179 protein-coding genes (2 of these 179 cut by a window edge) are annotated in these 230,686 nt (G+C 69.8%); 90 read left to right on the forward strand and 89 right to left on the reverse strand.

Annotated elements, in window-relative coordinates; all coding sequences use genetic code 11:
• The 4 genes in view from ACVTJA_RS00455 to ACVTJA_RS00470 are tightly spaced (at most 45 nt apart) and all read left to right on the forward strand, a layout consistent with a single transcriptional unit that may run on beyond the window.
• Window positions 1-483, forward strand: the 3' end of a protein-coding gene (locus ACVTJA_RS00455; RefSeq protein WP_465832800.1) for a glucose 1-dehydrogenase. The gene continues 609 nt to the left of window position 1, outside the view; only the last 483 of its 1,092 coding nucleotides appear in the window; its start codon lies beyond the left edge, outside the window; the stop codon is at window positions 481-483.
• Window positions 484-519: 36 nt separating this feature from the next.
• Complete coding sequence (locus ACVTJA_RS00460) at window positions 520-2,385, forward strand: glycoside hydrolase family 15 protein (protein ID WP_465832802.1); 1,866 nt, start codon at window positions 520-522, stop codon at window positions 2,383-2,385.
• 45 nt (window positions 2,386-2,430) lie between these two features.
• Complete coding sequence (locus ACVTJA_RS00465) at window positions 2,431-4,500, forward strand: hypothetical protein (RefSeq protein ID WP_465832804.1); 2,070 nt, start codon at window positions 2,431-2,433, stop codon at window positions 4,498-4,500.
• Entirely contained in the window at window positions 4,497-5,663 is a 1,167-nt protein-coding gene (locus ACVTJA_RS00470) for an MBL fold metallo-hydrolase (protein ID WP_465832805.1), read from the forward strand. The genes ACVTJA_RS00465 and ACVTJA_RS00470 overlap by 4 nt, the downstream gene beginning before the upstream one ends.
• A 12-nt stretch (window positions 5,664-5,675) precedes the next feature.
• Here ACVTJA_RS00470 and ACVTJA_RS00475 read toward each other — a convergent pair whose 3' ends face one another.
• Window positions 5,676-7,715, reverse strand: coding sequence for a hypothetical protein (locus ACVTJA_RS00475; RefSeq protein WP_465832807.1), 2,040 nt, complete (start codon window positions 7,713-7,715; stop codon window positions 5,676-5,678).
• A 337-nt stretch (window positions 7,716-8,052) separates the two neighbouring features.
• Here ACVTJA_RS00475 and ACVTJA_RS00480 point away from each other — a divergent pair, with 337 nt between their 5' ends.
• Both ACVTJA_RS00480 and ACVTJA_RS00485 read left to right on the forward strand, forming a co-directional pair.
• The gene (locus ACVTJA_RS00480) at window positions 8,053-9,246 is read left to right on the forward strand and encodes an SMP-30/gluconolactonase/LRE family protein (protein WP_465832809.1); all 1,194 of its coding nucleotides are present in this window, start codon (window positions 8,053-8,055) and stop codon (window positions 9,244-9,246) included.
• Between the two features lie 54 nt (window positions 9,247-9,300).
• Window positions 9,301-9,819: a hypothetical protein gene (locus ACVTJA_RS00485; RefSeq protein WP_465832810.1), complete on the forward strand. Its 519-nt coding sequence runs from the start codon at window positions 9,301-9,303 to the stop codon at window positions 9,817-9,819.
• Between the two features lie 60 nt (window positions 9,820-9,879).
• Here ACVTJA_RS00485 and ACVTJA_RS00490 read toward each other — a convergent pair whose 3' ends face one another.
• A complete protein-coding gene (locus ACVTJA_RS00490) occupies window positions 9,880-10,311 on the reverse strand; it encodes a DUF6209 family protein (RefSeq protein WP_465832812.1) in 432 nt (143 codons plus the stop codon).
• Between the two features lie 156 nt (window positions 10,312-10,467).
• Between ACVTJA_RS00490 and ACVTJA_RS00495 the strand changes: the two genes are divergently transcribed.
• The 3 genes from ACVTJA_RS00495 to ACVTJA_RS00505 all read left to right on the forward strand — a co-directional run bounded on the left by ACVTJA_RS00495 (window position 10,468) and on the right by ACVTJA_RS00505 (window position 13,065).
• Window positions 10,468-11,595, forward strand: a complete 1,128-nt coding sequence (locus ACVTJA_RS00495; RefSeq protein WP_465832813.1) for an App1 family protein — start codon at window positions 10,468-10,470, stop codon at window positions 11,593-11,595.
• A gap of 224 nt (window positions 11,596-11,819) precedes the next feature.
• The gene (locus tag ACVTJA_RS00500) at window positions 11,820-11,987 is read left to right on the forward strand and encodes a hypothetical protein (protein WP_465832815.1); all 168 of its coding nucleotides are present in this window, start codon (window positions 11,820-11,822) and stop codon (window positions 11,985-11,987) included.
• A gap of 154 nt (window positions 11,988-12,141) precedes the next feature.
• Window positions 12,142-13,065, forward strand: a complete 924-nt coding sequence (locus ACVTJA_RS00505; RefSeq protein WP_465832816.1) for an ADP-ribosylglycohydrolase family protein — start codon at window positions 12,142-12,144, stop codon at window positions 13,063-13,065.
• A 7-nt stretch (window positions 13,066-13,072) separates the two neighbouring features.
• Here the strand turns inward: ACVTJA_RS00505 and ppk1 are convergent, their stop codons facing one another.
• Window positions 13,073-15,232, reverse strand: coding sequence for a polyphosphate kinase 1 (gene ppk1 / locus ACVTJA_RS00510; RefSeq protein ID WP_465832818.1), 2,160 nt, complete (start codon window positions 15,230-15,232; stop codon window positions 13,073-13,075).
• Window positions 15,233-15,414: 182 nt separating this feature from the next.
• Between ppk1 and ACVTJA_RS00515 the strand changes: the two genes are divergently transcribed.
• Window positions 15,415-15,933 carry a hypothetical protein gene (locus tag ACVTJA_RS00515; protein ID WP_465832820.1) on the forward strand — a complete coding sequence of 173 codons (519 nt, stop codon included), beginning with the start codon at window positions 15,415-15,417 and terminating at the stop codon, window positions 15,931-15,933.
• Between the two features lie 27 nt (window positions 15,934-15,960).
• Here ACVTJA_RS00515 and ACVTJA_RS00520 read toward each other — a convergent pair whose 3' ends face one another.
• Window positions 15,961-18,177, reverse strand: a complete 2,217-nt coding sequence (locus ACVTJA_RS00520; RefSeq protein ID WP_465832821.1) for a tryptophan synthase alpha chain — start codon at window positions 18,175-18,177, stop codon at window positions 15,961-15,963.
• 231 nt (window positions 18,178-18,408) lie between these two features.
• Between ACVTJA_RS00520 and ACVTJA_RS00525 the strand changes: the two genes are divergently transcribed.
• Window positions 18,409-20,697 carry an ATP-binding protein gene (locus ACVTJA_RS00525; RefSeq protein ID WP_465832822.1) on the forward strand — a complete coding sequence of 763 codons (2,289 nt, stop codon included), beginning with the start codon at window positions 18,409-18,411 and terminating at the stop codon, window positions 20,695-20,697.
• Window positions 20,698-20,709: 12 nt separating this feature from the next.
• Here the strand turns inward: ACVTJA_RS00525 and ACVTJA_RS00530 are convergent, their stop codons facing one another.
• The 4 genes from ACVTJA_RS00530 to ACVTJA_RS00545 form a co-directional block, all read right to left on the reverse strand.
• Window positions 20,710-21,615 (reverse strand): MBL fold metallo-hydrolase, encoded by a 906-nt coding sequence (locus ACVTJA_RS00530; RefSeq protein ID WP_465832824.1) that lies wholly within the window; start codon window positions 21,613-21,615, stop codon window positions 20,710-20,712.
• Between the two features lie 172 nt (window positions 21,616-21,787).
• Window positions 21,788-22,282 (reverse strand): cupin domain-containing protein, encoded by a 495-nt coding sequence (locus tag ACVTJA_RS00535; RefSeq protein WP_465832826.1) that lies wholly within the window; start codon window positions 22,280-22,282, stop codon window positions 21,788-21,790.
• A 150-nt stretch (window positions 22,283-22,432) separates the two neighbouring features.
• A complete protein-coding gene (locus ACVTJA_RS00540) occupies window positions 22,433-23,386 on the reverse strand; it encodes a TIGR02266 family protein (RefSeq protein WP_465832827.1) in 954 nt (317 codons plus the stop codon).
• 300 nt (window positions 23,387-23,686) lie between these two features.
• Complete coding sequence (locus ACVTJA_RS00545) at window positions 23,687-25,039, reverse strand: RtcB family protein (protein WP_465832828.1); 1,353 nt, start codon at window positions 25,037-25,039, stop codon at window positions 23,687-23,689.
• Between the two features lie 358 nt (window positions 25,040-25,397).
• Here ACVTJA_RS00545 and ACVTJA_RS00550 point away from each other — a divergent pair, with 358 nt between their 5' ends.
• Window positions 25,398-25,733 (forward strand): hypothetical protein, encoded by a 336-nt coding sequence (locus ACVTJA_RS00550; protein ID WP_465832830.1) that lies wholly within the window; start codon window positions 25,398-25,400, stop codon window positions 25,731-25,733.
• A gap of 46 nt (window positions 25,734-25,779) precedes the next feature.
• The gene (locus ACVTJA_RS00555; RefSeq protein ID WP_465832832.1) at window positions 25,780-26,583 is read left to right on the forward strand and encodes an SIR2 family NAD-dependent protein deacylase; all 804 of its coding nucleotides are present in this window, start codon (window positions 25,780-25,782) and stop codon (window positions 26,581-26,583) included.
• A gap of 58 nt (window positions 26,584-26,641) precedes the next feature.
• Here the strand turns inward: ACVTJA_RS00555 and ACVTJA_RS00560 are convergent, their stop codons facing one another.
• From ACVTJA_RS00560 to ACVTJA_RS00590, 7 genes are all read right to left on the reverse strand, one after another.
• The gene (locus ACVTJA_RS00560; RefSeq protein ID WP_465832834.1) at window positions 26,642-27,634 is read right to left on the reverse strand and encodes a tetratricopeptide repeat protein; all 993 of its coding nucleotides are present in this window, start codon (window positions 27,632-27,634) and stop codon (window positions 26,642-26,644) included.
• A gap of 377 nt (window positions 27,635-28,011) precedes the next feature.
• Entirely contained in the window at window positions 28,012-28,821 is an 810-nt protein-coding gene (locus ACVTJA_RS00565; protein WP_465832836.1) for a DUF4142 domain-containing protein, read from the reverse strand.
• A gap of 129 nt (window positions 28,822-28,950) precedes the next feature.
• Window positions 28,951-29,076, reverse strand: coding sequence for a hypothetical protein (locus ACVTJA_RS00570; protein WP_465832838.1), 126 nt, complete (start codon window positions 29,074-29,076; stop codon window positions 28,951-28,953).
• Between the two features lie 13 nt (window positions 29,077-29,089).
• Complete coding sequence (locus ACVTJA_RS00575) at window positions 29,090-29,548, reverse strand: PaaI family thioesterase (RefSeq protein WP_465832840.1); 459 nt, start codon at window positions 29,546-29,548, stop codon at window positions 29,090-29,092.
• Window positions 29,549-29,555: 7 nt separating this feature from the next.
• Window positions 29,556-30,005, reverse strand: a complete 450-nt coding sequence (locus ACVTJA_RS00580; RefSeq protein ID WP_465832841.1) for a PaaI family thioesterase — start codon at window positions 30,003-30,005, stop codon at window positions 29,556-29,558.
• 113 nt (window positions 30,006-30,118) lie between these two features.
• A complete protein-coding gene (locus tag ACVTJA_RS00585; protein WP_465832843.1) occupies window positions 30,119-31,345 on the reverse strand; it encodes a hypothetical protein in 1,227 nt (408 codons plus the stop codon).
• Between the two features lie 183 nt (window positions 31,346-31,528).
• On the reverse strand, window positions 31,529-32,524 hold the full coding sequence (locus ACVTJA_RS00590; protein WP_465832845.1) for a hypothetical protein: 996 nt from the start codon (window positions 32,522-32,524) through the stop codon (window positions 31,529-31,531).
• Window positions 32,525-32,785: 261 nt separating this feature from the next.
• On the opposite strand from ACVTJA_RS00590, the gene ACVTJA_RS00595 reads away from it, so the two are divergent.
• Both ACVTJA_RS00595 and ACVTJA_RS00600 read left to right on the forward strand, forming a co-directional pair.
• Window positions 32,786-36,190 carry an amidohydrolase family protein gene (locus ACVTJA_RS00595; RefSeq protein ID WP_465832847.1) on the forward strand — a complete coding sequence of 1,135 codons (3,405 nt, stop codon included), beginning with the start codon at window positions 32,786-32,788 and terminating at the stop codon, window positions 36,188-36,190.
• A 320-nt stretch (window positions 36,191-36,510) separates the two neighbouring features.
• Complete coding sequence (locus ACVTJA_RS00600) at window positions 36,511-37,557, forward strand: discoidin domain-containing protein (RefSeq protein ID WP_465832849.1); 1,047 nt, start codon at window positions 36,511-36,513, stop codon at window positions 37,555-37,557.
• A gap of 22 nt (window positions 37,558-37,579) precedes the next feature.
• Here ACVTJA_RS00600 and ACVTJA_RS00605 read toward each other — a convergent pair whose 3' ends face one another.
• Window positions 37,580-39,907 (reverse strand): hypothetical protein, encoded by a 2,328-nt coding sequence (locus tag ACVTJA_RS00605; protein WP_465832850.1) that lies wholly within the window; start codon window positions 39,905-39,907, stop codon window positions 37,580-37,582.
• Here ACVTJA_RS00605 and ACVTJA_RS00610 point away from each other — a divergent pair.
• Window positions 39,894-40,127 (forward strand): hypothetical protein, encoded by a 234-nt coding sequence (locus ACVTJA_RS00610; RefSeq protein WP_465832852.1) that lies wholly within the window; start codon window positions 39,894-39,896, stop codon window positions 40,125-40,127. The two genes, ACVTJA_RS00605 and ACVTJA_RS00610, sit on opposite strands and share 14 nt — an antisense overlap.
• On the opposite strand, the gene ACVTJA_RS00615 is transcribed toward ACVTJA_RS00610, so the two are convergent.
• The 3 genes from ACVTJA_RS00615 to ACVTJA_RS00625 all read right to left on the reverse strand — a co-directional run bounded on the left by ACVTJA_RS00615 (window position 40,124) and on the right by ACVTJA_RS00625 (window position 43,069).
• On the reverse strand, window positions 40,124-40,765 hold the full coding sequence (locus ACVTJA_RS00615) for a PGRP and LysM peptidoglycan-binding domain-containing protein (RefSeq protein WP_465832853.1): 642 nt from the start codon (window positions 40,763-40,765) through the stop codon (window positions 40,124-40,126). The genes ACVTJA_RS00610 and ACVTJA_RS00615 overlap by 4 nt on opposite strands.
• A gap of 17 nt (window positions 40,766-40,782) precedes the next feature.
• The gene (locus tag ACVTJA_RS00620; protein WP_465832855.1) at window positions 40,783-41,364 is read right to left on the reverse strand and encodes a carboxypeptidase-like regulatory domain-containing protein; all 582 of its coding nucleotides are present in this window, start codon (window positions 41,362-41,364) and stop codon (window positions 40,783-40,785) included.
• A 568-nt stretch (window positions 41,365-41,932) separates the two neighbouring features.
• A complete protein-coding gene (locus tag ACVTJA_RS00625; RefSeq protein WP_465832856.1) occupies window positions 41,933-43,069 on the reverse strand; it encodes a DUF3103 domain-containing protein in 1,137 nt (378 codons plus the stop codon).
• Between the two features lie 532 nt (window positions 43,070-43,601).
• Here ACVTJA_RS00625 and ACVTJA_RS00630 point away from each other — a divergent pair.
• The 6 genes from ACVTJA_RS00630 to ACVTJA_RS00655 all read left to right on the forward strand — a co-directional run bounded on the left by ACVTJA_RS00630 (window position 43,602) and on the right by ACVTJA_RS00655 (window position 49,194).
• Window positions 43,602-44,699, forward strand: a complete 1,098-nt coding sequence (locus ACVTJA_RS00630; RefSeq protein ID WP_465832857.1) for a sensor histidine kinase — start codon at window positions 43,602-43,604, stop codon at window positions 44,697-44,699.
• The gene (locus tag ACVTJA_RS00635) at window positions 44,696-45,472 is read left to right on the forward strand and encodes a LytR/AlgR family response regulator transcription factor (RefSeq protein ID WP_465832858.1); all 777 of its coding nucleotides are present in this window, start codon (window positions 44,696-44,698) and stop codon (window positions 45,470-45,472) included. The genes ACVTJA_RS00630 and ACVTJA_RS00635 overlap by 4 nt, the downstream gene beginning before the upstream one ends.
• Window positions 45,473-45,567: 95 nt before the next feature.
• Window positions 45,568-47,172 carry a serine hydrolase domain-containing protein gene (locus ACVTJA_RS00640; RefSeq protein ID WP_465832860.1) on the forward strand — a complete coding sequence of 535 codons (1,605 nt, stop codon included), beginning with the start codon at window positions 45,568-45,570 and terminating at the stop codon, window positions 47,170-47,172.
• An 80-nt stretch (window positions 47,173-47,252) separates the two neighbouring features.
• Window positions 47,253-47,765 (forward strand): nuclear transport factor 2 family protein, encoded by a 513-nt coding sequence (locus tag ACVTJA_RS00645; protein ID WP_465832861.1) that lies wholly within the window; start codon window positions 47,253-47,255, stop codon window positions 47,763-47,765.
• Window positions 47,766-47,857: 92 nt separating this feature from the next.
• Entirely contained in the window at window positions 47,858-48,616 is a 759-nt protein-coding gene (locus ACVTJA_RS00650; protein WP_465832862.1) for a hypothetical protein, read from the forward strand.
• Window positions 48,613-49,194 (forward strand): hypothetical protein, encoded by a 582-nt coding sequence (locus ACVTJA_RS00655; RefSeq protein ID WP_465832864.1) that lies wholly within the window; start codon window positions 48,613-48,615, stop codon window positions 49,192-49,194. Before ACVTJA_RS00650 ends, ACVTJA_RS00655 begins: the two co-directional genes overlap by 4 nt.
• Window positions 49,195-49,249: 55 nt before the next feature.
• Here ACVTJA_RS00655 and ACVTJA_RS00660 read toward each other — a convergent pair whose 3' ends face one another.
• Window positions 49,250-50,731 carry a DUF1570 domain-containing protein gene (locus tag ACVTJA_RS00660; RefSeq protein ID WP_465832866.1) on the reverse strand — a complete coding sequence of 494 codons (1,482 nt, stop codon included), beginning with the start codon at window positions 50,729-50,731 and terminating at the stop codon, window positions 49,250-49,252.
• An 85-nt stretch (window positions 50,732-50,816) separates the two neighbouring features.
• Here ACVTJA_RS00660 and ACVTJA_RS00665 point away from each other — a divergent pair, with 85 nt between their 5' ends.
• From ACVTJA_RS00665 to ACVTJA_RS00675, 3 genes are read left to right on the forward strand one after another with little or no spacing between them, the layout of a single operon-like run.
• On the forward strand, window positions 50,817-51,284 hold the full coding sequence (locus ACVTJA_RS00665) for a macro domain-containing protein (protein WP_465832868.1): 468 nt from the start codon (window positions 50,817-50,819) through the stop codon (window positions 51,282-51,284).
• Window positions 51,285-51,325: 41 nt separating this feature from the next.
• Entirely contained in the window at window positions 51,326-51,886 is a 561-nt protein-coding gene (locus tag ACVTJA_RS00670; protein ID WP_465832870.1) for a hypothetical protein, read from the forward strand.
• Between the two features lie 58 nt (window positions 51,887-51,944).
• On the forward strand, window positions 51,945-54,800 hold the full coding sequence (locus ACVTJA_RS00675) for a DUF6851 domain-containing protein (protein ID WP_465832872.1): 2,856 nt from the start codon (window positions 51,945-51,947) through the stop codon (window positions 54,798-54,800).
• 57 nt (window positions 54,801-54,857) lie between these two features.
• Here ACVTJA_RS00675 and ACVTJA_RS00680 read toward each other — a convergent pair whose 3' ends face one another.
• Both ACVTJA_RS00680 and ACVTJA_RS00685 read right to left on the reverse strand, forming a co-directional pair.
• The gene (locus ACVTJA_RS00680; RefSeq protein ID WP_465832873.1) at window positions 54,858-55,733 is read right to left on the reverse strand and encodes an SDR family oxidoreductase; all 876 of its coding nucleotides are present in this window, start codon (window positions 55,731-55,733) and stop codon (window positions 54,858-54,860) included.
• A gap of 39 nt (window positions 55,734-55,772) precedes the next feature.
• Window positions 55,773-56,411, reverse strand: coding sequence for a TetR/AcrR family transcriptional regulator (locus ACVTJA_RS00685; protein ID WP_465832874.1), 639 nt, complete (start codon window positions 56,409-56,411; stop codon window positions 55,773-55,775).
• A gap of 96 nt (window positions 56,412-56,507) precedes the next feature.
• On the opposite strand from ACVTJA_RS00685, the gene ACVTJA_RS00690 reads away from it, so the two are divergent.
• From ACVTJA_RS00690 to ACVTJA_RS00710, 5 genes are all read left to right on the forward strand, one after another.
• Window positions 56,508-58,217, forward strand: a complete 1,710-nt coding sequence (locus tag ACVTJA_RS00690; protein ID WP_465832876.1) for an acyclic terpene utilization AtuA family protein — start codon at window positions 56,508-56,510, stop codon at window positions 58,215-58,217.
• A gap of 5 nt (window positions 58,218-58,222) precedes the next feature.
• Window positions 58,223-59,839 (forward strand): acyl-CoA carboxylase subunit beta, encoded by a 1,617-nt coding sequence (locus ACVTJA_RS00695; RefSeq protein ID WP_465832878.1) that lies wholly within the window; start codon window positions 58,223-58,225, stop codon window positions 59,837-59,839.
• A gap of 15 nt (window positions 59,840-59,854) precedes the next feature.
• Entirely contained in the window at window positions 59,855-61,861 is a 2,007-nt protein-coding gene (locus tag ACVTJA_RS00700; RefSeq protein WP_465832880.1) for an acetyl/propionyl/methylcrotonyl-CoA carboxylase subunit alpha, read from the forward strand.
• Between the two features lie 98 nt (window positions 61,862-61,959).
• Window positions 61,960-62,913 (forward strand): zinc-dependent alcohol dehydrogenase family protein, encoded by a 954-nt coding sequence (locus ACVTJA_RS00705; protein WP_465832882.1) that lies wholly within the window; start codon window positions 61,960-61,962, stop codon window positions 62,911-62,913.
• A gap of 52 nt (window positions 62,914-62,965) precedes the next feature.
• Window positions 62,966-63,541 carry a GNAT family N-acetyltransferase gene (locus ACVTJA_RS00710; RefSeq protein WP_465832884.1) on the forward strand — a complete coding sequence of 192 codons (576 nt, stop codon included), beginning with the start codon at window positions 62,966-62,968 and terminating at the stop codon, window positions 63,539-63,541.
• Here ACVTJA_RS00710 and ACVTJA_RS00715 read toward each other — a convergent pair.
• Entirely contained in the window at window positions 63,518-64,729 is a 1,212-nt protein-coding gene (locus ACVTJA_RS00715) for an MFS transporter (RefSeq protein ID WP_465832886.1), read from the reverse strand. The genes ACVTJA_RS00710 and ACVTJA_RS00715 overlap by 24 nt on opposite strands.
• 63 nt (window positions 64,730-64,792) lie before the next feature.
• On the opposite strand from ACVTJA_RS00715, the gene ACVTJA_RS00720 reads away from it, so the two are divergent.
• A complete protein-coding gene (locus ACVTJA_RS00720; protein WP_465832888.1) occupies window positions 64,793-65,815 on the forward strand; it encodes an isopenicillin N synthase family dioxygenase in 1,023 nt (340 codons plus the stop codon).
• A 135-nt stretch (window positions 65,816-65,950) separates the two neighbouring features.
• On the opposite strand, the gene ACVTJA_RS00725 is transcribed toward ACVTJA_RS00720, so the two are convergent.
• The 6 genes from ACVTJA_RS00725 to ACVTJA_RS00750 all read right to left on the reverse strand — a co-directional run bounded on the left by ACVTJA_RS00725 (window position 65,951) and on the right by ACVTJA_RS00750 (window position 71,935).
• On the reverse strand, window positions 65,951-66,478 hold the full coding sequence (locus ACVTJA_RS00725; RefSeq protein WP_465832890.1) for a hypothetical protein: 528 nt from the start codon (window positions 66,476-66,478) through the stop codon (window positions 65,951-65,953).
• Between the two features lie 3 nt (window positions 66,479-66,481).
• Window positions 66,482-67,447 (reverse strand): hypothetical protein, encoded by a 966-nt coding sequence (locus tag ACVTJA_RS00730; protein ID WP_465832892.1) that lies wholly within the window; start codon window positions 67,445-67,447, stop codon window positions 66,482-66,484.
• Window positions 67,448-67,572: 125 nt separating this feature from the next.
• The gene (locus ACVTJA_RS00735) at window positions 67,573-67,950 is read right to left on the reverse strand and encodes a metal-sulfur cluster assembly factor (protein WP_465832894.1); all 378 of its coding nucleotides are present in this window, start codon (window positions 67,948-67,950) and stop codon (window positions 67,573-67,575) included.
• The gene (locus tag ACVTJA_RS00740) at window positions 67,943-69,019 is read right to left on the reverse strand and encodes an amidohydrolase family protein (protein WP_465832896.1); all 1,077 of its coding nucleotides are present in this window, start codon (window positions 69,017-69,019) and stop codon (window positions 67,943-67,945) included. The genes ACVTJA_RS00735 and ACVTJA_RS00740 overlap by 8 nt, the downstream gene beginning before the upstream one ends.
• Window positions 69,020-69,060: 41 nt before the next feature.
• The gene (locus ACVTJA_RS00745) at window positions 69,061-70,965 is read right to left on the reverse strand and encodes a hybrid sensor histidine kinase/response regulator (protein WP_465832897.1); all 1,905 of its coding nucleotides are present in this window, start codon (window positions 70,963-70,965) and stop codon (window positions 69,061-69,063) included.
• A 226-nt stretch (window positions 70,966-71,191) separates the two neighbouring features.
• Entirely contained in the window at window positions 71,192-71,935 is a 744-nt protein-coding gene (locus ACVTJA_RS00750) for an SAM-dependent methyltransferase (RefSeq protein ID WP_465832899.1), read from the reverse strand.
• Between the two features lie 440 nt (window positions 71,936-72,375).
• On the opposite strand from ACVTJA_RS00750, the gene ACVTJA_RS00755 reads away from it, so the two are divergent.
• The 4 genes from ACVTJA_RS00755 (at window position 72,376) to ACVTJA_RS00770 (ending at window position 77,284) form a co-directional block, all read left to right on the forward strand.
• Entirely contained in the window at window positions 72,376-73,875 is a 1,500-nt protein-coding gene (locus tag ACVTJA_RS00755; protein WP_465832900.1) for a M20/M25/M40 family metallo-hydrolase, read from the forward strand.
• 102 nt (window positions 73,876-73,977) lie between these two features.
• The gene (locus ACVTJA_RS00760) at window positions 73,978-75,102 is read left to right on the forward strand and encodes a hypothetical protein (protein ID WP_465832902.1); all 1,125 of its coding nucleotides are present in this window, start codon (window positions 73,978-73,980) and stop codon (window positions 75,100-75,102) included.
• Window positions 75,099-75,881, forward strand: coding sequence for a hypothetical protein (locus ACVTJA_RS00765; RefSeq protein ID WP_465832903.1), 783 nt, complete (start codon window positions 75,099-75,101; stop codon window positions 75,879-75,881). Before ACVTJA_RS00760 ends, ACVTJA_RS00765 begins: the two co-directional genes overlap by 4 nt.
• 158 nt (window positions 75,882-76,039) lie before the next feature.
• Window positions 76,040-77,284, forward strand: a complete 1,245-nt coding sequence (locus tag ACVTJA_RS00770) for an adenylate/guanylate cyclase domain-containing protein (RefSeq protein WP_465832904.1) — start codon at window positions 76,040-76,042, stop codon at window positions 77,282-77,284.
• Between the two features lies 1 nt (window position 77,285).
• Here the strand turns inward: ACVTJA_RS00770 and ACVTJA_RS00775 are convergent, their stop codons facing one another.
• Window positions 77,286-79,010 (reverse strand): MDR family MFS transporter, encoded by a 1,725-nt coding sequence (locus ACVTJA_RS00775; protein ID WP_465832906.1) that lies wholly within the window; start codon window positions 79,008-79,010, stop codon window positions 77,286-77,288.
• A 333-nt stretch (window positions 79,011-79,343) separates the two neighbouring features.
• Between ACVTJA_RS00775 and ACVTJA_RS00780 the strand changes: the two genes are divergently transcribed.
• From ACVTJA_RS00780 to ACVTJA_RS00800, 5 genes are all read left to right on the forward strand, one after another.
• Window positions 79,344-81,332: a lysyl oxidase family protein gene (locus ACVTJA_RS00780; RefSeq protein ID WP_465832908.1), complete on the forward strand. Its 1,989-nt coding sequence runs from the start codon at window positions 79,344-79,346 to the stop codon at window positions 81,330-81,332.
• A gap of 139 nt (window positions 81,333-81,471) precedes the next feature.
• Window positions 81,472-82,626 carry a cysteine desulfurase family protein gene (locus ACVTJA_RS00785; protein WP_465832910.1) on the forward strand — a complete coding sequence of 385 codons (1,155 nt, stop codon included), beginning with the start codon at window positions 81,472-81,474 and terminating at the stop codon, window positions 82,624-82,626.
• A 185-nt stretch (window positions 82,627-82,811) separates the two neighbouring features.
• Window positions 82,812-84,038, forward strand: coding sequence for an ABC transporter permease (locus tag ACVTJA_RS00790; protein ID WP_465832911.1), 1,227 nt, complete (start codon window positions 82,812-82,814; stop codon window positions 84,036-84,038).
• 15 nt (window positions 84,039-84,053) lie between these two features.
• Entirely contained in the window at window positions 84,054-85,274 is a 1,221-nt protein-coding gene (locus tag ACVTJA_RS00795; RefSeq protein ID WP_465832913.1) for an ABC transporter permease, read from the forward strand.
• 101 nt (window positions 85,275-85,375) lie between these two features.
• The gene (locus tag ACVTJA_RS00800; protein ID WP_465832914.1) at window positions 85,376-86,272 is read left to right on the forward strand and encodes an aspartyl/asparaginyl beta-hydroxylase domain-containing protein; all 897 of its coding nucleotides are present in this window, start codon (window positions 85,376-85,378) and stop codon (window positions 86,270-86,272) included.
• A gap of 73 nt (window positions 86,273-86,345) precedes the next feature.
• Here the strand turns inward: ACVTJA_RS00800 and ACVTJA_RS00805 are convergent, their stop codons facing one another.
• The gene (locus tag ACVTJA_RS00805) at window positions 86,346-86,516 is read right to left on the reverse strand and encodes a hypothetical protein (protein ID WP_206722907.1); all 171 of its coding nucleotides are present in this window, start codon (window positions 86,514-86,516) and stop codon (window positions 86,346-86,348) included.
• 125 nt (window positions 86,517-86,641) lie between these two features.
• Window positions 86,642-87,409 carry a hypothetical protein gene (locus tag ACVTJA_RS00810; RefSeq protein WP_465832917.1) on the reverse strand — a complete coding sequence of 256 codons (768 nt, stop codon included), beginning with the start codon at window positions 87,407-87,409 and terminating at the stop codon, window positions 86,642-86,644.
• 190 nt (window positions 87,410-87,599) lie between these two features.
• On the opposite strand from ACVTJA_RS00810, the gene ACVTJA_RS00815 reads away from it, so the two are divergent.
• Together ACVTJA_RS00815 and ACVTJA_RS00820 are read left to right on the forward strand one after the other, a co-directional pair.
• On the forward strand, window positions 87,600-88,847 hold the full coding sequence (locus ACVTJA_RS00815) for a phospholipase D-like domain-containing protein (RefSeq protein WP_465832919.1): 1,248 nt from the start codon (window positions 87,600-87,602) through the stop codon (window positions 88,845-88,847).
• Window positions 88,848-88,923: 76 nt separating this feature from the next.
• Window positions 88,924-92,118, forward strand: a complete 3,195-nt coding sequence (locus tag ACVTJA_RS00820; RefSeq protein WP_465832920.1) for a tetratricopeptide repeat protein — start codon at window positions 88,924-88,926, stop codon at window positions 92,116-92,118.
• Here the strand turns inward: ACVTJA_RS00820 and ACVTJA_RS00825 are convergent.
• A complete protein-coding gene (locus ACVTJA_RS00825; protein ID WP_465832922.1) occupies window positions 92,113-92,460 on the reverse strand; it encodes a hypothetical protein in 348 nt (115 codons plus the stop codon). The two genes, ACVTJA_RS00820 and ACVTJA_RS00825, sit on opposite strands and share 6 nt — an antisense overlap.
• Window positions 92,461-92,508: 48 nt before the next feature.
• Here ACVTJA_RS00825 and ACVTJA_RS00830 point away from each other — a divergent pair, with 48 nt between their 5' ends.
• A complete protein-coding gene (locus tag ACVTJA_RS00830) occupies window positions 92,509-93,033 on the forward strand; it encodes a GNAT family N-acetyltransferase (RefSeq protein ID WP_465832924.1) in 525 nt (174 codons plus the stop codon).
• Between the two features lie 4 nt (window positions 93,034-93,037).
• Here ACVTJA_RS00830 and ACVTJA_RS00835 read toward each other — a convergent pair whose 3' ends face one another.
• Window positions 93,038-94,006 carry a TolB family protein gene (locus ACVTJA_RS00835; RefSeq protein ID WP_465832926.1) on the reverse strand — a complete coding sequence of 323 codons (969 nt, stop codon included), beginning with the start codon at window positions 94,004-94,006 and terminating at the stop codon, window positions 93,038-93,040.
• Window positions 94,007-94,060: 54 nt separating this feature from the next.
• Here ACVTJA_RS00835 and ACVTJA_RS00840 point away from each other — a divergent pair, with 54 nt between their 5' ends.
• A complete protein-coding gene (locus tag ACVTJA_RS00840) occupies window positions 94,061-94,936 on the forward strand; it encodes a helix-turn-helix domain-containing protein (RefSeq protein WP_465832927.1) in 876 nt (291 codons plus the stop codon).
• Window positions 94,937-95,029: 93 nt separating this feature from the next.
• Here the strand turns inward: ACVTJA_RS00840 and ACVTJA_RS00845 are convergent, their stop codons facing one another.
• Window positions 95,030-96,697, reverse strand: a complete 1,668-nt coding sequence (locus tag ACVTJA_RS00845) for a type VI secretion system contractile sheath domain-containing protein (RefSeq protein ID WP_465832929.1) — start codon at window positions 96,695-96,697, stop codon at window positions 95,030-95,032.
• A gap of 212 nt (window positions 96,698-96,909) precedes the next feature.
• Between ACVTJA_RS00845 and ACVTJA_RS00850 the strand changes: the two genes are divergently transcribed.
• The 9 genes from ACVTJA_RS00850 to ACVTJA_RS00890 all read left to right on the forward strand — a co-directional run bounded on the left by ACVTJA_RS00850 (window position 96,910) and on the right by ACVTJA_RS00890 (window position 106,265).
• Entirely contained in the window at window positions 96,910-99,108 is a 2,199-nt protein-coding gene (locus ACVTJA_RS00850; RefSeq protein ID WP_465832931.1) for a type VI secretion system Vgr family protein, read from the forward strand.
• Window positions 99,109-99,290: 182 nt separating this feature from the next.
• Complete coding sequence (locus ACVTJA_RS00855) at window positions 99,291-99,677, forward strand: hypothetical protein (protein WP_465832933.1); 387 nt, start codon at window positions 99,291-99,293, stop codon at window positions 99,675-99,677.
• 20 nt (window positions 99,678-99,697) lie between these two features.
• Entirely contained in the window at window positions 99,698-100,360 is a 663-nt protein-coding gene (locus tag ACVTJA_RS00860; RefSeq protein ID WP_465832935.1) for a hypothetical protein, read from the forward strand.
• Window positions 100,361-100,403: 43 nt separating this feature from the next.
• Window positions 100,404-100,814 (forward strand): hypothetical protein, encoded by a 411-nt coding sequence (locus ACVTJA_RS00865; protein ID WP_465832936.1) that lies wholly within the window; start codon window positions 100,404-100,406, stop codon window positions 100,812-100,814.
• A 193-nt stretch (window positions 100,815-101,007) separates the two neighbouring features.
• Window positions 101,008-102,492 carry a CoA-acylating methylmalonate-semialdehyde dehydrogenase gene (locus ACVTJA_RS00870; RefSeq protein ID WP_465832938.1) on the forward strand — a complete coding sequence of 495 codons (1,485 nt, stop codon included), beginning with the start codon at window positions 101,008-101,010 and terminating at the stop codon, window positions 102,490-102,492.
• 71 nt (window positions 102,493-102,563) lie between these two features.
• A complete protein-coding gene (locus ACVTJA_RS00875) occupies window positions 102,564-103,817 on the forward strand; it encodes a GTP cyclohydrolase II (protein ID WP_465832940.1) in 1,254 nt (417 codons plus the stop codon).
• Complete coding sequence (locus ACVTJA_RS00880) at window positions 103,810-105,021, forward strand: DUF1688 family protein (RefSeq protein WP_465832941.1); 1,212 nt, start codon at window positions 103,810-103,812, stop codon at window positions 105,019-105,021. Before ACVTJA_RS00875 ends, ACVTJA_RS00880 begins: the two co-directional genes overlap by 8 nt.
• 35 nt (window positions 105,022-105,056) lie before the next feature.
• Window positions 105,057-105,692: a uracil phosphoribosyltransferase gene (upp, locus tag ACVTJA_RS00885; RefSeq protein ID WP_465832942.1), complete on the forward strand. Its 636-nt coding sequence runs from the start codon at window positions 105,057-105,059 to the stop codon at window positions 105,690-105,692.
• Between the two features lie 84 nt (window positions 105,693-105,776).
• Window positions 105,777-106,265, forward strand: coding sequence for an MXAN_0125 family MYXO-CTERM protein (locus ACVTJA_RS00890; RefSeq protein ID WP_465832944.1), 489 nt, complete (start codon window positions 105,777-105,779; stop codon window positions 106,263-106,265).
• A 72-nt stretch (window positions 106,266-106,337) separates the two neighbouring features.
• Here ACVTJA_RS00890 and ACVTJA_RS00895 read toward each other — a convergent pair whose 3' ends face one another.
• Window positions 106,338-107,720, reverse strand: a complete 1,383-nt coding sequence (locus tag ACVTJA_RS00895; protein ID WP_465832946.1) for an RluA family pseudouridine synthase — start codon at window positions 107,718-107,720, stop codon at window positions 106,338-106,340.
• Window positions 107,721-107,895: 175 nt separating this feature from the next.
• Here ACVTJA_RS00895 and ACVTJA_RS00900 point away from each other — a divergent pair, with 175 nt between their 5' ends.
• The 3 genes from ACVTJA_RS00900 (at window position 107,896) to ACVTJA_RS00910 (ending at window position 110,325) form a co-directional block, all read left to right on the forward strand.
• Window positions 107,896-108,756: a hypothetical protein gene (locus ACVTJA_RS00900; RefSeq protein WP_465832947.1), complete on the forward strand. Its 861-nt coding sequence runs from the start codon at window positions 107,896-107,898 to the stop codon at window positions 108,754-108,756.
• Complete coding sequence (locus ACVTJA_RS00905) at window positions 108,749-109,819, forward strand: site-2 protease family protein (RefSeq protein WP_465832949.1); 1,071 nt, start codon at window positions 108,749-108,751, stop codon at window positions 109,817-109,819. The genes ACVTJA_RS00900 and ACVTJA_RS00905 overlap by 8 nt, the downstream gene beginning before the upstream one ends.
• Before the next feature lie 140 nt (window positions 109,820-109,959).
• Window positions 109,960-110,325, forward strand: a complete 366-nt coding sequence (locus ACVTJA_RS00910) for a hypothetical protein (protein WP_465832951.1) — start codon at window positions 109,960-109,962, stop codon at window positions 110,323-110,325.
• Between the two features lie 9 nt (window positions 110,326-110,334).
• On the opposite strand, the gene ACVTJA_RS00915 is transcribed toward ACVTJA_RS00910, so the two are convergent.
• A complete protein-coding gene (locus ACVTJA_RS00915; RefSeq protein ID WP_465832953.1) occupies window positions 110,335-113,193 on the reverse strand; it encodes an OTU domain-containing protein in 2,859 nt (952 codons plus the stop codon).
• Window positions 113,186-113,527, reverse strand: coding sequence for a hypothetical protein (locus ACVTJA_RS00920; protein WP_465832955.1), 342 nt, complete (start codon window positions 113,525-113,527; stop codon window positions 113,186-113,188). Before ACVTJA_RS00920 ends, ACVTJA_RS00915 begins: the two co-directional genes overlap by 8 nt.
• A 105-nt stretch (window positions 113,528-113,632) precedes the next feature.
• Between ACVTJA_RS00920 and ACVTJA_RS00925 the strand changes: the two genes are divergently transcribed.
• The 7 genes from ACVTJA_RS00925 (at window position 113,633) to arsA (ending at window position 122,177) form a co-directional block, all read left to right on the forward strand.
• Window positions 113,633-114,985 (forward strand): CapA family protein, encoded by a 1,353-nt coding sequence (locus ACVTJA_RS00925; RefSeq protein WP_465832956.1) that lies wholly within the window; start codon window positions 113,633-113,635, stop codon window positions 114,983-114,985.
• 459 nt (window positions 114,986-115,444) lie between these two features.
• Entirely contained in the window at window positions 115,445-115,783 is a 339-nt protein-coding gene (locus ACVTJA_RS00930; RefSeq protein WP_465832958.1) for an ArsR/SmtB family transcription factor, read from the forward strand.
• 505 nt (window positions 115,784-116,288) lie between these two features.
• A complete protein-coding gene (gene sigZ / locus ACVTJA_RS00935; protein ID WP_465832960.1) occupies window positions 116,289-116,882 on the forward strand; it encodes an RNA polymerase sigma factor SigZ in 594 nt (197 codons plus the stop codon).
• Between the two features lie 268 nt (window positions 116,883-117,150).
• On the forward strand, window positions 117,151-118,545 hold the full coding sequence (locus ACVTJA_RS00940) for an FAD-dependent oxidoreductase (RefSeq protein ID WP_465832962.1): 1,395 nt from the start codon (window positions 117,151-117,153) through the stop codon (window positions 118,543-118,545).
• A gap of 9 nt (window positions 118,546-118,554) precedes the next feature.
• Complete coding sequence (locus ACVTJA_RS00945; RefSeq protein ID WP_465832964.1) at window positions 118,555-119,796, forward strand: MFS transporter; 1,242 nt, start codon at window positions 118,555-118,557, stop codon at window positions 119,794-119,796.
• Entirely contained in the window at window positions 119,793-120,293 is a 501-nt protein-coding gene (locus tag ACVTJA_RS00950; RefSeq protein ID WP_465832965.1) for an arsinothricin resistance N-acetyltransferase ArsN1 family A, read from the forward strand. Before ACVTJA_RS00945 ends, ACVTJA_RS00950 begins: the two co-directional genes overlap by 4 nt.
• 96 nt (window positions 120,294-120,389) lie before the next feature.
• Window positions 120,390-122,177, forward strand: coding sequence for an arsenical pump-driving ATPase (gene arsA, locus ACVTJA_RS00955; protein WP_465832966.1), 1,788 nt, complete (start codon window positions 120,390-120,392; stop codon window positions 122,175-122,177).
• Window positions 122,178-122,188: 11 nt separating this feature from the next.
• On the opposite strand, the gene adhP is transcribed toward arsA, so the two are convergent.
• Entirely contained in the window at window positions 122,189-123,211 is a 1,023-nt protein-coding gene (adhP, locus tag ACVTJA_RS00960) for an alcohol dehydrogenase AdhP (RefSeq protein ID WP_465832968.1), read from the reverse strand.
• A gap of 193 nt (window positions 123,212-123,404) precedes the next feature.
• On the opposite strand from adhP, the gene ACVTJA_RS00965 reads away from it, so the two are divergent.
• From ACVTJA_RS00965 to ACVTJA_RS00975, 3 genes are read left to right on the forward strand one after another with little or no spacing between them, the layout of a single operon-like run.
• Window positions 123,405-123,980, forward strand: coding sequence for a hypothetical protein (locus ACVTJA_RS00965; RefSeq protein WP_465832970.1), 576 nt, complete (start codon window positions 123,405-123,407; stop codon window positions 123,978-123,980).
• On the forward strand, window positions 123,950-124,822 hold the full coding sequence (locus ACVTJA_RS00970; protein WP_465832972.1) for a hypothetical protein: 873 nt from the start codon (window positions 123,950-123,952) through the stop codon (window positions 124,820-124,822). The genes ACVTJA_RS00965 and ACVTJA_RS00970 overlap by 31 nt, the downstream gene beginning before the upstream one ends.
• Complete coding sequence (locus tag ACVTJA_RS00975) at window positions 124,822-125,235, forward strand: ArsR/SmtB family transcription factor (protein WP_465832974.1); 414 nt, start codon at window positions 124,822-124,824, stop codon at window positions 125,233-125,235. The genes ACVTJA_RS00970 and ACVTJA_RS00975 overlap by 1 nt, the downstream gene beginning before the upstream one ends.
• Here ACVTJA_RS00975 and ACVTJA_RS00980 read toward each other — a convergent pair.
• The 3 genes from ACVTJA_RS00980 to ACVTJA_RS00990 are packed head-to-tail and all read right to left on the reverse strand — an operon-like array spanning window position 125,198 to window position 127,124.
• Window positions 125,198-125,599, reverse strand: a complete 402-nt coding sequence (locus ACVTJA_RS00980) for an arsenate reductase ArsC (protein ID WP_465832976.1) — start codon at window positions 125,597-125,599, stop codon at window positions 125,198-125,200. The genes ACVTJA_RS00975 and ACVTJA_RS00980 overlap by 38 nt on opposite strands.
• Window positions 125,596-126,723, reverse strand: a complete 1,128-nt coding sequence (gene arsB / locus ACVTJA_RS00985; RefSeq protein WP_465832978.1) for an ACR3 family arsenite efflux transporter — start codon at window positions 126,721-126,723, stop codon at window positions 125,596-125,598. Before arsB ends, ACVTJA_RS00980 begins: the two co-directional genes overlap by 4 nt.
• Window positions 126,724-126,758: 35 nt before the next feature.
• Window positions 126,759-127,124 carry an ArsR/SmtB family transcription factor gene (locus ACVTJA_RS00990; RefSeq protein ID WP_465832980.1) on the reverse strand — a complete coding sequence of 122 codons (366 nt, stop codon included), beginning with the start codon at window positions 127,122-127,124 and terminating at the stop codon, window positions 126,759-126,761.
• A 205-nt stretch (window positions 127,125-127,329) separates the two neighbouring features.
• On the opposite strand from ACVTJA_RS00990, the gene ACVTJA_RS00995 reads away from it, so the two are divergent.
• On the forward strand, window positions 127,330-129,630 hold the full coding sequence (locus ACVTJA_RS00995) for a membrane dipeptidase (protein ID WP_465832982.1): 2,301 nt from the start codon (window positions 127,330-127,332) through the stop codon (window positions 129,628-129,630).
• A gap of 3 nt (window positions 129,631-129,633) precedes the next feature.
• Here the strand turns inward: ACVTJA_RS00995 and ACVTJA_RS01000 are convergent, their stop codons facing one another.
• A complete protein-coding gene (locus ACVTJA_RS01000; protein ID WP_465832983.1) occupies window positions 129,634-130,935 on the reverse strand; it encodes a chloride channel protein in 1,302 nt (433 codons plus the stop codon).
• A 216-nt stretch (window positions 130,936-131,151) separates the two neighbouring features.
• On the opposite strand from ACVTJA_RS01000, the gene ACVTJA_RS01005 reads away from it, so the two are divergent.
• On the forward strand, window positions 131,152-132,240 hold the full coding sequence (locus ACVTJA_RS01005; RefSeq protein ID WP_465832985.1) for an SGNH/GDSL hydrolase family protein: 1,089 nt from the start codon (window positions 131,152-131,154) through the stop codon (window positions 132,238-132,240).
• Between the two features lie 89 nt (window positions 132,241-132,329).
• Here the strand turns inward: ACVTJA_RS01005 and ACVTJA_RS01010 are convergent, their stop codons facing one another.
• Complete coding sequence (locus tag ACVTJA_RS01010) at window positions 132,330-133,202, reverse strand: hypothetical protein (RefSeq protein WP_465832986.1); 873 nt, start codon at window positions 133,200-133,202, stop codon at window positions 132,330-132,332.
• Between the two features lie 123 nt (window positions 133,203-133,325).
• Here ACVTJA_RS01010 and ACVTJA_RS01015 point away from each other — a divergent pair, with 123 nt between their 5' ends.
• Window positions 133,326-133,955, forward strand: coding sequence for a hypothetical protein (locus tag ACVTJA_RS01015; protein ID WP_465832988.1), 630 nt, complete (start codon window positions 133,326-133,328; stop codon window positions 133,953-133,955).
• Between the two features lie 141 nt (window positions 133,956-134,096).
• Complete coding sequence (gene lnt, locus ACVTJA_RS01020) at window positions 134,097-135,656, forward strand: apolipoprotein N-acyltransferase (protein WP_465840743.1); 1,560 nt, start codon at window positions 134,097-134,099, stop codon at window positions 135,654-135,656.
• 12 nt (window positions 135,657-135,668) lie between these two features.
• Here the strand turns inward: lnt and ACVTJA_RS01025 are convergent, their stop codons facing one another.
• Together ACVTJA_RS01025 and ACVTJA_RS01030 are read right to left on the reverse strand one after the other, a co-directional pair.
• Window positions 135,669-137,936 carry a hypothetical protein gene (locus ACVTJA_RS01025; protein WP_465832990.1) on the reverse strand — a complete coding sequence of 756 codons (2,268 nt, stop codon included), beginning with the start codon at window positions 137,934-137,936 and terminating at the stop codon, window positions 135,669-135,671.
• A 115-nt stretch (window positions 137,937-138,051) separates the two neighbouring features.
• Complete coding sequence (locus ACVTJA_RS01030) at window positions 138,052-139,563, reverse strand: GMC family oxidoreductase (protein WP_465832992.1); 1,512 nt, start codon at window positions 139,561-139,563, stop codon at window positions 138,052-138,054.
• 145 nt (window positions 139,564-139,708) lie between these two features.
• Between ACVTJA_RS01030 and ACVTJA_RS01035 the strand changes: the two genes are divergently transcribed.
• Complete coding sequence (locus tag ACVTJA_RS01035) at window positions 139,709-140,617, forward strand: alpha/beta hydrolase (protein WP_465832994.1); 909 nt, start codon at window positions 139,709-139,711, stop codon at window positions 140,615-140,617.
• Between the two features lie 93 nt (window positions 140,618-140,710).
• On the opposite strand, the gene ACVTJA_RS01040 is transcribed toward ACVTJA_RS01035, so the two are convergent.
• The 3 genes from ACVTJA_RS01040 to ACVTJA_RS01050 all read right to left on the reverse strand — a co-directional run bounded on the left by ACVTJA_RS01040 (window position 140,711) and on the right by ACVTJA_RS01050 (window position 150,911).
• The gene (locus tag ACVTJA_RS01040; RefSeq protein ID WP_465832996.1) at window positions 140,711-142,162 is read right to left on the reverse strand and encodes a reverse transcriptase family protein; all 1,452 of its coding nucleotides are present in this window, start codon (window positions 142,160-142,162) and stop codon (window positions 140,711-140,713) included.
• 404 nt (window positions 142,163-142,566) lie between these two features.
• A complete protein-coding gene (locus ACVTJA_RS01045; protein ID WP_465832998.1) occupies window positions 142,567-144,405 on the reverse strand; it encodes an SWIM zinc finger family protein in 1,839 nt (612 codons plus the stop codon).
• Window positions 144,402-150,911, reverse strand: a complete 6,510-nt coding sequence (locus ACVTJA_RS01050) for a HEAT repeat domain-containing protein (RefSeq protein ID WP_465833000.1) — start codon at window positions 150,909-150,911, stop codon at window positions 144,402-144,404. Before ACVTJA_RS01050 ends, ACVTJA_RS01045 begins: the two co-directional genes overlap by 4 nt.
• 157 nt (window positions 150,912-151,068) lie before the next feature.
• Here ACVTJA_RS01050 and ACVTJA_RS01055 point away from each other — a divergent pair, with 157 nt between their 5' ends.
• Entirely contained in the window at window positions 151,069-155,022 is a 3,954-nt protein-coding gene (locus tag ACVTJA_RS01055; protein WP_465840744.1) for a hybrid sensor histidine kinase/response regulator, read from the forward strand.
• A gap of 116 nt (window positions 155,023-155,138) precedes the next feature.
• Here the strand turns inward: ACVTJA_RS01055 and ACVTJA_RS01060 are convergent, their stop codons facing one another.
• From ACVTJA_RS01060 to ACVTJA_RS01070, 3 genes are all read right to left on the reverse strand, one after another.
• The gene (locus ACVTJA_RS01060; protein WP_465833002.1) at window positions 155,139-155,951 is read right to left on the reverse strand and encodes a GNAT family N-acetyltransferase; all 813 of its coding nucleotides are present in this window, start codon (window positions 155,949-155,951) and stop codon (window positions 155,139-155,141) included.
• Between the two features lie 34 nt (window positions 155,952-155,985).
• Window positions 155,986-156,816, reverse strand: coding sequence for a helix-turn-helix domain-containing protein (locus ACVTJA_RS01065; protein WP_465833003.1), 831 nt, complete (start codon window positions 156,814-156,816; stop codon window positions 155,986-155,988).
• Between the two features lie 162 nt (window positions 156,817-156,978).
• Window positions 156,979-158,001, reverse strand: coding sequence for a lipase family protein (locus tag ACVTJA_RS01070; protein ID WP_465833005.1), 1,023 nt, complete (start codon window positions 157,999-158,001; stop codon window positions 156,979-156,981).
• Between the two features lie 279 nt (window positions 158,002-158,280).
• On the opposite strand from ACVTJA_RS01070, the gene ACVTJA_RS01075 reads away from it, so the two are divergent.
• Both ACVTJA_RS01075 and ACVTJA_RS01080 read left to right on the forward strand, forming a co-directional pair.
• Window positions 158,281-161,310 (forward strand): serine/threonine-protein kinase, encoded by a 3,030-nt coding sequence (locus ACVTJA_RS01075; RefSeq protein ID WP_465833007.1) that lies wholly within the window; start codon window positions 158,281-158,283, stop codon window positions 161,308-161,310.
• 45 nt (window positions 161,311-161,355) lie between these two features.
• Window positions 161,356-162,597 (forward strand): hypothetical protein, encoded by a 1,242-nt coding sequence (locus tag ACVTJA_RS01080; protein WP_465833008.1) that lies wholly within the window; start codon window positions 161,356-161,358, stop codon window positions 162,595-162,597.
• Here ACVTJA_RS01080 and ACVTJA_RS01085 read toward each other — a convergent pair.
• The 9 genes from ACVTJA_RS01085 to ACVTJA_RS01125 form a co-directional block, all read right to left on the reverse strand.
• Complete coding sequence (locus ACVTJA_RS01085) at window positions 162,573-164,384, reverse strand: NUDIX hydrolase (RefSeq protein WP_465833009.1); 1,812 nt, start codon at window positions 164,382-164,384, stop codon at window positions 162,573-162,575. The genes ACVTJA_RS01080 and ACVTJA_RS01085 overlap by 25 nt on opposite strands.
• A 117-nt stretch (window positions 164,385-164,501) precedes the next feature.
• A complete protein-coding gene (locus ACVTJA_RS01090; RefSeq protein ID WP_465833011.1) occupies window positions 164,502-165,836 on the reverse strand; it encodes a serine/threonine-protein kinase in 1,335 nt (444 codons plus the stop codon).
• Window positions 165,837-165,883: 47 nt separating this feature from the next.
• A complete protein-coding gene (locus ACVTJA_RS01095) occupies window positions 165,884-166,615 on the reverse strand; it encodes a hypothetical protein (protein WP_465833012.1) in 732 nt (243 codons plus the stop codon).
• A gap of 151 nt (window positions 166,616-166,766) precedes the next feature.
• Entirely contained in the window at window positions 166,767-167,654 is an 888-nt protein-coding gene (locus ACVTJA_RS01100) for a cupin domain-containing protein (RefSeq protein WP_465833013.1), read from the reverse strand.
• A gap of 129 nt (window positions 167,655-167,783) precedes the next feature.
• On the reverse strand, window positions 167,784-170,507 hold the full coding sequence (locus tag ACVTJA_RS01105; protein WP_465833015.1) for a hypothetical protein: 2,724 nt from the start codon (window positions 170,505-170,507) through the stop codon (window positions 167,784-167,786).
• Window positions 170,508-170,554: 47 nt separating this feature from the next.
• Entirely contained in the window at window positions 170,555-171,403 is an 849-nt protein-coding gene (locus ACVTJA_RS01110) for a phospholipid scramblase-related protein (RefSeq protein ID WP_465833016.1), read from the reverse strand.
• On the reverse strand, window positions 171,400-174,642 hold the full coding sequence (locus tag ACVTJA_RS01115; RefSeq protein ID WP_465833018.1) for a carboxypeptidase regulatory-like domain-containing protein: 3,243 nt from the start codon (window positions 174,640-174,642) through the stop codon (window positions 171,400-171,402). The genes ACVTJA_RS01110 and ACVTJA_RS01115 overlap by 4 nt, the downstream gene beginning before the upstream one ends.
• A gap of 63 nt (window positions 174,643-174,705) precedes the next feature.
• Window positions 174,706-175,488: a lysophospholipid acyltransferase family protein gene (locus ACVTJA_RS01120; RefSeq protein ID WP_465833020.1), complete on the reverse strand. Its 783-nt coding sequence runs from the start codon at window positions 175,486-175,488 to the stop codon at window positions 174,706-174,708.
• A complete protein-coding gene (locus ACVTJA_RS01125; protein WP_465833022.1) occupies window positions 175,489-176,388 on the reverse strand; it encodes a LysR family transcriptional regulator in 900 nt (299 codons plus the stop codon).
• A 98-nt stretch (window positions 176,389-176,486) separates the two neighbouring features.
• Here ACVTJA_RS01125 and ACVTJA_RS01130 point away from each other — a divergent pair, with 98 nt between their 5' ends.
• Window positions 176,487-177,272 (forward strand): MBL fold metallo-hydrolase, encoded by a 786-nt coding sequence (locus ACVTJA_RS01130; RefSeq protein WP_465833023.1) that lies wholly within the window; start codon window positions 176,487-176,489, stop codon window positions 177,270-177,272.
• A gap of 63 nt (window positions 177,273-177,335) precedes the next feature.
• Here ACVTJA_RS01130 and ACVTJA_RS01135 read toward each other — a convergent pair whose 3' ends face one another.
• The 7 genes from ACVTJA_RS01135 to ACVTJA_RS01165 all read right to left on the reverse strand — a co-directional run bounded on the left by ACVTJA_RS01135 (window position 177,336) and on the right by ACVTJA_RS01165 (window position 189,277).
• Window positions 177,336-178,898: a cyclic nucleotide-binding domain-containing protein gene (locus tag ACVTJA_RS01135; protein WP_465833026.1), complete on the reverse strand. Its 1,563-nt coding sequence runs from the start codon at window positions 178,896-178,898 to the stop codon at window positions 177,336-177,338.
• A 190-nt stretch (window positions 178,899-179,088) separates the two neighbouring features.
• A complete protein-coding gene (locus ACVTJA_RS01140) occupies window positions 179,089-182,289 on the reverse strand; it encodes a carboxypeptidase regulatory-like domain-containing protein (RefSeq protein WP_465833028.1) in 3,201 nt (1,066 codons plus the stop codon).
• Window positions 182,290-182,351: 62 nt separating this feature from the next.
• Window positions 182,352-183,179 carry an SRPBCC domain-containing protein gene (locus tag ACVTJA_RS01145; protein ID WP_465833030.1) on the reverse strand — a complete coding sequence of 276 codons (828 nt, stop codon included), beginning with the start codon at window positions 183,177-183,179 and terminating at the stop codon, window positions 182,352-182,354.
• A 45-nt stretch (window positions 183,180-183,224) separates the two neighbouring features.
• On the reverse strand, window positions 183,225-186,449 hold the full coding sequence (locus tag ACVTJA_RS01150) for an AAA family ATPase (RefSeq protein WP_465833031.1): 3,225 nt from the start codon (window positions 186,447-186,449) through the stop codon (window positions 183,225-183,227).
• Window positions 186,446-187,699 (reverse strand): metallophosphoesterase family protein, encoded by a 1,254-nt coding sequence (locus tag ACVTJA_RS01155; RefSeq protein ID WP_465833033.1) that lies wholly within the window; start codon window positions 187,697-187,699, stop codon window positions 186,446-186,448. Before ACVTJA_RS01155 ends, ACVTJA_RS01150 begins: the two co-directional genes overlap by 4 nt.
• A gap of 263 nt (window positions 187,700-187,962) precedes the next feature.
• Complete coding sequence (locus ACVTJA_RS01160; protein ID WP_465833035.1) at window positions 187,963-188,562, reverse strand: NADPH-dependent F420 reductase; 600 nt, start codon at window positions 188,560-188,562, stop codon at window positions 187,963-187,965.
• A gap of 52 nt (window positions 188,563-188,614) precedes the next feature.
• Window positions 188,615-189,277, reverse strand: coding sequence for a hydrolase (locus tag ACVTJA_RS01165; protein WP_465833037.1), 663 nt, complete (start codon window positions 189,275-189,277; stop codon window positions 188,615-188,617).
• Between the two features lie 170 nt (window positions 189,278-189,447).
• Here ACVTJA_RS01165 and ACVTJA_RS01170 point away from each other — a divergent pair, with 170 nt between their 5' ends.
• Window positions 189,448-190,416: a LysR family transcriptional regulator gene (locus ACVTJA_RS01170; RefSeq protein ID WP_465833039.1), complete on the forward strand. Its 969-nt coding sequence runs from the start codon at window positions 189,448-189,450 to the stop codon at window positions 190,414-190,416.
• Here the strand turns inward: ACVTJA_RS01170 and ACVTJA_RS01175 are convergent.
• Window positions 190,413-193,667, reverse strand: coding sequence for a carboxypeptidase regulatory-like domain-containing protein (locus tag ACVTJA_RS01175; RefSeq protein ID WP_465833041.1), 3,255 nt, complete (start codon window positions 193,665-193,667; stop codon window positions 190,413-190,415). The genes ACVTJA_RS01170 and ACVTJA_RS01175 overlap by 4 nt on opposite strands.
• A 110-nt stretch (window positions 193,668-193,777) precedes the next feature.
• Between ACVTJA_RS01175 and ACVTJA_RS01180 the strand changes: the two genes are divergently transcribed.
• Window positions 193,778-194,914, forward strand: a complete 1,137-nt coding sequence (locus ACVTJA_RS01180; protein WP_465833042.1) for an aminotransferase class V-fold PLP-dependent enzyme — start codon at window positions 193,778-193,780, stop codon at window positions 194,912-194,914.
• Between the two features lie 76 nt (window positions 194,915-194,990).
• Here the strand turns inward: ACVTJA_RS01180 and ACVTJA_RS01185 are convergent, their stop codons facing one another.
• The 5 genes from ACVTJA_RS01185 to ACVTJA_RS01205 form a co-directional block, all read right to left on the reverse strand.
• Complete coding sequence (locus ACVTJA_RS01185) at window positions 194,991-195,311, reverse strand: hypothetical protein (protein WP_465833044.1); 321 nt, start codon at window positions 195,309-195,311, stop codon at window positions 194,991-194,993.
• Between the two features lie 140 nt (window positions 195,312-195,451).
• Window positions 195,452-196,318: an SAM-dependent methyltransferase gene (locus ACVTJA_RS01190; protein WP_465833046.1), complete on the reverse strand. Its 867-nt coding sequence runs from the start codon at window positions 196,316-196,318 to the stop codon at window positions 195,452-195,454.
• Entirely contained in the window at window positions 196,315-197,052 is a 738-nt protein-coding gene (locus ACVTJA_RS01195) for a hypothetical protein (RefSeq protein ID WP_465833047.1), read from the reverse strand. The genes ACVTJA_RS01190 and ACVTJA_RS01195 overlap by 4 nt, the downstream gene beginning before the upstream one ends.
• Window positions 197,049-198,398: a sensor histidine kinase gene (locus tag ACVTJA_RS01200; protein WP_465833049.1), complete on the reverse strand. Its 1,350-nt coding sequence runs from the start codon at window positions 198,396-198,398 to the stop codon at window positions 197,049-197,051. The genes ACVTJA_RS01195 and ACVTJA_RS01200 overlap by 4 nt, the downstream gene beginning before the upstream one ends.
• Window positions 198,395-198,688 (reverse strand): hypothetical protein, encoded by a 294-nt coding sequence (locus ACVTJA_RS01205; RefSeq protein ID WP_465833050.1) that lies wholly within the window; start codon window positions 198,686-198,688, stop codon window positions 198,395-198,397. The genes ACVTJA_RS01200 and ACVTJA_RS01205 overlap by 4 nt, the downstream gene beginning before the upstream one ends.
• A 567-nt stretch (window positions 198,689-199,255) precedes the next feature.
• Here ACVTJA_RS01205 and ACVTJA_RS01210 point away from each other — a divergent pair.
• Window positions 199,256-200,143, forward strand: a complete 888-nt coding sequence (locus ACVTJA_RS01210; RefSeq protein ID WP_465833052.1) for an EamA family transporter — start codon at window positions 199,256-199,258, stop codon at window positions 200,141-200,143.
• Between the two features lie 66 nt (window positions 200,144-200,209).
• On the opposite strand, the gene ACVTJA_RS01215 is transcribed toward ACVTJA_RS01210, so the two are convergent.
• The 7 genes from ACVTJA_RS01215 to ACVTJA_RS01245 form a co-directional block, all read right to left on the reverse strand.
• Complete coding sequence (locus ACVTJA_RS01215) at window positions 200,210-200,650, reverse strand: SMI1/KNR4 family protein (RefSeq protein WP_465833053.1); 441 nt, start codon at window positions 200,648-200,650, stop codon at window positions 200,210-200,212.
• A gap of 32 nt (window positions 200,651-200,682) precedes the next feature.
• Entirely contained in the window at window positions 200,683-202,032 is a 1,350-nt protein-coding gene (locus ACVTJA_RS01220) for a hypothetical protein (protein ID WP_465833055.1), read from the reverse strand.
• Window positions 202,029-204,191, reverse strand: a complete 2,163-nt coding sequence (locus tag ACVTJA_RS01225; protein ID WP_465833056.1) for a hypothetical protein — start codon at window positions 204,189-204,191, stop codon at window positions 202,029-202,031. Before ACVTJA_RS01225 ends, ACVTJA_RS01220 begins: the two co-directional genes overlap by 4 nt.
• Complete coding sequence (locus ACVTJA_RS01230) at window positions 204,181-204,546, reverse strand: hypothetical protein (RefSeq protein ID WP_465840776.1); 366 nt, start codon at window positions 204,544-204,546, stop codon at window positions 204,181-204,183. The genes ACVTJA_RS01225 and ACVTJA_RS01230 overlap by 11 nt, the downstream gene beginning before the upstream one ends.
• Before the next feature lie 167 nt (window positions 204,547-204,713).
• A complete protein-coding gene (locus ACVTJA_RS01235) occupies window positions 204,714-205,439 on the reverse strand; it encodes a hypothetical protein (protein WP_465833058.1) in 726 nt (241 codons plus the stop codon).
• The gene (locus ACVTJA_RS01240) at window positions 205,436-206,629 is read right to left on the reverse strand and encodes an AAA family ATPase (protein ID WP_465833060.1); all 1,194 of its coding nucleotides are present in this window, start codon (window positions 206,627-206,629) and stop codon (window positions 205,436-205,438) included. Before ACVTJA_RS01240 ends, ACVTJA_RS01235 begins: the two co-directional genes overlap by 4 nt.
• Before the next feature lie 104 nt (window positions 206,630-206,733).
• Window positions 206,734-208,197, reverse strand: coding sequence for a DOMON domain-containing protein (locus tag ACVTJA_RS01245; RefSeq protein WP_465833062.1), 1,464 nt, complete (start codon window positions 208,195-208,197; stop codon window positions 206,734-206,736).
• Between the two features lie 161 nt (window positions 208,198-208,358).
• On the opposite strand from ACVTJA_RS01245, the gene ACVTJA_RS01250 reads away from it, so the two are divergent.
• Window positions 208,359-209,033, forward strand: a complete 675-nt coding sequence (locus tag ACVTJA_RS01250) for a hypothetical protein (RefSeq protein ID WP_465833064.1) — start codon at window positions 208,359-208,361, stop codon at window positions 209,031-209,033.
• 120 nt (window positions 209,034-209,153) lie between these two features.
• Here the strand turns inward: ACVTJA_RS01250 and ACVTJA_RS01255 are convergent, their stop codons facing one another.
• The gene (locus ACVTJA_RS01255; RefSeq protein ID WP_465840746.1) at window positions 209,154-209,903 is read right to left on the reverse strand and encodes a DNA methyltransferase; all 750 of its coding nucleotides are present in this window, start codon (window positions 209,901-209,903) and stop codon (window positions 209,154-209,156) included.
• A gap of 182 nt (window positions 209,904-210,085) precedes the next feature.
• Between ACVTJA_RS01255 and ACVTJA_RS01260 the strand changes: the two genes are divergently transcribed.
• Both ACVTJA_RS01260 and ACVTJA_RS01265 read left to right on the forward strand, forming a co-directional pair.
• A complete protein-coding gene (locus ACVTJA_RS01260; RefSeq protein WP_465833065.1) occupies window positions 210,086-210,874 on the forward strand; it encodes an alpha/beta fold hydrolase in 789 nt (262 codons plus the stop codon).
• A 21-nt stretch (window positions 210,875-210,895) separates the two neighbouring features.
• A complete protein-coding gene (locus tag ACVTJA_RS01265) occupies window positions 210,896-211,330 on the forward strand; it encodes a hypothetical protein (protein ID WP_465833066.1) in 435 nt (144 codons plus the stop codon).
• Window positions 211,331-211,402: 72 nt separating this feature from the next.
• On the opposite strand, the gene ACVTJA_RS01270 is transcribed toward ACVTJA_RS01265, so the two are convergent.
• The 3 genes from ACVTJA_RS01270 to ACVTJA_RS01280 all read right to left on the reverse strand — a co-directional run bounded on the left by ACVTJA_RS01270 (window position 211,403) and on the right by ACVTJA_RS01280 (window position 214,711).
• Window positions 211,403-212,440 (reverse strand): hypothetical protein, encoded by a 1,038-nt coding sequence (locus ACVTJA_RS01270; RefSeq protein ID WP_465833068.1) that lies wholly within the window; start codon window positions 212,438-212,440, stop codon window positions 211,403-211,405.
• A 902-nt stretch (window positions 212,441-213,342) separates the two neighbouring features.
• Window positions 213,343-214,041 (reverse strand): molybdopterin-dependent oxidoreductase, encoded by a 699-nt coding sequence (locus ACVTJA_RS01275; protein ID WP_465833070.1) that lies wholly within the window; start codon window positions 214,039-214,041, stop codon window positions 213,343-213,345.
• Window positions 214,034-214,711 (reverse strand): cytochrome b/b6 domain-containing protein, encoded by a 678-nt coding sequence (locus ACVTJA_RS01280; protein WP_465833071.1) that lies wholly within the window; start codon window positions 214,709-214,711, stop codon window positions 214,034-214,036. Before ACVTJA_RS01280 ends, ACVTJA_RS01275 begins: the two co-directional genes overlap by 8 nt.
• A 216-nt stretch (window positions 214,712-214,927) precedes the next feature.
• On the opposite strand from ACVTJA_RS01280, the gene ACVTJA_RS01285 reads away from it, so the two are divergent.
• The 9 genes from ACVTJA_RS01285 (at window position 214,928) to ACVTJA_RS01325 (ending at window position 228,219) form a co-directional block, all read left to right on the forward strand.
• Window positions 214,928-217,525 (forward strand): Ig-like domain-containing protein, encoded by a 2,598-nt coding sequence (locus tag ACVTJA_RS01285; RefSeq protein WP_465833073.1) that lies wholly within the window; start codon window positions 214,928-214,930, stop codon window positions 217,523-217,525.
• A 67-nt stretch (window positions 217,526-217,592) separates the two neighbouring features.
• Window positions 217,593-218,807 carry a hypothetical protein gene (locus ACVTJA_RS01290; RefSeq protein ID WP_465833075.1) on the forward strand — a complete coding sequence of 405 codons (1,215 nt, stop codon included), beginning with the start codon at window positions 217,593-217,595 and terminating at the stop codon, window positions 218,805-218,807.
• Window positions 218,808-219,103: 296 nt separating this feature from the next.
• A complete protein-coding gene (locus ACVTJA_RS01295) occupies window positions 219,104-220,219 on the forward strand; it encodes a porin (protein ID WP_465833077.1) in 1,116 nt (371 codons plus the stop codon).
• A gap of 142 nt (window positions 220,220-220,361) precedes the next feature.
• On the forward strand, window positions 220,362-220,451 hold the full coding sequence (kdpF, locus tag ACVTJA_RS01300; RefSeq protein WP_465833079.1) for a K(+)-transporting ATPase subunit F: 90 nt from the start codon (window positions 220,362-220,364) through the stop codon (window positions 220,449-220,451).
• An 11-nt stretch (window positions 220,452-220,462) separates the two neighbouring features.
• On the forward strand, window positions 220,463-222,190 hold the full coding sequence (gene kdpA, locus ACVTJA_RS01305; protein ID WP_465833081.1) for a potassium-transporting ATPase subunit KdpA: 1,728 nt from the start codon (window positions 220,463-220,465) through the stop codon (window positions 222,188-222,190).
• The gene (gene kdpB / locus ACVTJA_RS01310; protein ID WP_465833083.1) at window positions 222,187-224,247 is read left to right on the forward strand and encodes a potassium-transporting ATPase subunit KdpB; all 2,061 of its coding nucleotides are present in this window, start codon (window positions 222,187-222,189) and stop codon (window positions 224,245-224,247) included. Before kdpA ends, kdpB begins: the two co-directional genes overlap by 4 nt.
• A 12-nt stretch (window positions 224,248-224,259) precedes the next feature.
• Window positions 224,260-224,904 (forward strand): potassium-transporting ATPase subunit KdpC, encoded by a 645-nt coding sequence (kdpC, locus tag ACVTJA_RS01315; protein ID WP_465833085.1) that lies wholly within the window; start codon window positions 224,260-224,262, stop codon window positions 224,902-224,904.
• Window positions 224,905-225,229: 325 nt separating this feature from the next.
• Window positions 225,230-226,399 carry a sensor protein KdpD gene (locus ACVTJA_RS01320; protein WP_465833086.1) on the forward strand — a complete coding sequence of 390 codons (1,170 nt, stop codon included), beginning with the start codon at window positions 225,230-225,232 and terminating at the stop codon, window positions 226,397-226,399.
• The gene (locus ACVTJA_RS01325; protein WP_465833088.1) at window positions 226,396-228,219 is read left to right on the forward strand and encodes a HAMP domain-containing sensor histidine kinase; all 1,824 of its coding nucleotides are present in this window, start codon (window positions 226,396-226,398) and stop codon (window positions 228,217-228,219) included. Before ACVTJA_RS01320 ends, ACVTJA_RS01325 begins: the two co-directional genes overlap by 4 nt.
• Before the next feature lie 3 nt (window positions 228,220-228,222).
• Here ACVTJA_RS01325 and ACVTJA_RS01330 read toward each other — a convergent pair whose 3' ends face one another.
• The 4 genes from ACVTJA_RS01330 to ACVTJA_RS01345 form a co-directional block, all read right to left on the reverse strand.
• Window positions 228,223-228,507: a VapC50 family PIN domain-containing toxin gene (locus ACVTJA_RS01330; protein WP_465833090.1), complete on the reverse strand. Its 285-nt coding sequence runs from the start codon at window positions 228,505-228,507 to the stop codon at window positions 228,223-228,225.
• Window positions 228,508-228,575: 68 nt separating this feature from the next.
• Window positions 228,576-229,076 (reverse strand): helix-turn-helix domain-containing protein, encoded by a 501-nt coding sequence (locus ACVTJA_RS01335; protein WP_465833092.1) that lies wholly within the window; start codon window positions 229,074-229,076, stop codon window positions 228,576-228,578.
• A 141-nt stretch (window positions 229,077-229,217) separates the two neighbouring features.
• Window positions 229,218-229,682, reverse strand: a complete 465-nt coding sequence (locus ACVTJA_RS01340; RefSeq protein WP_465833094.1) for a hemerythrin domain-containing protein — start codon at window positions 229,680-229,682, stop codon at window positions 229,218-229,220.
• Between the two features lie 145 nt (window positions 229,683-229,827).
• Window positions 229,828-230,686: the 3' portion of a sigma-54-dependent transcriptional regulator gene (locus ACVTJA_RS01345; protein WP_465840747.1), read on the reverse strand. It continues 491 nt past the right edge of the window; 859 of the gene's 1,350 nt are visible here — the last part of the coding sequence; its start codon lies beyond the right edge, outside the window — the gene reads right to left on this strand; it ends in the stop codon at window positions 229,828-229,830.

A 230,686-nucleotide genomic window follows, 5' to 3' on the forward strand; every position in this document is an offset into this window, starting at 1 on the left:
ACCACGGTGTACTCGCGCAGCCCCAAGCCCAACGAGAAGGCGGCGGCCGCCGAGGCGGTGGGCGCTCCCTACCTCTCCTCCAAGGAGGTGTCCCCGGAGGAGCTGGTGCGCCGGGCCGGCGCGGCGGACCTGGTCTACGAGGCGACGGGCGCGGCGAAGGCGGCCTTCGACTCGCTGAAGGCGCTGGCGCCCAACGGCGTCCTTGTCTTCACCGGGGTGCCCTCGCACGGGCAGGAGCTGACGCTGGACGGGGCGGAGCTGATGAAGCAGCTGGTGCTGCGCAACCAGGTGGTGCTGGGCACCGTGAATGCGGCGGACTCGGACTTCGCGGCGGCGTTGGAGGATTTGGGTCGCTTCCGTGCTCGCTGGCCGGGCGGGCTGGAGCGGCTCATCACCGCGCGCCATCCGCCCGAGGACTTCTACGACGTGGTGCTGGGCAAAAAGGGTGGCGGCGGCATCAAGCACGTCATCACTTTCGGGTGAGCACCGGGCACCGTACACGAGGCGAGGAGACGTCGCATGGCACCGGGGACGCAGCAGCAGGGCACCGTGACGGGCGGCTCGGTTCCCATCGAGGACCACGGCATCATCGGCGACCTGCGCACGGTGGCCTTGATTGGGAACGAGGGCACGCTCGACTGGCTGTGCTTCCCCCTCTTCGACAGCCCCAGCGTCTTCGCCGCGCTGCTGGACGCGGAGAGGGGTGGCCACTGGCGCATCGCCCCCGAGCCCGACGGGGTGATGAAGAAACAGTTCTACTGGCCGGACACCAACGTGCTGGTGACGCGCTTCTACACGCCGGACGGCGTGGGCGAGCTGGTGGACTTCATGCCCATGTCGCGACACGGGCGGAAGTACGAGCGCGAGGTGCTGCGCCGCGTGCGCGTGGTGCGCGGGGAGATGCGCTTCGCGCTGGAGTGCTTCCCGGCCTTCAACTACGCGCGCGACACTCACGAGACGCGCCTCATCCACGGCGGGGCGTGCTTCTCGTCGAAGACGCTGGAGATGACGCTGTCCTCGTCGGTGCCGCTGCGCAAGGAGGGCCGGGGCGTCAGCGCGCACTTCACGCTGCACGAGAATCAGTCCGCCGTCTTCACGCTGCGCGAGGGGGCGCGGCTGTCATGCCAGGAATTGGTGCACAGCCACGAGTCCGCGGAGGTGCTCTTCCGCGACACGGTGGACTACTGGCGCCACTGGCTGTCGGGGTGCAACTACCGGGGCCGCTGGCGCGAGACGGTGCAGCGCTCGGCGCTGGTGCTGAAGCTGCTGACGTACGAGCCGACGGGGGCGATTGTGGCGGCGCCCACGTGCAGCCTGCCCGAGTTCCCCGGGGGCACGCGCAACTGGGACTACCGCTACTGCTGGCTGCGGGACGCGGCGTTCACCGTCTACGCGTTCATGCGCATCGGCTTCAAGCAGGAGGCGGCGGCCTTCATGCGTTGGGTGGAGGCGCGCTGCGCGGAGTACGGAGACGGGCCGCTGCCGCTGATGTTCAAGCTGGACGGCGGCCGCGTGCCGGACGAGGAGGAGCTCACGCACCTGAGCGGCTACGGTGGGGCGAGGCCGGTGCGGATTGGGAATGCGGCGGCGGACCAGTTGCAGCTCGACATCTACGGCGAGCTGATGGACTCGGTGTACCTGTCCAACAAGTACGCGGCGCCCATTTCGTATGACTTCTGGCGGCACCTGCGGCGGATGGTGGACTGGGTGTGCAACCACTGGAACCAGCCGGACGAGGGCATCTGGGAGGTGCGCGGCGGGCGGCGGCACTTCGTGTACTCGAAGCTGATGTGCTGGGTGGCGGTGGACCGGGCGATTCGGCTCGCGGACAAGCGCAGCCTGCCGGCGGACCGGCCCCGGTGGCTGGCGGTGCGCGACGCCATCTTCGAGGAAATCATGACGCAGGGCTGGAGTCAGCAGCGCGGGGCCTTCATCCAGGCGTATGACCGCGAGGCGCTGGACGCGGCGAATCTGCTGATGCCGCTGGTGTTCTTCCTGTCGCCGGTGGACCCGAGGATGTTGTCCACGCTGGACCGCATCCGCCGCCCGCCTTCTCAAGGCGGCCTGGTATCGGACGGGTTGGTGTTCCGCTACGACGTGGACGCGACGCTGGATGGGATTGCGGGCCGCGAGGGCACCTTCAACCTGTGCAGCTTCTGGCTGGTGGAGGCGATGACGCGCGCGAGTGTCGCGAGGCCGGATTTGTTGGAGGAGGCACGGCTCACCTTCGAGCGGATGCTGGGCTACGCCAACCACGTGGGCCTGTACGCGGAGCAGACGGGCATGTCAGGCGAGGCGCTCGGCAACTTCCCGCAGGCCCTCACGCACCTGTCCCTCATCAGCTCCGCGTACAACCTGGACCGGACGCTGGGCGGGAGGGACTGAAGGGGAACGGGGCGGCGCGGAACCGTGTTAAGGAATCGGTCCGTCATGCTCGAACAGGGTGATCCACTGGTGATGGCGGCCAACGCCGCGCGTGTGCTCGAGGCGCTGAAGAAGCACGGCCGCTTCTGGGTGACAGGCGCGCCTGGAGCCGGACGCTGGGGGCTCGCGCAGCAGGTTCGGGAGCAACAGGAGCGGGTTCATCTCATCCAGTTGCCACCCATGGATGACCCTGACAGTGCGGTGCACGGACTTCTCCAATCCGCGTCGGTGCTCGGGCAGGACGCGCTGCGAGACGCGGCTGCCGGGCCCACTCCTCTTCGGCTCAGGGCTCAACGCGTGGCGGAGCTCCTGGCAAGGGAAGGGTGGACACTGGCCGTCTACCTTCCGGGCTCATGGGCCTTCAGTCGCCGGGTGAAGGACCCGGCCGGACTCATCCATCAGCGGCAGGGACAGGAGCTGCTCGAGGGATGGGTCGCTGCCCGGGAGCTGAAGCTCGTCTTGCTGACCGCGCCACTGGCGCCTCCCGTGATGCCTTCCTTCCTGGCGTCACTGCCCGCGGCGGCGCGCCTTGCGCTGCCATCGCAGAAGGCCTCGCGCGAGCTGCTCGGGAATCCTGATACCTGGGGAGGGTACGCCGAAGCCGCGGACCGGCTTCAGCGCGCGATGGATGCGGACCTGGATGTGACTCCGCTCCAGCTTCGCCTGATGGTGGCGCTCGTCCATCTGGGAGATGAGCCCGACTCCTTGCTCCAGCAGGTTGCTTCTTCGCGGAGCGTTCACGCCCGGGCGGACCTCGACGCGTTGGAGCTCCGCCTCGAAGGCGCTCTACACCGGCCAGAGAATGATGCCTTGCGCAGGGGGCTTCACCGCTTCCTCCAGACGCGGTTCCCCCTCCCTCTCGAAGAGGCTCAACGGCTTTCGATGTTTTCGAACGCCGACATGCCATTGCTGAGCCGCTGTATCGGCTCCGCCACGGATGTCGTGCGGGTAGACGAGCGGGTCCGTAGGATGCTGCTTCGCCTGACGGAGGACTCCTCTCATCTGGCGGAGCCGGAAGCCCATTTCGAGCTGGCTTCCTTCCATCGCCAGAGGGATGGCGTGCTCGGGGTCGAGCAGGCGCAGGGAGAACAGGTGCTGCACTGGCTGGAGAAGGTGCACCACCTGGGGCACGCAGGGGAGAGAGGTGCACAGGAGTGGTCTGCTCTGAGGCTCACGGCGCGTGAGTTCTTCTGGGACCGCGCCCGTGCGCTGAGCATCGAACAGCGCGACCATCTGGGCGCGGCGGCCATCTATCAACAGTGCATCGACCGGGTCGATACCGAGGACGCCTACTCCTGGCACTATCTGGGCTTCAACCTCGACCGGGCTGGCCAGCAGCGGCAGCGGGCAGAGAAGGCCTTCCAGGAAGCCATCCGCCTGGACCCGAGCAATCCCTGGTGGAACAGCCGGTGGGTGACCTTCCTCATCGAGCAGTCCCGATTCCGTGCGGCCGAGGATGAGTGGCGAGCACTTCAGGAGCGGGTCGACCCCGATGGAACGCTGGTGCGTCGCGGGCCCTCGCTCGCTCTGAACGTGCATCGGTGGGTGGTGCAGTCCTGGTTGGACAGAGGTGAGGTGGAGCGGGCCCGCCGCGTGTTCAACGGCATTCCGCTGGAAGTCGTGGAGCAGCACCGAAAGCTCCAGGAGCTTCGTCAGTCGTTGGAGGATGCGGAGGAGGTGCGCCAACTGGGTGAGCCCGTCTATCCAGCGAGCACGCCCGTGGAGCTTCGCTGGAAGGAGCCGCTCTTCCTGGAGCCCGTCAGCCCGAGTGGCTCCAGGCTTCGTGAATGGTTTCCGGGGCGAGTCGTTCGCTCCAGTACGGAAGGTGTCAGCGTCGTGGTGGCGACTCCCGACGCACAGCCCGAGTCGCGTCAGGTGGTCGTCAAGCAGTTGTCCCGCAAGCAGTGGCACCGGGCGACCGGTACCGCGGGGTTGCCTCGCGCCGACACCTTCATCGAAGTGGGGACGTACGAAGACGGCGTGCTGCGCATCGTGCTTCTCCCGAACGACATGGCGCTCCGTCCACGGCAATTGATGGCAGGACAGCCTCTTCGTTACTTGAGGCGCTGGGCGTGACGACGCTGACAGCGTTGGAGGAACTGAAGTCCCTGCGGAGGGAATGGCTCCACGTCTTCGTGGCTGGCCCTGGCCAGGGTGAGGGCATTGCCGTCGCCCTCCCTGAGCGGGGCTGGTTGCTCATTGATGGGTGTGCAACGTCGGCGGGGCGTTTCCCGCTGGAGGCCATTCTCCAGCGCTGGCGTGCACCGTCGGATGACCCCGTGCAGTCGATGGTGCTCACGCATCCCCACGAGGACCATGTCGAAGGGCTGGCCGAGCTTCTGGAGGTGTTGTCTCCCGAGCAGGTCGCCGTGACGGCGGGTGCCTCTGTGGGAAGGACGCTCGTGCATGTGGCACAGGCGCTGATTCGCGGTGCTTCTGAAGCGAACACCGGCAAGCGGCTCCTGGCTCGGAAGGTCATCGCCGCCGTGAGTGCGATTGAGCGTTGGGAGGAACTGCACCCTGGAAGGTTGCTCGGGCTCACAGACGGGCAGCGCCTGCTTTCGCGAGGCAACGTCCAGGTGCATGCGCGTGCCCCGGACGAGCCCGGGCTGACGGAGTTCCTGAGCTCAACGGGGCTCGGCCGTCGCCTGCGCGAAGAGGCCAACCACGTCAGCCTCGTGCTGGAGGTGTGCTTCGGGATGCTCCGCCTCGTGCTGACCGGAGACCTCCCCTTCCTGAGCAAGAAGGGCGGAGCCCCGGTGCCCACGGGCTGGCAGGCCGTGTCCGCGCGGCATCCCCACCTGGGAAGTCATCATGGGCTGAAGGTGCCGCACCATGGCTCGCCTGAAGCCATGCACGAGGGGTGGATGACGCCTCGTGCAGACCCTACGCGAGCCTGGCTTGTCACGCCGTATAACAGCTCGGACCTGCCACGGCTCACTCGGCTGGAAGGACTGCCGCGCCTGCTGGAGCATGAACCGCAGGTGCTCCTGACGGCTGTGCCCGCGAGCAAGCGCGTCCAGGCAAACCAACAAGTGGGGGGCCGCATCGCATTGGCCCAGTTGGTGGACCGACAGGCGAAACAGAAGGCCGGCAGTTCCTTCCTGGACGGAGGGACGGTCATCCATCCGGGCAGTGCCGTGGATGTACTGGACCCCATCTGGTGTGTGGCCTTCGACTCGAACGGCATCATCCAGGGACGCTGGTACGGACGTGCCGCGCTCGCGGTAACGCCCTGACCGCCAGGCGCGCTACGCCCCGAGGAACTCGCCCCACGCCCCGGGCGTCACGATGCCCATGAGGCGCACGCTCAAGTCGCCCTTGCTGTGCACCACCACGTCCAGCGCGTCGAGCAGTCGCGGGTCGTCCGCGAAGTGGCGACGCTTGCGCTCCACCAGCAATTCGAAGTCCGGCAGCATCACCTCGCGGTCGTCCTTCGGCAGGCGCCGTATGGCCGCGCGCGCCCGCTCCACCTGTCCCTTCTCCGGTTCCCAGGTGTCCTGGACGACGGCGTTCCACGCGGTCATCGCCAGCGACAGAATCACGAAGAGCTCGTCCTGCGGGTCGGGGGAGGATTCCATGTCCTGAAGCAGGGGCGCGGCGAACTCGAGCAGCGTCTCCGACACCTTCCGCGTGGGCACCTTGCGACTTGGGGGCTTGGAAGGCGCGACGCGCAAGCCGGAGGACTTCGCCGGCAACGCCTTGCCCACGTACTCGCCGCTGAAGAGCGGGAGTGGAATCTCCAGCCGCACGCGGACGTGCTGGTCGCCTACGCGAAGCTCCACGTTCGCCTCGCGCTCCTCTGGCCGCGCGGACACCAGGGCCAGGGCCACCGCGGTCGCCGCCAGCACCTCCTCGGCATTGGCCAGGTGCGGCGTGTTGCGCTGCACGCGCGTCAGCTCGGGGACGAACGGCAGGCCCGTCACCTGCTGGACGGCCTTCACCGCCCAGGACGGCTCGTCCTCCAGCGTCACTCCCAGCGAGTCCGGGACGAGCGTGCCCACGCCCCCTCCGAGAGGGCCGGACCGGGCCATGCGCTCCACGGAGCCCGCCCGGTCGAAGAGCGCGAAGCCGAACTCCTGGCCTCCGCCGCCCAGGACGGACAGCTCGTACGTGCCCTTCACGCTGCCCTCGAGGTGGACGGTGAAGACCTCCTCGTTGGTCCACAGCTCCCAGGGCTCCTCGCGGATGAGCTCCGCCAGGGCCAGGAGGAGCGCGTCGACGAGCTCGAGCGGTAGGACGGCCATGCCCCTGGGGCCCCAGTACGTCTGGACGGCCAGCACCGCGCGCAGCTTCGCGACCCCCATGGGCATGGGTCGCGCCGAGTAGCCGAACGCCGCGCCAGTGCGCGCGAGCCGGGCCTCGCAGTAGCGGGTACGTCCCTCCAGTGCGCGGGCGAGCGCCTCCAGCCCCTGCGCATCCTTGCGCTCCACCACGGGCGCGAGCAGCTCTCCGTCGCCCGCGGCGGCGACGTAGACGGAGGCACGTCCGTCCGCACCCATGTCGAGGGGACCGAGCTTGAAGACATAGGCGGAGCCGGGTTCGAGAGGCTCCTCCGCCTTCGCGGAGGGCCGGCGCGGCCGTCGGCCCGCGGCATCCTGGAAGGCACGGCGGCGCGGGCCCGTGAGGAACGGGTCGAGCAGCTCGGAGATGGGGAGGTCGGGCAGCTTCGGCTCGGCGAGGAGCAGCTCCATCAGGCGCTGGCAGAGGAAGGGTGCGAGGCGCCGCGACTGTCGGCGGTGGCCCTGCACGTCCCCTGCGGGAGTTCGGCGCGAGAGCTCCAGGCGCGCATCCGCGACGAGGTGCGCGGAGAGGGTGAGCGGCACGAGGGCCGCGTTCCCCACCAGCTCCAGGTGCTCCCCGGCGGGCATGACCCAGGTCACCATGACGTCATGGCGGGTGACTTGCGCGGTGAGGCTCTGCTCCCGCACCTCCAGCACCTCGTCGAGGAGCAAGTCCCTCAGGCGCAGCCCCGTCCCGAAGCGCACCTCCTCCACTTCGAAGACGGAGCACCAGGAGTCGGCCAGGGCCTGCAGCAGGGCGCGCTCCGCGCGAGGCAGGCGGGAGCTCTCCTTCAGGAGCCGACGGTCCGCGGCGGTGCGGCCCTCCTCATCCTCACGCCCGTGGAGGAGCCAGGTCGTCAGGGCCGCGTCCAGCCACGGGAACTCCTCGGCGTCCCACGACTTCGGGAAGTCGGCGCGCGCCTGGGCCGCCAGCTCGGGCTCGGAATCGGCAAAGGCGCGCAGCGCGGTCAGCGCGCGGCCGAAGGCATGGGCACTCCAGGTAGTCATGCTGCCACACTACCTGGTGGGGTACTTTTGGGATGTGAAGAAGTGAGCCCGCTGCCTGGAATCGACGGCTATCTCACGCTGAAGGAGCGCCACTGTTGGCGAGGTGCCGCGCCTCACTCCATGGGCACTCACGCACCTGTCCCTCATCAGCTCCGCGTACAACCTGGACCGGACGCTGGGCGGGAGGGACTGAAGGGCGGTGCCAGAACCAACCCGCTCCGGCCTCCGTACTCACGGCGCGCTGGTGGTCCGCCCTTCCACGCGGTGGTCCGCCGGCTCGACAGAATGACTCCCAGTCACTTATACGTGACTCCAGGTCATTTCCCACGAGGCACGCATGGCCGCAGCGACTCCCGCCGTTCCGTCCCCGTCTCCTGCTCCTGGCAGTCCGCGCCGGGGCTCGACGGCGCTCAAGGTGGTGGGCGGCGTGGCCGCGCTGGTGGTGCTCGCGGCGGGCGGCCTGCGCCTGCGCTACGGCGGCGGTGAGCCGTACCCGGACGTGACGGGCATGCCGCTGTTGCCGGACAGCGCGCTGGAGGTGGCGGCGCAGAGTCCGGAGCCCATCGGCAACGTGGCGGTGTCCTCCACGGGGCGGCTGTTCTTCACCATCCACCCGGAGAGCCGCCCCGAGGGCACGAAGCTGCGCGAGTGGGTGGACGGCAAGGCGGTGCCGTTCCCCAGCGCGGAGCTCCAGGCGAAGCTCTTCGAGACGCCGCTGGGCATCACCATCGACCAGAAGGACAGGCTCTGGGTCATCGACCACGGCAACCACGGCATGGGCAAGCCGCGGCTCGTGGCCTTCGAGTTGTCCACGGGCCACATCGCGCACGAGGTCGTCTTCCCACCCAACGTGGCGCCGCCGGGCTCGCTCCTGCAGGACCTGCGCGTGGACCCGAAGGGAGAGACGGTGTTCATCGCGGACGTGGCCTTCTGGCGGCGCAAGCCGGGGCTCATCGTCTACGACGTGGCCGGGCAGAGCGCGCGCCGCGTGCTGGACGGGCACGTGTCTGTCTTTCCCCAGGACTACATCATCCGCAATCCCATCAAGGACATGGTCTTCTTCGGTGGGCTCGCCGCGCTGAAGGCCGGTGTGGATGGCATTGCCATGGACCCGTCCGGCGAGTGGGTGTGGTTCGGGGCGATGAACCACGACACCCTGTACCGGGTGCGCGCCGCCGACCTGAAGGACGCGTCGCTCACCGAGATGGAACTGGAGAAGCGTGTGCAGGCGGTGGGCCGCAAGCCGCTCAACGACGGGCTGAGCGCGGACGTGGAGGGCAATGTCCTCATCACCGACGTGGAGCACGGCGCGGTGCTGCGCATGAGTCCGCAGGGCCGGCTGGAGACGCTGGTGAAGTCGCCGCGCATCCGCTGGGCGGACGCGCTCAGCCACGGGCCGGACGGCTGGGTGTACCTGGCGGACAGCGCCATTCCGCACATGATGCTCCAGTCGAAGGAGCACATCGCGGCGAACGCGCCGTACTTCATCTACCGCTTCAAGTCCGGCATCGCGGGCGTCGCCGGCATGTGACTGTCAGACGCCTTCCGTGGCCTCCGTCCGGGCAGCGCACCGGAGGACACCGCCATGGGAGACCCACGCAATCCGAAGCGGGCGAACGAGCCCTGGAACACCGAGCGCCTGCGCATCTCCGAAGTGGAGGTGCGCGCCCTGGCTCCGTGGGTGACGGTGTCGGGAGGCTGGGCCTGGCACTTCATGGCCCCGCCGCACGAGGAGCTGAAGCTCTTCCACGACCACAAGGACGTGGACCTCTTCGTGGAGCCCTCGCGCTTCCCCGAGCTCGTGCCGGTGCTCACCGCGCGCGGCTACCACCGCATCTGGACGCGCTTCGACGCCACGTCCACGCACTTCTACCGCTACGCGCGGCACGACGCGGGTGGGAAGGTCATCCTGGATGTCTTCGTGCGGCGCGTGCCCTCGGTGGAGGCCGGCGGCGTGCGCGTGGTGGACCCGGCCACGCTGCTCACCTTCTACGGCGACATCCACAGCACGGATGACTGCGTGTCGGTGCTCGCCGCGCGCCGGCTGCTCGCGCAAGGCCACAGCCCCATCGGTCGCGCGGAGCTCGTCACCCGGTGCCACTGAGGCAACGCAACCCCGGGAGCGCGAGAGGCACACCCTCTTCGCGCTCCCGGCGTCTTCACGTCACTGCACGTTGAAGTGGAAGTTGTTGCCGTAGTTCGAGTCCCACGCCTGGCAGCCCCAGCGGTTGGTGTTCTGGAACCAGATGGCCAGGTCGCCCTTGGTGTTGAGCGGAATGGACGGCGCGGGCGCGCTCGGGTCGGACTTCAGGCCGGCCACCCAGAAGCTCTGCACCGGGCCGCCGTTCACCTGGTAGTAGCCGTAGATGCTCCAGCCCGGCGTGGTGGCGTTGATGTCACCACGGCACTGGGAGAGGCGGTCGATGCTGTAGTTGATGGCCGCCGTCTTCCCGTAGGGCAGCGGGTTGGAGGACGCGAACACGTTCCAGCCCTGCGACGGCGACTGGAAGGTGATGCTCGGGTTGGTCTGCGAGACGGCGACGGCACCGGCGAGCAGCGCGACGGCGAGGAACCAGCGGGTGGGATGACGCAGCAAGACAGGCCTCCGGGTTGAGGGGGGAACCGCATTGTCGATACGGATGCTGTACCCGTTGCCGGTTGTGTTGTCCCGGGGTCGCTCCTGGTGGGATTGCTCCGCGAGGGCTCCAGAGTCCTCTACAGTCCTGATTCGACTCTCATTACGCCCCGCGCCATGGCCGACTTCTTCCCCGCCTTCTACCGCTTCGCCGTCCGCATGGACGCGCACTACGACGCACTGAGCCGAGGTTTGCGTCAGAAGCTGGGCATTGCCCCGCCGCTGCGAATCCTCCCGTACCGGGGCTATGGCACCGCCGAGCGCGCCGTCATCAAGGCCCGCGTCCTCGAGGACAGGCACGTGCGCCCGCCGCAGCAGCGGCACACGCTGGTGGGCAGCGCGATTGCTTCCTACAAGCGCTACATGACGCGCGAAATCGCCGGCGCGCACGTGGCGGTGCGCTGGGGCGACAAGCGCTGGGAGGGCGTCACCGACGAGGAGGGCTTCCTCGAGCTGTGGGTGCCACCGCCCGAGGGCGTGCGCTCCGGCTGGCACATGGTGGAGCTGGAGTTGCTGTCACCGGATGCGCAGGGCGTGCCCCGCGTGGCGGCGCCGGTGCGAGTGGCGGGGCGCGGCGCGGAGTACGGCGTCATCAGCGACATCGACGACACCGTCATCGTCACCGGCGTCACCAATCCGCTGAAGCGCGCGTGGGCGCTCTTCCTCACCGAGCACCGCGTGCGGCTGCCCTTCCCCGGCGTGGATGCCTTCTACGCGGCGCTCCAGGGCGGACGGGGCGGGGCGGCGGACAACCCCATCTTCTACGTCTCCAGCAGCCCGTGGAATCTGTACGAGCACCTCGACGAGTTCCTCGCCCTGCACAAGATTCCCCCGGGGCCGCTGCTCCTGCGCGACTGGGGCCTGTCTCGCCACGGCTTCGCGCCGGGCGGTGGGCACGGGCACAAGCTGGAGAAGATTCGCGGGCTGCTCGACACGATGGAGCGCCTGCCCTTCATCCTCATCGGCGACAGCGGACAGGAGGACGCGGAGCACTACCGCACCATCTGCCGCGAGTACCCGGGCCGCATCCTCTGCGTCTACATCCGCAACGTGCCCGGCCATCCGCGCCGCGCGCAGGAGCTGGAGAAGATTGGCGCGGACATCCGCGAGGCCGGCAGCCAACTGCTCGTCGTGGATGACACCACCGCCGCGGCGAGGCACGCGGCCCGCTCCGGGTGGATTGACTGGCGCGAGGTCCACGAAGTCGAAGCACACCGCAAGGAAGACGCCTCCCGCGGGTTGTGAGGTGTAAACGACCCTGAGTCATTTCCAGAGATGCGGAAAAACAGCGCCCTCACTTGAATTCAGGTCTTCAAGTGTGGCAAAGGCGCGCCACGTTTTCCGGGACATCCCCGTGTCCCTCCTCCTCCTCTGGAAATGAGTCTCTGCGTGGCAAGCTTGTGCATTCGTTTCGCTGGGCGCTCTCCGCGTTACTGCTGGGCGCGTGTGGTCCGACGGAAGTCGCCGAAGTGCCCGAGCTCGGTGAGAGCTCGCAGGCAGTCCTCTGTCCGTCGCCCCCGCCCGCGTCCGGCGACAGCGTGGACGGTACGGCCTTCCTCGGCCCGCTGAGCGTCAACGGCTCGGTGCCGCGGACGTACCGCGTGGCAGTGTTGCAGCACCTCACCCACGAAATCTGAGCCGTGCTCAGGAAATGTGAGTGATTGGGGACGCCGGTGCTCGCTTCAGGGGGGGCACCGGCGTCACCGTTTCACGGCAGCGGCGAGGGGATAGGCTCGGCACGTGGCGGAGTGATGACCGGGCACTCAATGTCCATATGCCTGGAGCATGCGCATGAGAGATAGCCCCCCGAAGCCCATGGACTCCGATGCGCGACTGGCGCGAGCCCTCGTCTCGTTGGAGGGCCTGTCCGTTGGGGATGCCTTCGGCGAGCGCTTCTTCGGACGGCACGAGGTGGTGCAGCCGCTGGTGGAGCAGCGTGTCCTGCCCCGCGCGCCGTGGGCCTGCACCGACGACACGGAGATGGCGCTGTCCGTGGTCCAGGTGCTGGAGGACCACGGCCACATCGACACGGACGCCCTGGCGCTGCTCTTCGCGAAGCGCTACCGCCGCGACAAGAACCGTGGCTATGGCGGCACCGCGCACGACATCCTGCAGAAGATAGGCCTCGGCCTGCCCTGGCGTGAGGTGTCCTCAGAGGTGTTCGAAGGCCAGGGCTCCATGGGCAACGGCGCGGCCATGCGCGTGGCTCCGCTGGGGGCGTACTTCGCGGGGGACCTGGCCCGAGTCGCCTCCGAGGCGCGCGCGTCCTCGGAGGTGACGCACATGCACCCGGAGGGACAGGCGGGCGCCATCGCCATCGCGGTCGCCGCCGCGTGGGCATGTCAGTGGCCGGAGACGCGCGGTACCGCGCAGCAGCTCTTCGACTTCGTGCTGGACGCCACACCCGCTGGGACGACGCGTCAGGGATTGGAGCAGGCCCGGGCCTGGCCGCTGGATGCCACGCCCTCCTCGGCGGCGCGCACGCTGGGCAGCGGGCAGAAGGTGCTCTCCGAGGACACCGTGCCCTTCGCCGTGTGGTGCGCGGCCCGGCACCTCGACTCCTACGAGGAGGCCCTCTGGTGCACGGTGGCGGGCTTCGGAGACAGGGACACCACCTGCGCCATGGTCGGCGGCATCGTCGCCCTGAGCGCGGGCCACGCCTCCATTCCCCGCACGTGGCTCGCCGCGCGTGAGCCCCTGCGCCGACGGGTGTGACGCCCCATCACGGCAGCGGCCGGCCGCCCTGGAACTGCGCCATGCGCGTGGCGCGCTCCATCATCTCGCTCTGGGCGGAGCGCTTCTCGTTGGGAGACGGCGGGGTGCGGCGCTTCCACGAGCCGTCGGCCGCGAGCTCCCACGCTCCGGAGTTGTCCGCGAGGCAGCGGTCCAGCATGTCGCGCACCTGCGCGGCCAGCATGGGGTCCTCCACCGGCGCGAGGACCTCCACGCGGTGGTCCAGGTTGCGTGGCATCAGGTCCGCCGAGCCGATGTAGCAGCGCGTCTCCGCGCCCCGCTCGAAGAAGTACACGCGCGAGTGCTCCAGGAAGCGGCCGAGCAGGGACACCACGCGGATGTTCTCGGACACGCCGGGCACTCCCGGGCGCAGGCAGCAGATGCCGCGCACGTTGAGCTCCACCTTCACTCCGGCTCGAGACGCGTCATACAGCGCGCGGATGATGATGGGGTCCACCAGCGCGTTCATCTTCATCTGGATGCGCGCCGGGCGCTCCAGCGTGTGCGCCATGATGGTGCGTTTGATTTCCTCCAGCAGCCCCTCGCGCATGTTGAGCGGCGCCACCAGCAGCTTGCGGAACGTCTTCGGCCGCCCGAAGCCGGTGAGGTAGTTGAACACGTCCGCCACGTCCGCGCCGATGTCCGGGTCCCTCGTGAAGAGCCCCAGGTCCGTGTAGAGGCGCGCCGTCTTCGGGTTGTAGTTGCCCGTGCCGATGTGCACGTAGTGCCGCACCCGCTCGCCCTCGCGCCGGACGATGAGGATGGCCTTCGCGTGTGTCTTCAGCGACGGAATCCCATACACCACGTGGACGCCCGCCTCTTCCAGCGCGTTGGCCCACTTGATGTTGGTGCGCTCGTCGAAGCGCGCCTTGAGCTCCACCATGCACACGGCCTGCTTGCCGTTCTCCGTCGCCGTAATCAGCGCGGGCACCAGCGGAGAGCTGTCCGACGTGCGGTACACCGTCTGTTTGATGGCCAGCACGTCCGGGTCCGCCACCGCCTCGGTGACGAAGCGCTCCACGGAGGAGCCGAAGGACTCATACGGATGGTGGACGAGCAAGTCCCCGCGGCGCATCGCGGACAGCACCGTGCCGCCGTCCTGCACGTCCGCGTCCGGACGCAGGCGCGGCTGGGTGACGGGCGCCCACGGCGGGTCCTTCAGCTCCGGGAAGCCGGGCCCGAAGGCGATGGCCGCCAAATCAGACAGGCCTACGAGCCCGCGCTCCTCGTACACCTGCCGCTGCTCCAGCCCCAGCGCCTCCACCAGCGGCTCCAGCAGCTTGGGGGGCATGCCGGCCTGCACCTCCAGCCGGATGACGTCGCCGAAGCGGCGCTGGCGCAATTCCGTCTCCACCGCCTTGAGCAAATCCTCGGCGTCCTCGGACACGGTGAAGTCCGCGTCGCGCGTGACGCGGAAGACGCCCCACGACAGCACCTGCATGCCGGGGAAGAGGTCCGCCAGGTGCTGCGCGATGACCTCCTCCAGCGGGACGAAGACGTTGCCCTTCAGCGGCAGGAAGCGGGGAATCAGCTCCTTGGGCACCTTCACCCGCGCCACGCTCTCCTCGTCCGCCTCCGGGTCTCTCAGCAGCACCGCGAGGCTGAGCGACAGGTTGGAGATGTAGGGGAAGTGCCGCCCCAGGCCAATGGCCAGCGGGGTGAGCACGGGGAATATCTGCTCGCGGAAGCGCTGGTCCACCTGCTGGCGCTGCTCGGCGTCCAAATCCTTCGCGGAGAGGATGCGCAGGCCCTTCTCCGCCAGCGCGGGGCGCAGCACCTTCTCGAAGCAGTCCGCGTGGCGCTGGCCCTGCTCGAAGATGCCCTGGTGCAGCTTGTCGAGGGTGGTGCTCGGCGACGCGCCGTCCGGCACGAGCCGCGCCACGTTGCCGCGCACCTGCTCGTGCAGGCGCGCGACGCGAATCATGAAGAACTCGTCCAGGTTGCGCGCGTAGATGGAGATGAACTTCAGGCGCTCCAGCAGGGGGATGTCCGGAGACTCGGCGAGCTGCAGCACCCGGTCGTTGAAGGCCAGCCAGGACAGCTCGCGGTTGAAGAACAGCTCTGTGTCCACCACTTCCGTGCCAGCGGGGAGGACATCTCGCTCCACTGGCTTCTGGGTGACACCACGCCCGCCACCGCGCTTCGCCATGATTCCGTTGCTCCTCTTGAACGCCTTATGGGGACGATGTAGCAGTTGCGTGACCCTGCTTTTGAAACTTCCCTGTGACCTGGGGAGGCAGGCCTCCAGGCCATCTAGTCCTCGGGTGGTGGGAGGCCAGTAGGAAAGGTGGGGTGGCGTGGACTTTCTTGCATCCGTGTTGTGAGGTCCGCATGTCAGGCGACGTGAGCGCGACAGAATCCCCGTTGAAGGCCGTTCCCTCGCAATCGGATGCCTCGGGCCTCTTCACGGCCTTCCAGGAGGGCCGGCCGGCGCCGCGAGGCCGCTGGGCCATGGCGCTGCTGGCGGCCCTGGTGCCGGTGGCGCTGGGTGTAGGCTTCTGGGCCCTGGCGAAGAACGAGGAGCACACCTTCCGCCTCATCACCCCGAACGGCATCAAGTCCGTGCGCGGCGGCATGACGACGGACCAGGTGGTGGCCCTGCTCGGCCGCCCGATTACCCTGGAGCGCGACGACCGCGGCGCCGAGTGCTACCGCTACGGCCAGCCCAACTTCATCAACCCGCAGTTCCTCATCTACCGGGTCTGCTACGAGGACGGAAAGCTGCGCGACGTGACGCAGCACAAGTTCTCCGCCTGGTCCGTGGACCCGTCCACCGGCACCTTCGCCGCGCCCGAGAGTGGGGCTCCGGCCGGTGGCGCGCCCGCGGCCACGCCCTCGTCCGAGGGCTGAGCGCCTGTCCTCCTGGCAGGCCCGGCCTCACTCGCGGCAGTCCGAATCCGCGGCGTCCGCCTTCCCATCCGCGTCGTTGTCCGCGCCGTCCGTGCAGTGGCCCGCTTCCGTGGGCGCGTACTCGCTGATGTGGAGCGTGTAGCGGATGGGCGTGTCCTGGTCCGGGTTGGCCAGGCCGTCCACCACCACCAGCACCGTCTGGCCCTGCTCCAGCTCCAGCTTCACCGCGGGCGAGCTTTGAGCGTTGGCGTTCGGATTGGAATCGCAGCCCAGCTCCGTGCCCCGGCATCCGGTGAGGACATAGAGCGCGTTGCCCCAGCCGCCCGGCGAGGTGTCGAAGACGAAGGTGCCCGCGCGCGGCGCCGTCCACAGGTGCGCGCGGTCCTGCTGCATGAGCGCGCCGCACGTGCCCTGGAAGCCGTCTCCGGAACCCGCCGTCTCCCCCAGGAAGGTGACGGGCAGCGCGCTGCCCAGGTCGTGGTGCGCGCAGCCGCGTCCACCGCAGCCCGGTGTGCCATGGCAGTCCGTGTCCGCGCAGTCCACCCAGCGGTCCCCGTCGTTGTCCATGTTGTCGAAGCAGGCGCCGGCCTCGCTCGCGCGCAGCTCGTCGATGTGCAGCTCGAAGTAGCCCGCGCTGAAGCGGTCGCTGCTCGGCGAGTCCGCGACGACGAGCACGGACTGTCCCTGCTCCAGCGGTACCGTGACGCGCGCGCCGCCGCCGTAGCTGACGCCGTCCATGGCGCACGCCAGCTCCTTGCCGCCGCATCCGTCGCGACGTACGGAAATCAGTGAGCGCAGCGCCGAGCGTGCCGTGTCGAAGGTGAAGGTGCCGCTCTTCGGCGCCGTCCAGCGGAAGCCCCGGTCCGGTGCGGGCCGGCCCCCGCACGTGGCCACGTGGTCATCTCCCGCGTACGCCGTGGAGCCCTTCACCGTCACCGGCAGCGCATTGCCGAGGTCCCTGTCCACGCAGAGGGCTTGCGTGGAGGCACAGACATTGGGTACGCCCGTGGCACCGCAAGCCTCGGGCGCCGTGCACGTGCCGCAGTCCAGTGTGCCTCCGCACCCATCGGGTACCGAGCCGCAGTTCTTCCCGAGCAGGCCACAGGTATACGGCCGGCACGCGGACGCGCCGCAGACGTTGGCCGTGCCTCCGCTCCCGCACGTCTGTCCCGCCGCGCATGTGCCGCAGTCCAGCGAGCCGCCGCACCCGTCCGGTACGGTGCCGCAGTTCTTCCCCAGCGCCTCGCACGTCGTCGGAGTGCAGGGCGGCCTGCCGCAGACGTTGGGCACGCCCGCTCCGCCGCACGTCTCGGGCCCGCTGCACCCGCCGCAGTCGAGCACGCCGCCGCACCCGTCGGGTACCGAGCCGCAGCTCCGTCCCAATGACTCACACGTGGCCTTCGTGCACGCGCCGCCGCCGCAGACGTTGGGCTCGCCGCCTCCGCCGCACGTCTGTCCAAAAGCACAGGTGCCGCAGGACAGCAGCCCGCCACAGCCGTCCGGCAGGCTGCCGCAGTTCCTTCCCAATGACTCACACGTGGCCGGAGTACACACGCCGCCTCCGCACACGTTTGGCACCGAGTCCCCGCCGCATGTCTGTCCTTCAGGACACGTGCCGCACTCGAGCATGCCGCCGCAGCCGTCGGACACGGGCCCGCAGTTCTTGCCCAGCGACGCGCACGTCGCGGGGACGCAGGCATCCGCGCCGCACACGTTGGGCGCACCGCCACCGCCGCACGTCTGTCCCGGGCCACAGGCACCACACTCCATCGTGCCGCCGCACCCATCCGGCACGGTGCCGCAGTTCTTTCCCAGTGCCGCGCAGGTGTCCGGAACGCACGGAGGCTGACCGCAGACATTCGGCGTGCCCGCGCCGCCACACGTCTCGGGCGCCTCGCACGTGCCGCAGTCGAGCACCCCACTGCATCCGTCCGACACCTGTCCGCAGTTGCTTCCGAGGGACTCGCAGGTGACGGGCACGCAGGGGCCGTCGGAGCACACGTTGTGACGGCCGCCGCCTCCGCACGTCTGCCCTTCGGGGCAGGTGCCGCAGTCCAGCGTGCCGCCGCAGCCGTCGATGGCGATGCCGCAGTCCATGCCCTGCGAGGCGCACGTCATGGGCTCGCAGTGGGAGCGCTGCCGGGAGTCGGCTGCGTCCTGGGTGGCCCGCGTGTCGGTGCACGCCGCCCACAGCGACAGGAAACACGCCCAGAACCACGCCGCCCGACGTCCTTCGCTCCGCATGTCCGCCCGCCGCACCCGGAAACCGCCGCCCGCGTCACAACGTGGTGTCGCGCGCGCTTCGTGCCCAGCACCCACGCGACGCGTCTGGTGACGGGTGGACAGACGCGCGCGGCCCCGCAGCGCCCACTCGCCGACACTGCGCCACCCGGTGGCACGGCTGGGCGTGGGGCGTCGCGCCCTCCACCTTGCTCGCGGCCGAGCCGGACGTTGCAGCAACCAGGGGGAGGCGGAGTGGGGCGCCCGTGGACGTTCACGCAGCGCATTGGCGCGGGCTTCTTCGCCCTGCTGCTGGTGGCGCTCGTCCTGGCGGGCACCTCGGTGGTGGCGCTGTTGTCCGTGCGGAGCAACAACAAGGCCCGCATCCTCGACCTCTCCATGGACCTGCTGGAGGTGGAGCGCCTGCGCCGCGCCTTCAGCGACAAGGTCTCCAGCGGGCGCGGCTACGCGTTGTCCGGAGACCCGCTCTTCGAGCAGGACATGTCCATCGCGCGCCAGCGCTTCATCGCCACGTACGAGCGGCTCAAGCCGCGCCTCGACGGCGAGCCCGTGGCCGCGCTGCTGGAGTCCGCCGTCCACGCGGAGTTGGAGCATGAGGAGGCCGTCCAGACACTGGTGACGGCCGCGGACAACCGCCTCGACCGCAAGCAGTTGGAGAAAATCTTCGAGGAGCGCGTGGGCCAGACGCGCCAGCGCGCCTTCGATGCCCTGAGGCTCCTCGCGGAGCGCAGCGAGGAGCGCCTGTCACGGGGCATCCAGGAGGCGGTGGATGCGGACGAGCGCGTCCTCGTGCTCATCCTCCTCGCGGCGGGACTGGGGCTGACGGTGGCCGCGGTGCTGGCGTGGGTGCTGACGCGGCGGCTGCGCCCGCTCCAGCGCGAGGCCGAGGTCAGCGCCCGCCGCTTCCAGTCGCTCGTGGAGGGCGTGCAGGACTACGCCATCTACCTGCTCGACGCGCAGGGCCGCGTGGCGAGCTGGAACCCGGGCGCGCAGCGCATCAAGGGCTACAGCGAGCGCGAAGTCCTGGGCAGGTTCGCATCCATCTTCTACCCGCCCGAGGCCGTGCGCGCGGGGCAGCCGGAGATGGACCTGGCGCGGGCCCGGAGGGACGGGCGGCTGCGCACGGAAGGGTGGCGCGTGCGCAAGGACGGCACGCGCTTCCTCGCGGAGGCCATCATCACCGCGTTGCATGACTCGAATGGACGGCTGCAGGGCTTCGCGCACGTCTCGCGCGACATCACCGAGCGCCGCAGGACGGAGCAGACGCAGCGGCTGCTCGCGGAGGCCGGGCGCCTGTTCCACCAGTTCCTGGACCCGGACCTGACGGTGGCGGAGCTGGCGCGGCTGATGGTCCCCGAGGTCGCCGACGTGTGCATCCTCTACCTCCTCACGCCGTCGGGCGAGCTCATGCCGCGCTCCGTGAAGCATGCGGATGCGGACAGGGAGCAGTGGTTCTTGGATTTGGTGCGGCGCTACCCGCCGCCTTCCGAGGCACCGGGTGGCGTCTGGGAGGTCCTGCGCTCGGGGCGCTCGGAGCTGGTCAGCGTCCTCCCGCCCGAGATGCTGGTCCGTGGCGCGTCGGGCCCGGACCACTTGTCGGTGATGCAGAAGCTGGGCCTTCACTCGTATCTCGCGGTGCCGCTGCGCGTGGGCGAGCAGACGCGCGGCGTCTTCGTGCTGCTGTCCATTTCTCCGGACCGGCGGCTGACTGCGACGGACCAGGTCTTCGTGGAGGAGCTGGCGGGACGCGCGGCGCTGGCGCTGGACAACGCGCGGCTGTTCCGTGAGGCACAGGACGCGGTGGAGCTCATCGGCGTGGCGGCGCACGATTTGGGCAACCCGCTCAACACGCTGCAACTGCTGCTGCGCCGGCTGCACCGCATGGAGCTGCCACCGGGAAGCGACAAGCTGCGCGAGGGGCTGGGCACGGCGCTGAAGCAGACGCAACGGCTGGGGCAGCTCCTTCACAACCTGTTGGACCTGTCGCGGCTGTCGTCGGGGAAGCTGGTGCTGGACGTGGCGCCGGTGGACCTGGCGGAGCTGGCGCACGAGGTGGTGGAGCGCTTCGCGGAGCAGGCGGAGGAGGCGGGCTGCAAGCTGATATTCGACGCGGAGCTGGGGCTGGTGGGGCGGTGGGACCGGCTGCGGTTGGACCGGGTGGTGACGAACCTGCTCTCCAACGCGCTGAAGTTCGGCAAGGGGCGCCCGGTGGAGGTGCGCGTGGAGCGCACGGTGGGGCAACGGGCTCGGCTGCGGGTGAGGGACCAGGGGCAGGGCATCGCCCTCGAATCACAGCGACGCATCTTCAACCGCTTCGAGCGCGAGCCCTCCGCCGGCAAGCACGCGGGCTTCGGCCTGGGGCTCTACATCGTCCGGCAGTTGGTGGAGGCGCACGGCGGCATCATCCGCGTGGAGAGCACGCCGGGCGAGGGCGCGTGCTTCGTGGTGGAGCTGCCGTTGATGCAACCCGGCGCGGAGCTGGGCCCGGACGTGGAGCATCCGGGGCCACCGGAGCCGGCGTGAGCCCAGGGCGGCTCACACGTGCAGCGTGGACTCCGTCTGGGGCGCGAGGAAGCTGCGCAGCGGGGACTCGCCGGGGGCCTTCTCGCGCTCCTCGAGCAGCTCGAACTCCAGCGAGTCGTGCGCGCAGAACACGGTGACGTCGCGGCCATGGAACTGCACCAGCTCGCGCAGGCGGCGCAGGTTGTGCCAGCGCATGTACCCGTCCTTCTGCATGAGCTTCTGGTAGAAGCGCAGGCCCGGCGTGCAGCGGTACCGGTCCGGGTCCATCTCGCCGTGGTAGAAGTACGCGTCTCCGGCGTGCAGCAGCCAGCCGTCATCGGACTGGATGGCCACGCCCGCGTGCCCCAGCGTGTGCCCCACCAGCGGCACCAGCAGGATTTCCGGCGGCAGGCCCTTCAAGTCGCGCACGCACTCGAAGCCGAACCAGCGGTCCGCGCCGCCGCCGGTGGGGTACGTCACCCAGTTCTCCTCGTGAATCCACTGCAGCGGGCGGAAGCGGCGCCTGTCCAGCGGCGTGGCCTGCGCGCTGGCCTGGAGGTACTCGTCCGCGAGCAGGTGCACTCGCGCGTGCGGGAAGTCGTCCAGGCCGCCGGCATGGTCGAAGTCGAGGTGCGTGAGGACGATGTCGCGCACGTCCTCGGGCTTGAAGCCGAGCCGCTCGATTTGACGGATGGCGGTGGACTCCTCGATGAGGCGGGGCCGGCACAGCACGTCGAGGAACAGCGGCGCGAGGCGCGGGCGCGGGTGCAGCACGTCCTGCAGGCCGAAGCCGGTGTCCACGAGGATGAGGCCGCGAGAGCCTTCCACCAGTAGGCAGTGGCAGGTGAGTGCCGCCGGCCCGGCGAAGCCCTTCCGCCCGTCCATCAGCCGGCGACCAGGCGGGCACATGGTGGTGCAGTTCAGGTGGTGGATGCGCATCGCTCCGGCTCCTCGGCGTGGGGCCCTCTGGGGGGCCGCTCGGGTCCGGAGCAAAGGTGCGCTGTGGGCTGCTGGTGAGGAATCCACCGACACCCGGGAGCCCGGAGGCTCGCCTGCCCGAGTGCCGCACGGGCGGGACGGTTCAGGGGCTCACGGCTCGGAGCCCGTCGGCTCAGAGCCGCTGCAGGTTCTCGACGGTCCGCTCGCCGCGGACGTTGCCGGTGTTGAGGGTGGAGGCGGGCTCGAAGAGGAGGACGTGGACCTCTTCCTCGGCCACGGGCCGGTGCTCGACGCCGCGGGGGATGATGATGAACTCGCCGGGCTTTACGTCCACCACGCGGTCCTTCAGCTCCATGCGCAGGTGGCCGTGGAGGACGAGGAACAGCTCGTCCTCGGCGTCATGGTGGTGCCAGACGAAGGGGCCCTGGAGCTTGACCAGCTTCACCTGCTGGCCGTTCAGGTCTCCGACGACCTTGGGAGACCAGTGCTCGGAGAAGAGGGCGAGCTTCTCGGCGAGGTTGACCTTGTCCACGGAGGGCGGGGCGGCTTCGGCGGTGGAAGGCACCGGCTCGGTGGAGGCGGTGTCCGCGGCTTCGGAGCGGCGGCGCGAATCCCAGCGTGGCGGCCGGGCGACGGTGACGGTGGAGCTCCGGGTGGGCGTACTCATGCCAGTATCGACCCCTTCTGCGTCGCTGCAATGGCTCGCGCCATGACGTCCCCTCGCATTGTCTGGCTTTTGCGAAGGATAGTCCCGAAGGTTGTTTGTGTGCAGCGGGAACCGGTCGAATAGCGGACGGATGGACGCGCGAATCGTCGCTCAGTCCGGGAAGAACATCGGGTCTCGCGTGGTGACGAAGGTGGAGATGGCGTGGGCCACCTCGGAGGCGAGGCCGGTGAACTGCACACCCACGCCGGGCATCAGCTCCGGAGTGCGGGGGTTGGACTCGCGCACCCAGCGCACCACGCCCGTCACCTTCATCGGCCGGCCGCCGGGCAGCGTGAAGTCCAGCTCCACCTGCGTGCCGCGCGGCACCGGGTCCACCGTGGCGATGAAGACGCCGCCCTCGCTGATGTCCATCGAGAAGCCGGTGAAGAAGTTCGAGTCGCTGCGCATGTCGATGGACGTGTGCATCCGCACCCGCCCGTTGCGCCGTGCGTCCACCGAGCTCTCGGACCCCGAGGGCCGCGCGCCCTTCGGAATCATGGCGGGCGGAACCGCCGGAGCCGGCGCGGTCGGCGTCCCGCGCGCCCGGGCCTGCTCCGCCTGACGCGCCCTCGCGGCCTCCTGCTGCGCCCGAGCCGCCGCCTCCTGCCTGGCCCGGGTGCGAGCCGCCGCGGCCTCCACCTGGAGCTTCACCACCGTCTCCGCGTCGGCCACCGCGCGCGCTACCTGCGCGGCCTGCTCCTGGTGGGCCTTCAGCGCGGCCTGCATCTCCTGGCCTGCTCTACGCCGGGCCTCCAGCGCCGCCTGACGCGCCGCCAGCGCCCGCTCGCGCGGGGCTTCCACGTCCAGGGGCGGCACCACCGCCGCGTCCAATTGCGCGGCCTGTTCGCCCAGCGACGGGTCCGCGTCGGGCTCGGCCTGCACGCGCTCCAATGCGGCGCGCGTCTGGTTCAGCCGTTGGGCCAGGGCGGAGGCCTCGGCGGCGGCACGGGCGAGTTGCTCGGCGAGACGCGCCTCGTGGGAGGACAGCTCGGTCTCGGCGCGAGTCAGCTCCGCCTCGCGGGAAGGAGCCGCGGGCGGACGGGCAGCAGGGGACGGCGAGGTCATTCTCGGAGACTCCAAGGGCGCCCACTGTAGCGTCCCCGGCCCGCCCTCACGAGCCCCACGAGTTCCGCTCCGACTCCATACCTGGGGAGTGCGGACCCACCCTCCCCCGAGGGCAGGCGGCCAGACGTCCGGTGTCCGGGATTCCCGGGGCTTACGGGGCGTGTCCCGCGTCCCCTCGGCCCGTGGCCGGGCGGAATGAGCGTTCATTCCACGCCTGCCGACCGCCGAGGCGTCCTGCCGGTGGAATGAGCGTTCCTTCCACCTGGACCGCCAGTCGGGAGGGCCCGGCCACAACCGGAGTCAGTCCGCGCCCTTGATGCAGGCCACGGGCTTCAGCCGGTGCGCCACGCGGGCGAGCCCCGCCATCTCCACCGTCTCCAGCACGTCGTCCAGGTTCTTGTAGCAGGGCCCGGACTCGTCGAGCGGCGTGTTGCGCGTGTTGAGGAGGATGCCCGCCTCGGCCATGCGCTTGTCGGTGACCTCCTGCTTCAGCACGCGCCGCGCCTCGCCGCGAGACAGCCGGCGGCCGGAGCCGTGGTTCACCGAGTAGATGGACTTCTGTGCCCCGGCTTCCGCGAAGAGAATCGCGCTCCCCGTCTCCATGGAGCCGGGGATGAGAATCGGGTGGCCCGTCTTCTCCCACGGCGTCTTCTTGAGCGCGGGGTGGTTCGCGGGGAATGCACGCGTGGCGCCCTTGCGAGCGACGAACTTCCCGGCCTCCTTCTGGATGAGGTTGTGGGAAATCTCGTAGTACACGCTCGCCGTGCCGCCGAAGACGTCCTCGAGCGCGGCGCACACGGCCTCGCCGATGATGAGCCGGTTGGCCACGGCGAAGTTGGCCGCCATGTTGTGCAGGTTCCAGTACTCGCGGCCCAGCGCGCTCTCCGCGTCCAGCCACACGAAGTCCTCGCTGCGGCTCTTGAGGCCGAGCCGCGCGGCGCCCTCCACGAAGAAGTGCTTGGCGATGTTCCACCCGAAGCCGCGGCTGCCGGTGTGCAGCATCACCCAGACGCGCCCGTCCTGGTCCACCTGCATCTCGGTGAAGTGGTTGCCGCCGCCCAGGCTGCCCAGCTGGTCCCTCTTGCCGAAGGCGCGCTCGGGGATGTCCACCCGGTCGTCCTCGACGGGGATGAAGTCGCGCTCCGTCACCGCCGAGCCGCGGCCCAGCGCCTTGGCGCCATGGCGCACGACTTCGGCGAAGGTGCGGTCCGTCACCTTGCGCTGCTTCTGCACACGGCTGGCGCCCACGCCCACGGCGATGCGGCGCGTGACTTCGTCAATCCACTTGCGGCGCTTGACGGGGTCGGCGACGTCCTCGGCCATGAGGGTTGTCTGCAATTGCACCATGCCGCAGCCAATGTCGTAGCCGGCGGCGGTGGGCAGGAGGATGCCGTCCGTCTCCACGACGGTGCCGATGGGCACGCCGTAGCCCACGTGACAGTCGGGCGTGACGGCGACGCGGGTGACACCGGGGAAGGACGCGGCGTTGACCACCTGGTCGAAGACGGCGTCCTCCAGGCCGGGCTGCTCGGGGCCCTCGCCCCAGAGCAGCTTGTCGGACAGGAAGAGGTCCGCGTCGACCTTCATCGTCTTGGTCTTCGGCAGGACGTAGTGGCCCTCGGCGGCCTTTTCCAGACGTTGTTTCCAGCTCATGGCTTGAATCCCCCGGACAGGGGTGAACACGCGGCAGCGACGGGGGCGTCCGGAAGAGACTGACTCCGGACACCTGAAAAACAGCTCGCACCGAGGATGGTGGCAGGGCAGGCGGGAAGGCGAGCGATTTCGCTCGGGGAAGGCCTGGGGCCCCGGTCTCCGCGGGCGAGGTCGTTTCGTGCCGCCGCGCGGACCCCGGTGTTGCCGCGACGACGTCCACGTCCCACGTTGGTAGGAGCCGGGCGCCACGTCGAGCGTCGTCTCGCGTGCGAATGGCACGAAGGCGATCGCCGAGGGGCTTGCGGTGTTTCGCGCCCATTCCCATCCATTGCGCAGCATCCAGGTAGGGGGTTGGGCGATGGGATTTCTCGGTGGGATTTTCCTGGCGGTGGCGCTGAACGCGGCGCCCGCGGAGCAGAATCAGTCGACGACGAAGGAGACGCCGGAGCTGGTGGCCGCGCCGGTGTTCAATCCTTCCATCTGCGCGAAGAAGCGGGTGGACCCCTGCGGGTGCCACCATGTGTACGGCATCCGGCACTGCCACCCGAACCGCAAGGGTGACCACTGCGAGGCGCCGGTGAAGGCGCAGCTCCCCGCCGAGAGCACCGAGACGCAGCCGCAGCCCGCGAAGGCTCCGGTGCCCGCCGAGCCACAGAAGAAGCAGGTGGACCCGAAGAAGTCGGTGGCCATGTAGGCTTTCGGGCGCGCCCCGCGCTTCGGGGCGCGTCACGGAGCCTGAAATGGACTTCGATGAGCTCCTCGCCGCGGTGCGGGGGCCTGCAGGAGAGAAGACCCTCGTCGTCACCGGCGCGGGCGTGAGTCTGGCGAGCGGCATTCCGACGTTCCGCGGCACGGACCCCGGCGCGGTGTGGGCGAATGACGTGACGGCGAAGGGGACCTGGGAGTACTTCAAGCGGACGCCCCATGAGTCGTGGCTCTGGTACCTGAAGCGGTTCGAGCTGGCTCGGGGCGCGAAGCCCAATGATGGACACCGGGCGCTCGTGGCGTGGGAGGCGTGGCAGCAGCGCCAGGGACGCGAGTTCCTCCTCGTCACGCAGAACGTGGACACACTGCACGAGCAGGCCGGAAGCCGCGCGCTGGTGAAGGTGCACGGGAGCCTGGACCAGGCGCGGTGCACGCAGAGGGGCTGCAAGCATGGCCCGCCCCGGGGCACGCTGCCCATGGCGGAGGTGGACTTCGGACCGCTCCACGCGGACCCGAGTCCCGACACCGTGCCGCGTTGTCCCAGGTGCCGCAGCAGGCTCCGCCCGCACGTGCTCTGGTTCGACGAGCTCTATACGGAGCACGAGTCGTATCAGTTCGACCACGTGCGCCTGACGGCGAATCGCGCGAGCCTCGTGGTGTTCATCGGGACGTCCTTCTCGGTGGGCATCACGGACCGCATCTGCATGGCGGGGCTGAAGAACAGCGCGCGGATGTTCAGCATCGACCCGTCCGGAGTGAGCGAGTCGCCTCGCATCCTCGTCGTGGCCGAGCGCGCGGAGGTCGTGCTGCCGCGGCTCGTGGACGCGCTCCCGGCGTGAGGTGACAGCTCGGTTGTTGGAGGCGGGGCTCGCGAGGTGTGGAGCGAGCTCGCTCGGCTCAGTGGTTGTTGGAAGCGGGGCTCGCTGGACGTGGCGCGGAGGCGACGTCACCGGGCACGGGGAGCGCCTCCGCGCGGCTCACCTCCAGCGGGCTGTCGGAGCGGATGATGACCCAGCGCGCCTGCGGCGACACGCGGAGCGCCACGGCATTGGGACCCAGGCGGCGCAGCTCGGGGCGGTACGGCATCACCGCCGGCGCGGCGGCACGCGCATCACCGGTCCTTGGCATCGGCACCATCGTCAGCGACGCCGACCCGGAGCGCGCGGCCTGGGCCGGAGCGTTCGCGGGGCGGCCTGACGCGGGCACCATCCCCGAGGAGCGAAGGGCCGGAAGCATGGTGGGGCTCGCCGCGCCGGGTTGCGCCGGAGGCACGGGCGCCTGGGTGATGAGCCGGCCCTGGATGATGGGGGGGATGCTCGGCGTGCCGTTGCCCGCGTACAGCGGCGCGACATTGGGCACGGTGGGCAGCGGGCCCGGCGCGGGAGTCTCCGCGGCCGCGCGGATGATGTACGACGGAGGCGAGGGCGGCGGCACCAGCTGGCCCTGAGGCGCCCGATGCGGTCCGGAGCCCCTCACGTGAGCGGGAGCCACGGGCGGCCGCTCGAAGACATGGGTGGCGCTCGGCGCGTGACGCTCGTCCTCCGGAGCGCTGGTGGGGAGCGACTGCTGCCCCAGCCGAGCCAGGTCCGCGAGAAGCATCGGGTCCCTCGGGTCCAGCTCGAGCGCGGCGCGCAGCGCGCCCCGGGCCCGGGACTCGCACCCCTGCTCCAGCAGCAACGTCGCCGCCGCGCGATACGAGCTGATGGCCGCCTGCCGGTCCCCCGCACGGCGGCAGGACTCCGCGTGGCGCACGCGCACGTTCGGGTCCTTCGGCGCCAGACGGAGGATGCGCTCGTAGGTCTCCGAACACTGTGCGTACCGCCCTCTCGCGAACAGGGCGTGCGCGGCTTCCTTCAGCTCCCTCACCTTCATCAACTCACGCTCGCCCATCTCCCAAGTCCCCCTTGCTGATGCAACGCACGAGAAGCAGGGGACGTGCCGCGCCTTTCAGGGAGGCTGAACGGTCCAATGGCTGGCGGAATCTCCGCCCCGCGCCGGACCTGCTTGTCACCATCCGTGCAGCCGTCACGCCCCCGGTGCGAGGCCTCGCGCACGTCGTCAGGGCTCGCCTGGAGCTGGACCCTGTAGAAACGGGGAAAGGGCGCTGTAACAAGGAAAGGCTTCCAGCCCATCCTCCAGCCACCTCGCGGCTCCGCACAGGTGCGCACGTGAGCGAGGCAACACCACGTCCTTCAGGGAGGGATGACAGCATTTCGTCCCGAGCCCACGCCCGTCATGATGTGGACCCGGGATGATTGCGCGCCGCCTCAGCGGTTCTGCGTGGGCGTGCGGGCCTGGCGCGGCTTCTCCTGGCCGAGCAGCCGGTACGCCTGGTCGCGATGCTGCTTCAGCGTGGGCAGCAGGCCATCGAGCTCCTTCTTCAGCTCGGCGTTGCTGGCGAACTGCTTCTGGCCGGCCATCACCTTGGCGATGTCCGCGTCGTGCTCGGCGACCATGCTGGCGAGGAAGGCGCGGTCGAAGGCGGGGCCCTGGAGGGACTGGAGCTTCGCCGACTCGGCCTCGTGGGCGTTCTTCATCGTCTTCTTGAAGTCGTCGTCCGCCTTCGGCTCACCGAGCTGGAGGTTCTTCTTCTGCGCGTACGCCATCACCTTCTGGTCCGCGGCCTGGTGGTCCTTTACGAGCTTCTCGCCATAGTCCTTCACGCTCTTGGACGTGCCCTTCTGTTGCGCGAGCTGGCCCATCCGAACTTCTTCCTGGTTGCCGTGGTGCAGCACCTCGAGGAAGGCCTGCTCATCGGTGGGGATGGGCAGCAGGCCCTCATCCATCAGCTTCGCGCCGGCCGCATCTGGCTGGGCGCCTTGCGGTGCTTGTTGGCCCGAGCCGCCGGTACCCTGAGCACCGCCGGTGGCATCGTTGACGCCCTCGCCCTGGTCGATGGCATCGGCCTCGCCCATGCGGAACATGCCCTGGGTGTCATCGGTGCCGTTCTGCGTGCTGGTCTCCTTCTGCCCACTGCGGTCCTCGGAGGGCTGCTTCTGTCCCGGTTCCTGCTGCGCGAAGGTCGCGCCACCCATCGCGAGCGAGCCCGCCAGCATCCAACCCATCCATCGCTTCATCGCCTGCCTCCTTCAATCTGGGAGTCCCGGCTGAAGGTGGAGGCGGCGGCAGCCGGGAGACCAGGGGAGGGCAATCAGCGGAGCGGGCGCTCCAGGGCAGGAGCGCCGGGCTTGAAGGAGCCGGGTTGCTCAGCCGTCCTTCTTCATCGCCTGGTGGATGACCACCACGGCGACGAGGCCGCCCAGCGTCACGCAGACGCCCACGGCGCCGAAGGCCTCGAAGGCGCTGGCGATGATTTTGACGAGACCCCCCATGGAAGACCTCCGTTCAGGGCTCCGCCAGCAGGAACAGCGCGTGGGCGCTGGCGATGGGGCGGGTGCGGTCATCCTGCCATGCCTCGACGCGCACGTTGGCGACGCGGCGGCCCTGGCGCGTAATCAGCGCCTTGGCGAAGGTGTCCTGCGGCTTGCCCGAGCGCAGGAAGTCCACGGTGAGCGAGATGACCTTGGGCACGCGCTCGGTGTCCGTCTGGAGGAGGAGCTCGAAGACGGCGGCGCACTCCAGCATCGCGCCCAGCGAGCCGCCGTGCAGCGCGGGAATCAGGCTGTTGCCGATGAGCTTGGGCGCATACGCCATGCGGCAGAGCATCTCTCCGGCGAGGTTCTCCACGCCGATGCCCATGTAGCGCGTGTACGGAATCGCGTCGGTGAGCTTCCGGTACTCGCGCGTCTTGCGCACCTCGCGCACGAGGTCCGCGAGGGGAGGAGTGGGGGTCGTGGTGCTCATGGTGCCGTCACTCCTCCAACTTCATGAAGGTGCCCTGCGAAGAGGCCACCGGGTTGCTCTTGTCACCCTGGTGCACGAGCGCACGGACGAAGGCCACCTGCCGCGTCATGCGGTAGCACTCGGCCACGCAGGTGAGCGCGATGCCGGGGCGCGCGGGGCGCAGGTAGTCGATGCGCAGGTCCAGCGTGACGATGGGCATGAGGCGGCCGACCTTCAGGAACACGGCGGTGCCGCACGTTGCATCGATGAGCGTCGTCACGGCGCCGCCGGCGAGCACGCCCGTCTCCGGGTTGCCGACGAGGAAGTCCGCATAGGGCAGCTCGACGGTGGCCTCGGCGGCGGCGACGTCCACCAGCTTCAGGCCGAGCGCGTGGTTGTGCGGCACGGCCTCTGTGTAGAAGACCGAGCAGCGTTCCAGCCGCCCCGCCTTGTCTTCGGGAAGCGTGAAGTCCGACATGAGAAGCGGATAGCAGAATCACCGGCGCGTGGCGCGTTCGTGTTTCACCGGGCGGCACTGAGTGTCCACCCGTCTCACACGCCCCGTGCCGTGCGCTTCGCTCACCGTGGGCGTCAGGAGGCCGCCTTCTGTCGCTCGCGGTACTCGTCCAGGATGCGGCTCAGCTCGTAGTGACGGTCGGTGCTCGGGTTGAGCCGCTGGAGGAAGCCCTCCAGCTTCCGCACCTGGGCCGCCGCGGCGTCGGGCTCGGCCGTCGCGAGCACCTGGCCCACGGACTTGATGCCGCGGTACTGCCCGAAGCTCGACTCCGTGGGCTGCGTCACGGCGTCCACCAGCGGCGAGAGCAGCTCCGGGTCCGGGCGGGTGAGCAGCCAGGCATAGGCGAACAGCCGGCGGCCGCCGTCCTTGTCCTGGAGATTGGGGAGTGCGTCGTAGTTCTCCAGATGCGCGGCCAGGGCGCACATCTGGCTGAAGACCTGGGTCATGACGCGCGTCCGGCTCTCGCCGGCGGACTGCGTCCTGCGAATCTCGTTGTACTGCTGCGCGAGCGTCTGCCAGGTGGGCAGCCCCTGTGGCGGCGCGGACTCCTGGGTCAGGGCCTGCAGCGTGGGAGCACCGGCGACGGCGCCCATGGCCGCGAGCGGGAGTGACAGCGGGGCCGGACTGGTGCTCCTGTCGAGCACCTCCATGCGCAGGCTCTCCACCGCGCCCTGGGCCTTCTGGGCCTGGCGTGTCGCCTCCTCGGACATGTTGTCCGCGACATAGAAGGCGCCCGTCAGGAACAGGCGGGTGAGGAGATAGCCGGTGAAGAACCCGCTGATGAAGAAGTAGAGGACGATGCCGATGGCGAAGATGCGGTCGCTGTCGGCGTTGCTCATCCCCTTGGCGACGAAGTCCGCGAGCCGCCAGATTTGGGTGGGAATCTGTCCCAACTGGGTGAGCCCCACGCCCACGAGAATCTTGGTGAGCCAGTCGGAAATCTGCTCCAGGTTGGTGTTCACCTTGAGCCGCTGCTTCTCGCCGCGAGCGGAGCCGTCACCGTCCGCCGTCGTAGGGGCCGGGGCCGCGGGCTCCTGCATGGAGCGTGGCACGCCGAAGACGAAGCCCAGCAGCATCCCCAGCGCGAAGAGGGCGCCCGCGACCAGCAGCCCGGTGCCCACCAGGCGCGCGGCCTCGGCGCCCTTCCACTCGCCGGTGCCGCCAGCAAGCCCGTACAGGATGACGATGGTGATGCCGAAGCCGAGCGCTACCATCAACGGACGGATGGTGAGCTCGAGGTTGCGCTCCTGCTGCGAGGCACTCTCGTTCGTGTCCGATGTCCCCTTGAACAGCAGTTTCATGTCGGCTCCCCCTGGCCTCGGTGGCTCGCGCGGTCGATGGCGCGGAGCGGGAGGCCCGCTGGGGAGCAGCAACTCACGCCCTCGCGGCGGAGGTCAAGGTGGGCGGACTCCGTGGGAGGCGGGCCGGAGGCGCCTCACCACGAGAGGCGCTCCGAGCCCGTGCCATCGACCGCGGCGGAGCCGCTACGCCGCGACGGGAGGCGTGGCCCCGAGCTCCCGCCACGCCTCCGCCAGCGACTCGCCGATGGGCCCCATCACCGCGTCGTCCGACCAGTAGAAGGGGTGCACCAGCGGCGTCCACGAGAACAGCGGCCCCGTCAGCCGCACGGGGATGTCCCGCACGGCCTCGCGGTACGCGTCGCTGAGCGGCTGGAGCGGCCACGCGAAGACGTCATCGTCGTCATGGAAGTTGAGCCACTCGCCGCCGAGCCCCGGGTGATGGTGCTCCAGCTCCGGCGCGGGCACCTGCACGGGCTGGTCCAACTCCACGTGCCGGTAGCGCAGGCTCCACAGCGCCATGGGCGTGCCCAGCGTGTAGAAGCGGCTCAGCGTCTCGCCGCGCTCCAGCGGTGAGTCGCCCTGGGCCTCGCGCACGGACGTCTCGATGATGTCGCGCCCCGTCTGCCGGTGCGTCTGCAAGTCGTAGAAGTAGTTGCTCGCGATGACGCTGCCCAGGCTGTGCGAGACGACGCACAGGGGCGCGGTGTCGCCGGCCTTCGCGCGCAGCCGGCCGAGCGCCTCGGCCACCTTGCGGTGGATGTCCGTGTACACGTCCGGGTCCGCCGGGTTGCTCTGGTAGGCGATGATGTCGCCCACGAAGTGCACCATCAGCCAGCGCAGGCCGGGGTAGCGCAAGTCCATCCCGCGCATCGACGGCTTCATCATGCGCAGCATCAGCGGCACCAGCGCGGACTCGCGGCCCTGATTGACGGCGCGCACGCCGTCGTAGAGCGACTTCCAGTAGCCCTCCGCGTCCGACGGCGCATTCCGCGCGAGGAACTGCCGCTCCGCGCCCTCCAGCACGGAGGCCCAGTTCACGGTCTCCACCACCAGTGTGCCCGTGGCCGCGGGGCCGGCACTCGCCTCGAACTGCTCGCGCAGCAAACGCAGGGCGGTGTCATAGAGGCCCGGGTCGTCCACCTCGATGCCGTGGATGATGAGGACGGCGAGCTTCTTCATGGCCGGTCCTCCCGGCCAGGGCGCGGGCCGCTGGCCCGGACGGTGGTGCTCCGCTGCATGGTGTTCCCCCCTCGGTGTGCGGCGGTGTCACGCGGAGCGTCGACCTGTCACGCCCGGGCCGTCCGCCGCTTCACCGCTGGCGCACCTTACACCGCCAGGAACACGCCTGCCCGCTGGCCTGTTCACGGCCGCAACCTCCGGCCCCCCAGGGCCGGGTACTCTCTCCCACCCGACACACCCGCCCTTTCACGAGGACTCCCGGTGAAACGACTGACCTCCGCCGTCTGCGCCGCGCTGCTGTTGCCCGGCGCGTTGCTGGCCGCGCAGCCCACGCCGCCTCCCGTCGCGAAGCAGGACCAACCCCCACCGCCCGAGCAGAAGCAGAAGGATGACGCCGCGCGTGAAGCCGCCCGCGCCGTCGAGGTGGACGGAGGCACGCCCGCCACCGCCGACGCCAAGGATGCGGCGAAGGAGGGCGAGGGCAAGGACACGTGGAAGGTGGACGCGCCGGGCTTCCCCGCCACCCAGGTGAGCATCGACGTCACCGAGGGCACGTGGATGAACGTGGACATCAGCCCGAAGGGAGACGCGCTCGTCTTCGACTTGCTCGGCGACATCTACGAGCTGCCCATCAACGGCGGCGAGGCGAAGGCGCTCACCTCCGGCGTGTCCTGGGACATGCAGCCGCGCTACAGCCCGGACGGGAAGTCCATTGCCTTCACGAGTGACAGGGGCGGCGGCGACAACATCTGGGTGATGAAGCGGGACGGCTCGAAGCCGCAGGCGGTGACGCAGGAGAAGTTCCGCCTGCTCAACAGCCCCGCGTGGAGCCCGGATGGGCAGTTCATCGTCGCGCGCAAGCACTTCACGGCGCGGCGCTCGCTGGGCGCGGGCGAGGTGTGGATGTATCACCGCTCCGGCGGCGAGGGCGTGCAGCTCACCGAGCGCGCCAATGACCAGAAGGATTTGGGCGAGCCCGCGTTCTCCCCCGACGGCCGCTACGTCTACTTCAGCCAGGACGTCACGCCGGGCAAGACGTTCGAATACAACAAGGACCCCAACGGGGAAATCTACGCCATCCAGCGTCTGGATTTGGAGACGAAGGAAATCGACCCGTTCGTCTCGGGCCCGGGTGGTTCGATTCGCCCCACGCCGTCGCGAGACGGGAAGCAGCTCGCGTTCATCCGCCGCGTGCGCGGCAAGAGCGTCCTCTACGTCACCGACGTGGCCTCCGGTGCGGAGCGCCCGCTGTACGACGGGCTGGACCGCGACATGCAGGAGACGTGGGCCATCCACGGCGTGTACCCGACGATGGCGTGGACGCCGGACAACCAGATTGTGTTCTGGGCGGGCGGCAAGCTTCAGCGCATCGACGTGGCGTCGAAGAAGGTGTCTGCCATTCCCTTCCGCGTGAAGGACACGCGCACGATTTTCCAGGCGGTGCGCACGCCGCAGGCCGTGGCGCCGGAGAAGTTCGAGGCGAAGATGCTGCGCTGGGTGCAGGTGTCGCCGCGCGGGGACCGCGTGGTGTACCAGGCGCTCGGCAAGCTCTACGTGCGTGACTTGCCCAACGGCACGCCGAAGCGGCTGACGAAGCAGGAGGACCACCTGGAGTTCTTCCCGTCGTTCTCCCGAGACGGGAAGTCCATCGTCTACACGACGTGGGACGACGAGAAGCTGGGCAGCATCCGCGTGGTCTCCGCGACGGGCGGCGAGGGCAAGGTGCTGACGACGCAGCCGGGCTACTACGTGGAGCCGGCGCTCAGCCCGGATGGCAGGTCGCTGGTGTTCCGCAAGTCGGGTGACGGCTACCTGATGCCGGGGCAGTGGAGCCGCGAGACGGGCCTGTACGTCATGCCGGCCTCGGGCGGCCCGGCGAAGCGGCTGGTGCGCGACGGCGAGCAGCCGCACTTCGGCACGCGCTCGGACCGCGTGTACTTCCTGCATGTGGAGTCGAAGGAGAAGGAGGACGTGCGCTCGCTGAAGAGCGTCAACCTGGACGGCGGGCAGGAGCGCACGCACCTGACGAGCGCGGAGGCCACGGAGTACCGCGTGTCTCCGGACGAGCAGTGGGTGGCCTTCCGGGAGAACTTCAACGCGTTCATCACGCCGTTCCCGCGAGGCGCGAAGTCGGCGGCGGTGGGGCCGGAGGCGAAGGCGCTGCCGGTGGCGCGGGTGACGAAGGACGCGGGTGAGTACCTGCACTGGTCCGGTGACGGCAAGCGCCTGCACTGGGCGCTGGGGCCCGAGCTCTTCACGCGCGAGCTGAAGGACAGCTTCGCCTTCATGGACGGCGCGCCGGAGAAGCTGCCCGCGGCGCCGGAGAAGGGCGTGGACATCTCCTTCCTGGCGAAGTCGGAGGTGCCCGAGGGCACGCTGGCCTTCGTCGGCGGGCGCGTCATCACGATGAAGGGTGACGACGTCATCGAAAATGGTGTCGTCGTGGTGAAGGGCAACCGCATCGTCGCGGTGGGCCCGGCGGGGAAGGTGCAGGTGCCGTCCGGCGCGAAGGTGGTGGACGTGAAGGGCAAGACGCTGATGCCCGGCCTCATCGACGTGCACTGGCATGGAGCCATGGGCGTGGACGGGCTGATGCCGGAGCAGAGCTGGGTGCATGCGGCGTCGCTGTCGTACGGCGTGACGACGCTGCACGACCCGTCGAACTCGTCGGAGCAGGTGTTCGCCGCGAGCGAGCTGGGGAAGACGGGCGCGCTGCTGGCGCCGCGCATCTTCTCCACGGGGACGATTCTGTACGGCGCGTCGGGCGCGGGGTACCGGGCACCGATTGACTCGCTGGACGATGCGCGCTCGCACATGAGGCGGATGAAGGCCATCGGGGCGTTCAGCGTGAAGAGCTACAACCAGCCGCGGCGGGACCAGCGGCAGAAGGTCCTCCAGGCGGCGCGTGAGCTGGGGATGATGGTGGTGCCGGAGGGAGGCTCGCTGTTGCAGCACAACCTGACGATGGTGGTGGATGGGCACACAGGCGTGGAGCACGCGATTCCGGTGGCGCGCATCTACGCGGACGTGCGGCAGCTCTGGGGGAAGAGTGACACGGGCTACACGCCGACGCTGGGCGTGGCGTACGGCGGCAACTGGGGTGAGAACTACTGGTACCAGACGACGAACGTCTGGGAGGACGAGCGGCTGCTCTCCTTCGTCCCGAGGCGCGTGGTGGACAGCCGGAGCCGCCGTCGCATGGAGGTGCCGGAGGACGAGTTCAACCACATCAACGCGGCGAAGGTGGCGCGGGAGCTGAGTGACGCGGGCGTGAGCGTGCAGCTGGGCGCGCACGGTCAGCGCGAGGGGCTCGCGGCGCACTGGGAGATTGCGATGATGGGGCAGGGCGGGATGAAGCCGCTGCAGGCGCTGCGCGTGGGGACGCTGAATGGCGCGCGGTACCTGGGGCTGGACGGGGAGATTGGCTCGCTGGAGGAGGGGAAGCTCGCGGACCTCATCATCCTGGACAAGAACCCGCTGGAGGCGCTGCAGAACACGCGCACGGTGCGCTACACGATGGTGAACGGGCACCTGTACGACGCGGCCACGCTCAACGAGGTGGGGACGCGTCAGCGCCAGCGCGCGAAGTTCTTCTTCGAGAAGGACGGCAACGAGGGCTGGAGCCCGAAGGCCACCGCGCACACCGTGACGCACGAGTGCGACTGAGCACCGGATGAAGCGAGGGACCTCCTGGCTTGAGTGTCAGGAGGTCTCGTTGCAACTCGGGCGCGATGCGCACGGGAATGCTCTGGAGGGTCGGCTTCCTCGCTCTGTTGGGGTTGGGTGTGAGCCCGATACGGGCCGTGGTCGTTTGAATACGCGCCAGGGCAGGCCGTAGGTTCCCAGGTATGGCTCGCTCCAGCATGCCCTCCTTTTCGCCCAAAACGAGCATCCGCTCCGCCGGGCGGACTCTCCCGTGTGCCGCGGCACTGGTCGGGCTGCTGATGGCCCACGCCGCGGGAGCCGCTTCCGCCCCTAAACAAGAGGTGAAATTCGGCGAGTACGTGACGGCGTATGTCAGCGCCTCGTCCACGCTGAAGTCCCGGACGCCAGGCCGTTACGACGCGAAGAACGCGTTCGACGGCGACCCGGCCACCGCCTGGGTGGAGGGTGCTCCGGGAACCGAGGACGCCTGGCTCTCGGTGCGCCTGAACCAGCGGATACAGCTCGATGGCATCGTCCTGCGGCCGGGCTATGCGAAGTCGCTCACCACCTTCCGCGACAACGCCATTCCTGGCCAGCTCTCGCTCGACCTCAACGAGGTGGGCGAGGAGCCCAGGACGCTCCGAATCGATGACCTCTACTACCGCCTGGAGGTCGTCAGCCGCCGGGGCCAGCCGCCGCGCTGCGCCAGCGTGGCGAAGGACCCGGTCAACCTCAGCCCCCGGCTCATGCTCTCCCTGGCTCCCAGTTCGTTCTACGCCTTCCGGATGTTGCTGGAAGCGCTGCCCACGGAAGTGCACCGCCCGCGGTACGCGGACCTGGCGCTGTCGGAGTGGACACCGCTCTTCCACATCGTGGACGAGGAGCACGAGGAACTGGTGGAGCTCCCCTCTCCCCTCACCTCGCCCCTGCGGGAGATTTCAAAGCTGCTGCTCGATTACGGGGCCGAGAGGCTCCAGCATCCCGAGCGACTTCCCCTGGCTCCGGATGCGCGGCTGGATTCCGTCTTCGACATGAAGCTTCCGGATCTTCCGGACTGGGCTCGCGAGGCCCTGCACGCCGACTTCCGCCAGCACAAGGCCGAGCCCACCCAGGACGCGCTCACCCAGTTCGGCAAGGCTGTGTCCACCCAGTTCTTCGGGCAGTTCATCACCGTGCAGACGCTCGAGGGCAAGGGGTACCGGCTCATCGGCGGGCCCTACGAGCTGCGCCGCGAGGTCCCCGGGGTGAAACGCCGTGTCGAATACGCCTTTGTCTTCCCGGTCCTCACCCTGAACACCGCGTTCCAGGTGACGAAGGTCGAGCTGAAGACCTCGGGCCTCACGGGCGAGAACTGCGAGCGCTCGCTACCTGCCCTCGGAGCCCCGTGAAGCCGCGCCCAGGATGCTCGACTCAGCCTCCCTGGGCCACTGGCTCCTGGCCCATGACGAACACGCCCGGCCAGGGCTTGTTGGCGTCGTCCTTGAACTGGCGCTTCATCTCCTCCAGTTTTGGCGCGGCCATTTCGACGAGGGTGTAGTCGAACTTCTCCTTGCAGGTCTCTTTCAGGTCGCAGCTCCGGAGGAAGTCAGCCCGGAAGACCTGCGCGCGCTCCCGCAGGAACTCTCGCCTGCGTCGGAGGGTTGTCTCGTCGAGGCCCCGGGTCTTTTCGCGCTCCGCTTGTTCCTCCTCCAAGGTCTGCTGCTTCGCCTGGGCCTCTTCCAGGTCCTCCTTCTTCTTTTTCAGGCTGGACTCTAGCTCCGCGCGAGCCTTCGGGCTCAGCGGCTTCTTGCCCTTCGCTGGCACCGCGTCGAGCTGGGCCTGGAGGCGATCCACCTGCGTCTGGAGCTTCTTCACCAGGGTTGCTGCCTCGGCGATTTCGCCGGGCAGCTCGGACAGCCGGACCTCGTTCTCCGCATCCGCCGCACAGTCCAGCAAGGCCTGTCGCTGGACCGTCTGCTCCTGGATGCGCGTATCGAGTTCTTGAATCTTCGCAACCGTCTCAGGCGTGAGGGACTTCTCCCGCTTCGAGGCCAGCGCCAAGAGTTCCTTTTCTTCCTTCTTGCTCAGCGGCTGTGCTTTGGGATTGGCGGCGCGGGCCTGTGCGGTGGCCGTCTGCGCCTTGCGGGCCTCCAGTGCGTCGAGCTGTGTCTGCTCCTTAGTAGTCAGCACGAGGTCGTTCCGCTCCTTCCGCAGCTTCTCAAGCTGCGCGCCGGGCCCCTCCGCATCCTTCCGACAGTCCGCGGCCATGGCACGGTGGATGTACGGTTCCTTGTACCGGTCCAGCAGCTCCTTCTCCCCGCGCTGCATGTCGGCTTCCTTCTCGACGGTGCGCCCCGGCCCCGCCACCAGCCGTTTGCAGGCGTCAGCGCCGATGCACATCGGGTCCTTGCTGGCACACCTCCACCGCTTGCTGATGGCACTCAGGCGGATGAAGGCATTGAACTCGAAGAAGTCGGTGAACGTCTGGCAACCCTCGGACCAGGTGTTGACCTCCGCGTCGGGGCGGGCCGCGAACCCGCCCAGCTTCGTCCGGTCGTCCGACAGCGACACGTTGTGGGCTCGATGGATGTTGGTGCCGTTGATGACGTCTGTGACGACGACGCGTGCCTCTGGTGGGAGCAGGGTCCTCTTCTTGCCCCCGTCCTCCACGAGGAACACCTCTCGCGGCGGAGTGCCCGCGGGCAGCGACTTCTGTCCCTCGGGTGGTTCCTTGTCCACCAGCTCCAGGGTGGCGACGCCGGGCTCGTACTTCTGCACCGCTTCCGCTTCGGGCCAGAGCTGGCGAAGCTCTTTCGTCAGGTAGTCCTCGTCTTTTCCCTTGTCATCCTTCTCGACGAATATCCTTTCCAGCGTCTTCTGGCTGGCCATGCACAGATACTTCACCGAGTAGATGCGCATGCCCTTCTCGATGGAAGGCACGCTCAGCGCCACGGTCGCACGCGGGAAGGTATCCCCTTTGCCACCGGCCTTGTGCAGGTAGAACCGGTACGCATCTTGATGGTGTCCCACGGGGACGATGGCGCGGCCCTGCTCCACCCAGCCCTTGTGGAGCTGGGCGGTGGGCAGGTTGCCCTTCTTCACCTCGTTCTCGTACGTCTTCGCGTCGAGCGCCTTCTGCTTTTCCTCGATGAGGCCCGGATGGGTCTCCTGGACCTTCTTCGCCGCCGCCAGCTCATCCAGGCGCGCCCTGACACTCTTGATGTACGTGCCCAGGGACCTGGCATCCCGCGTCGGCGCCTCGATGCCCTCCAGCGCGGCCGGCAGCTCCGGCTTCGGCGGTTCCACGCCCTTCTTCGGCTTCGCCAGCAGGGCCGCCTGCGCCGCCTTTGCTTTCTCGTGCTCCCGGGTGAGCGCGGCCTCCTGCGGCGACAGCTTCTTCACCGTCTCGTCCGCCGCCTGCAGTTGCGCCTCGTACTTCGCCTTCTGTTCCTCCAGCGCCTCGGGTGAGTCCTCGAACCCGGGGTCGGTCGACACGGTGAACAGCCCCACCACCCACAGCCCCTGCTCGCTGCAGGCCACGTAGCGGAAGCCTCCCTGCGGCCGCTTCTCCAGCCCCGGAAGGCGGTCCTTCATGTCCTCCAGGAGCTCCGCTTCGAGGGCCTTGTTGAACGCCGGCCCGGACTCGGGCGGCAGGAGCTGGAAGAAGACAGCCATCACGTCATCGAAGCGGTTGCTCAGCGAGTCTTCCGAGCGCAGCGCCACGATGTTGAGCTGCAGGGGCGCCGTGGCGAACTTCACGTCCTTCGTGGCGGCGGTGTCCTCCACCGTCTTTCGCAGCACGCAGACGACGCAGGGCTCCTTCAGGCAGCGCGACTCCTGCAACACGAAGGGCGTGCTCGGAGGCGCCGCGATTTCGACCGGAGGCGGTGACGCAGCCGGGCCGGACGGGCTCGGCTTGGAACTGGAAGCGGTGGCGGCCAACGGGAGACCTCGAGAGAAGACGGGGAACGACGGCTAGCAGCCGTGGAGTTGCTTGAGCTTTTCCAGCGTCCTGCCCGCGGGCTCTCCCGTGACGGGCAGCCCATGGGTGGCTTCGAAGGCACACAGCGCCTGGCGCGTCCGCTCGTTCAACACGCCATCGGCGGGCCCGGGCTCGAACCCCAGGTTGCGCAGGCGGGCCTGGACGCCGGAGACACCCTGGTCCTCGGTGTCGTCCACGGGGTTGAGCGTGGCGAGCCGCAGCTCATAGGTGCGCTCCCCCACCGTGAGCCGCGCGGAGTCCTCCCTCAGGGGAAGCACCTCCTGGAGCAGCCCTTCTCCATCCGTGGCCCCTTCGATGAACTCCGAGCCGAACTCCAGCGTATAGGGCTCGTTCACGAGCGGCCTGCCAGCCGCATCCTTCAAGGTGAGGCACAGCTCCCGCACGGGCTGCTTCACCTTGAAGACATGGGCCTTTCCGGTGGAGGCGCCCAACTCCTTCAGCTCTCGCTCCGGGATGAAGAGGACGTCTCCAGGGTGCAGGATGTGTGGATGGGGCCGCTTGCGACGCAGCGCCTCGTTCTCCGGATGCTCGTAGATGCGCTTCCAGTCCTGGAAGCCATGACGAAGCGCGATGCCCATCAGGCACTCGCCCTGCTTCACCGTATGCCGTGGCATTGCTGCCTCCTCAGACGTCAGTTCCAGGTCTGGCCGTCCAACTCGGGGAAGGAGACCTTGCACTGGCCGGGATTCACGCCTTCCACGCGCGCGTAGCCATTCTTGTTGAGGGTGCCCTCACGCGTGCCGCCGTCGGGCAGCCGCACCACGTAGCGCGCGTAGGGAACGGGCTTGCCCTCGTCGTCCTTGAGCTCGATGGCCAGCCACGTCTTCTCCTCGGGAGGAGCCTGTTCGACCTTGGGTTGAGGGGGCTCGGGCCAGGCCCTGGGGACGAGCACGGGGCGCGCCACCTCCAGTGCAATCAGCTCACCCCGGGTGAAGGCATCGGAGAGCCGCTGCTTGAGGCGCTGCCCGTACCGGCCACGCTCCAGGGCGGACATCCCCAGCGGCGGGCTGCCGCCGAGCGCCTCGTAGATGGCGTACAACGTGCGCGCGGCCGGGGTGACGAGCCAGTGGTCGAGCGCCGAGGTCACGAAGACGTCCGGGACGCGTTGGCCTTCCGCCTTCATGGCCTCCGCTTCGATGGCGGGAATGATGAGCAAGGACGAGCCCTGGACCGGCAGCATCCACCGGCGCTCACTTCTCGAGGGCGACATCATGGTTGTCTCCAGAAACCGGAGTGTATTCGCGGGGGCTGACCCATGTTCGTGCCCGCATGGTGCTTTCGGGTGGGAGCCTCTTCAGGGCCACCGGGGCGCATGGGGCTCGGCTCATGGGACGCGCGCAAACATGGTCGGAGCAAAGCCTATCATTCCTCTGCAAGCCGTTGCACGCCGCCCCGAGGAACGCCCATGGTCTGTGATTTCGTGAAAGACATGCGCAGATGGAAGTTCCTGCGCGCATCTCCATGACCCGACTCCGGGTCGTGTCTCACGAACGCGCAGCCCTCTTTCCGTGGCGGGAGCCCGAAGGCCACCGCGCACACCGTGACGCATGTGTGCGACCGCGCACCGGGTGAAGCGAGGGACCCCGTGGCCCGCGTGTCAGGGGGGCCCGTGGCATCCTGGGCGCGATGCGCACGGGAATGCTCTGGAGGACAGGCTTCCTCGCTCCCGACGGCCCGATGAATCCCTCGAGGCGAGCAACTCGCCGGACTGGGGTCGAGCAGAGCCTCCTCGACCCCTCCGGCCGCCTGCGCCGGGTACAGCCCTCGGTGCCTACGCCCTGCTACTGGCTCGCGATCTCGTACGGTCTGAGCGACACCACCGCATTGCCGCGGGCTCCGCCATGGTTGGTGTAGGAGTGGTTCTTCTCCAGGGTGTAGTACGAGTCGACGTAGTCGTCGTCGTTGCTGAACCATTCACTGGGCATGCGGTCCACCAGGCCGCTGCCCAGGGCCACCAGGGCGGAGATTTCCGGCTGGCCCACGGCCGACAGGATCTGGCTCGCGACCGTGAACAGATAGCTCACCAGTTCCTGATAGTTGGTGTTGTCGTCGTGCTCCATGAGGACCACGTTCGCCGCCGCCCAGCGGTAACGGTCCCAGAAGATCAGGACTTGGTTCGGTGTGTAGGTCTTACCGTCTGTGTCCAGATAGGGCATGTCGACGATATCCAGCTGGGGCTCGTCGCGGCTGGGGTCGACTCCATTGACGATGGCATAGACCTCCGCGTTACCGGAGATCCAGGGCTCCTCGTCGTCGTTCAGGTAGATGCGGTCGAGCATCGTCACCGGCGTGCTGGTCGCCGCGGCGCTCACGCTCAGGACCGGCATGGGACGCTGGCCGAGGGCCACGAGGCGCTCGCGCATCAGCTTGATGCCCGCGACCAGGTCTCTCCGCGCGTCGATGTCCACCACGAACACCGGTTGTTCGGGCATGCGACGTACGTCAAGGCGGTGCACGCCGCCAAGGCGATCGAAGGCCTCGATGAATTGCCACTGGGAGTCATTCCCATCCGGCTCGTACGCATAGAGGGGCTCAACACCTTGCTTCAGCGCCGCCAGCATGGAGGCACTGGCCAGACGAAGCTGCAGAAGGCTGTCAACCTCGCGCTCGAGGCCCTTGAGTCGGCGAATGTTCAGGTCCGCCCGCTCTGCCACGGCCGTGACGGAGGCCTGGGCCGGCACCGTGCTCAGCCACTGCTTCAGGTCCACCGCGAGGCGCTCGTCGCTCAAGCGAGAGGTGAGCTCCCTTCGCAGCACCGCGTCCTGCTTCGCCAGGGTCAGCGCCAGCTCGCGCTTGTCGGCGGCCAGCGACACGCTGACGCGCTCTCGCAGCGCCGCTGAATTCAAGGCGGCGGCTCGGGCTTGGGGAGCTTCGCTCAGGCAAACGAACATCGCGATGACAATCCCTATCTGTTTCATTGGACTTTCCGTTGGGAGAGAGGGGAATGAGCCAGCAGCCGCGCGCGCACGGCTGCTGGCCCAGCACAATTGAACACGGCCCAAGCTCCTGAAAATAGAGAAAAGCAGGAATAATCGCTCACCGGCTCAGGCGGCGTTCGTGAAAGGTTGGACTGGGGCTTCGGCGCCATGGGATTGGCCATGGAGGGCACCTACGCCGGAGCGCGCCTGTCCGCCTTCGTCTCGGGCGCCTTGCAGCTGCTCTTCGCCACAATGGCCGCAAGGAGTCGGCTCTCGCGGCGCGCAAGCAGACCGCTCACGCGCCCGAGCCCCACAAGGCGTCCTTCCCCGTCATGGCCCTGGCCGCCCTCGGCGTGGGCGGACTCTCGGGACTCGTCGGGGGGCGGCGGTTTCCTCATCGTCCCGGCGCATCCTGCTACCGGCTCACCGCAAGTCACCCCCGTGCGCTGGAACCGCCGCGGCTCCTCGCATAAGCAGGGGCGGCTACCGGGCTGGACGAGGGGCACCTCGTGCCTCGGAGGCGTGCATGGCGATGAGCGCAACGAACGAGCCGTCGGCCAGTCCGCCGTTCTGGCTCCCACTCCTCGCGGGCCTTCCCATCACCCTCTGCATGGTGGTGATGGCGCTCCCCGCGCTGGGGGTGGGGCACGCCGTGGCGTATCGAGCGCTGTACCTCGTGGCCTATCTGGTGTGGTGCGTTCCGCTGACGGCCCTCCAGCGTGCGCTCTGGCGTCGGCGCATGCCCTGGTGGGCTTCAGCGCCCGTGCTGCTCGCGACCACCTACGCCATGTCGCTGGTGAACAACGCGCTCGGCGTGCTGCTGACGCAAGTGGCCGGCTGGGGCCTTTCGCCGTCCTTCAAGTGGACGAGCCTCTTCGGCGGGCTCGATGGCTGCTGGCTCGCGCTCATTGCCTTCTGCGCCATCCACGCCGTGGTGGCGTACTACGCCGAGCTGAAGCACGAGCAGGCCCGGCGCGAGGCGGCCATGTCCCTGGCACGGGATGCCGAGCTGCGGGCGCTGCGCTATCAGCTCCACCCCCACTTCCTGTTCAACACCCTCAACGCCATCTCCACCCTGGTCGCGGATGAGCGCAGCCGCGAGGCACGCCACATGCTGTCCAGGCTCGGGGAGTTCCTCCGGGCGACCCTGGATGGAGCGGACAGCCACGAGGTGGCGCTGGCCGACGAGCTCGCGCTGACGGAGACCTACCTGGACATCGAAAGGGTGCGCCTGGGAGAGCGGCTCGCGCTCAAGTGGAGCATCGGCCCGGATGTCCTGGATGCGCTCGTGCCGTACCTCCTCCTCCAGCCCCTGGTCGAGAATGCGATTCGCCATGGCATCTCGCTTCGGCGCCAGCCAGGGCGGCTGGAGGTCCAAATCATGCGTCAGGGCGACCGCCTGCACGTGCGCGTGGGGAACGATGGGGCACGAGAGGACGTGGCCCAGGCCGAGGAGGCCCGGCGCTCGTCGATGGTCGGACTCCGCAATGTCTCCGAGCGGCTCGCGAAGCTCCATCCAGGCAACCACACCCTCGAGGCGCGCCCGCGCGATGACGGCGGCTTCGACGTGGTCCTGGTCCTGCCATTCCGCGAAGGCGTGGTGCCTGGCCGTGAGGAGGCCGCCGCGTGATTCGGGTCGCCGTCATCGATGATGAGCCCCTCGCGCGCGGCGGTGTGAAGGTGCGGCTCGCCGCGCATCCCGACCTCGAGCTCGTTGGCGAGTACGGGGACGGGGTGTCGGCGCTCGAAGGCATCACCACGCACGCGCCCGACCTGGTGTTCATCGACGTGCAGATGCCTGGAATGAGCGGGCTGGACGTGCTCACCGCCCTGCCGGCGAAGCAGCGGCCGATGGCCATCCTGCTGACCGCCTACGAGCAGTTCGCCGTTCGCGCCTTCGAGGTCCACGCGCTCGACTACCTGCTGAAGCCCATCGATGACGACCGCTTCGCCGAGGCGCTCGAGCGAGCCCGCCAGGGGTATGCCTCTCGCTGTCGCGAGCTGGCGGAGCGCCGGGACCGCCGGCCCGAGGAGACCTTGGACCCGCCGGTGTACGCGACGCGTTTCGAGGTCCGCATCGGACGGCGCGTCGTCTTCATCGACGCGGCGGACGTGCAGTGGATTGAAGCGGACGGCGACTACGCCACCCTGCACGTGGGTGAGAGCACGTACCTGCTTCGAGAGTCCCTGAACCGGCTGTCCCAGCAGTTGGACCCGGCCCGCTTCGTCCGGGTGCACCGCTCGGCCATCGTCCGCATCGACTGCGTCGCGGAGCTGCGAGCGCTGTCCAACCGGGATGCCATGCTGCGGCTTCGCGACGGCACTCCGATTCGCGCCAGCCGCACCTATATCGAGCCGCTGCTCGAGCTCCTGCGGGGCCCGTCAGGCGCTGCCTCGCGCTGAGCTCGAACGGTTCGGCGCAAGCCGGGCACGGCTCGCAGAAGGGCGCTCCAGGGTGGCGCGGACCCTCGCTATGTCTGGGTTCAACCCACGAGGACATGACGATGGAGACCCACGACAACGTTGATACGGCCGGTGGCGGGCGATGGGGCGCGCCCGGGAAGACGAGGCTGGCGCTCATCGCCTCCGCACTGCTGACGGGATGCATGCCCGCCAGCAACACGGTTGCCGTGCGGCCCACTCAAGCGGGGGGCTCCACGCCGCTGGCCGCGCTGGAGCACGGGCTGCGGCCCACCACGCTGAAGGCCGGCGAGCCGTTGCCGGGTTGGTCCCTGCGGGAGCGCATGGCCCACTACCACGTGCCCGGCGTCGCCATCGCCGTGTTGAAGAATGGCGAAGTGGTGCACGCCGAGGGCTTCGGCCTGCGCGAAGCCGGCACCCACGATGCCGTCGATGCGGACACGCTCTTCAACGTGGGGTCCATCAGCAAGGTCATCACGGCGGCCGTCTCCCTGCGACTGGTGGCCCAGGGCACGGTCGACCTCGATGCGGGAGTCGACACCTGGTTGAAGTCCTGGCGCATTCCACCAGCTCCCGGGATTCCCAATCCGGTGGTGACGTTGCGCATGTTGATGTCACACACGGCGGGCCTCTCCGTTCATGGCTTCCCGGACTTTCTTCCCGGCGAGGCGCTGCCGACGTTGCTGGACACACTCGACGGAGTGTCACCGGCAAGAAACGCTCCGGTGCGTCTCCAGCACGAGCCCGGCCGGTACTACGACTATTCGGGTGGCGGGACCACGGTCGAGCAACAGGTCATCGAGGACGTCACCGGCTCGCGGCTCGAAGCCGTTGCACGTCACCAGGTCTTCGCTCCGGTGGGCATGAGCCGCAGCACGTTCGAGAGTCCCCTGTCGGCGGCACGGGGCAACATCGCCAAGGCGCATGATGGACAGGGCACACCCACGGCGCTGCCCCGGGGCTGGCAGACGTTTCCACAGGAGGCGGCGGCGGGCCTGTGGACGAGCGCGAAGGACCTGGGCGCATTCGTCGGCGCGTTGCTGAAGAGCTACCAGGGGCGGGGCGCGGTGCTGCCGCAAGCCCTGGCCACACAGATGATGACCGAGGTGTCGCCGGGCCGGCATGGCCTGGGCCCCCGGCTGGATGGCATGGGCGCGACTCGCATCTTCCATCACGGTGGCTCCAACGACAGCTACCACGCGTGGCTCGAGGGCTACCTGGAGACGGGTGATGGCTTCGTCATCCTGACCAACGGCGAGAATGGCTGGCAGTTGCGCACCGAGATTCGCAATGCGCTCTCGGATGCCCTCGGCCACGGCGTCAATCCGCTGGTCCGCACCCTCGCGGTGCCTCCGGGAGGCATGACGCCCGAGGACTATGCGGGCACGTACCGCGCCGATACCGCGGTTCCCATGGAGCATCGCGGCTCGCTCCTCGACATGTTCGATGTCGAGACGCTCGAAATCTCGGTCACCGCGGAGGGCATGTCGGTCAGCATCCCGGACGAGACGGGACGGCTCCTGCCGCTGACGCCGACGCGGTTCTTCGCGCCGACCGTCTTCGGCACCCAGTTCGAGTTTCATCGAGACGCCCACGGCACCGTCCGGGCCTTGAGCGTGGAGCTCGGCTCCTCGCGCGCCTACTACCGCCGCCAGATGCCGGGGCCCACGACCGAGCGCTGAACCGCGCGGTGATTTCCGTAGAGAAACCCGCCCCGAATCAACCCTGTCGACGCCCGGCTTCCCGGGCGCTGGAGAATCTCATGACCTTCTTCCGGCTCATGCTCGTCTGCCTGTTGTCTGTTCCTGTCTCGAGTCTGGCGGAACCGGACGATGTGGCGGCTCACACGCGGCGGATTGAAGCCGTGATTGAGGACTTCCGTACCGCCATCATCCACAAAGACAAGGAGCGATTCCTTGGACTGTTCCTGCACGAGCGCATTGCCTGGCAGTCCGTGCTGAGTGACGAGAGCCTTCCGCGCGTCCGTCGAAAGCGCCCTGACGCCACCAAGGTCCGGGTGGAGCCCGGGAACAATCACCTCGAGTTCATCGACTGGATTGTCTCGGGGAAGGAGCAGCGCGAGGAGAAGTTCTCCAACATCCGCATCGACACGGATGGCGAGGTCGCATCGGTCTCCTTCGACTACAGCTTCCACGTCGACGGACGGATGACCAACTCCGGCAGGGAGTCCTGGCACCTGGTGAATACGGGAGGAGGCTGGAAGATTGTCTCCGTCATCTGGTCCACGCGCCTTCCGCCAGAGCCCGCGAAGTAGCGACGTGGAGCGCACGCGTGCGGCTGCGCACCGTGTGAAGCGAGGGACCTCCTGGCGTGGGTGTCAGGCGGTCCAGTAGCATCGCGGTCACGATGCGCCCGGGAACGCTCTGGAGGTCAGGCATCCTCGCCGTGCTAGGCCTGGGCTGTTCGTCATCCCAGGTCTCCGACCCCGACATCGTGCGGCCGGCGCCCGGAGCGCCGTTCCTGGAGAAGATTCCCGGACCGCTGCTTGGGCCCTTCGACTCCTACTCGGATGCGCTCCTCTCGGCCTGCCAGCGGATTCTCTCGAAGCCCCATGCGAGTGCCGGGCGCAGGGACCATCAGGACTTCCAGACGCGATGGCGAGTCTCCAGCGAGTACTGTGCCTGGCTGTATTACACACCGGACCAGCAGTACGTCGTCAGCAAGCTGACGGACCAGTCGAGGGTGGACCCCACGCAGCGCAGCAAGAGTTGTCTCCTGCCCTCAACAGTCGAGGATGCGCGCTACCCGCCCGACAGCATCAAGTACGTCTATGCCCTCCACAATCATCCGTACGGAAGTGAGCTCACGGACCGCGATATCCGCTTCATCATCTCGGAGGGCGCGGCGCATGGTTTCGAGGTGGAAACGAGGGATGGACGACTCCGGCTCTCGGTGGTGGCGTTCTTCTCCAACCATGTCGCGGAGCCCAGGTGTGATGGCTTCCACCAGTACATTCCGATGACGGGGCAACTGCTGAAGTGGACCCGGGCGGAGGGCGGATGGAGTTGCGAGCAGACGGGCTCCGTCGTGTGGAACTCCGATGACGGGGAGGACTTCTCCATCCGCAAGATGAGTCAGCCTTGCACGGGGAGGAGTCCTCCATGAGGCGTCTGCGTGTTGTCGCTGCTGCCGTGGTGCTCTCCGGTTGCGTGCGGGCTCCGGGGTGGCACCCAACCTCCATCGAGGAAGACACCTCCATCGTCTTCCCCAACTTCCACGAGCACGCGGCAACACGGGCCGGTGCGGAGGGCCAGCCCTACGAGTTGGACGGTGCAACGCTCCAGGCCCTCTCGGTCGCGGCCAATGACTTCCTGCCACCTGACGCGCGGGAGAAGTCCTGCTGGAATCGACAGGAGTCGTACCTCTATCGGGTCATCAAGCAGGGGGGCCTCATCTTCGTGGACATCAGCGCCGACCCTGGTGCCTGTCAGCCCGGTCCGCGGATGCTGGATGGCGGAGTGAAATACGCCATCAACCCCGATGGTCGCATCCTCCGCCGTCTCTTCGATGGTGAACCCGAGGCGCTTCCCATTCCCGAGGTCGCGGACGCGGGGCCATCGTCATCCACGCCTGTGCCGGCCAGCCGGATCGGCGATACCTCATGGGGTGAGCCGCAGCCTCTGCCTCCGCGCTGGTTGGACGGAGGCTCTGGAAGGACGTCTTCAGTCGACGGTGGCACGTAGCGCCCGGCCCACGCGCTTCGCTCGGGAAGGCGGGGCGGGCGCCACGGCCATCCGCTCAGGGCTTCGTCGCCGCCGTGCCGCCGCACTTCGCCTGGTAGCGCTGGAGCCGCTGCATGAGCAGCTGTCGCGCCGCGTCCGAAGTGTTCTCGTGCAGCATGTCCAGCGCGCGCCGCTGCATTCCCAGCGCCTCCGGGCAGCGGTCGAGCTGGAACAACAACGCCGCAAACGTGTCCAGGATGGCCGGGTCTCCTGGCTCCAGTGACACCGCCTTCTGCGCCGCCGCGAGCCCCTTCGCCGGCTCCTGTCGCTGCACGTAGTACCACGCCAGGTTGTTCAGGATGCGCGCGTCGTCCGGCAGCAGCTCCGCCGCACGCTTGCGCGCCTCCTCGAGCTCCTTCGCCTCGGCGCCCTCCGCCCCCAACTCCTCAGCCAGCAGGTCCCACGCACGGCCGTTGTCCGGATTCGCCTTCACCACCTCCCGCACCGAGTCCAGGGACACCGTGTTCCCTTCGAGCCCGGCCGCCACAATCGTGGCGCTGACGCTCATGGGGTTCTCCTTCAACCCCTGCGCCGCCTCCCGCTTCGCGTGCTCCTGGCGCTGCTCCTGCGTCAGCGCTCCCGGCGCCCGTAGGTACAGGGTGGCCCGGATGGCGTGCACGTCCGCGGCGTCCAGCGGCCGCACGTCCACCTGCGTCGGCACCGGCGGCAACTCCATGGTGAGGACGCTGTAGCGCCCGCCCGTGGCGTACGTCACGATTCCGCTCTCCCAGTCCTGCACGCCCTGGAACGAGGCCTCGAAGGCCCGCCTCGGCTCCTCGGCGCGCGCCAGCCGCATCTGGAAGTCCTCGAAGCGCTCCGGGTACATGTTCATCAGGTAGTGCACCCACATCCACGCGGAGGCGTAGTGCGCCTGCTGCTCGCTCTGGCTCTGCAGGCCCCGCTGCTCCCAGTTCCAGAGGTCCTCGAGCGGAAGGATGCCGTGCTCGCGCACGTAGCCCAGGTTCCACCGCTGGGGCCGGCCGAGCACCACCTCGTTGGTGCTGACCTTGATGTGAATCGTCTCCAGGTACTGCGCAAGTCCCTCCGCCAGCCAACGGGGCTGGCGCAGCAGCACGAAGGTGCTCAGGTAGTGCGCCAGCTCGTGCGTCTGGAGGCGCAGGTCCGGCGAGTCATCGAGCACATAGCCATTGCCCGCCATGGCCATCAGCGGCCCCCGCTCCGTGGTGCCCGCGAAGCCAGCCGCGTGGCCCTGGGTGAACTCGTCGAGCTCGTCCTGGTTGCGCACCAGGATGACCTGCACCGTTCCGGGCGGGTCGAAGTCCGGGCCCCAGGCCAGCAGCAGCGCGCGCCGGTACTTCTCCAGCTCCATCGCCGTGGTCTTCGCCGCGTCGGGCGACAGGTTCGTCTGGATGTGGAAGTGGGCGCTCCGGACCTCGGACCAGGGACGCCCGCCCTCCTGCGGGCAGAGGGCCCGTGTCCCCGCGCAGCCCGTGGCAATCACCAAAGACAGACACGCCAACGCCATGCTCGATTTCATGTGCGGCGTTCTGCCACGGGTGTCGTGGTCTTGAACAGGGGCGCTCCGTCGCAATTCAAGACACCGCCGCGGTAGACTCCCGCTCATGCCCGTCCAAGTCGTCGAAGGAGACCTGCTCGAACAGAAGGTGGAGGCCATCGTCAACGCGTGGAACCGGAACATCATCCCCTGGTGGCTGCTGATGCCGCAGGGCGTGTCCGGAGCCATCAAGCGCAGTGCGGGGCTGGGCCCCTTTCGCGAGCTGGCTCGCGTGGGGCCGATGCCGCTCGGCTCGGCGGTGGTGACGTCCGGGGGGCGGCTTCCCCACAAGGCCATCATCCACGTCGCCGGCATCAACATGTTCTGGAGGGCATCCCAACGTTCCATCCAGGACTCCGTGCGCAACGCTTTGGCCCGTGCCCGTGAGTACGGGCTGTACTCCCTGGCGTTCCCGCTCATCGGCGCCGGCTCGGGAGGCTTCGATGAGGATCGCGCCCTGGAGTTGATGCGCCAGGTCCTGGATGCCGAGGCCGGTGAGCTGGACGTGCGCGTGGTCCGCTTCCACCGCGGCTGAGCCACCCCGCGCGGACTTCAACCGGGTCACGAAACTCACGTATGCTGCTGGAAGCGGCCGGCAGCCTCGGAGTCTTCGCGTTGAACCCCCTCTCGTTCTCGGATTCCACCCGCCGTGTCCGCACGGTGCGCGGTGCACTGTGTCTCGGCTGGCTCGCTCTCTGCCTCGCTCTCGCGGGGTGTCCCGGTGAGCCGGACGGGCCGCTCCGTGAGATGGAAGTGGGCACGGGCCTCAGCTTCATGCCCATCGAGGAGGGCGCCACGCTGGAGCTGAACTCCGGCGGGCAGGGCAGCCAGCACGTCTTCGTCTCGCTGCGCGCCTGGGAGCTCACCAACATGAAGTCCGAGGTGAAGCTGTCCCTGGAGCGCGTCTCCGACGGAGAGCAGCTCTCGGCGCCCTACAAGGTCAACCTGCGCTTCAGCCGAGGCATGCAGGAGGGCGAGCCCGCGACGCTCGAGGGACTGCTGCTCGTCGTCACCGACCCGGCCGAGGCCGTGGGCCGCGAGGTCCGCATCAACGCCTCCTTCGAGAGCGACGACGGCGAGCACGGCACCGACTCGCGCACCGGCACGCTCCAGTGGGCGGAGAACGCCTTCCCGTAGGCCCGACGTCGCACCCTCGCAGCAGTCCCACACCCCTCGCGAAACGCAGGAGTCGCTCATGCCGCGGCATCCCCACACCCCTTCCACGCCACGGGTCCGTCCGCGCCGTGGCCTCTTCCTCTCCCTCATGCTGGGCGCGCTGCTCACCGGCTGCCCGGACGAGCCCGACCCCATACCGGAGCCGCTCGTCTGGGCCACCGTGGCGCAGGTGCGTCCGGAGGCTCTGCTGGGCATCTCCGGCCGCTCGGCGAAGGACGTGTGGGCGGTGGGCGCGGACCGGGGCCAGGGCCCCAGGGTGCTGCACTACGACGGCACCGCGTGGAACGAAGTCCTCACGGGCCTGCGTGGAGACCTGTGGTGGGTGCACGCCTTCCCGGATGGCCCGGTGCTGATGTCCGGAGGAAACGCCACCGTCCTCCGCTACGAGAACGGTGCCTTCACGCGCATGCACACGCCGGGGCTCGCGCGGCACACGGTGTACGGCGTCTGGGGCTCGCGGCCGGATGACCTGTACGCGGTGGGTGCCATCTCCGACCGGAGCGGCTTCATCTGGCACTACGACGGCACGCAGTGGAGCGAGCTGCCGCTGCCGCTCGCGGACCTGCCGCGCACGGCGGACGGAGACATCCCCGGCTTCTTCAAGGTGTGGGGCACCGGAAGCGACGTGTACGTGGTGGGCGCGCAGGGCGTGGTGATGCGCTCGCGCGGAGGCGGTGCCTTCACGGTGATTCCCACCGGCACCACGAGCCGTCTCTTCACGGTGCACGGCGGCGGAGGTGTCGTCGTGGTGGTGGGCGGCGAGGGGCAGGGTGAAATCCTGGAGCTGGACGAGACCGCCGGCCGCTTCGTGAGCCGCGCGCCCGAGGGCACTCCGCTCATGCAGGGTGTGTCCATCTCCGGCGACGGCACCGGCTGGGCCACGGGCTTCCGAGGAGAAATCTACCGGCGCTCGGAAGGGAAGTGGGCGCAGGCGGACATCGAGGTCACCGCGCCGGTGGAGTCGCTGCACGCTGCCTGGACGGACCCGGAGGGCGGCGTGTGGGCCGTGGGCGGAAACGTGCTGTCAGGCGGGCTGGACGCCGGTGCGCTGTTGCACCGCGGCGCGGAGGTGCCCCTCGTGCACGAGGTGGTGACACCGCTTCCCGTGCCGGTGGTGTGCCCGAATGAGGCGGTGGACCCGCGTCCCTCGGGCAGCATCGCGCGCCGCTGGAACGAGCAGCTCCTCAATGCCATCCGCCGCGACATCCCGCGTCCGACGGTGCACGCGCGCAACCTGTACCACGTGTCCGCGGCCATGTGGGACGCGTGGGCCGCATACGACGCGACGGCGGACGGCGTCTTCGTGCACGAGAAGTACACCGCGCAGGACCTCGCGGTCGCGCGGGCGGAGGCCATCAGCTACGCGGCCTATCGCGTGCTCGTGCACCGTTACGCGAAGGCCACGGGTGGGGCCGTCTCCGCGGCGTGCTTCCGTGAGTTCATGGGGCGGCTCGGCTACGCGCCGGACGACACGGTGACGACGGGGGACAGCCCGCGAGCCCTGGGCAACCGCATCGGCCAGGCCATCATCAGCATGGGCGCGGACGACGGGGCCAACGAGCAGAACGACTACAAGGACACCACTGGCTTCCAGTTCGTGAATGCGCCCCTGGTGGTGGACTCGCCGCAGGTGACGCTGGCGGACCCCTCGGTGTGGCAGCCGCTCAACCTCGCGGTGTCCGTCACGCAGAACGGCATCATCACGACGTCGGGCGTGCAGGGGTACATCGGCGCGCACTGGAAGAACGTGACGCCATTCGCGCTGAAGCGGCCGGAGGGCGGCGGGCTGTACCGGGACCCGGGAGCGCCGCCGGTGTTCGGCGCGGAAATGCGCTCGCACGTGGTGGAGGTGCTGCGCAAGGAGAGCTGGCTCGGCAGTGACGAGCTGATGGACACGTCGCCCGGCTCGCTCGGCAACAACAACCTGGGAACGAATGACGGCACCGGCCGCGCGGTGAACCCCATCACCGGCCAGCCGTATGCACAGCGCCTGGTGCGGCGCGGGGACTTCGGCCGCGTGCTCGCGGAGTTCTGGGCGGATGGTCCGAAGTCGGAGACGCCGCCGGGACACTGGAACGTGCTCGCCAACGGCGTGGCGGATGCGCCGGGCTTCTCGCGGCGCCTGTTCGGCACGGGCCCCGAGTTGGACCCGCTGGAGTGGGACGTGAAGGTGTACCTCGCGCTCAACGGCGCGGTGCACGACGCGGCCATCGTCGCGTGGGAGGTGAAGCGGGCCTTCATCGCCGCGCGGCCGCTCTCGCTGATTCGCTACATGGGGAAGCTGGGCCAGTCCACGGACCCGAGCGGCCCGGCGTACAACGCGGATGGCCTGCCGCTGGTGCCGGGGCTCATCGAGGTGATTACGGCGGAGAGCTCGGCGCCGGGACAGCGGCATGCGCACCTCGCGCGCTTCGTGGGGCAGGTGGCGGTGCACGCGTGGCGGGGCGAGCCGGGAGACCGGAAGAACGAGGTGGGTGGCTCGGGGTGGATTCGCGCGGTGGAGTGGATGCCGTATCAGCTCCGCACCTTCGTCACGCCGGCCTTCCCGGGCTTCATCTCCGGGCACAGCACGTTCAGCCGCGCCTCCGCCGAGGTGCTCACCGCGCTCACCGGCAGCGAGTACTTCCCCGGCGGCCTGGGCGAGTTCGTCGCGGGCGCCAACGCCTACCTCACCTTCGAGCGTGGCCCGTCCACCGAGGTGCGGTTGCAGTGGGCCTCGTACTACGACGCCGCGGACCAGGCGGGACAGTCGCGCCTGTGGGGTGGCATCCACGTGACGCCGGATGACTTCATCGGCCGCCGGTTGGGCAGCAAGGTGGGCCTGTCATCCGTGGCCCGCGCGCGCACGTTCTTCGACGGAACCGCGGTTCCCTGAAACGACGACGGGCCCCGCTGCGTGAGAGCGGGGCCCGTGCGGGGACTTCCGCGCGGTCTACTTCTTCTCGCCGCTGAGGATGCGCGGGGCCTGCGCGCGGTGGAAGCCCTCGTAGGGCTTGGAGGCGGTGGTCTCCTCCAGCGGGTAGATCTTCGTGTTGCACGAAGCGCCACCGTCAATCTTGATGCACGAGCCGGTGATGAACGCGGCGGCATCGGTGAGCAGGAAGACGATGGCGGCGCTCACCTCGGACTCGGTGGCCAGTCGATTCAGCGGCACTTCCTGCTTGAGCAACGGAATCAGCGCCTTGACGCCCTCGTCCTGGTAGCTGTCCATGCCGCTCGAAGTCACCCAGCCGGGAGCCACGGCGTTGACGCGCACGCCGGACGCGGCCCACTCGACGGCGGACGTCTCCGTCAGGTTCATCATGCCCGCGCGCGCCGCGCCCGAGTGCCCCATGCCCGGCATACCGCCCCAGAAGTCCGCGAGCATGTTGACGATGGAGCCGCCATGGCTGCTCATCGACTGGAGGTACACCTCGCGAGCCATCAGGAATCCGCCCGTGAGGTTGGTGGACACCACCGCGTCGAAGCCCTTCTTCGAGATGGCCGCCAGCGGCGAGGGGAACTGACCACCCGCGTTGTTGACGAGGCCGTGAATCTGCCCGCGCGCCGCGACGATGCGCGCCACGGTCTCCTTCACGCCGTCCTCGTTGCGGATGTCGAGCACCTCCAGCGAGCACTGGCCGCCGTCCTCGCGAAGCTCCGCCGCGACGGCCTCCAGCTTGTCCGCCTTGCGGCCCACGAGGACGACGTGCGCGCCCAGCGACGCCAGCTCGTGCGCGGTGCAGCGGCCGATGCCGCTCCCGCCACCCGTCACGATGATGTTGCGGTCCTTGAAGCAGCCCGGCGCGAAGAGAGAGCGGTAGCCCATGTCACCTCCAGATGTGGCGTGTTCCTGAAAGTCGAATCGTCAGTCCCTGCGCGAGCCCGGCGTGCGCCGGGCCTTGAGCGCCGCGTCCAGCGTGCGGGCCCACCGGTGGAGCACCTTCTTCCGGCGCGCGCTGTCGTCGTGCAGCAGGTTCGCCAGCGCGAGCCCGCGGATGAGGTCCAGCGTGGCCTGCACCAGCTCGCGGACCTCCGGGTCCTTGTCGTCCACGTCGAGCAGCTTCACCGTGAGCCGGTGCACCTCGCGGCCGGTGCGCGCCTCCAGCGGCGTGAGCTGCGCGCGGAGCTCCGGGTCCGCCGCCGCGGCCACCCAGAGCTGCACGGCGGCGATGAAGAGAGGGCTCGTGTAGATGCCCGCGAGCATGTGGAGGATGGCCTCCGTCCGCCGCTCGTCCGCCGGCAACTGCGCCGAGCGGCGGAGCACCTCCTCCGCCTGCTGGCTGCCGACGTACTCCACCGCCGCCGCGACGAGGTCCGCGCGGGTGGGGAAGTGGTGCTGGCATGCGCCGCGAGACACACCCGCGCGCTCGGCAATCACGGTCATGGTGGCGCCCGCCCACCCCAGCTCGCGGAGGGCGCCAATCGCCGCCTCCATCAGCCGCTGGCGGGTGACGCGGCTGCGCTCCTGCTCCTGTCTGCCCGTCGCGCCGGATGACTCACTCACACCCTGGAGGATGAAAGTCGGTCCGGAAAAAAGCAAGCGCGCTTGCTTTTTTTGACGCGGGCTCCCACACTGCCTGCGACTCTGGATGGAGAAAGCATGAGCGCGTCCCCCCTGCGTGTCGGCAATGCCTCGGGCTTCTACGGAGACCGCTTCTCGGCCGTGAAGGAGATGCTGGAGGGCGGGCAGCTCGACGTCCTCACGGGCGACTACCTCGCCGAGCTGACGATGTTGATTCTCGGCCGGGACAGGATGAAGGACCCGGCCACGGGCTTCGCCAAGACGTTCCTCAAGCAGATGGAGCAGTGCCTGGCGCTGGCCTTGGAGAAGAAGGTCAAGGTCGTCGCCAACGCGGGAGGGCTGAACCCGGCGGGGCTCGCCGCCGCGCTGCGCGAGGTGGCGGGCAAGCTCGGCGTGAAGGCGAAGATTGCGCACGTGGAGGGAGACGACCTCTCCGGCAGCGCGGATGAGCTCGGGTTCGGCAGCCCCATCACCGCCAACGCGTACCTGGGCGCGTGGGGCATCGCCGAGTGCCTGCGCGCGGGCGCGGACATCGTCGTCACCGGACGCGTGACGGACGCGTCGCTGGTGGTGGGCCCGGCGGCGGCGCACTTCGGATGGAAGAAGGATGAGTGGGACAAGCTGGCCGGAGCCATGGTCGCCGGCCACGTGCTGGAGTGCGGCACGCAGGCGACGGGCGGCAACTACTCGTTCTTCACGGAGGTGGACGCGCGCCGGCCCGGCTTCCCGCTGGCGGAGCTTCACGAGGACGGCAGCTCGGTGATTACGAAGCACCCGGGCACGGGGGGCGCGGTGACGGTGGACACGGTGCTCGCGCAGCTCGTGTACGAAATCACCGGGGCCCGGTACGCGGGGCCGGACGCGACGGCGCGCTTCGACAGCATCTCGCTGTCCTCCGAAGGCAAGGACCGCGTCCGCATCTCCGGCGTGCGCGGTGAGCCGCCGCCTCCCACGTTGAAGGTGTGCCTCAACAACCTCGGCGGATATCGCAACGAGGCGAACTTCGTCCTCGTCGGGCTCGACATCGAGGAGAAGGCCCGCCTCGTCCGAGCGCAGCTGGAAGCGGCGATGAAGCACAAGCCGAAGGAGGTCCACTGGACGCTCGTCCGCACGGACCGCGAGGACGCGGCCACGGAGGAGCAGGCCGCCGCCTTCCTCCGCGTGGTGGTGAAGGACGCCGACCAGAAGCTGGTGGGCCGCGCCTTCAGCGGCGCCGCGGTGGAATTGGCGCTCGGCAGCTACCCGGGCTTCACCATGACGGCGCCGCCGTCGGACGGTGCGCCGTACGGCGTCTACACGCCGGCCTACGTCGATGCGCGCAAGGTGGAGCACGTCGCCGTGCTCCCGGATGAGACGCGCACCGTGATTCCGCCCTCGGAGAAGACGCTGGCCCTTGCTCCCGTGGAGCCGTCCGAGCTTCCGGCGCCTCTGCCTTCAGGGCCGACGCGCCGCGTACCGCTGGGCCGCATCGTCGCCGCGCGCAGTGGGGACAAGGGCGGCACCGCGAACATCGGCGTCTGGGCGAGGACGGACGAGGCGTGGCGCTGGCTCGCGCATACGCTCACGGTGGAGAAGCTGCGCGAGCTGCTCCCCGAAACGGCCGCGTTCCCGATTGAGCGTCACGTCTTCCCGCACCTGCGGGGGCTGAACTTCGTCATCGACGGAATCCTGGGTGAGGGCGTGTCGTCGTCCACGCGCTTCGACCCGCAGGGCAAGGCGCTGGGTGAGTGGCTCCGCTCGCGTCACATGGACATTCCCGAGTCACTGCTGCGCGAAGGGCAGGGGTGAGAGCAATGCCGAGAATCACGTCCCGAATCGACCCGGGCTCCGAGGTCTTCAAGGCCCAGCGCACGGACATGCTCGCGCGCGTCGCAGAGCTGCGCGAGGTGGAGGCCAAGGTCCGCAACACGGAGCTCCAGGCGCGAGAGAAGTTCCACAAGCGCGGTCAGCTCCTCCCGCGTGAGCGGCTGACGCTCCTGTTGGACCGGGGCTCGCCGTTCCTCGAGCTGTCCACGCTGTGCGGCTTCGGCTACCACGACGACACCGATGGCTCGCTGGCGGGCGGCAACAGCATCATCGGCATCGGCTACGTGTCCGGCGTGCGGTGCATGGTGTTCGTGAATAACTCCGCCATCAAGGGCGGCACCGCGTCGCCATGGGGCGTGCAGAAGGCCCTGCGCGCGCAGGAGATGGCGCTGGAGAACAAGCTCCCGCTGGTGTCGCTGGTGGAGAGCGGCGGCGCCAACCTCATGTACCAGCAGGAGATCTTCATCCCTGGTGGTGAGACCTTCTACAACCAGGCGAGGCTGTCGGCGGCGGGCATTCCGCAAGTCACGGTGGTGCACGGCTCCAGCACCGCGGGCGGCGCGTACCTGCCGGGCCTGTCCGACTACGTCGTCATGGTGAAGAAGAAGGCCAAGGTCTTCCTCGCCGGCCCGCCGCTGCTCAAGGCCGCGACGGGTGAGATTGCGACGGACGAGGAACTGGGCGGCGCGGAGATGCACGCCACGGTGGCGGGCACGGCGGACTACCTCGCGGAGGACGACGCGGACGGCATCCGCATCGCGCGCGAAATCGTGGCGAAGCTCGGGTGGAACGCGCAGCTTCCGCGTGAGTCGCAGGCGTCCTACGCGGAGCCGCTCTACTCGCCCGACGAGCTGTGCGGCGCGATTCCCGGGGACTACCGCAAGCCGTACGACTGCCGCGAGGTGATTGCGCGCATCGTGGACGGCTCGGAGTTCGCCGGCTTCAAGGACGAGTACGACCCGCACACGGTCTGCGGGCGCGCGAGCATCTTCGGGATGCCCGTGGGCATCATCGGCAACAACGGGCCGATTACGCCGAAGGGCGCGACGAAGGCGGCGCAGTTCATCCAGCTCTGCTGCCAGTCGGACACGCCGCTCATCTACCTGCAGAACACGACGGGCTACCTGGTGGGCACGCAGCCGGAGCAGGGCGGCATCGTGAAGCACGGCTCGAAGATGATTCAGGCGGTGGCCAACGCGACGGTGCCGCAACTCACGCTGCTCATTGGCGGCGGGTTCGGCGCGGGCAACTACGGCATGTGCGGCCGGCCCTTCCACCCGCGCTTCATCTTCGCGTGGCCCAACTCGCGCACCGCCGTCATGGGCGGCGAACAGGCGGCGAAGGTGATGTCGATTGTCTTCGCCGAGAAGCTCGCGCGGCGCGGCGAGGTGGTGGACGAGGAGGGCATTCGCGCCTGGTGCCAGCCCATCATCGACCAGTTCGACAAGGAGTCGCACCCGTTCAACTGCAGCGCACGGCTGTTCGATGACGGGCTCATCGACCCGCGCGACACGCGGCGGGTGCTCGGCTTCACCCTGTCGGTGTGCCGCGAGGCGAAGCGGCGCGAGCTCAGGCCCAACACCTTCGGCGTCGCACGCCTGTGAGAGGGACGGACCCGCATGCAGCGATTTAAGAAAGTCCTCGTCGCCAACCGCGGCGAGATTGCCGTCCGGGTGATTCGGACCTGCAAGAAGCTGGGCTACCGCACCGTCGCGGTGTTCTCCGAGGCGGACCGCGCGGCGCCGCACGTGCTCGCGGCGGACGAGGCGGTGCCCATCGGCCCATCGCCCGCGAGGGAGTCGTACCTCGTCATCGAGAAGCTCATCGCGGCGGCGAAGGCGTCGGGCGCCGATGCCATCCACCCGGGCTATGGGTTCCTCTCGGAGAACGCGGAGTTCGCCCGCGCGTGCAAGGACGCGGACGTGGTGTTCATCGGCCCGGGTGCCGAGGCGATTGCCCTGATGGGCAACAAGCGGCAGGCGAAGCTGCGGATGCTCGCGGCGGGCGTGCCGTGCATTCCCGGCTACGAGGCCACCAACGCGGATGACGACACGCTGGCGAAGGAAGGCGAGCGCATCGGCTTCCCGCTGATGGTGAAGGCGGCGGCGGGTGGTGGCGGACGCGGCATGCGGCTCGTGCACGAGCCGGCGAAGCTGCGCGAGGCGCTGAAGTCCGCGCGCTCGGAGGCGACGAATGCCTTCGGGAGCGGAGAGCTGATTCTGGAGCGGGCCGTCATCGGCGCGCGCCACGTGGAGCTGCAGGTCTTCGCGGACGAGCACGGCAACGCCGTCCACCTGGGCGAGCGCGACTGCTCGGTGCAGCGGCGGCACCAGAAGATTGTGGAGGAGAGCCCGTCTCCCGCCGTGAATCCGGCGCTGCGTGCCCGCATGGGCGAGGTGGCGGTGACGGCGGCGAAGGCCATCGGCTACCGGGGCGCGGGGACCATCGAGTTCCTGCTCGCGCCGAATGGCGAGTTCTACTTCATGGAGATGAACACCCGCCTCCAGGTGGAGCACCCGGTGACGGAGGCGATTACCGGGCTCGATTTGGTGGAGTGGCAGCTCCGTGTCGCGGCAGGTGAGCGACTGCCGCTGACGCAGGAGCAGGTGTCGTGGTCCGGGCACGCGATTGAGGTGCGTCTCTGCGCGGAGGACCCGGCGAACAACTACGCGCCGCAGACGGGGCGGTTGCTGACGTGGCGACTGCCGTCGCGCGAGGGTGTGCGCATCGACTACGGCGTGCGCGAGGGGCAGGACATTCCGCCCTTCTATGACTCGATGCAGGCGAAGGTGATTGCACACGGGCCGGACCGCGAGACGGCGCGGCGGCGGCTCGTGGAGGCGCTGCACGAGCTGACGGTGTTCGGTGTCACCACGAACAAGAACCTGTTGTTGTGGGTGCTCGGGCACGTGGCGTTCAGCTCGGGTGAGTACGACACGGGGTTCATTCCGAAGTACGCGGACTCCGTGACGCTGGATGCGCTGTACCGGACGCACGCGAAGGAGCTGGCCCTGGCGGGCGCGGCGCTGTTCCACGCGGAGGCGCTGAAGCTCGCGAGCGAGGCGGGACTGGATGCGTCGCTGGTGAACTGGAACACGGCGCACTCGACGCAGCCGGTGCGACTGACGCTCGCGAGCCGGGAGCGCGAGGAGCACGTCACCGTTCGGGCCGTGGACTCGGCGCGGTACGAGGTCGAGGTGGGGGCCGAGAAGTTCGACCTCGCGATTCTCGCGATGGCGGACGGGGTGCTGGACTACGCCGTGGCGGGTGCGCGCGGGCGTGCGCGGTACTCGCGGGATGGGGACACGTTCTGGTTGGATTCGGGGCACGGGGCGCATGCCGTGTCGGACGTGACGTTCCGCCCGCCGTCGAAGTCGGATGGCGCGGGGAGCGGCCGGCTCGTGGCGCCGATGGACGGGCGCATCATCCGCGTGGACGCGCAGCCCGGTGCGGCGGTGAAGGCGGGACAGGTGCTCGCCGTGCTGGAGGCGATGAAGATGGAGTTCCAGGTCGTCGCCGACGTCGCGGGCACGGTGGAGGCGGTGAACGTCAGCGTGGGTAGCCAGGTCGCCGCTCGGCAGGTGCTGGTGGTGCTGACGCCGGAGGGGAAGCCGCAACCCGCCTGACGTGGAACGAACGTTCCTTCTGCGGGCCCGTCAGAACCGAGACGGTTGGTCCGATGCAGCATTGCCGGGTGCGCACCGCCCGGTTAATTCCGCGCCTCATGCGAGCCATGGTCCTTCCCCGCTTCGGCGGGCCCGAGCTGTTCGAAGTTCGTGACGTTCCGACGCCCACTCCCGGTCCCGGACAGGTGCTCGTCCGGGTTCTCGTCTCCGGCACGAATCCCGTGGACGCGAAGCTGCGGCACGACGGGACGTGGGCGGGCATCCAGCCTCCCGCCGTCATCGGCTATGACGCCTCGGGCGTCGTCGAGCAGGTCGGCCCGGGTGTCACCGACTTCAAGCCCGGCGACGAGGTCTTCTACACGCCGGAAATCTTCCACAACCCGCACGGCACCTACGCGGAATTCAACGTCGTCCCCGCGAGCATCATCGCCAAGAAGCCACCGAGTCTCTCGCACGAGGAGGCCGCCGCTGTTCCGCTGGCCGGAGGCACGGCGTGGGACGCGCTGGTGCGGCGGATGCAACTCCGAGTCGGTGAGACGGTGCTCATCCACGGTGGCGCGGGCGGCGTGGGCTCGTTCGCGGTGCAGATTGCGAAGGCGCTGGGAGCGCGTGTGCTGGCGACCTCCGGCCCGGACAACCTGGAGACGCTGCGCAAGCTCGGCGCGGACGTGGTCATCAACTACCGCAGTGACGACCCGGCGCAGGTTGCGCTGCGCGAGACGGGCGGGCAGGGCGTGGACGCGGTCTTCGACACCGTGGGCAAGAACATGATTCCGAGCATGCCGGCGACGCGGCCGGGGGGACGGCTCGCGACCATCCTCGGCTTCAGCGGGGACGTGTCCGCCTTCTACCCGCGCAACCAGACGATTCACGGCGTCTTCCTCACGCGCGAGCGGCGCCGGCTGGAGGAGATGTCCGTCCTCCTCGAGCGCAAGCAGATGAAGCCACTGGTGGAGCGCGTGCTCCCGCTGGAGAAGGTGGGCGAGGCTCACCGCGTGCTCGACTCGGGGCACGGGCGCGGCAAGGTGGTGCTGACCGTCGGGAAGAAGTAGGTGCACTGGCCGGGCTGAGCCGTGCAGGCTGTCTCTCTCGGAGGCAGCTCGCATGGCAACACGGCGTCAGCAGGCGGCACGACGCGTTCTCATCCAGGGGCCTCGGGTGTTCCTCCGGGCTCCGCGCGCGGAGGACCGTGAGGCATACCTCGCGGCCACCCGCGCGAGCCGAGCCTTCCACCGGCCCTGGGTGGCACCGCCCACCACGCGCGAGGCATTCGAGGCGTATCTCCAGCGCAACGAACGCGAGGACTTCGAGGCCCTGCTCGCGTGTGAGCACGAGTCCAGACACATCATCGGCTGCTTCAATCTGAGCCAGATATTCCGGGGCGGCTTCCAGAATGCGTATCTCGGCTACTGGGCCGTCCATGGCTTCGAGGGGCGCGGGCTGATGACGGAGGCGCTGCAGCTCGTCCTCGCGCACGCATTCCGGACGCTGAAGCTCCACCGCGTGGAGGCCAACATCCAGCCGGAGAACGTCGCGTCGAAGGCGCTCGCCGAGCGGGCGGGCTTCCGGCTCGAAGGGTTCTCACCCCGCTACCTCAAGGTCGCTGGCCGCTGGAGGGACCACGAGCGCTGGGCCATCACCCGCGAGGACTGGCGCTCAGCTCCGCGCAGTGCCCGCTGACTCGCGCGACGAGCCGAGCCACAGCGCCAGGAGCCCCGCGACACACAGCGCCGCGCCCGCTGCACAGACACCCGTCCAGCCTGCTCGCGTCCACGCCGTCGTGCCCAGCCACGAGCCCGCCGCGCCGCCCGCGAAGTACGTCACCATGTACACGGTATTGAGCCGGCTGCGCGCCTCCGGCTTCAGCGAGTACACGCGCGTCTGGTTGGAGATGTGGTTCGCCTGCGCGCCCAAATCGAGCAGCACCACGCCCAGGGCAATCCCCCACAGCCACCGTCCCAGCGGCCACATCACCACGAAGGACAACAGCAGCACGGTGATGGCCAGCGCGTTGATGCGCCGGTCTCCCTTCACGTCCGCGTAGCGTCCCACCAGCGGCGCAATCATCGCGCCCGCCACGCCCACCACGCCGAACATGCCCGTCACCTGCGGCCCGTAGTGCTCCGGCAGACTCTGGAGGTACAGCGCCAGCGTGGACCAGAACACGCTGAACGCGCCGAACGTCAGCGCGCCCAGCAGCGAGTGCAGCCGCAGCACGGGCTCGGTGCGAGTCAGGTGTCCCAGTGAGCGAAGCAGCGCGGGGTACGGCATCTCCGCCATCGGCGGCTGCGAGGGCAACATGAAGCGCAGCGCCGCCCCGAGCGCGAGCATCAGCCCCGCCGCAATCCAGAACATGGCCCGCCAGCCCAGGTGCGTGCCCACGAAGCCCGCCGCCGTGCGCGACAGCAGGATGCCGATGAGCAACCCGCTCATCACCGTGCCCACCACGCGCCCACGCTGGGCCGCCGGCGCCAGGTGCGCGGCGAAGGGCACCAACAACTGCGGAATCACGGTGGTGGCTCCCACCGCGAAGCTCGCGAACACCAGCAGGGGCAGGGTGGGCGCGAGCGCCGCGCCCACGAGCGCCAGCGTCACCAGCCCGGACATGGTGACGATGACCCTTCGCCGCTCCAGGCTGTCTCCGAGCGGAACGATGAACAGAATCCCCGCCGCGTACCCGACCTGCGTCATCGTGGGCACCAGCCCGAGCGAGCCACCCGTGGCGCCCAATTCGCGCCCGATGTCTCCGAGCAGTGGCTGGTTGTAATAGAGGTTCGCGGCGGTGGCGCCCGAGGCGGCGGCCATGAACCACACCAGCCCGGGGCTGTGCCTGTCGTGCGAGGAGTCCGTAGGTGTGTGCGTCGACATGGAAGACGCGGCGCACTCTGGCTCCGGCCTCCCCTCGGGTCCAGAGCTGTGTAGGCTCGCGTCATGGTCGGAACCGATTCCGCACACCGAGGCTTGCCCGTCATCGACATGGCGTCCCTGTTCGACTCTTCCCGCACCACCGAGCGGGCGAGCGTCGCGCGCGAAATCGAGCTCGCCTGTCGTGACAGCGGCTTCTTCTACGTCACCGGCCACGGTGTCTCCGACGCGGTCCTCACGCGGCTGGAGCGCGAGAGCCGCCGCTTCTTCGCGCTCCCGGAGTCAGCGAAGCAGGCCCTCTCCATGGAGCGCGGAGGGGCCGCGTGGCGCGGCTGGTTCCCGCTCGGCGGAGAGCTGACGTCGGGGAAGCAGGATCGCAAGGAGGGGCTCTACCTGGGCACTGAGCTGGGCCGCGAGCATCCGCGCGTACAGGCCGGCTGGCCGCTGCACGGTGCCAACCTGTGGCCGGCGGAGCTGCCGGAGCTGCGTGATGCCGTGCTCGACTACATGAACGGCGTCACGCGCGCGGCGCATGCGCTGATGGAGGGCGTGGCGCTGAGCCTGGGCCTGGATGCGGACTACTTCCGGCGCCACTACACCGCAGAGCCCACCGTGCTCTTCCGTATCTTCCACTACCCCGCGGAGCCCGAGCCCGCGGACGGCGAGGAGCGCTGGGGCGTGGGCGAGCACACGGACTATGGCCTGCTCACGCTGCTCGCGCAGGACGTGCACGGCGGTCTGCAGGTGAAGACGCCGCGCGGGTGGCTTTCCGCGCCGCCGCTGCCGGGGACGCTGGTGTGCAACATCGGCGACATGCTCGACCGGATGACGGGCGGGTGGTACCGCTCCACGCCCCACCGTGTGAAGAACGTGAGCGGAAAGGACCGGCTGTCCTTCCCGCTGTTCTTCGACCCGGACTTCGCCGCGGAGGTGAAGCCGCTGCCGCGCGCCGCGAGCGCTGATGTGGACGAGGACCGTGCACGACGCTGGGACGGCGCCAGCGTCCACGCCTTCCAGGGCACGTACGGCGACTACCTGCTCGGCAAGGTGTCCAAGGTGTTCCCGCAGCTCGTGCGGCGCGTGCTGTAGCTCCGCGCGCCCGCAGGGGCACACGCTCGCCGCCACGCGGTTCGAGCCCGCGGCGCCACGGGGGCGCTTCCAGTTCCGTGGGGAAAAATACGCGAGGCGACGCGGTCTCCGGCTCCGCGTCGCCTCACTCGGGGCTCAGCGCTTCTCCAGCTCTTCGGGGTGGAACACGCGCGATGCCACGCGGTCCAGCACCTCGTCGCCCCACTTGATGCTCGCCTTCATCAGCCGGCGCATGTCCTTGGCGAACCCGCGCTCCGAAGGCATGTGCGTGTAATTACGGCTCAGGAACAGGCTCCGGTTCTCCGGCTCGTAGTCCACCGAGCCGCCGCCCGCGTCGGTGCCCTCGCGCTCCTCCGCGCGGAACCCGTCGATGACGCCCGGCTTCGGCGGCTCGCGGAAGCGGTACACCAGCGCGCTGCACTCCAGCGTCTGCGTCTCCTCGTGCCACTCGAAGTAGAGGCTCGCGCCGCCGGTGGAGATGCCACCGAAGCCCTTCTCGTTGATGCCGTCGCTCGGAGGAGTGCCCTCCTCGCCGAGGAAGCCCTGCACCAGCCGCCGCGCAGACTCACGCGTCAGCGGCGTGTTCTCCGGTGCGGCCGGGGACAGGAAGGAAGCCCAGGACCGCAGCAGCCCCGCGAGGCCGCTGGTGAGAGCGGTCGCCATGGCCTAGTTGCCGAAGTTGCCCGTGCGCGCCTGGTCGAACGGCACCCGGTGCTGGAGGTACACGGACTCGAAGCCGTGCGCCGCGATGGGGTTGAGGTGCGGCTCGGTGAAGTGGTGCACCTTCGAGCCCTTGCCGCCGTCCACCGCCGGGTTCCACTTGTCCGCGATGGGGCCGAGGCCGAAGAGGCTCGGCACCGGGTCCGCGCGGTTCACGTAGTGCACGTAGTTGGGGCCGTCCGGGTAGTGCATGGCCGCCGCGCCGAACGTCTCGACGTTGATCTTCCCCATCAGCTTCTGCGCGTCCGCCTGGGACATCCCATCTTCAATGCGCAGCCGCTTGTAGACGTCACCCAGCGCGCGGCTGGAGATGAGGCCTCCCTGGCTGTGCGCCATGAGGTGCACGTCCCGGCCCGACTTGATTTCCTTGTAGAGCGTGTCCGCCAGCGAGTCGACGGCCGGGTTGTGGCCCTTGTCCAGCTTGTCCTTCACGCACTGGACCAGGTCCGTCGCCATGCCCTCGGTGGCGTTGTGGATGCCGACGACGCGCGCGCCGCTCGCGTCCGCGATGGACTGCAGGCTGCTGAACTGCGCATCCTTCGTCGTGTTGATGCCGTTGACGTAGAGGATGGTGTGGTTCGCGTTGGGGTTGTTGCGCGGCGTGACGGCCGGCACATCGCTCAGCGCCGTGTCGGGGGAGAACGTCTGGCCGCCCGCGCCCACGAACTTGCCGTCATGCACGCGGTCCGGCTGGTTGCCGAAGCCGAACACCCCACCCACCGCCTGCGCGCCCTTCGCGATGCCGTTCTCGAACCCGTCCACCGCCTGGCCAACCTTCTTGCCACCCGCCACGGCGACGTTCTTCACCGCGTTGGCCGCCCCACCCACCACGTCCCCAGCCTTGTCCAGGGCCTTCCCGGTACCGCTGGCCACGTTGGAGATGAGTTGACGGCCACGCTGGATGGGATTCATGAGGGTCGCTCCGGGGGGAGGGAGGGTTGAAAAAAGAATACCGTGACTGAATTGTCGCAAGATCGCACAGGGAGTTGCGTGCCCCTGTGCGACCCGCTGCGACAACTTCCCTACACCCCGTGAAATCAGCCGGTTGCGCGCTCGGGAGCCGGCGTGTCGCGGGGAATCAGCCGGCCGCCGAGCATGCTGATCCGCTTCGCCGCGAGCCGCTGGCGGGCCTCCGGGTGGATGTCATTGGGCGTCCACTGGAGCTCCCGGTCGAACTCCACGTGCACGGACGCGACGCCCTCCTGGCCCACCAGGCGCTGCTCGATTTCGCGCATGAAGTACGCGGCCATCATGCACATGGGGGACGTGATGTGCAGGCGCACCGTCACCCTGCCGTCGGTGCACGCCACGGACTGAATCAGCCCCATCTCCCCGATGCCCAGCGGCACGCCGGTGGCGCAGCTGCACGGGTCCGGGATGTCCTGGATGCGCGAGCGCACCTCCTGCTCAGTCATGGCGGTGCTCTCCGTAGCTGTAGGGCTTCACGTCGCCCTTCGCGCGCGCCTTGGAGAACGCGTCGTTGGCGATGCGCGCCTGCACGGCCGCGATGTCCACTCCGGCGTAGCGCGCGTAGTTGTCGCAGAGAATCATGCGCTTCACCTCGGGCGTCACCTGCATGCCCGCGACGCTCACCAGGTCATCCGGCAGCTGGAAGTCATGCCAGAACTTGTGGAGCGCCGGCTGCGGGTGACAGAACACCGTCCCCGAGCCCCACATGATTTTCGCCGGGCCCGCCCACTTGAGCAGCGCGGCGAGCGACTCGGCGAACCAGCGCTCGCGCTTCACGATGAGCGCGCCCGTCACCTCCAGATTCACGTACACGTTGGGGAACAGCGACAGCTGCATGCCCGTCTCGTCCAGGAAGGCCATGCCGCCGTGGACGATTTCGAAGTTCAAGTCGGGGAAGGCATCCGCCGCGCCGCCGATGTCATCCACCTTGTAGGGCTCGAGCGGGACGGCGCCCATGGGCAGGCCCTTGTGCACGGCGATGTTCTTGATGCCCAGCTTGCGCGCGCGCTCGAAGAGGGGGAACGCAATCGTCGGGTCATCCATGCGCCAGCCGGTGTGGCGGAACGAGTCGCCCAGCCACGCGGCGGGGTAGAGCTTGAGGCCCACGGGCTTCAGCTCCTCGGCCTGCTTCTCCAGGTCGTCGAGCGCCGCGGTGCCGCGCAGCGGGTCCACGCCCGCGTAGACGAGGAAGCGGTCCGGGTAGCGCTGCTTGATTTCGAGCGTCTTCTCGTACGAGCACAGCCCGTCGCCGTAGAGCGTCTGCAGCGGCAGCACGTGGTGCACCGCGAGGTCGATGCCGCTCTCCACGAAGAGGATGTGGGCCAGCTCGTGCACGGACCAGTTCTTGAGGAAGCCCTCCGCCTTCTGCACCCGGTGCGTGTCACCGGACAGGCCGCTGTGCAGGCCCCAGATGAGCTGCGCGAGCGACTCCGCGTACCGCCCGGCGCGGTAGTTGGATGGGTCGAGGTTGTACGCGTGCGTTACCGCATCGATGACGAAGCCGCCGCCAATCACCAGACATCTCCTTTCAACGACAGACAAAAACTCTCGGGGCGTCAGCGCGCTCCGAGGACTTCACCCAGGAACTGATGTATCAGGCCCACGTCGAAGGGCTTCTCGATTTGACGGTTGGGCACCCGCTCGAGGAACTGCCGCGCGCGGGTGGTGTAGGAACCGCCGGTGATGAAGATGAAGCGCCGGGACAGCTCGGGCGCCGACTCGCGCACCCGCTCATAGACATCCATTCCGGAGATGCCCGGCATCATCAAGTCACAGAAGACGGCGTCGAAGGACGCGCCGGAGGTGAGCGCCGCGAGCGCCTCCTCGCCGCTGCTCACCACCGTCACCCGGTGCGCGGTGCCGAGGATGCGCGCCAGCGAGCGGCCCACGGGGGGCTCGTCGTCAATCACCAGCACGTGGCCGCGGCGCTCGGCGGAGTCCCTGGGCGCGGGCAGCGGCTTCTCGGCGGGGCTGGTGCTCTCGGCGGCCACGGGCAGGTGCACGGTGAACGTCGTGCCGCGCCCCACCTCGCTCTTCACGGTGATGTCGCCGCCGAGGTTGCGGATGAGACTGTCGCAGATGGACAGCCCCAGCCCGGTGCCCTGGCCCACCGGCTTGGTGGTGAAGAACGGGTCGAAGATGCGCGGCAGCACGTTGAGAGGGATTCCCGTGCCCGAGTCGCTCACGTCCACCGCCACCCGGCCGGAGGGCGTGGGGCGGACCCAGACGGTGATGTGGTGGTCGCCGCTGCCGTCGTCGGGGATGGCCTGCGCGGCATTGACGAGCAGGTTGAGGAAGACCTGTCCCAGGCGCGAGGCGTCCGCGTAGACGGGAGGCACGGGCTCGTACTTCTTGATGAGCCGGGCGCGGTGGCGCAGCGCGCTGGACGCCATGTTGAGGGAGAAGTCGAGCGGCTCGCGCACGTCCACCGCCTCGCGCCGCTCCTCGTCCTGGCGGGAGATGAACTTGAGGTCCCGGACGATGTTGCGCACGCGCGTGGCGCCCTCCAGCGCCTCGGCGAGCAGGCCTTCCGTCTCGCGCAGCGTCGAGCGCCAGTCCGCGGTGCCAGGGCCGTCCGGCATGTCCCGCGCCAGCTCGCCGCCGAGCCGGTTCATGGACTCCATGGCCGAGGCGAGGTTGGCCATGACGTAGGTGAGCGGGTTGTTGATTTCGTGGCCCACGCCCGCGGCGAGCGTGCCCGCCAGCACCATGCGGTCGTTCTGGAGGATTTGCGTCTGCGCGCGCTTGCGCTCGGTGATGTCGCGGGACATCACCACCACGGCCTTCTCGCCGTCGAACTCGACGGGGATGCCCACGCTCTCCGCGTCGTACGAGGTGCCGTCCTTGCGCAGGTAGCGAATCTCCCGCAGCGGGGCCAGCTCGCCGCCCACGGCGGTGCGCACGCGCTGGCGGACGAGGTCCAGGTCATCCGGGTGGACGATGCTCCAGATGGGCTGGCCGATGAGCTCGCTCGCGTGCCCGTACCCGAGCGCTTTCAGCAGCGTGGGATTGACGTAGATGAATCGGCTGTGGCGGTGGACGAAGATGCCCTCGGGTGCCGTGTCGATGAGGCGGCGGAAGTTCTGCTCGGAGCGATGGAGGGCCTCTTCCACCGAGGGCGGTGCCACCAGCGGACGGACCACGCAGTAGAGCGCGTCCTCCCCGGGGGCCGTGGCCACGCTCCATGACAATGATTTCCACGTGCCGTCCAGGCAGCGCCAACGACAGGCGAGCTCCGTGTGGCCTCCGCCCGCGAGTCCTTGCAGGCGCACTTCCACGACGTCCACGTCGTCGGGGTGGACGAAGCCGCGGATGCCCTGGTGGCGGAGGGCCTCGACGGGCCAGCCCACGAGGCGGCTCCACGCGGCGTTGGCTTCGAGTAGCGTCCCGTCCGTGGCGAGCACGACGAGGGGCTCGGGGGAGAGCTCGAAGAAACGATGAGCCCGTTGCGCTAGCGACATGCGTCCCTGTGAGAAAGGGCGCCAGGTCCGGCGGAGGGGCACGCCGGTTCGTGGCTGATGGGGTGTGGGTCGAGAAGACAGTCCTATTCAGGACATAGACACCATTTCAGCAAAAATTGCATGTCCTGAATTCATGGACCGCAGGGCTGGTGGGGGCTGTGGGCCCAAGGGGGCCCGTGCACCACACTGCGCGTGGGTCTGGACGTCTGGGTTTGCGGCCAGGTTCTCAGAGTGCGCGAAGGCGCAGCAGGTAGAACACGTAGCCGTAGCTGTCGCCATGGCGGCGGAAGAGGTCGATTTCGCCCTCGGTAGCGGAGATGACTTCTCGCAGGTCGGCGTCCGCGGTGAGGCGCAGGCGCTCGATTCGTTGGAGCAGCGGCGAGTAGTAGTCGTCCCACCACGCGGAGTGGGGAAGCGTGAAGGTGTCGAGCACCTCGTAGCCTTCGGCCTCGGCGGAGGCGCGGTTCTCCGGTGTGGTGCCCATGGTGGGGTAGCCCTCGGACCAGAAGCGCGCGGCCTCGGCGGGGCGAGCGTCGGTGAGCCAGGTGCACTCCGTCACCGCGACCAGTCCACCGGAGGCGAGCAGTGGGCGCCAGCGTCGCAGGCCCGGGCCGAAGCCGAGGTGGTAGATGGCGCCCTCGGACCAGAGCAGGTCCACGGAGCCCTCGGGCAAATCCAACGCGCCCATGTCCGCCTGGCGTGTCTGGATGAAGGCCTCCAGGTGTCTCGCGCGGGCGTCGCGTTCGAGCCTGTCGAGGTAGGGCCGGTGCAGGTCCACCGCGAGGATGCGCGTGCGCAGCGCCTCCGCGAGCACGAGTGTCTGTCTTCCGGTGCCGCAGCCCACGTCCAGCACACGGGGTGAGGGTGGCAGGGCGGAGAGCCGCGTCAGTGCCTCGCGGGTACACGCGTCGCTGCCAGGGCCGAGCCGGGGCAGGTCGCTGTAGAGATGGAAGAAGGATTCCACGTTCATGGTTGGCCCCCGCAAGTCGTGGCTCACTGCGTTGATGGATGGCTGGCGGCGCGGTCGAGGCGCCGATCTGAACCCTCACCAACACTGACAGTGTAAAGTTGCCGCCATTTGAAATGAAAAGTGTTCGTTTGTATGCCTGAAGAGCAAGGGTGCTTGACGGTCGGTCGAAGGGCCTTCAGAGTGCCTCCCACGTTTCCTCTTCGGAGTGAGACGCGGCGGCGGTGATTGCCTCCCCCAAAAGCAGCACCGCCGTGGAAGTCCCAGTTGAGCCCCGCGCGCCGCGTTCCCCCTCTCGGCGCGCGGTGGCCCCTGGGATTCCCCGCTCCTCGCACCCTCGCTCTCCACCCTGGCGTAGCCGACGCACACGGTGCGCGAAGACCATCTCGCTTGCGAGCCCCTGGTGACGGGCGGAGAGTGGGCGCCTCTCAGGAGGTACCCTTTTGCCCGTCGCTTCTGTCGTCCTGCCTGCCTCCCTCGCGCTGCAGCTCCTCTCGGGCGCCGCGCCGGCCGCCGCCGCGAAGCCCACGCCGCCGCCCACGAAGCCGCCAGCCGCCGCCGTGAAGACGGCCGCGCCCGCGTACGCGCCGGAGACCGCCGCACAGCTCATCGGCCCCGCGCTCACGGAGGGGCATTCCTATGCGCGCCTCGCCGAGCTCACCGACGGCATCGGCCCGCGCCTGTCCGGCTCCGAGTCCGCCGAGGCCGCCGTGCAGTGGGCCCTGCGCAGCTTCAAGGCCGACGGTGTGAAGGCCTGGACCGAGCCCGTGAAGGTGCCTCGCTGGGTGCGCGGCGAGGAGCGTGGCGAGGTGCTCGCGTCGGAGCGCACGCGCGGACACCCGCTCACGCTGCTCGCGCTGGGTGGCAGCCCGCCCACGCCTCCCGAGGGCATCACCGCGGACGTGATTGAAGTGACGTCCATCGACGAGCTGAACGCGCTCGGTGACGCGGTGAAGGGGAAGATTGTCTTCTTCAACCACACCATGTCGGTGGCCGCGGACTACGGCCGCTTCGCCGGGCTGCGCGGTCGTGGGCCCGCCGCCGCCGCGAAGGCCGGGGCCGTGGGCGCGCTGGTGCGCTCGCTGGCCACCGCGTCGCTGCGCACGCCGCATACCGGCGCCACGCACTTCGGGGACGGCGAGGCGCGTGTCCCCGCCGCCTCCGTCACCACCGAGGAGGCGGAGATGCTCCACCGCATGCTCGCCGGTGGGCCGGTGCGCGTGAAGGTGGTGCTCGGCTGCTCCGAGCTGCCGGATGGGGACTCGTCCAACGTCGTCGCCGAGATTCGCGGCCGCGAGAAGCCGAACGAAATCGTGCTCATCGGCGCACACCTGGACTCGTGGGACGTGGGCACCGGCGCGCATGACGACGGCGCCGGCGTGGTGATGGTGATGGAGGCCGCGCGCCTCATCCAGAAGCTGCCCAAGGCGCCGCGCCGCACCGTGCGCGTGGTGCTGTTCATGAACGAGGAGAACGGCCTGCGCGGCGGACGCGCGTACGCGGAGGCGCACGCGAAGGAGTTGTCGCAGCACGTGGGCGCGATGGAGATGGACTCCGGCGGTGGCAGGCCGCTGGGTGTCAGCCTGCGCGCGGGCGCGGGTGCGCAGGACCTGGTGCGCCCGTGGCTGCCGCCGCTGGTGGCGCTGGGCGCGGCCAACTTCTCCGCACGCGAGGCGGGCGGCGCGGACATCAGCCCCATGGCTCCCGCGCGCGTGCCGTACTTCGGCGTGGAGGTGGACAGCAGCCGCTACTTCGACGTGCACCACACCATGGCGGACACGCTGGACAAGGTGGACCCGCAGGACCTGGCGCGCAGCACCGCCGCGACGGCGTGGGTGACGTACGCGCTCGCGGAGATGCCAGGCACGCTCGTGCGTCCGGAGCCGCCCACGCCTCCGTCGGGCGCGCCCTCGGCCACGCCGCCGAAGGCCTCCGCGCACTGAAGGCCCACAAGGAAGCATTCACTTAATTTTGTCGATAATGTGCAGATTGGCGTAAACACCCCCCCTCTTTGCGCCAATCTCGTCCATTATCGACAAAATTAAATGAACTCAGGAGCCGCCCACTTTCGCGAGGACTTCTGGAAGGCCCCCCCGACGCTGCCTCGGGGGGTGGAGCTCCTGCGCCAGGACGTCTTCGTCGCGCCCCGGACGGGGCCTGGAGGGCAGTCCGTCTACGACCAGGCGGAGGTCGTCCTGCCCGAGGCCCGTGTGCCGGTGCTGATGGCCTATCGCGCGCCCATGTTCCCGGCGGATGTCCGGGCGCTGCGGGAGCGGCTGAGCGACATCGGTGAGAAGCTGCGGCAGCGGGACGCAACGAAGCATCTGCCGGCCCGCCGGGTGCCGATGGTGGTGACCGATTCCGCGTCGCTCAACGTCCTCGAAGCATGTGAGCGCGAGGACGTCGCGTTGCTGGACCAGCGGGGAACGTTCTTCCTCCGCTCGGGGAGCACCTTCATCCGGGTCCAAGGACGCGAGCCCTCGCGGCGGCGCCCGCGCGAGCCTGTCTTCCACGGCAAGGGTTGTCGTGTCGTCCGCGTACTCCTCCAGTCTCCAGGGGAGATACGGACGATTCGAGCGCTCTCGACGCAGACTCAGACCAGCTATGCTTATACGCATGGAGTGGTCCAGAAGCTCGTCCTGGACGGGTATGTCGAGCAGCTGAGCAAGAAGGCGGGCTTCCGGCTTCGTGAGCCCGTGGGCCTGCTCAAGGCCTGGCGAGATAGCGGCGAGAAGACGGCTGTCGCGGTGGATGCCTTCAATGCGCCGTCCACCACACCCGAACGACTGCAAGCGGCCTACTCGAACCTGGAGCGCCAGGGCGTCCGTGCCATTCACACGCTGGCCAGCGCATTGCTCCCTGAAGAGCGGTTCGTATCCGGACTCCCTCACGGCCTGTACCTCACGGGCTCCATCGAGGCCGCTATCGAGGCCTTCGGGCTGCGCCGTATGACGCCGCACAACTTCTGGGTGCTTCGCGCGGAGCCCGCCGCGGAAACCGAGTCCGGCGGCATCTACCTCGCCCCACGGCAACTCCCTCATGGGCCTGGTGTGGCGCTACCCCAGTTGTGCGTGGACTTCCATCGGAGCGGCGGGAGGGGCAAGGAGCAGGCAGAGGAGTTGCTTCACCGTTTCGCTCAATCGCTCCCGCTTGATGTTGAGACACCATGACCGAAGACAAGAAGTTCGAGGAGATTCTCCGCGAGCTGGGGGCGCTGCTGCTGGACCTGGGGGACCTCTCCTCAAAAGCCGTGCTCATCGGAGGGCAGGTGCTCGCGTTGGAGTCCATCCGTCGCGGAGGCTCGGGCGTCATCGCCATCAAGACGGATACCGGTACGGAGGTGGACCGCGGGTTCTCCTACGAGCCTGACCTGCTCTTCGACCTGGACGGCACCGAGTTCATGGCGGAACGCCTTCCCGAAGTTCTCAAGCAGCGTGGCTATGTGCGGACCCGCGAGTTCCGCTGGTCGAAGAAGCTGCGCGATGGCGACGGCGACGACATGCACCTCGATCTTTTCGCGCCCGCGGATGTCGAGCGTTCGGAGCTGCCCACGGGCATGACGCCATTGCCGGACGCGCGGCTTGTGGTTCGTCGAAGCCAGCCCCTGGGTCTGACGGTTGGCAGCACGCCGCTTCGCATCCTTCTGCCGGATGCGGTCGGGTTTCTCGCCATGAAGGTGCGGGCCAAACTCGAGCAACGCCCCGAGGAGGAAAAGGACAGCTTCGACATCTTCGCCTACGTCAAGTTGCTAGGGCCGAAGGCCGTGCTGAATTCATTGGCCCAGGCAGGTGATGAAGGCCGTGTGCTTCAGGAGAAGTTGTCCAAGTTGTTCTGGAACGCCTCGGCGCCAGGCGTGCGAGACGTCATGGAGTACGCTTCCAGCCTGGAGGAGACGGATAGAGAACTGCTGGCCCAGGCGGCCGTCGACTTGTTCTGTGAATTCGGATAGCCCGGAGCTACTGAGGAATTCCTGCTTGGGGCCGGATAGGTCAGAAGAGCCCTTGCCTGCTCGCCTCCCTGAACCGGCCCGCGTGGCTCGCGCCCGGGCCGGTTCGGTGAAACAATGAAACACCTCTGGCCACGCCCCCCGGCCAGGGAAGAGTCAACGTGACAGTGAACGCCCGAGACTCGCGGATGATGCGCGGACAGCCGGCCGTGACGGGCCCGGACGTCGCGGGCTGGCTCGTGACGGAGGCGCGGAGCGTGGACAGCCCGGCCGCGCTGCTCGACGGCCTCTGTGAGCGGCTGGTGTCCCAGGGCGTTCCGCTGGCCCGCGCGTCCGTCTCCCTCTTCACGCTGCACCCGCTGGTGCACGGCCGCAGCTTCCGCTGGCGTCCCGCCCAGGGCGTTTCCATCGAAGTCCATCCGCACGGCCTGCAGCACCTGCCCGGCTTCGCGCTCAGTCCCTTCAAGGCGCTGCTCGACGGCTCGCCCGGCATCCACCGCCGCCTGGAAGAGCCGCCCGCGCCGGATGACTTCCCGATGTTCGCGGAGCTGCGCGCGGACGGGCTCACGGACTACCTCGCGCTGCCGGTGTGCTTCAGCGATGGGGCGCGGCATGCCGTGTCGTGGGCCACCTCCGCGCCCGGCGGCTTCTCGGACGCGCACCTCGCGCTGCTGCACGGGCTGCATCCGCTGCTGGCGCTGGTGCTGGAGGTGTTCGCCCGCAAGGACATGACGGGCGTGTTGCTGGATACGTACCTGGGCCGCGACACGGGACGGCGCATCCTCCAGGGGCAGATTCGCCGGGGTGACGGTGAGACGACGTCCGCGGTCATCTGCCTGAGTGATTTGCGCCGCTTCACCACGCTGTCGGACGCGCTGCCTCGCGACGCGCTGCTGGAGCTGCTCAACGCCTACTTCGAGACCATGGTGGGCGCCTTCCATTCGCACGGCGCGGAGGTGCTCAAGTTCATCGGCGACGCGGTGCTCGCCATCTTCCGCATCGACGCGGACTCGCCGGTGGAGGCGCGCTGCGAGGCCGCCGCCCGCACCGTCCGCGCGGCCCTGGCCGCCAGCACCCGCGACAACGCGGAGCGCCGCCGCAAGGGCCTGCCCACCTATGAGTTCGGCGCCTCGCTCCACGTGGGCGACGTCATGTACGGCAACATCGGCGCGTCGGACCGGCTGGACTTCACCGTCATCGGTCCGGCCGTGAATCTCGCCGACCGCATTGGCGGACTGTGCGCCGCCCTCAACGAGCCCGTGCTCCTGTCCGAGGCCTTTGCCTCCCACTTCCGTGGCGGCACGCGGGACCTCGGTGAGCACAAGCTCAAGGGCGTCTCCACGCCGGTGCGCATCTATTCGCTGGCGCCCGAGGCAGACAGCTCGAAGGCGCTCACCGCCGCCTGAGTCATTCCATCGGCGCGGAGGGACGCCCCTTCCGGAGCGGCTGTTCCGGCAGTCGGAGTGTCACCAGGAACGCCAGCAGCGCGATGACGATGGCGACGCGGTACACCGCCGACACGCCGTGCGTGAAGGCCTCCTTCACCACCTGGTGCACGCGGTCCACTGACTCCAGAGCTCGTCGCTCCTCCGCGTCCACGCGTGAGCGTTCCTCCGAGCCCACCCGGCCGCGCTCCGCGTCGAACTCCGTGCGCAGGCGAGCCTTCACCGCCTCGCCCTGGAAGCCGAGTCCCGGCGCGCTGCCTTCGCCAGTCGCTCCCGGCGCCACCATCACGACCTCGGCCCGCACTGACTCCGGCAAGCCCTCCGTTGCTCCGGGCATGCGCGCGCCCAGTTCTCGCGACAGCGCGGCCGCGAACACCGTGCCGAGCAGCGCCACGCCCAGCGTCATCCCGAGCTGACGGAAGAACGTCGCCGACGCCGTGGCCACGCCGATGCGCTCGCGCGGCACCGCGTTCTGGATGGCCATGGTGAAGATGGGAATCGAAGGTCCCAGGCCCAGGCCCACCAGCACCATCTTCGCGGTGACTTCGGCCTGCGTGGACTCGGGCGTCAGCGTGAAGCCCATCACCGTGAAGCCCACCGTCAGCAGCACCAGCGAGCCGAGCAGCAGCCCCTTGTACCGGCCGAGCTTCGACACGAGCTGCCCGCTCAGCACGTTGCCCGTCACCACGCCCAGCGTCAGCGGCGTAATCGTCAGCCCCGAGCGCGTCGCCGAAAGCCCCACCACGTTCACCATGAACAGCGGCAGGAACACGACGCCCGAGAGGAACGCCGCGCCGATGATGAACACCGCCACGTTCCCCGTGCTGAAGGCCCTGATGCGGAACAGCTTCAAGTCCAGCAGCGGCTCCCTCGCGCGCCGCTCCACGCGGAGGAACATCACCGTGCCCACCACCGCCAGCGCGAACAGGCCGAGGATTCGCCACGAGCTCCAGGCCCACGCGCCGCCGTCACCGCGCCCCAGGCTGAGCGCGAGCAGCAACGGCACCACCGCCAGCGCGAGGAACGCAGCACCGGGAACATCCAGTCCTCCCTGTGCGGCGCCCGGAGGCCGCAGCTTCGGCATGCGCAGCAGCACGAGCGCCAGCGCCACCGCGCCCACCGGCAGGTTGATGAAGAACACCCAGTGCCAGCCGAACTGGTCGGTGATGAAGCCACCCACCAGCGGGCCCACCACGCTCGACAGGCCGAACACCGCGCCGAAGAGGCCCTGGTACTTGCCTCGCTCGCGAGGCTCGAAGAGGTCCGCCACCACCGCCAGCGCCGCGGTGAAGAGCGCCGCGCTGCCCAGGCCCTGCACCGCGCGGAAGAGGATGAGCGCCACCGTGGACCGCGCCACACCACACAGGAAGCTGCCCGCGAGGAAGACGAGGATGCCCACCGCGAGCACCGCGCGCCGTCCCAGCAGGTCGGACAGCTTGCCCCAGACGGGCACCATCATCGTGGACGCCACCATGTACGCCGTGGTCAGCCACGCGTAGAGCGCCGCGGGGATGCGCAGGTCCGCCTGGATGGCCGGGCCCGCCGTCGCGACAATCGTCTGGTCCAGCGCCGCGAGCAGCAGCCCCAGCAGCGCCCCGAGCATCGTGAAGACCTTCTGTGCTCGGGTGAAGGCGGGCGCCGCGGCGGACAGGGCGTCGGCGGAGGCTGTGGCGGCGGACGGGGCCATGTTCGCGAAGGTCTCCCGGGACGCGGGCACCGAAGGCAAAGGTGGGGATGCCTCGGGCCGACGGCCAATCACCCCGGCTGGCTGGCTGCTCGGCCGCTGCTGCCACGGCGGGGGCGGGGCCGCGCCGTGCAATCCCTTCGTTTCGGCAATCCGGTTGCGGCTCCGCGCGCGGACACAGAATCGCGACCGAAGTCGCATGTCACGGTTGAATGCCACTCATCCGGCAAACATCTGGAATCGGATGTCGGAAGTGCGCGTAACCTGGGGGCGCGTCGCGCGGGGCACGGCCGGTCCCCGGGCGCGTACATGCCGAGACTTTCAATGACAGTTTTCATGCAACGGTTTCGAGTCCTGCTGCTCTCGCTGCTGGCAGTGTCCCTGACGGCCTGCCCTGATGACCCCGACCCCCTCCCCGACGCCGGAGTGCCGGACGCGGGTGAGCCCGATGCCGGTGCGCCCGACGCGGGGCCGGTGCTCTCCGAGGAGCCCCGATGGGAAGCGACCTTTGACCCCGAGTACACGACGGGCTGCTTCGGCCGCTCCGTCGCGCTGGGGGACTTGAACGGCGACGGCCAGAAGGACCTCGTGGTCGCCGCTCCGCCGTGCCTCACCACCACGCGGGACCCTGGCCGGCTCACCATCTTCGCCGGCGAGGCGCCGTACTTCTCGAAGCAGCGCCTCACCACGGTGATGAACTGGCGCAACGCCAGCACGGCCACGCGCGGCAACCAGATGACGGTCTCCACCGGCAACGTGGACGGAGACGCATACGCGGACGTGCTCGTCGCGGGGCAGTACGGCGCGCTCGTGTTCAAGGGGCGCGCGGACCTGTCCCAGGTATTCGCGGAGCCGCTGTTCGTGGCGCCGGGCACTGGCGTCTACAACAACGCCGTGCTCGCGGACGTGGATGGCGACGGGCTGGATGACCTGGTGAGCGTGCGGCAGACGGTGGTGTCCGTGTATCGGGCCACGCCAGGGGCGGAGACCGGGCCCTTCTCCCTCGTGCCCCGCACCACGAGCCTCTTCACCAGCAGCGTGCGGCGCGCGGGCGACATCAACGGCGACGGCGCCATGGACCTCATCGTCACCAACGGCTCGGTTTACGCCGCCATGCTCGGATGCAAGGCGGGGGGCACCGTCACGTGTGACGGAGCGCTGTCGGCGCAGTCCTTCTGGAGCGTGGCGTCGCGCTCCCTGTGGCTCCTGCCGGACCTCAACGGCGACGGTGCTCCCGAGCGCTTCGTGGGCCCGGGCGGTGGCACGCAGATGCTGCAGCTCTCGGACGCGCAGGCGCCGGACCGCTACTCGACCACGCCCGTGTGGACGGCCATGGCCGACCCGCTCTTCTCCCTCTTCGGCAACATCATCGTCCCGACGGGAGACCTGGATGGAGACGGGAAGAAGAATGACTTCGTGGCGGGCTCGGACGGGCGGCTCTACCTCTTCTCTCCGGCGCAGGGTGTCTCGGCCGAGCTGAAGCCCGTGTGGGCGTGGCCTCGCGCGGACCGCCTGCCCTCCGGGTACGAGGGCTTCCACCGCTTCGCCGTGCTGGCGCCCGGGGATTTGGACGGCAATGGCTTCGATGACCTGGTGGTGGGCGCGGCGCCTCCGGCCGGGCTCGTCTCCGGGCCCTCGGGGCGGGTGAGCATCCTCGGAGGTGGCGCGGTGCCCGCCACGCCCACGGCTTCGCCGCACCTGCCCGCGGTGGCTTCGTGCAACCTCCAGCTCGACTCGCAGAACGGCAAGCCGGACCTCACGGTGGACGCGGACGTGCTGGCCCGCTCGCTGTACGTGGAGCGCCGCACCTTCGCGGCGGACTCGTGCGAGGTGAAGGAGGGCTGCGTGGCGGCGGGCGGCGAGCGCCGGTTGTTGCGCTTCAGCACCTCCATCCAGAACCTGGGCAACGCCCTCGCCTCCGTGCCCAGTGTGGAGGAGCGGCCGGACCTCTACGTCTGGGACGAGTGCCACGGCCATGACCACCTGACGAACTTCGCCGGGTACGCGCTGCGCAACGCGGCGGGGCAGGACGTCGTCCAGGGCCGCAAGCAGGGCTTCTACCTGGTGGACTACCACCGCCAGTGCTCGGACGCGGCGCCGTACTTCCTTCCCCTCGAGCGGATGAGCATCTCCCCCGGCTGGTCGGACATCTACCTCGCGGACATCCCCTGCCAGTGGATTGACATCACCGACCTCACGGATGGCACGTACACGCTGCGCGTCGGCGTGGACGAGCAGGACGTCATCGACGAGGCGAACTCGCTCCCCAACGAGGCGAAGCTGAACGTCCGCATCGAGGGGAATTCCGTCACCGTGCTGCCGTAGCCCGGCGCACCCGGGCGCGCGGCTTCGCAACCGCGCGTCCAGCTCCGGGCCACCAGCGCGCTGTCTTCCCAACGAAGTGTTCGTCCGCATGTCGTTGAAGGGCGACACGGCCACCGTCCTGCCGTAATCCTTCGGGGCCATGAGCCCCGCCGAGCGCCCGCTGTACCTGGACCACAACGCCACCACCCCCGTCGACCCGGAGGTGGTGGACGCGATGCTGCCGTTCCTGCGCGAGGAGTTCGGCAACCCCTCCAGCGGGCACCCGTACGGGAAGCGGGCCCGCGCCGCGCTGGAGGAGGCCCGCGCGAAGGTGGCGGCCCTCATCGGCGCGAAGGCCGGAGACATCCTCTTCACCTCCGGCGGCACCGAGGCCAACAACCTCGCCATCCGAGGCACCACCGAGGCTCGCGCGGAGCGGCGCCACGTCCTCACCTCCGTCATCGAACACCCGGCCACGAAGCTGCCCTGCGACACGCTGGAGTGGCGCGGCTGGCGAGTGACGTGGCTGCCCGTGGACGCGGACGGGCGCGTGCGCGTGGAGGACGCGGCGCGCGCGCTGGACGCGGCGGGCGCGGACACCGCGCTGGTGACGCTGATGCACGCCAACAACGAGACGGGCGTCCTCCAGCCCGTGGCGGAAATCGCCGCCCATGCGCACCGGCACGGCGCCACCGTGCACACGGACGCGGCGCAGTCGGTGGGCAAGGTGCCGGTGGACGTGGAGGCGCTCGGCGTGGACCTGCTCACGCTGGTGGGCCACAAGCTGCGCGCGCCGAAGGGCGTGGGTGCGCTGTACGTGCGGCCGGGTACGCCGCTGCGGCCCTTCGTGCTCGGCGGTGGGCAGGAGCGGGGCCTGCGGCCGGGGACGGAGAACGTGCCCCATGCCGTGGCCCTGGGCACCGCGTGTGAGTTGGCTCGCGTCCGTTTGTCCAAGGGCACTTCCGCGCTGGTGGCCTTGCGAGAGCGGTTGTGGGAGCGGCTGCGCGCGGAGGTGCCCGGGCTGGCGTTGAATGGCCACGCCACGGAGCGGCTGCCCAACACCCTCAATGTGCGCTTCCCGGGCGTGCGGGGGAGTGACGTCCTGGCGGCGGCGCCGGAGGTGGCAGCGTCCACCGGTTCGGCTTGTCATGAGGGTGGCGAGTCCGCCTCCCCGGTGCTGCGCGCCATGGGGCTCCCCGAGGCCGAGGCCCTGGGCGCGGTCCGCCTGTCCCTGGGGCCCGACACGACAGGCGAGCAGGTGGACCGGGCAGCGGCGGCGCTGGTGGCCGCCTGGCGCAAGGTGGCCGGACGCTGAGTCCCAGCCGTCCCGTGGGTGGGAAGTCCCTCCGGGACTCCGGGTGTGTGAAGAGAACCTGCTCCCCTACCGGGTTGTCCTGGGGAATGCCGCGTGCAATCACTCGTTCGCTGGCGCGTAGCCAGGGGTGCCCGCCGGGAGTGTGTGCTCGGGGCGCAACGGTGTACCGGCGGAGAGGTCCTTACGTGAGCTTCAAGGTCGATGTGTGGGAGGGCGGGCGAATCGCCCTGTTCTCGCTCCGCTCCAACCGCCTGCGGACGGTGCTGACGACGGTGGGCATCGGCGTGGGCGTGTGCACGCTGCTGGCCATCGTCGGCATCATCCAGGGCATCAACCGCTCGTTCGACGACCAGCTCTCGCAGATTGGCGCCAACACGCTGCAAATCTCCAAGTTCCCCTGGGCCATGGGCGGGAACTGGTGGGAGTACCGCAACCGCAAGGACCTCACCGCGGACATGGTGGGCCCCATCGTCGCCGCGTCTCCGCACGTGGTGGCCGCCGCGCCCATCTACTTCGACCGCGTCGAGGGGCGCTTCCTGGACCGGAAGATGAACTCGGTGACGCTGGTGGGCACCACGGCGGACTACTCCACCGTGTCCTCCTTCGTCGTGGACAGCGGGCGCTTCCTCACCGACGCGGACGTGGACGCGCGCTCGCCGGTGGCCGTCATCGGCGCGGAGCTGGTGCGCACGCTCTTCCCCGGCCTCAACCCGCTCGGCCACCGCATCCTCCTGGGGGACAAGCCCTACCGCGTGGTGGGGACGCTGGAGCCCAAGGGCACCATCCTCGGGGAGAACCAGGACCTCGTCGTGATGGTGCCGTACCGCACCTTCATGTCGCACTTCGGGAAGAATCACTCGCCCAACATCGCGGTGGCGGTGGACTCGGCGGAGCACGTGCTCGACGTGCAGGACGCGCTCACCGCGGTGCTGCGCCGCGAGCGCAGCACGCCGCCGGAAGTCCCGGACGACTTCGCCATCAACCGGCCCGAGCAGCTCGCCAACATGTACAAGCAGCTCACCGGCGCGCTCTACGGCGCGGCCACGGGCGTGGGCCTGATTACCCTGCTGGTGGGTGGCATCGGCATCATGAACATCATGCTCGTGTCGGTGCGCGAGCGGACGCGCGAGATTGGCGTGCGCCGCGCGCTGGGGGCGAGGAAGCGGACCATCATCCTCCAGTTCCTGATGGAGGCCTCGAGCGTGTCCGCGCTGGGCGGCACCATTGGCACGCTGGCGGGGCTGGGGCTGGCGTACACGGTGTCGATGATTACGCCGCTGGCGGCGGCGGTGCAGCCGCTCACCGTCGTCTTCGGCGTGGGCTTCGCGGCCACGGTGGGGCTGCTGTTCGGCATCTGGCCGGCGGCGCGCGCGGCGAACCTGGACCCGGTGGAAGCGCTCCGCCACGAGTGACGGGAGACGGTGGCGATGAACGCAATCTGGGACACCCTGCGGCTGGCCTTCGGCACGTTCGCTTCGAATCCGCTGCGCTCCTTCCTGACGCTGCTGGGCATCGTCATCGGCGCCACCACGGTGGTGTCGATGATGGGGCTCATCCAGGGCCTGCGGAACCAGGTGAACGAGAGCCTGTCCGAGCTGGGCACCAACTGCTTCCAGGTGCAGCGGCTGCCCTTCGGCGGCGAGCTCACCGCGGCGCAGCTCGCGAAGCGGCCGCGCTTCACCGAGGCGGACCTGGAGGCCATCCGCGAGCTGCCGTCGGTGCTGACGGCGGCGGGAGAGGACTCGCGGGGCGGGTTCAAGGTGTCCACGTCGCTGCGCGAGTCGCGGGCCAACGTGAGCATCTGGGCGGGCACGCCGGAGTACTTCCAGACGAACTCGGTGGCGCTCCATTCGGGGCGGGCCTTCACGGACACGGAGTACCTGGACGGCCGGCGCGTGGTGGTGATTGGACAGGACCTCGCGGACACGCTGTTCACGGGCTTGGAGCCGCTGGGGCAATCCATCCGCATCCAGGGACGCAGCTTCCTGGTGGTGGGCACGCTGAAGCGCAAGGGCGGCTTCCTGGGAGGGGGTAGCCAGGACAACAACGTGATGATGCCGCTGACGGTGTTCCGCCAGTTGCTGGGCGTGCGCGACTACCGCGTGAGCATCCAGGCGAGGTCCGCGGAGCTGGTACAGCGCGCGCAGGACGAGGTGACGCTGCTGATGCGGCGGCGTCACGGGCTGAAGCCGATGGAGGAGGACGACTTCTTCCTGTTCTCCAACGAGAGCGCGGCGGAGATGTTCAACAACATCTCCCAGGTGATTTCGGTGGCGAGCTTCGGCGTGTGCCTGCTGTCGCTGCTGGTGGGCGGCATCGGCATCCTGAACATCATGCTGGTGGCCGTGACGGAGCGGACGCGGGAGATTGGGATTCGCAAGGCGCTGGGCGCGAAGAAGCGGCGCATCCTCGCGCAGTTCGCGACGGAGGCGGTGGTGCTGTCGCTGACGGGCGGCGTGCTGGGCGTGCTGATGGGCGCGGGACTGGCGAACCTGGCGAAGTGGGTGATGCGACTGCCCACGGAGGTGCCCTTCTGGGCGGTGGCCCTGTCCCTGGCGATGAGCTGCGGCGTGGGACTGGCGTTCGGCATCTACCCCGCGGCGCGCGCGGCGAAGCTGGACCCCGTGGAGGCGATGCGGACGGAGTAGGGCGGGTGGCGTCAGCGCCGGCTCACCCGCATCCACTTGGGCATCTCTTCGCCGAGCATGGCTCGTTGCCCTGGTAGCATGGCGCTCCCCAAGGAGCCGCCATGTCCGACCCATCCACGCAGGAGCTCACCGCGCAGGTGCGCCAGAAGGTCGTCGAGCTGGCCATGCAGGGCGGGTACTTCGACACCGTCATGCGGGCCGGCGGTGAGCTGGCGCGGCTCCAGGACTACCTGCAGATGCTCGCGGGCCGCAAAGCTCTGCCCCCGCCGACGCCGGGACAGGAGCCCACGATTTTTCCGCCGCTCCCCGGCCTCGAGGAGCGGCCCTGGCGAGACGGGCCCATTCCCGCCGCCACGGCGCTGGAGGGCTGTCTCGCCGCGGTGGAGAGAGACCTCGCGCGCCTGGAGAACGCGGACCTGCTGCACTACGACTCCGGCATCGTCGGCACGGGGCGCTGGTCCGTGCTCCCCGTCTTCTTCGCGGGAGAGCGCATCGACCGCCTCTTCTTCCCCGGGCTGGAGATGGACGAGACGGCCGCGGCGGTGCAGTCGCTGGACGGCGAGTGCACGGCGTTTCCCCTCGCGGACGTGCTCTTCTCCTCGCACGCGCCGGGCACCACGCTGACGCCGCACTGCAGTTGGGACGGCTTCCGGATGCGGCTGCACCTGGGCCTGCGCATCCCGGAGGGCTGTGGCATCCGCGTCGGCTCCGAGTCTCGGCAGTGGGAGCGCGGCCGCGTGCTGGCCTTCCATGACTCGTTCGAGCATGAGACGTGGAACCGCAGCCAGGAGCGCCGTGTGGTGCTCATCGTCGACTGTTGGCACCCGGGCCTCACCGCCCCCGAGCGCGAGGCGCTGCTCGCCCTCACGCGGAAGTTCGAGGTGCGCGCCATGCTCGCGCGGCTCCGGGCTCCCGAGCCCATGGCCGAGCAGTTGCTGCTCCGCTTCGCGCAGGCCGAGCTGTCAGACGCGCTCGTGCGCCGCTTCTGGCGCATGTGAGGCGTGGACGCGATGAGGCCCCTTCCGCGCGGAGCGAAAGGGGCCTCGGTGCTTCAGTGCGCGTACTGGACTGCTACGGACACGGAGGCGTGCAGATGAGCTCGCCGGTGATGGGGTGCTTGTAGCAGGTCACCGTGCACCCTTCGGCCGAGGCCGTGGCGGGCGTCATGGCAACGCCCACGCCGAACAGCGCGGCGACAGCAGCGAGGGCGACGGCGATACGGAGGTTCTTCCGAGCAGACATGCAGAGTCTCCTGGTGATGGGTCCGTACTGCGCGGCGGAATGTGCTGTTTTGGTTTCAGTATGGCAACAGACTCTGTGTGGCAATTCAACCGACGCGGCGCGCGGAAGATGCACCGGACTCGTAACTATCGCGTGTGCTTCTCTGAACGCGGCGCTCCGGCCCACTGGTAACCCACCGTCGCACCCGCGCCAATGAATCCCAGCGCGATGAGCTGACGCTCGGTCTTCAAGCGGGCGCTCGGCCCGGCCAGCTTCATCATCACGGCATGCGCGGCAACGCCGAGCAGCGCGCCTGCCGCCGCGCCTCCGAGCGCTCCGAGGTACGCGTCTCCGCGGTCCCTGCTGGTGCCGAAGGCGAGCTCACCCAGGCCCCACGTGCCGAGCGCGGCCAGCGGCGGCGTGAGCACGAGCCCCGCGCCGAACGCCGTCACTTCCAATTCCGTCCAGCGTCCGCCGCTCGGTGTGGCCGGCCGGAAGAAGAGGAGCCGTGCGGGCATGGAGCCGAGGAGCATTCCCGCTGTCGTCTCCGACGCCGTGGCCGCCAGTCGCGTGTCTCCGCCTACGCGGCTCGCGGCCCAGATGCCTCCGAGCGGCAGCAGCGCCAGGCCTCCATGCGCCACCCACGCTTCCGTGGAGAGCGGCAGGTCTTCTCCGTGCGACTGCACGGGCACGCCGCTCATGCCGGGCAGGCGCGTGCCGCCTTCTCCGGGAGGGAGCGGGTCCGGTGTCACATTCGTTGGCGCAGGCTCCGTGGTCTCGGTGTCTTCCTGCTGGAGCTCCTGCGCCTTCAGGTTCTGGCGCAGCGGCGCATCGGAGGCCGCATGAGACACGGAGGCCCACAGGCACCCGAGCAGCATCAGGAACACGGAAGCTCGCGATTGGAACGGAGACATGGGCACACCCGGCGCACGGTGGGGAGCAACGGTGCTCACGCTCCGTGCCGGCATCCACCTTCCCGCGAGCCCCGCGCCGTGCAGCGCACAGTGGGCTCATGTGGAGATGTTCTCGGCCGGACGCTGTCCTGCGACTCGCGCGTCATGGAGGACAGGTGCGCTCGTGCCCAGGTGTCATTAGCTTCTGGCGGTGAAGCTGGCCTGGCTCGTGCTCGGCGCGTTGCTCCTCACCGGGTGCCCGTATCCCAACCACCGGCATGACCTGCGCCTGCGCGCACTGCCCGAGGGCGGGCCCGAGGCGCGCTCGCTCGCGTTCTACCAGTCGCTCGGCGTGGAGCTTCAGCCCGGCCACCGCGTGGAGTTGATTGAGAACGGCCACATCTTCGACGCGATAGAACAGGAGATTCGCGCCGCCCGCACCAGCATCCACATCGCCAGCTACATCTGGCGCCCGGGCGAGCCGTCCGACCGGCTGGTGCGCGCCATCCAGGAGCGTCATCCGGGAGTCGCCTGCCGCGTGCTCGTGGACCCGCTGGGCAGCGTCAACTTCGAGTCCGTGGAGCCCGTGCTCGCGAAGGCCGGCTGCGAGGTGCGCACCTTCCGTCCCATTCAGGGCGCCATCTCCTCGCTCGATGCGAAGCGCATCAAGGCACGCATGCACCGCAAGCTCGTGGTCCGTGACGGCGAGGTGGGGCTCACCGGAGGCTGGGGCATCTGGAAGAGCTGGCTCGGCAATGCGGCCGGGCCGGACTCGTGGCGCGATGTCGCCGTCCGCGTGGAAGGGCCCGCGGTGCGCGAGATGCAGGTGGCTTTCGCGCAGAACTGGCAGGAGGCGGGGGGAGACTTTCTCCCGGCCAGCGACTTCCCCACGTTGCAGCCCGTGGGTGCGGCGCGCGCCGGCTTCGTGGCGAGCACCGGACATCGTTTTCTCTCCGACGCGCGGAGAATGACGCTGCTCACCATCGCCTCGGCGAAGCGGAGGCTCTGGATTGCGAACTCGTACTTCATTCCCTCCGAGGCCATCAGCGACATGCTCATCGAGAAGGCGAAGCAGGGCGTGGACGTGCGGGTGCTGGTGCCCGGCCGGCATCACGACATCGCGCCCGTGCACGCGGCGCAGCGGGCGTCGTATGCGCGGCTGCTCGAAGGCGGCGTGCGCATCTGGGAGTACGAGCTGTCCATGATGCACTCCAAGACGATGCTCGTGGACGACTCGCTGTCCGTCGTCGGCTCCACCAACCTGGACCCGCTGGCGCTGGGCAGCTCGGAGGAGTGCTCGGTAGTGGTGGACGACGCGGGACTGGCCGCCGAGCTCGGCACGGCGTTCGAGAACGACCTGGGCCACTCCTACGAAATCCACTGGAGCGGGTGGAAGCGGCGCGGGGTGCTGCAGAAGCTGGGGGACCAGCTTCCGTGGCTCATCGGCGACTACCTGTGACTCGACTTTCGCTGTGAAGGTGCCTCGATGCCGCGGCTCTCTGTCGGGAGTGGAGGTCTTGGTCACGTGCGGACGATTGACGATCGAGGAAGGGCAGGCGTTACTCAATCCGTCAGGCATTGAGCTTGAGGGGGCTTTTCCCGAGTGCTCCTTTCCGGGAGTCGAGGGAAGCTTTCCATCACGGTGGGCGTCGGCCGACTTCAACCGGTATGGAGGAATGCAGATGGCGGGGGCTACCGGCGGAGAACTTCATTCCGAAGGGCAGGCGAGCCCGCCCGTGTTCATCTCGTATGCACGTGGGGCGAGCCTGGAGCAGGCTCGGGCGCTCCATGTGGAGCTGAGCAGGAGCGGCATTCAGGCGTTCCTCGATGAGTCGGGCATCGAGCCCGGTGGTTCTTTCCCGAGAGTGCTGGCGGAGGCACTGCTCGCTTCGCGAGTGGTGGTGGTCTTCGCGAGCGAGGCGTACTTCCGACGCTGGTACTGCCTGTGGGAACTGGATGCCGTGCTCGGTCCTTTTCTGGCGCTGGGCGCGGGGGCGGAGGAGCGGGAGAAGGAGGCGGCGCTGGCGCCCGTTATCGTCGCACTCCCTCCCGAGGGAGAGTCGGTGCCGGAGTTGTTCTCCCTGCCACCGCTGCTGCAGACGACGAACTGCCTGGAGTCAGAAGACACCACGGGTCTGGCGAGCCTGATTCGCAAGCGGTTGGCGGCTGGGTACGGAACGCTCGGGGAGAGGTTGGAAGCCGCGGGGCAGTTGGGGGCTCGGCGCCGCTCACGGTTGCTGGATGAGAAGGCGCTGCGCCCACCCAGGAGTCTGGCGGGTGTGCGGTCCTACCCCAGAGAGCTGCCTCCGTCCCTGGGGATGTCCTTCGTGGGCCGCGAGGATGACTTGTGGCGCATCCACCACGTGCTCTCCGTGCTCCAGGACATGCGGGGCGAGGGAACGACGGGAGCTGGGCTCACGGCGGCAGTGGTTGCAGCGGGAGGATTCGGCAAGACGCGGCTGGCGCTGGAGTACCTGCACCGGTTTGGCCCGAGCTACTACCCAGGAGGCCTCTTCTGGGTGAACGCGGATGTGGCGGAGGACCGGCTGGAGGAGGAGTTCCACGGGATGCTGCGTACCCTCAAGCCAGAGGTCCCAGACCTGGTGCCATTCCGTGCGAGCAACCGGAATGCCGCCGAGGAGCTGGCCCGCGCGCTCGATGAAGCAGCGCTCCAGGGGCGCATTCTCTACGTGGTGGACGATGTGCCCGAGGTGGGCCCGAACGACGAGCCGAAGTCGCTCAGGACGTGGTGTCCGGCATTGGGGAAGGTGTCTCTGCTGGTCACTTCACGGGCGAGGATGAACGCGGGGCCGGAGGAGATTCATCAACTGCCACTTGCCACGCTGACGCCGGAGGCAGCCGTCGCGCTGCTGACGGATGGGATTGGCGGGAAGGGATTGGAGGAGGCTGACTGGCGCAAGATAGCGGAATGGGTGGGGGCTCTGCCTCTGGCACTCGAGCTGTTGAACCGAGCCATGCGGGTGGGTGTCAGGCCGCAGGACGTGCTGGCCCTGGCGCGGGACCAGGGGCCGGTGTGGGGATTGGAGAAGCAGATGAACGTCCTCCGGCGGAATGTGCCGCCGGATGCCCTTCGAGGAGTCGCCCAAGCGCTCTCCATTTCCTATGAGCGGCTCTCCGAGGCGGAGCAGTTGGGGGCCAGGCTCATTGCGTGGCTTTCGCCAGAGGCAATCCCATGGAAGCTGCTGGAGGCACTTGGGCCGGAGGTCTCATCAGTGGAGGTGTATACGACGCTGCTGTCCCGGCACTTCGTGACCCCCGTGGAGAAGGACCCGGGAAGCATGTTCGGTCGCATGCACCGAGTACTGGCGGACTACCTGCGCAGCAAGTCACCCGAGCCGCAGCGGGAACTGAGGCAGGTCTGCCAGGGGCTCATCCAGGTGATGGAGCCCTCTGCGTGCCAGAATCCGAAAGCTTGGCCGTTGATGGATGCGTGCCGTCCTCATGCAGAGAGTGTCTTCGAAAAGCTGGCGAAGGAGAACGCAACTTCTGATGTCAGAGACGAGGTCTCGTTGGGTCTCAGGCTGGGAGTGTTCCTTGGGGCAAAAGGACTTTCGGAGCAGGCGCGGGGCTTTGAGGTGCGGGTCGCTGCGCGCGCAGCTGGAAAGCTCGGCGAGGAGGATCCGGTCACGCTAAGGGCGATGAACAACTTGGCTACGACGCTTTTTGCGCAGGGGGACTTGGGCGGGGCTCGTGGATACCAGGAGCGTGTGCTGGAGGTGAGGAGGCGAGTGCTGGGGGAGGAGCACCCGGACACGCTGAGGGCGATGGGCAACCTGTCCGAGACGCTACGCGCGCAGGGGGATCTTGGCATGGCGCGTGAGTACCAGGAGCGTGTGCTGGAGGTGAGGAGGCGAGTGCTGGGGGAGGAGCACCCGGACACGCTGACGGCAATGGGCAACTTGGCCGCGACGCTGCACACGCAGGGGGCTCTTGGCGGGGCGCGTGAGTACCAGGAGCGGGTGCTGGAGGTGGAGAAGCGGGTGCTGGGTGAGGAGCATCCGGTCACTCTGAGGTCGATGAGCAACCTGGCCGAGACACTGCACGCGCAGGGGGACTTTGAGGGGGCACGAGGATACCAGGAGCGTGTGCTGGAGCTCAGTCAGCGGGTGCTGGGTGAGGAGCACCCGGACACGCTGACGATAATGGGCAACTTGGCCGCGACGCTTTTTTCGCAGGGGGACTTGGGCGGGGCTCGTAGGTACGAAGAGCGTGTGCTGGCGGAGAGGAAGCGTGTGCTGGGGGAGGATCACCCGGGCACACTGAGGGCGATGGGCAACCTGGCCGAGACGCTGCACGCGCAGGGGGACTTTGAGGGGGCACGAGGATACCAGGAGCGTGTGCTGGAGCTCAGTCAGCGGGTGCTGGGTGAGGAGCACCCGGACACGCTGACGATAATGGGCAACTTGGCCGCGACGCTTTTTTCGCAGGGGGACTTGGGCGGGGCTCGTAGGTACGAAGAGCGTGTGCTGGCGGAGAGGAAGCGTGTGCTGGGGGAGGAGCACCCGGGCACACTGAGGGCGATGGGCAACCTGGCTGAGACGCTGCACGCGCAGGGGGACTTTGATGGAGCGCGTGAGTACCAGGAGCGTGTGCTGGAGGTGAGGAAGCGGGTGCTGGGGGAGGGTCACCCGGACACGCTTGTTGCGAAGAGCAATCTTGAGGTGACTCTTGATATGCAGAGAAAGGGCCTCGGGACTGGGAAACTATGAGCCGTGCTTTGAAGTGCGCTCTCCTCCGCTGGCGAGAGAGGTCTGGTCGAGTGTTCCGATCTCTCGGGCATGGTCGAGCCTGCCCTTTCCGCAGCATTGCTCACTGGGCATAGGCAGTGCCCCGAGCGAGCCGTCGGACCGGTCGGTGCACGCCATCCAGGAACACCAGCCCGCCATCGCCTGCCGCGCGCTCGTGACCTGCTGGGCAGCATCAACTTCGAGTCCGTACAGCCCGTTCTCGCGAAGGACGACTGCGAGCTGCGCAGGGTACTGGTGCCCGGCCATCACCACGCTCACCGGGCCCACCGTGAGGCCATGCCAGAGCGTGGCATCGGTCTCCACGAATCCGCATGCGGCGGCAAATGCGCGAGCGTGTTAGAGCCCCCGGCCATGAGCACCCAGAATGTGGCGGAACGGGCCGTCATCCGCGAGGCGCGGCCCGAGGACGACGCGGCGATAGGCGAGTTGCTGGTCGAGGCCTTCATCACGCAGTACGCCAAGAAGCTCCCCGAGGTCGTCTACACGGAGGAGCGCAAGCGCGAACTGCGGGACGTGGCGTCCCGCCGGAAGGTGGCCACCATCCTGGTCGCGGAGGTGGACGGCGAGGTGGTGGGAACGGTCGCCCTGTTCCCTCCCGGAGCGCCGGGCTCGGAGGCGTGGCTGCCGAAATCGGCGGACCTGCGCGGACTGGCCACCGCCGTGCGCTACCACGGCACTGGCCTCGCGAAGCCGTTGCTCGACGCGGCGGAGAACCTCGCGCGCAAGTGGGGCGTGGATGCCATCTGCCTCCACGTGCGCAAGGGCGCCGACGGCGTCGCGCGCCTCTACATGAAGCGCGGCTTCGTGCGCGAGCCCGCAGGGGACATGGACCTGCCCTCCGTGTTCCTCACGGCGTACGTGCTGCGCCTGAAGTAGCGCCTCACAGGCCGAGCGCGCTCATGGGCACGCGGTAGATGTCACCCGTGCCCTTGCCAATGCCCATGAGCGCGGCGTCGTTCCTCGGAAAGTCGAACCGCGGGCCCACGTCCCTGGTGTGCGGCCGGTTGCTGCTGAAGTAGAGCCACTTTCCATCCGGCGACACGCTCTGGTTGAAGTCGCGGGCCGGCGAGTTGATGCCGTTCCCGAGCAGCCGCGCCTTCTCCCAGCCGCCTCCCGGAAGCCTGCGGCTGAGATACACGTCATAGCTGCCGATGCTCTCCGGGCGGCGGAGCGCGCTGAAGAGGAGGTAGCTCTCGTCCGGCGCAATCCACGGCTCCACCTCGGAACCGGCGGTGTTGATGGCGTCACCGAGGTTCTCCGGTGGCTGGTACACGCCGTCCACGAGTCGTGAGACCCACAGGTCACTGTCGCCGCGAGTCCCTGGACGCTCTCCGCCGAAGTACAGGTTCCCATTGGCGGCCACGGCGGGGGACCACTCGTCGAGGCTCGCGTCGTTCACCGGCGCGGGGAGTCGCGTGGCCTCGCTCCACTCGCCATCCGGTTGCAGGTGGGCGACCCAGATGTCGTGCGTCGCGCGCGCCTTCGTCTCTCCCGGGTGGGGACGGTTGGAGATGAAGAAGACGCTGCGGCCGTCGGGAGAGATGTGCGGGTCCGCGTTGCTCCACTCCGTCGCGAAGCGAGGCTTCACGGGCGGAGACCAGTGTCCGTCCGCGCCGAGCCGCGTCTCGAGGATTTCGTACTGCTCGAATGCGTCGTCCGCGCGGCAGAAGAGGACGCGCTGCTGGTCGGGTGAGAACGCCATGAAGAAGTCCCAGGCGCCGGTGGTGAAGTGGCCGGCTCCGTAGATTTCTGGGGCGTGGGCTTCGCTCGTGCGCGCCTGTTGGTTGGAGGAAGTGCTGCACCCGGTCAGCATCAGCACGGTGAGCCACAGCATCTGTCGTGAGGGCATGTCTCGAAGACCTCCGGAGAGGCATTGCAGTAGCATCCGGATGTGGCGCGAAACTTGGGGAATGTTGCGGAGGTGCCGGGCCTGCCCGTGAAGCCGTGCGGGGTGCACCTGCTCGCGCAGGACGCGGCGTTCTGTGCGTGGGATTGCGTCTGCCACAAGGGGCCGGGCAGCCCCGTCTTCGAGGGTGAGAGCCCTCTCGTCCACATCAGCGTCGTGCTCGCGGGGGCCTTCCACGCCCGCTCGGCCCAGGGCGCAACGCTCGCGGGGCCGGGCACGCTGCTGCTCGGGAATGCCGAGGAGGAATATGCGTACCGCCACGTCGATGACGGCGGGGACCGCTCCGTCGTCTTCGAGTACGCGGAGGCGTTCCTCGACGAGGTGGGTGGCTCGCTCGATGCGCGGCTTCGCGCAAGGCGCGCGTTCGGGCGGGCCTTCATTCCCGCGCTCGTGGCGTCGACGGATGCGGTGGCTCTCTCGTATCAAGCCCTGCGCACCGGTGAGCCGGAGGCGCTGCGCGAGGCCGCATTCACCGTCGCCTCGGTGGCTTTGACGGAGGACCGCGGCGGCGTCCATTCGGTGACGGCCCCCACGTCCGCGCAGGCGCACCGTGTCGCGAGGACGCTCCGGTATGTCGAGGCGCACAGCGCGGAGGACTGCTCGCTCGACACGTTGGCGGCGCACGCGGGCCTGAGCAGCTTCCACTTCCTGCGCGTCTTCCGCGCGATGACGGGACAGACGCCGCGTCAGTTCGTCATCGCCACACGGTTGCGGGTGGCCGCGACGGCCCTGCGGACCACGCGTACGCCCGTCACCGAGGTCTCGATGCAGGCGGGCTTCGGGGACCTGTCCCACTTCACGACGAGCTTCACTCGGGCCTTCGGCGCCTCACCGCGCACGTACCGCAAGCGGCATGGCCTCGGGGGGCGCTGACCGTTGAAGTGCGCCCCGCACATCTCCGCAGCGGCAGCACGCAGGCAATGATGAACGGCATGCCCGCGCGCTGACCGCTGAAGTGCGACCCGCTCAGCCCCGCAGCGGCAGCACGAAGGCGAGCTGGAAGCGCGTGCCGGCGTGCTCGGGCCGGACGGTGGCGCTGACGTGGACGCCTCGGCCGTCATCGGTGGAGACGAGCTCGGCGCGGACCTGGCCGTTCTCCGTGGCGCCGCGGAAGAGGAAGACCTCGGCGGCCTGGGCGAAGATGGCGGAGACCTCGTCGTTGCCGCTGCCGGACGGGAGCTGGTCCCTCACCCACGTGGCGAAGCGGACGATGCGGCCGGTGAGGAGCTGCGCGGGCAGCGGCACCGCGTAGCCACCGCCATACACCGTCGGCGCGGCGGACAGCAGCACCGCGTCCGCGTTGCGCCCGCTGCCGAGCCCGAGGATGCCGCGCCCCTCCAGCCGCGCCTGCGCGCGGATGGGGAGGAAGTTCTCCGTGGGAATACCGAGCCCCTTCTCGCGGCCGGACGGAATCTCCCAGATGGCCGGGGCCTTCAGGCCGCCGGGCTGGCCCATGATGCGCGCGAAGGAGCCCGTGTCGCGGAAGCTGGCGGACAGCAACGCCGCGACGCCGAGCGCGGGGCTGGTGAAGGCCGAGCGCTTCGCCGAGCCGCGCCCCTCGCTCACCGTCGCCACGTTGTTGATGGCGGCGCACAGCCAGCGCGAGGACTCGTCCTGACGCAGCTCGGTCCACTCGTCGGAGACCGTGTCCCGCTCCTCCTCCAGCGCGGCGGAGAGCTCGCCCGGCGCCACGCCGAGGAGCGACGACGCCACGGACGCCACCACGGGCACCTGCGAGCGCTCCCCGAGCGACGCGAGCCTGCCGAGCAGCCCCACGTCATCACACGAGTCCACGAGGAAGACGGCGTCGGGGCGGTCGAAGGGCTCGGCCGCGAGCGCGTTCTGGAGGGCCTCCAGCAGCGCGGGGCGGGACACGTCGAGCACCTCCACGGCGATGCCCGAGGACTTGGGGCACTGGTCCACCAGCCACCGCAGGCCGCGCCACGCGGACTCGAGGCGGGCGATGGGCTCGGCGGCGAGGATGTCCTTCGCGGTGGTGAGAATGACCTCCTCGATGAGGTCTCTCGCCGTCTTGCGGGACGGGGACGTGCTCGCGGCCGGCGCGGCCGACGAGGCCGGAGCGCGCGGGTTGATGGCGCGCAGGAAGGCATCCACGGCGCGGGACGCGGCGGCGGGGGAGCCCGCGTCGGCGCGGTTGAGGAAGGCCTCGACGAGCTCATCCCCGGACGTCGTGGGAGCCGCCGCCGGGACGGTGGGGCTGATGGGCACGAGGGTGGCGCGGATGGCCTCGGCGACGGCGTCGGGGAGGCGGCCGGGGCCGGTGATGGTGGCGACGCGGGTGGCGGCCTCCTCCGGGGAGATGGGGCGGAGCGGGTCGGAGGTGGAGAGGTCCGAGTGGAGGGCCTGGAGAGCGCGCAGCTCGGGGACGGCGTTGATGAGGTCGGCGATGCCGAAGGCGCGGAGGCGGTCGAAGGACAGCTCGAAGGAGCGGGTGTCCGCGGCGCCGAGGCGGTCGGCCACGGTGATTCGCACGCCGGTGGCGGCGCGAGCGAGCTCGCTGCCGAAGGACTCGGGGGTGAGGTGGAAGCGCCGGCCGGAGGACGCGGGGGAGAAGGCTCCCGCCACCAGCCACCGAACGCGCGCTCCCTCTGCACTGCTTCCGCTCTGACTCATGAACTGCTCCCGCCTGGGGTCGTGAAGGCCGCTACGTTACTCCGTCCGGGGCCGGTTGTCGGAAGGGGGCGCATCCGCGGCATGCCCACGCCCTACTTCCCGTCTGTGTCCTGGACGACTCACGGGAGGGTCCGGGCGGGAGCTGTCTGGCTTTGATGGGGCAGCATGCCCCCACGGCGGGTACGGGGTGGGACCCGCCAGAGAGGCTCGCCGTGTGGCGGAACCCGCGGGCGTTCACGTTGCGGATTGGGACGCTCGGCGACGAGTCGCTGGTGCTGTCTGACTTCACGGGCAGGGAGGCCATCTGCCGGCCCTTCGACTTCCGGGTGGAGTTCTTCACGAAGGATGGCGAGCCGCTGGCGGTCGCGGACCTCGTGGGCAGGGACGCGCTGGTGACGCTGTCGGTGCGAGACGGCAGCCCGCGCTACGTGCACGGCATGGTGCGCGAGGTGGAGTCGCTGGGTCTGAAGACGGGCCGCCGCCGCTACCGCGCGCACGTGGTGCCCACGCTGTGGCGCCTGTCACAGGTGCACAAGAGTCGCATCTTCCAGGACATGAGCGTGCTGGACATCCTCGCGGCCGTGCTGCGGGAGGGCGGCGTCGAGGTGCGGTTGGCGCTCAGCGGCAGCTACGCGGCGCGCGAGTACTGCGTGCAGTACCGCGAGAGCGACTTCGCCTTCTTGAGCCGGCTGATGGAGTGGGAGGGCATCTTCTACTTCTTCGAGCACACCGACTCCGGCCACACGCTGGTGCTGGGGGACAAGCCTTCCGCGCACGCGCCGCTGCCTCAGGGGCAGACGTTGCCGCTGCGGCCGCGCATGGGCAAGGAGGCCGTGGACGGCGAGTTCGTCTACGCGCTGGAGGTCGTGCACCGGCTGCGTCCGGGCGCGGTGCACCTGAAGGACTTCGACTTCGAGAAGCCCGCCGTGGACATCTCCGGCAAGGGCAAGGCGGTCGAGGGCGTGGCCGCGCTCGAAATCTATGACTACCCGGCCGGCTACGTGGCGCCGGGCGTGGGCAAGGCGGCGGCCAGCGTGCGCGCGGAAGCGGCGGGCATGGGCGGGCGCACGCTGACGGGCGAGGCGATTGCGCCCCGGCTGACGCCCGGCTTCCTGGTGGAATTGGACGCGCCCGAGGACGGCACCTTCGCGGGCGAGTACCTCATCACCGAGGTGGTGCACTCGGGCATGCAGCCGGATGTCTCCAGCGGCAGCGAGACGTTGCAAGGCCTCTACCGCAACCAGTTCCACCTGTTGCCCAAGGCGGTGCCCTTCCGTCCGCGCCGGCTGACGCCGCTGCCGCAAATCGCCGGGCCGCAGACGGCCACGGTGACGGGCCCGTCGGGCGAGGAAATCCACACGGACGCGCACGGCCGCATCAAGGTGCAGTTCCACTGGGACCGCGAGGGCAAGCGGGACGAGAAGTCCTCGTGCTGGGTGCGCGTGGGCCAGCCGTGGGGCGGCCCGGCGTGGGGCGACGTGTGGCTGCCGCGAATCGGGCAGGAAGTCATCGTCCGCTTCCTGGAGGGAGACCCGGACCGGCCGCTGGTGGCGGGGGCCGTCTACAACGGCACCAACACGGTGCCGTATGCACTGCCGGACGAGAAGACGAAGTCCACGCGCAAGAGCGCCTCCAGCCTGGGCAGCGACGGCTTCAACGAGGTGCGCATCGAGGACGTCGCCGGGGAGGAGGAGGTCTTCACCCACGCCCAGAGGGACGAAGAGCTCATCACCGAGAACGACAAGGACCAGTTGGTGGGCGGGTACGAGGACCTGCTGGTGAAGAAGGACCGCAAGCGCACCGTGGAGGGTCACCAGGAACTGCGCGTGCGCGGCGATGACGTCAGCGTGGTGGAAGGGAATCAGACGCTGCTCGTGCAGGGCAACCGCTCCACGCAGGCGGTGCAGTCCCACGGTGAGGCGGTGGAGGGCCACCAGACGACGACGGTGGGCAAGAACCTCACTGTTTCCGTTTCACGGAGCGCCATGGAGAACGTGGGCGCGGCGAAGGCCACTACCATTGGCGGGACGTACAGCGTCAACGTGGCGCTGGCCCACAACGAGGCCACGGGTGGAGCGAAGGGGGAACAGGTGGCGGGGCTCAAACATGAAGCCATCGCCGGAGGTCGTCAGGAGACCGTGGTCGGCGACAGGCACGTATCCGTTGGAGAGGACTGGGACGCGGAGGTGGCAGGTCAAGCCGTCCTGAAGACAGGAGAAGATTCGAGCGAGACCATTGGAGAGAGCTCATACCTGCTCTCCCTGGAGGGATACCTCTTGTCCGCCAAGCGATTCGAGGTCGTGACCGACACGCTCTCCATCTTCGTGAACGGCAGGCTTGCTGTGCGGGTCGACAAGTCCGGCAAGCTCCAGATTCGGGGCGGGACCATCACCGTGGACGACTCGCCATGACCATCAAGTTCAAGGGCGCTTCCATCCAGAAGGTGCAAGGTGGGTCGTCGGACGGCTCCTCCGACGTGGAGAATCCGCCCGAGCTCAAGACTCCACCCTGTATCCACGCGTGGGAAGTCCAGGCACCCCGGCAGAGCTACACAGCCGAACAGAAGCATCAACGTTTGCGGCGAGACGCTGCGATGGCGAAGAAAGAAGGAGACCCGGACTCCGCCAACAGCCTCCTCTTCGAGGGCCGCGCGGCGGAGCACAACCAGGTGACGAATGGCAACGACATGTCCGGACCCAACGACGCTTCCAAGCTCTACATGGTCTGCAAGAAGTGCGGACGCAGGGACCGGGAGCTGGACCATGTCATCCGCAATAAGGAAGGACGTGTCCTGAAGGTGGTGGAAGTGAAGTCGGGCAATGCGAACATCAAGGACGTACAGTTCAACGCCTTGCAGGAACTCTGCGCCCAACTCGGAGCGACGCTCGTCTACAAGCTTCAGCAGGGGGAAGGGACACCCATGGCCGTTCGTGAGTTGACGCGCAGAGGCCTTGCTCCCCAGGACATCATCGTCATCTGACGCCCACCCAGGAGCGACCATTGGCCAGCGACTACTACGCGCTCTATGCCCGGGTGAACCTGACGCGTGAGCAGGTCTTTTCTCGCGTCGTTCCCATCCTTCACACGCACGGCGCAAGATGGGCGAGCGCTCCCTGCGAGGCATTGGCTTTCGAGCCGAAGCTCGGGCGGTACGTCTGGACCGGTGAGACGGCGCACTTCAAGAATCTCGATGAGGCGCTGGAGCGTTCGCGCGCGTGGCAGGGCGTCGCCATCTACTTCGAGTACCCTCGCGAAGACGTTCTCGGCTCGCTGTCCGTCGTCGTCTGGAACGACGAAGGGCCGGCTTCGACCACGGTTGCCCTCTGCGAGAACTCGACCCTGTTCAACCTCCAGCGCGAACATGCTCCGTCGTGGGAGGCCGCCCAGGAGTTGTTCATCTCCGTTGGCCAGGCGCTCCAGGCGGCGTTCTGCTTCCTCAAACGTGAGCCACCGTTACGGACGATGAGCCAGGACGATGTTGCCGGAGAACTCGAGCGGATTACCGAGGGACGTCTCGTGCCGACCCTTCTCGCGATCCACGTGTCCCTCTTCAAGACGCCGGTCCGCGTCGTCTCCCTGCCAACCGCCCCTTATCGAGTCGACCGTCGCGGGGACTATTTCGTCATCACCCACAGGCGCATGGGCACACCCGAGGCGGACTGAGACGCGTGCACTCACGCCTCGTCGCCATTACCCTCCCGGTGCCATGTCCATCCGCAAGGACTACATCGAGCGTCTCATCGAGCAGTTCGCCGCCGCGCTCTCCCGCATCCTCAAGGCCCGCCAGGAGCAGCGGTTCGCGGACGTGCAGCGGCTCATCCACGACACCGCGCTGTCCACGCTCGGCATGGAGTACGGCGCCCTGCTGCTCGCGGACCCCGTGTCCACCGCGCGCCTGCTCGGCAGCCCCATCCGTGTCAAGGTGCTCGCCCGCCTGGTCTCCGAAGAGGGTGAGCTCCTTCAACAGCAGGGTGATTCCGACACCGCCTCCGCCCGCTTCCGCTTCGCCCTCGCGCTGTACTCGGAGGCCATTTCCGCCGGCCTCACTCCCGACGCGGATGACGCCGCCACCCTCTCGAAACTGCGCGCCTTCACAGAAGCGCCGCAGCGCGTCTGATCCACGCGAACCCCCCTCCATCTGTCGACAATTGACGCTCTGCATTGGTCCGCTTTCCGGCAGTCCGCCTGTCTGGAAGCGTGACAGTCGACCGATTCACGAATGACCCGTACCGGGCCCGGGTTGCCGGGCTCTCGGCGCTCGCGGCTATGATGGGACACACCTCGATCACGCTAAGCCTGGGGGGTTGCGCGTGTCCTTCATCCATCTTCCTGAGAGCGTTGTTCCCTGTCGCAACCTGGTGGGAGGTGAATGGCAGACGCCGGCCGGCGCCACCCTGCTCGACGTGCGCAGCCCGTACACGGGCACCATCATCGGCCGTGTTCCCCTGACGCAGGCGTCCGGAGTCGCCCAGGCCGTGGAGGCCGCGAAGCCCGCCGCCGCCCAGTGGCGCAACACTCCGCTGCGCGAGCGCACCCAGTTCCTCCACCGCTTCCGCACACTCCTGGAGAGAGACCTCGACCGGCTCTCCAACCTCGCCGCGAGCGAGGCCGGCAAGACGGTGGCCGAGGGCCGCGCCGGGCTCCTCAAGGGCATGGAGGTCTGCGACTTCGCGCTCTCGCTCCAGAACCTCGACACCGGCGGACACATGGAGGTCAGCCGCGGCGTCACCTGCGAGTTCCGCCGCGAGCCGCTCGGCATCGTCGCCGGCATCACCCCGTTCAACTTCCCGGCGATGGTGCCGATGTGGATGTTCCCCATCGCCATCACGCTGGGCAACGCCTTCATCCTCAAGCCCTCCGAGAAGGTGCCCCTCACCGCGTGCGCGCTCGGCGAGCTGATGCGCGAGGCGGGCTTCCCGCCCGGCGTCTTCTCCATCGTCCACGGTGGGAAGGAAGCGGTGGATGCGCTCGTCGCGCACCCGGACGTGCAGGCCATCGGCTTCGTGGGCTCGTCCGCCGTCGCGCGCCACATCTACGCGGAGGGCTGCAAGCGCGGCAAGCGCGTGCTCGCGCTGGGCAGCGCCAAGAATCACGTCATCGTCGTCCCCGACGCGGACCCGGACCTCACGCCGCAGGCCGTGGTGGACTCGTTCACCGGCTGCGCGGGCCAGCGCTGCATGGCCGCCAGCGTGCTGCTCGCCGTCGGTGACGTGGAGCACCTGGTGAAGGAAATCACCCGCCGCGCCGCGAAGCTCGAGGTCGGCCCCGGCATGGGTGCCCTCATCGACCGGGGCTCGGTGGACCGGCTCGAGACCGCCATCGCCCGCGCGGAGTCCGAGGGCGCGCACGTCCTGCTCGACGGGCGCGGCAAGCGGCCCGCCGGAGAGCTGTGGACCGGCGGCAACTGGCTCGGGCCCACGCTGCTGGACGGCGTGCGTCCGGACATGGAGGCCGCGAAGCGCGAGCTGTTCGGCCCGGTGCTCTCCATCATCCGCGTGCCCACGCTGTCCGCGGCGCTCGAAATCGAGAACGCGTCTCCGTACGGCAACGCGGCGTCCATCTTCACCACCAACGGCGCCGTGGCGCAGACGGTGGTGGAGAACGTGCGCGCCGGCATGGTGGGCGTCAACGTGGGCGTGCCCGTGCCGCGCGAGCCCTTCTCCTTCGGCGGCACCGGTGACTCGCGCTTCGGACACGGCGACATCACCGGCCCGTCCAGCCTCGACTTCTGGACGGCGCTGAAGAAGGTCACCCGCAAGTGGTCGGCTCGCACCGACGGCTCGTGGATGAGCTGAGCCGCCCTCCGCTCTTTCCATTTCTACAGCTCGCGCTCGAACGACTCCGCGCCCGCAAGGAGGGCGCTCCCATGGCAGACAAGAGACCCGTCAATCACATCCGTCTCACCTCGCACCCCGATGGTGAGGCTCCGGGAGTTCAAATCCGCTGGGGCGACCCCGAGCCACTGCGCCGAGGCCCCGTGGTGGCCACGCTCACCGAGCCCGCGCACCGCAACGTCATCGGCACGCACTCCGGCGCCTACTCCGTGTACCGCGCGCTCGCCGTGGCCGCCGGCCAGTTGCCGCAGGACCACCGCGCCGACCTGAAGAACACCTCGCCCGCCGCGCAGGTGGGGCCGTACCCCTCGTGGAGCGACCCGGCGCGCATCGTCTCGCTGGACCCGTGGGGCGCGATTGCGCCTCAGGTCTTCCGCGCGTACTCGGAGCAGGACATCGACTTCCGGCCCACCATCGCCGTCACCAAGGCGCACATCAACCTGCCGGAGATTCGCGACGCGCTCGCGGCCGGGCGCCTGAAGCCGGATGGTGACCTGCTCGCGGCCAATGGCGACGTCAAGGTGACGAAGGCGGCGGTGGAACCGGTGTGGTACCTGCCGGGAATCGCCAAGCGCTTCGGGCTGACGGAGAGCGCACTGCGCCGCGGCCTCTTCGAGCAGACGGGCGGCATGTTCCCCGAGCTGATTACGCGCCCGGACCTGCACGTCTTCCTGCCGCCCATCGGCGGGCTCACGCTGTATGTCTTTGGCGAAATCGCCTCGCTGGCGGACAAGAACATCCCGCTCGCGGCGCGCGTGCATGACGAGTGCAACGGCTCGGACGTGTTCGGCAGCGACATCTGCACGTGCCGGCCGTACCTGGTGCACGGCATCGAAGAGTGCGTGCGCCAGGCGCAGAACGGCGGCGCGGGCCTCATCGTGTACCTGCGCAAGGAGGGCCGCGCGCTGGGCGAGGTGACGAAGTTCCTCGTGTACAACGCGCGCAAGCGGCAGGAGGGCGGCGACTCGGCGGCCACCTATTTCCATCGCACCGAGTGCGTGGCCGGCGTGCAGGACATGCGCTTCCAGGAGCTCATGCCGGACGTGCTCCACTGGCTGGGCATCACCCGCATCCACCGCTTCGTGTCGATGAGCGACATGAAGCACGACGCGATTACCCGCTCGGGCATCGAAATCCTGGAGCGGGTTCCGATTCCGGAGGACCTCATCCCCGCCGACGCGAAGGTGGAGATGGAGGCGAAGAAGGCCGCGGGCTACTTCACCAAGGGCCCCGTGGCGGACGCGGACGCGCTGGCGCAGGTGAAGGGACGAGGGCTCGATGTCTGACAAAGAGCTGGGCAGGGCACACGTATCTCCCGCCGTCGCGTGGCTGCGCACGCCGGCCGCCATCCGCGAGCGTTGCCACCAGTTGTTGGATTTGGGCCTCGCGGGGCGCTTGCAGCACTTCCGCGTGGAGCCGTCGAAGCTGCCGGTGGTGGTGGACACCGTGCTGAACGTGACGCGCGAGCAGTACCCCAAGCTGGACATTCCGTTGCACAGCCGCTGGGGCCACTTCGACGCGGGCGGCGTGGCGCGCGTGAAGGAGTTGGAGGAGCGGCTCAAGGACGCGTCGCCGCAGGAGCGGGCGCGCGCGAAGCTGGACCTCGTGGTGGTGAGCGTGCTGCTGGACGCGGGCAGCGGCCCGAAGTGGCGCTACCGCGAGCGCGGCGGCGGCACGTGGGCTCGCTCGGAAGGCCTGGCGGTGGCCAGCTTCCGCATGTTCATGGACGGGCTCTTCTCGTCGGACCCGGACCGGCCGCTGCGCGCGGACTCGGAGGCGCTGGGGCGGATGACGCGCGAGACGCTCGCGCAGGGCATGCAGGTGTCCGAGTCCAATCCGCTCGACGGGCTGGAGGGACGGCTGCACCTGATGCACGGGCTGGCGAAGGTGCTGCCCCGCCCGGGCGCGCTGCTGGACATCATCACCGCGCAGCGGCGCAGCGTGCGGGCCTCGGAGCTGCTCGGGCTGGTGCTGGAGGTGCTGGGCCCCATCTGGCCGGGCCGCGTCATGGTGGACGCCGTCAACCTGGGCGATGTGTGGCCGCACTCGGCGCTGGGCCCGGTGGAGAGCGTGGACGCGCTGGTGCCGTTCCACAAGCTGTCACAGTGGCTGACGTACTCGCTGGTGGAGCCGCTGGCCGAGGCCGGCGTGCAGGTGACGGAGCTGGATGGCCTCACCGGCCTGCCCGAGTACCGCAACGGCGGCCTCTTCGTGGACCTGGGCGTGCTGGTGCCCCGCGACATGAAAATCACCACGGTGGCGCTGCACCCCGGTGACGAGCCGATTGTCGAGTGGCGCGCGCTGACGGTGGCGCTGCTCGACAGGGTGGCGGCGCTGGTGCGCGGGCGGTTGGGGATGAACGCGGAGGAATTGCCGCTGGGGAAGGTGCTGCAGGGAGGCACGTGGACGGCGGGGCGGCGGGTGGCGGCGGAGCTGCGTCCCGGCGGCGTCCCACCCATCCGCGTGGACAGCGACGGCACTGTGTTCTGAGAGAAAGACAGACGACTGACCCGAGGGAGGATGCAATGCAATTCCCGAACTGCACGGTGGTGGACCATCCGCTGGTGAAGCACAAGCTGACGCTGATGCGGCGGGCGGAGACGAGCACCGCCTCCTTCCGGGCGCTGCTCCAGGAAATCTCGCTGCTGCTCGCGTACGAGGCCTTCCGCGACCTCAAGCTGCGCGACGAGGAAATCCAGACGCCGATGGCGACGATGATGGCGCCGGTGCTGGACGGGAAGAAGCTGGTGCTGGTGGCCATCATGCGCGCGGGGCAGGGCATCCTCGACGGCATGCTGCAGCTCGTGCCTTCCGCGCGCGTGGGGCACATTGGCCTGTACCGGGACCCGGAGACGCTGGCGGCGGTGGAGTACTACTACAAGGTGCCGGGACAGCTCGCGGACCGCGACGTGGTGGTGTGTGACCCGATGCTCGCCACGGGCAACTCGGCGGTGGCGGCGCTGCAGCGGCTGAAGAGGAGCAAGCCCGGCTCGGTGCGCTTCGTGTGTCTGCTCGCGAGCCCCGAGGGCCTCATCAACCTGCGTGAGCATCACCCGGACGTGCACGTGTACACCGCCGCCGTGGACGAGCGGCTCAACGAGCACGGGTACATCCTCCCGGGCCTGGGCGACGCGGGCGACCGGTTGTTCGGGACGAAGTAGACGCGGGGACTCCCACTCCTGGCAGCGTTGGGGCAGGATGCGTCCTCCGCGAGGGCCGGCGCGCCAGGAATTGGGAGTCGTTGAATGCGTTTTCGGGCCTTCGGGTTGGGATTGACGGCGGTGTTGGGCTTCGCGGGAGCGGCGTGGGCCGAGAGCCCGCCGTGTGACTGCTCCGTGAAGAACGAGCGCGTGGAGCCCGCCGACTCGTGCATCACCATCAATACGCAATCGTATTGCGACGGGATGTTGGTGAAGAATGGCTGCGGCGTGCCCGTGACGCTGGTGGGCTGGCCTTTCTACGACTCCGTGTGCCGGCGCTCGCCGTGCTCCGTGGAGCTCCAGCCCGGGCAGGAGGCGCTGTTCTACCTCTTCAACGTCGAGAATCGGGGTGTGGCTGCCCGGAACACCTATCAGGTGAAGCTGGGCGACGCCGAGCCACAGTCCCTCACCCTCGTCGCGGATCTCGACTGCAAGACCTCGCAGCCGGAGGGCGAGGGCTGCGCCGCCGCTCCCGGTGCGCTGGCGGCGCTGGGCGTGTTGGCGGTGGTGCCGCTCGTCCGTCGGCGACGATGAGCGCTCCCTGGGGCCGGTCCGCCCGTCACGGCAGGCAGACGCCTTGTCCACCCCACGGACCTGAGTGGCGATTCAGAACGGCGGGCGGCTCTCGAAGGTGTGGAGCTCGCCCGTCCGGGGGTGCGTGAAGGTCAGCGCCTCCGCGTGGAGCAGCAGCCGCGTGTCCTCACGGCCGTACAGCGTGTCGCCGACGATGGACACGCCGAGCCCGAGCGGATGCGCGGCGTGGGCTCGTAATTGATGCGCGAGCCGGGTTCTCGGCAGCAGGGTGACGCGGGTGCGTGTCTCCGTCCGCTGTGTCACGCGCCACTCCGTCACCGCGCGCTTGCCGTAGGTCGGGTCGACGAGATGGCGGAGCTGCGCGTCCAGGTCCGTCCGGAGGGGTAGCTCGATGACGCCGTGGTCTGCCGCCGCTGAGACGCCGTCGAGCCACGCGACGTGGCGGAGGTCCGCCTCCCGGCGCGCGAACTGACGGCGGAGCACTGCCTGCGTCTCCGCGTCCCTGGCCAGGAGCAGCAGCCCGGAGGCTTCGGTGTCCAGCGCGAACACCACGGAGAGCTCCGGGCTTCGCTGCTGGTAGCGCACGAGGACGGAGTCGCGCTGCTTCGCATGCCGGCCGGGAGCGGATGGAAGTCCGGGCGGCTTGTCCACGATGAGCAACCACGCGTCCTCGAACACGAGCCGGGGCTCGCCGATGGGCGCGGGTCCCGGAGGCGCGGGTTCCACGTCCAGCCCTTCGAGCATGTAAGGCAGCACCCGCCCGCACTTGCGCTGACAGGCCGGGTAGTAACTGCCCGCGATTCGCTCGCCCGTGAGCGGCGGCGCGCCCCACCAGAACTCCGCGAGCGCCAGGGGACGCAGGTGGTGCGCGTAGGCCCAGGCGAACAGCTTGGGCGCGGCGCAGTCTCCCGCGCCTCCGGGGGGAGCCTCGGGCTCGAAGAGGGAGGCGAGGGATTGCTGCTCGCCGCGCGCGTTGAGGAGCACGTAGCTGTCGGTGAGCTGTCTCCAGAGCTGGCGTGAGCGCTCGGCGCGCAGGTGCTCGACTTCGGCGCGGGAAGACTCTCGCGAGTCCGCGTGGCGCAGTTCCAGTTCGCGCAGCGCAGCCTGGCCCTCGGGCCAGAAGGAGTCGCGCGCGATGGCGTCGAACAGGGGCGGCGCGAAGCCCTCCACGTGCCAGCGTCCACCGAGCATCCCGGAGAACGCACGGAGGTAGCCCACGCGGCCGTCCTCCGTCGCGACGACGAGCACCCCGAACATCTTTCCGCCTCCGGGGGCGTCGAGTCCTTCCGTCGCCACGTCGCCGTGCCTCAGGCGTGCTTGCAGCTCCTCCGCCGCGCGTCGTGCGAGGGGATGGGGCGGGCTCGGGTCGAACGGGCTCGCGAGTCGTGACGGCAGCTCGGCCGGGGCCGGCGGAGGCTCGAAGTACGTCACGAGGGGTGAGGGCTGCCGACTCACGGAGCTCTCCGTGTATCAGCCGTGCGCGGGCGCGGATACAGGTGGGAATGGGGGAGGGACGTGCCTGCCCGGCTGGCGCACGCCACGCCTCTGTCCGACACCCAAGGGCGGGTTTCCGTGGGCCGGGGCTGTTCGGCTAGGCTCGACGGCGTCCCCCAAACGCAATTCCTGTTCAATGACCGACCCTGTTTCTCCGGCTGCTCCTCCGGACGCGCCGCTCCAGTTCGAGCGCGCCGAGTTCTCCGAGCCGCGCGCCGCACCGCAGTGCAAGGCGTGCGAGCGCCCCATCACCGACTCCTATTACGAGGTGAATGGTCACCTCCTCTGTCCCTCGTGTCGAGACGCGGTGGCGGCGTCGTTCACCGGCGGCTCGAAGTCGGGCCGGTTCTTCCGCGCGTTCGCGTTCGGCCTGGGCGCGGCGGCGGCGGGCGCGGTGCTGTACTTCGGCATCTCCGAGGTCACCGGCTACAACCTCGGCATCATCGCCGTCGCCGTGGGGTGGATGGTGGGCACCGCCGTGCGCAAGGGCTCGGATGGGCGCGGCGGCCGGTTCTACCAGTTCCTCGCCGTGGTGCTGACCTACCTGTCCATCGCCGCCTCGCTCGCGCCGGATGTCTACAAGAGCATGTCGGAACCCGACGCCACCGAGGCCGCCGCGTCGCCCACTCCGTCCGCGGATGCGAAGCCCGAGGCCGCCCAGGGCACTGCCCCGGCCGCTGGGGGCTCCGCGTCGCCCACGTCCGCCGCACCGGCTCCCGAGGCCGCCGGAGACGCGGCCGTCCTCCCGGAGGATGCGGAGTTCGAGAAGTCCGTCGCGCTGCGGGTCATCGTGGCGGCTGTCTTCTCGGTGGCCATGCCCGTGCTCGTGGGCATCAACAGCCCGCTTTCGCTCCTCATCTACGGCTTCGCGCTGTGGGAGGCGTGGCGCCGCAACACGCGCGCCGAGCTGAACATCGCTGGCCCGTACCAGCTCGCTCCGGCCGCCGCGCAGGCGCCTTCGGAGCAGGGCGCCGCGCAGGAGCAGTCCGTTGGCTGAAGCCCTCGCCGTCGTCACGAGCTGCCAGGGGTGCGGCACCCAGTTGGGCCCCCGGCTGCTCACCTGTCCCTCCTGTCACCGGCTGGTCCACGCGCGCGAATTGCAGCGGCTGGCCACGGAGGCCGAGGCCGCCTCCGCTCGCAACGAGCCCATCGTCGCGCTGGAGACCTGGCGGCGCGCGCTGGACCTGCTGCCTCCGGCGTCCAGTCAGTACGCCCAGGTGACGGCGAAGGTGGAGGCGCTGAGCCGTCAGGTGGATGCGTCCGGGCCGCTGCGGGCCGAAGTCGCGGCGGCGCGGGAGGAGAAGCAGAAGTCGGGCATGCCGAAGTGGCTCGCCGCGATGGGCACGGTCGGCCTGCTGCTGTGGAAGTTCAAGTTCGTCCTCGTCTTCCTGCTGGGCAAGGGGAAGCTGCTGCTGCTCGGGCTGACGAAGGCGAGCACGCTGTTCTCCATGCTGCTCGCGCTCAGCGTGTACTGGGCGATGTGGGGCTGGGTGTTCGCGCTCGGGTTGATTGCGTCCATCTATGTGCACGAGATGGGGCACGTGGCGGCGCTGCGGCGCTTCGGCATGCAGGCCAGCGCGCCCATGTTCATCCCGGGCCTGGGCGCCTTCGTTCGCCTCAAGCAGTCACCGGTGGACGCGCGCGAGGATGCGCGGGTGGGGCTCGCGGGGCCCATCTGGGGGTTCTTCGCGGCGGCGGCGTTCTTCGTCGCGGCGCTGGCCACCGGGTGGAAGAGCCTGGGCGCGATTGCGCATGCGGCCGCGTGGATCAATCTCTTCAACCTGGTGCCGGTGTGGACGCTCGATGGAGGCCGTGGCTTCCGCGCGCTGTCGAGGAACCAGCGCTGGCTGGCGGTGGCCGTCATTGGCGCGGCGTGGTTCTTCACGGCAGAGGGGCTGCTGGTGTTGCTGCTGCTCGCGGCCGGGTTCCAGGCGGTGGCCATGCCCGTGCCGGAGGAAGGCGACACGCGCGCCACCGTGGAGTACGGCGCGCTCGTGGCCGCGCTCAGCGCGCTGGGCTGGTTCGCGCAGCAATGGACGGGCCCGGGGCTGACGCTGTGATGTGAGGATTCAACGCCCCTCTCAGATTTCCGAGTGGGGCGTTGGCTTCCTCGCGCTCCAAGTGCGCGGATTGTGGGGGCGCGTTTCCTGGTCCGCGCCTTGCTCCTTGTCCGCTGTAGTCACTCTTGGGAGGAGCTTCGATGCGCTGGGGATTGATGCTGGGGTGTTGTCTCGCGGTCATGGGCCTTGCGGCCTGTAGCTCGGACGAGGGCGAGGAGTCGCTGCGGCAGGGGCGCGTGAAGCTGCGGGATGGGCAATCGATTGCCCAGGCGCAGGAGTGCGGCGTGAATCAGGCCCAGTGTCCCGTGGGGACGGACTGCTACGCCTTCAGGTTGGACGGCGAGTCCCAGGTGCGGTGCCTGGACACCGCCACCGTCTGCAACGAGGTGCTCACCTGCACCGGTGGCACCGAGTGCGTCATCCTCGAGTCGTACCCCGCGCAGGTGACGTGCTCCGGGAAGTGCACCGGCCCGGACTGCGACAGCTCCGTGTCCACCACTCCTTGAGAGGACCCGTCAGACCTGGAGGGTCATGGGCATGATGTGCCCCAGGCCGTCCACCGGGTTGTAGAGGAAGAGCACGTGCATCTCGCCGGCCGTGCCCACGTGCACGGTGTTGGGCACGGTCGCCGAGCTCGCGTACGAGCACTGGTGGACGCAGATGGTGAGGTTCAGCTCCTTCGCCATCGCCGTGATGTCCTCGAGGGTGGCGTACTGGCCATTCGTCCCCACGCGGACACGCTCGCTGGCATTCAGGTGTTTGCTCTCGGAGAGCCGCTTGCGCATCTGCTGGTGCGTGGTGCCCCCCACGACATGGGCGCAGCACGCGTAGAAGCAGTTCCCGTCGTCCTGCACCTGCACCACGGCGTACGCCTTCCCCAGTCCATAGCGGACGGAGACGGGCTGGTCGGTCTTCGCGTCGCGGACCAGGTTGCCGCGTGAGGGCAGCAGAATCGACTGGTGCTTGCGCGACTGCTCCGCCTTCTTGCGGAAGCGCTCGAACGACAGCCCGGTCGACAGCGAGGAGGAGGGGCCGGCGGCGCTCTCGTCCACGATGAGCCACGGACTGCGCTTCTGCACCTCCGCGTAGGCCTTCTCCACGACGGGGCGCTCCTTCTCGTACTTGTCCCACTCCTTCTTGCGCGCCTCCATCTTCTGTGTCTGGTCCCGCAGCTTGTCTTCGTCCCGCTCGTCGTCGTCCTCCTCATTGAGCGCGTCCACCATCTTCTTGTGGAAGAAGTAGGTCTTCCGGGCCTGCGGGAGCGCCTCACTCAGGAACTTGCGTTTCTGGATGATTTTCACGTCCCCCATCACGTCCGGGTTCTCCGTCCCGTCCTTCCGCCAGCGGTTGTCTCCCTCGGGGTTGACGACGCTCATGTCGTTGAGCGGGTGCTCCGTGAAGCGCAGCGCGATGGGGTACTTGCCCTCGGGCCGGAAGAACTGCCCGATGAGCTGCTTGAGGAACAGCGCACGCTCCTCGGTCGTCGTCAGCGCGGCGAAGCTCTTGAGCAGATAGTCGCGGTAGCCGCAGCGCTGCAGGAAGCGCAGCTCGTAAATCAGTGACAGGGCAAGGCCCACGCGGATTTCAGGCCCGTAGAAGACGAAGTGGATGAAGTTGACCTTCCGGTCCAGTTCCTTGTAGCGCTCCGGCTTGACGCTCTTGAAGGCCTTGTTGAGGTTGGAAGCGCTGAAGCTGTTGGCCTGGACGGTGCCCTTGTTCCCCGACTTCGGGAGGATGTAGCCGTACTCGTACTCGTGCGTGATGTCGTTCGTCCCGGACATCTTCGCGTGACGAATCAGCGCCCCCTTGTGGTCCCTCGTGCACTCGATGGTCTTCGAGGACAGGGGCTTGAGCTGGTCGAAGAGGGAAAGCCACCCGTCGGTCTCCAGCACCTGCAGGTCGTCCATCACCTGGGTGCCACCGTAGCGGGTGACGATGGCGTCGTACCCGACGTCGACGCGGAAGAAGACGAAGCCGTGGTTGCCCAGCTTGGACACGTTGCCCGGCGTGCTGAACTCTGACTTCCAGTTCGGGTTCTTCTTCTGGAACTCCATCAGCGAGTCCAGGCTTCCGTCGTTGGCGATGCCATACCAGTTGGGCGTGGCGTGCTTGATGGTGAAGGGCAGGTCGAGGACGGCCGCGAAGAGCTCGAACTCTTCCGGCATCACCCCGAACTGCCGGTGGCTGGGCTGGTCCTGGTAGTCCTTCTTCAGGCTCTCGTAGCGCGCCTCGAGCCGCTGCCCCTTCCTGCGCAGCTCCTCGCGCCGCTCTCCCAGCTCATGGAGCGTCCCGGTGTTCTCCTTCGTGGCGGGCAACACGCCCTGCTTCAACTGGAGCTCATGGGTCGCGAAGGCCGACTGCGCCTGGTGGAACTCCTTCAACGTGGCCTGGAGCTCCTCGTCGACCTTCTGCGCGGCGGCCTTTATCTTCTCCTTGCGCAACGCGCCCAGGTCGACGCCGAACTGCGAGACGGCGTTCTCGTACAGGGCCTTCTTGAGCCGCTCGACGTTCTGGTCGGACAGCGTCTTGATGGGATTCGTCTTCCGCTTGGCCGCCTCCAGGTCCACCTTCTTCTGCTTGGGCTGCTTGACGCCCAGGTTCTCGGCGAGCTTCGCGGACGTCCATTTCTCCCCGGCCCAGATGGCGTCGTAGGCCTTGTGCTTCTTGAAGATGCGCACGAGCTTCCGGCCGACCTTCGCCTTCTCCTCGAGCTCCTTCTTCTCGCAGGGCAGGATGTTGCGCGGAGGTTGGGGGTAGGACTTCGACTGCGCGTCCTTCTTCTGCTCCAGGTACTCGTTGCAGGCGCGGAGGACGTAGGCGGCGTGCAGCAGGCAGGGGTCGTAGTCGCGAATGAGGCCGTAGAGCCCGGTGGGGCCGGTGTCGATGTCCTTGTTCCCATAGGCGTACGTGCCCTTGAGGGGAGCAGACTTGCCGAGCAGCGTCGTGATGGCGGTGTAGACGTCCTCCACCTCCTTGACGCGCTGTACGAACACGTCCTCGGGGAGTCCCGCCTTCGTCGTCAGGGAGTCGATGCCCTTCATCAGGAGCTCGAGCCGCTGGAAGAACTCCTCCACCGAGGGCTTGTTCTCGTCGACGACGTGGAGGCCGACGGTGGCCTCGGGCGAGGAGAGCTCCATCTCCTCGTCATCGTCGGAGTGCTCGACGATGGTGAAGTAGTCGTGCTCCTCGTCCTCGCCGACGTTGCAGGAGGGGCAGGGGCACCGGTAGTCGAAGCACTCCTGGCAGAGGACGAAGGTCGACAGGCACTGGCTGCACTCAATCTCCAGCTCCCCGTCGTCCTGGCAGCAGCCGTCGCAGAGCCCGAGCCAACTGGACTCCGAGCCGTCATGCATCTCGGTATCGATTTCACTCATCGAGGTCCACCCGCAGAAGGCCCGCGTGGTACAGCCGGAGGGCGCGCCCGGCGCCGGAAGACAGCAGGATGCCGGAGGCCCACTCCTCGGCCTCGAAGCCGGGTCCGAGCAGGGCGGAGAGCTCGACGAACCTTCCGACGCCGTCAGCGTCCTCGAAGCCGTAATGGGGCGCCGCGTCCAGCCCGTGGTGGATTCGCCCGAGGAGGTCCTCGTCCGACGCATCGGCGAGCGTCTGGGGGTAGCGTTCACGCAGCAGGGCGAGCATCTGATGCGCGTACCGCTCGCGCTGCCCGGCTTCGAGCGACTGGAGTTGTTCTGGGCGAATCTTCAGCATGTGGGGCCCATGCTACCCAGGGCCCCCGGGTCGGTTTCCAGTCCGCCCGGTGCGCTGGCCGGTGGGCTTCCATCCGGGTCGGGGGGCTGGACTAATGTCCCCCATGTGACTCTGTCCGTGCTGTTGCTCGTGCCCGTGCTGTGCGCTGCCTCGCCCACCCGTGTGGAGCTCGTCTTCGGGGGAGACGTGATTCCACACGGTGAGGTGAAGAGGGTGGCCACGGTGCACGCGCGCTCGGGCGCGAAGCCGGCGGAGGGCGGTGCCGCTCCGTCGCTCAACCACGAGGGCTGGGACCATGTCTTCGGCCCCATCACCGATGTGCTGCGCACCGCGGACGTTGGCGTCGTGAATCTGGAGACGCCCGTCACCGACAACCGCAAGGCCGTCACCCGCGAGCTGCTCTTCAATGCACCCTCCGCGATGGTGCACGCGCTGGCCTCTTCGGGCGTGAAGATGGTCTCCACCGCGAACAATCACGCGAGGGACCAGCACCCCGAGGGCCTCCTGGAGACGCTGCGCCACCTGGACGCGGCGGGCGTGCGCCACGCGGGCACCGGCGCGTCGAAGGCCGCCGCGTGGGAGCCCGTCTTCATGGACGTGCGCGGCGTGCGGCTCGGCTTCCTGTCCTTCACGCGGTGGCTCAACGGCTTCAGCAACCCGAAGGACGAGGCCGGCCCCCACGTCGCCTTCGTGCCGTACCCGGTGCACCGATTCCACCGAGGTATCACGCCCGACGAGGCCGTGGAGGCCGTGCGCGCCGCGGCGGCCCGGTGCGACGCGCTCATCGTCCTCGTGCACTGGGGCACCGAGTACAAGGACACGCCGCACCCGGACGACCGCAAGCTGGGCCGCGCGATGTTGGAGGCGGGCGCGAAGGCCGTCATCGGCCACCACCCGCATGTGCTCCAGCCGCTCGAGGCGTACTCCACCGCGGATGGGCGGCGCGGGCTCATCGCGTACTCGTTGGGGAATCTCGTCGCGAACCAGGACCGCTTCTATCGTCCCTCGCCTGGTGACAAGGGGGCGGTGGGCGACAAGCGCGACTCCATGCTGCTGCGCGTGTCGCTGGTGCGGCCCGAGCCCGGTGCTCCCGTGACGCTGGAGGACGTGTCCGTGCTGCCGGTGTGGATTGAGAACAACGCCGTGGGCCGTGCGTCCAAGGAGCTCCGGAACATCCAGCCGGTGCTCATCGACCGCGAGCTGGAGGCGGTGGCGGAGCGGCTCGCCGCGCTGGCGGCCCGGCCCGTGCCGCTGGACAAGGCGGCTCGCGCGGAGAAGACACAGTTGGAGCGGCGGCAGGCCGGCGCGCAGTACCGGCGCGAGCGCATCCTCCGCATGCTGCCCGCTGGCTTCGCAGTGGCTTCGCCAGAGCTTCGCCAGCGCGAGGCGAGCGTGCTGCCGCAGACCGTGGGAGCCGGAGGCGTCAGCGGGCAGGTGGCTTCGCAGTCCGCGCCGTGAGCACTCGGACGCGGGGCCGACACAATCCATACCGTGCGCGTGTGGTGGTAGACGCGGCGGGTGTTCTCGCCACCTGCACCGTGAGCGCTCGGGCGCGGGGCCAAGCTCCTGGCCGAGTTGCTCGCCAACCATGACTGCCCGACGCTGGGTTCCAACCCGGTTCCCAGTTCCTCGTCCCACACGAAGAGGCTGGGGCCTCCCACGCCTCGGCTTGTCCAGAGCTCGTCGCCGAAGTAATCGCCGCGTGCAACTCGGCTCCCGTCGGGTAGCGCTCCCACGGCCTCTTCGCCAGCGACCGCATACGGTGGTGTCCGACTTCCTGGGGAGGCGCAGGGGAGCGCGGTGACGTGGGAGGGGGGCCGTTCTTCACCGGTGGTCCCTTTCGCTCTCGGACCGCAGGCCGGTAGCCCGTCTCCAGGACATATTGACACCTGACGATGAATCGTTACTTTGCGATGAATGAAGGCCAAGCCCGAAATCGCTGCGGACATCTTCAAGGCGCTCGCGGACGAGCACCGGCTGAAGATGCTCGACTTCATCGCCACCAAGGACCCGGACTGCTGCCGGACGGGCGAAGGTATCTGCGCCTGTGACGTGCAGGACTTCATCGGGCTGGCCCAGCCCACGGTCTCCCAGCACCTGCGCATCCTCGTGGACGCCGGTTTGCTGGACGTCGAGCGGCGCGGCAAGTGGAACTACTACACCCTCAATGCCAGGGGCTTCGCCTCCGCCAAGAAGGTGCTGGAGCGCTTCCACTCCCTGGCGTCGGAGTCGCGGCAGCTTCGTCCCGCAGGCTGAGGGGCGGCAGCCCCGGGAGCCGCCCGTCCGCCCGCCGCGTCGCTGCTCGAACTGGCAGACGGCACCGCGCTGGGCGTCCAGGACGGTACGACACGACGCGTGAAGCGAGCCGCAGCCGGACGGTGCGCCTCAAGCCCGCTTCCACGTCCGCGTGGCCCCGAACCGCGCTGCGTCCTTTTATCCCTCCGTTCGTCTTCTCCAGTGAAGCCCTCAACCCACACTGGAGATGACGCCATGAGCCACACCGATTCCATTCCCCTTCTCCCTGCGGTGGCCGAAAGCTCCCGCGAGCAGTCAAAGCCCTCCCCCACCGGAGCCACCTGCTGCGCGTCGGAGAAGCAGGCCGTGTGCTGCGCGCCGAGTGAGAAGGCGGGCTGCTGCGGCCCGCCGACCAGCACGCAGAGCACCTCCAGGTGCGGTTGCCAGTAGTCCCCTGGCCACGCACCGTTACCCTTCGAGGCAGGCGCAACCTGCTTCATCCACTCCCAGCCACCATGAGCGTCGCATGCAGCCCCAGTCCACACCTTGGAAGGAGTACCGAGACCAACTGGTGCGCTTCGTGCGGAGCCGCGTGGAGGACCCGCAGGCCGCGGAGGACATCGTTCACGATGTGCTCGTCCGCGCCTACGCGAGCCATGAGTCGGGGCGTGAGCCTCTCCATCTCCGACAGTGGCTGTACCAGAGCACCCGAAACGCGGTGGTGGATCACTACCGCGCCCGCCGCCCGGCCGACCCCCTTCCCGAGGAACTGGCCGACCTGGAGGAGGACCGCGGCAACGCACGAGAGGAACTCTCACGGTGCATTGAGCCGCTGCTCACCACGCTGCCGGTGCACTACCGTGAAGCCCTGGAGCTGTCGGAGGTGCAGGGGCTGACCCAGGGCGAGACGGCGCGACGACTCGGCATCTCCCTGTCCGGCGCCAAGTCCCGCGTGCAGCGGGGACGCGTACGGCTCGAGGAAGCGCTGCTCGACTGCTGCCGCATCGAGTTGGATGGCAGGCGGAGCATCATGGGTTTCGAGCCCAGAAGACGAGACGCGGAGGGGAAGACGGCACGCGCGACTGACGCTCCCCACGCATGCTGTCACCCGGCCTCGTGAAGCAGTGGCCTCCGGTCGTCCGACACTTCCGGCGCGTCGGAGGTCATATTGACAGGTAACGATGTATCGCCTATCTACGATGCATCAAGGCGCGCTCCACACCGGTCAGCGTTGCCCAGGGTGTTCATCGTCTCTTCACGTCTGAGAGCGCCCCCTCTCCCACGCCACCGCGGGTCGGTGCCTCACGTCCTGCTCCGTAGTCGAGCCGTTTTCGTTCGTTCGTATCCATCGTAAAACTCGAATGTGTCAATGAGTAAGGAGGACCGCCGTGAGCACCGAGAAGCTTCCCATCGTCGTCATCGGAGCAGGCCCCGTCGGACTGGCCGCCGCCGCCCACCTGGTGAAGCGTGGCGAGTCACCCATCGTTCTGGAGGCCGGGCCCGCGGTGGGCCATGGTGTGCGCTCCTGGGGACACGTTCGTTTGTTCTCGCCCTGGCGCTACGTGGTGGACTCCGCTGCGGCCTCGCTTCTTGAGCCCACGGGCTGGCAGGCCCCTGCGGCAGAGGCACTCCCCACCGGGCATGAGCTGGTGGAGCGCTACCTGTTTCCCCTGGCGGCCACCGCGCAACTGGCGTCCACCTTGCGCCTCTCCACCCGGGTCCTCTCCGTCACCCGGCAGCGGCGCGACAAGATGAAGGACACCGGCCGCGAGACGGCGCCCTTCGTCATCACCGTGCGCCACGGGGACGGGAAGGAGCAGCGCATTTCGGCACGTGCGGTCATCGACGCGTCCGGCACGTACCAGACAGCCAACCCGCTCGGTGCGAGCGGCGTCCCCGCCCTCGGTGAGGCGGCGCACGCGAGGCGCATCTTCTACGGCATCCCCGATGTCCTGGGCGTCCACCGTACGCGGTATGCCGGTCGGCGGGTGCTGGTGGTGGGCAGCGGGCACTCCGCCTTCAATGCCCTCCTGGACCTGGCGCAGCTCGCGCGAGAGGTGCCCGGCACCCAGGTGGTGTGGGCCTTCCGCCGGCCTGCGGGAGACCCTCGACTCTTCGGAGGCGGCGGCAAGGACGCGTTGTCGGCCCGCGGAGACCTGGGCTCGCGTACGCGGGCGCTCGTGGAGAGCGGCAAGGTGCTCCTCGTCCCGAGCTTCCACCTGGAGGCCCTGGAGGAGACGACTGAGGGGCTGGTGGCGAGTGACGGCGAGCGCCAGCTCCCGGCCGTGGACGAGGTGGTGGCCACCACGGGCTTCCGGCCAGACCTCTCGCTCACCCGGGAGTTGCGCTTGTCCCTGGACACCAGCGTGGAGGCGCCCACCACCCTCGCGCCGCTCATCGACCCCAACGTGCACTCCTGCGGCAGCGTGCCTCCTCATGGAGAGGCAGAACTCCGCCACCCGGAGAGCGGCTTCTACGTGGTGGGGATGAAGTCCTACGGCCGCGCGCCCACCTTCCTCCTGCTGACCGGCTACGAGCAGGTGCGCTCGGTCGCCGCCTTCCTCACGGGAGACGTGGACGCGGCGCGCGAGGTGCACCTGGTGCTGCCCGAGACGGGGGTGTGCTCCACGGACCTCCGGGAAGAAGCCAATTCCTGCTGCGGGGTGGAACCGTCTCCCCCCGCTGGCTCGGAAGGGTGCGGTGCCGGGAGCTGCTCGACGCTGTCCGTCGCCGCGTCCCTTCCCGTTCCCGCGTCCGCAAACACGTCGAGCTGCTGCCAGTAGAGCGCCACGATGCGAGCCGCACTCACGCTCCCACGCCTCTGGCCGCTGAGCTGCGGCTCGCGCATGGCCTGGACGTTCGCCCTCACCGAGACGGTGTCCTATGGCGTCCTGCACTACGCCTTCTCCGTCTTCATGGTGTCCATGGCGGCGGAGTTCGGCTGGAGCCGTGCGGCCATCGCAGGCAGCTTCTCCCTGGGCATCCTCATCTCGGGGCTCGCCGCGCCGTGGGCGGGAGCATGGGTGGACCGGCACGGTCCACGCTCGCTGATGGCCTTGGGGTCCACCCTGGGCGCGGCCCTCCTGCTGGCCTGGGCGCATGTGCAAGCGCTTCCAGCGCTCTACCTCGTGTGGCTCGGGGTCGGACTGGCGCGTGCGGCGGTTCTCTACGAGCCGGCATTCGCCGCGCTCTCCTGCCTCTCCGCCCCGCAACGTGCGCGTGGCATTGCGCTCGTCACCGGGGTGGCGGGCTTTGCCAGCGCCATCTTCCTTCCACTGACAACGTGGCTCGTCGCCTCCCTGGGGTGGCGCACGGCGCTGGTGACGCTCGCCGCCCTCCTGGTGCTGACCACCGCGGTGCCCCGCGTGATGTGGCTGGGGCACTTGGAGCTACACGCCCGGCGGGCCCCCGGGGAGTGCATCAGTCCCAGCGCGGCGCCTTCGCACCCGGCATCCCAATCCTCCGTGAGGAAGGTGGCACTCGTCTTCGCGCTGACTTCACTGGTCACTGCCGCGGTCCATGCGCACCTCGTCTCCTGGCTGGTTCAACGAGGGCACTCGGCTCCTTTCGCCGCAGCGGCAGCGGGAGGGCTTGGCGTCGCGTCCGTGGCTGGCCGTGTCGTCCTTCTCGCCGTTGGCGGCGTCATGTCGCCGGCGAGACTCACGCGCGCCCTGTGCGCGATGCAGGCCCTCGCGTGTGGATGCCTCCTCCTTCCTGGCATCGCGGGCACGTGGGCCTTCGTGGCCCTCTTCGGCGCCGCGGCAGGGGGGCTCACTCCCACGCGTGCTCTTCTGGTGGGCGAGATGTTTCCCCCTGCCTCCATGGGCCGAGGCGTCGGGCAGGTCGGACGCGTCGCGCTCCTGGGGCAGGCGGTGGGGCCGTGGGGCGTGGGCCTCCTCGAGGCAACCCGACTCGGAGGGTCTGGAATGCTGCTGGTGCTCGCCTCCCTCTGCCTGCTTGCTTCGGCGCTCATCGGGTGGGAAGCGTCCGCGCGCGGCCCAGCCCGTTCCCCTGAAACCCGGAGCGCATCATGAGCCAGCTCACGTCCCGCCTCGCGACCCCGTCGGATGCGGAGGCCCTTGCCCGCATCTACAATCAGGGAATCGAGGACCGCATCGCCACCTTCGAGACGAAGCCGCGCGGCGCGGACGACGTGCGGAGCTGGTTCGACAGGACGCACCCCATCATCGCGGTGGAGGCGGAAGGCCGCGTGGTGGCCTTCGCGTCCACGTCCACGTACCGGGCACGCGAGTGCTACGCCGGCATCGCGGAGTTCTCCGTCTACGTCGCCCGGGAGGCCCGGGGGCGCGGGGCCGGACGGTTGGCCATGGAGGCGCTCATCCAGGCCGCGGAGGGCGCGGGCTTCTGGAAGCTCGTCTCGCGTGTCTTCGTGGAGAACGCTGCCAGCCGAACGCTCCTGCACTCCGTGGGCTTCCGCGAGGTGGGCATCTACCACCGGCACGGGAAGCTGGAGGGCGCCTGGCGGGACGTCGTCATCGTCGAGCGGTTGCTTGGGGAAATCCGGCCATGACCCCAGGGGCACAGCCGGGCGTTGCTGTGTCCGGTGGGGCTCCCACGAGGCAGGCTCCGCACTTCTCCCGGTCCCCGGGATGTGCCATCGTTCTTCATGCCGCTGACAGCTTCCGAAACCCCTTATCTGTTCTTCACGGGCAAGGGAGGAGTGGGCAAGACCTCGCTCGCCTGCGCGACCGCCATCCGGCTGGCGGATGTGGGCAGGCGCGTGCTGCTCGTCAGCACGGACCCGGCCTCCAACCTCGACGAGATGCTGGGCGTCGAGCTGTCGCGCCAGCCCAGGGCCGTTCTCGGAGTCCCGGGCCTGATGGCGCTCAACATCGATCCCGAAGCCGCCGCCGAAGCCTACCGGGAGCGCGTCATCGCGCCCTTCCTCGGGCACGCTCCCGAGACGGAAGTGAAGAAGCTCCGGGAGGAGCTGTCCGGCGCCTGCACCACGGAGATCGCCGCGTTCGACGAATTCGCCGGGCTCCTCGAGACAACGTGGCGCCAGCAGTTCGAGCACGTGGTGTTCGACACGGTCCCCACAGGGCACACCCTGCGGCTGCTCAGCCTGCCCCGGGCCTGGACCGACTTCCTCGACAGCAGCACCCGCGGTGCCTCCTGCCTCGGGCCCCATTCAGGACTCACGATGCAGAGGGAGCGCTTCGCCGCGGCCCTTGCCGCCCTCGCCAATCCCCAACTCACGACCGTCGTGCTCGTCACACGGCCGGAGCGCGCGGCGCTTCAGGAGGCGGAGCGGACCGCTGGCGAGCTGCGCGCCATGGGACTGGTCCACCAGCGCCTGGTCATCAACGGTGTCTTCCGGCCCATGGCCCCGGCGGATCCGATTGCCCTGGCCATCAGGGAGCGGGAACAGGCCGCACTCTCGCGCATGCCTCCATCGCTCCGCTCGCTCCCGACCGATGAGGTGCCGCTGCGGGCCTTCAACATGCTCGGTATCGATCACCTCCGCGCCCTGCTCGACGACTCCCTACAGCCAGCTCCTGGTGCCGGGCTCACGGCGATACCGCCCCTCCCCACGGCCTTGCTCTCGGGGCTCATCGACGAGCTCGCCGCGCCCGGCCATGGGTTCATCCTCGTCATGGGCAAGGGCGGCGTCGGGAAGACCACGCTCGCCTGCGCTATCGCCGCGGAGCTCGCCACGCGAGGCCACCACGTCCACCTGAGCACCACGGATCCAGCGGCCCATGTCGCCTCGACGCTCGAAGGCTCTCTTCCGAACCTCCAGGTGAGCCGTATCGACCCGCGCGCCGAGACCCAGGCATATATCGAGAAGACGCTGCGCCGCAGGCAGGCGGAGCTCGACGACGAGGGCCGCGCCCTCCTGCTGGAGGACCTGGCCTCCCCCTGCACCGAGGAGGTCGCCGTGTTCCACGCGTTCTCCCACCTCGTTTCCGAGGCACGCACCTCGTTCGTGGTGCTCGACACGGCCCCGACGGGCCACACGCTCCTCCTGCTGGACGCCACCGGGGCCTACCACCGGCAACTGACGCGCACCCTGTCGCCAGAGCATACGAAACTCATCACCCCGCTGATGCGCATGCGCGACCCGGCCTACACCCGCGTCCTCCTGGTCACGCTTCCCGAGACGACTCCCGTTTCAGAGGCCGCACACCTGCAAGAGGATCTCCGCCGCGCGGGCATCGAGCCGTGGGCGTGGATCATCAACAACAGCTTGCTCGCCACGGGCAGCCAGGACGCGCTCCTGCGCGAGCGGATGCGAGCCGAGGCCGAGCAGGTGGCTCGGGTCGTGCGCGACCATGCCAGCCGTGTCGCGCTCGTCCCGTGGATGGCCCAGGAGCCCACCGGGCTGGAGCGGCTCCACGCACTGGTAGCCCACGGAGCCCGAGGTGAGTCTCAGCTCCATCTGGGAGGGTGAGGGCGAGTGCGTCAGAGCGCGAGGACGACACGCCCCTCGAGCGCTCCGGACTTCATCCTCGTGAAGATGTCATTGATGGACTCCAGCGGCTGCTGGCTGAAGGTCGTATGGACCTTGCCCTCCGCTCCGAACTGGAGCGCCTCGGTGAGATCGGCGCGCGAGCCCACGATGGAGCCGCGAATCGTCAGCCGCTTGAGCACCACGTCGAAGATGGGCGCCGTGAAGCTGCCGGGAGGGAGCCCGACCAGCACCACCGTGCCCCGCCGACGCACCATGCCAACAGCCTGGCTGAAGGCCTGAGGAGAGACGGCGGTGACGAGCACCGCGTGGGCACCGCCGAGCTCACGGGCCACCCGGGCCACGGGGTCCTCCTGTTGCACGTTGATGGTGAGCTCGGCGCCCAGACGGCGGGCCAGGGCCAGCTTGGCGTCGGTGACATCCACCGCGGCCACGTGCAGGCCCATGGCCCGGGCGTACTGCACCGCCATGTGGCCCAGCCCGCCAACGCCGGAGATGACGACCCACTGGCCCGGCCGTGCCTCTGTCTCCTTGAGCCCCTTGTAGACGGTGACGCCCGCGCAGAGCAGCGGAGCCCCTTCGGCGAAGCCCACCCCTTGCGGCAGGTGGCCCACGTATTGGGCATCCGCCAGGATGTATTCGGCATACCCCCCGTTGACGGAGTACCCGGTGTTCTTCTGCTCCGGACACACGGTCTCCCAGCCGGTGACGCAGTACTCGCAGTGCCCGCACGCCGTGTAGAGCCAGGGCACCCCTACCCGGTCTCCCTCGCGGACCGCCCGCACCCCGGGCCCCACCGCGGCCACCGTCCCCACGCCCTCGTGTCCCGGAATGAAGGGAAGGGAAGGCCTGGCGGGCCAGTCGCCTTGTGCCGCGTGCAGGTCCGTATGGCAGACGCCACAGGCGGCCAGCTTGACCAGCGCCTGCCCCGGCCCCGGCGTCGGAATGGGGACCTCCTCGATGAGCAGGGGTTGACCGAAGGCATGAACGACCGCGGCCTTCATCGTGTCGGGCATGGCGCACCTCTCCATGCCATGACTGAGGCCCATCCATGCGATGGGCAACGTACTCCAGGAGGAACATGCGGCGTGTCGGGCGGCCCGCTGACCGCGTCCCCCGCCCTGCTCTTCAATCTCGAAGAGGCTCCCTTGATTTCGTGTGCACCCAGATGCATATGTGCATTCAGGTGCACACGTCCCAGGGAGAGCCATGAGCCCCCATCTCGTTCTCGCGTCGACCTTTCTGCTGTTCGCCTTCGTGCTCCTCTCCGTGGTGGACGGGCTGTATCTCCACCTCTGGCGCTACCGCCTCCATGCACGCGAGGAGTCCCAGCGCGAGCACTGGTTGCACACGGCCCGCGCCCTGCTCTTCCCGCCGATTCTCGCGACGCTCTTCCTGGCTCCCCCGCAGGGGGCCGTGCTGTGGCTCGGGCTGGCGCTGGTCGCGGTCGACCAGGGCGTTGAGCTCCTCGACACCTTCTCCGAGCGCGACAGCAGGGCGGGACTCGGTGGCCTGAGCTCCTTCGAGTACTCGCTCCACGTGGTGCTCACGACGCTGCGGGTCGGAGCGATTGCGCTGGCACTTGCCGCGGTACCTGCCGAGGCGTGGCACCTGTGGGGCTCCACCGGCACTTCGCGCGAGCATCCCGAGTTCGTGCGCGCGGCGGTGGAGCTCCTCCTGCCCGGTGCCGTCGTGGCCGCTGTCGTCCACGTGTGGCTGGGGTGCTGGGGCGAGGCGGCGCGCGGGCGCGCTGCATGTCGCTGGGGGCGTGCGTGCTGTCGCTGACGGGCGCCGTCCTCTTCGTCCTCTCGGCCTCCTCCACCTTCGGGGTGGCGGCGTCGGCGGGCCCGCGCCCCTGGAGTCAACTGCGGGCGCGCACGCGCTTCCTGGGCGCGGCCCTCGCGGCCAACCTCGTGGGCCTGCCGCTACTGGGCGTGGTGCTGGTGCGCGCTACGGGGCTGTCGGCGGACGTGGGCGACGGGGTGCTGCTGGCCGCGGCCGCACCTGCCGGAAGCAGTGGGCCGCTTCTCGCGCTGTTGGCTGGTGGCGACGCCTTCATGGCCGCCTCCCTCTTCACACTGACGAGTATTGTGGCGGCTGCGGCCGTGCCGCTGGTGCTGCTGGCCACGGGCGCCCTGGAGGGCGTTGGCCAGGGCTTCGCCGTGGCCTTCGGGGGCATCCTCGCCGGGCAGCTGGCGCCCCTGGCGCTGGGCCTCTGGGTGCGCCAGCGCTGGCCTGCGGCCGCGCCGGGCCTGGCGCGCGTGGCAAGCCGCCTGGGCCTCTTCCTGCTGGTGGCGGTGGTGCTGGGCTACCTCGTCACGCGCGGGCACTTCGTGCGGGAGGTGGGCGCGGCGGGCGTCGCCGTGGCGGTGGTATTGGTGCTGGCCGGCCTGGGCGTGGGCCTCCTCGGGCTCCGCCTGCAGCCCCGCGAGCGCGTGGCGGCCGCCCAGGTGAGCGCCGTGCGCAACCTCTCCGTCGCGCTGCTGCTGGCCGAGTTGCTGCGCCTGCCAGCGCGCTCGACGCTCGCCGTGTTGGTGTATGGACTCGTCATGTACCTGGTGGCGGGCGCTGCCGCAGCCCTTCAGCGCGGCCGCGCTGGGACGGCGCCGGCGACGGAGGAGGAGTGATGGCGCACAAGCGCACAGGGCGGAGTAGCGGTGCCGTCGCTGCGTCTTCGCAGGGCGCGCGCGAGAAGAGCGTGGAGGAGCTCACGGCGCTCCTCGACTCGGACTTCCTGCGAGCCCTCACCGAGCCCGCGCGCCTGGAGTTACTCAAGGTGCTCATGCGCCTGGGGGCTGCGGACGTGGGCGCCATCGCCACACACCTGCCGCAGGACCGCTCCGTCATCTCGCGGCACCTCAAGACGCTGCACGACGTAGGCGTCGTCCGTGCTCGCAGCGAAGGACGACACCGCATCTACGAGGTGGATGGCCAGGCGTTCCTCGCCTCATTCGAGGGACTCCTGTCTCGTGTGCGGGAGCTGGCGCCGGTCTGCTGCCCGCCTAGCGCGCCCAGCCCTCGAGTCTCAAGAACGCCATGACGCGGGCCCGCACGTCATCGCGAATCTCGCGCACGCGCTCCACCGGCTTGCCCTTGGGGTCTTCCAGCGGCCAGTCACCACGCTTCAACCCCGGCACGTACGGGCAGGCGTCACCGCACCCCATGGTGATGAGCCACCGAGCGCCCTGGGCCAGCTCGTCCGTGAGGCGCTGGGGCCTGGCGCCCGACAGGTCGATGCCCACCTCGGCCATGGCGGTCTGCACCTCGGGATGAACGCGCTCCCCGGGCTGAGTCCCGGCGGACACGGCACGCGCCTTGGCCGGGTCCACCAGGGCGTTGAAGAAGGCTGCCGCCATCTGCGAGCGGCCGGCGTTGTGTACGCAGGCGAAGATGACCGTGTTCATCGTGCGGACTCCGAGGGAGGGTGCGAGGAGCTCTCGAAGCGGCGGGGCAGCACGGCGTCACGGGCTTCAGGGAAGAGCCGGCGCTTGAGCCACAGCGACAGGTAGACGAGCGCGATGAGCGCGGGCACCTCGATGAGCGGCCCCACCACGCCCGCGAGCGCCTCCCCCGAGGCCATGCCGAACACGCCTACCGCCACCGCGATGGCCAGCTCGAAGTTGTTGCCGGCCGCCGTGAAGGACAGCGACGCCGTCTCCTCGTAGCTGAAGCCCAGCCGGCGCGAGAGGAAGAAGGCGCTGGTGAACATGACGGCGAAGTAGACGACCAGCGGGATGGAGATGCGCACCACATCCAGCGGCAGGCGGGTGAGCTTCTCGCCCTGCATCGCGAACATCAGGACGATGGTGTAGAGCAGGCCGACGAGCGCGGTGGGCCCCAGGCGCGGCAGGAAGCGCTGCTCGTACCACTCCTCGCCCTTGAGCCGGGTGAGGCCGATGCGCGTCAGAGCGCCAGCCACCAGGGGCACGCCCAGGAAGATGAGCACGCTCTTGGCGATGCTCCACATGGACACGTCGAACGCGGTGACATCCGCGCCCAGCCAGCCCGGGATGACCGCCAGGAAGAGCCAGCCCAGCACCGAGTAGAAGAGAATCTGGAAGACGGAGTTGAGGGCCACCAGAACGGCGGCCACCTCGTTGCTGCCGCACGCGAGCATGTTCCAGATGAGGACCATGGCGATGCAGCGTGCCAGTCCGATGAGCACCAGGCCGTTGCGGTAGTGCGGCAGGTCCGGCAGGAAGAGCCAGGCCAGCGCGAACATCAGTACCGGCCCCACCAGCCAGTTGAGCACCAGGGAGATGGTGAAGAGCTTGCCGCGCGTGCGCAGCCGGCCCAGCTCGCCGTAGCGCACCTTCGCCAGCACCGGGTACATCATCCACAACAGGCCGATGGCGATGGGCAGCGAGACGGTGTCCAGCTTCACCGTGTCCAGCCGGGCGCCCAGGTCCGGGAAGGCGCGGCCCAGGCCGATGCCCAGGCCCATGGCGGCGAAAATCCATACCGGCAGGAACCGGTCGATGACAGAGAGCTTCTTGACGATGCTGGCGGAAGGAGCGGCGGCGGTCATGGGAACCGGGGGCGGAGAGGGAAGGAGGCCGTGAGCTACTTGCAGGCGTTGGGGCCACGGGACTTGAGGAGGCGCGCCACGTCCTCGCGGAGCACGTCGCGCCTGGTGAAGGCGGCGACCAGCGCCTTGAGCTGCGCCTTGCACACCTCGTCCATCTGCGGGGCCAGCCGGTAGTAGACCCAGTTCGCGTCCCGGCGGGCTTCGACGATGCCAGCGTTCTTGAGCACGGCGAGCTGGCGGGAGGTGTTCGACTGAGTCAGGTCGAGGGCGGACTCGAAGTGGCAGACACACAGCTCCCCATGGCTGAGGAGCGCGACGATGCGCAGGCGTGTCTCGTCTCCCAGCGCCTTGAAGAGGCGGGAGGCGGAACGGACGTCCAGGGACTTGATGGCAACCGACATGATGGAATCACAATATTGGAATGTCGTGATTCGACAAGCCCGGGTTCTGCAACTGTCATGTGACAGTCCGAGGGCATGGTGTCCCTGCTCTCCCTCCCGTGAGTGCTCCCGCCTCGGATAACCGCATTACGTTACGACGCGTCACGTCTTGAACCGTGCGTGCGGGCCAGCGCTAACTGGCGGGCTCACCTCGAAGGGAGCCCCCGTGTCGCATCCACGCCTCTGGAGACGCTGTTCCGCTCTGGCCCTGTCGCTGGCCCTCGGCTGTACCCCGGTGCAGGACGAGCCCGCCGAAGCTCGCCCTGCACCTACGGCCACCACCGAGCAACAACTGGGGGTGGGTGGCTTCGCCGAGCTGCACCACCACATGTTCGCGGAGGAAGCCTTCGGCGGCGGCTGGTTCCACGGCACCGTCACCGATGCCCTGTCCCGCTGTGACGGCGGTTGGCCCGAGAGCGACCACGCCCGCGTCCGCATGGACCTGAGCGGGTTGCTCAACCTGTGCCCCAACTCCGGCGGCGTGGACCTGAGCGGTGTGCCGATTCTGGCGGGCCTGTTCGGCATCGGCGGCGCGGTGGGCTCGGAGTTCATCGGCAAGATTGAGGGCACGCAAGGCGACACCGGCCTGCATGACGGCCGCCGCAATCCCAATACCGAGTGGCCCCGCTGGGACACGATTGCGCACCAGCAGTCCTGGGAGGGCTGGCTCAAGCAGGCGCACCAGGGCGGCATGTCGCTGGTGGTGGTGTCCGCGGTGAGCAACAAGTTCCTCTGCGACGCGCTGCCCCCGCAGAACCGCACGCGCCCCTGCGACGAGATGGTCGACGTGGAGGTGCAGCTCCAGAAGGCTCGCGACTTCGCCGCCACTCGCGACTGGGTGGACCTGGCGCTCACGCCCGCGGATGCCCGCCGCATCATCTCCGAGGGCAAGCTGGCCATGGTGCTCTCGATTGAGTCGAGCCGGCTCTTCGGCACCGGTGACTGGCGCGCGGAGCTGAACAAGTTCCACGCGCTGGGTGTCCGCACGCTGCAGCCGGTGCACCAGTTGGACAACCGCTTCGGCGGCGCGGCGCCGCACAACGCCATCTTCCAGGCGGCGCAGTTCCTGGAGAACTGTCACATCGACACGGACTGCGGCATCACCGTGGGCGGGCTCACCCTGGGCTTCGACGTGGACTCGCAGTGCCGCAACGTGCGCGGCCTCACGCAGGAGGGCAAGGAGCTCCTCGGGGCGATGATGGACAAGGGGATGCTCATCGACCTCGCGCACCTGTCCGAGAAGGGCGTGCGTGACGCCTACGCGATGGCCGAGCAGCGCCAGTACTACCCGCTCTACGTGAGCCACGGTCACTTCCGCGAGGTGATGAACGGCAAGCTGGCGGAGAACGAGAAGACGACGCCCGCGTGGGTGGTGCAATTGCTGCGGCGCACCGGCGGCATGTTCGGCCTGCGCACCGCGCACGACGAGACGCGCGCGTATACGAAGTCCGGCATCGCCAACAACTGCCAGGGCTCCAGCCGCTCCTTCGCGCAGGCGTACGAGTTCGGCCGCCAGGGACTCAAGGTGCCCATGGCCTTCGGCGCGGACCTCAATGGCTTCATCCAGCAGACGCGGCCTCGCTTCGGGCCCAATGGCGCGTGCTCGGCGGGCTTCCAGGCCGAGGCCGATGCGCAGGCGCACGAGCAGGAGCTGTATGGCCCCGGCCGGCTGGGCACTCCCTTCGACGAGCAGGGGCTCGCGCACGTGGGGCTGCTGCCGGACCTGCTTCACGACGTGAAGAACCTCGGAGCGAACACGGCGCCGCTGGAGAGCTCGGCGGAGACGTTCATCCGGATGTGGGAGCGCGCGTCGGGCCCTCGCACCGGCATGGCGGATGCGGCGAATGACATCGATACCAGCGGCGTGGCGCCGTGGGTGAAGCCCGAGGACCGCGAGTCCGCATACCCCACGGTGTGCGGCGCGCACTACGCGCCGGACAGCAAGACGCTCAACCAGGGCTGCCGCTTCGATGCCGAGTGCATCAGCGACCAGTGCACCTCCGTGCTGTGCAACACCTTCGACGGGCGCTGCGTGTGTAATGACGATGGGGACTGCGGCTCCTCGGCCTACTGCCAGGACGAGATTCCGGGCAACCCGGGCGACAACGACTGCGTGGCGAAGAAGGGGAACTGGGACTCGTGCAGCCGCGATGGGCAGTGCCAGTCCGGTGCGTGCGGCGGATGCGCCAATCTGGTGGGCTGGTGCTACACGCCGAGGTCCAAGGCGTATGGACAGTCCTGCAAGGCGGACCGCGAGTGCACCACGGACCGCTGCAGCGCGGACTGTTATGTGAATCCCACGGGAAGCTGCCTGTGTGACAGCGACTCGCACTGCGGCACCAACCAGTACTGTGGCTGGGGCTTCAACTCCGGCAAGTGCCAGAACAAGAAGGGCAGAGGCGCCGCGTGCTCCGCGGACCGCGAGTGCCTGTCCGGTACGTGCCGCTGGTCGTTCACCTGTAAGTAGTGCTCAGTGCTCCCCGGGCCCGCGCGGTGGCCCGGGGGGCACGGTGTCCTCTTCGGGCAATTCGCGCAGCGGCACCAGTCGTTGCAGCAGCGGCCCGCCATGTTTCAGCCGCGCAATCCTTTGCGCCGGGTAGATGCCCCGGTGTCCCGTGAGCAGGTACGCCACCGTGGAGACAATCACCACGTGGGGCAGCACGCTCGCGCCCAGCAACTCCACCGCCATGATGGACAGCGCGAGCGGCGTGTTGGCCGCCGCCGCGAACAGGGCCGCGAGCCCCACCGCCGCGCCCAAATCAATCGGCAACCCGAGCAGCCTCGCCAGCACGTTGCCCAGCGCCGCGCCGATGAAGAACAGCGGCGTCACCTCGCCGCCGAGGAACCCCGCGCCCAGCGTCACCGCCGTGAAGACCAGCTTCCACGCGAAGGCCGACACGGGGAGCGCCGGGTCGATGAACGCCCGCAGGATTCCCGGCACGCCGAGGCCCAGGTACGCGCTCGTCCCCGACAGCTTCCACAGCGCCACCACCGCCACGCCGCCCAGCGCCATCCGCACCGGCAGCCACGGCACGCGCTTCTCCGATTCCTTCTTCATCCGGTGCGTGAGCTCGACGAACACCACCGCCACCACCGCCACCGCCACCGCGAACACCAGCCACTTCGCCAACACCCACGGCGTCAGCGGCAGCGCCGCCGGTACCGGATACGCCGTGTGGTGGATGCCCAGCCCGCGCGTCACCAAATCACCGACCACCGCCGCCACCAGCGCGGGCAGCAGCGACTCGTAGCCCAGCCGCCCCACCACCACGACCTCCAGCCCGAACACCGCGCCCGCCACCGGCGTGCCGAACACCGAGCCGAACCCGCCCGCGATTCCCGCCGCCAGCATCTCCCGCCGCGTGTCCGGCCCCACGCCGAAGCGCCTCGCCAACACGTCCGCGAGGCTGCCACCCATCTGCACCGCCGTTCCCTCGCGGCCCGCGCTGCCTCCGAACAGGTGCGTCAGCACCGTCCCCGCCAGCACCATGGGCGCCATGCGCAGCGGCACCTGGGCGTCACCCTCGTGCACCGCGTCCAGCACCAGGTTGTTGCCCCCGCGGATGGGCCCGCCCCACCGCCCGTACACCGCGCCCAGCACCAGCCCCGCCACGGGCAGCGCGTACACGAGCACTTCGTGCGACTCGCGGAAGTGCGTGGCCTCGTCGAGCAGGTACAGGAACACCGCAGACGCCACGCCGCACACCACGCCCACCACTCCGCCCAGCAGCAGCCACTGCGCCAGCGCTCGGGCACCTCGGGAGAGATTCACTCTGCGCACCTTGGGACTCCGTGAAACACGATGAAACACTGCGTCAATATTTCATTGCGTTACATGGTCGACGCCGCACTGCGACAAAGGTCTGGGTCTGTCTTTACCCGTGTTTCCTGACATGGCGCGTTATTCCTGAATCGGAGTGATTTGCAAATCAACAGCGTGTAGCGTCCGGCTCCCCCTACAACCCCCCACGGGAAAAAGGAGCGGGGCATGTCCTTCCGTCGCAGCGGGATGTCCTTTGTTGCCATGTGCGCGGCCTTCACGGTCGGTGGTAGCGCGATGGCGAGCACCATCAACCAGAACACGTCGTGGACCATCGACCGGTCCACCGCCACGACGAAGTACCGCGTGGTGGCGTACGGCGACTCCATCTACGCCGGCTACAACGGCGGCATCTCGGGCGTTGCACGCCGCGCCGCGCCGGTGGTGCAGGGCGAGTACCTGGCGCAGCTGTGGAACACGGACATGGAGGTCATCCGCCGCACCAAGTCTGGCGCGAAGGCGGACGACATCTACAACAACAAGATTGTCTCCGAGCGCTCGTACATGCAGGCGACGAACACGCGCGTCGTGATGTTCGAGATGTGCGGCAACGACTATCTGCAGGCCCGCAGCGCCTTCACCGACCAGACGGGCACCTGTAACTACTCCGGCCTGGAGGCCGCGCTGTCCGCGTGCTCCACGTACACGGAGCGGGCGATGCAGGCCATCAACCAGTACGCGACGACGGCCAAGGTGAAGATTGTCTCCAACATCTACTACCCGGGCTTCAACTCGGACAACGTGCTGACGGGCTGCACGGACTCCACGACGGGGCAGAAGATCAACAAGCGCTCCAAGTTCCTGCCGCTGCTGGCGCGCAGCAACTGGAAGACGTGCAGCCTGGCGGAGAAGTACGGCTTCAAGTGCGCGGACTCGTTCGCGGAGATGATGGCCGCGGACTACGACTCGAACGGCGACGGGCAGATTGACTCGGAGGCCATCCGCTATCGCTCGGGCGAGACGGAGAGCGCGTACGTCACCCGCATCACCTCCACGCTGGTCGGCACGCTGCGTGACTCGAACACGCACTTCGTCAGCTCGAGCACCAGCTACGACTACCTCCAGTCGGACGACACGCACCCGACCTACTACGGCACCACCATCGGCGTGAGCATCTTCTCGGGCTCGGGCTCCGGCACGGCCGCGCCGCAGTTCACCGACAGCCAGGTCGTCGGTGGCAAGAACCCCGAGTACAACAAGAACGGCCACGACCGGATGGGCTGGGAGTCCTCCAAGTACAACCCGGCCACGCCGTGATGCACGCGCCCGCGTGAGCGGCGCTGCGTGAGTGAGTGCCTCGGGGCCTCCGACCTGTTTCAGGTCGGGGGCCTCGTCGTTCCAGGAGGTCAGTAGGACGCACCCCAGCGCGCGAGGAGCAGTCCCAGCAGGCCCACGTAGTAGGCGAGCCGATTCAGCCACTCCGCGCCGCGCCGCACGCCTCGTTCGTACCCGGGCGTGAGCCACGCGGCCGCGAGGCACACGGCCTCCGTGAGCGCGCGGAGGAAGCAGGCACAGAGGAAGAAGTTGATGAACACCTGCGCGTAGTCGCTGCCGAAGGAGCGCAGGTACGCCGCGAGCCCGCGGTACTGGTACTCGCCGAAGGGGCTGCCGTAGGTGATGCGCTGGGCGAGCTGGAACATGGCGACGGCGGGCACGGCCGGGACGAGGAAGAGCCGGACGAGCACGTGGTACCAGCGCCGGCGCCACAGCGCGTGCCTCGCCTGGGCGTAGCGGACGAGGGGATGCGACTCGGGCGTCTCGCGCAGCCCGTGGCGGCCGAGCGCCGTGAGCAGCGGCCCCGCGTTCTCGGTGTGCAGGCCGTACGCGAAGTCGCGCCCCGACTTCATGCGCAGCACGAGCCCGGGGCCCGGCAGCGGCACCTTCCAGGGGCGGATGGACTCCACGGCCTCGTGGGGAATCTCCATGCGCGCACCGCCGCGCAGGGTGAGGACCCAGTGGGCGGTGTTCACCTCCACCGTGGCGCGGGCGTACCAGCGCAGCGCGGCGAGGAGCAGCAGCGGCAGCGGCACGCCGAGTCCCAGCCCCTGCACCAAGGGTCCGGGCATGAGCGTCTGCTGGTTGGTGAAGATGTCGAGGGCGAGCCAGCTGGAGAAGAAGAGCAGGCTGCCGAGCAGCACGAGCTGCACCGACACCGCGAGCCCTCGCAGCGCGCGGGGCCAGGCGTGCAGGGTGAAGCGCTCGGGAGCGGCTTCAGGCACGGGCGATGGTGGGGAAGGGACCGGACCGATGGGGGCGGTGGAGGGGGAGCTCATGGGGGCGCCGGAATTGCCTCGGCGAGAGGGGCTCCGTAGCATACGCAGCCCGGAGGTCCGCGGGCGAGCATGAGGCCGCAGCACCCAGAACGGCGCGTCGACTCGGACGGCGTCACGCACGTCGCTCCCACGCGCTCCAGCAGCGGCGTGGGCCTGTGGCTCGTGGGCAGTGCGCTCGTGTTCACCGTCGTGTGTATTGGATTGAGTCTGTGGTGGAGCGCCTCGGACGTGGAGGTGGAGTCGCCGCCGTTCGTCGAGGCTCCGCCCGCGCCCGTGGTGCAGCCGCCCGTGGTGGCGCAGGCGGCTCCCGTGCAGCGGCCGCGTCCCGCTCCGGTGGCGATGCCCGCGCCCGTGGTGGAGGAACCCGCTGTGCCGCCGCCTGAACCCGAGCAGCCGTACACGGGGCCCACGGGGACGCAGCTCTACCGTCCCGGGACGAAGCCGCTGAAGCGTGGCATCGTCGTGCCCGAAGACTTCGAGCTGCCGCCCGGCTACGTGCGCCACTACCAGTCCTCCGATGACGGGGAGCGCCTCAAGGCCATCCTCATGTTCCATCCGGACTACCAGCCGAAGGACGAGAGCGGTCAGCCCGTTCCGCTGCCGGAGAACCGAGTGGTGCCCGCGGAGATGGCGCCTCCGGGCCTGCCCATCCAGATGCTGGAGTTGCCCGAGGGCTCCGAGTCCGGGGCCGCGCCGTGAAGGATGCGCGAGCGGGCGGGCCCGACAGATGAAATCGGCGTTCGACGGCTTCAACGCCGGGGCCGCGCGGTGACGGGCGCGCGAGCGAGTGGTGGCCGGCGCGTGGCCGTGGCGCTGCTCGGTGTGCTGGCGACCACGGGAATGCTGGCGCTGTTCTCCGGGCTGCGGATGCCGTGGACGTTGCTGGGCTGGGTGGCGCTGGTGCCGTGGCTCGCGGTGGTGGACGGAGCGCGCTCGCGGCGCGAGGCGCTGGGGCTGGGACTGGCGCTGGGCGCGGTGTTCTCCGCGGCGGTGTTCGGCTGGTTCGCGGGCTCGGTGCAGGCGTACTCGCAGGCGCCGCTCTGGGTGTGCTGGGTGGCGCTGTTGCTGATGTCGCCGGTGGTGCAGCTTCAGTTCCCGCTCGCGGCGCTGGCCCGGTTCGAAGCGCGCAGGAACGCTCGCGTGCGTCTGGCGTGGCTGCCTCCCGTGGTCACCGCGCTCGTGTACGTCGGCGTGGAGTGGTTCGCGCCGAAGCTCTTCGCGGACACGATTGGCCTGGGCCTCGTCACCCAGGAGTGGTTGCGGCAGGGCGCGGACGTGGCGGGCGCTCCCGGGCTCACGCTCGTGCTCCTGCTCGTCAACGAGTGCGTGCTCGCGACGTCGCGTCGCCTGCGTGCTCCGGGAGAACGCCGCCGTGCGGTGATTCCGGTGGCCGTGTCCGTGACGCTGTTGCTCGTGCTCACCGGCTATGGCGCCTTCCGCCATTCACAGGTGACACAGGCGACGCGTCGTGAGCCGGTGCTGGTGGTGGGCGCGGTGCAGGCCAACATCACGAACTACGAGAAGCTGAAGGCCGAGCGCGGCACGTACGAAGTGGTGCGGATGATTCTCGACACGCACTACGAGATGTCCGACGGCCTGCTGCGCTCCGGGCCCGTGGACTTCCTCGTCTGGCCGGAGACCGTCTACCCCACCACCTTCGGCACGCCTCGCAGCGAGGCCGGGGCGGAGCTGGACGCGGAAATCGCGGGCTATGTCGCCCAGCGCGGCGTGCCGCTCGTCTTCGGCACGTACGACCTCGACGGTGAGCGCGAGTTCAACGCCGCCATGTTCCTGGGTCCGGATGCGCGCGGCGAGCGGCTGGAGCACACCGCCTACCGCAAGACGATGCTCTTCCCGCTGACGGAGTGGGTCCCCGACGTCATCGACACGCCCACCCTGCGCGAGTGGCTGCCGTGGACGGGCCGTTGGAAGCGCGGCCCCGGACCGAAGGCCGTGAGCTTCCGGCTGCGCGACGGGCGCTCGCTCACGGTCGCGCCGCTCATCTGCTACGAGTCCATCTTCCCCTCGTACGTCGCGGACAGCGTGCGTCAGGGCGCGGAGCTGCTGCTCACGCTGTCCAATGACTCGTGGTTCTCCGGCACGCCCGCGCCCCGGCTGCACCTGGCGCACGCGGCCTTCCGCAGCATCGAGACGCGGCGGCCGCAGGTGCGCGTGACGAACTCCGGTGTGTCCGCGCTCATCGACGCCACCGGCACGGTGATGGCCGAGGTGGAGGACAACCAGCGCTCGGGGCTCGTGATGCGCGTGCCCGTCACCGCGCCGCTGTCGTCGCTCGCGCTGGCCTGGGGGAACTGGCTCGGGCCCGTGGCGCTCGTGTTGGCCCTGGGGCTGCTGGGTGGAGCCGCGCTCCTGGACGGTCCGGCACGGCGGAGCAACTGAGCGGGGTGACGACTACGCGTCCTCTTCCCCGCGGAAGGACTCGACGCTGGGGCCGTCAATGCCGCTGGCGGCGCTCAGGAACCCATTGCCCTCCTCGGCGCCGACGTCAGCCTTTCCATGGAGGAGCGCCTCCAGCGCCGTGCGCGTCGTCGGAAGCCCCGCTCCGCGGAGCAGCTCGTCGGCGTTGACGCCGAGCTTCCAGAAGCGCTTGTTGTCGAGCAACGCCTGGAGCACCTCTCGCCGTGCCTCGGACAGTTCCGCCCGTCGCGTGGCGGCGAGCGCCGCCCGGGCGATGCCGTAGACGGTGGTCAGGTCCGCCTGGAGCAGGGCCTGGATGAGCATGCCGTGGTGCCGCGCTCGCTCCTCGGCGGGAAGCAGCGTGAGGACGACCAGCGCTCCCACGTCTTTCGCCTGCGCCCGCTCCACCAGCACCGCGACGGCCCTGTCATTCTTCGGAAGGTGGAGGCGCAGCCAGCTTTTGGCTGCCTCGCTCCGGAGGCTCTCGTCCTCCGAGCCCAGCGCGCGTTCGAGCGCGGCGCGAGAGGCCTCGGTCGCGGGATGGAGTGAGAGCATGCGCGCCGCGAGCAGGCGCTGGTCCGGAGTGCCCGCCCGGCCCTCGAGGAGCTCGCACAGCTCTCCGGCGGCGCGCGCGTCGTCAGCAAGGCCGAGCAGCACCGTCGCGGGCTCGCTGACAGCCGGGTTCGCGTACCGGGACAGGCGGACCCATGCCTCCACATGCTCGACGAGCGCGAGGTGGAAGAGGCCGTGGCCGGTTTCGAGCCCCGCCTTCTCCAGCGCCTGGGCAGCCTCGGTGGGCCCGGGCCCCTTGCGCTGGCGGAACGCCTTCTTCAGCGCATTCGCGGCATCGAGGTCGTAGTCGCGGGTCCCCACCATCGAGAGGAACGTGAGCAGTTGTTCGAGCGCTGCTTCGTTCCTCAGGTGCGAGGTGATGGCGCACATGAACGGGAGCACCGGGCCCGCGAGCTCGGAGATGGAGCCGTGGTGGAACAGGTTGTCGCCCAGCGAGCCAAAGGCGTGCTCGATGGCCGCCGGGGTGTCGAGGGTCATGAGGCGCAGCAGGTTGGGGACTGTTTCCGCCTCCAGGTCGAAGAAGCTCTCGAAGGCTCCCCACTCCACGTCCATCGCCTTCTCCAGGAAGGCCGGCACGGGCTCTCGCTGCAACCGGGAGATGAGCGGCAGCAGCGTCCCGAGCTCTGCTGATGCTCCGAGCCCCAGCCGGCTGACGTCGAGCTCCCGTGCCTCCGCGTCCCCGGCATGGAGCATCCACGTCCCGGAGAGCTGCCCGTCTTGGAGCGGGCCCTCGGCCACCACTGTGCCCTGAGCGTCGAAGGTGCGTCCTCGTCCCTCGCCAGGCAGCAGCTCCGTTCTCAGTCGGCCCGCTTCATCGAAGTAATGGACGCGGACGAGCGCGTCTTGCGCATCCCAGTGCTCCTCCCTCCCGATGCGGTCCGGGAGGTTCCCCCAGCGCTTGACGGATTCACCCGAGACGAGCGACTCGACCTCACGGAAGCCTCCGTGCGCGTCGAAGGTCCGGCGCCGGACCTGGCGGCCCGTCTCGTCGAGCCAGTTCTCATCGAGCACGCCACCGTGCTCATCCAGGGTCCGGTACTGGCGAAGGTGGCGGGGGCGACCGTCCTGGAACTCGACCACCTCGAGCATGCCCCTCGGCCTTCCGTCCGGGGCCACTCCGGAGAACCGCCACCCCCTCCACGTCCCCACTGGCCCCCGCTCCGCGTCCACCGTGCCGGCCACCCATTGCTTGCGTGTCGGAAGCCAGACGGCTTCGGCCGGAAGGAGCTCGGGCCGTGGCGGCGCGGCGGGCGGCTGGAAGGGCGCACCGGGCGGGAGCGAGACAATCCGCTTCGCCAGCTCCGGCTGGCTCGCGAGTGCGGCTTCCAGGGCGGCGCCGGGCTCATGTCCGAAGCCCAGGGCGAGGAGCGCCTCGACGGCCTCGGTGTCGCCCTGCTCCGACGCATGGACCAGCACGTTGCCCTCACGCTGGAAGTCAGGCGAGCGGCTGCCCGTGCTCCGCCGGTTCCCCGCGTGGTACGTCACCGCGACGAGCTCGCCCTCCAGCGTCCAGAGCCGGTGAAGCCCCCGGGCCAGCTCTCCGCTCTCGAGGAGGCCCGTCCTCCACGCGCGCGCATCGTCGGTGAGCCGGGCGTCTTCCGGAAGGCCGGCGGGCCGCGCCGGGGCCGGCTCGCCCTTCGGTGTCAGGGGCTGGCTGGGGGCGTCCGGCGGAGGGGTGGGGAGCGACATGGTGGAGCGTGGCTATCAGCAACCGGTAGATGCATCCAGGTTGCAGCAGCGGATGCCTCTCACGATTCGCTCCCGGGAGGTCGGGCCCACCGGGTCCGAGCCCTTTCCAAGAAGGTTAGAGACGTCCGGACTTGAGCTCGCCCACCATGTAGTCGCAGGCGCGCACGGTGAGCGCCATCATCGTCAGTGTGGGGTTCTGCGGGCCCTGCGACACGAAGCACGAGCCATCCGTGACGAAGAGGTTGGGCACGTCCCAGCTCTGGTTGTGCGGATTGAGCACGGACGTCTTCGGGTCCGAGCCCATCCGCGCGGTGCCCACCTCGTGGATGGCCATGCCCGGCGTGGAGAGCGTGTCGTTGACCTTCTCCACCGTGAAGCCCGCCTCCTTCATCATCTCCTGGCACGTGGCCACCGCGTCGCTGGCCATCTTCAAGTCGTTGTCCGAGTGCTTGCAGTCGATGTGCGCGGCGGGAATGCCCCAGCGGTCCTTCACGGTGGGGCTCAGCGTCACGCGGTTGTCCGCGCTGGGCACCATCTCGCCGAAGGGGACGAAGTGGCAGCTGTCCTCGAAGGTGAACACCTGCACGCCGTAGCCGCGCGCGAAGTCGCGGGCGGGCTCGGTGACGTTGCGGAACTGGGGAATGTACGCCCAGCTCTGCTCGGTGCGCTGGTGCTCGGCGGGCAGGTTCATGCGCGCCTCGAGGCCGAGCAGGTACGTGTGGTCCATCAGGTTGCGGCCGAGCTGCCCCGACGAGTTGGCGAGCCCATCCGGGAACGCGCTGCTGCGCGAGTGGAGCAACAGGCGCGCGGACTCGATGGTGCCCGCAGCGAGGACGACGATGCGGCCGTGGGCCTCGTACGTCTTGCCGGACTCCGCGTCGACGTAGGCGACACCGCTGACGCGGCCCGTCTTCGCGTCGTAGAGGACCTGGCTCACCACCGCGTGCGTGCGCAGCGTGAGGCGGCCCGTCTTCATGGCCGCGGGCATGGTGACGGGCGCGCTGGCGGTGCGGCGGACGACGACGCGGCGCTCGGGCCAGCGGCGCTCCACGGCGTCCTTCAAGCGCAGCTCCGCCGGGGTCATCTGGATGGGCTCGGCGAAGACGGAGTCGGGCAGGGTGTCCAGCCCGTCCGAGTTGCCGCGAATGCCCATCCACCGCTCCACCGTCTCGTAGTGCGGCGCGAGGTCGGCGAGTGACAGCGGCCAGTCCGGCCCGTGTCCGTCGCGGCTGCCGGCTTTGAAGTTGAAGTCAGACAGCCGGTAGAACTGGCGGCCGTGCGCCTTCACCGAGGTGCGTCCGCCCACCTGCCGCGCGCGAATCCAGGTGAAGGGCTGGTCGTTCGGCGTGGTGTAGGGATTGTCCAGGTCATCCACGAAGGCGTGCGGATGGAAGGGCCACGCGAAGGTGGTGGACTGGATGGGCTGGCGCTCCTTGCGGCGCTCATCCGTCTCGGTGCGGTAGCGCAGCACCTTCTGGCGGAGCCGGTGCCACGTCCAGAGCATCTTGTCCGCGCTCTCGCTCCGGCCCGCTTCGAGGACGAGGACGCGGAGCCCCGCCTCCGTCAGTTGCTTGGCTGCCCAGCCACCACACGCGCCCGAGCCCACCACCACCGCATCGAAGTTCATTCTGGACGAGGTCACAGCATCCCTGTTGCTACAGGACCGGGGGCGGTCCTGAGAATGTGACCCGAGTGTAAGCTGAACTCCTTCGAACGTGAGTGCCCGGTGCTGAGCGGACAAGCGGCCGGGCGCTGTTCCGCAGAGGACAGACATGAAGTGGCGGTGGCTGGTGGGTGGAATCCTGGCGCTGGGGTTGGCCGGGACCCTGGCTGTGTTTGGCCGGGCATGGCGGCACTCGGAGGCGTACTTCCACTACGAGAAGCCGAAGGCCGTGAAGCCAGCGGATTTCTCGGATGCTCAGGATGTCATGCTGGTGACGGCGGACGGGCTGGTGCTGCGGGGCTGGTATGTGCCCTCGCGCAACCGCGCTGCTGTCGTCATGGCACATGGGTTGTCACAGACTCGCGCGGACCTGTTGCCGGAGGCTCGCATCCTGAAGGACGCGGGCTATGGCGTGCTGCTCTTCGACCTACGCGCGCATGGCGAGAGCGAGGGCGCGACGTCCACGTGGGGTGACAAGGAGCGGATGGACGTGCGGGCCGCGCTGGACTTCGTGCGGGCGCAGCCGGATGTGGACCCGCAGAGGGTCGGGGCGCTCGGCTTCTCGATTGGTTCCGCGGCGGTGGCGGAGGTGGCGGCGAGAGATTCGGGCGTGCGCGCGGTGGTGCTGCTGTCACCGTTCAACACGCTGTGGCTGGCGGCGGCGTATGACTTCCGCCGCTTCGGCTTCGTGTCTCAGTCCGGCGCGCTGATGCCGTTCTGGCGGCGGGACATCGCCATCGACGAGGTGCGGACGATTGACGCGGTGGAGCACATCCGCCCGAGGCCGCTGCTCATCGTGATGGGGACGGAGGAGTCCGGACAGCCGCTCGCGGATGAGCTGTTCGCGAAGGTCCGTGAGTACGCGCAGACGTGGCGAATCCAGGGCGCGGGACACGGAGGGTTCGCCACCGTGGAGCCCAAGGAGTACCCGCGCCGGCTGCGGGCGTTCATGGACGCGGCGTTGCTGCCGAAGGAGGAAGCCGCTCCGAAGGCACCCGAGGCTCCGGCGACTCCTTGAGGGTCGTGCTGCCGGAGGGCGGCGGCAGCTCCAACGACTCCCGAGGCTCCGGCGATGCCCTGCGCGCCCCGCCGCCTCGGGTGCGGCACGTGGCTACGCCGCCGGGGCCTGCTCCTTCGCCTCCAGCTTCGCGAGCTGCGCCATGAAGGCACGGCCCTTCGCCGGGTCCGTCATGTGGATGAAGGCGGCCATGCCCTTGAGCTGGTCCAGCGTCTCACCCTCGCGGCTCGGCTTGCCCTTCTCGCGGTTGTGGATGGCCGCGCGCAGCCGGCGCACCACGTCTCGAGGGACTCGCGCCGCGGGCTTGCCCTCCGCCACCTCGTTCACCACCAACCCCGTCACGCGCTGACGCGTGCCCCGGCGCGCCACGCGCGTCTTGTCCGGGTGCAGGCGGAAGCCCTCGCTCTCGACGATGGACTGCACGCGCGCCAGCAGCACCGCCACCGGCGGACGCTGCGTCCGCTTCGCCTTGGGCTGCTTCGCCTTCGTCCAGGAGAACGTCAGGTCATCCGCGTAGCGCGTGTACGTGAAGCCCAGCCGCTTCGAGAGCGCCGACAGCCGCTTGTCCAGGCGCAGGCACAGCGCATTGGTGATTCCCGGCGACGTGGGCGCGCCCTGTGGCAGCGAGCGCGGGCCCTTCGCCACGTAGAGCAGCTTGTTGCGGAACTGCACCGCCTCGCGAGGGGCCTCGGTGGCCATCAGCGACAGCAGCGTGGCGGTGTTCTCCTGCAGGCCGCCCTTGCGCAACATGCCCTTCACCCGCCGCCACGTCACGGAGGGGAAGAAGTCCTTCAGGTCCACCTTCACCACCACGTCCGCGCCCGCGTGGGCCAGCGCGTTGGTGAGGATGGAGCGCCCCGCGATGAAGCCGTGCGCCGCGCCGTGCACCGGCAGCCGCTCCACCACATTGGAGAGCACCCAGCGCTGCGCTTCCTTCAGCTCCGGCTTGGGAGACGTAATCGTCCGCGAGCCGCCGTCGCGCTTCGGAATCTTCCAGCTGATGTAGTGCGTGCCCGTGTCCACCTCGCGGTGGAACGCGAACCAGCGCAGCTTGGACACGCTCAGCCCCAGCGCCTTCGCCAGCGCCTCCGCCGAGCCGATTTCCGGCAGGCCGTTCGCCTTCGCGCGCTCCTCGCGGGCCGCGATGTCGAACTTGTCCGCGCCGCCGTCCTCCTCCCAGTGCACGCCCGCGCCGAGGTGGCTGACGTGGGTGGCCTTCCAGGCCTCGTGGGCCTGGCGCTCCAGGGCGCGGCGCTCGGTGGCCTCGGCCTTCTTCTTCTCCTTCCAGGCGTTCTTCTCCTTCTCGGAGGCGCGGGAGAAGTCGATGTCGCCCACGGCGAGCCCGCGCGAGACGAGCTGCCCCTGCACCCAGGAGTCGGCGCCGCCGGCCTCTTCAATCGCCTTGGCGCAGGCGAGCAGCGCCTCGTGGGCGGCGCGGCGGGCCTCGCGCTGGGAGACGACGTTGGCGGCGGGGGCCTGAGGCGTGGGAGTGGAAACGGCCTGGGGCGACGCTGCGGGGACGAACGACTCCAGCCTGGCGGTCATGTCAGCACCTTGGGCGGGGGCGACGGCATGGGACGGGACGTGGCGCGAGCAGTCGAGGGAGGCCGGGAAAGCACCACCATCTTACCTGGGGCACGGTAGCCTCACCGGCTCTCCCCTCCTAGGCACTGCGCCCGGGGTGGGTAAACGGCGTTCGCGTCGTTGGCTCAGCTACCCACCCCGGGCGCAGTGCCTAGGAGGGAGAGAGCCAAGAACAGGCTACCTTGCGGAGAGTGTCCTGCATTCCAACCGGAGCGGCGCAACGCCGCTCCCGCGCTCGAGGCGCTCAGGCTGATGCACTCCAGACCTCTCTCGGCTGCTCGCGCGTGAAGCGCATCTCGTCGTCGGTTCCGTCGCTCCAGTCCTGCCGGCCACCTTTCGAGGCGGCCGGGCCGTGAGTTGAGGGTTTACACCAAGGCGGAGGCGGCGTCGATGTAGCCTTCAGCCGCCAACTTCTCCAGGCGCGAGAAATAGGCCCCCCGCGCCTCCGCATCCGAGTCGAACCAGAGCCGCTGATGACGCGACTCGCCGGTGCGGGGGCCCCATTCCACCGCCACCACCTGCCCGTCCAGGGACACGCGGTACACGGTTTCGAGGCCACTTTCCGCGTCTCGGCGCACGTAGGAGCGCGTCTCGGCGCGGATGAGCTTGCGGCCCTCGGGCGTCTGACGCAGTGCCTCCTCCTCGGCGCGGCGGCGCGAGTACGCGAGGCGCAGCGCGAGCAGGTGCTCGCAGGGGCCCTCGCGCACGCCGGAGCGGCGGTGGTGGGGGCAGCCGCAGTTGGCCTCGCGCAGGCGGCCCTCCACGTCCAGCATGAAGCTGGGGAAGAAGCTGCGCACGGCCTCGCGGTCCACGACTTCGCCGTGGATGCGGGTGCCCTCGCCGACGACTTCGTGCACCTTGGTGAGCTTCACCTCGCCCGCGCCTTCGAGCAGGCGGTGGGCACGGGCCTCGCGCTCGCTGCCGTAGCGGATGACGGCCTCGTCCACCGGGGTGGGCATCAGCTCGCGGGGGCGGTACTCGTTCCGGGCCACGTCGTAGAGGACGCGGCCGCGCAGGCACTCCAGTTGGAGCGCGGCGCGCACGGACTCTTTCGGAGCCCCGGCGTTCGCGACGAGCGTCTCGAAGGACAGCGGCCCTTCCGCGCGCAGGCGGTTGCGCAGCTTCTCCGCGAGCCCGTCCGGCACCGCGCGGGGCATGAGGGCGTCGAAGGCGGCGGCCGAGGACCAGCCGCTCTCCGTCCAGCCCGTGAGGCCGAGCGTCAGCGTGGCCGCGCCCATGTCGATGACCCAGAACACCGGCAGGCCGGGGCCGAGGAGCTGCACCCGCACCGACTGCGCATGGGGCAGCAGGCGCGCGAGCGCGGCGAGGCGCTGGCGGCCGAAGGTGCGCACCACCGCGGGAGCGCTGCCCGTGTACGTGCCGCCGTGGGCCTCCAGCACCAGCTCCCACGGCTCCAGCACCAGGCGGGGCGGGGCGCCGGGGACGAGCTCGAAGCGCAGCGCGCGCGGGGCCTTCTTCGCCTTGCGGGTGCGCAGCGCGAAGAGGAGGTTGTAGAGGTCCACCGGCGCGAGCTTGCAGGTGCTCGCGGGCAGCGTGGCGGCGGACTGCACCTGGAGGAAGCCGCGCAGCCAGGCGTGCGGTACCTCCACGTTGCGCGGCTCGCGAGCGGGCTGCGACGGGCGCGCGGGCAGGGCGACGTGGGCCTCCAGCGACACGGGCACGTAGGTGCGCAGCCGGTCGAGCCGCGCGGGCAATTCCGCCGGCACGTCCAGGAAGGTGGAGCCGTGCGCCGCCTCGCGGTTGTCGAAGAGGGCGTTGTCGAAGGACAGGCGCGCGTAGGCGCTCTCGTCGCGGGAGAAGACCTCGAGCGACACGCTGTCCGGGTCCACGGTGAGGACGGGGTCCAGGACGGCGTCCTTCTTCTCCTCGCCCTCCAGCGCGTTGTCGAGGAAGGCCTTCTGCGCCTCCCAGATTTGCGCGCTGGCTCGCTTCCCCTGCTTCATGAGGTACGCGAGGTACGCGGTGCGGTCCTTGCCCCGGTAGCGCAAGTCGCTGGCGAGGATGCCGAACGTCGCGGCGAGCGCGTCGCGGAAGAGGGCGGCGTCACGGACGCGGCCGCGCACGCCCACGGTGCCGCGCGAGCCCTCCAGGGAGAGCAGCACGCGCGAGGCGTCCGGCGTGGCCTCCACGTCGCTCGCGGTGGCGTAGCGCAGCTCGACGGGATGACGGGTGGCGGTCGTCACGACGGAGTCCCTTCCTTCCGGACGCGCTCGGCGGCGCGGCGTGCACGTTTGTGGGCGCGCCAGGCGGCCTTGCGCAGCTCCACGGGTTGCGAGTTGTCGAAGGCGGCGTCGTGCAGCAGCTTCGCCGCGTCGTCACCGCCCACCCGGCCCAGCGCGGCCCAGGCGTCCTTCTTCACATCGGCATTGCCGCTCCGGGCCAGCGCCAGCAGCGGCTCCACCGTCTTCGCGCCCAGCAGCGCGGGCACGGTGAGGCGGCGGCCCTCGGAGGTGGTGAGCACGTCCGGCGCGGGCTTCACACCCGTGGGCCCCAGGGCCACCGGGTCGAAGGGCTTCACCTCCAGCGCCCACGGGGTGGCGCGCTCGGGGGCCAGCTTCGCCAGCGCGTCCGCCGCCGCCGCGCGCACGCGGGCGTCCGGGTCGCTCAGCGCCGCACGGAGGGCCTCCGCCGCGGCGCCGCGCTCCTTGTCGGAGAGGACGGGCGCGGAGCTCATCGAGCCGCCCGGCGTACCCAGCCGTCCGAGGGCGCGCGCGGCCTCCTGACGGACGAGCGCGGGGGCCTGGCCCTCGCCACCCTGGAGGATGGTGCGCGCGGAGTCGAAGAGGGCGGCGGCACCCAGGCGGGAGGCGGCCCACAGCAGGCGCTCCCACGCGGCGGCCAGGGCGTTGCGCTTGGGCGCGGGCGCGGCGGCCCACTCGGTGGCGGTGCGGCGCTCGGCCGTCACCAGCGCGCGGGCCAGCGCGGGCACGTCCACCTTGCCCGGCTCGCGCGCCTCGCCCGTCCACGTGCCCACCAGGGACGCGGCCTCCTCGCGGGCCTCCGGCTTGTCGTTGCCGAGCAGCGCCACCGCCTCGGGGACGGGCAGGGCGCCGCGCCGGGCAAGTCCGCGACGCAGCCGCAGCCGCAGGCCCACGTTGGAGAGCGTCGCCAGCCGGGGCACCAGCAGCGCCGGGTCTCCCTCGTCGGAGAGGTAAGCGGCGGCGGGCTCGGAGATGTCCACGTAGCGGCTGGCCACGGCGTGGAACTCCACCCGCGTGCGCTCCTTCGGGAAGAGCGCGTCGAGTGCCTTGCGCGCCTCCTTGCGCACGTCCTGCTCGGAGGCGTCCAGCGCGAGGGCGAGGGCGGTCTCCGCCTCCGGGTCCTTGAGCTTCGCCAGCTCCTGCGCCGCCGTGGTGCGGACGTAAACGAACGTGGACGGGTCGCCGAGCAGCGCCTCCAGCTTCACGCGGGCGCGCTCGCCGCCGATGGCGCGCAGGCCCCGGATGCCGGCCTGCTGCAGGTCGATGCTGACGCCCTCGACGGCGGCGGCCTCCACCTTCTCCTCGACGCGGCGGCGGTCGTCCCCGTCCGGCAGCTTCGCGGCGAGGCGGCCCAGGCCCTCAATCGCGGCGACCACCATGGAGGGCTCGGTCGGAGCCTCCGGCGTGCCGCCCGCGGCCACCGTCTCCAGCTCGGAGAGGGCGCGCACGTCGCCCAGCGTGCCCAGGGCGAGCAGGGCGCGCTCGCGCTGTCCGTCCTCACCCGCGCGGGCGTAGAGGAGCAGCGGGCGCAGCGCGCTGGCGCGGCCCTGGTGCGCCACGCCTTCCGCGGCGGGCAGCATCAGCTCGCGGGCGCCGCCGCGCAGAATCTCCTCGAGCGGCTCCACGCTGGCGCCGTGCTCGATGACGCGCTTCGCGTAGCGGGCCACCGCCTCCGCGCGCACGTTGACGTCGCGGTCCGCGAAGAGTCCCACGAGGACTTCGGACTGGCCGGACTCGTCGCCGTACTCCAGTTCCTTCACGGCGGCCTGCCGCACCGCCGCGTCCTGGCTCTTCACCGCCTGCTTCAGGAAGCGCACGGCCAGCGCCGCGTCGCGCTTCTTCACGTCCCGGCCGGCGACGTGCATCGCGGCGGTGACGCAGGCGCCGCGCACGGCGGGGGACTCGTCCTCCAGGCAGCGGCGGGCGAGCACGTCCAGTGCCTCCGCGCGCTTCGTGTCGCCGAGCGCCACCACCAGGCGCTGCCGCTCGTTCGCATCCGGAGCGGCCTGGAGCCGCGCGGCCAGGGTGCTGACGGCGGCGGGCGTGGCCAGCCGGGCCAGGGCCTCCACCGCGCGCTTCGCGGCGGCCGCGTTCTCCGAGCGCAGGAAGGTGGCGAGCACCTCCACCGCGCGGTCGTCTCCGCGCCACGCCAGGAGCTCCGAGGCGCGCATGCGCAGGTCCTCGTGCTCGCTGGCCATGGCCCGGCCCAGCGCCTCGGTGACGCGCGAGTCGTTGGCGCCGGCCAGCCGCTCAATCACGCCCACGCGCAGGTCGGCGTGCTCGCTGCCCAGCGCGGCCAGCAGCGGCTCCAGGCTGCCGGGCGGGCTGAGCTTCTCCAGCAGCTCGAAGGCGTAGCGGCGCACGTCCGGCAGCGGCGAGTTGAGCGCGGCGGTGATGCGCGGCTTCGCGGCGTCTCCGCGCTCCGTCAGCTCGTCCAGCGCGGCGCGGGCCACGTCCGGAGCCAGCGAGGCCAGCGCGAGCGCCAGCGGCTCGTCGCTGCCGGCGGGGAACAGCTCCTTGAGCCCCGCCAGCGCCGCCTTGCGCACGAGCTGGTGCGGGTCCTCCAGGGCGCGCAGCAGGGCGGCCACGGCGGCGGGCGTGCCGGCGTAGCCCTCCAGCGTGAGCTTCACCACGCGGTCCACGGCGTCGCGGCGCACGCGGTGGCCCTCGTCGTCGCCCGCGGACACCTGCCGCAAGAGGCCCACGTAGGCGCCGAAGGCGAGCCGGCGCAGGTGCTGCCGCTCGGCGCTCGTTGCCGCCTCGGGGGACGTCTCCGGCGTGCCCGGCTTCACCGCCGAGAAGAGGCGCCGCAGCCAGCTCTTCGCCGGAGCGGCCTGCACGGGCGACGCGCCAGGCGCCGTCTCCGGCTTCCAGGGGGCCTCCAGCGTGCGCGGGCGGGCCACCTTCTGCGCCTCGCGGAAGTAGTCGAGCGGCTTGTTGCGCAGCAGCAGCACCTGGGCCGCCGCGTAGCGCTGCTCGGGCTGGTCGCTGGAGAGGGCCTCGGCGAGTCCCACCATGCGCTTGGCGCGGTCCTCCTCGGCGGGCCATTCCTTCATGTCACCGGCCTTCTCCGGGCGCGGCGGCAGCAGGGCCTCCACCAGGTGGGCGCGGTACGCGTCGGCCTCCGTGCGCAGCTCCAGCGCGCGGGCCGCGGCGTAGCGCACTTCCGGCCTTCCACTGGAGAGGGCGCTGGTGAGCAGGTCGGGCGGCTCGCCCCGGCGGCTGGCGCGCAAGTCCCGCGCGAGGACGATGGCGAACACCATCTCCTGCACCTCGCGGGCGCGGTCCTCCAGGCCGTGCAGCAGGCCACCGTCCCCGTCCGGGCCCAGGGCCGCGAAGGAGAGGATGGCGCCGAGCCGAATCGGCAGGTGGTCGTGGCGCAGGTTGCCGGTGAGGACGGGCAGCGCGCGCACATCACCCAGGCGCGAGAGGCCGTCCGCCGCCCACGAGCGCACCGCCACGTTGGCGTGCCCCAGCGCGTCCAGCAGGTAGCCCTCGTCGCCCCGGCGGCTCGCGGTGGCGAGGCCCCGGGCGCCCTGCTCCTGGATGTCGCCGAGGTCGTGCGGCAGCAGCACGGTGGCGAAGAAGCTCAGCAGCCGCCGCGAGCCCAGCGACGCCAGCGCGCGCGAGGCGCGGATGCGCAGCGGATTCAGGAACGCGGGCGGGTAGAGGCGCTCCAGGTCCTTGTCGGTAATCAGGAGCCGCATCGGCTCGATGATGTCCTCGGCGCCGCGCGGGGCCAGCAGCTCCGCGGCGCGCACGCGCACGTAGAGCGAGGCCGCGGCGATACCCGCCAGCAGCGGGCCGTTCTCGTTCGGCACCAGCTTGTCGAGCGCCTCCAGCGCGGCGACGGCGACCTCGACGTTCTCGTCCTGCACCAGCTTCAGCAGCGGCGAGCGCAGCGTCTCCGCCGGAGCGTTGACGGAGCCCTTCGCGCCGGCGATGCGCAGCGAGGCGTGCGTGGACGCGAGCGCCGCGAGGTGCGGCTCCGGCTTCTCCTTGCCGGCCTGCTTCACCCACGCGTCGTACGCGGCGGTGGCCACGCCCGCGTCGCGGTCCTCCACCACCTTGCGCAGGCGCTCCAGTGCCCAGCCCTCGGTGCCGCGCTGGGAGAGCACCTCCACCGCGCGGCCGCGCAGGTCCGGGAATCGGCCGGTCAGCGCGCGGTCCAGCGCCTTCTCCGGCACCTTCTCGTTCCACGCCCACAGCGTGCGGAAGGCCTCGCCGCGCACCTTGGCGGACTCGTCCTCCAGCGCGTCTCCGAGCAGCGGCTCCGCGCCCTTCGTCGCCGCGCCCAGCTTCACCAGCCGGTCGAGCCCGCGCACGCGCACGTCCTCGTGGCCCGAGCGCAGCGCGGCCTCGGCGGAGGACAGCGGCGCGTCCGAGTCCAGCGCCACCACCGCGTCCAGCGCGGCGGCGCGCACGTCCGCGTCCGAGTCGTCCAGCATCCACACCAGCCGCTCTCGGGCGCGCGGGTCCTGCAGCGCCTGCAGCGCGGTGGCGGCCTGACGGCGGATGGGAGACTCGGGCTCGCGGGAGAGCTGCAGCAGCGCGCCCAGCGCCCGCGCGTCCCCGAGCTGCGCGAGGCCGCGAGCCCCACGCACCGCCGTGTCCGGCGTGCGGCAGGCCATGGCGGCGAGCAGCGGCTCCAGGTCCGCCTCGACGAGCGTGCCACCGACGGCGCCCTGCGCGGGCAGCGCGTCGCGAGCGGCCTGCACCTCCGCGTCGGTGAGCTGCGTGTTGGGCGCGGCGCCCTGGACCTTGCGAGTGCGCTGGGCCAGCCGGCGGGCCACGTCGCGCGTCGCACGGGCGAAGTCCTCGTCGCGCGACTCCAGCGCGGAGGCCAGGGCGCGGCGCTCCAGCACGCGCACCGTGAAGGCCACGCGGCGCACGTCCGAGTCCGCGTCATCCAGCGCGCGAGCGGCCAGCGGCTGGAGCTGCGCATGGCTCAGCAGCCCGGCCCCGGCGGCGCGGATGAGCACCTCCACCTTCAGGTGCGCGGGGCCACGCTCGAAGGCGGTGCGCAGTGGCTCGGTGCTGCCGCCCGGAGTGACTTCGACGAGGGCATCCAGCGCGGCCAGCCCCACGGCGGCCTCGCCGTCCGCGAGCTTCCCGGCGATGAGCCCCGGCACCAGCGGAGACACGCCACCCAGCTTCGCCAGCCGCTCCAGGCCCGCCACGCGGATGTCCGCGAAGCGCGAGTCCAGCGCGGCGCGCGGAGCGCCCAGGGGCGACTCGGTCTCCAGCTTCTCGAGCGCCTCCAGCGCCGCGCGGCGCACCATGGGGTGGTCGTCATTCAGGCGCTCGCGCAGCTTCGGGCGCGCGGCGGTGCGGCCCTTCGCCGCCAGCTCCTGCGCGGCCAGCCGGCGCACCTCGGCGTCCTTGTCGGACGTGAGCACCTGGAGGACGAAGTCCAGCGCCTCGGGCTCCTCCAGCGCGGCGGCCTCGCGAACGGAGGCCTCGCGCTTGGGACGGCCGGCCTTGAGGGACTCCGTCAGCAGGTCGAAGCCGTGCTGGAACGTCACCTGGTCGTCCGCGGGCTTGCCGTCCAGCGCGACGCCGAAGCGGTGCGTGCGGCGGTCCTCGCCGGCCGCGAACACGCCGCCCAGCGTCGCCTTCGCCTGCCGCCCCTGCGCCGCCATGAAGGCCAGCGCGTTCACCGGCTTGCTGCCCAAATCCAACGTGCGCGGCTTGCGGCGCTCGTCCAGGCGCCACGCCTTCACCTTGCCGTCGCTGCCGGCGGACCAGATGCGGTCCGCGGGCTCTTCGCCTCCGGGCTCGGCGGCGGGCGTGGGCGGGAAGAGGAGCGCGAGCACGGAGCCGGCATGGCCGGAGTCCTTGTCGCCGCGCACCTCGAACTCCACCGCGCCGACGAGGTACCAGATGCGCAGCTTCCCATCGTCTCCACCGGAGACGAGCCGTCCGTCACGCGGAGTGAAGGCGAGCGCACGCACCGCGCCCTCGTGGCCGGGCATGTCGCGCCGGGCGCCGGTGGCCACGGTGAAGGAGCGCACCACGCCGTCATCGCCGCCGCACGCCACGTACGTGCCGGACGGGTCCACCGCCACGGCGCGCAGGGGCTGGGGCGAGGCCTTCCACTCATGCACCTTGCGCGTGGACTCCCAGTCCCAGGCGCGCACCGTGCCGTCCGCGCCGGCGCTGAAGAGCAGCTTCCCGTCCGCGCTGGACGCGAGCGCGGTGGCGCCGCCGGGGTGGACGCCGTGCAGGGCGAACTGCACCTTCCCGTCGGAGAGGGTGCCGAAGTGCACGGTGCCGTCGGAGCCGGCGGCGGCCCAGCGGTCGCCTGCGAGGGCGAGGGCGGACACCGCGGAGGGCAGCTCGGTGCTCCACAGCACCTTGGAGGCGCCGGGCTCACAGGCGGTGACGCGGCTGACGGTGGAGGCGCGGGCGCCGCCCAGGAGCAGCAGGCGGGCGTTGGCCGCGAGCGCACGGACCTTCTCGATGTTGCCGATGGCGAGGACGGACATGACGCTCCTTGCGGGGGGACCTTCTTAACACTCCCCGCGTGAGCCGTGGGGCCTCGAGTCCACGTCTTCCACGCTCACGGAGAGTCCGGGGGCGGAAGGCCACCCCCGGATTGAGGTAGGCTTTCCCTGCTTCTCCGTGGGGGCCTACTTCTTGTTCGTGCAACTCCGGTCGATGGTGACGACGCGTCACCTCACGGCGCTCGCCGTGCTCACGGTGCTCCTGGCGGGGTCGTCCCGGGCGCAGGAGTCCGACGTTCCCCTCTCTGGCGCGCTGCATCGCGTCTGGGGCCTGGATGACGGGCTGCCGCAGAGCTCCGCGCTCGCGCTGGCCCAGTCGCCCGACGGGCACCTCTTCGTCGGCACCCAGGAGGGACTGGCCCGCTTCGACGGCCGCACCTGGACGGTGATGGACCAGGCCGCCGGGATGCCGTGCGAGGAGGTCATGTCCCTCGCCATGCTGCCGGACGGGACGCTCTGGGTGGGCACCGGCGGCTGCGGGCTGGTGCGCCTCCCCAAGGGAATCCTCTCCAAGGAGGACATGACCGTCCTGCCCACCCGGCCGGGGATGGGGGGAGATCGCATCTCCGTCCTGGAGCGCACGAAGGACGGGACGCTGTGGGTGGGCACGGACCATGGCCTCGCGCGGCTGGAGCCGGACCTGCCGCTCACCTTCGTGCCGGGGCTGGGGACCCTGGAAATCAGCTCGCTGGCGCCCTCGGACTCCGGAGTGTGGGTGGGCACCCGCACCTCCGGGCTGTGGCACGTGCGCGGGAGCACCGCCGAGCGCGTCACCCCGCCCGGCCCGCTGGACCACGTGACGGCGCTCGCCGTGGACGCCGACGGCATGCTGTGGGTGGGCACGCATGCCAATGGCCTGTGGCGCCGCTCCTCCGATGGAGAGCTGGAGCCCGGCCCGTCCGAGGTGCCGCCCCGCGTCACCGCCCTGCGCGTGGCGCGTCATGGCGGCCTCTGGGTGGGCACGGAGACGGCGGGCTTCGGGCGCCTGAAGCGCGGGAAGTACACGTCGGCGCAGGGCATCGCTCCCAACGCGGGCGTGGTGGCCTTCCTCGAGGACAGCGAGGGCAGCCTCTGGGTGGGCACCTTCTCCACCGCCCTCCATCAGCTCCGCCGCCCGGAGCTGGATGTCGTGGGCATGCCCGAGGGGCTCGCCGACGACTTCATCTGGAGCGTGTACGCGGACCGCGAGGGCGCGGTGTGGATTGGCACCGGCGGCATGCTGCACCGGTGGAAGGACGGCAACGTCACCCGCTATGGCCCGGCGGACGGGCTGCCGGGGGGGCGCATCTACGACATGGTGCAGGACCGCGAGGGCGCGCTGTGGCTCGCCACCAACCTGGGCGCGGCCCGCTTCCACGAGGGCCGCTTCGAGCTGCTCACCATGAAGGACGGCCTGCCCAGCGACAGCGTCCAGTCCCTCTTCCAGGACCGCGAGGGCGCGCTGTGGCTCGGCACGCGCAACGGGTTGGTGCGGCGCTTCGACGGACAGCAGCGCGTCTTCACCACGAAGGACGGGCTGTCCAAGGACCTCATCACCAACATGCTCGAGGCGCCCGGGGGCGGGCTGTGGCTGGGCTCGGGAGGAGGGTTGGACTTCCTCGACGAGAAGCTCACCGTGCGCAAGGAGGGCCCGGAGCGGGAGCTGGCGGGGCGGGACGTCAGCGGCCTGGTGCTGGACGCCAACGAGCCGTCCACGCTGTGGGCGGCCACCGATGACGGGCTGGCGCGGGTGACTCGCGACGGCGTGAAGGTGGTGCGCGGGGGAGATGGGCTGCTCATCAACAACCTGCTGTCCGTGGCGGATGACCACCGCGGCCACCTGTGGATGGGCAGCAACCGCGGCCTCTACCGCGTGCCCAAGAGCGAGCTGCGGGACTTCTTCGCCGGACGCGCCACGCGCGTCCACGCGGTGACGTATGGGCGCTCGGAGGGGATGCGCAGCATCGAGTGCAACAGCTACTCGAATGCCTCCGCGGTGCGCACCGTCAATGGAGAGCTGTGGTTCCCCACCGTGGCGGGCGCGGTGCGCGTGCCCGCCTCCGCCGAGCCCCGGCCGCGCATTCCCCCGCCGCTGAACGTCACCGAGGTGATGTCGCGCGGGCAGGCGGTGGATTTGGAGAAGGGCCTGCCGCCGGGCGTGTCCGACGTGGAGCTGCACTGGGCGGCGCTCACCTTCGTGGCGCCGGAGAAGGTGCGCTACCGCTACTGGCTGGAGGGCGTGGACCCGGGCTGGGTGGAGGCTGGGGACAGGTGCGTGGCGTACTACACGAACCTGCCTCCGGGGGAGTACCGCTTCCGCGTGCAGGCGGAGGCCGCGGACCGGCGCTGGGGGCCGGTGGAGACGGGCGTGCTGCTGCACCGTCCCGCGCGCTTCTTCGAGGCGCCGGGCTTCCTCGTCACGCTGGGACTCGCATTGGTGGGCGGAGGCCTGGGCACGTACCGCTGGCGCGTGGGCCGGCTGCGCGCGCGGGCGAAGGAGCTCAGCGAGCGCGTGGAGGAGCGCACGAAGGAGTTGGCCACCGCCAACGCGGAGCTGAAGACGGCGCTGGACACGTCCGCCGAGGGCGAGCGCAGCCTGCGGTTGCTCATCGACCGGCTGCCAATTGCCCTCACCGTGTACCAGGAGGACCGCGCGGTGTACGCCAACCGCGCGTCGCTGGACCTGCTGGGCTACAAGCGCCTGGAGGACAGCATCGGCCACTCCGTCTTCGACCACCTGCCGAAGGAGGAGCATCAGGAGTGGGCGGAGCGGATGCTCGCGGTGCGCCAGGGCGCGATTCTCCCCGAGCGCCTGGCGCGGGTGCAGCGCAAGGATGGCACGGTGGCGCTGGCGGAGGTCTGCGGCGTGGTGCTGCGCTTCGGCGGGCGCCCGGCGGTGGTGTCCGTGGCGCGCGACGTGACGGAGGCTCGGCGCATGGAGGAGCGCGTGCGCCTGTCGGACCGCATGTCCGGCGTGGGCACGCTGGCGGCCGGCGTGGCGCACGAAATCAACAACCCGCTGTCCTACGTCATCGGCAATCAGCAGTTCGTGCTGGAGCGGCTGGAGCCGCTGCTGGGCGAGACGAAGGGCGACACCGTGACGATGCCGGTGCGCACGCTGCAGGGCCTGGCGGAGGCGCTGCGCGACGCGAGCGAGGGTGCGGGCCGGGTGCGCCACATCGTGCGCGACTTGAAGACGTTCAGCCGGGGCGACGAGGAGTCCACGCGCCCGCTCGACGTGCGGCCGGTGCTGGAGAGCGCGCTGTCCATCTGCCTCAACGAGGTGCGCCACCGGGCGCGCGTGCGGAAGGAATTGGGCAACGTGCCGCCGGTGGTGGCCAACGAGGCGCGGCTGGGACAGGTGTTCCTCAACCTGCTGGTGAACGCCGCGCAGGCGATTCCGGACGGGCAGGCGGAGCGCAACGAGATTGTCCTCTCCACCTTCACGGACCCGCAGGGGCGCGCGGTGGTGGAGGTGGCGGACACGGGCAGCGGGATTGCGCCGGAGCACCTGGCGCGCGTCTTCGACCCGTTCTTCACCACGAAGCCGGTGGGTGTGGGCACGGGGCTGGGGCTGTCCATCTGCCACGGCATCGTCAGCGTGCTCGGGGGAGACATCCAGGTGGAGAGCCAGGTGGGGAAGGGCACGCGCTTCCGCGTGGTGCTCCCCGCCGCGCCGCCGGATGCCGGGGTGGAGACGCCCGAGACGCGGGCGCTGGAGCGGATTACGTCGGCGAAGAAGAAGGCGCGGCTCCTGGTCGTGGACGACGAGCCGCTGGTGGCGCGCGGCGTGGCGCGGCTGCTGGCGAACGAGTTCGCGGCGGAGAGCACGTCGAGCGCCCAGGCGGCGCTGGAGCGCCTGAAGCACGGCGAGCGGTTCGATTTGATGCTTTGCGACGTGATGATGCCGGAGATGAGCGGCGAGGCCTTCTACCAGCGGCTCGCGGAGGTGGCGCCGGACCAGCGCGAGCGCGTGGTGTTCATCACCGGTGGCGCCTTCACGCCGGAGTCCCGCGCGTTCCTGGAGAGCCTGCCCCCGGGGCGGTGCCTGCTCAAGCCGCTGGCCGCGGACGTGCTGCGGGCCCTGGTGCGGGAGCAGCTCGCGCGGGCGTGAGGGGTTCGTGCGTCAGCAGTGTTCCGTGCCGAGGAAGAAGCTCCGGGGCGCTTCCCCGGTGACGGCGCGGAGCTCGCGGTCGAAGTGCGACGAGACGAGGTAGCCCCTGAAGCGCCTCAGCGGCTGTCGGAGGAGTCACGCACCATGACGGCCTTGGGGTAGGCGATGACGAACCCCATGCGCTCCATGTTCCGTTGCGACGGGCTGGCCGGCAGGGTGCTGCTCGCCGCCAGCGTGCACCCCTGACGGGCGGCCCAATCCAGCCGCGCGCCAATCAGCGCCTGCTGGAGCCCCCGGCCCCGGAAGCGCTCTCGCACTCCCGCACCCGACAGCGTCGCCACGTCCTCTTGCAGGGACACGGTGCCACCTCCAGCGGGCTCGCCGTCGATGAAGGCCAGGAAGCAGCCGGTATCGGGCAGGGTCGTCATGGGCAGCATGAGCGCGGCCTCCGCGTCCGAAAGTTCCTCGCGTCCCATGAAGGCACGGGCCACGGTGCGCGCGAAGGCCTGGGCCTCGTCCGGGTGGATGGGGCGCACCTCCGCTCCGCCTGTCTCGGGCGTGGGGCCGGGCAGCGCACGCACGAGCACCTGCTGGAACTCATGCACGCGGTAGCGCCGCCGGCTCAGCTCCTGGGCGAGCGTGGGGTCGGAGAAGGGCAGCAGCTCGATTTGGACGGGACCGCCTTCGCGGCCGAGATGGGACTCGACCTGGTCCAATACCTCGGCGCTGACCGGGCCATCCAATCCGAGCGCGAGGGCCTGGGTGAGGGGAGAGCCGGGGCCATTGAACAGGGCGAGCCCTCCGGCGACTTCGAGGACGCCTTCAGGCGGGGTGCCGCCGCGGTTCTGGGCGGCCTGGGCGAGCTCCACGCGCCGGGCGAGCTGGAGGTCCACGACGACGGGGCGGGTTGACGAAGGATGCGACGGCATGGCGCGCAAGCTCGCCCGGGACGGACGCCCGCGTCTATCGGGTTCCTGCCGCATCTGTCGTGAACTTGCGCTCCGGCAGGCGTCGCTCGGCCTGGCGGAAGCGGGCGGGCGTGAGGGCGAAACGCGCGCGAAACAGCGCCGTGAAGTGGCTCTGGTTGGCGAAGCCGGCGGCCTGTGCCACCTCTCCCAGAGGCAGCGAGGTGGTGGCGAGCAGGTGCCGTGCCCGCTCCAACCGTCGAGACACCACGAACTGGTGCGGAGTGGTCCCCGTCGCCCGCTTGAAGCTCCGGGCGAAGTGGGAGGGGCTCAGTCCGAGGACCGCCGCGACGTCTTCGAGCCCCAATGGGCCGTCGAGGTTCGCCTCCACGAAGTCGTGGACACGGCGCACCTGCCACGTCGCGAGCCCTGCCGTCTTTCCACCCTCGCCGGTTCGCTGCCCGTCCAACCGAAGCAGGCGCATCCCGAGCAGCGCGGACAGCGAGTCCACCTCCATCCTCGATGGAACCACTCCCTCGCGCAGCGCCTCGCCGGAGGCGCGCAGGAGCTCCCGGAGCACCGGGTCTCTCAGCCGCGCGGGGCCCACGTCACGCAGCGCCACGCCCATGGCGGGCTCACCGGAGAGCGCCGCGAGCCGTTCCGGGTGCAGGAAGAAGGACACGACCTGCGCGTCCTTCGCCCAGGAGAAGGCGTGCGGCTGGTCGGAGGCGACGACGCACACCTCTTCGCGCGTGAGCCGCAGGTGCACCTCGCGCCCGGTGAGACGCCAGCTTCCTCGAAGCGGCCGGCTCGCGAGTGGGACGAGGAGCTGCAGCGCGGGGTGCCGATGCTCCAGCACATCCGTCTGCGCGTGCTGGTAGAGGGCCACCCCAGCCCCCTGCCATGTCACCGATGCCGTGGCCACCGGGTCCCTGCGAGTTGCTCGCTCCATGCGGCGATAACAGGCCATAGGAAGCTGCTGCCGCCAAGCCCCTGGGGCGGCCCATCAGGCCCGGGGGCTGATGCCTCGAGCCCGTCGGGAGCACCTCGGTCAGCTTGCCTTCTTCACCACCACGTTCGACTGCGCGGACGAGTACCCGGACTGCAGTTGCTGTGCGTAGGGCAGGTAGTTCTCGGCCAGGGAGTGGTTGCTCGCGACGCTCCCGAGCTGCGCGCAGTAGCTCAGTGTGTTCGAGAAGACCTGGTTGTAGTCCAGGGCCAACGTGCCGAGCTGCAGCACGGGCAACGGCAGCGTGGGGATGACGTCCGCCATGTTCGCGATGTGGAAGTTGTTGGGCACCTGCTTCTGGAAGTTCGTCACGAACTGGGTCGGGCTGCTGAAGAGTCCGCCAGAGACGCGCGGGCACGCGAAGCTGTAGAGGGAGAGCCCGTCCGCGCTGATGAGCTTGGAGCTGTTGACCGCCACGTCCATCGCGCACAGCACCGACAGCGCGGCGCCCAGGCTGTGGCCCGTCACGTAGAGCGGCAGCGCGGTGCTCTTGGCGTTGTTGTACAGGCTCGTCATCGCCGCCTGGACCTGCGCCGCGATGGAGCCCGTGGGACGCAGGTTGTTGCTGGTGGGCGTGGTGCCTCCGGTGCCCAGGGTGTAGGCGCCGTAGAAGCCGCCGTGCACGTGGCCCGTGCTCGAGTCGACCGTGTCGAGCGCGAAGGACACCGGTATCACGTTGGCGTCGCTGAACCACTCCGCCCACGACAGCGTGCCCCGGAGCGCGATGATGTTGAAGGCGGGCGTGCCGCCCTGGCTCGCCTGGAGCGCGAAGCCGTACGGGACGGTGGCGAAGGCGCCGGGGCCCTCGGAGGCGGCACCCGGGCCCATCGCCTCGACGCCCGTGAAGGACGCGACCAGCGAGTACGTGTAGCCCGACATCGCCGTCAGCGCGGAGGCAATCTGCGTACTCGTGAGCGCCGTCCCCTGCGCGTATTGCGTGTACGTCAGTCCGCAGCACTGCGCGAGCAGCAGCGCCGCGGTGGCGTCGAAGCCCGAGGGGAACGTCTGGGTGACGGTGGAGGACGGCTGCGTCAGCGTGTTGAAGGCGAACGAGGGAGGCGACATGGGCATGCTCCGAGAGGGCTCGGCCTTCGAGAGAAGCCCGAGCGGGGATGCGGCGTGCTTGAGCAACCCCCATGCCGCCATGGGGCTCCTCTGAGGCCACGCGCTCCAGCGTCATGAGGTTCCTCGGCGACACACCGCCGACGTGTCGGCCCCGCGCGGCGTCACGTCGTCCGACACAGCGCCCTCGCGTCCGGCGCAACGTGGGGCCGTCCTCCGTCGACAATGCCAGGAGGGGGCCCCTTTCGGAGCCTGCGGGGGCCCCGGGGTAGGATGGCCCCGATGACCTCGAGCTCGCGGGATACTCAGGAAACGGAGCAGGGCCTCTCGGATGCGGGAGGCTTCGGCACCGGCCGCTCCGAGAGCAGCGGACATGCCTCCGAGGACGGTCATCCCCCGGCGGCCGGCTACGGCACGGGAGGCCGGGACGACGGCACGCACACGGAGGGCGGCACGCCGCTGCACCACACGCGCGTGGGCCGGTACGTGCTCCTGTCTCGCCTGGGGCGCGGCGGCATGGGCGAGGTCTTCGAGGCCTTCGACCCGGAGCTCCGCCGCACCGTGGCCATCAAGGTGCTCCACGAGCGCCAGCTGCCCGGCGAGTCCCGCGACACGCGCGCGCTGCGGCTGATGCGCGAGGCACAGGCCATGGCCCGCCTGTCCCATCCCAACGTGCTCACCGTGCACGACGTGGGCACGCATGATGGGCGCGTCTTCCTCGCCATGGCGAAGGTGGACGGCGGCAACCTCCGTCAGTGGCTGAAGAAGTCACAGCGCCCGTTCCGACAGGTGTTGCCCATCTGTGTCGCCATGGGGCGAGGGCTCGCCGCCGCGCATGCGGCCGGGCTGGTGCACCGCGACTTCAAGCCGGACAACGTGCTGCTCGGCACCGAGGGCGGCGTCTGGGTGACGGACTTCGGCATCGCCCGCGAGAGCGACGCGTCCGACGAGCCCACCGTGCCCGTGCCGGACGCGCTGCCACCCGGCGAGGACGCGCCCCTCACCGTCACCGGTGCCATGGTGGGCACGCCCGCGTACATGGCTCCGGAGCAGTACGCGGGACGGCCCGCGGATGCGCGCTCGGACCAGTTCAGCTACTGCGTCTCCGTGTACGAGGTGCTCACCGGCCAGCGTCCCTTCGAGGAGAACACGCTGCGGCGCATGGCCGTCACGCTGCTCGATACGGCGCGCGCGAAGGAGGGCGCCGTCGTCGCCGAGCGTCCCGACCTCGCGCCTCCGCCGCACGCTCATGTGCCCGGCTGGGTGCACCGCATCCTGGTGCGTGGCCTCTCGGTATCTCCCGAGGCGCGCTTCCCCTCCATGGATGCGCTGCTGGACGCACTGGGCAAGGACCCGTCCGCCGCGCGCCGTAAGTGGCTGGGCGGTGCGGCGGTGCTGCTCGGTGGTGTGGTGCTGGCGGCCGGCGTCGCGGTGACAGTGTCGAAGCCGCAGGCGCAGCCGTGCGCCGGTGCTCCCGAGCTCTTCGCGCACGTGTGGGGGCCCTCGCAGCGGACGGCGGTGGAGAAGGCCTTCGTCGGCAGCGGCGCGCCGGGCGCGGAGGCGGTCTTCATGCGGGTGGCAAAGGCGCTGGAGGCGTACGGCACGCAGTGGAGCACCATGCACCAGCAAGCGTGCGAGGCCACGCGCGTCAGCGGCGCGCAGCCCGAGGCGCACCTCGCGTTGCGCATGGCATGCCTGGACCGGCGCCTGCGAGCCGTGGACGCGCTCACCGCGGAGTTGTCGCGCGCGGATGCGGACCTGGTGAAGCGCGGCAGCGAGGCGGTGGATGCGCTGCGAGGCGTATCCGGCTGCGCCAACGTGGAGGCGCTGGCCGCGCCGGTGCCGCTCGCGGAGGACCCTGCGCTGCGCACGAAGGTGGACGCGGTGCGCGGCGATTTGGCGAAGGCGCAGGCGCTGCTGGACGCGGGGCGCTACCAGCAGGCGCTCCCGGCCGCGAAGGCCGTCGCGGACGCGGCGCGCGCGCTGGGCTACCGCCCGCTGGAGGCGGAGGCCCTGCACGTCCTCGGCTGGGCGCACCAGCGGCTGAGCCACACCGAGGAGTCCATGAGCGCGTGGGCGGACGCCATGGCCGCCGCGACGGCGGGCCGTCACGATGAAGTCGCGGTGCTCGCGGCCACGGACCTGGTGGGCGGCCTCAGTGACGACCGCGACTGGTTCTCCGAGGCGCACCTGTGGGCGCGGCTGGCGCACTCACTGCTGGAGCGCATGGGCGGCTCGCCCGAACTGGAGGGCCGGCTGGCGAACCACGAGGGCATCCTCGCCTTCCGCGAGAGCAACTACGACCAGGCGGCGACGCACTACACGCGCGCGCTGGCGCTGCGGGAGCGCGTGCTGGGCCCCACGCATGTGGACACCGCGAAGGTGCTCAACAACCTGGGCATGGTGCGCATGCGCCAGGGGCACTTCGACGAGGCGACGCCGCTCTTCCAACGCGCGCTGGCCATCGTGGAGGAGCGGTTGGGGCCTCAGCATGCGCAGCTCGCGTCCACGCTCGCCAACCTGGGCATCGCCGCGAAGGAGCAGGGCCGCTACGCGGAGGCGCTCCAGTGGATGGAGCGTGCGTACGCGCTGCGCCGTGACACGCTGGGCCCGGACAACCGGCAGACGCTGCTGATGCTCAACGACCTGGCCACTGTCCATGAATTGAAGGGCGAGCCGGACAAGGCGCTCGCGCTCCATGGCCAGGCGCTGGAGGGAATGCGCCGCGCCTTCGGTCCGGAGAGTCTGGAGGCCATCGAGGCGCTGCGAGCGCTCGCCGACGCGGAGGAGCGGCTGGAGCGCGAGGACGCGGCCCTGTCGCACTACCAGGAGGGGCTGGCGCTCCAGCGCAAGGTGCTTCCGCCGGAGGACATGGCGCTGCGCACGATGGAGGAGGACGTGGGGCGCTTGATGCTGCTGCACCGCAAGCGTCCTCGCGAGGCCCTGCCGATTCTGAACGCCGCGCTCGCGCGCAAGGTGAGCACGCTGGGCGCGGAGCATGCCGCCACCGTGCATCCACGCACGGGCGTGGGCCTGGCGCTGCTGGCGCTGAACAAGCCCGACCGTGCGCTGAAGGAGCTGGAGGAAGCCGAGCGCGTGCTGGCGCCGCTGGGGTGGAGCGACGCGGAGTCCTCGTGGCTGCGCTTCGCGCTCGCGCAGGCGCTGTGGCAGGCGAAGCCGTCGGAGCGTGAGCGCGCGATGACGCTGGCCCGCCAGGCGGTGGAGGGCTATGCGCAGCTCGGCGTGTACGGCCGGAAGGATTTGGACGAGGCCCGCCGCTGGGTGGCCTCGCATGAAATCGCGAAGCGGTAGGCTCGCGTGATGGAACTTCTCCGGACGCGCGGATGGGCTCGCAGGGTGCGGCGACGCGCGCTCTGGGAGCTGCCGCCGAGGGCCCTGCGCCTCCATCGCTCCTGGATGCAGGACGTGGTGGAGCTGTCGGCGTTGCGGGAGGAGAAGGACCTCGAGCTCCTCGACGCGCTCCTCTCGTTCCGCCGGTACGCGCGAGTGCTCGCCCTCCTCGACGGCGCCGCGCCCGGGCTTCCGGCGCGAGAGCTGGCGGTGCGCCGGGCCGTGTGTCTCTGCCACCTCGGGAGGGACTCGGAGGCCCGCGGCGTTTTGGTCGACGCCTGGAACCGCGGCGAAGACCCGCTGCTCGCTTTCGAGACCTCCTGGCTGTCGAAGCTGCGAGGCTGGGAGCCGGTGGTGCTGCCGCCATCGGACGCCTTCGACTGGCTCCTCGCCGCGAGGTTCGACGCTCGGCCGCCCACGCTGGACGAAGCCCGTGCCGCGCGGTGGGCGGAGTCCAACTGGCTCTTCGAGGAGGACCGGAAGCAGGCCCCCATCCCGGACGTCGACGTGGGCCCGCGCTACTTCCCCTGCGAGCCTCCGATGACACTTTGGACAGCGGTGCTCGCCGTGCGCGGTGACGCTCCATCAAGGGACATCGTGGAGGCCGCGCTGGAAATCGCCACCCGCGCATGGCCGGAGTTGTGGACCGTCCTCACGCTCGACCCGCTCTTCCAGCCTTTCGTCGCTCCGCCGCGCCCCGAGCTGCCGGTGCTGCCAGCGGAGCTGGCCGAGCGCATGCAGCTCTGGAACCTCATCGCGCTCTCACCCGAGCCCGGAGAAAGCGCCGCCCACATCCCGCTCGGCACGTACTGTCCCGAGCCGTACGAATTCGATTCCGACTCCGACCCGCGCTACAGGCTGTACGACTCGGTGGGCCCCGTCGGCATCTTCGACACGCGCACGCACGTACCGCCCTTCCGCATCGAGGTGTCCCAGTGCGACGACCCCTTCGACAAGCGCTATGTCGAGGACGTGCTCAGGCCCCTGCGCCGGCTGGCCCCGCATAGCGGAGCCGCGTGGTTCATCCTCCGCGACATCAACCACCTGTACGCGGACGAGCTCTACCTGCGAGGTGGCCGCTACGGCTTCCGTCGCTGGTCGCTCAAGGGCATCGAGTCCGACCCGAACCAGCCCTTCATCGAGCACGTCCACGCGCTGCTCCGCCAACTGGCCTCACGCCCGGAGGCGCGGTTCCAGTCGGCGGAGTTCCAGCGCTTCCTCCGTCACTTCTCGCCGAGCGCTCCGTAGCGCACCACGCGGAAACGCGCGCCCTGGGCCTCGCGGATGCGCGCGGCGAGCACGTCGTGCAGCTCGGGCGTCCACGTGCTCCAGCGCTCGAAGAACTTCGCCGTCGCCGCCTTGTCGCCCGAGTGCTGGAGCGTGATGACCTCCTTGAGCAGCGAGCTGACCGTGTCCAGGTACTTGTCGTACTGGATGGTGAGCCGCGCCGTCTTCGGGTCGGCGCGAATCAGGCCGTGCTCCAGGAACCAGTTGAACTGTACGAGCTGCATGCGCTGGTACGGCTGGTCCTCGCGCGGGCGCACGTTCTGCAGCGTGCGGCCGATGCCCGAGGCCTGCACGGCGCGCAGGCTCGCGGCGTCCAGCGAGCCGCTCTTCGCGAAGGCATGCAGCGCGTAGAGGCTGACGAGGTCCGCCTTCATCTCCTCCATGGCGTCCGCGTAGTCCTCCAGCGCCACGTCGAGCGTGCGGCCCTTCGCGTCGCGGTCCGGGCCGAGGTAGTGGCCCACCTCGTGCCAGAGCGTGCGCTGGAAGTTGCCCTCGGAGGTGAGGTCCTTCGCGTGCGCGTCCGCCGTGGCGGTGCGCCAGACGCGCTCGTTCGCGGCGAAGAGGTCCGCGTTCTTCATGATGTTCTCGCGCAGCAGGATGGTGCGGCCGTAGCGGCGCGAGTACAGCGGGTCATTGGGCAGAATCGACGCGGTGTTGGTGCCGCGCGCCTGGCCGAAGTCCGCGATGACTTCGTAGACGCCCACCGGGATGTCCTCGCGGATGCGCTTCTTCGCGGGGTAGGGCAGGGCGTCCTCGACACCCTGGAGACCTCCCATGCGCTTGCGTAGCTCCGTCGTCGCCTGCTCGTTCAGCAGCAGCACGGAGACGCTGAAGAAGGCCTTCACGCCGTAGATTGCGTCGTCGTACGTCTCATACGGGCCGACCTGCACGTTGAGGTGCTTGAAGCGGCCCGTCACCCAGGCCGCGTCGCCGCTCTCGTAGTCGTTGGTGAGGAAGTCTCGCGCGCGGTTGCGCAGGTAGCGCGCCAGCTCGGCGTCGCTCGCGTCCAGGCGGCTCGCGGCTCGCATGAGCAGGCCGTAGGCCTTCACCAGTTCTGGTCCATAGGCCACGGCGTACGGCACCGCGTAGAGGCTCTTCGCGTCCGGCTTCTTCGCGCGGGCCTGGAGGTCCTCGCGGAGTCCGGCGTGCAGCGTGTCCAGCACGGGGTACGTCTGGAGCACCTTGAGGTCCTGGCGCAGGTTGTCCGCGGTGGCTCGGCGCACGACGGTGAGCTCGTCCATCAGTGCTTCGCGCTGCTCGGGGTGCGCGGTGAGGTAGGCGTCCACCTCGGCGCGGGTGGCGTCCGGCGGGTAGACGTTGCGCGCGGGGACCTGCGGGTCCACGGGCAGGAAGGCCTCGCGCGTGTTGGTCAGCGTGCTTGCGATGGGGCCCTGATAGAGGCGGTAGAGCGTGAGCAGGTCCTGCGTGCGCTTCGGGCTGCCCAGCTTCTTGTCGAGCGCCTGGAGCTTCGCGTGTGACGCGAGCGCCTGGTGGTGGCGCGAGGCTTCGTAGAGGCCCTGGAGGATTTGCCCGGCTTCGAGCAGGTCCTTCACCGCGGCCTGCTCGTCAGGGGAGAGGCGCGAGAGGTCGGGGGCGAGCCGGACCTCCTCCGTCTTGGCGAGAATCTCCGCCACCTTCTCCTCGGGCCAGTAGCCCGGAGGCAGGGTGGGAGCGGCGGGCGGCGCGGCGTGGACCGCGAGCGTCGTGAGGGCCGTGAAGGCCAGCGTCACTGCGTGGGGGAATCGCATGGCGCGCAAGACTGCCATGACCCCATGGGTATTCCCCACGGCCCGGGCGCACGCCGGGAGTGGAAGGAACGCTCATTCCGCGAGACCTCCCCGCGCTCAGGGCCCCCGCGCTGGGAGTCAGGCCCACCACCAGAAGGCGGCGGCTCCGAGCAATGCGAGCCCGCCCAGCGCGGCCCAGCGGATCAGCGACCCCTTACGGGAGGGCCTGGCCAGCAAGCGCGTGGACTGCGCTTCCTCCACGGCAGCCTCGGGAGCCGACGTGGGTATCCGAGTCGGCCGCGAGTGCAGCGAAGCGGACGGCGCGCGCGTGGGGACGGAGAACACCGGATCCTCCGCCGCTGGCTTGCGCGCATCCCCTCCAGGCACAGGCGTAGGCTTGCGCGCATTCGCCCCGGGCGCACGCTCCGGCTCCTTCACCTCCGCAACCTGCGCCGGAGTCGGCACCCGAGGCGCGGGGGCCTCCACCTGCGGACCCTGCAACCGCTGCGGCTTCGTGGCCGCCAGTGCCTCCACCTCCGTCTCGGCCTCGGCCGGAGAGAGCCGGGTCCGGTTCTTCGGGAGCGCCTCCAGCAACCGCGACGGGAACAGCGTCGACTCGTCGTCCCGCCCGGCCAGCACCGCGCGCAGCTCCTTCGCCACCTCCTTGCACGACGCGGGCCGCGCCTTGCGGTCCTTCGCCAGCATCCGCGCCACCAGCGCCACCAGCGGCGCGGGCGCATCCGCGCGGAACTGCTCCAGCGACGGAGCCACGTCGTACAGCACCGCCTCCATCACCGAGCGCATCCGGTTCGCGGGCAGCGGCCGCTTGCCGGCCACCAATTCGAAGAGGCACACCCCCAGCGAGTACACGTCACTGCGCGCATCCAACGTCTCGTCGCGGAGCTGCTCCGGCGACATGTACCCCAGCTTCCCCATGATGACGCCGGACGTGGTCTGCGTGCCGTCCACCGTCTTCACGATGCCGAAGTCCGCCAGCTTCACCTCGCCCGAGTACGACACGAGCAGGTTGTCCAGCGACACGTCCCGGTGGACCAACTGCATCCACTTCCCCGAGCGCGGCTCGGTGAACATGTGCATGTACGCGAGCCCGTCACACGCCTGCGCCACCGCGTGCAGCACGGGCGCGAGTGGCAGTGGCTCCGGGCGGCTGGCGGCCAGCAGACCGGCGAGGCTCGAGCCCGGCACGTACTCCATGACCAGGTAGACCTGGTCGTCGATGACGCCCGTGTCCAGCACGCGCACGACGTTGGGGTGTTGCAGGTCCGCGGCCACCTCCGCCTCGCGCAGCAGTCGCCGCCGGAAGCGAGCGTCCGCCGCCAGCTCCGCGTTCATGCGCTTGACGACGACGGGCCCTTCCAGGTCCTCGCGCTCGGCCAGGTGCACCCGTCCCATGCCTCCCGCGCCCAGCTCGCGGAGGATTCGGTATGGCCCGAAGCGCTCGATGCTTCCCATTCTGTGCGGAGGCTACCCCCAGAGACCGCCACCGGTCTCCCCCGCGTCTACTCCCGCTCGCGGGGCACGTGCACCGTGCTCCTCTCGAAGAGCCGGGGCAGCAGCGACGCCAGTTGGTTCATGGGCCGCGGCGGCTTGAGCGAGGAGGCCGAGGGCGGCAGGAGCGACGTGCCAGGCACCAAGAGGTCGTGCTTGGAGATGTTGTCGGCGTGGCCACCGCCCGGCTTGATGGGGTGCCACTTGCCCGGCATCACCGGGCCCTCCGTCAGTCCCGCGCTGCCCACGAGCCCGGTCACCGGCGCCCCCATGCCCGGCTTCGGCTTCTCACGCAGCTGTCCCAGGAGCGTGGAGATGGAGCCGACGGTTACCGGCGCGGGGCGCGGGAGGCCTGGCTTGATGCCCGGGAGCGGCTCGGGGAAGAACCCGCCGCCACCGGGGAGCCTGTCGTTGCCCAGCATGACGTTGTTGCTGCCGCCCTTGCCCGAGGCGCCCACGCCGGGACCGCGGCACGCGTGGTGCGTGCCCACGAAGCCTCCGTTGCCGGGGCGCGGGAGGGGGCGGCGCGGCTTCATGCCCGAGTCGAAGTCGTCCGGCCCGGGCTTCGGCTTCTCGCAGCCCATCTGCGTGTTGTTGGTGTGCGAGTCCCCGCCCTTCGTCGGACGACCGGCCTCGGGCCGCCTGGGCTTGATGGTGACGACGGGACCGCCATCGCCGTCCGCGGACTTCGAGGGCTTGGAGTACGACGACACGGGATTTGGACGCGGCCCGACAATCTTCACGGCATACCCCCTCGGAGGCACCCCACCACTGCCACTGTGTGGATTATGGGGACGAGGTGTCCGGAAGTTTCCGGGTCATTCCTCACGCTTACGGAATTCGGAAATCCGAGGGGTTGTAGCTCCTGCGCACAGTATGCGACATGCGCCGGGCTCAGCGTCCGCTGCCCTTGAGGCCCGCGGAGCGCAGGTAGAAGCGCGCCGTCTGCGCGAGGAACCGCAGCGGGAGGCCCGGGTCCGCGAGGGCGCGCTGCAGCTCTCCGCCCAGCTCGGTGAAGAGCGTGCGGAGGACCTCCACCTTCTTCAAGTCGTCCAGGTTCGACGCGTACCCGAGCGGGGGCAGTCGCCGCCGCCACACGGGGTTGCTGGCGAGGTTGGCGCGCACCATGTCGAGCACGTCCAGCAGCGTGGGCGCCATGAGGCCGATGGAGATGGAGAGGGCCTCCTCGGGGGCCTGGGCCATGTGCCAGTGCCCGGCGGGGATGTAGATGAAGTCCCCGGCGCTCAACGAGCGCGTCTCCACGGGCGTCGTCTCCTGCGCGGCGAGCGCGCCGCTCGGCAGGGCCTCCGGGAGGGGCGCGGGGTGGAGCGTGTTCTCTCGGAGGAGGTAGTCCTTGCGGCCGGCCGTCTGGAGGATGAAGACCTCCTCCGGGTCGCAGTGCCAGCCGAAGCCGTGATGGCCAGCGGGCGTGCAGTAGAGGTGCAGGTTGATGCGGCCGTGCATCTCGGCGCTGAAGGTGCGCGCGAGCTGCGACAGCCCGGCGTGGTGCTGGTCCGGCTGGCGGAGCACCAGCGTGTAGCCCTGCTCGAAGAGCGCATGGGCCTCGCGGGCCGTCCGGGGACGCTCACCGGCGTAGGGCACGCCCTGGCGCGCGAGGAGCAAATCGCACGACGTCTTCTCGATGAGCTCGTCGACCACGCTCCAGGTGCCGAGCTCGCGCAGGCGCTCCGCCGCGGCCTGTCCGGAGAAGGGCTTGCGTTGATAGTGCTCGCGCAGGAAGCGCTCGCGGGGGAAGTCGTTCAGCAGTTCTTCGAGCAGCATGTGGCGCGGAGCGTACCCGCACGCGGGAGGGCGCATGGAGCGCCCCGCGGTGTCACGCGCCAGGGTTGCTTATCAGGAGACGAAGGGAGGCCCCTTTCGGACAGGACAGGGGCCTCCAGGAGACAGGGCTCAGAGCCCGCCGAGCTGCACCGCCGGATGCGCCGCGCGCAATTGCACCAGCGACGCGAGGCAGCTCTGCCACTCGCCCTTGGCCAGCGAGCCGGTGAACTCGCCCAGCACCGGCGCCACCACGCGGGCGAACGTCTCGTCATCGAGGCCCAAATCACGCACCAGCTCGATGACACGGCGCTTGGCCTCGCTGGCGGAGAGGCGCTTCTGCACCTCGCCCTCGCGGGCCTCCTTGGCGCGGCCCGGGGGCAGGCCGAAGAGCATCTTCCGCAGGAAGGTGCGCAGCGCCTCCACGTTGGGGAAGCGCTCCGTCTCCGTCACCACGGCCTCCTTCGCGCCCGCGGGCTTCCAGCCCTCCGGCAGGTGCGTGGGGCGGTGCTTCTCCCAGAGCAGCCGCACGGCGAACAGGCCCACCTCGCGGTCCGCGCTCTGCATCAGCCACGCGAGCCGCTCCGCGCCGCCCAGCCGCGCGTAGTGCCGGCGGATGAGCTCCACCGCCACCTCGCGCGTGCTGCGCTTCGTGCTCTCCGTCAGGGAGAACACCTTCACCGGGTCCAACTCCTCCGGCTGCAGCACGTGCCGGGCGTCCGCGCCCTCCTCGCCCGCCTTCAGCAGGGCGTCATAGGCGAGGTTGCGGACCTCCTTCGCCTCGGCGTCCGCCAGCTCGTACACGCGCGTGTGCCAGCCCCACGCGCGCAATTCCGCGCGGGTGATGGCCAGGGCGAAGCGGCGCACGTCGTCGCGCGCGTCGAACAGCGCGGGCCACAGCTTCTCCGGCGTGTACGCCTTGCGAGGCGCGCGCGGCTTCAGCTCGTACGACTTCGACTCCGGCTGCTCCGGGCCGATGACGGGGTGGTGGCAGCGCAGGTACGTCTGCGCGAAGCCGCGCACCTGCACCGGCTGCTTCGCGCCCAGCGCCAATTCGAACAGGCGCTCCAGGCCCGCTGCCGCGTCACCCGAGTCACTGAAGTCCGCGGGCGCCACGTTCTCCAGCAGGTACCGGTGCGCGAAGCCGTGGAGCTGCGGGTCCGCGCGCCGCGCCAGCGCCAGCAGCCAGGGCACGGTGAGCTGCCGCGCGCTGAACAGCTTGCGGTTGCCCAGCAGGGCCAGCGCCACGTCGCGGTGCTTCTTGCTGAAGACGAGCCCCTTCACCCGCTCCACGTCCAGTCCGGGCAGGCTGTCCGCGCGCGTGAGCCAGTTGCTCACCGTGCCGCCGATGCGCGGGTGCGACGCCTTGTCCAGCATCCACTCCGGCCCAATCACCGCGGGCGCGTACGCACCGAGCGCCTTCAGCGCCAGCCCCTCCACCGGGTGCGGCTTCTTCTCCAGGCGCGGGTCCTCCAGCAGCTCCTTCCAGAAGGACGCCGGCAGCTCCGTGCCGGGGTACTTGGATGCGACGTAGCCCTTCACCCAGTTGAGCTGCTCGTTGGTGCCCAGGTACATGTCCCGCAGGAAGGACGCGGGCAGCTCGGCGCGGTCGAAGGACTGTTCCAGCGACTTCGCCGCGAAGGCATTCGTCGGCTTGTACGACAGCAGCCGGCCCAGCAGCTCCACGCCCAGCTCGCGCGGGTTGCGCTTCTCAAGCGTGGCGGCGGCGAAGGACTTCACGTCATTGGCGCCCTGGGCCACCAGCTCCACGAGCCGCTCGGCGGGCAGGTCCTGCGCGTGGGCGCGGGCGTACTCAATCGCATACGCGCGCGCCTTGTCGCTGGGGGACATGAGCAGCGCGAGCACCGCGTCGTGCAGGCCGAGCGCGCGCAGGCGGCCCTGGTGGAACTCGGGCGAGCCCTGCAGCGTCTCCACGAGGAAGTCGTGCGCGCTGGCGAGCGGACGGCGCGCGAGCCGGTCCAGCCACGCGGGCGTCACCTTGCGCAGCACCTCGGGGAAGTCCTTGCGCAGGCCCTGAATCGCGAAGCGCGCGGCCGGGTCCGACTGGCAGGTGTCCAGCAGGCGCATCAGCGTGTCCGGCGAGCGCTTCCACGCGTCCGGGAAGGCGCGCTGCTTCACCATGTCCGAGGGCGGCTGCATGGCGAAGGACGTGGCGGTGTAGTTGCCGCTGCCGTGCGCCCAGATGTGGTGCGCCACCCAGACGCCGTACCAGGACGTGTCCGCCTCGTAGTGGCGGAGCACCTCCACGGCGAACTGCGGGTACAGCTCCGGCACCGCGGCGCCCAGGTGGCGCAGGTAGCGCCACGCGCGGCGGCGCAGGTAGGTGAGGGTGCCGCCGGAGACTTCGCGGTTGTGGCCGCCCTGGCCGCGCTCCACGTCGAAGCGCCAGGCGAGGATGCCGAAGATTTCCGCGTCGTGGCGGGCCTCGGCCAGCTTGTAGATGCGCTTGAAGCCGCCCCACAGGCCGAAGCGCAGGTCCGCGCGGCGGATGAGCTCCATGAGCGCGGCGCGCGAGGCCTCGGTGCCCTTGTCGTAGAGGGCGACGAGCATGTCCGCCAGCGCGAGCCGCGCCGGGCGGGGCACGTCCTTCTGCGAGTTGAAGCGCTGCCACGCCTCGGTGGAGGCGGTGCGCCGGTCGTCCGCGTCGTAGCGGGCCTGGGCCTGCTGGAGCGCCTGGAGGAGCTTGTCGAAGGTGAAGGCGTCCCTCGGCAGCGGCGTCTCGGGGGCCTTCTCCGGCTGACCCAGGAAGGCGATGACGGCCTCGGCCAGGTCGGGCGCCTCGGCCCGGACCAGCCGCTCGAGGTCTGCTGCGCTCAGCGCATCACTCGTGGACATGCCCCGGGACTTAGCACACCCCCCCGGGGCCGTGCCTCACCCTCGCTTCACTTGAAGAAGTCGAAGATGTCCAGCCCGGCCCCGAAGCTGGACTTGCGGCTGCGGTTGTCGAAGTACGTCAGGTCCACCAGCAGGGCCACGGCCAGTATCATCTGACGCAGCCGGGCATCCGTGCAGTCCGGTTTGAACTCCAGGGTGAAGGTGTCCGCGTCGGTGAAGGCCTCCTGCAACAGGCCGCTCCACCGCTTGCGCACCACCGCCACCTCCACGCCGCGCTGGAGGATTCGGAACGTCCACGGCCGGAAGAGCGGCCCCTCCACCGTGGCGACGACGGCGCCGCCGGGCGTGAGGATGTCGAAGCGCCGGCCGAAGAAGGTGAAGCGCTGCTGGATGGTGGCCAGCGGCCGCCCATCCCAGGCCTCCACTTCGGCGCGCGACAGGATGAAGCTCCACGGCCGCTCCACCGCGAGCGCCACCGTGCCGCCCAGCGTCACGCACTCCAGCCGGGCCTTGTAGAAGGGCCAGAGGTTGCGCACCAGCGCCGAGCCCCAGCCGTCCCCCGTCTCGCCCACATACACCGCGGGGCGGCCCGACGGGTCGCAGACCTCGTAGCGGTTCTTCGTCTCCCAGCCGACGAGGATTTCCGCCAGCTCGCGCATCTGCCGCATGCGCAGCTCGGGCGCCTCGAACATGCCCGCGAGCTGCATGCGCAGCTCATGGCTCATGTAGCGCGGCTCTCCAGGCAGCCCCTTGCCTGCCTGGCCGTCGGGAGCCTGCGCGAGCGCCGCGGCGTTCGCCGTGGCCACCTCGCCCGCGGGTCCCGGGGTGCGCTGCTCGCGTCCGCCCCAGTCCAGCTCCAGCTCATCGGTGCTCGCGAGGTTGGGCTTGTTGCTCATGGCGACGAGTCTACCGCCGCCGGTCTCCACGCGGGAGTCACGTCCCGGACGAGGCTCTGCCCCTCGGAGACGTCCAGCTCCTCGCGGTGGAACACGGCCTGGCGGGGCGCCACCAGGCTGACGAGGAGGAAGGTGTAGTGCCCGGCCGGGACGTGCTCGTAGACGCGGGTGCCGTCCGGGCTGCCGCCCGCGAGGGGCACTTCCGCGCGGTACGGGTAGAACATCAGCTCGCGCAGGGTGATGGTGGCGGGCACGGTGCCGGGAATGAGCGCGACAGTCAGGTTCCGGAGGCGCTCCGGCGTGTCCACCGGGCGCAGCCGCAGCGTGGCGCTGCCAGCCAGCTCCTTCAGGTCCAGCGTCACGCGGCCCGTGGGGGGAATGCGCACGCGCTGGGGGAGGATGTCCACGCGGCGGCCGTCCGGGCCCTCGACCCGATTGGCGGAGACGATGTACTCACCGCTGGGGATGGACTCCGCGTGGATGCGGCCCTGGACGGCCTCGGTCCGGATGGAGTCGAACCTGCCCAGGGGCGACAGGAACACCGGCGTGTCCAGGGGACGGCCCTCGCGGTCCGTCACCGTGCCGTCCACCGTCGCACCACGGTACAGGCGCACCTCCACTGTCTCGTCATGGGCTCCAAGAGGTTGGAGCTGGCGCTGGTGGTCGACGTGGGACACTTCCAGCTCCAGGGGCCGCTGCTCCATCGGGGGCAGTGTGAAGGTACCGTCCTCGGCGGAGTACTCGAGGGCGAGGGGCACGCGCCAGGACGTCCCTTCGTCCTCGCCCGCGAGGTGGACCTGGATGGCGGCTCCGGCGATGGGGCGGGACGTCTCCGCGTCCACCACCCGGCCATGTATCTGGCGGCCCGGCTGGAGGCGTACTTCACCCAGGTCCAGGTCCTTCCCGAGCGGTACCTCCACGTCGCGCACGGTCAGGGTGAGGCCGGGCGCCCCGAACATCAGCCGCGCCGGGCCCGCCCGCTCCGTGGGGAGGTTGAAGGTGCCGTCCGGGCTCTGGAAACCCTTGTGGTTGATGGTGAAGCGCGCAATGGGCGAGCCGTCCGCGCGCACCATGCGCCCGAGGATATGGCCCTGGTAGTGCAGCACCAGCTCCACGTCCGTGCTGCCCACGCGCGCGACGACTCCCTGCTCCGAAAGCGGCTTCGCGCTCGCGGGCTCCACGAAGGTGTAGCCCGGCTTCGACGCGACCAGCGTGCACCTGCCCTCCGCCAGGTGGCGCACCGTGAAGCGCCCGTCCGCGTCCGTCTTCGCCGTGGAGGGGCGCGAGCCCTCTTCGTCGCCGGACGGCTCGCGCAGGGAGCTCGCGCCCACCTCGGCGTCCGGCACCGGGCGGCCATCGCCGTCCACGACGACGCCCGACACGGAGCCGCCCGTGTCCATGCGCAGCGAGGCGTCCACCGTCTCCGTGCCCCGGACGGAGACGGTGCGCGACGCCTTGTGGAGGAAGCCGCCCAGGTCCAGCTCCGCGTGGAGCACGTGGGAGCCGGGAGGAAGTCCGCCGAGGTGGAAGCTGCCCTGCGCGTCAGTCGCCGCGTTCACCTCCCGGTCCTCCGCTCCCAGGCGCACGGTGAGCTGCACCTGCTCCAGCGGCGCTCCGCTGGCGTCCACCACCGTTCCCTCCAGCGTGCCCCCGCCGCGCAGCACCACGCGGAGCGTCGTGTCGGGCGCATTCACCTCCAGGCGCGCCGGGAGGAAGTCGTCGCTGCTGGCGCTGAGGACATAGCGCCCCGGCTCGGCGACCTCGATGCGGAAGCGGCCCTCCGGGTCCGTCGTCTCACTCAGGGGCTCGGGCAGCTCCTCGTCGACCTCCGCGTCCTCGTCGTCGGCGGTGGCGGGCTTCCGCGGCGCGCGTGCGCCTGGCTTCTCCACGTCGAGCTCCACGTCCGGCAGCGGGTGGCCCTCCGTGTCGGTGACGATGCCGGCGAGGAGCTGGGCGCGCGTCAGGGTGAAGGACAGGGGCGGCGCGGAGGCGGACACCTCCACGTCCTCCGCCTCGCGCTCGAGGTAGCCGTCGGCGTCCGCGCTGAAGGTGTACGACGCCGGCACCATGGGGCCCATGCGGAAGCGGCCGTCCGCGCCGGTGGTGACGCCGTCGGTGGGAGGCGCGCTGTCGCCGGTGTACGCGTAGACGAAGGCGCCGGCGATGGGCTGCCCCGCCTCGTCGCGCACCGTGCCCTCGACGTGGATGAGCGTGCCCAGGCGCACCGTGGCCTCCTCCTCCTGGCCCTCCTCGGTGATTCTCACCCGGACAAAGCCATGCTGGCCGTCGCGCTCCGCGAACACGTCATGGTCACCGGGAGGGAAGGGCCCGAGGGAGAAGCGGCCCTCGGCGTCCGCCGCGACACTGGCGGACGCGTATTGCACGCGCACCCGGGCGCCCGGGGCCGGACCGCCGTCCGCGAGCAGCACGCGCCCGGTGAGCTGCCGCGGCGGGTGGAGGAAGAGGGGGTCCAGGTCCGCGTAGGCCGCCTCCGGCACGTGGAGCGGCATGAGGCCGGGGCTGGACGCGACGAGGCCGAAGTCGCCGTCCGGCAGCGGGCCGAAGGAGAAGCAGCCGTCCGCGTCGGTATACACGGGGAAGAAGCGCGAGTACCGCTGGTGGAAGAACGTCACCTTCGCGCCGGCCAGCGGGGCGTGGGCCTCGTCCACCACGCAGCCCTTGACGGTGCGCCGCTGCACGAGCACCAGCTCCACGCCCTCGCTGCCCGCCACCACGTCGGGCTGCACCGTCGAGCCGCGGGCGTCCAGGGCCCACAGCGTCACGGCGCCCTCGGGCAGCGCGTCGAGCTGGAAGGTGCCGTCCGCGCCGGTGGTGGCCCGCGCGAGCTCGGGCGCGTCACCGCGCTCCTCCGCGACGAGCTCCCGCAGCCGGTCCGTCCCCAGCTCGCAATCGGAGGAGCTCAGTGACAGCTCGGGGGACGTGTCTCCACACGGAAGCACGGACAGCGACTCGCCGGGAATCGTCCGGGTGGCGGAGACCTGGACGTTTGCGACGGCCTGGCCCTTCGCGTCGACGACGCGCCCGCGCACGGACAGCGAGCCGCGCGGTGGTGGCGAGGGCACAGCGGGGCCGGGGAGCGGCCGTTGCTCGGGGCGCGTGGCGGCGGACGCGGGCGCCTCCTCTGTCGAGGCGGTGCCGCAGCGGACCTGGACGAGCGCCACGGCGGCGCCCACCACGAGCACGCCGAGCGCGATGGCCACTACGGATTGCCTTCGCATGGCGACCTCCCCTGCGACGCTACGGTAGCAGGGCGGGTGTCTCCGAGTCGCGAGGGGGGCGGGCTACGCCTGCGCGGGAATGGTCGCTCCCGCGTCCAGGCGGGCCTTCTCCGCGATGATGAGGTCGCGGACGTACTCGCGCAGGGTGTCCACGTCATGGAAGGCGGCCGGGTCCACCGGGGGCATCACCTGCACGTGGCAGTCGGCCTTGGTGTCCAGCACCCAGCCGTGCTTGGGCAGCGTGCGCGCGGTGCCGGTGAGGACCACGGGGATGATGGGGCAGTTCATCTTCTTGGCCAGCACGAAGGCGCCGTCCTTGAAGGGCTTCACGTGTCCGTCGAAGGAGCGCGTGCCTTCCGGGAACATGAGGATGGGCACGCCGCGTGCGAGCCAGTACTCACACTCGGCCATCATCTTCGCGATGGAGACCTTGTCCCCGCGCACCAGCGGCACGTAGCGGTTGAACCGCATGTTCCAGCCGATGAGGGGGATTCTGAAGTTCTCCGCCTTGGAGACCCACTTGAAGGGCCGGTAGAGGCCGAAGAGGACGAGGATGTCGCCGAGCGACTCGTGGTTGGACACGAGCACCGCGGGCCCGCGCCAGGGCAGGCGCTCGCGGCCGTCCACCCTCAGGCGCCAGAGCGGGTTGACGTAGAAGTAGAGCTGCGCCCAGAAGCACGAGTACAGGTGCAGCACCCGCCCGTCCCGGTCGAACGGAAGCGTGACGAGCCAGATGAGCGCGGCCCCGATGAAGAGCACCGTGCTGGAGACGGCCAGGAACGCCCAGAAGAGGATGGAGAGGAAGGTTCGAATGGCGGGCGCAGTGTGCCACAGCCCGGCGCTCAATCAACGCACTGGCGGCCCGGCCTTCGCGAGCAACTCCACGAAGGCGGTGAGGTACGGCGCGGGACGCACCGTGCGCGGCCACGCCGCGTGCCAGTGACGGCGCAGGCCGTGCTTCGTCACGCGCACCGCGGCCAGCGTGCCGCGCTCCAGTTCTGGAGCTACCGCCCAGCGCGCGAGCACCGCGACGCCGAGCCCGGCCTTGGCCATCTCGATGATGGCCTCGGTCAGCTCCACGCGGGACAGGCGCGCCGGGGTGACTCCGGCGGGTAGCAGCACCTGCTGGAAGAGGGTGCTCTCCGTGAGGGGGATGCTGTAGAGCAGCACATGCTCCCGGGCGAAGTCCTCCGCGTGCAGCACGCGCTTCTTCGCCAGCGGATGGTCCGGAGCCATGACGGCCATGAGCTCGTCCTCGAAGAGCGGGGCGCCGACGAGGCGGCGGTGGCGGACGGGCTCGCTGACGATGCCGAGGTCCAGCTCCCCCGCGAGCAGCGCGTCCACGGGCCTGCGCGTGGCGTCCACGGCGATGCGGACCTCCACGCCCGGGTGCTTCGCGGAGAAGCGCCGCAGCACGGAGGGCAGCCAGTGGTAGGCGGTGTAGCACTCGGTGGCGAGGCGCAGGAGGCCTCGTGCCTCCTGGCTGAGGCGTGAGATTTCGGCCTCGGCGGCGTCCACCTCGGACACCACCTTGCGCGCCGCTTCGAGCACGCGCTTGCCAGGAGCGGTGAGGACCATGCGGCGGCCCTGGCGCTGGAAGAGCTCGGCGCCGAGGCGCTCCTCCACGTCTCGGAGTTGGTGGCTGAGCGCGGGCTGGGACAGGTGCAGCACGCGCGCGGCCGCCGTCACGGAGCCGGTGTCCACCACCGCCGCCACGAGCCTCAGGTGTCTGACGTCCAGAATCATCCATTCGATTCTGTCATGGATTCATGCGAACGATGCGCTGGACGCATGTGGACAACTTGGGGACAAGAGGGCCGTTCGCTCGCCGAGAGGTGTCCTGAATGAGCCTGAAGACCGTGTCCCTGGCCCCGGATGTCCTGGTCGTCACCGGGGAGACGTATGCCTCCAACACCACCCTGTTCCTGGACGGCCGCGACGTGCTGATGGTGGACGCGCTCGGCAGCCGGGCGGACGCGCAGGCGCTGCGGCGCTTCGTCCACGAGGAGCTGCGCGCGCAGGTGAAGCTGGCCGTGTGCACGCACGGGTTCAGCGACCACCTGGCCGCGCTCCAGGCGTTCCCCGAGGCGCTGCTGCTGACGCACGAGCGCTTCGAGGACACGTTCCAGGCGGAGCGGTTCCGCTCGGACGAGGAGACGGGTTTCTTCCGCGCGCCGGAGCTGCGGCTCGCGGGGGCCATGCACGTGCGGTGGGGGCGGTATGAACTGGAGGTGTTTCCCAACACGGGCCACACGTCGAGCACGCTGAACATCGACGTGCCGGAGTTGGACCTGCTCTTCTCCGCGGACACGGCGGTGGGGCACATGGCGTACATCGCGTACGGAGCGCCGGAGGCCATCGACGCGGCCCTGGGGCGCTCGGAGGCGCGGGGACGCTCGCGCGTGATTCAGGGGCACAATGGGGTGGTGTCACCGAGGACGCTGGCCTCGGCGCGGCACTACCTGCGGGCGCTGGAGGCGGCGGTGCGCGAGGCGCGCGGCGAGCCGGACCGGGTGCGGGCGATTCGGCTGGGTGATTGCCTGCCCCCGGACGTGCGGGGCAGTGACTTCGAGGCGTTCTTCCACGCGCGCAACCTGGACGAAGTGGTGGCCCGACGGCTGTGGCGGTGACGCTTCAAGCCGCCGCGCGGGCGGCTCCATGAGGTGGTGCCCGGTACTTGTGGCTGCGAAGGCTCACGCCGCAGCGCGGGGCAACTCCATCGCGGCGATGGACATCGGCAGCGCCTGCGGGGTGCTCGCCTCCGCCGCGCGGAGCAGCTCGGGCGAGGCGAGGCGGGGCAGGACGACGAGCTGCGTGCGCTCCTGCGCCACCACGCGCAGCGGGCGCTCCACCTCCAGCAGCATGGTGCCCCGCGCCGTCATCCTCGGCGCCGCGTGCGTCAGCTCCACCGCGCCCGCCAGCACCAGCAGATACGAGCCCGGCTCCAGCATCCGCTCCTGCCGCGGCGCCAGCTCCGCCTGCTCGCCCCGCTGCAGCCAGGTGAGCCGCGCCTTGCGGCCCAGGTGCGCGTAGCGGTCCATGCCCCGCACCAAATCATCGAAGCGCCGCTCCGCGAACGTCCCCCACACGCTCTTGCGCAACCCCGCGTCCGCCTCCATCAGCGGCGCCAGCGCCGCGCGCGGAATCCGCACCAGCGTGGACGCCGCCGCCGTGCGCACCGAGGCCGAGCGCCGCTCGCCCCCCAGCATCGCAATCTCTCCGAACACCGTCCCGCTGCCGAGCTGGTTCACCACCACGTCCTCACCACCCTCCGCCAGCACGTACGCCGCGCCCCGCGCCAACAGGTACAGCTCGTCGCTCGCGTCACCCTTGCGGAACACGTAGCGGCCCGCGGGCAGCTCCACCACCTGCGCGCTCGCGGCCAGCGACTCCAACGCCTGCGTGCCGAAGCGCGCGAACAGCGGCGACGCCTTCAACTGCCGCACCACCTCCGAGCGCCGCAGCTTCGCGCCCCCGGGCAGCCGCCGCGCCAGCGAGCGCAGCGCGTCCATCGGCTTGCGCATGGAGCGGCCGCCCAGCACGCGCAGCACGCTCAGGATGTTGCCCGCCGTCGCCGGCACCAGCGTCACGAGCCCGTGCCCGTCCACGTAGCCCGGGTTCGCCTCCATGAAGAAGCGCGCGGACGGCTTGTCGCACTGCCGCCAGTAGTCCTGCTCCACTTCGGACTCGCGCGTGCGCCAGCCCACCTGCCGCAGCAGCGGGTTGGCCGCGTCCACCTTCTCCAGGCCGAACTCCGTGGCCAGCCCGTCCATGAAGGCCAACAGCTCCGGCGGCACCGGCTGCTCGCGGCGCGGCCAGATTTCGTCGCAGTACTTCGCCAGCAGCGCGTAGCTCGACGGGTGCACCAGCGAGCCCATGTAGTACGTGGGCCGGCCCGGGTGCCGCAGCATGTACTTGAGCACCAGCGACAGGCCGAAGCGCGTGTTGGTGTTGGCCCCGCGGTACGCGCGCAGCGAGCCGGCCTCGGCGCGGAACACCGCCGTCGTCACGCCGTTGAGCGGCTTCTCGAAGACGTGCATCGCGAAGTAGCCCACGATGTCGCCCGCCTCGTTCTTGTGCACCTGGACCCAGGTGTGCTCGGCCTTGGAATCCACCACGTACTTCGCGAACGCGTCCCGCTCCACCCCGTCGAAAATCTGCTGATGCACCGCGTACAGCGCGTCCGTCAGGCGCGCCCGTGCTTCCAGCGACAGCGACTTGGGGACGATGATTTCGGTGCTCGCGATACGGGGCATGGCGGTTCCTCCCGGCTCTGCTGCCAGGGCCCTTGTGCAATCGCGCTGCCATGCTCCATTCGCACGGGGGGCACGGCCTCTTCCGAGGGAGACCGCTCCGCCCGTGTGAGGAAGCGGACGGCGGGTGGGGCCGACGTGCGTCGGGAGGGGACGCGGGCGCGTAGGCGGAAGACGCGAGGGCGGGTGTCGCTCAGAACCCGTCGAACCAGAAGGGCTGCCAGGCAGGCGTCACCTCGCGCGCCAGGGTGCCCCCGGCTGGCACGTCCAATTCCTCGCGGTGGAAGGCCTGCAGCGAACGCTCCACGAGGAAGAGGGTGGCGCGGCCCGGCGGGAGGTTCCGGTACGTCACGGTGCCTGGCAGCGCGCCCTCATAGGGGAACGCACGCGCCTCCACGGGAGGGAAGTCGCGGAACAGGCGCGGTGGCGGCGCCACGCCCGGGAACAGGATGACGAAGCCCGCGGGCGCGGGCACGCGCAGCTCCAGCGTGGTCCCCGTGGCCCGCGCCATCAGGTCGACCGTCGCCAGCCCGCTCGCGGGGACCGTCACGTCCCGTGGCACGAAGACGGTGGAGCCGCGTCTCACGCCGGGGGTAAAGGCGTAGACCCGGTAGCTCCCTGGCTCCAGGCCCTGCACGGTGCCGCTGCTTTGGGTGATTCGATACGAGCGCATCGTCCGGGGCTCGCCTTCACGGTCCAGGTAGACGACGGCATCCAGCGGACTGCCCTGGGCGTCACGGATGGAGAGCTCCATGGAGGCGCCGCGGTCCATCCGCACCGTGAGGCCCATCTCGGCTCCCGTCCCGAGGTCGAGCCGTTGAGTCCGGTAGCCACTGGCCTCCACGAAGAGAGCGCGCGCTTCGGGCTCGATGGCGGGCAGGTCGAAGCTCCCGTCCTGCGCCGTCCTCACCACGCCCCGATGGCCCGAGATGGACATGGCTCCGATTCGCGCATGGGTGGCGAGCACGCTGGCCCCCGCGACGGGGGCGGCTGTCTCCGCGTCCACCACCCGGCCCGAGACACGACGGCCCGGGCCCAGCCGAATCTCACCGAGGTCCACGTCCTCGCCCTCGCGCACCGTCACCTCGCGCGCCACCGGTGCGAAGCCGTTCGCGGAGAAATCCATGCGGTACGTGCCTGCCGCCTCGATGGAACGGGAGAAGACGCCGCGCGGGTTCGCCACCTCGCTCCCATTCTGGATGAAGCGCGTCAGCGGCGCGCCGTCCGGGCCGGTGAGCCGCCCGTGGATGCGGCCCAGATGCTGAAGCACGAGGCGCACCTCGGAGGTGCCCTCGCGAACGCGCAGCCGCTGGAGCTCGGCCTGGCCTCCTCCGGATGCCGAGGGCATGAAGCGATATCCGTCCGCGACGACCTCCAGGAAGACTTCCTTCGTCGAAAGGTGTCGCAGGGTGAAGCGGCCGTCCGCCCCGGTCCGGGTGAAGGGCCGTGGCTCTCCTTCCTGCTCCTTGCGTCTCCACTCGGGGATGGCCGCTTCGGGACGCAGCGCACGGACGCTCACTCCGGGCACGGGCTGGCCGGACTCGTTCACCGCGAGCCCCGTGAGCGTCCACCCTGTCTCCAGGCGCAGGGTCACCTCGGTGGTCTCGCCCTGGCGCAGCTCCACGGGCTGGGACGTGGAGCGCTCCACGCCGCCCGAGACGTGCGTTGCTTCCACCACGTAGCGGCCCGGCTCCAGGCCCCACAGCGAGAAGTGTCCCCGCGCGTCCGTGAGGCCTTCGATGGAGGTGTCAGCTTCGGGCCCGGGCTTCGAGCCGCGCTCCGCCGCAAAGAGCTGCACGAAGGCACGGGGAATGGGTGTGCCCTGCTCGTCGGTGAGCGTCCCGGACACGCGGGCCTTGCGAGGCAGCACCACCTGGACCTGGGTCGCGGGGGCCGTGACGGCTTGCTGCACGCGGATGCGGTCATCCTCGGCGCGTGCCTCGATGTCGAAGCCCCCCGGCTCGGGAGCCTCAAGCTGGAAGCGGCCTTCCTCGTCCGAGAGGGCGAAGTCCAGCTCCATGCTCGTTCCCTCCTCGTCGGTCCGCGTCAGCTTGATGAAGACCTCGGAGACCGGATGGCCCGCGTCGTCGACCACGAGGCCTTCGATGGGGACGGTGCGCTCGAGCGTGAAGTCCGCCCGGACATTCCCCGTCCCCGACTTCACGTTCCGGAGCTGGTGACCGTAGCCGGCCGCGAAGACCCGGACGTGCAGGTCGCCAGGCTTCATGGGGCCGAGCTGGTAGTGGCCCTCGGCGTCGGTGTCTGCTTCGTACACGTCTCCGCGCACGCTCGCGTCCGCGATGGGGTGGCCGGCCTCATCACGCACCGTGCCCTCCAGCAGCATCGCGGTGCCCAGTTCCAGGAGGACCTCTGGGGGCGCCGCGTCCATGTCCACCCGGCGGAAGGCATGTCGCTCGCCGTGCGTGGCCTGGAGCAGGTACGTGGCGGAGGCCGCCAGCCCCTCGAAGGTGAAGCGGCCTTCCGCGTCCGTGGTGGCCAGTCGCTCGGGGCGGAGCGTCCGTGGTGCGCCGACCCGCACCAACCAGGACGACGCCCGGACCGGGACTCCGGGCGTGGGCCGGCCGTCGCTCAGCACACGACCCACGAGGCGGCGGATGCGGGTGAGCATCACCTGCTCGTACTCGGTTCCCTCCACGAGCGCTGGAGTCCAGCCCTCCTTGGAGATGGCGACGCGGTAGCGGCCGAGCGGCAGCGGGCCGAGGCGGTAGCGGCCGTCGGCTCCCGTCTGCGTGTCGAAGAAGCGGGTGTGCTCCACGTGCACGGCCGTCACCCGGGCGCCGGCCAGCGGGGCTCCGTCCTCGCTGGAGACGGTGCCCTCCAGCACGAGGCCCGCGCCGAGCGTCAGCGTGAGGTTCTCGCTGCCGGCCGCGACGTCCAGCCACAGGCCCGCGCCGCGCGCGTCCACCGCCCAGAGCGCGAAGCTTCCGTCCGTCAGGCCATCGAGGGTGAAGGTTCCATCCTCGGCGGTGGAGGTCTCCGCCTGGACGGGCGCTTCACCCTCGTCCCCGAGGACGTAGTCGAGCACCGCGCCGGCGGCCTCGCTCATGCAGCCCGGCAGCATCTCGCGCCACGAGGGACGTTGGAGCACGTCGCCGCAGGAAAGCTCGGACAGCGTCTGTCCCGGCTGGGGTCGCGTGGCCTGGACGCGCACTCCCGCGAGCGGGCCGCTGTCCCCGAGCACGCGTCCGCGGATGCGCAGGTGCCCGTCCGGGCGGGGCGCCGGGGAGGCGAGGCGCGGGCGCATCCGACCGGGAGCGTCGGGTGTCTCGTGCGCTGACTCCGTGGGCGCCTGGTTCCTGCTCAGGGTGATGCCCAGGCCCACGGCCAACGCCAGCACTCCGGTGGCCACCGTGAGCCACATCCCCTTGCGCATGCAGCCTCCGCGAAAGGTCGGCGAGTGTAACAGCGTTGCGCCATGGCTCGGACGGGGAGCGGCTACTTCGCCTCGGCTCGCTTCAGGCCCCGGCCGCCGTAGGCATGAAGCGTCCTCGTGCCGGCCGCGTACCTTCCCGAGGCCCGCGCGCCCTTCGGGACGATGAACTCGCTCCCGGCGGCGAGCGGCATTTCGTTGCCGTTGAGGCTCAGCACGTAGCTGCCCTCGAGGACCACGAGGTACTCGTCGAAGTCCTGGAGGTGCTCGCCCGTGTCCGCCTCCTGCGTCGCATGACAGAGGACGAGCTGGGTGCCGTCCACGCCGTCGAAGACGGAGGCCTCCAGGCCGGGGATGTCCAGCGAGGTGGCCGCCACGCGATTCGCCCCCGTCCTCAGGAAGGCGGGGAAGCCGCCCAGGCCGAAGCGCGCGGTGTACTCGGCGTTGAGCTTCGCGAAGAGTTCCTTGTCGTGCTTCGTCGCGGTCCGGTCGTCGAGCCGCGCCTCCAGGTTGTCGAGGCAGAAGTGCCAGCCCTGCGCGTCGCGCGTCGCCTGCGCCCGGTCCGACGGAATGGTGGTGAAGACGAGCAGGCAGCCGGTGCCCTCCGGCTTCAGCTCCCAGCGCAGCACCTCTCCCTCCCACGTGTATTCGAGCACCCGGGGCGGGTCGAACACCGTGAGCTTCCCGGACATCGCCGAGGCGTCCTGTCCCGGGAAGACGAAGCGCAGCGCGGCGCCCGCCTCGCGAGGGCCGTCGATGCGCGCGGGGAACCAGTGCGCCAGCTCCGCGTTCTCCGTGAGCACGCGCCACACCTTCTGGGGCGGGTGCGCGAGCCGCCGCTCGAAGCGCAGCTCGACGCGGTCCCCCTTCTTCGTCAGCGTTCCGTGCCTCATCGCCTTCTCCTGCTACGGGTGGAGCCCCGGGGCTCGCTGTCCTGCTCAGCCGGCCTGGAGCACGGACACGGGCTGTACCGCGCTCTCCGCCCCGTCGAGCGCCTGCACCCGGGCGCCCTCGGCGGCGAAGACTTCTCGCAGCCACGGGTGGCAGGTGAAGGCAATCACCTGGTGCTGCGTGGAGAGCCGCGCCAGCAGGCGGATGGCGCCGCGTGCGCGCTCCGGGTCGAAGTTCACGAGCACGTCGTCCACGATGAGCGGCAGCGCGCCGCGCGTCTCGCCGAAGTCACGCACCACCGCGAGGCGGAAGGCCAGGTAGAGCTGCTCGCGCGTGCCCCGGGAGAGCTGCGACGCGCTCCAGTCGCGTTCGCCGTCGCCCACGCGCAATTCGCGCTCCTCGCCGGTGGGGATGAAGATGCGGCGGTAGCGGCCACCGGTGAGGATGGCGAAGTTCTCGGAGGCGAGCTGCACCACGCGCGGCTGCTGTTCCTCCTCGAAGCGGCGGCGGGCGCGGGCGAGCAGGGCCAGCGTCAGGCGGTCCGCCGCGTAGCGCGTGGCCAGCTCGGCGGCGCGGGCGCGCAGGGACTCCTCCTCGATGCGCAGCTTCGCCAGCTCGTCGTCGCTCTCCCAGGCCGCGAGCTGGTTGCTGATGGCGCCCAGTTCCGTGAGCACGGCCTTGTGCCGCTCCTGGGCGCGGCTGTGTCGCGTGTGCCCGGACTCCAGGGCGGAGCGCAGTCCCTCCTCGCCGCCCACTTCGCGCAGGGCCTCGCGGACCTGGGCCTCCGTCATGCCGGTGCGAGCCTCGATTCGCTGCGACAGCTCGCGAGCGCGGTGCATGAGCTCGGCGTAGCGGCGGGCCTGCGCGGCCCGGCGGCGGAAGGACTCCTCGTCGGTGCCACCGCCCTCGTTGAGGAGCATCGTGAGGGCCAGCTCCTCCTCGTGCGACAGCCCGTCCAGCCGGGCCTTCTCCGCGAGCAATTCGCGGCGGCTCTCCTCGAGGACGCGGCGCTCGGCGCTCTGCTCGTGCACCGTCTTCAACGCGGAGTCGACGCGCGCGGCGATGGTCTCCAGCGCGCCCGGTGTGGCTCGCGCCTCCGAGGCCACCAGCCCCGAGGCCAGTCCCGCCGCCACGGCCTCCTCCCACAGCAGCCACGCCACGGGAGCACAGGCCCGCTCATCCACCTCGAGCACGGCCTCCTCCGTGCCCACGTCCTGGAGCCGCTGCCGGAGCGCCGCCGCGTCCCTCCACAGCGCCAGCGCGGCTGGAGCGGGAATCGTCAGGGGGAAATGCCGCGCGGCCAGATGCCCGGACAGCTCGCCCGCGAGCGAGGCCTGCCGTGCCTCGGCGTCCACCACCGCCTCGTCCGCGCGCTGCTCCTCCAGGCGCGCTTCTTCATGCTCCTCGCGGAGCTTCTGCTCCTCGCGCAGCAGCACCTCGCGTCGTCCGGCCTGCTCCAGCGCCTCGGTCAGCGCGGCCTCTCGCGCCGCCATGTCCGCCTGGGTCGCCACCGGCGTCATGCCGGCCTCCGCGGACGCGCTCAGCAGCTCGCGGTGCATCAACTCCTCGCGCCCCGCCAGCCCCGCCAGCGCCGAGCGCAGACGCTCCTCCTCCTGCTGTCTCCCGCGCTGCCTCGCCGCGTGCGCCTCCAGCCCCGCGTCGCGCGCGGCCTCCACGCGGCGCCGTGCCAGCTCCAGCACGCCCGTCAGCAGCAGCCCGCCCAAGAGGACCAGCGCTCCCGCCACCGTCCCCTCCAGCAGCCACGCCACCACCGCGAGCACCACCGTCACCGCCGCGACGGTCGGCACCCACCACATGGGCAGCACCACCTCTCCCGGTGGTGGCTCGCCCTGCGCACGCGCGTTCTCGTACTGCCGCCGCAGCTCGGCGCGCTGCTCGCCCAGCCGGTCCAGCTCACTCCTCGCGCCGCGCAGCCTCGCCAGTCCGGCCTGCTGCTGGCGCACCTGCACGGGTCGCCACTCCGGCAGCGCCGCCAGCTCCGCTCGCACGCGCTCCACCGCGCCGTCCAGCCGCTCCCGCTCCGAGCGCGCCCGCATCCGCGCACCCGACGCCTCGCGCCGCTCCGTCTCCACCGCCGCGAGCCGCGTGGCCAGCTCCTCCAGCGCCGCGCGCACGCTCGCGCTCAGGTCCAGCTTCAGCAGCCCGGGCCCGTCCACCGGCAGGCCCAGCTCCCGCAGCTCACGCTCCACCTGCCGGCGTTTCTCCTCCACCGCCGCGCGCCGCGCGGGCAGCGCCCGCAGCAACCCCGAGCGCTCCGTGTACGCGGCCAGCGCCAGGTGCAGGGTCTCCTCGCGCCCGCGCACTGGAGACGGCGCGGTCAGCCGCGCCAGCCCCGCGTCCACCGCCGCCAGCTTCTCCGCCAGCCGAGCCCCTTCCGCGCGGTAGCTGCGGCGCCGGTGCAGCGCGTCCTCCAGCCGGGCCTCGCCACCCTCGGGGAAGCGCTCCAGCGCGGGCAGCGACTCCAGCTCCGCGCGGGCCTCCGCGAGCGCCGACACGTCCGACAGCGCCGCCTCCAGCCGCGCCAGCCGCTCCAGCTCGCGGCCCATGTCGTGGAGCTCCGCCTCCAACTCGTGCTGCTCCACGCCGCGCGCGGCCAGCCGCTCCTTCTCCGCGAAGTACCGCGCCGGCCGGTCTCCCGCCTCGCGCAGCCGCGTCTGCACGTCCTCCAGGGCGCGCAGCGTCTCGTTCAAGAGCGGCGTCTGCCCGTTCGGCTTGTAGAGGGCGCCCGCGCTCTTCTCCAGCCGCGACACCACCTCGGGAAGCCGGCGCGCGCCGCGCATGCTCGCCGCGACGAGCGCCTCCGAGGCACCGCGCTGCTCGGTGAGCCGCTCGAAGCCGGCGAGCTCGTCCAGGCGGAAGGCGAAGACATCGAAGAACAGCTCGCGCGACACGTGTCCCAGCGCGTCCTGCACCCGCTCCCAGGGCAGGGGACTGCCGTCCGGCCCGAGCACCGTCGGCTCGCCCTTGGCCTTGCGTCCCGTCGCCATGCGCCGCACCAGCAGCGGCCCCGCCTCCGTCGCGAGGCGCAGCTCGCCGCCGAAGGGGCCACCGTCGCGAGGCTCGTACCGCTCCGGGTGTCCGTTCTTCTCGAAGCCGAACAGCATGCTGCGCAGGAAGGCGAGCAGCGTGCTCTTCCCCGCCTCGTTGGGCCCATGGAGCAGGTGCATGCCCGGCCCCAGCTCTCGGTGGAGATGGGAGAAGCGGCCAAAGCCCTGCACGCGCAGCGAGTCGATGCGCAGCCCCGGCTTCATGACGCGTCCTCCTCGTGCAGCGACTCCGCACCGTGCAGCCCCGCTCCGATGACCCACTCCGGACGCGGCGTGCCCAGCACGTCCACGCCCAGCCGCTTCAGCCGCTGGCCCAGGCTGCCCAGCGCCTCCTGCTCCCAGAGTCGCGCCAGCTCCTCCGGGCTCTCCGCGAGGAAGCGCGCCTCGTCCAGCAGCGTGCGAGCGAAGCCGCCCGCCTCGTGCAGCGCCTCCAAATCCAGCTCCGGGCGCGTGCCGTCCTTCAGCGACTCCAGCAGCACGGGCGGATGGCCTCGCGCGAGCCGCTCACGCAGCTCCGTCTCCACCTGCGCGAGCGCGCCGGGCCGGGCCAGCTCGCGGTGCAGCGGGCCTCTTCCCGTCAGCGTGAGCCGCACCGCGTGCCCGTCCAGCTCCGTCGCGCACCGGGACTCCACCGCCTCCAGCGCCGTGGCCACCAGCGCGTCCAGCGTGGCCACGCCCGACAGCGGCAGCTCCAGCTTGTGCCAGCGCACGCCGTCCACGGGGACGAAGCGCCGCCGCGTGCCGCCGTCCTCCACCTCCACCAGCATGCAGCCGCGCTCGCCGGACTCGTGCGCGTGACGGCCCTGCGGATTGCCCGGGTACACCGCCACGCCGCCGCCGGGGAGCGGATGCTCCGCGCGCGTGTGCACGTGGCCCAGCGCCCAGTAGTCCAGCCCTCGCGAGCCGAGGCCCGCCGCCGTGCACGGCGCGTAGTTGGCATGGCCCTCCGCGCCGCCGAGGTTGGCGTGCAGCAGGCCCACGCTGAAGCCTTCGCTGGTGCGGCGGAAGCGCGCGGACAGGTCCTCCCGCACCTCCACGTCGGGATAGGAGATGCCCTGCACGCGGCACAGGTGGCGGCCCTCGCGCACCACCTCGGCCTCCTCCCAGTCCGGGCCGAAGACCTTCACCGACGCGGGCAGGCCCAGCGTGCCGGTGTCGCCGCTCAGCGGGTCATGGTTGCCGTGGACGATGAAGGACTGGATGCCCGCCACGTCCAGCCGCTCCAACTCGCGACGCAGGGCGAGGCGCGCGCGCACCGAGCGGTCCTTCACGTCGAACAAGTCTCCCGCGAGCAGCAGGAAGGCCACGCGCTCTCGCAGGCACAGGTCGACGATGCGAGTGAGCGCGCGGAAGGTGGACTCCTGGAAGCGGACGGGGAGGGGCCCGGGCACGGCCACCCCCCGAAACGGCGTGTCCAGGTGCAGGTCGGCGGCATGGACGAACTTGAAGGGCATGGCCGCCATCCACCGTACCCGAAGCCATGCGCGGGCCCGATTTTCCGGCCCGGCGCCGATGGCTGGCGGACAACCACCTGCCCTACGGGCCGAGTCGGATTCGTCTGGACACCACACCGGGTGTAGCCGGGGTGACAGCGCGTCCGTGAAGGGACCTGGCGGGCCCGTGGGCGCGGGCTCCGGAAGCGGGGCTCCACGACAGGTCGGGTGCCCGGAAGGGAGGGCTTCCTCCCCGCCGGGTGAGGCACCCCGCTCGCCCTGCCTCAATCCAGCTTGAGGAGGTTCAGCGTCGGCAGCGGCCCGCCGGGGAACTGCTGCAGCTTCCCGCCGACCGCGAGGCTGCCCAGGTCGACGGTGGCGAAGCCCGCCTGCGCGAAGAGGCTGCCCACCTCCGTCTTGGCGCCCGCGTTGTCACCCGACATGAACAGCACGCGCTGGCCACTGGCCTGCCGGGGCTCCGCCGCGAGCACGGCGGCAAGGAGCGTGTTGGCCGCCTTCACCACGCGCGCGCCTGGAGCGAGCGACGCGACGACTTCGCTCGATGTGCGCCCGCCCAGGTCGGCGAGGCGGAAGCCGGGCAGGAGCACGGGGTTGGTGGCATCCACCAGGATGCGGCCGTTCCACGCGGGCAGGCCGGACAGCGCGTCGCGCACCTGCTCCCAGGGAACGGAGAGCATCACCACGTCCGCGGCCGCGGCCTCCTGCCGCGTGCCCGCCCGGGCCTTCGGGCCGAGCTGGCGTACCAGCCCCGCCAGCGTCTCCGGCCCACGGCTGTTGCTGACAATCACTTCATGGCCGGCCTTCGCCATGTGGCCCGCCAGGGCCTGACCGATGCTGCCCGCGCCGATGATTCCAATCTTCATGACACGCTCCAGGTACCGCCAAGAGAGAAAGGGGAAGTCGTCCGCCGCGCCGTCACTTCGCGTGCGGCGTGTTGAGGAGCTGCTGCTCCCAGAGGAAGCTGGTGCCGACGTTGCCCATGTGCTCCACGAGCAGCTTCGCGAGCTCCGGCACGGTGGCCTCGCGGGCCCAGTCGCGCTGCAGCTCGGAGGCGAACACCGTCCAGGTGAGCGGCACCGCGCCGGCCTGCACCATGCGCTGAATCGCCATCTCGTGCGCTTCCAGGCTGACGCCGCCGGAGGCATCCGTGACGATGTAGACCTCGTAGCCGTCGCCGAGCGCGTGAATCACCGGCATCGCGAGGCAGATTTCCGTCCACAGCGCGGCCATCACAATCTTCTTCCGGCCCGTCTTCTTCACCCACTCCACGATGCGCTCGTCCTCCCACGTGTTGATGAAGGTGCGGTTGATGGGCTTCTGCTCGGGGAAGACGTCCTGGAGCTGCTTGAGGAGGTAGCCGCCGCGCTCCTCCAGCACCGTGGAGAGCAGCGTGGGGACCTTGAACAGCTTCGCGGCCTTCGCCAGGCCCACCACGTTGTTGATGACGGACTGGGTGTCGTGGCTGCGCAGGCCGGCGAACTGGAACGGCTGGTGGTCGATGAGGATGAGCACGCAGTTGTCGGGGGTGAGCAGCGCGTCGAGGCCGGCCTTCGGGTTGCGGGTGTTGTTGGCGTTCATGGTCGTTCTCCAGGGAGCTGCGGGTGTTGGGGCTGGACCGCCGCGGTCCGTGCCCGGCTGCTGATGGGAGGACAATGCGCTCGGGAGACCTCTCGCAGTAGATGGGACTCCGCAGCATCACTTTAAACATCGTGTTTAAAGGGCCGCCGCGCGGGTAACGTGGCTTCCGCATGGAGAACCTCATCACCCTGGAGTCGTTCGTCCGCAGCGCGCAGTCGCTGAGCTTCTCGGCGGCGGCGCGCGGACTGGGCCTGACGCCCGCGGCCGTGAGCCAGAGCGTCGCGCGGCTCGAGAAGCGGCTGGGCGTACGCCTGTTCCAGCGCAGCACGCGCGGGCTGCGGCTCACCGAGCCCGGAGAGCGCTTCCTGCGCGAGGTGAGCGGCGGGCTCGAGACGCTCCAGACGGCCCTCGCCAACGTGTCGCTGGCGGCGGAGCAGCCGGCGGGGATGCTGAAGGTGAGCATGGCCCCCGCCTTCGGGCACGGCTACCTCGTGCCCATGCTGAAGGACTTCCTCGCGCGCTATCCCGCCGTCGTCCCGGACTGGCACTTCGACACGCGGCCGGTGGACCTCATCGCCGAGGGCTTCGACGCGGCGATTGGCGGCGGCTTCGATTTGCCCTCGGGGCTCGCGGCGCGCGAGCTGGCCCGGGCCCACATCATCGCGGTGGCGGCGCCGTCCTACCTGACGCGCGTCAGTCCGCCGGAGGGCCCCTCCGACCTCCAGCACCACGAGGGGCTGCTGCTGCGCTCACCGCTGACGGGGCGCATCCGCTCATGGCCGCTGCGCAACCGCGCGGGAGACCAGGTCGCCGTCGAGATGCGGCCGCGCATGATTCTCAATGACCCCACGGCCCTCACCCACTGCGCGCTGATGGGGCTGGGCATCACCTTCGTCGCGGTGATGGATGTGCTGCCACACCTGCGCGCGGGAACCCTGGTGCGGCTCCTCCCGGACTGGCACGCCGACATCGGGCCCATTTCGCTCTACTACGCCGGGCACCGGCAGCTCCCCGCGAAGACGCGCGTCTTCGTGGACTACGTCGTGGCCGAGTTCAAACGGCAGAACCTCGCCGCGCTGTTCGACGCGAGCGGCGCGCCGGAGGCGAAGGCCCGCAAGGGCGCCGGAGCGAAGCGCTAATCCTTCCAGCTGGCGAGCGCCTGCCACACCGGGGTCAGCTCGCGGGACAGCGTGCCGGACTCGGGGACGTCCAGCTCCTCGCGGTGGAAGTGCAAGACATCCTCGGCGTCGATGACGAGGACGGTGACCCGCCCCGTGGGGACCTGCTGGAAGGCGTACTCGTCGCCGGTCCGCTCGCCGCGCAGTGACAGCGCGAAGGTACGGTTGAGGTCCCGGAAGTGCGCGGGCGGAGGCACGCTGCCGGACATCAACGCAACGTGCATGCGGTGGTTGCTCGGGATGCGCAGCTTCACCGTGATGCCGCCGTCCTGGGGTTCGAAGCGGACCTGGAGCCGGCCGCTGGCGGGCACCACCACGCGCTGGGGGAGGAAGACGGGGAAGCGGCGGTCCCTGTGCCTCTCGGGCTCCAATCGCACCGTGTACGGGCCCGGCGACAGCCCTCGCTGGACGAGTGCGCCCTTCTCGACGAGGAGCCCCATCGTGGAGTCTCCGTCATCCCGGTGGAAGGACACGCGTGCGGGGAGGGGGCGGCCCTCACGGTCCTTCACCGTCACCTCCACCTCGGCGCCCGGGTCCATCCGGACGGTCAGCGTCTCCTGCTCGGGGCTGATGGTGAGCAACTGCTCCACGTAGCCGGAGCGTCTCACGGTGAGGATGGAGGACTCGGAGTCCACGTCGTGCAGCTCGAAGGTGCCATCCTCTTCGGTGCTCCCCAGGTGCCGGTCGAAGGGACGTTCCTTCGCGTTCGCGGGCCGGGAGGTGAGGATGATGCGTGCCGAGGGAAGCGGCTCGGACGTCTCCGCGTCCACCACCCGTCCGCGGAGCGTGCGGCCCCGCTTCATCCTCAGCACGCCGAGGTCCACATCCGCTCCTCCCTGGAAGGGCGTCAGCCTGCGCTGCAGCGGGGCCAGGCCTTCCGCCTCGATGATGAGCGAGTCGTCGCCAGTCTCGAGGGGCACGGCGAAGGCGCCATTCGCATCTTCCACCTGCCGGCCGTTCGCCTCGAAGCGGCGGACAGGCGCGCCATCGGGGTCCACCACCCGTCCGAGGAGATGGGCCTCGCGCTTCAGGACGAGGCGGACCTCGGCCGTGTCCGCGCCGACGCGCAGCGAGTCGCCGTCCTTCCCGGCGGCGCCTCCCGTCGAGCGCCCCGTGTCGAGGCTGTAGCCATACTTCAGGATGCTGACGTCATAGGTGGCCTCCGTCAGTCCCCGCAGGGTGACGCGCCCGTCCGCTCCCGTCTTCACGCCCGCGGGAGCGCCATGGTGACTGTTGCGCCCCTCCACCTTCCAGACGGGGGCGTCCTCCTGGGGAGGGTGCACCCGCACGAAGACGTCAGCGAGAGGCCGACCCGAGCCGTCCACGACGAGCGCGGACAACGTACGTTCGGGTTCCATCCGGAGCTGGACCCGGGTGCGCTCACCGTCGCGCAGCTCCACCTCGCGCCAGGCGCGGTGGGTGAGGTCTCTCGCGTTGTCCGAGGCCAGCAGCAGGTAGTGGCCGGGCATGACACCCTGGAGGAGGAAGCGCCCCTGTTCGTCGGTGGAGTCGTAGCGCCGCAGGTTCAGCTCCTCGCGTCCCTCGGGCTGCTGCAGCTCCACGAGGAAGCCGCGCAGCGGCAGGCCCTGCGAGTCCACCACCGTCCCCTCCACCGAGGCGCCCGGCCGCAGCGTGAGGTGGACGCCGCTCGAAGGAGCACGGACCGGGAAGGCAGCCTGGAGGAAGGGCGCATCCTGGATGTCGATGCGGTAGTCCCCGGCCTCTTCCGCGTCCAGGATGAAGCGCCCTTCCGCGTCCGTCTGGGCGGAGTCCACCATCTCGGAGTCGTCGGGGGCGCCCGGTGGGCCGGGTCGCACGAGGTCGAGCTCGATGCCCGGAAGGGGCTGGCCCGCCGCATCGGTGACGAGGCCGGAGACAGAGGCCGCGCGGGGCAAGATGATGTCCAGGGGACCCATGGATGCGTCGAGCGTGTGTTCCCCGTTCGCGTCCGAGTCGACATACCCGGGCGCACTCACTTCGAGGAGCCAGACGCCGGGTTCGACCGGGCCCGCGCGATAGCGCCCGTCCACGCCCGTGATGGCCTGGAGGGACGTGCTGTGTGCCTCCTCGGATGTCAGCTGCAGCCGGGCGCCGGCGACCGGACGTCCCGAGTCGTCGGACACGGTGCCTTCGACATGCAGCGCGCTGCCCAGCTCCAGGACGACCTCCGCCGGTGTGTTGCCCACCGAGACGTGGGCGAGCGCGTAGCGCTCCTCGTGCGACGCGCTGAGCGAATGCGAGCCCACGGAAAGCACGAGCGAGAAGCGCCCTTGCGAATCGGTGGTGATGCCGCGTGCGGAGTCCCCAGGGACGATGTTGCCTGGAGCCACGCGCACCCGCGTGCCAGGCACGGGAACGCCGCCGGAGAGCACCTGGCCGGAGAGCCGGCCCGCGCGGTGGAGCTCCACCTCGTTCTGCTCCGTCACCAGCTCGTCGAGCGTCGGGAGCCACCCGTCCTTCATGACGACGGCGAGATAACCAATTCCGCTCGGCAGGGGGCCGATGTGGAAGCGTCCGTCCGCGTCGGTGGTGGTGTCGAAGAAGCGCGCGTGTTCCTCGGAGAAGACCGTGACGCTGGCGCCGGGCACGGGCGTGTCCTCGCCGACGACGGTGCCGTCCAGGATGAGGCCCTCTTCCAGCACCAGTTGCACGCCCTCGGTGCCGGCGGGAATGCCGGGGCGTAACACCGCGCCGTGCTCACCCAGGGCCCACAGGGTCAGAGACCCTTCGGGCAGCGCTTCGAGAAGGAAGGTCCCGTCCACGCCCGTAATGGTCTCCGCGTAGACGAGGGCCTCCCCCTCGCGAGTACCGACGAGCTCCTCGATGAGCTCGGGGGTGTTCGGTGCACAGTCGACCAGACTGAAGTCACGGGGGGATGGCCTGGCTGCGTCCACGAGGAATGCCGCCAACTCCTCGGGGCAGGGCAGCTCGGACAGCGTCTGCCCGGGCTCCGGCATTGATGCGGAGACGCGCGCTCCGGCCACGGGTGTGCCGTGCACGTCCACCACGGTGCCGCGGATGCGCAGGCCCGCGCTGGGACGCGGGGGCGCGCTGGGGGTGGAAGCACGGGACGCGCGAGGTGTCGTGGCGGTGCGGTCTTCCCGCTGCGTCGTGGACGCGCCACCGCTCCGGCCCGAGTGAAGCAGCGCCCAGGCTCCGAGCGCGAGCACCGCGATGGCGGCGAGCCCCGACATCCACCGACGCCTGCTCACGAATCCCCTCCGGCGGCATTCCCCAGGCGCAACACGATAGCAGGGCAGGGGAGCGGCGCGCTGAACGCGACACCGCGGGGGGCCGCGCGGCCGTAGACTCCGCGCCCGTCATGCTCCTGCCCGGCCAGAGACACCTCTTCGAGATTCCCGACAACGTCACGTACCTCAACTGCGCGTACATGTCCCCGCAGCTCCGCGCCGTGCGCGCGGCGGGCGAGGCGGCATTGAGCATGAAGGCGCAGCCGTGGCGCCTGAAGCCAGACGACTTCTTCACGCACTCCGAAGCATTGCGCGGCCTCTTCGCGAGGCTCGTCAACGCGGACGCGGACGGCGTGGCGCTGGTGCCCTCGGCGAGCTACGGCATGGGCGTGGCCGCGGCCAACGTGCGCATGCGCGAGGGCCAGCGCGTGGTGGTGCTCGCGGAGGAGTTCCCCTCCAACTACTACCCGTGGCGAGAGGCCGCGCGCCGCGCGAGGGCCGAGGTCCTCACCGTGCCCCGTCCCGACGACGGCGACTGGACGCGCGCGGTGCTGGCGCACGTGGACTCGCGCTGCGCGGTGGTGGCGGTGCCGCACTGCCACTGGACGGACGGCGCGTGGGTGGACCTGGTGCGCGTGGGCGAGCGGGCCCGCGAGGTGGGCGCCATGCTGGCGGTGGACGGCACGCAGTCGGTGGGCGCGCTGCCCTTCGACGTGGACGCCATCCGTCCCGACTTCCTGGTGTGCGCGGGCTACAAGTGGCTGATGGGGCCCTACAGCCAGGGCTACCTCTACGTGGCGCCCAGGCACCGCGACGGCCAGCCGCTGGAGCACAACTGGCTGACGCGCCAGGGCAGCGAGGACTTCGCGCGGCTGGTGGACTACCGAGACGCGTACCAGCCCGGCGCGCGCCGCTTCGACGTGGGCGAGCGCAGCAACTTCCAGCTCGTGCCCATGGCCGCCGCCGCGCTGGGGCAGTTGCTGGAGTGGAACGTGGACGCGATTCAGCGCACGCTGCGCACGCTGACGGAGCGGATTGCGCTCGGCGCCACCCGGTTGCAACTGGAAGTCGCGCCCGAGGCGCACCGGGTGGGGCACCTCATCGGCCTGCGGCGCCGGGGCGGGTACGCGCCCGTGGTGGCGCAGCGGCTGGCCGCACAGGACATCCACGTCAGCGTGCGTGGCGAGAACCTGCGCGTGTCGCCGCACCTCTACAACACGCCGGAGGACGTGGACCGGCTGCTCGCCGCCCTCGCGCCGCTGCTGTAGACGCGCGCATGCGGCGCCAGAGCCCGGGCACTTCCCGGACCCTGGCGCCTTCAGGTGTCACGCGGACCGAATCGCACTACGGGTTGGGCGTCGTGCCGCCCGTGCTGCCGGAGCCGCCCATGCTGCCGGCGCCACCGGTGCCCGCGTCCATCATGGTGCCGGCGTCCGCCTTCTTGCCGCTGCCGCCGGTGCCGCCCGTGGTGCCGGTACTCCCCGTGCCCTGCGTGCTGGAGCCGCCGGTACCCTGGTCCATGCCGCCCGTGCCCGAGCCTCCGGTGCCCTGGCTCTCGGTGGTGCCCTCGCCGCCCGTGCTTTCACGGCTCCGCTCCTGGCACCCCGTCACCGTCATCGCAGCAGCCACCGTTCCGAGCACCACCCATCGCTTGAGAGTCTTCATCGAGACACCCTCCGTGAGATGACTGGCCCAAGGCTGGGAGCGCTGACGCTCCGCGGCACCTGTACCCATGGACCGGTTGCCGTCTGCCCGGGCTGTCAGCAGCCGGGCAGGCGGGCGTTTCATCTCACGTGCTTCGCGCGTCAGCCCACGCGGCGGAGCACGAGCAGCGCGTACTCCAGCCCTCCATCCATCAAGCCCTGCTGCAAGCGCAGGTGCTCCCGGCTGGACTCACGGGCGATGAAGGCAGGCGTGCGAGGGCCATACAAGGCCGCCCGCTCATGGGCGAGCTGCTCCAGCGTGAGGGACCAGAAGCCCACCACGCGCGAGGACACGTCGTCGCGCACCTCCAGCTCGAGCCCCGCGGCGTGCGCGGCGGACAGGTACTCGGCCAGCGTGCCGATGCGCGTGCGCCAGTACCTGTCGAAGGGCGCCGCCGCCTCTGGCCGCCCGACGAAGCAGTCGGAGATGGCCACCAGGCCCCGGGGCTTGAGCAGCGTGCGCACGCGGCGGAACCACTCCGCGCGAGGCAGGTAGCACGCGCTCTCCACCGCCACCACCGCGTCGAAGCACGCGCGCCCCGGCACGCTGAGCGCGTCGCAGAGCAGCGGCTTCACGCGCGCGCTCACTCCCGCGGCCTCCGCGAAGCCGCGCACCAGCTCCGCGTGCGCGGGGACGTTCGTCACCGCCGTCACCCGCGCGCGGTGCTCGGCCGCCCAGTACAGCGCGCCGCCGCCGAGGCCGCAGCCCACGTCCAGCACCTCGCCGCCGTCGGGGAAGCGGCCCACCGCGCGCGCCAGCTCCGCGAGCAGCGCCTCCTGCGCGGCGTGCACCTGCGCGCGCACCACGTCCTCCGGCGCGCCGGGCGGAGGCACCGCGTCCACCAGCCCCGAGTGGTAGTGCACGCGCGGCCCGGGCCCGTAGCGCCGCAGAATCCGCTCCGTCTTCTCGCCGTAGTACCCCGCCACCTCGTCACGCCACGCTTCCGCCATCGAGGCTTCAGCTCTCATGACTCCACCTCCGGGAGAATCGGTTCGATGCGGCGCAGCGCCGCATCCAGGCAGCGCAGGTCATGCCGCCGCAGCGCCTCCGTGGCGGCGCGGGCCCAGCCCACCACCACGTTGCGGTCCTCGCGCGGCATGCTGGTGAAGCGCGTGTCGCGCGAGCGGATGTCCTCCACCACGTGCGCGGCCACGCCCAGCGCTCGGCCGGCTTCCGCCGCGCGCTCCTCCAGCACGGTGCCCGCCCACAGCACACGCAGGTACGCCGCCCACTGCTGGCCGGCGATGCCCTCGGCCACCTGGCGGAACAGCGGCGCCGTCCACTCGCGCGCGCGGACCTCCAGCGCCTGCGGGCCCGCCGCCATGGCCAGCGTGCGCGCGGCCTCGGCCAGCACCGGCGCGGGCACGCCCGCCTGCGCTCCCGCGAGCGTGGCGAAGGCCAGGTTCTGCAGGAGGAACTGCACGCACGGGCCAATGCGCTGCGGCGGCTCGTGGTAGGTGCAGTCACCGTCGATGAGGTCGTCCGCGAGGTTGCCCGCGCAGAAGCTGAAGAAGAGCCCCGCGCCGCGCGCGAGCAGCATCTCCCGGGGCAGCCCGGCCTCGGCGCCGGCTTCATAGAAGAGCGCGAGCGGCCCGGGCTGGCCCGCCTCCAGCGCGGCGAGCACGTCGCGCTCGGACTCCTCCGGCAATTCCAATCGCCGGAGCACGCGCAGGGCCTCCTGGAACAGGGCGCCGCCGCTCATCGGTATTCCCTCGGAATGAGCATGCGCAGCAGGGCGCCGCCGCCGGGCGCGTTCTGCCGGTGCAGCATGCCGCCGCTGGCGCGCAGCAGGCACTCGCTGGTGTAGAGGCCCAGCCCGGTGCCCTGCGGCTTGGTGGAGTACAGCTCCTGGGCGGGGCCCACGAGCCCCGGCGGCTGGAAGCCCGGCCCGTCGTCGGCGATGACGACCTCCAGCCGCCCGCTGAGCGGCTCCACGCGCGCGCGGATGCGCACCTCGGATGCGCAGCGCTCGCCGTCTCCCTCGCACGCGTTGAGGACGAGGTTCTCCACCACCCGGCGCAGCGTGGGCGTGCCGCCGCGCATGAGGGCGCGCAGGGGCGTGTCCTTCTGCGCCTCCACTTCCACCTGGATGTCCACGTCCGGGAAGCGCAGGCCCACGCTGGCCTGCACCGACTCGAGGACGGGAGGCAGCTCCACCGGCTCCGGGTCCGTGCCCGCGTAGCGCCGCCCCTTGGCGCGAATCTCCATCACCATCTCTTTGATTTGCGCGAGGCTGTCGTGGAGCTTCTTCACCAGCTCATCGAACTCCGCCCGGCCGAGCGCGCCGCGCTGCACGCCCATGAGGGCGAGCATGTCCGCCGCGCTGCCCGCGGTGAGGAGCGCGTTGTCCAGGTCATGGTGGTAGCCGAGGATTTCCCCCAGCGCCTGCGACAGGCGGCCCACGTCGCGCTCCTGCTGCTCCAGCAGCTGCGCGTGGACGGCGGCGCGCAGGCGTTCCGCGTCCGCGCGGGCACGGTCATGCTGCACGGCGAAGGTGCCGAGGTAGAGCTCGGCGGCGAGGGCCGCGGGGCCGATGACGCCGAAGAGGGCGAGGTGCTCGTCGCTCTGCCGGAAGGGCAGCGCGGCGAGGAGCGCCACCGCGGTGCCCACGGCGAGGAAGGGCTGGCGCGGCGTCACGCGGTGGAGCCGGCCGTGGAAGGCGGTGGTGAAGAGGAAGAGGGAGGCGAGCACGGCGGCGCCCGGCAGCGCGGACAGCGCCATGAGGGCGGCGACGAAGAAGTGCACGGTGGACACGCCGCAGGCGAGCCACAGCCAGCCCCACGGTTCGATTCGGCGGCGCCGCTGGTGGACGGCGGAGAAGAGCAGGCCGTTGACCAGCATGGGCGCGGCGCACAGGAGCGCGGTGCCGAAGGGGGTGCCGAAGAAGTCGCGCGCGCCCGGCGCCCACGCGGCCACGGCGAGCAGGCCCACCACGAAGGCGGTGAGGGCCAGCCAGGGGCCCACGCCCGCGGCGGCCAGCACCTCGGCCGCGTCCTGGGAGCGGGTCCACCTGCGGAAGGCGGCCGTGGCGGCGTTGCGCGGCTTCATACCGTGGAGGTGAGGGAGTGTCCCGCGAGCGTGGTGAGGAGGTTGGCCTCCCGGGTGGCATTCGCCGCGCGGCGGTTCAGCTCGGAGACGATGTCCGGGTTGCCGCTGCGCAGGACCTGGACCGCCACCTCGCCACCGGCGAGGACGTGGTGCAGCGCCTCCAGCACCGGCTGCAGCGCCGGGTTCAGTGCGAGCGAGCCGTGCGGTCCCTCCACCGCGCCCAGCTCCTGCGTCCGCACCAGGTACTCGCCCATCGAGCTGGCCAGCGTGACGCTGACGATGCGAGGCATACGGATGGTGTCGTTGCCGTCCACTGAGATACCCCCCCGGGCCCGAGTCCGGGCCCTCATCGTGGTTGTACATGCTTCCCACGGCCCGAGTCGCCTCCCCGTCCATGCGTTCGCCTTTCGGGCCTTCATGCCGCGGCTCCACGCGGCGCCGCGGCGACCTGGCGGTCACGGGCGCGTCGCGTCGCGGTGTCGGATTCCCGCACGGGGGCTGCGACGCTGGGGCGGCTCGGACGCCGGAAGGCGCGGGCGTTGGAGTCGCCCCGTGGATGGAACCGACCTTCGTGTGGCCGCATGCTGGTCGCCCCCCCGGGAACCAGGCTCCGCCGTGGAATGCCTCGCGGTGCCGGGCTTCGCCGGCCACCGCACTCTCAGGTGCCGTGGAGCAAAGCGGGACCTCGAGAGTCGCGTCAAACCCATGAGTCGGGGGAGTGTTGTCCAGCGGCTTCGTACGGCCCGTGAGGGCAGGTGGATGACCGGCAGTGGACAGGTGGGGGGCGGCGTCGCGGGGGCGGCCGGGTGACGGATGGGCGTAGGAGGCGTGGCACGTGCGTGCGAAGGTGCGCCGGCATGTCTCGAATGCAGTCGAAGTCGAGCCCGGGCGTGGCGGTGCTGGCGGTGCTGGGTGCGATGAGCACCATCCAGGCAGGCGCCTCGTTGGCGAAGGGGTTGTTTCCGGTGCTGGGCGCGCAGGGGACCACGGCGCTGCGGCTGTTTTTCGCGGCGCTCATCCTGCTGGGAGTGTGGCGCCCGTGGAGGACGAAGCTCACGCGGCGCGAGCTGCGCGTCGTCATGGTGTACGGCGCGGCGCTCGGGGTGATGAACCTGACGTTCTACATGGCGCTGGCGCGGATTCCGTTGGGCATCGCGGTGGCCATCGAATTCACCGGGCCGCTCGCGGTGTCGCTGCTGGCCACGCGCCGGGCGCTGGACTTCGTGTGGGCGCTGCTGGCGGTGGCGGGCATCCTGCTGATTCTGCCGTTGTCGGGGGCGTCGCGGGGGTTGGACTGGCTGGGCGTGGTGTGGGCGCTGGCGGCGGGGACGTGCTGGGCGCTGTACATCCTCTTCGGCCAGCGGGCTGGAGCGGCGGTGCATGGAGGCACGGCGACGTCGCTGGGGATGGTGACGGCGGCGCTGCTGGTGGTGCCGTTCGGCGTGGCGCACGCGGGGCGGACGCTGTTGGACGTGTCGCTGTGGCCGGCGGCGCTGGGCGTGGCGGTGCTGTCGAGCGCGCTGCCCTACTCGCTGGAGATGATTGCGCTGAAGGCGCTGCCGACGCGGACGTTCGGAATCCTGATGAGCCTGGAGCCGGCGCTCGCGGCGGTGTTCGGGTTGGTGTTCCTCCACGAGCAGCTCACGGTGCTGCAGTGGGTGGCCATCGGCTGCGTCATCCTCGCGTCGGCGGGCAGCGCGGCGTCGTCACGGCAGACGGTGGTGCCGCCGGAGGCGGCACCGTGATGGGGCTCAGCGGGTGCGAGCGCGGAGGAAGGCTTGCTCCGCGTCCACCCCGCTCCAGTTCAGTGGTCACGACTTGAGGATTTTCGGCGATAGCTCATCGGACTGGAGTGACGACACGAAGGAGCCGAAATCATTCGACAGAAAATAGAGGCCACTTGCGCCAGGGCGCGGATGGGCATCCCAGTAGAAGAGCTTACCTGCCTCTTCGCCTGCAACGGCCAAGCAGAGCTTGTCAGCACCTTCGGTCGTCGCAATCGGGAGCAATCCACGAGGAATACGCCCCGCAAAGACCTCGAGATTCCAATCGAGATTGCATGACTCGACGGGGTCGTTCAGCCCAAAGAATACGTGAATTCGACCATACGGATTCCCCTCCATCCCATTGATCGCAAAAAGGTCACGCTCTGGGCGACCACCATCCGTGGCCAACAAGAACTCGCGAAACTGGACCGGGAGCGTGATGCCGTATGTCCCTTCGAAAGAGCGAACCGTCTCCTCGCTCAGCAAGGGCCCACCCTCCGATGTTTGTACAAAGGGATTCACTGTTGACCTTGCCAGGAGCGGTGCCGCTCTGCCTCACGGAAGAGTTGCGTGAGGGAGTAGTCCAGCAGGGACTGGCGGGACTCCATGTACCGGCGGGCACGGAGGAAGGGTAGCCAGACGCGGTTGCCGACGCGCACCTGGGATTCCTCCAGTTTCTTGCGCGGAATCCACTGCCCGCCAAGGCGCCTCACCAGCACGCCACCCAGGTAGGCGCCCACGGCCGGCGCCGTATGCTCGTCAATGAGCTTCCGCTCGTACATCTCAGGGAAGTTCTCTCTCCAAAAGTGGAAGTCGAGGTCCGTCAGTGACTCAGGCGTAGCCTCGGAGAGGGAGTCCACCGAGGTGTGTAGCGCCGCGACCAGGCTCTCCATGAGGTCGTCGTAATGGTCGCAGCTGCGCTCCGGGCTCTCCACATCTGATGGAAGGGCAACAGGAAGCCACTCCTCCGCATTGGGCGGCCGGTATGAATTGAGTGCAGCAATCCTCGCCTGTCTTTCGTGTATCGCAGCAGCGTCCACGATCCGCGAAAGAAGAGGCTTCAGGTCCGGATGAAAGCTGGGTTCCACAGGTGCCAGTGAGGCACTCCGCTCACGCAGGGCGCGTAACAAGATTTCGAAGTTGAGGTCTGGCCGCAGATGGGCATGAGCGCGGGCCTGGGCCACACGCGCTTCGTAACTCGCGAAATCAATAACAGTAGGCCACCGCACGAGGAGTATGGAGTTGTTCGGAAGTTCCTCCACTCGGTAAGCAGGCGTGGATAGCAGACGCTTCCGGCCAACAGTTTCAACCAACTTCGGACCGAAGACATTGACCCAGGAGACTTCAAATACCTGATTGAAGCCTTCTCTCCGCGTAGTCTCCGTGTCGCGGCCAAAGCAGGGCGCGCCAGCCAGTTCATCGTCGGCAAGGCTGTTTGCCGCGGCATGAATGACCGGATAGTGGCTTGCCCAGGCGCGCACCAGTTCTACAAAACTTCTGCAGCGCTCCTCTGTCGAGAAGAAGGAGAGTGGCTTCAAAGCAATTCCGACAGACAGTTCGGGAGCGTCAGGCGACAGCCTGAGCCGCAACGCCATGTCCAACGCTGGACTCGCTGTGCGATAGAGGCCGATGGTCACATTCTTTGTGCCACCCTTTTCTTCCAACGCTTTCAAGACGGACTCGCGAGAATATTTCCGCCGGCGCTTTCCTTCGACGACGTCTGGCATCCAATCTCCCGACCAGGTCTCAAGCGCTTGGAGGAGAGGTCCCAGCTCTTTCCCCGTAACCAACCCTGGGGTTAAAGCGGCCTTGAAGCGAAACTCCAACTGATCCTCTGGTTTGAGCTCGTGGAGCCCCAATACTTTCATTGGAACAGCACCTCTACGCCCTCGACCTCATCAGTGACTTCTCCCAATGCTTCCTGCAACACGCCTGACCTTGAGGGCTTGAGCGCACCTCCTTGGTACACGAGACGAACTCTTTGAATCTGTGCTTCCATCTCCATCCCGGGCCGGCGAATGTTCAAGGTCTCACCGTAATACCTCAAGGCATCGCGCGCATCCGTCAGCATTTGCGCCTCCAGTGCGGCTTCTCCCATCTGCGAAAGGTCCCGGCTCTTGAAGCTGAACGTCTCCACCCGAGGTGGTCGACCAACAGGTGGTCGGTCCTCGATGACGAGCGCGTCCGCGAAGCGCAGGTCCGCCTTCGCTACGCCCACGTGTGCCATGACGCGGGGCTGATTGAAGTCCTTGAGCCACTGCCGCTGGGCCCGCGGGAGCGCCGCGTCCTTCTCCAGGATGGAGAACATGAGTCTCTCGAAGGCCAGGCCCCGCGCGTACCGCGTACGCATGACCTGGTAGCCCGTCCACTCCAAGGGTCCCTTGGCCGCCTTGCCCTGCTCGACTTCAGCGGTCCTCTTCTCCAGGTACGACACATAGTCGGGCCAGAGCGGATGGGCTTCAGTTCCGGGAGGGGCGGCAGCTTGTAGTGCTTCGCGATGCTTCTTCAGAAGCGCCACGTTCATCGGCAAGCGCGGCCCGCCAGTCTCGGCCTCCACCTGCAGGAGCTTTGCTTCCGCCACTTCCGGTGCGATTCCGGCCGACTCTGGTGGCAGGGCGGACGTGCTGCTGCCTCTCTTCGCGCTGCCACCCCGCGTTGCCGCGGCCCGTGGTCGCTCGCGATACGCCTCCGCCAGCAGGGCCTGCGCCTTTGGCACATTGCCTCGGGCTTCATGGATGGCCATCGCGCCATCCAGTCCCTCGGCCGCCACGAAATAGCCGACGGAACGTTCGCCCCGGATGAGTGCGAAGAACTCGCGAGCCGCGTCGCTCCCGAGCTTTTCCTCCAAGTTCTTCACGACTGCCTTCAGCACTTCCGCATCCAGCGCTGCCAGTCGCGACAGCCCGCTCCCTCTGGACTCCGCGAGGGCCCGAGCCCCCTTGCCTCCGGCGTACAGCGCCACCGCCAACGCGGCCGGTGCCAACTCCCGCGTGGCCTGCTCGTACCTGCCCTGGTACAGCGAGTGCGCCCCGTGCCCTGCGCCAGCCACGAGGTGGTAGAAGCCCAGGGGCACGCCGAATGTCAGGTGGTCGAAGGCCCCAAGCGCTGTACTTCCTGGCGCGTAGTGCCGCTCCATCAGCGCCCTCTCCACCTCGTCGAGGGCGGACTGGTAGGGCGGCGGCAACTGCCCTCGCTTCGCGGTGAGGTCCTGGTACCGGGCTCCGTCGCTCACCGAGGAGCTGGAGAGTGCATCGCGGCCCGCGCGCCCCAGTCCTCGGAGCACATCCGCCGCGCGCTCCTCTCGGTCGGGGTACTCGGAGAGCTCCAGCCCACGTCGCCGCAGCTCCTCGCGGACAACGGCCATCTGCCCCAACGTGTCCCCCAGCTGCTTGCCGTCCCTCAGCAGGCGCAGGAGTTGGCGGAGCTCGTCGTCGAAGGAAGCGTGGAGGATGAAGAGGGCAAAGACTTCCGCACGAGGGAGTCCGTACTTCTCGGTGGCGTTGACGAGGAATGCCGCCCGCTTGCGGTTGAGAATTTCCGAGGCCTTCGCGTCCAGCGGGCCCAGGGCCCCCAGCCGGACGGCGTTCCAGTCGGAGAGGGACTCCACCAGCCGCGGCATGTCCACCGCGCGCTGCAGGGCGACGAAGGCCGCGGGGCTGGGACACCCGAGGAAGGGGGCCAGCACCGCTTCTTCCGAGTCCAGGTGGGGCCAGCCGGACGGCACGTCACCGCACACGGCGGCAGTGGCACGAGGCGCCCGTAGCGGAGCCGTCTCCCCCCAACCCGCGCCCTGCGTCTGGTTGGGGAGGCGGCGGTACAGCGGCCCCTCGTCCTCCATTCCAGAGGAGTCCTCCGGGAGGCTGGCGGTGGCGGTGGCCCTCAACCCCTGCGAGGGGGACGGGCCTGGGGCATACGAGAGGGCCGCGCCATGTCCGGCCTGGGACGGCCGCGAGGCGCAACCGGTGGCGAAGAGGGCTGCGGCCAGCCATACGCCCACGCCACGCCGCAGCCGAGTTTCAGCGCGCATTGTCCACCCCCATGCCCACCGAGACGAAGCCGCCCGGGCGCAGTGCGCCCTCCGGCGTCGGGTACAGCAGGAAGCCCTCCTCCTCACCAACACCGTGCCGGGGCAGCAGCGTCAGTGCCGTCGCCGCCATCCGCAGCAGGTACTTCCACGAGCGGCGCGCGGAAGCAGGGGCGAACGACTCGGGTTCGGCCTTCTTTTCTCCGGTTGGTTCGAGCGAGGCATTGAGGTCAGGCTCGCGGATGAGCATCCCGTCCTCGCCAGCCTTCACCGTGACCTCGGGCTCCTGTGGCCAGCCCGTCCCCAGTGGTAACAGCATTCGCAACAACACAGTGGCCCCACTGCGCTTCAGTCGCATGCACTCCTCCGTGGATGTCCCCTTGGTGAGGGAAAGGGACAGAGGGTCTCAATCCGGTACGACAGGGCGCCGGGATGGTGTCAGGCCTGATTCATTGTCAGTGATGGCGGAGCGCTGTTGAGTGAGGATGGGTATTGGCACCTGGCTGCACGCAGAGGAACGGGTGGTCAGGTGGTCGGGCTCTGCTCTACCTCGAAGCGGCCGCCCATATCGCTCCAGACATCCCAGAGCACACGGAAGCTCTGGAGGTGCGGGGGCAGTGTTTCATCGAGGCACCGGTCACGCAGGGCCGCGAGGTAGTTGCCCTCCTTGGCGATGCCCGGGTTGTTCTTGAGATAGGTCTGCCCGTGATGCCGGAAGACGGCACGCAGGTAGTCGTGATGGTAGAGCGCCCTGCTCATTGCGTGAGACGGGCACCCCATCCGCTCGGGGTCGTCCGAGGACACGTCGTAGAACTGCTTGAACCGGAGCAACTCTTCCGCCGTGGGCTGGCGGGGAACCAGCCGCCGGTGACCGAGCAGCCAGCTTTCGACGCAGCAGTCCGCGACGATGACGTGGATGCGGCCGAGGAACTGGAGTCCACGCCGTTGGAGCACCGTGGCGGCGGCCTCCAGGATGCCCGCGACTTCGGAGCGCCGTTGCTCATACGTGCGGTCCTCCGAGTCGATGCAGACGAACAGGTGGTCCACCCGGTGCCGCGCGGCATCTTCGAGCGCCTGCGGGATGCGCTGGAGGTATGAGGGATAGCCCATGCCCGCGAGCAGGAAGAAGGTATCCGCCGAGAGGTCCGCGGGCGTCTGGACTTCCGAGAGCTGGGTAAAGCAGTGCCTGAGCCAGGCGCGGAAGAGTCGCTTCTCGGTCTGCTCCCCCTCGACGAGGAGGTAGAGCTTCACGCGAGGCCCTCTTCGAACTCCGGCGAGTTGAGGAGCCGGGTGAAATCGTCCTGAGCCGAGTCGCCCTGGAGCGCCTTGATCTCTGAGGCTGGCGTCACGGTGACGAGGCTGCCCTTGCGGCGCACCACCTTCCAGTGGCTCTTGGGAATCTTGTTGATGATGTAGGGGTGGTGGCTGGTGATGATGAACTGCAGCTCGGAGGCGCGAGACTGGATGAACTCGGTCAGCGGGCCCATGCAGTTGACGCCGAGGCTGTTCTCGAACTCGTCGATGAGGACGACCGAGCCCGCAGGCGCAAGCCAAAGCTCAATGAGATGCGTCAGGGTTCGATACATCCCAGACGAGTGTTCGCTACTTCGGAATCGGGCGGAGACGCCGCGCTCCTTCAACTCGAAATCGAGATGGATGCCCAGGTCTGCACCCAATTGAGGATTGCCTAAAGAAGTCTTCGTGACGACTACGTCTTCTACTGATGGGAAGATTTCAATGAAGAGTTGCTTCAGGTGCTCGAACTGCGCTGGAAACCGCTCTTGAAGAAAGAAGGCTTTCTTCTCCACCACATTGAGTGTGAGTGCTCGCAATTGCTCCAGGGATTGGAGCCCACTGAGGGATTCTCGAAGGGATGACTCGGTAGCGAGGTCAATGACTCTGATGGTGCCTTGGCGATTAATACCTTGGTCATCCAAGAGGCGGTAGACGAGGGCATTACGGACCTGCTGGATGAGTGGCTCATCGAGCAACACAAGAGCAGTTTCAGAACGACGGAGAAGCGGCAGCTCACGGCCTCGGAAAATGAACCTCTCCGGAGTTCGCTCGATGAGAACGCCTGACGAGGTGCTTGTGAGGCGCTCTTGCGTAACGACGGTCAGGAGCTGGTCTGCAGAGTTTTGGGATGCATCTACCGAATTGTCTCGACTTCGTGGCTCGCTTTCGAACTCCCAGGCGTAGTCCTGACCTTCATGCTCGAAGCTGATGGCAAAGCGGATGGCTACGTCAGAATCCGTGTCTACCATCAGACGTGCATTCTGGTGCCGCATATAAGCGGTCGCTCGGACCTCACGAATTGCCCGCAGAATGCGCGTTTTGCCTACTCCCGATGCACCTACCAGCAGATTGAATGGATCCAGTTCCAACTTTTGGAGCGTCCATCCAGTGGTTTTGTCCTGATAGCTGAGCGTCTTCAGCCGCATCGGGTACTCCCAGGCCAGCCCGTTCATCGGGTCCGGTGTTCCGCAGTCCTCGCGGTCTTACACCGGACCCTCTCACCAAGAAACAAGCCGGCGCGAGCACCGGCTTACTTCGTATCCTCCGCCACGCCGTCCTCCGGCGCAGCGAACGTCTCCGACGTGTACTTCCCCGTCTTCACATCGAACGTGTGACGCGCGGCGAGCCGCTTCGCGCCCTTCTTCCCGTTCGCGTCCTCCTCCACCTCGAACGCCTCGATGCGCGCGAGGTCCGCGCTCACCGCCCACTCCACCGGGTAGCCCGACATGCCGCCCGCGCCCTCCAGCTCCACCGGCTGGGAGAGCCTCCCCTGCGCGTCCAGGGTGACGTAGCGGAAGAACACCACCGGGCACGCGCCACACGCGCCGCTGCCCATCGGATTGTTCATGCCGTCGTAGATGCGAACCACGTGCAGCCCCGGCGCGCGCGGCGTCACCTTCACCTGCTCATCGCTCACGTTCTGCGTCTGCAGAATCGTCTGCCCCTTGCGAGACATCAGCCACGTGCTCACACGGCCCAGGTCATCCGCCGTCCCCTGCACCGAGACGAGCTCCACGTCCCCCACCTTCCCCAGGCTCTTCACCGCGCCCAGGTCCACCTTCACCACCTCCGGGCTCGGTACGGACGGAGCGAACTGGTACGCCTCCGCGCGATTCACCCAGACCTGCAGCGCATCCGCATCCGGCCCCGGGACGTACGAAGCGCCGGGCTGCTCCTTCAGCGACCACTCCAGCAGCTCCGGCCACTTTCCGAAGCGCAGCGGCTTCGTCAGCGTCACCGCATGGAACGTGGACGCATCGCCAAACTTCCGCTTCGTCGACGAGGACAGGAACGTCTCCTGCTTCGCGCCGCCCTCGTCGCTGTCCACCAGGTCCACCAGCACGCGCACGTCGCGAAGCGGCGCCTGCGCGGTGCGAGGGAACGCCCCCACCGGAATGAGCGCCTCGAAGCGGTAGCCACCGGGGAACGTCTCGTACTTCGCCGGGCCCACCGAGCCATTCAGCCCGAAGCGCACCGTGCCCTTCGGCATCAGCCCGTACTGCGCGACGAGCTCCGCCTGCAGCTGCTTGCGCCGCGCGGTCTGCTGCTTCCACCACGTCTTGCACGCGGCCGGGTCCTCCTCGGACACCTTCGCGCAATCCGCCTCCTTGGGGACGAGGTTCTCCGCCACGTGACTGATGAACGCCAGCGGCGGCATCTTCGGAGGAGGCAGCGCGAGCCACACCTCCACGTGGTCCGCGTTGATCTCCTTCGGATTCGTGAGCTGCACCTTGTCGTCGAGCACTTCGCCGGCGATGGCGAGCCCCTCCGGGCCCACGGCCAGCCACACCTTCGCGGACAAATCCGCGGGCGAGGAGACCTTCAGGCTCCCGGCCACCTGGTTCTCCGCGCCGAGGGTGAGCGAGGGCGGCAGCTTCCACTCATCGAGCTTCCCGTCCGCCTTGAAGCCCGCGGGCACGCCTTCATGGAGCTGAACGGAGCCGGACGCAGGAGCGGCGGCGAGGAGCAGGAGCGTGGTGGGCAGTGTGAACACGGTGTCATCCCCCGGAGGACAGCGGTGACACCGAGGTCACCGCGGAGCGAGCGCTCCCCTGTGTAACACCTGTCCTCGCCCGAAAGGCCACACCCACCGTGCGCCCAGCCAGGCGTCTTCGTGCTCGCACGCTGGCGACAGGCGCGCTAGACGGCGGCGCCATGCGAGACCGAATCCAGGCAGTGCTCCGCCAGCTCTCCCAGTCCCCTCAGGTCGAGGCGCGCTGGCTGCACACCGTGTCCCTCATGGAGTTCATCGGCGCGCGGAAGATTTCGCGCACGGTGGCGGACCGTCACCCCTCGCTGGAGGTGCTCAACCACCTCGCGGACGAGACGCGCCACGCCTTCGCCTTCAAGCGGCTCTCCGTCGAAGTCGCCGGCACCGAAATCAAGGACTACCTCTGCCCCGAGGCCGCGGTCCGCTACTTCCAGGCGCTGGACCACGACCTGGCCGCCTGGGCCACGTCGTACACCGGCGCGCCGGACATGGTCCTCCACTACCTCCTCACCACGACGGCGATTGAACGGCGGGCCATGGTCCTCTACCCGCTCTACAAGGCCGCCTCGCGTCAGGCCTCCGTGCGCGAGGAGCTGGGCCGAGTCGTCACCGAGGAGCAGAGCCACCGCCGCTCCATCGAGGACGCGTGCGTCGCGCGCCTCACCGCGGTGGGCGCTTCCCTCGACGAAGCGCTCGCGCAGGAGGAGCGCCTCTTCGAGGCCTTCATCACCGAGCTCGAAGCGGCCGTCGCCCGCGAGCTGTCCACCGCGCCGCATGACGCGCTGCCCTTCGCCTCGACGCAGGGCGCCGAAGTCCAGACGGCCCGCGCGCTGAAGTAGCCCGCGGCGAGCCGGCGCGCTCGCGCTGAGAACCACGGGAGCGTGCCCGTGGTTCTCGCCCTCGCGGTGAGGCTGCTCGCCGCCGGAACCGGTCCGGTGAGCACTGCCACGCCGAGTCGCTCACTCCGCGCCAGCATCCTCCGGAGCGCCCGTTCCACCCGCGCCCGCGAGCACCAGCTTCCCACCCTCCCACTCGCCGCGCAGGTTGCGCGCCTTGCGAGCCCGCTTGCGGCTGAGCTCCACACCCACCGCGTCCAGGCCCAGCGCGTTGGCCACGGCCAGCACCGTGCCGTGGCCGCAGAACGGGTCCACCACCGTGCGCGTGGCGGTGTGCTCCAGGATGAAGCGGCACGCGACGAGGCACGCCTCCACGCCCATGCCGCGCGTCCACGTCACCTCGCCCGCGTCGGGCAGCACGTCCGCCGTCGACTTCGCCATGTCCACGCGCACGCTCTTCGAGAAGGCCAGCAGGTGCGAGTACGCGGGCCGGCCGAATGTCACCGTCCCCGGCGCGCGGCGGCACACCACCTTGTGGAAGAGCAGCTCGCACCCGGCCTCCTCGGCCGCGCGCGCCACGAGGTAGCCCTTGTCCACCCAGACGCCCTCCTGCTTCACGTCCGTCTGGTAGAAGAGCGCCACGCCGTCCGCCGGCACGCGCGAGGCGACGAGCCCCGCCGCGCGTCTGAACCACGTCTTCCACTCCGCGAGCGTGAGCGAGGGGAACTCCGACACGTCCGGCAGCGAGGCGATGGCCGAGCACCCCTCCAGCACCGGCCGTGCCTCCAGCCACGCGAGCGCGTCCTCGCAATACACCGTGCGTCGGGGCTCGCCTGGAGCCGCGCCACCCGTCCCGTCCCGTTCATCCGCCATGAGGGCGCGCAGTGTGCCAGAGCGGCGCCGCGTCATGACGCCCGGTGGCATGGTGAGTGGCCCTTCACTCGGGGCGCGCTCCTACATGAGCCCCCTTGGCTTGTGTCTCATGCTCGTGGCTTGCTTTCAGTCCTGCACATTTTACCCGCACCTGCTTTATCCTTTTCTTCTTAGGAGGCTGCATGCCCACGACTTCCGCGTCTGACGGGACTTCACTGCATTATCGCGTCGTTGGTGACGGGCCGCGCACGGTGGTGCTCGTGCACGGATGGATGGTGTCCGGCGCGGTATGGAACGCGATGGTCGAGCGCCTGGACCTGACGGGCCTGCGGCTGGTGATCCCGGACAGCCGCGGCACGGGCCAGTCGGGGAAGCCGACCACGGGCTACACGCTGCAGCAGCTGGCGCAGGACGTGCTCACGGTGGCGGACGCGGCCGGGGCGAAGCGCTTCACGGTGGTGGGGCACAGCATGGGCGGCCAGCTCGCGCAGTGGGTGGCGGCGCAGGAGCCCTCGCGCGTGGAGGCGGCGATGCTGTTGAACCCGGTGCCGGCGGCGGGCCTGCCGCTGCCTCCGGACGCGGCGGGGCTGTTCCGCACGTCGGCGGGCAACCGCGAGAAGCAGACCACCATCATCAACCTGTCCTGCAAGCTGCTCGAGGGCACGGACATCCTCGAGACGATGCTGAAGGACGCGGCGAACACGTCCGCGGTGGCGATTGAGAGCATCTTCGACGCGTGGACCAAGGGCGGCTTCGCGGACAAGCTCTCCGCGATTACGGCGCCCACGCTGGTGGTGGCGACGGACGACGCGTTCCTCCCGCCCGCCTTCCTGCGCGAAGCCGTGGTGAACCCCATCCGCCGCGCGCGCCTGGCGTACCTGCCGGGCCCCGGCCACTACCCGCAGGTGGAGCGCCCCGTGGAAGCCGCGGCGGTGCTGGCCGCCTTCCTCGCCGGCTCGGCCCCGGCGTAGCGCCTCGCAGGAGTCCTTCCGATGGCCTGGAGCATGAGATTCGAGTACGACGCGCAGAACGACGTCGTCACCGCGCACTTCACCGACTGCATCCTGACGAACGAGGCGGATGTCCTCCGCTGGCGGCGTGAGGTGGAGGAGCACCTCTCGAAGTACTCGGGGAAGGTGGACCTGCTCATCAACCTGGACGGGCTGGTGGTGAAGTTCACCGCTGGGCGCGTCTTCGGGAAGGAGCGGCGCGAGGTGCTCGAGCGCTTCACGCATCGCTCGTACCGCTTCGGTGGCGACGAGATGACGCGCATGTTCGTGCTCACCAGCGGGGCCATCAACGGCGCGGCGGTGAATCACTACACCACGCGCGAGGAGGCGCTGGCCGCGCTCCAGGCCGAGCGCGAGGCGCTGCGCAAGCGGGGCTTCTCGCCCTTCGGCGGAGGCTTCGCCGGCAGCAAGGCGTGAGCAGCCGCTGAAACAACCCGGGGCAGCCACTCGGCCGCCCCGGGGATGATTCAGTTCCGCTCGAAGCCGGCGTCAGCCGTTGGGCACGCGCTCGATGGAGCCGTTGGGCACGGGCTTCACCTGGGCGGGGTCATGGCTGCCGGCGGGGTACTTCTTCCCGCTCTGCACCTGGTAGACCTGGGTGCCGGTGCGCTCCCGAATCAGCGTTCCGTCCCGGGGCAGGTCATCACGCGCGGTCAGCGTCTCCGCATCGTTCACGAGGATGAGCGTCTGCTGGAGGCTTCCGGCGGGGATGAGCTGGGTCCGCTGCGCGGCGTCTCCCCAGGCATTCAGTTCCTGCTCGGAGGGGAACCAGAAGTTGCCACCCCCCTGGTAGATGAACACCTCCGGAGTGCCAACCTGTCGCACCACCGTCCCGTCACGAGGCAGGTCCTCGCGAGCACGCCCCTCGTCCTGGCCGTTGACGTCCACCAGCGTCCACCAGAGCGAGCCGAGCGGAATGGGGTGGATGTGCGAGTCCGTCACGCCCGTGGCGGCCTTGTAGCCGTCCCAGGCCACGAGGCCGGGCACCCAGAAGCGGCCGCCCCCCCGGTACACCCAGAGGGCCGACTTGCCCAGCTCGCGCACCACGGTCCCGTCAGCCGGATTCGTGGCGATGCCCTGCAGTGAGCCCGCCGGCACATTGCGGATGGAGGCATCGCTGAGCCCCAGCGCGTCACGGTAGGCGCCCCACGCGGAAGCGCTGGGCACCCAGAAACGTGCGCCGCCTGCGATGACATGGATGGCCGGCTTGCCCACCTCGCGAAGAATGGTGCCGTCCTCCGGGGTGTAGGGGATGCGCGACAACACATCGTCCCGGTAGGTGGGCGCCGTCGAGGGCTCGAAGCCCGCGGCGCGGGCGGCGTCCGCGCTCACCACGGGCAGCCTGGCGCGGCCGACGAGGATGTAGAGCGTACCGCCGGGCGAGCGCACCAGGCCGTACGAATCCGCCGCGGGGAACAGCTCGATGGCCTTGTCCCGGGACGGCATCCAGGCGGACGCTCCGTTTGCCTGGAACCAGTTGGAGACAGCCGTCGTGTAGTTGGGGGAGGTGTCGAGTCTGGTGCGCATGCCTCCCTTGATTCCCCAGTTCCCGGCAAGCGCGGTGGACCCCGCGCCTCTCCCACGGAATGCCCGTGGAGGCGAGGCACAGCGCATGGAATTGAGCCTGGCTGGCGGTCGTACCTTCGGGCCGGGCGATGGAGACCAACTGATGAGTGACGCCATCCCAGAGCCGGGTTGGCACATCAATGACGAACTCATTGTAGTTATAGAAATACTTCTGGTTGGCGCGGACCGTGGCGAACGGGCTCGTCTCGCTTTCTACGCCCATGGAGACAGTCGCCGTGATGTTGGTGTTGTCGCTCTGCCGCCACCCGTTCGCGGCGCCCCAGTATCGACCCACATCGGACAGGTACGGCCCGGTGAAGACGACGGACACGGTGGGCGGGGGCGGGACTCGCCACTTGATGACGAGGCTCATCTTCAGTTCCGAAGAAGTATCCACTTGGGTGATGGTTGGCAGGGCCCTCCATTCTCCCGTGACGGACTGCCCATTCCACAGGACGGCATGGGCTGGCCTGGCTTCGCGGTACTTCGTGTCATCTCGTTGTGTGAATCCATCATTCCACCTTCTCTTGCCGCTCCGGATGGAGCGGTCTCCTGACAACCTTGTCTGACATTCAGCTGTGCGCTCGGCCGAGCGCGGATGGACGCGGCGCGCGTCCTTTCCTGACGCAATGGCAAATGCAATTCATGCAGTGAAAAGACCGTGTCCCGGAGTGACGAGGGTCGCGAGCGGTGCGCTCACGCAGGCCCTCGAGCCATTGACCAGGAGTTGCCGACCACCACCGTGAGTTGCGATGCCGGCACAGTCCAGGTTCGGGACGTCCGTCTCACGGCATGGGAAGGCGAGGCGCTTCAGCACCGCCGAGGAGGCTTCATCGGCGGCGAGGTGTGAGCAGAAGCGCGAGTCAGACGCCCGCGTACCACTCGTAGCCGCGGTCCTCCCAGTAGCCGCCGGTGGGCTCCGGGAGGAAGCGGACCTCGGTGAGGTACTTCACCATCTTGTAGCCGAGCTTCACCGCCGCGTAGAGGCGCAGCGGCGCGCCGTGCTCCGGCATCAGCGGCTGTCCGTTCATCCCGTAGGCCAGAATCGTCTGCGGGTGGAAGGCGCTCGGCCTGTCCCAGGACGAGTAGTAGCCCGCGTCGAACGAGCGGAACTCCACATAGCCCGCGCGAGGGTCCGCGCCCACGTGCTCGGCGAGGTCCCTGAGCTTCACTCCGTGCCAGGACGCCACCGCGCTCCAGCCCTCCACGCAGTGGTGGCGGATGCGGAACTCCGTGCGGGGAAGGCGCTGGAGGTCGTCGAGGGACAGCACGCCCGGGCGCTGCACGAGGCCGCCCACCTGGAGGGCCCAGCCGGCGGGCGCGCGAGGCACGACGTCGGAGATGAAGTACTGCGGGAAGGCGCCGGCAGGCGTGGACTCCGAGGGAGGCAGCTCCGGCGCGAGCTGCTCCGCGTCGAAGAGGGCGGACTGGAAGCGCGCGTTGAAGCGCTCCATGGCGCCGAGGAAGCCGGTGCGCGGGCGGCTGCTGTCGCAAGCGCTGGTGGTGAGCGCGGCGGCGCCAGCGCTGAGCAGCAGGGTGCGCCGGGTGATGAGCCTACGCATCCGGCCTCCTCCCACCCGTCACCATCTCTCCGAGCGTGCGCGGGTGCAGCAGCACGAGGGCGACATGCCCCAGGGTGAAGAAGGCGAACGCCGCGAGCACGAGGAGGTGAATCGCCCGCGCCGGGTCATAGCCGCCGAAGAGGCGCGTGAGCGCGCCGAGCTGCACGGGCTTGTAGAGCACCATGCCGGAGAGGATGGCGAGCGCGCCCAGCACCAGCGTGCCCGTGTACGCCAGCCGCTGGAGGCCGTTGTAGAGCCCCTGCTCGGGAGCGTGCTTCCGCAGGCGCACGTAGAAGGCGAGCGTCTGCATGGCATTGCGCGTGTCGCGGCGTGGCAGGAAGAGGCGGCGGCGCCACTCTCCGCTGAGCGCGAGGTAGAGCACGTACGCCAAGCCGTTGAGCGTGAGGAACCAGGCGAAGGCGAAGTGCCAGTGACGGGCGCCCGCGAGCCAGTCTCCGAGCCGGCTCCACTCCGGCGGCGGAGCTCCCTGGAACGGATACCAGCCGTACGGCCGCCCCTGTGGGCCCTGCATGGGGTACGCGACGAGAATCTGCAGGCCGCTGGCCGCCATGATGACGAGCAGCGGCACGTTGAGCCAGTGGCTCAAGCGGATGGGCCACGGCTGGGGCCGGCGATGTTCCACGTCTCGCACGGCGTCCCAGGAGAGCACCGCGACCTTCAGCGAGCCGGCGCGGAAAGTTCCGGCGCAAGCGCATCGACCAATAGTGGACGCGTCGATGCGGCGCTCGTTGTGGACGCGACGCAAACACTGTTCCAGAGGGTGCCACGCCGTGGAGCGGGCTGGCACGTTCGTACGAGAGGCGGTTCCTTGGGGGTCCTGGGGCTTGCCGCTATTCTTGCGGGCCTCCGTACAGAGGACATGGACATGCATCGACCGCACACGACTCGTCTGGGCCTGCTGCTGAGCGCATGCGTGCTGGTGACGATGGCGGGCTGCCATCAGGACGAGCATCCGCCTATCAACCTGGAGCCCTCCGCTTCCGCGAGGGTGGTGGTGGCACTGCCACGCTCGCTGCCGCTGGCATCGGTGGCGCGAGTGGTGGCCACGGCGACGCCAGCCGGAGGAGCGCCGGTTCACCAGGACCTGGCCAGCGAGGGAGCGAGCTGGCAGGGCTCGGTGCGCGTGCACTCGGGCGCGGGCGCCACGGTGGAGGCGGAGGTGTTCGACGCGCAGGGCGCGTCCCTGGCGCTGGCGCGGGTGTCCGAGGTGTCCCTGGCGAAGCACCGCACGGGGCTCATCGTCCTGGTGCCGGGGACGCAGTCGCGGGGCGAGCCGTCGGGCAACGTGGCGCCCATCATCGACGCGGTGGTGGGCTCCGCGCAGGGCGTGAAGCCGGGCGCGGCGCTGTCGCTGCGAGCCGTCGCGGGCGACGCGAACGCGGGAGACACCGTGTCCTACGCGTGGCGGGCCACGGGCGGCAGGTTCTCCGATGACACGACCGCGACGCCGGTGTGGACGGCGCCCGCGGAGCCGGGGGCCGTCACGTTGACGCTCCAGGTGACGGACTCGCACGGCGCGGCGGCGACGCTGGACTTCGTGGTGGGCGTGGACCGGGGTGGTGGGCTGGTACCGGCCAGCAGGGCCGTGTTCAACCGCAGGCCCTCGCTGTCGGAGTTGACGGCGCAGCCCTCGGGAGAGGTGAGCGAGGGCACCCCGGTGTCGCTCCAGGCGCTGAGCGTGGACGAGGATGGGGACGCGCTCAGCCTCGAGTGGAAGGCCTCGTGCGAGGGGACCTTCGAAAACGCGACGGCGGCCCAGGCGAGCTTCACGCCCACGGCGCTGCCCTCGGGGGCGTGCAACAACTGCAAGTTGACGCTCTCGGTGAGCGACGGGTTCGGCGGCGAGCGTGAGGGCTCGGTGGAGCTGTGCGTGGTGCGCAAGCTGCCGCCGGTCATCGTGACCACGTCACAGTCCTCGGAGGGGGCCACGGCGGGAAACCTGGTGCGCCTGGTGGCCACGGCGGAGGACCCGCAGCGCGAGCCGCTCACCTTCACGTGGACGGCGAGCACGGGGCTCCTGGGGCCTCCGGCGAAGACGGGCGGCACGGGCGAGGTGGACTGGACGGCGCTGTCCTGCCTGCCGGCGGGAGTGGAGCCCACGGTGCGGCTCACCGTCACCAACAGGTCGGGGCTGAGCGACTCGCACACCTTCGCGGTGGCATGGAACGGAGGGCGGTGCGGCCAGCATCCGCCGTGCTCCGTGACGCTGGAGGACGCGAAGGTGACGATGCAGGCGGACTGCACGACGGAGACGACGGTGTTCATCCCGGACGGGTACACGTTCGACGGAGCGGGGCACGAGCTCACGGTGGTGGACCCGGAGGGCGGCCGTTTCCTGGGCGCGGTGCTGCGCAACCGGGGCACGGAGGCGGACGTGCGCGCGGTGAAGGTGGTGGGCCGCGCGCTGACTGGAGCGGGGAAGTGTGACGGCGGAGAGGACGCGCTGGCCGGCATCCGGCTGATTGGGGCGAGCGGGTCGGTCGTCGACAGCGAGGTGCGGGACCTGTTCCAGCCGGGTGGCAATGGCGGGTGCCAGGAGGGCATCGCCATCGAAATTCGTCATGCGATGGATGCGGCCTCGGCGCTGCGCGTGGACGTGCTGCGCAACCGGGTGGTGGGCTTCCAGAAGGGAGGCATCCTCGCGTCGGGCAGGTTGGACGTGAGGGTGGAGAACAACACGGTGGACGGCGGCGGGCCGGTGTCTGCGATTGCGCGCAATGGCATCCAGGTGAGCTCGGGGGCGACGGGGCGTGTGACGGGGAACTCGGTGACGGGCCACTCGTACACGGGGCCGGGGTACACGGCTTCGGGCATCCTGGTGGTGGGCGGGCCGTACTACGGCGTGCCGCTGAGCCTGGACGTGGTGGTTCGCGACAACACGCTGGCGGACAACGACGTGGGCATCAACCTGTCGCAGGCGGCGGCGGATGGTGGGCCGCTGCCGGAGTCCACGCGCATCCAGGTGGTGGACAACACGCTGAGCAGCGCGGCGCTGACGAACGGGTATCCGTATCAGGCGGCCATCTCGGACTACGGCGGTGGCAACGTCATCAGCCGGAACCACATCAGCGGTGCGGGGTATGACCGGGCGACGTCACCGGGGGCCACGTTCGACGTGGACGTGGTGGCGGGAGCGGCGGCGCGGGTGGTGTTCCTCTCTGAGGGGCAGCAGGTGGCGGCGGGAGCCTGCTCGGGGGCGCTGGTGGTGCAGAGCCAGGACGCGGTGGGCAACCTGTCCGCGCTGACGACGCCGACGCTGATGGTGGAGGCGGCGGGCGTGACGTTCTACGCGGATACCGCGTGCACGCAGGCGCTGCCTGCGTCGGGAGCGGGCGCGGCGCTGAATCTGGAGGCGCCACAGCAGGAGGCGCAGTTCTTCTTCCGCACCACGCAGGCGGGAGCCGTCGCCGTGTCCGTGACGGGAGACGGCGTGAGCGCGTCGCAAGTACAGACAGTGAAGTGAGCGGGCATCTTCGACCCCGCGCACGGCGCTTCGATGAGTGTGGGCCGCGATGTAGCTTCGCTGGCCCATGGGCTCGTACGACTACCGCTGTCTGTTGAGCGGCATCTCCCTGCGCGGCGCGGAGTGCGTCGCCATCGTGCTGCAACGTGAAGCGCAAGGCTGGCAACCGGCGTCGCTGCCGATGCGCGGCAGCTACAACGGGTATGGCACCATCCGCAGCAGCTTCCGCGAGAGAAGCTACATCGACGACCAGGCCACACGCTCCTTCGAGGACGCCGTCGGTGAAAAGCGCATCAAGCTCGATGTCGAAGCCACGGATGCATGGCGGCGCTCCGACACGGAGGGTCTCGACCGGATGCTCGCGACCATCGAGCGCGCCACGACGGGACACGGCACCGTCATGTTCTCGGGGCGGCGCGTCGCGCACACGCTCATGGACGCCGCCTTCTTCGATGCCATCTGCGCGGAGCTCACGGAGACACAGGAGTCGACGACCGCCCTGCTCGAGCGCGTGTTGCCGACAGCACTGGGGCGCTGGTGGTACAGCGACCTCGCGGAGTCGCCCATCCGCGACGTGCAATCCCTGCTGCGCATGGGGTTGCTCCAGGTCGCGGCCATCAGCGCCTGGATGCAACAGCACGGCATCGAATGGGCGACACCCCCCGTGTTCAGTGGCCCTGGCGAGCAACACTTCGAGGAGCAGATGCTCGCGTCGTTTCGCGCGGCGCGTTCCCGCTTCGCCGAGGAGCCCTGGAGCCACGACGTGCTCGGTGGGATTGGCCAGCGCATCGAGAAGGCCATGCGCTTCTTCGGCGCGGATGCAGGCTGGATTCGCCACATCGATGTCAGCTGGTATGCCGTTGCGATTGGCGACGCACGTCTTGCCTGCACGCGGCTCGAAGAGCTCTCGGCGCGCATCGCGGATGAGTTCTACGACCCCGCCGAGCTCATCGGTGTCAGCGCGGAGTTGCTCGTGATTGACCGCGGCGACATCGCGGCGCGCGTCGACCTTCGCCGCTACATCCGGCTGCGCGGCGGGGACCGCTCCGCGACCCTGGATGACGTCGCGGCCTGGGAGGAGATACTGACCGAGCCCGGTGCGGAGCCACGGCTCGAGCTCGCTCCGCTCGATGTTCCGGCGCTGCGCGCACCAATTGCGGTCGGGCGCGGAGACTCTTCCGACGTGCTGTTCATCGTCCCGACGCCTCCGCCAGACTGGCTCACTGACGAGGAGCAGTACGAGGCGCTCATTCCATTCTCGTTTGGAGACGCCGACACGTGAGCGGGCCGTAGCGCACTTGGCGAGTCGGACGCGGCTTCGCGCGCCAGGGGATTTCCACGGACGTGCTCGTCTCGTCGCTCGAAGTGGATGCGGTGGCTCATGCACCCAAGCAGCAGTCTCTCCACGGCCCGTCAGCCACCCGACGCTCGGACCCGGGCCTTCACCGTGCACGACGTCCCACGTCCATTCGTGCAAGTTGCAACCAGCCCGCGCGGCCCACGCGCGTAACCGATGGGAAACGCTCAGGTTGCACCCGGCCCTGAGTGGTACGTCGGATGCTCTAGAGGGGGCACGTCATGTCCCCTTCCGCGCTTCCCACCCTGCTGTCCGCGCTGCTCTCCCAGGCCGAGCCTGCCGAGGCCGAGCAGCCCACCGAGTCCGAGCCTCCCAGCCTCCTCTCCCGCCTCAAGGTCGAGGGCGGCGTCGACACGTACTTCGCCTACAACTTCAACCGCCCCGTCGACTCCGCCAACTTCATCTCCGGCACCGGCACCACGGCGAAGCGCCACAACGAGGTGTCCGTCAACCTCGCCTCGCTGGGCGTGCGCCTTGCCCCGGAGCCCGTCGGCTTCCGTGTGCTGCTGGGCTTCGGCACCGCCATGGACGTGCTGCACCTGTCCGAGCCGGAGGGCGAAGCGGTGGGCCCGGACGTGTGGCGCTTCCTCCAGCAGGCCTCGCTCTCCTATGCCATCGGCCCGCTGATGCTGGAGGCCGGCGTCTACCCCAGCCACATCGGCCTGGAGTCACTCCAGTCGCAGCTCAACTGGACGTACACGCGCTCGTGGATGGGCGAGCTGTCGCCCTACTACCAGACGGGCCTCAAGGGCACCTGGTCGTTCAATGACACCTGGAGCGCCCAGTTCCACTTCATCAACGGCTGGCAGACCATTGGCGAGCACAACCACGGCAAGGCCCTCGGCACCCAGGTGGCCTACGCGGGGCCTCGTCTGTCCGCGGCCTTCAACACCTTCATCGGCGAGGAGGGCGCCGAGGGCAGCGACGGCCTGCGTCTCTTCGCGGACGTGGTGGCCACGTACAAGGTGACGGATGCCCTCAGCGTCGCGGCCACCGCGGACGTGGGCACGCAGGACGTTCCCGGCGGCGACGACGCACGCTGGTACGCCGCCGGACTCAACGCCCGCGTGCAGCTCGCCCGGCCTGTCGCCGTGTCCGCCCGCGTGGAGGCCTACCGCGACGACAACGGCCTCATCACCGGCACCGAGCAGACGCTCACCGGCGGCACCCTCACCGTCGAGGTGAGGCCCGCCGAGTACCTCGTCCTCAAGTTGGAGGCCCGGCACGACCGCTCCACGGAGGACGTCTTCTCCGGCCAGGACACGACCGCCGATGGCTCACCGGTGCTCGAGGACTCCGAGACGCTCCTGGCGCTGGGGGCTGTCGCTTACTTCTGACCTCTTCACGCGGCGCGGCCATGCCGCCGAGACCGCGCAACGGAGCCCTGAATGGACCTCGTCCTCGTCCTCGTCACCGTCGGTTTCTTCGCGCTCGCGTGGGCCTACACCCACGGCTGCGAGCGCCTGTGAGGTACCCGCCATGAACTTCGAATACGCCGCCGGCGCCCTGCTGTCCGTGCTGCTCACCGCCTACCTCGTCTACGCCCTGCTCCGCCCGGAGCGCTTCTAGGGGCCCCTCCAATGACTCTCATCGGCTGGTTGCAGATACTGCTGTTCTTCGTGCTGGTGCTCGCGGTGACGAAGCCGCTGGGCAGGTACCTCTTCCGCGTCTTCGAGGGTGACACGCAGCCGCTGCCTCGCGTGCTCGGCCCGGTGGAGCGCGGGCTGCTGCGCCTGTGCGGCGCGGCGGACAAGCGCGAGCAGAGCTGGGTGCAGTACTCCCTGTCGCTGCTCGCCTTCAGCCTCTTCGGGCTCCTCATCACCTACGTCCTCCTGCGCGCACAGCATGTGCTGCCGCTCAACCCGCAGGCGCTGCCGGCGGTGGGACCGGAGCTGGCCTTCAACACGGCCGCCAGCTTCACCACCAACACCAACTGGCAGTCCTACGCCGGTGAATCCACCATGAGCTACCTCAGCCAGATGGCCGGGCTGGCGTGGCACAACTTCACCTCCGCCGCGGCCGGCATCGGCGTGGCACTCGCGCTGGCTCGCGGCTTCACCCGCCGGCCCGGCCCGGAAGGGCACAAGACGCTGGGCAACTTCTGGGTGGACCTCATCCGAGGCACGCTCTACGTGCTGCTGCCCATCTGCTTCGTCTACGCGCTCTTCCTCGTGTCCCAGGGCGTGCTGCAGAACTTCTCCGCGTACCACGAGCTCGCGACGCTGGAGGGTGGCAAGCAGACGCTGGCCATGGGCCCGGTGGCCTCGCAGGAGGCCATCAAGATGCTGGGCACCAATGGCGGTGGCTTCTTCAACGCCAACAGCGCCCACCCCTTCGAGAACCCCACGCCGCTCACCAACCTGGTGCAGCTGCTCTCCATCTTCGCCATTCCCGCCGCGCTCACGTACACGTACGGGAAGATGGCCGGTGACACGAAGCAGGGCTGGGCCCTCTTCGCGGCCATGTCCATCCTCTTCTTCGCGGGCGTGGCCGTCGCGTACGGCGCCGAGTCGCAACCCAACGCGGCCGTGGCCTCCGCGTCGCAGGTGGTTCATGACGGCAACATGGAGGGCAAGGAGGTGCGCTACGGCCTCTCCGCCTCCGCGCTCTTCGCCACCGTGACGACGGACGCGTCGTGCGGCGCCGTCAACGCCATGCACGACAGCTTCAACCCGCTGGGCGGCCTGGTGCCGCTCGTCAACATGCAGCTCGGCGAGGTCATCTTCGGCGGTGTCGGCGCGGGCCTCTACGGCATCCTCATCATGGTGGTGCTGTCCGTCTTCATCGCCGGCCTCATGGTGGGCCGCACGCCCGAGTACCTCGGCAAGAAGATTGAAGCGAAGGAGATGAAGCTCGCCATGCTGTACGTGCTCGTCTTCCCGCTCTTCATCCTCGGGCTGGCGGCGGTGGCGGCGGTGATTCCGCAGGGCGTCTCCTCGCTGAACAACGCGGGGCCGCACGGCCTGTCGGAAATCATCTACGCGTTCACCAGTGGCGCGGCCAACAACGGCAGCGCCTTCGCCGGCCTCAATGCCAACACGCCCTTCTGGAACATCGCCCTGGGCGTGGCGATGCTCGGCGGGCGCTTCCTGATGATTGTCCCCGCGCTGGCCATCGCCGGCAGCATGGTGGGCAAGAAGGTGGTGCCGGCGGGCCCGGGCACCTTCCCCACCAACGGCACCCTCTTCACCGGACTGCTGGTGAGCGTGGTCCTCATCGTCGGCGCGCTCACCTTCTTCCCCGCTCTCTCCCTCGGTCCCATCGTCGAGCACTTCCTCGCTGGCGCCGGAAAGGTCTACTCGCCATGAGCTCCGCTGCCTCGAAGCCGGCGTCGCTCTTCGATGCGTCGCTCCTCAAGCCCGCGTTGTTGGACAGCCTGAAGAAGCTCCACCCGCGCGACGTGGCCCGCAACCCCGTCATGTTCGTGGTGTGGGCCGGCAGCCTCCTCACCACGGTGCTGGTGGTGAAGGACCTGGTCTCGCCCCGCACGGACGGCGCGCCGCTGTGGTTCACCGTGTCGGTGACGCTGTGGCTGTGGTTCACCGTCCTCTTCGCCAACTTCGCCGAGGCCGTGGCCGAGGGACGCGGCAAGGCCCAGGCCGGCGCGCTGCGGAAGATGCGCAAGGACACCACCGCGCGGCGCCTGGTGGACGGGAAGGAGACGCGCGTGCCCGCTCCTGATTTGCGCAAGGGCGACCTCGTGGTGTGCGAGGCGGGCGACCTCATCCCCGGTGACGGCGAGGTGGTGGAGGGCATCGCCAGCGTGGACGAGTCCGCGATTACCGGCGAGTCCGCCCCCGTCATCCGCGAGTCCGGCGGAGACCGCTCGGCGGTGACGGGCGGCACCAAGGTGCTGTCCGACCGCATCGTCGTGCGCATCTCCGTCAACCCGGGCGAGTCCTTCCTGGACCGGATGATTGGGCTCGTGGAGGGCGCGGCGCGGCAGAAGACGCCGAACGAGATTGCGCTCCACATCCTGCTGGTGGGCCTGACGATTGTCTTCCTGCTCGCGTGCGTGACGCTGGTGCCGCTGGCGCTCTACTCGGGCGTGCCGTTGTCGGGCACGGCGGTGGTGGCGCTGCTGGTGTGCCTCATCCCCACGACGATTGGCGGCCTGCTGAGTGCCATCGGCATCGCGGGCATGGACCGGCTCCTGCGCAAGAACGTGCTGGCCATGAGCGGTCGCGCGGTGGAGGCGGCCGGTGACGTGGACACGCTGCTCCTCGACAAGACGGGGACGATTACCCTCGGCAACCGCATGGCCACGGAGCTGTTGCCCATGCCGGGCATCCGCATGGAGGAGCTGGCGGAGGCCTCGCAGCTCGCGAGCCTCGCCGACGAGACGCCGGAAGGGCGCTCCATCGTCACGTTGGTGAAGGACGTCTACAAGCTGCGCCCGCGCGAGCTGCAGGCGCACCACGCCACCTTCGTGCCCTTCACCGCGCAGACGCGCATGAGCGGGTGCGACCTGATTGACCCGAACCCGCGCAGCATCCGCAAGGGCGCGGTGGACGCCATCGTGAAGCACGTGCAGGCGCAGGGCGGAACGGTGCCGGCCGAGCTGACGCAGGCGGCGGGCCGCATCGGCGACGCGGGCGGCACGCCGCTGGCGGTGGCGGATGGGGCTCGGCTGCTGGGCATCATCCACCTGAAGGACGTGGTGAAGGGCGGCATCAAGGAGCGCTTCGACCGCTTCCGCGCCATGGGCATCCGCACCGTGATGATTACGGGCGACAACCCGCGCACCGCGGCGGCCATTGCGCGCGAGGCCGGCGTGGACGACTTCCTCGCGGAGGCGACGCCCGAGGCGAAGCTGGCCCTCATCCGCACCGAGCAGGGCAAGGGCAAGCTCGTGGCCATGACGGGCGACGGCACCAACGACGCGCCCGCGCTCGCCCAGGCGGACGTGGGCGTGGCGATGAACACCGGCACGCAGGCGGCGAAGGAGGCGGGGAACATGGTGGACCTCGACTCCAACCCCACCAAGCTGCTGGAGGTGGTGGAGGTGGGCAAGCAGTTGCTGATGACGCGCGGCACGCTCACCACCTTCTCCATCGCCAACGACGTGGCGAAGTACTTCGCCATCCTCCCCGCGCTCTTCATGGGCGTCTTCCCTCAGATTGCCCCGCTCAACGTCATGGGGCTGACGTCGCCGTTCAGCGCCATCCTCTCCGCGGTCATCTTCAACGCGCTCATCATCATCGCGCTCATTCCCCTCGCGCTGCGTGGCGTGCGCTACCGGCCGCTGGGCGCGGCGGCGCTGCTGCGGCGCAGCCTGCTCATCTACGGCGTGGGCGGCGTCATCGTCCCCTTCGTGGGCATCAAGGTCATCGACCTGATGCTCGGCGCCGTGGGCCTGGTCTGAAAGGAATCCATCATGGTCTCCACACTCGTCACCGCCCTGCGCGCCTGCGTCGTCACCCTGGTGCTCACGGGCGTGCTGTACCCGCTGGCCGTCACCGGGGTGGCGCAGCTCCTCTTCCCCGGCGAGGCCAACGGCTCGCTGGTGAAGGACGAGCAGGGCCGCGTGGTGGGCAGCGGCCTCATCGCGCAGGGCTTCACCCGTGCGGGCTACTTCCAGCCGCGTCCTTCCGCCGCCGGCAGCGGCTACGACGGCGCGGCGTCATCGGGCAGCAACCTGGGGCCCACGTCCCAGAAGCTGAAGGACCGCGTGGCCGCCGACGCCGAGCGACTGCGCCGCGAGAATCCGGACGCGCAGGGCCCGGTGCCGGCGGAGCTCGTCACGGCCTCCGCGTCCGGCTTGGACCCGCACCTGTCTCCGGAGTCGGTGCGCTGGCAGGTGCCACGCGTGGCGAGGGCACGCGGCGTGGCGCCCGAGCGGGTGCTGGCGCTGCTGGACTCGCACGTGGAGGGCCGCACCCTGGGCGTGCTGGGCGAGCCTCGCGTCAACGTGCTGATGTTGAACCTCGCCATGGACCGGCAGTTCGGCCAGCTCCCCACGGAGCCCGAGCGAGGCACGGAGGCGAGGATTGGCGGAAGCCCGGCGCCGGGAAGGCAGTGAGCCATGCAGCCCGCTCTCGACGCATGTCCTCGCTGTGCCCGGTGGCGCACGACACGCTCGTTCACCTGGTACGCCCTGCTGGTCATCGGGGGACTCACCACGCTGGCGGCCCTGCTGGGGGACCCTCCACTCGCGGGGTCGGCGCTGCCGCTGCTCGTCTTCTGGGGCCTGGGGCTGGTCTTGTGCGGCGCCGTGTTCCTCTGTTCGGTTTGCTGCCCATGCCGGCGGAGAAAGGCGGCCCGGGGATGAGCCCCGCCACGCTTCCCATGCATTTCGTTCGTCGCACGGGCATCCTCGGCCCGGCCCGTCTCCCGAGGGCCCGAGGATGACGATGACACGGCGCTCGCGCGCTGAGGACTTCCTGGAGTTGGTGGAGCGGGGCCGGCGCGGCCGGCTCAAGCTCTACATCGGCTTCGCGGCCGGCGTGGGCAAGACGTACCGCATGCTGGAGGAAGCGCACGCGCTGAAGCGCCGGGGCGTGGACGTGGTGCTCGGCTTCGTGGAGACGCACGGCCGCAAGGAGACGCAGGTGTTGGTGGACGGCCTGGAGGCGGTGCCTCGCAAGCCGTACACCTACCGCGACGTCACCGTGGAGGAGATGGACCTGGACGCGGTGCTCGCGCGCAAGCCCCAGGTGGCGGTGGTGGACGAGCTGGCCCACACCAACCTCCCCGTGTGCCGCCACCGCAAGCGCTACCAGGACGTGCAGGAGCTGCTGGACGCGGGCATCAACGTCATCGGCGCCTTCAACGTCCAGCACCTGGAGAGCCTGAACGACTTGGTGGAGCGCACCACCGGCGTCACCGTGCGCGAGACGATTCCGGACAGCTTCCTCAAGGGCGCGGACCAGGTGGTGAACCTGGACCTCGCGGTGGAGGACCTGCACGAGCGGCTCAAGGCGGGGAAAATCTACGCAGAGGACAAGGTGCCCCACGCGCTGGAGCGCTTCTTCAAGGGGGAGAACCTGTCCACGCTGCGCGAGCTCGCGCTGCGCGAGGTGGCCGAGAGCCTGGACCGCGCCACCGCCGGGCAGTCGCCTCGCGAGGGAGACGAGTCTCCACAGAAGGGCGCGGCGTGGGGCCGGGTGCTGGTGGCGCTGTCCAGCTTCCCACCGCGCGCGGCCACGCTGCTACGGCGGGGCTCGCGCATGGCGGGGCGGCTCAACACGGACTGGTTCGTCGTCTACGTGGAGACGCCGCGTGAGGCGCCGCACCTCATCGACTCGGAGGCGCAGCGGCACCTCCTGGCGAACATCGAGAAGGCGAAGGAGCTGGGCGCGGAGGTGGTGAAGCTGCGCGCGAAGGACCCGGTGGAGGCGATTCTGGACTTCGCGCGCTCGCATGGGGTGGGGCACATCATCGTCGGGCGCTCGCACCAGCCGTGGTGGAGGCGCATGCTGGGCCGCGCGGCGGACATGCGTCTGGTGCGCGAGGGCGAGGGCTTCGACATCCACGTGGTGGCCTTCGAGCAGCCGCAGGAGGAGCGCCGCCCATGACGCTGCGGGAGCGGTTGTTGCTGGCACAGGCACCGCTGGCGCTTGCCCTGGTGCTGGTGGGCGTGGTGGCGGTGGCCACGCTGTCGCGGCTGGGGCGCTCGGGTCAGGAAATCCTCCAGGACAACTACCGAAGCGTGCTGGCCATGCAGCGGGTGACGGAGCAACTGGAGCGCATGGACAGCGCCGCGCTCTTCATCGTCGCGGGCGAGCGCGAGCGGGGCGTGACGCAGCAGGCGGAGCAGCGCCCGGTGCTGACCGAGGAGCTGCGGGTGCAGGAGGGCAACGTCACCGAGCCCGGCGAACGCGAGGCCACGCGCCGCCTGGGCGAGGCGTGGCGACGGTATGTGAAGGAGTATGACGCCTTCCTTACGCTGTCCTCCCATGCGGCCGAGCGCGAGGCGTACTTCCAGGCGCTGGAACCCGCCTTCCAGGAGGCGAAGGCGGCGGCGGCGGAGATTCTCGCGCTCAACCAGGACGCCATGGTGCGCAAGAGCGATGCGCTGCGGAAGCAGAGCACGCGGGTGAACACGCTGATGGTGACGGTGGTGTTGGCGGCCTTCGTGATGGGGCTGTTCGCATCCACGTCGCTGACGCACCGGGCGCTGCGGCCGGTGTCGGTGCTGTCGCAGGCGGTGCGGCGGCTGGGGAAGGGGGACTACGCGGCGCGGGCGGTGGTGACGGGGAAGGACGAAATCGCGCAGCTCGGGCAGGACTTCAACGCCATGGCGGAGGCGCTGCAGCAGTACCGGCAGAGCAGCCTGGGCGAGCTGCTCCAGGCTCAGTCCGCGTCACAGGCGGCCATCGACAGCCTGCCAGACCCGGTGGTGGTGTTCGGCGCGGGGGGCGGGCTGCTCAACGTGAATCGCTCGGCGGAGGACGTGCTGAGGCTGTCGCTGGAGGAGGGCGGGGACGTGCTGGGACGCGTGGCCCCCGAGGCGCGCGAGGTGCTGGAGCGCGTGCGCGGGCACGTGCTGGGCGGCCGGGGCGCGTATCAACCGAGGGGCTACGAGGAGGCGGTGCGGGTGCCGCTGCCGGAGGGGGACAGGTGGCTGTTGCCCCGTGCCAGCCCGGTGTACGGCGAGACGGGTGACGTGGTGGGGGCGACGGTCATCCTCCAGGACGTGACGCGGCTGCGGCGCTTCGACGAGCTGAAGAACGATTTGGTGGCCACGGTGGCGCACGAGTTCCGCACGCCGCTGACGTCGCTGCGCATGGCGGTGCACCTGGTGGCGGAGGGCGTGGTGGGGCCGGTGACGGAGAAGCAGGCGGACCTGCTCTTCGCGGCGCGCGAGGACTGCGAGCGGCTGCAGGGAATCGTGGATGACCTGTTGGACCTGTCGCGCATCCAGGCGGGGCAGCTCCAGTTGGAGGTGCGGCGGGTGCCGGCGGAGGAGCTGGTGGACGCGGCGCTGGACGCGCACCGTGCGGCGGCGGAGGAGCGCGGGGTGCGGCTGTCGCGGCAGGTGTCGCTGGACGTGGAGGCGGTGGAGGTGGACCCGGACCGGCTGGGATTGGTGCTGGGCAACCTCGTGGGCAACGGAGTGAAGCACACGCCGACGGGGGGCGAGGTGGAGGTGCGGGTGTCGCGCGAGGAGGGGCGGGTGCGCTTCGAGGTGCGCGACACGGGAGAGGGGATTGCGCCGGAGCAACAGGCGCGCATCTTCGAGAAGTTCTACCGCGCGCCCGGCGCTCCGGCGGGAGGCGCGGGGCTGGGATTGTCGATTGCGAAGGACATCGTGCAGGCCCACGGCGGGGACATCGGCGTGGTGAGCGCGCCGGGGCAGGGGAGCACGTTCTGGTTCACCCTGCCGCAGTCGTGAGCTTCAGCGGTCCGTGATGGGAGGAGGAAGCAGGGCGCGAACCTCCTGGATGAAACCGGGCACGGAGCGGGCCAGTCCGTCCAACAGTCGCTCGAAGGTGATGGGCGGGTTCTTCAGCCTCGATGCCTGCTGGTGCAGCACGTCGAGCATGACCGCTGGCTCCTGGCTCAGCAGGTTCTGCAGGAAGGCGTCAGGAGCTCGCGCGAGCATGTGCCTTGGCAGGTGCTCGGTGAGGACGTTCGCATCGAGGATGACCGGGAAGGGGGCGTGGAGCACGGGCGGGCTCATGACAGCCGCTCGGAGAGCAGCGCCATGCCGCTCCGCGAGGTGACCTCATGAGTCACATGCCGAGCATACTACCTTCCAAATTCCGGGTAGCCTCCTGCCTCCTTCGTTTCCCGAACCATCTCCGCGAGGATGGCGCGGCGCTCTTCATCCCGCTTCGCGCGAAATGCGAGCACGTCCTGGGTGAGGAGACGCCGGTGCGTCCCCGTGCGGTGGAAGGGAATCTTCCCCTCATCGAGGAGCTGTACGAGGTACTGGCGCGAGACATTGAGCAGGTTGGCGGCCTGCTGCGTGGTGAGCTCCTTCTGGACGGGGACGATGGAGACGGCATCGCCCGAGGCCAGGACGGACAGGAGTTGCTGGAGCAGCGTCAGCACGTCCCGGGGAACGGGCAGGGCCTCGTGATTGGGACCCAGAATCGTGAACCTCGGAGTGTCTCCCCGTCCCTGAAGCGTCTCGGTGAAGAGTTTCGCGAGCTGCTGGACTTGCCCCAGGCTTGCCTCGGTTGCCGCGATGGGCTCCGAGACAGGCGCGAGCTCGGTGGAGGGAGCGTCGGACTCGGGCGGGGACATGGGGACTCCGGCAGCGCATGACAGGTTGAATCACTCTGCATAGGATGGGCACAAACGACGCAACCGCAAGTGCCCTTCCTGGCGTTCTCGGAGAAGGGTTGCCGTATCCGACTCAAGTGCAACCCGGCCGTTTCTCCAGCCTCAGATGTTTGCGCCCTCCAGCTTGCTCATCTCTTCGCGGCGTACGGCGGAGGCGGTGCGGACGATGTCGTTGCACGACATGCCGATTTCCTTCTCGGTCACCTTCTGACCGAACTGAGGAAGCACGTTCTTCTCCTCGTCGGCCACGTGGCTCTTCACCACGCGCTCCAGGTCGTTCACCTTGCCGGCCATGCCGTTGATGTCGTTGCGCATGCGGAGCATGTCGGCGATGAGCTGCTTCATCTCCCCGTGCTCTTCCACCGAGTGCTGAATCTTGTCCTCGCCAATCACCCGGCGCGCGACGGGGTATATCCACCGCTCCTCAATCGTGGAGTGCAGCGTGAGCGCCTCCGCGAGCTGGATGCACAGCTCCTTCTTGCTCACGTCGTCCTGCGCGTTCCGGAATGCCTCGAACAGCGCGTCGACCTCGCGGTGCTGCTGAATCAACAGGTCAATGACGTCCACGGATGGGCTCCTTGTCTCGGGTCTGTGCCTTCCAACGGTCCGCACGACCGCCGAGCCTCGCAATCACCGGCTCGGCCGCGCGGGGCCTCGCACGCCCGACACCCGCCACGCCTGTCGCTTCCATCCGGCCAGCAGGCCGAGCGGCTCAGCCCTCTCCCGGAGTCCCCGCCTCGTACTTCTTCCGCTTGCGCCACAGCGTGGACGCGTCAATGCCCAGCACCCTCGCCGCCTCATCCAACGTGGGCGCGGACGTCATGACGCGCAGGATGTGCTCGCGCTCCACCTCCTCCAGCGTGTGCGGCCCACCCAGCGTCACCAGCGAGCCACCCGCCGCGGCGATGCGCTCCGGGAAGGCCTGCGGCTCCAGCACGTTCGCCGGCCAGACGATGAGCGCGCGCTCCATCGCATTGCGCAGCTCGCGCACGTTGCCCGGCCAGGCGTACGCCAGCAGCATCTTCTCCGTCGCGGGCGACAGCTCCGGCACCGCCCGCTGCGCTGCCTTCGCGAAGAAGGCCACGAAGCGGCGCGCCAGCGGCAGCACGTCCTCCGGCCGCTCGCGCAGCGCCGGCAGCTTCACCTCGATGACGTTCAACCGGTACATCAGGTCCTCGCGGAAGCGTCCCGAGGCCACGTCCTGCTCCAAATCGCGGTTCGTCGCCGCCACCACCCGCACGTCCGCCTTGCGCGTGCGCCCCTCGCCCAGGCGCTCGAACTGCTTCTCCTGGAGGAATCGCAGGAGCTGCGCCTGGAGCGCGGGGCTCATCTCCGCGACCTCGTCCAGGAACAGCGTGCCCCCTTCCGCCTGCTCCACCCGGCCCGGCTGGTCCTTCACCGCACCGGTGAAGGCGCCGCGCACGTGGCCGAACAGCTCGCTGGCCAATAGCTGCTCGGACAACGTGGGGCAGTTCACCGTGACGAAGGGCCGGCGCCGCCGCGCGCTCATGGAGTGCAGTGCTCGCGCCAGCACGCCCTTGCCCGTGCCGCTCTCGCCGCGCAGCAGCACC

Source organism: Pyxidicoccus sp. M6, assembly GCF_055568925.1.

Excerpts from the sequence above, each read along its gene's own strand:
- ACVTJA_RS00460 (WP_465832802.1), top strand. The coding sequence starts at position 520 with ATGGCACCGGGGACGCAGCAGCAGGGCACCGTGACGGGCGGCTCGGTT.
- ACVTJA_RS00465 (WP_465832804.1), top strand. The coding sequence starts at position 2,431 with ATGCTCGAACAGGGTGATCCACTGGTGATGGCGGCCAACGCCGCGCGT.
- ACVTJA_RS00475 (WP_465832807.1), bottom strand. The coding sequence starts at position 7,715 with ATGACTACCTGGAGTGCCCATGCCTTCGGCCGCGCGCTGACCGCGCTG.
- ACVTJA_RS00480 (WP_465832809.1), top strand. The coding sequence starts at position 8,053 with ATGGCCGCAGCGACTCCCGCCGTTCCGTCCCCGTCTCCTGCTCCTGGC.
- ACVTJA_RS00485 (WP_465832810.1), top strand. The coding sequence starts at position 9,301 with ATGGGAGACCCACGCAATCCGAAGCGGGCGAACGAGCCCTGGAACACC.
- ACVTJA_RS00495 (WP_465832813.1), top strand. The coding sequence starts at position 10,468 with ATGGCCGACTTCTTCCCCGCCTTCTACCGCTTCGCCGTCCGCATGGAC.
- ACVTJA_RS00505 (WP_465832816.1), top strand. The coding sequence starts at position 12,142 with ATGAGAGATAGCCCCCCGAAGCCCATGGACTCCGATGCGCGACTGGCG.
- ppk1 (WP_465832818.1), bottom strand. The coding sequence starts at position 15,232 with ATGGCGAAGCGCGGTGGCGGGCGTGGTGTCACCCAGAAGCCAGTGGAG.
- ACVTJA_RS00515 (WP_465832820.1), top strand. The coding sequence starts at position 15,415 with ATGTCAGGCGACGTGAGCGCGACAGAATCCCCGTTGAAGGCCGTTCCC.
- ACVTJA_RS00520 (WP_465832821.1), bottom strand. The coding sequence starts at position 18,177 with ATGCGGAGCGAAGGACGTCGGGCGGCGTGGTTCTGGGCGTGTTTCCTG.
- ACVTJA_RS00530 (WP_465832824.1), bottom strand. The coding sequence starts at position 21,615 with ATGCGCATCCACCACCTGAACTGCACCACCATGTGCCCGCCTGGTCGC.
- ACVTJA_RS00535 (WP_465832826.1), bottom strand. The coding sequence starts at position 22,282 with ATGAGTACGCCCACCCGGAGCTCCACCGTCACCGTCGCCCGGCCGCCA.
- ACVTJA_RS00540 (WP_465832827.1), bottom strand. The coding sequence starts at position 23,386 with ATGACCTCGCCGTCCCCTGCTGCCCGTCCGCCCGCGGCTCCTTCCCGC.
- ACVTJA_RS00545 (WP_465832828.1), bottom strand. The coding sequence starts at position 25,039 with ATGAGCTGGAAACAACGTCTGGAAAAGGCCGCCGAGGGCCACTACGTC.
- ACVTJA_RS00550 (WP_465832830.1), top strand. The coding sequence starts at position 25,398 with ATGGGATTTCTCGGTGGGATTTTCCTGGCGGTGGCGCTGAACGCGGCG.
- ACVTJA_RS00555 (WP_465832832.1), top strand. The coding sequence starts at position 25,780 with ATGGACTTCGATGAGCTCCTCGCCGCGGTGCGGGGGCCTGCAGGAGAG.
- ACVTJA_RS00560 (WP_465832834.1), bottom strand. The coding sequence starts at position 27,634 with ATGGGCGAGCGTGAGTTGATGAAGGTGAGGGAGCTGAAGGAAGCCGCG.
- ACVTJA_RS00565 (WP_465832836.1), bottom strand. The coding sequence starts at position 28,821 with ATGAAGCGATGGATGGGTTGGATGCTGGCGGGCTCGCTCGCGATGGGT.
- ACVTJA_RS00570 (WP_465832838.1), bottom strand. The coding sequence starts at position 29,076 with ATGGGGGGTCTCGTCAAAATCATCGCCAGCGCCTTCGAGGCCTTCGGC.
- ACVTJA_RS00575 (WP_465832840.1), bottom strand. The coding sequence starts at position 29,548 with ATGAGCACCACGACCCCCACTCCTCCCCTCGCGGACCTCGTGCGCGAG.
- ACVTJA_RS00580 (WP_465832841.1), bottom strand. The coding sequence starts at position 30,005 with ATGTCGGACTTCACGCTTCCCGAAGACAAGGCGGGGCGGCTGGAACGC.
- ACVTJA_RS00585 (WP_465832843.1), bottom strand. The coding sequence starts at position 31,345 with ATGAAACTGCTGTTCAAGGGGACATCGGACACGAACGAGAGTGCCTCG.
- ACVTJA_RS00590 (WP_465832845.1), bottom strand. The coding sequence starts at position 32,524 with ATGAAGAAGCTCGCCGTCCTCATCATCCACGGCATCGAGGTGGACGAC.
- ACVTJA_RS00615 (WP_465832853.1), bottom strand. The coding sequence starts at position 40,765 with ATGCCACGGCATACGGTGAAGCAGGGCGAGTGCCTGATGGGCATCGCG.
- ACVTJA_RS00620 (WP_465832855.1), bottom strand. The coding sequence starts at position 41,364 with ATGATGTCGCCCTCGAGAAGTGAGCGCCGGTGGATGCTGCCGGTCCAG.
- ACVTJA_RS00625 (WP_465832856.1), bottom strand. The coding sequence starts at position 43,069 with ATGAAACAGATAGGGATTGTCATCGCGATGTTCGTTTGCCTGAGCGAA.
- ACVTJA_RS00630 (WP_465832857.1), top strand. The coding sequence starts at position 43,602 with ATGAGCGCAACGAACGAGCCGTCGGCCAGTCCGCCGTTCTGGCTCCCA.
- ACVTJA_RS00640 (WP_465832860.1), top strand. The coding sequence starts at position 45,568 with ATGACGATGGAGACCCACGACAACGTTGATACGGCCGGTGGCGGGCGA.
- ACVTJA_RS00645 (WP_465832861.1), top strand. The coding sequence starts at position 47,253 with ATGACCTTCTTCCGGCTCATGCTCGTCTGCCTGTTGTCTGTTCCTGTC.
- ACVTJA_RS00650 (WP_465832862.1), top strand. The coding sequence starts at position 47,858 with ATGCGCCCGGGAACGCTCTGGAGGTCAGGCATCCTCGCCGTGCTAGGC.
- ACVTJA_RS00655 (WP_465832864.1), top strand. The coding sequence starts at position 48,613 with ATGAGGCGTCTGCGTGTTGTCGCTGCTGCCGTGGTGCTCTCCGGTTGC.
- ACVTJA_RS00660 (WP_465832866.1), bottom strand. The coding sequence starts at position 50,731 with ATGAAATCGAGCATGGCGTTGGCGTGTCTGTCTTTGGTGATTGCCACG.
- ACVTJA_RS00665 (WP_465832868.1), top strand. The coding sequence starts at position 50,817 with ATGCCCGTCCAAGTCGTCGAAGGAGACCTGCTCGAACAGAAGGTGGAG.
- ACVTJA_RS00670 (WP_465832870.1), top strand. The coding sequence starts at position 51,326 with ATGCTGCTGGAAGCGGCCGGCAGCCTCGGAGTCTTCGCGTTGAACCCC.
- ACVTJA_RS00675 (WP_465832872.1), top strand. The coding sequence starts at position 51,945 with ATGCCGCGGCATCCCCACACCCCTTCCACGCCACGGGTCCGTCCGCGC.
- ACVTJA_RS00680 (WP_465832873.1), bottom strand. The coding sequence starts at position 55,733 with ATGGGCTACCGCTCTCTCTTCGCGCCGGGCTGCTTCAAGGACCGCAAC.
- ACVTJA_RS00690 (WP_465832876.1), top strand. The coding sequence starts at position 56,508 with ATGAGCGCGTCCCCCCTGCGTGTCGGCAATGCCTCGGGCTTCTACGGA.
- ACVTJA_RS00695 (WP_465832878.1), top strand. The coding sequence starts at position 58,223 with ATGCCGAGAATCACGTCCCGAATCGACCCGGGCTCCGAGGTCTTCAAG.
- ACVTJA_RS00700 (WP_465832880.1), top strand. The coding sequence starts at position 59,855 with ATGCAGCGATTTAAGAAAGTCCTCGTCGCCAACCGCGGCGAGATTGCC.
- ACVTJA_RS00705 (WP_465832882.1), top strand. The coding sequence starts at position 61,960 with ATGCGAGCCATGGTCCTTCCCCGCTTCGGCGGGCCCGAGCTGTTCGAA.
- ACVTJA_RS00710 (WP_465832884.1), top strand. The coding sequence starts at position 62,966 with ATGGCAACACGGCGTCAGCAGGCGGCACGACGCGTTCTCATCCAGGGG.
- ACVTJA_RS00715 (WP_465832886.1), bottom strand. The coding sequence starts at position 64,729 with ATGTCGACGCACACACCTACGGACTCCTCGCACGACAGGCACAGCCCC.
- ACVTJA_RS00720 (WP_465832888.1), top strand. The coding sequence starts at position 64,793 with ATGGTCGGAACCGATTCCGCACACCGAGGCTTGCCCGTCATCGACATG.
- ACVTJA_RS00725 (WP_465832890.1), bottom strand. The coding sequence starts at position 66,478 with ATGGCGACCGCTCTCACCAGCGGCCTCGCGGGGCTGCTGCGGTCCTGG.
- ACVTJA_RS00730 (WP_465832892.1), bottom strand. The coding sequence starts at position 67,447 with ATGAATCCCATCCAGCGTGGCCGTCAACTCATCTCCAACGTGGCCAGC.
- ACVTJA_RS00735 (WP_465832894.1), bottom strand. The coding sequence starts at position 67,950 with ATGACTGAGCAGGAGGTGCGCTCGCGCATCCAGGACATCCCGGACCCG.
- ACVTJA_RS00745 (WP_465832897.1), bottom strand. The coding sequence starts at position 70,965 with ATGTCGCTAGCGCAACGGGCTCATCGTTTCTTCGAGCTCTCCCCCGAG.
- ACVTJA_RS00750 (WP_465832899.1), bottom strand. The coding sequence starts at position 71,935 with ATGAACGTGGAATCCTTCTTCCATCTCTACAGCGACCTGCCCCGGCTC.
- ACVTJA_RS00760 (WP_465832902.1), top strand. The coding sequence starts at position 73,978 with ATGAACTCAGGAGCCGCCCACTTTCGCGAGGACTTCTGGAAGGCCCCC.
- ACVTJA_RS00765 (WP_465832903.1), top strand. The coding sequence starts at position 75,099 with ATGACCGAAGACAAGAAGTTCGAGGAGATTCTCCGCGAGCTGGGGGCG.
- ACVTJA_RS00775 (WP_465832906.1), bottom strand. The coding sequence starts at position 79,010 with ATGGCCCCGTCCGCCGCCACAGCCTCCGCCGACGCCCTGTCCGCCGCG.
- ACVTJA_RS00780 (WP_465832908.1), top strand. The coding sequence starts at position 79,344 with ATGCAACGGTTTCGAGTCCTGCTGCTCTCGCTGCTGGCAGTGTCCCTG.
- ACVTJA_RS00785 (WP_465832910.1), top strand. The coding sequence starts at position 81,472 with ATGAGCCCCGCCGAGCGCCCGCTGTACCTGGACCACAACGCCACCACC.
- ACVTJA_RS00795 (WP_465832913.1), top strand. The coding sequence starts at position 84,054 with ATGAACGCAATCTGGGACACCCTGCGGCTGGCCTTCGGCACGTTCGCT.
- ACVTJA_RS00800 (WP_465832914.1), top strand. The coding sequence starts at position 85,376 with ATGTCCGACCCATCCACGCAGGAGCTCACCGCGCAGGTGCGCCAGAAG.
- ACVTJA_RS00805 (WP_206722907.1), bottom strand. The coding sequence starts at position 86,516 with ATGTCTGCTCGGAAGAACCTCCGTATCGCCGTCGCCCTCGCTGCTGTC.
- ACVTJA_RS00810 (WP_465832917.1), bottom strand. The coding sequence starts at position 87,409 with ATGTCTCCGTTCCAATCGCGAGCTTCCGTGTTCCTGATGCTGCTCGGG.
- ACVTJA_RS00830 (WP_465832924.1), top strand. The coding sequence starts at position 92,509 with ATGAGCACCCAGAATGTGGCGGAACGGGCCGTCATCCGCGAGGCGCGG.
- ACVTJA_RS00835 (WP_465832926.1), bottom strand. The coding sequence starts at position 94,006 with ATGCCCTCACGACAGATGCTGTGGCTCACCGTGCTGATGCTGACCGGG.
- ACVTJA_RS00845 (WP_465832929.1), bottom strand. The coding sequence starts at position 96,697 with ATGAGTCAGAGCGGAAGCAGTGCAGAGGGAGCGCGCGTTCGGTGGCTG.
- ACVTJA_RS00855 (WP_465832933.1), top strand. The coding sequence starts at position 99,291 with ATGGCGAAGAAAGAAGGAGACCCGGACTCCGCCAACAGCCTCCTCTTC.
- ACVTJA_RS00865 (WP_465832936.1), top strand. The coding sequence starts at position 100,404 with ATGTCCATCCGCAAGGACTACATCGAGCGTCTCATCGAGCAGTTCGCC.
- ACVTJA_RS00875 (WP_465832940.1), top strand. The coding sequence starts at position 102,564 with ATGGCAGACAAGAGACCCGTCAATCACATCCGTCTCACCTCGCACCCC.
- ACVTJA_RS00880 (WP_465832941.1), top strand. The coding sequence starts at position 103,810 with ATGTCTGACAAAGAGCTGGGCAGGGCACACGTATCTCCCGCCGTCGCG.
- upp (WP_465832942.1), top strand. The coding sequence starts at position 105,057 with ATGCAATTCCCGAACTGCACGGTGGTGGACCATCCGCTGGTGAAGCAC.
- ACVTJA_RS00890 (WP_465832944.1), top strand. The coding sequence starts at position 105,777 with ATGCGTTTTCGGGCCTTCGGGTTGGGATTGACGGCGGTGTTGGGCTTC.
- ACVTJA_RS00900 (WP_465832947.1), top strand. The coding sequence starts at position 107,896 with ATGACCGACCCTGTTTCTCCGGCTGCTCCTCCGGACGCGCCGCTCCAG.
- ACVTJA_RS00910 (WP_465832951.1), top strand. The coding sequence starts at position 109,960 with ATGCGCTGGGGATTGATGCTGGGGTGTTGTCTCGCGGTCATGGGCCTT.
- ACVTJA_RS00915 (WP_465832953.1), bottom strand. The coding sequence starts at position 113,193 with ATGAGTGAAATCGATACCGAGATGCATGACGGCTCGGAGTCCAGTTGG.
- ACVTJA_RS00920 (WP_465832955.1), bottom strand. The coding sequence starts at position 113,527 with ATGCTGAAGATTCGCCCAGAACAACTCCAGTCGCTCGAAGCCGGGCAG.
- ACVTJA_RS00930 (WP_465832958.1), top strand. The coding sequence starts at position 115,445 with ATGAAGGCCAAGCCCGAAATCGCTGCGGACATCTTCAAGGCGCTCGCG.
- sigZ (WP_465832960.1), top strand. The coding sequence starts at position 116,289 with ATGCAGCCCCAGTCCACACCTTGGAAGGAGTACCGAGACCAACTGGTG.
- ACVTJA_RS00945 (WP_465832964.1), top strand. The coding sequence starts at position 118,555 with ATGCGAGCCGCACTCACGCTCCCACGCCTCTGGCCGCTGAGCTGCGGC.
- ACVTJA_RS00950 (WP_465832965.1), top strand. The coding sequence starts at position 119,793 with ATGAGCCAGCTCACGTCCCGCCTCGCGACCCCGTCGGATGCGGAGGCC.
- arsA (WP_465832966.1), top strand. The coding sequence starts at position 120,390 with ATGCCGCTGACAGCTTCCGAAACCCCTTATCTGTTCTTCACGGGCAAG.
- adhP (WP_465832968.1), bottom strand. The coding sequence starts at position 123,211 with ATGCCCGACACGATGAAGGCCGCGGTCGTTCATGCCTTCGGTCAACCC.
- ACVTJA_RS00965 (WP_465832970.1), top strand. The coding sequence starts at position 123,405 with ATGAGCCCCCATCTCGTTCTCGCGTCGACCTTTCTGCTGTTCGCCTTC.
- ACVTJA_RS00970 (WP_465832972.1), top strand. The coding sequence starts at position 123,950 with ATGTCGCTGGGGGCGTGCGTGCTGTCGCTGACGGGCGCCGTCCTCTTC.
- ACVTJA_RS00975 (WP_465832974.1), top strand. The coding sequence starts at position 124,822 with ATGGCGCACAAGCGCACAGGGCGGAGTAGCGGTGCCGTCGCTGCGTCT.
- ACVTJA_RS00980 (WP_465832976.1), bottom strand. The coding sequence starts at position 125,599 with ATGAACACGGTCATCTTCGCCTGCGTACACAACGCCGGCCGCTCGCAG.
- arsB (WP_465832978.1), bottom strand. The coding sequence starts at position 126,723 with ATGACCGCCGCCGCTCCTTCCGCCAGCATCGTCAAGAAGCTCTCTGTC.
- ACVTJA_RS00990 (WP_465832980.1), bottom strand. The coding sequence starts at position 127,124 with ATGTCGGTTGCCATCAAGTCCCTGGACGTCCGTTCCGCCTCCCGCCTC.
- ACVTJA_RS01005 (WP_465832985.1), top strand. The coding sequence starts at position 131,152 with ATGTCCTTCCGTCGCAGCGGGATGTCCTTTGTTGCCATGTGCGCGGCC.
- ACVTJA_RS01015 (WP_465832988.1), top strand. The coding sequence starts at position 133,326 with ATGAGGCCGCAGCACCCAGAACGGCGCGTCGACTCGGACGGCGTCACG.
- lnt (WP_465840743.1), top strand. The coding sequence starts at position 134,097 with ATGCTGGCGCTGTTCTCCGGGCTGCGGATGCCGTGGACGTTGCTGGGC.
- ACVTJA_RS01025 (WP_465832990.1), bottom strand. The coding sequence starts at position 137,936 with ATGTCGCTCCCCACCCCTCCGCCGGACGCCCCCAGCCAGCCCCTGACA.
- ACVTJA_RS01030 (WP_465832992.1), bottom strand. The coding sequence starts at position 139,563 with ATGAACTTCGATGCGGTGGTGGTGGGCTCGGGCGCGTGTGGTGGCTGG.
- ACVTJA_RS01035 (WP_465832994.1), top strand. The coding sequence starts at position 139,709 with ATGAAGTGGCGGTGGCTGGTGGGTGGAATCCTGGCGCTGGGGTTGGCC.
- ACVTJA_RS01040 (WP_465832996.1), bottom strand. The coding sequence starts at position 142,162 with ATGACCGCCAGGCTGGAGTCGTTCGTCCCCGCAGCGTCGCCCCAGGCC.
- ACVTJA_RS01050 (WP_465833000.1), bottom strand. The coding sequence starts at position 150,911 with ATGTCCGTCCTCGCCATCGGCAACATCGAGAAGGTCCGTGCGCTCGCG.
- ACVTJA_RS01060 (WP_465833002.1), bottom strand. The coding sequence starts at position 155,951 with ATGCCGTCGCATCCTTCGTCAACCCGCCCCGTCGTCGTGGACCTCCAG.
- ACVTJA_RS01070 (WP_465833005.1), bottom strand. The coding sequence starts at position 158,001 with ATGTCGCCTCCCTCGTTCGCCTTCAACACGCTGACGCAGCCGTCCTCC.
- ACVTJA_RS01075 (WP_465833007.1), top strand. The coding sequence starts at position 158,281 with ATGACCTCGAGCTCGCGGGATACTCAGGAAACGGAGCAGGGCCTCTCG.
- ACVTJA_RS01085 (WP_465833009.1), bottom strand. The coding sequence starts at position 164,384 with ATGCGATTCCCCCACGCAGTGACGCTGGCCTTCACGGCCCTCACGACG.
- ACVTJA_RS01090 (WP_465833011.1), bottom strand. The coding sequence starts at position 165,836 with ATGGGAAGCATCGAGCGCTTCGGGCCATACCGAATCCTCCGCGAGCTG.
- ACVTJA_RS01100 (WP_465833013.1), bottom strand. The coding sequence starts at position 167,654 with ATGCTGCTCGAAGAACTGCTGAACGACTTCCCCCGCGAGCGCTTCCTG.
- ACVTJA_RS01105 (WP_465833015.1), bottom strand. The coding sequence starts at position 170,507 with ATGTCCACGAGTGATGCGCTGAGCGCAGCAGACCTCGAGCGGCTGGTC.
- ACVTJA_RS01110 (WP_465833016.1), bottom strand. The coding sequence starts at position 171,403 with ATGAGCAACAAGCCCAACCTCGCGAGCACCGATGAGCTGGAGCTGGAC.
- ACVTJA_RS01115 (WP_465833018.1), bottom strand. The coding sequence starts at position 174,642 with ATGCGAAGGCAATCCGTAGTGGCCATCGCGCTCGGCGTGCTCGTGGTG.
- ACVTJA_RS01125 (WP_465833022.1), bottom strand. The coding sequence starts at position 176,388 with ATGATTCTGGACGTCAGACACCTGAGGCTCGTGGCGGCGGTGGTGGAC.
- ACVTJA_RS01130 (WP_465833023.1), top strand. The coding sequence starts at position 176,487 with ATGAGCCTGAAGACCGTGTCCCTGGCCCCGGATGTCCTGGTCGTCACC.
- ACVTJA_RS01135 (WP_465833026.1), bottom strand. The coding sequence starts at position 178,898 with ATGCCCCGTATCGCGAGCACCGAAATCATCGTCCCCAAGTCGCTGTCG.
- ACVTJA_RS01140 (WP_465833028.1), bottom strand. The coding sequence starts at position 182,289 with ATGCGCAAGGGGATGTGGCTCACGGTGGCCACCGGAGTGCTGGCGTTG.
- ACVTJA_RS01145 (WP_465833030.1), bottom strand. The coding sequence starts at position 183,179 with ATGAGGCACGGAACGCTGACGAAGAAGGGGGACCGCGTCGAGCTGCGC.
- ACVTJA_RS01150 (WP_465833031.1), bottom strand. The coding sequence starts at position 186,449 with ATGAAGCCGGGGCTGCGCATCGACTCGCTGCGCGTGCAGGGCTTTGGC.
- ACVTJA_RS01155 (WP_465833033.1), bottom strand. The coding sequence starts at position 187,699 with ATGCCCTTCAAGTTCGTCCATGCCGCCGACCTGCACCTGGACACGCCG.
- ACVTJA_RS01160 (WP_465833035.1), bottom strand. The coding sequence starts at position 188,562 with ATGAAGATTGGAATCATCGGCGCGGGCAGCATCGGTCAGGCCCTGGCG.
- ACVTJA_RS01165 (WP_465833037.1), bottom strand. The coding sequence starts at position 189,277 with ATGAACGCCAACAACACCCGCAACCCGAAGGCCGGCCTCGACGCGCTG.
- ACVTJA_RS01170 (WP_465833039.1), top strand. The coding sequence starts at position 189,448 with ATGGAGAACCTCATCACCCTGGAGTCGTTCGTCCGCAGCGCGCAGTCG.
- ACVTJA_RS01180 (WP_465833042.1), top strand. The coding sequence starts at position 193,778 with ATGCTCCTGCCCGGCCAGAGACACCTCTTCGAGATTCCCGACAACGTC.
- ACVTJA_RS01185 (WP_465833044.1), bottom strand. The coding sequence starts at position 195,311 with ATGAAGACTCTCAAGCGATGGGTGGTGCTCGGAACGGTGGCTGCTGCG.
- ACVTJA_RS01190 (WP_465833046.1), bottom strand. The coding sequence starts at position 196,318 with ATGAGAGCTGAAGCCTCGATGGCGGAAGCGTGGCGTGACGAGGTGGCG.
- ACVTJA_RS01195 (WP_465833047.1), bottom strand. The coding sequence starts at position 197,052 with ATGAGCGGCGGCGCCCTGTTCCAGGAGGCCCTGCGCGTGCTCCGGCGA.
- ACVTJA_RS01200 (WP_465833049.1), bottom strand. The coding sequence starts at position 198,398 with ATGAAGCCGCGCAACGCCGCCACGGCCGCCTTCCGCAGGTGGACCCGC.
- ACVTJA_RS01205 (WP_465833050.1), bottom strand. The coding sequence starts at position 198,688 with ATGCCTCGCATCGTCAGCGTCACGCTGGCCAGCTCGATGGGCGAGTAC.
- ACVTJA_RS01210 (WP_465833052.1), top strand. The coding sequence starts at position 199,256 with ATGTCTCGAATGCAGTCGAAGTCGAGCCCGGGCGTGGCGGTGCTGGCG.
- ACVTJA_RS01220 (WP_465833055.1), bottom strand. The coding sequence starts at position 202,032 with ATGAAAGTATTGGGGCTCCACGAGCTCAAACCAGAGGATCAGTTGGAG.
- ACVTJA_RS01225 (WP_465833056.1), bottom strand. The coding sequence starts at position 204,191 with ATGCGCGCTGAAACTCGGCTGCGGCGTGGCGTGGGCGTATGGCTGGCC.
- ACVTJA_RS01230 (WP_465840776.1), bottom strand. The coding sequence starts at position 204,546 with ATGCGACTGAAGCGCAGTGGGGCCACTGTGTTGTTGCGAATGCTGTTA.
- ACVTJA_RS01240 (WP_465833060.1), bottom strand. The coding sequence starts at position 206,629 with ATGCGGCTGAAGACGCTCAGCTATCAGGACAAAACCACTGGATGGACG.
- ACVTJA_RS01250 (WP_465833064.1), top strand. The coding sequence starts at position 208,359 with ATGCGAGACCGAATCCAGGCAGTGCTCCGCCAGCTCTCCCAGTCCCCT.
- ACVTJA_RS01255 (WP_465840746.1), bottom strand. The coding sequence starts at position 209,903 with ATGGCGGATGAACGGGACGGGACGGGTGGCGCGGCTCCAGGCGAGCCC.
- ACVTJA_RS01260 (WP_465833065.1), top strand. The coding sequence starts at position 210,086 with ATGCCCACGACTTCCGCGTCTGACGGGACTTCACTGCATTATCGCGTC.
- ACVTJA_RS01265 (WP_465833066.1), top strand. The coding sequence starts at position 210,896 with ATGGCCTGGAGCATGAGATTCGAGTACGACGCGCAGAACGACGTCGTC.
- ACVTJA_RS01270 (WP_465833068.1), bottom strand. The coding sequence starts at position 212,440 with ATGCGCACCAGACTCGACACCTCCCCCAACTACACGACGGCTGTCTCC.
- ACVTJA_RS01275 (WP_465833070.1), bottom strand. The coding sequence starts at position 214,041 with ATGCGTAGGCTCATCACCCGGCGCACCCTGCTGCTCAGCGCTGGCGCC.
- ACVTJA_RS01285 (WP_465833073.1), top strand. The coding sequence starts at position 214,928 with ATGCATCGACCGCACACGACTCGTCTGGGCCTGCTGCTGAGCGCATGC.
- ACVTJA_RS01290 (WP_465833075.1), top strand. The coding sequence starts at position 217,593 with ATGGGCTCGTACGACTACCGCTGTCTGTTGAGCGGCATCTCCCTGCGC.
- ACVTJA_RS01295 (WP_465833077.1), top strand. The coding sequence starts at position 219,104 with ATGTCCCCTTCCGCGCTTCCCACCCTGCTGTCCGCGCTGCTCTCCCAG.
- kdpF (WP_465833079.1), top strand. The coding sequence starts at position 220,362 with ATGAACTTCGAATACGCCGCCGGCGCCCTGCTGTCCGTGCTGCTCACC.
- kdpA (WP_465833081.1), top strand. The coding sequence starts at position 220,463 with ATGACTCTCATCGGCTGGTTGCAGATACTGCTGTTCTTCGTGCTGGTG.
- kdpB (WP_465833083.1), top strand. The coding sequence starts at position 222,187 with ATGAGCTCCGCTGCCTCGAAGCCGGCGTCGCTCTTCGATGCGTCGCTC.
- kdpC (WP_465833085.1), top strand. The coding sequence starts at position 224,260 with ATGGTCTCCACACTCGTCACCGCCCTGCGCGCCTGCGTCGTCACCCTG.
- ACVTJA_RS01320 (WP_465833086.1), top strand. The coding sequence starts at position 225,230 with ATGACGATGACACGGCGCTCGCGCGCTGAGGACTTCCTGGAGTTGGTG.
- ACVTJA_RS01325 (WP_465833088.1), top strand. The coding sequence starts at position 226,396 with ATGACGCTGCGGGAGCGGTTGTTGCTGGCACAGGCACCGCTGGCGCTT.
- ACVTJA_RS01330 (WP_465833090.1), bottom strand. The coding sequence starts at position 228,507 with ATGAGCCCGCCCGTGCTCCACGCCCCCTTCCCGGTCATCCTCGATGCG.
- ACVTJA_RS01335 (WP_465833092.1), bottom strand. The coding sequence starts at position 229,076 with ATGTCCCCGCCCGAGTCCGACGCTCCCTCCACCGAGCTCGCGCCTGTC.